This is a genomic window from Pseudomonas sp. NFX183 (assembly GCF_047943075.1).
In the GTDB taxonomy this organism is placed as follows: domain Bacteria; phylum Pseudomonadota; class Gammaproteobacteria; order Pseudomonadales; family Pseudomonadaceae; genus Aquipseudomonas.
This window is the reverse complement of the sequence record NZ_CP181333.1, coordinates 5268986-5493345: the sequence shown is the minus strand read 5'-3', so window position 1 is coordinate 5493345 and position 224360 is coordinate 5268986. Positions and strand designations below refer to the sequence as shown.

At 59.7% G+C, this 224360-nt stretch carries 223 protein-coding genes, 1 tRNA gene and 4 pseudogenes (2 of these 228 running past the window's edge); 127 read left to right on the top strand and 101 right to left on the bottom strand.

Annotated elements, in window-relative coordinates; genetic code table 11:
- Window positions 1–80 carry the 5' portion of a GlcG/HbpS family heme-binding protein gene (locus ACM530_RS25775; RefSeq protein ID WP_416365126.1) on the bottom strand. It extends 424 nt beyond the left edge of the window, so 80 of the gene's 504 nt are visible here — the first part of the coding sequence; it begins with the start codon at window positions 78–80; the stop codon falls past the left edge of the window.
- A gap of 146 nt (window positions 81–226) precedes the next feature.
- On the opposite strand from ACM530_RS25775, the gene ACM530_RS25770 reads away from it, so the two are divergent.
- Together ACM530_RS25770 and ACM530_RS25765 are read left to right on the top strand one after the other, a co-directional pair.
- Entirely contained in the window at window positions 227–898 is a 672-nt protein-coding gene (locus ACM530_RS25770; protein WP_369302855.1) for a heavy metal response regulator transcription factor, read from the top strand.
- Complete coding sequence (locus ACM530_RS25765; protein WP_416365125.1) at window positions 895–2265, top strand: heavy metal sensor histidine kinase; 1371 nt, start codon at window positions 895–897, stop codon at window positions 2263–2265. The genes ACM530_RS25770 and ACM530_RS25765 overlap by 4 nt, the downstream gene beginning before the upstream one ends.
- Window positions 2266–2300: 35 nt before the next feature.
- Here the strand turns inward: ACM530_RS25765 and ACM530_RS25760 are convergent, their stop codons facing one another.
- Window positions 2301–3362: an SDR family oxidoreductase gene (locus ACM530_RS25760; protein WP_145160711.1), complete on the bottom strand. Its 1062-nt coding sequence runs from the start codon at window positions 3360–3362 to the stop codon at window positions 2301–2303.
- Between the two features lie 199 nt (window positions 3363–3561).
- Between ACM530_RS25760 and ACM530_RS25755 the strand changes: the two genes are divergently transcribed.
- Window positions 3562–4395, top strand: coding sequence for an NAD(P)H-binding protein (locus ACM530_RS25755; protein ID WP_416363493.1), 834 nt, complete (start codon window positions 3562–3564; stop codon window positions 4393–4395).
- Window positions 4396–4742: 347 nt separating this feature from the next.
- Here ACM530_RS25755 and ACM530_RS25750 read toward each other — a convergent pair whose 3' ends face one another.
- A complete protein-coding gene (locus ACM530_RS25750; protein ID WP_416363492.1) occupies window positions 4743–5426 on the bottom strand; it encodes a GntR family transcriptional regulator in 684 nt (227 codons plus the stop codon).
- A 392-nt stretch (window positions 5427–5818) separates the two neighbouring features.
- On the opposite strand from ACM530_RS25750, the gene ACM530_RS25745 reads away from it, so the two are divergent.
- The 4 genes from ACM530_RS25745 (at window position 5819) to ACM530_RS25730 (ending at window position 10407) form a co-directional block, all read left to right on the top strand.
- Window positions 5819–6799 carry a phosphotransferase gene (locus tag ACM530_RS25745; protein WP_256676421.1) on the top strand — a complete coding sequence of 327 codons (981 nt, stop codon included), beginning with the start codon at window positions 5819–5821 and terminating at the stop codon, window positions 6797–6799.
- Between the two features lie 27 nt (window positions 6800–6826).
- Window positions 6827–8182: an aspartate aminotransferase family protein gene (locus ACM530_RS25740; RefSeq protein WP_416363491.1), complete on the top strand. Its 1356-nt coding sequence runs from the start codon at window positions 6827–6829 to the stop codon at window positions 8180–8182.
- Between the two features lie 190 nt (window positions 8183–8372).
- The gene (locus ACM530_RS25735) at window positions 8373–9041 is read left to right on the top strand and encodes a haloacid dehalogenase type II (protein WP_145160721.1); all 669 of its coding nucleotides are present in this window, start codon (window positions 8373–8375) and stop codon (window positions 9039–9041) included.
- 40 nt (window positions 9042–9081) lie between these two features.
- On the top strand, window positions 9082–10407 hold the full coding sequence (locus ACM530_RS25730) for an NAD(P)/FAD-dependent oxidoreductase (protein WP_145160723.1): 1326 nt from the start codon (window positions 9082–9084) through the stop codon (window positions 10405–10407).
- Between the two features lie 167 nt (window positions 10408–10574).
- Here the strand turns inward: ACM530_RS25730 and ACM530_RS25725 are convergent, their stop codons facing one another.
- The 5 genes from ACM530_RS25725 to ACM530_RS25705 form a co-directional block, all read right to left on the bottom strand.
- Window positions 10575–11141: a helix-turn-helix domain-containing protein gene (locus ACM530_RS25725; protein WP_416363490.1), complete on the bottom strand. Its 567-nt coding sequence runs from the start codon at window positions 11139–11141 to the stop codon at window positions 10575–10577.
- Between the two features lie 96 nt (window positions 11142–11237).
- On the bottom strand, window positions 11238–12683 hold the full coding sequence (locus ACM530_RS25720; RefSeq protein ID WP_262209540.1) for an aldehyde dehydrogenase family protein: 1446 nt from the start codon (window positions 12681–12683) through the stop codon (window positions 11238–11240).
- A 146-nt stretch (window positions 12684–12829) separates the two neighbouring features.
- Complete coding sequence (locus tag ACM530_RS25715) at window positions 12830–13675, bottom strand: GNAT family N-acetyltransferase (RefSeq protein WP_416363489.1); 846 nt, start codon at window positions 13673–13675, stop codon at window positions 12830–12832.
- Entirely contained in the window at window positions 13672–14856 is a 1185-nt protein-coding gene (locus tag ACM530_RS25710) for an NAD(P)/FAD-dependent oxidoreductase (RefSeq protein WP_145160729.1), read from the bottom strand. Before ACM530_RS25710 ends, ACM530_RS25715 begins: the two co-directional genes overlap by 4 nt.
- Window positions 14846–15982: a DSD1 family PLP-dependent enzyme gene (locus ACM530_RS25705; protein WP_416363488.1), complete on the bottom strand. Its 1137-nt coding sequence runs from the start codon at window positions 15980–15982 to the stop codon at window positions 14846–14848. Before ACM530_RS25705 ends, ACM530_RS25710 begins: the two co-directional genes overlap by 11 nt.
- A 95-nt stretch (window positions 15983–16077) precedes the next feature.
- On the opposite strand from ACM530_RS25705, the gene ACM530_RS25700 reads away from it, so the two are divergent.
- Window positions 16078–16962, top strand: coding sequence for a LysR family transcriptional regulator (locus ACM530_RS25700; RefSeq protein ID WP_416363487.1), 885 nt, complete (start codon window positions 16078–16080; stop codon window positions 16960–16962).
- Between the two features lie 8 nt (window positions 16963–16970).
- Here ACM530_RS25700 and ACM530_RS25695 read toward each other — a convergent pair whose 3' ends face one another.
- Window positions 16971–17684 (bottom strand): cupin domain-containing protein, encoded by a 714-nt coding sequence (locus ACM530_RS25695; RefSeq protein WP_242196673.1) that lies wholly within the window; start codon window positions 17682–17684, stop codon window positions 16971–16973.
- Between the two features lie 22 nt (window positions 17685–17706).
- Window positions 17707–18558: a GNAT family N-acetyltransferase gene (locus ACM530_RS25690; RefSeq protein ID WP_416363486.1), complete on the bottom strand. Its 852-nt coding sequence runs from the start codon at window positions 18556–18558 to the stop codon at window positions 17707–17709.
- A gap of 500 nt (window positions 18559–19058) precedes the next feature.
- On the opposite strand from ACM530_RS25690, the gene ACM530_RS25685 reads away from it, so the two are divergent.
- The 12 genes from ACM530_RS25685 to ACM530_RS25630 all read left to right on the top strand — a co-directional run bounded on the left by ACM530_RS25685 (window position 19059) and on the right by ACM530_RS25630 (window position 33096).
- Window positions 19059–19727, top strand: coding sequence for a haloacid dehalogenase type II (locus ACM530_RS25685; RefSeq protein ID WP_416363485.1), 669 nt, complete (start codon window positions 19059–19061; stop codon window positions 19725–19727).
- Window positions 19728–19748: 21 nt separating this feature from the next.
- A complete protein-coding gene (locus ACM530_RS25680) occupies window positions 19749–21023 on the top strand; it encodes an NAD(P)/FAD-dependent oxidoreductase (protein ID WP_416363484.1) in 1275 nt (424 codons plus the stop codon).
- 95 nt (window positions 21024–21118) lie between these two features.
- Window positions 21119–22756, top strand: a complete 1638-nt coding sequence (locus tag ACM530_RS25675) for an ABC transporter substrate-binding protein (protein ID WP_145160741.1) — start codon at window positions 21119–21121, stop codon at window positions 22754–22756.
- A 13-nt stretch (window positions 22757–22769) separates the two neighbouring features.
- Window positions 22770–23726: an ABC transporter permease gene (locus ACM530_RS25670; RefSeq protein WP_242196658.1), complete on the top strand. Its 957-nt coding sequence runs from the start codon at window positions 22770–22772 to the stop codon at window positions 23724–23726.
- Window positions 23723–24598 (top strand): ABC transporter permease, encoded by an 876-nt coding sequence (locus tag ACM530_RS25665; protein WP_145160744.1) that lies wholly within the window; start codon window positions 23723–23725, stop codon window positions 24596–24598. Before ACM530_RS25670 ends, ACM530_RS25665 begins: the two co-directional genes overlap by 4 nt.
- 1 nt (window position 24599) lies before the next feature.
- A complete protein-coding gene (locus ACM530_RS25660; RefSeq protein ID WP_416363483.1) occupies window positions 24600–26441 on the top strand; it encodes an ABC transporter ATP-binding protein in 1842 nt (613 codons plus the stop codon).
- Window positions 26438–26746, top strand: coding sequence for a (2Fe-2S)-binding protein (locus ACM530_RS25655; RefSeq protein WP_404488299.1), 309 nt, complete (start codon window positions 26438–26440; stop codon window positions 26744–26746). The genes ACM530_RS25660 and ACM530_RS25655 overlap by 4 nt, the downstream gene beginning before the upstream one ends.
- Window positions 26728–28107, top strand: a complete 1380-nt coding sequence (locus ACM530_RS25650) for an NAD(P)/FAD-dependent oxidoreductase (RefSeq protein ID WP_017478863.1) — start codon at window positions 26728–26730, stop codon at window positions 28105–28107. Before ACM530_RS25655 ends, ACM530_RS25650 begins: the two co-directional genes overlap by 19 nt.
- Window positions 28104–29258 (top strand): NAD(P)/FAD-dependent oxidoreductase, encoded by a 1155-nt coding sequence (locus ACM530_RS25645; protein ID WP_369302867.1) that lies wholly within the window; start codon window positions 28104–28106, stop codon window positions 29256–29258. Before ACM530_RS25650 ends, ACM530_RS25645 begins: the two co-directional genes overlap by 4 nt.
- Window positions 29255–30412 (top strand): acetylornithine deacetylase, encoded by a 1158-nt coding sequence (gene argE / locus ACM530_RS25640; protein WP_416363482.1) that lies wholly within the window; start codon window positions 29255–29257, stop codon window positions 30410–30412. The genes ACM530_RS25645 and argE overlap by 4 nt, the downstream gene beginning before the upstream one ends.
- Window positions 30413–30529: 117 nt before the next feature.
- Window positions 30530–31990 (top strand): NAD-dependent succinate-semialdehyde dehydrogenase, encoded by a 1461-nt coding sequence (locus ACM530_RS25635; RefSeq protein WP_416363481.1) that lies wholly within the window; start codon window positions 30530–30532, stop codon window positions 31988–31990.
- Window positions 31991–32010: 20 nt separating this feature from the next.
- The gene (locus tag ACM530_RS25630) at window positions 32011–33096 is read left to right on the top strand and encodes a tartrate dehydrogenase (RefSeq protein ID WP_416363480.1); all 1086 of its coding nucleotides are present in this window, start codon (window positions 32011–32013) and stop codon (window positions 33094–33096) included.
- Window positions 33097–33411: 315 nt separating this feature from the next.
- Here the strand turns inward: ACM530_RS25630 and ACM530_RS25625 are convergent, their stop codons facing one another.
- On the bottom strand, window positions 33412–34338 hold the full coding sequence (locus ACM530_RS25625) for a 2-hydroxyacid dehydrogenase (RefSeq protein ID WP_145160758.1): 927 nt from the start codon (window positions 34336–34338) through the stop codon (window positions 33412–33414).
- Between the two features lie 194 nt (window positions 34339–34532).
- Between ACM530_RS25625 and gabT the strand changes: the two genes are divergently transcribed.
- From gabT to ACM530_RS25595, 6 genes are all read left to right on the top strand, one after another.
- Window positions 34533–35825 carry a 4-aminobutyrate--2-oxoglutarate transaminase gene (gene gabT, locus ACM530_RS25620; protein ID WP_416363479.1) on the top strand — a complete coding sequence of 431 codons (1293 nt, stop codon included), beginning with the start codon at window positions 34533–34535 and terminating at the stop codon, window positions 35823–35825.
- A gap of 48 nt (window positions 35826–35873) precedes the next feature.
- A complete protein-coding gene (locus ACM530_RS25615) occupies window positions 35874–36518 on the top strand; it encodes a 2-haloalkanoic acid dehalogenase (protein ID WP_369302871.1) in 645 nt (214 codons plus the stop codon).
- A 45-nt stretch (window positions 36519–36563) separates the two neighbouring features.
- Window positions 36564–37052, top strand: coding sequence for an Lrp/AsnC family transcriptional regulator (locus ACM530_RS25610; protein WP_010449292.1), 489 nt, complete (start codon window positions 36564–36566; stop codon window positions 37050–37052).
- 1101 nt (window positions 37053–38153) lie between these two features.
- A protein-coding gene (locus tag ACM530_RS25605) for an IS3 family transposase (RefSeq protein ID WP_104502081.1) occupies window positions 38154–39304 on the top strand; the annotation gives its coding sequence in 2 pieces (ribosomal slippage) (window positions 38154–38388 and window positions 38388–39304; 1152 coding nt in all).
- A complete protein-coding gene (locus tag ACM530_RS25600; RefSeq protein WP_416363478.1) occupies window positions 39297–39863 on the top strand; it encodes a hypothetical protein in 567 nt (188 codons plus the stop codon). Before ACM530_RS25605 ends, ACM530_RS25600 begins: the two co-directional genes overlap by 8 nt.
- Window positions 39864–40587: 724 nt before the next feature.
- The gene (locus tag ACM530_RS25595) at window positions 40588–40794 is read left to right on the top strand and encodes a hypothetical protein (RefSeq protein WP_416363477.1); all 207 of its coding nucleotides are present in this window, start codon (window positions 40588–40590) and stop codon (window positions 40792–40794) included.
- Between the two features lie 1626 nt (window positions 40795–42420).
- Here the strand turns inward: ACM530_RS25595 and ACM530_RS25590 are convergent.
- Window positions 42421–43170 carry an SDR family NAD(P)-dependent oxidoreductase gene (locus ACM530_RS25590; protein ID WP_416363476.1) on the bottom strand — a complete coding sequence of 250 codons (750 nt, stop codon included), beginning with the start codon at window positions 43168–43170 and terminating at the stop codon, window positions 42421–42423.
- A 99-nt stretch (window positions 43171–43269) separates the two neighbouring features.
- Between ACM530_RS25590 and ACM530_RS25585 the strand changes: the two genes are divergently transcribed.
- Window positions 43270–43647, top strand: a complete 378-nt coding sequence (locus ACM530_RS25585; protein ID WP_416363475.1) for a winged helix-turn-helix transcriptional regulator — start codon at window positions 43270–43272, stop codon at window positions 43645–43647.
- Between the two features lie 54 nt (window positions 43648–43701).
- Here ACM530_RS25585 and deoC read toward each other — a convergent pair whose 3' ends face one another.
- Window positions 43702–44385 (bottom strand): deoxyribose-phosphate aldolase, encoded by a 684-nt coding sequence (gene deoC, locus ACM530_RS25580; protein ID WP_416363474.1) that lies wholly within the window; start codon window positions 44383–44385, stop codon window positions 43702–43704.
- A gap of 130 nt (window positions 44386–44515) precedes the next feature.
- On the opposite strand from deoC, the gene deoR reads away from it, so the two are divergent.
- On the top strand, window positions 44516–45274 hold the full coding sequence (gene deoR, locus ACM530_RS25575; RefSeq protein WP_416363473.1) for a DNA-binding transcriptional repressor DeoR: 759 nt from the start codon (window positions 44516–44518) through the stop codon (window positions 45272–45274).
- Here the strand turns inward: deoR and ACM530_RS25570 are convergent.
- From ACM530_RS25570 to rbsK, 3 genes are read right to left on the bottom strand one after another with little or no spacing between them, the layout of a single operon-like run.
- On the bottom strand, window positions 45271–46317 hold the full coding sequence (locus ACM530_RS25570) for an aldose 1-epimerase family protein (RefSeq protein WP_416363472.1): 1047 nt from the start codon (window positions 46315–46317) through the stop codon (window positions 45271–45273). The genes deoR and ACM530_RS25570 overlap by 4 nt on opposite strands.
- Entirely contained in the window at window positions 46314–47645 is a 1332-nt protein-coding gene (fucP, locus tag ACM530_RS25565) for an L-fucose:H+ symporter permease (RefSeq protein WP_262209581.1), read from the bottom strand. The genes ACM530_RS25570 and fucP overlap by 4 nt, the downstream gene beginning before the upstream one ends.
- 41 nt (window positions 47646–47686) lie before the next feature.
- The gene (rbsK, locus tag ACM530_RS25560; RefSeq protein WP_416363471.1) at window positions 47687–48607 is read right to left on the bottom strand and encodes a ribokinase; all 921 of its coding nucleotides are present in this window, start codon (window positions 48605–48607) and stop codon (window positions 47687–47689) included.
- A 239-nt stretch (window positions 48608–48846) separates the two neighbouring features.
- On the opposite strand from rbsK, the gene ACM530_RS25555 reads away from it, so the two are divergent.
- A complete protein-coding gene (locus ACM530_RS25555) occupies window positions 48847–50052 on the top strand; it encodes a multidrug effflux MFS transporter (protein WP_145160777.1) in 1206 nt (401 codons plus the stop codon).
- Window positions 50053–50061: 9 nt separating this feature from the next.
- Here the strand turns inward: ACM530_RS25555 and ACM530_RS25550 are convergent, their stop codons facing one another.
- Entirely contained in the window at window positions 50062–50670 is a 609-nt protein-coding gene (locus ACM530_RS25550; RefSeq protein WP_416363470.1) for a LysE family translocator, read from the bottom strand.
- Between the two features lie 113 nt (window positions 50671–50783).
- On the opposite strand from ACM530_RS25550, the gene ACM530_RS25545 reads away from it, so the two are divergent.
- Both ACM530_RS25545 and ACM530_RS25540 read left to right on the top strand, forming a co-directional pair.
- Window positions 50784–51554 (top strand): LysR family transcriptional regulator, encoded by a 771-nt coding sequence (locus ACM530_RS25545; RefSeq protein WP_416363469.1) that lies wholly within the window; start codon window positions 50784–50786, stop codon window positions 51552–51554.
- Window positions 51555–51649: 95 nt separating this feature from the next.
- The gene (locus ACM530_RS25540) at window positions 51650–52507 is read left to right on the top strand and encodes an SDR family oxidoreductase (RefSeq protein WP_145160784.1); all 858 of its coding nucleotides are present in this window, start codon (window positions 51650–51652) and stop codon (window positions 52505–52507) included.
- Between the two features lie 116 nt (window positions 52508–52623).
- Here the strand turns inward: ACM530_RS25540 and ACM530_RS25535 are convergent, their stop codons facing one another.
- Together ACM530_RS25535 and ACM530_RS25530 are read right to left on the bottom strand one after the other, a co-directional pair.
- A complete protein-coding gene (locus ACM530_RS25535; protein WP_416363468.1) occupies window positions 52624–53538 on the bottom strand; it encodes a site-specific integrase in 915 nt (304 codons plus the stop codon).
- A 108-nt stretch (window positions 53539–53646) separates the two neighbouring features.
- Entirely contained in the window at window positions 53647–54465 is an 819-nt protein-coding gene (locus ACM530_RS25530; RefSeq protein ID WP_242196605.1) for a M949_RS01915 family surface polysaccharide biosynthesis protein, read from the bottom strand.
- Between the two features lie 471 nt (window positions 54466–54936).
- Here ACM530_RS25530 and arnC point away from each other — a divergent pair, with 471 nt between their 5' ends.
- The 12 genes from arnC to ACM530_RS25470 all read left to right on the top strand — a co-directional run bounded on the left by arnC (window position 54937) and on the right by ACM530_RS25470 (window position 68047).
- Window positions 54937–55977, top strand: coding sequence for an undecaprenyl-phosphate 4-deoxy-4-formamido-L-arabinose transferase (gene arnC, locus ACM530_RS25525; RefSeq protein ID WP_145160790.1), 1041 nt, complete (start codon window positions 54937–54939; stop codon window positions 55975–55977).
- Entirely contained in the window at window positions 55974–57965 is a 1992-nt protein-coding gene (arnA, locus tag ACM530_RS25520) for a bifunctional UDP-4-amino-4-deoxy-L-arabinose formyltransferase/UDP-glucuronic acid oxidase ArnA (protein ID WP_119740370.1), read from the top strand. The genes arnC and arnA overlap by 4 nt, the downstream gene beginning before the upstream one ends.
- The gene (gene arnD, locus ACM530_RS25515) at window positions 57965–58849 is read left to right on the top strand and encodes a 4-deoxy-4-formamido-L-arabinose-phosphoundecaprenol deformylase (protein WP_416363467.1); all 885 of its coding nucleotides are present in this window, start codon (window positions 57965–57967) and stop codon (window positions 58847–58849) included. The genes arnA and arnD overlap by 1 nt, the downstream gene beginning before the upstream one ends.
- The gene (arnT, locus tag ACM530_RS25510; RefSeq protein ID WP_262209604.1) at window positions 58846–60501 is read left to right on the top strand and encodes a lipid IV(A) 4-amino-4-deoxy-L-arabinosyltransferase; all 1656 of its coding nucleotides are present in this window, start codon (window positions 58846–58848) and stop codon (window positions 60499–60501) included. Before arnD ends, arnT begins: the two co-directional genes overlap by 4 nt.
- Window positions 60498–60845 (top strand): 4-amino-4-deoxy-L-arabinose-phosphoundecaprenol flippase subunit ArnE, encoded by a 348-nt coding sequence (gene arnE / locus ACM530_RS25505; protein ID WP_056860014.1) that lies wholly within the window; start codon window positions 60498–60500, stop codon window positions 60843–60845. The genes arnT and arnE overlap by 4 nt, the downstream gene beginning before the upstream one ends.
- The gene (gene arnF, locus ACM530_RS25500; protein WP_145160797.1) at window positions 60842–61255 is read left to right on the top strand and encodes a 4-amino-4-deoxy-L-arabinose-phosphoundecaprenol flippase subunit ArnF; all 414 of its coding nucleotides are present in this window, start codon (window positions 60842–60844) and stop codon (window positions 61253–61255) included. The genes arnE and arnF overlap by 4 nt, the downstream gene beginning before the upstream one ends.
- Window positions 61252–62631 (top strand): UDP-glucose dehydrogenase family protein, encoded by a 1380-nt coding sequence (locus ACM530_RS25495; RefSeq protein ID WP_416363466.1) that lies wholly within the window; start codon window positions 61252–61254, stop codon window positions 62629–62631. The genes arnF and ACM530_RS25495 overlap by 4 nt, the downstream gene beginning before the upstream one ends.
- A 3-nt stretch (window positions 62632–62634) precedes the next feature.
- On the top strand, window positions 62635–64257 hold the full coding sequence (locus ACM530_RS25490) for an ArnT family glycosyltransferase (RefSeq protein ID WP_416363465.1): 1623 nt from the start codon (window positions 62635–62637) through the stop codon (window positions 64255–64257).
- 297 nt (window positions 64258–64554) lie between these two features.
- Complete coding sequence (locus ACM530_RS25485; protein WP_145160803.1) at window positions 64555–64764, top strand: type VI secretion system contractile sheath small subunit; 210 nt, start codon at window positions 64555–64557, stop codon at window positions 64762–64764.
- Between the two features lie 182 nt (window positions 64765–64946).
- A complete protein-coding gene (locus tag ACM530_RS25480) occupies window positions 64947–65657 on the top strand; it encodes an HPP family protein (RefSeq protein ID WP_416363464.1) in 711 nt (236 codons plus the stop codon).
- A 131-nt stretch (window positions 65658–65788) separates the two neighbouring features.
- Entirely contained in the window at window positions 65789–66892 is a 1104-nt protein-coding gene (locus ACM530_RS25475) for an enoyl-CoA hydratase/isomerase family protein (protein WP_416363463.1), read from the top strand.
- A 3-nt stretch (window positions 66893–66895) separates the two neighbouring features.
- The gene (locus tag ACM530_RS25470; protein ID WP_416363462.1) at window positions 66896–68047 is read left to right on the top strand and encodes an acyl-CoA dehydrogenase family protein; all 1152 of its coding nucleotides are present in this window, start codon (window positions 66896–66898) and stop codon (window positions 68045–68047) included.
- Between the two features lie 258 nt (window positions 68048–68305).
- On the opposite strand, the gene ACM530_RS25465 is transcribed toward ACM530_RS25470, so the two are convergent.
- From ACM530_RS25465 to ACM530_RS25445, 5 genes are read right to left on the bottom strand one after another with little or no spacing between them, the layout of a single operon-like run.
- Entirely contained in the window at window positions 68306–69079 is a 774-nt protein-coding gene (locus tag ACM530_RS25465) for an enoyl-CoA hydratase (protein ID WP_145160811.1), read from the bottom strand.
- A gap of 11 nt (window positions 69080–69090) precedes the next feature.
- Complete coding sequence (locus tag ACM530_RS25460) at window positions 69091–70218, bottom strand: acyl-CoA dehydrogenase (RefSeq protein ID WP_145160813.1); 1128 nt, start codon at window positions 70216–70218, stop codon at window positions 69091–69093.
- 9 nt (window positions 70219–70227) lie between these two features.
- Window positions 70228–71412: an acetyl-CoA C-acyltransferase gene (locus ACM530_RS25455; protein ID WP_416363461.1), complete on the bottom strand. Its 1185-nt coding sequence runs from the start codon at window positions 71410–71412 to the stop codon at window positions 70228–70230.
- A gap of 12 nt (window positions 71413–71424) precedes the next feature.
- Window positions 71425–72192, bottom strand: a complete 768-nt coding sequence (locus tag ACM530_RS25450) for an SDR family NAD(P)-dependent oxidoreductase (RefSeq protein WP_242196579.1) — start codon at window positions 72190–72192, stop codon at window positions 71425–71427.
- Between the two features lie 21 nt (window positions 72193–72213).
- Entirely contained in the window at window positions 72214–73863 is a 1650-nt protein-coding gene (locus ACM530_RS25445; RefSeq protein WP_416363460.1) for an AMP-binding protein, read from the bottom strand.
- Between the two features lie 226 nt (window positions 73864–74089).
- On the opposite strand from ACM530_RS25445, the gene ACM530_RS25440 reads away from it, so the two are divergent.
- The 5 genes from ACM530_RS25440 (at window position 74090) to ACM530_RS25420 (ending at window position 84238) form a co-directional block, all read left to right on the top strand.
- Window positions 74090–74983, top strand: coding sequence for a bestrophin family protein (locus tag ACM530_RS25440; RefSeq protein ID WP_416363459.1), 894 nt, complete (start codon window positions 74090–74092; stop codon window positions 74981–74983).
- 77 nt (window positions 74984–75060) lie between these two features.
- Window positions 75061–76119: a tetratricopeptide repeat protein gene (locus ACM530_RS25435; RefSeq protein WP_416363458.1), complete on the top strand. Its 1059-nt coding sequence runs from the start codon at window positions 75061–75063 to the stop codon at window positions 76117–76119.
- 143 nt (window positions 76120–76262) lie between these two features.
- Entirely contained in the window at window positions 76263–77765 is a 1503-nt protein-coding gene (locus tag ACM530_RS25430; protein ID WP_145160825.1) for an ATPase domain-containing protein, read from the top strand.
- A gap of 44 nt (window positions 77766–77809) precedes the next feature.
- Window positions 77810–79432 (top strand): ATP-binding protein, encoded by a 1623-nt coding sequence (locus ACM530_RS25425; protein ID WP_416365124.1) that lies wholly within the window; start codon window positions 77810–77812, stop codon window positions 79430–79432.
- 138 nt (window positions 79433–79570) lie between these two features.
- Window positions 79571–84238 (top strand): hypothetical protein, encoded by a 4668-nt coding sequence (locus tag ACM530_RS25420; RefSeq protein ID WP_416363457.1) that lies wholly within the window; start codon window positions 79571–79573, stop codon window positions 84236–84238.
- A gap of 53 nt (window positions 84239–84291) precedes the next feature.
- On the opposite strand, the gene ACM530_RS25415 is transcribed toward ACM530_RS25420, so the two are convergent.
- The 5 genes from ACM530_RS25415 to ACM530_RS25395 form a co-directional block, all read right to left on the bottom strand.
- On the bottom strand, window positions 84292–84669 hold the full coding sequence (locus tag ACM530_RS25415; RefSeq protein ID WP_003217591.1) for a response regulator: 378 nt from the start codon (window positions 84667–84669) through the stop codon (window positions 84292–84294).
- Window positions 84670–84747: 78 nt separating this feature from the next.
- Window positions 84748–85941, bottom strand: coding sequence for a hybrid sensor histidine kinase/response regulator (locus ACM530_RS25410; protein ID WP_106579185.1), 1194 nt, complete (start codon window positions 85939–85941; stop codon window positions 84748–84750).
- A complete protein-coding gene (locus ACM530_RS25405) occupies window positions 85935–86534 on the bottom strand; it encodes a chemotaxis protein CheB (RefSeq protein WP_416363456.1) in 600 nt (199 codons plus the stop codon). Before ACM530_RS25405 ends, ACM530_RS25410 begins: the two co-directional genes overlap by 7 nt.
- A complete protein-coding gene (locus tag ACM530_RS25400) occupies window positions 86531–87361 on the bottom strand; it encodes a CheR family methyltransferase (protein ID WP_177410116.1) in 831 nt (276 codons plus the stop codon). Before ACM530_RS25400 ends, ACM530_RS25405 begins: the two co-directional genes overlap by 4 nt.
- The gene (locus tag ACM530_RS25395) at window positions 87362–90859 is read right to left on the bottom strand and encodes a response regulator (RefSeq protein WP_416363455.1); all 3498 of its coding nucleotides are present in this window, start codon (window positions 90857–90859) and stop codon (window positions 87362–87364) included.
- A gap of 276 nt (window positions 90860–91135) precedes the next feature.
- Here ACM530_RS25395 and ACM530_RS25390 point away from each other — a divergent pair, with 276 nt between their 5' ends.
- The 5 genes from ACM530_RS25390 to ACM530_RS25370 all read left to right on the top strand — a co-directional run bounded on the left by ACM530_RS25390 (window position 91136) and on the right by ACM530_RS25370 (window position 98366).
- Entirely contained in the window at window positions 91136–95263 is a 4128-nt protein-coding gene (locus ACM530_RS25390) for a hypothetical protein (protein WP_416363454.1), read from the top strand.
- 215 nt (window positions 95264–95478) lie between these two features.
- Window positions 95479–95844: a response regulator gene (locus ACM530_RS25385; protein WP_416363453.1), complete on the top strand. Its 366-nt coding sequence runs from the start codon at window positions 95479–95481 to the stop codon at window positions 95842–95844.
- Between the two features lie 327 nt (window positions 95845–96171).
- Window positions 96172–97572: a DUF1254 domain-containing protein gene (locus ACM530_RS25380; protein ID WP_416363452.1), complete on the top strand. Its 1401-nt coding sequence runs from the start codon at window positions 96172–96174 to the stop codon at window positions 97570–97572.
- Window positions 97573–97752: 180 nt separating this feature from the next.
- On the top strand, window positions 97753–98208 hold the full coding sequence (locus tag ACM530_RS25375; RefSeq protein WP_416363451.1) for a J domain-containing protein: 456 nt from the start codon (window positions 97753–97755) through the stop codon (window positions 98206–98208).
- Window positions 98205–98366 (top strand): hypothetical protein, encoded by a 162-nt coding sequence (locus ACM530_RS25370; protein WP_416363450.1) that lies wholly within the window; start codon window positions 98205–98207, stop codon window positions 98364–98366. Before ACM530_RS25375 ends, ACM530_RS25370 begins: the two co-directional genes overlap by 4 nt.
- 109 nt (window positions 98367–98475) lie before the next feature.
- On the opposite strand, the pseudogene ACM530_RS25365 reads toward ACM530_RS25370, so the two are convergent.
- A pseudogene (locus ACM530_RS25365) lies at window positions 98476–98969 on the bottom strand (hypothetical protein).
- Between the two features lie 163 nt (window positions 98970–99132).
- Between ACM530_RS25365 and ACM530_RS25360 the strand changes: the two are divergent.
- Window positions 99133–99825 (top strand): aspartate/glutamate racemase family protein, encoded by a 693-nt coding sequence (locus ACM530_RS25360; RefSeq protein ID WP_416363449.1) that lies wholly within the window; start codon window positions 99133–99135, stop codon window positions 99823–99825.
- Here the strand turns inward: ACM530_RS25360 and ACM530_RS25355 are convergent.
- From ACM530_RS25355 to ACM530_RS25340, 4 genes are all read right to left on the bottom strand, one after another.
- Entirely contained in the window at window positions 99822–100334 is a 513-nt protein-coding gene (locus ACM530_RS25355; protein WP_369302893.1) for a GNAT family N-acetyltransferase, read from the bottom strand. The two genes, ACM530_RS25360 and ACM530_RS25355, sit on opposite strands and share 4 nt — an antisense overlap.
- Before the next feature lie 61 nt (window positions 100335–100395).
- On the bottom strand, window positions 100396–101466 hold the full coding sequence (locus ACM530_RS25350; protein WP_416363448.1) for a DUF1176 domain-containing protein: 1071 nt from the start codon (window positions 101464–101466) through the stop codon (window positions 100396–100398).
- A 54-nt stretch (window positions 101467–101520) separates the two neighbouring features.
- Window positions 101521–102660, bottom strand: a complete 1140-nt coding sequence (locus ACM530_RS25345; RefSeq protein WP_416363447.1) for a glycerate kinase — start codon at window positions 102658–102660, stop codon at window positions 101521–101523.
- 91 nt (window positions 102661–102751) lie between these two features.
- Window positions 102752–103858, bottom strand: a complete 1107-nt coding sequence (locus ACM530_RS25340; RefSeq protein WP_262209639.1) for a sugar diacid recognition domain-containing protein — start codon at window positions 103856–103858, stop codon at window positions 102752–102754.
- A 161-nt stretch (window positions 103859–104019) separates the two neighbouring features.
- Here ACM530_RS25340 and ACM530_RS25335 point away from each other — a divergent pair, with 161 nt between their 5' ends.
- Entirely contained in the window at window positions 104020–105330 is a 1311-nt protein-coding gene (locus ACM530_RS25335) for an MFS transporter (RefSeq protein WP_242196541.1), read from the top strand.
- A 130-nt stretch (window positions 105331–105460) separates the two neighbouring features.
- On the opposite strand, the gene ACM530_RS25330 is transcribed toward ACM530_RS25335, so the two are convergent.
- On the bottom strand, window positions 105461–106165 hold the full coding sequence (locus ACM530_RS25330; protein ID WP_416363446.1) for an SDR family oxidoreductase: 705 nt from the start codon (window positions 106163–106165) through the stop codon (window positions 105461–105463).
- A 101-nt stretch (window positions 106166–106266) separates the two neighbouring features.
- Between ACM530_RS25330 and ACM530_RS25325 the strand changes: the two genes are divergently transcribed.
- The 3 genes from ACM530_RS25325 (at window position 106267) to rarD (ending at window position 109457) form a co-directional block, all read left to right on the top strand.
- On the top strand, window positions 106267–107169 hold the full coding sequence (locus ACM530_RS25325; RefSeq protein WP_242196536.1) for a LysR family transcriptional regulator: 903 nt from the start codon (window positions 106267–106269) through the stop codon (window positions 107167–107169).
- Window positions 107170–107250: 81 nt separating this feature from the next.
- Window positions 107251–108261 carry an aldo/keto reductase gene (locus ACM530_RS25320; RefSeq protein WP_145160862.1) on the top strand — a complete coding sequence of 337 codons (1011 nt, stop codon included), beginning with the start codon at window positions 107251–107253 and terminating at the stop codon, window positions 108259–108261.
- A gap of 314 nt (window positions 108262–108575) precedes the next feature.
- The gene (rarD, locus tag ACM530_RS25315) at window positions 108576–109457 is read left to right on the top strand and encodes an EamA family transporter RarD (protein WP_416363445.1); all 882 of its coding nucleotides are present in this window, start codon (window positions 108576–108578) and stop codon (window positions 109455–109457) included.
- 55 nt (window positions 109458–109512) lie between these two features.
- Here the strand turns inward: rarD and hppD are convergent, their stop codons facing one another.
- Both hppD and ACM530_RS25305 read right to left on the bottom strand, forming a co-directional pair.
- Window positions 109513–110589, bottom strand: coding sequence for a 4-hydroxyphenylpyruvate dioxygenase (gene hppD, locus ACM530_RS25310; protein ID WP_145160866.1), 1077 nt, complete (start codon window positions 110587–110589; stop codon window positions 109513–109515).
- A 245-nt stretch (window positions 110590–110834) separates the two neighbouring features.
- Window positions 110835–111758, bottom strand: a complete 924-nt coding sequence (locus ACM530_RS25305) for a DMT family transporter (RefSeq protein WP_416363444.1) — start codon at window positions 111756–111758, stop codon at window positions 110835–110837.
- Window positions 111759–111834: 76 nt separating this feature from the next.
- Between ACM530_RS25305 and ACM530_RS25300 the strand changes: the two genes are divergently transcribed.
- The 3 genes from ACM530_RS25300 to ACM530_RS25290 all read left to right on the top strand — a co-directional run bounded on the left by ACM530_RS25300 (window position 111835) and on the right by ACM530_RS25290 (window position 114931).
- A complete protein-coding gene (locus ACM530_RS25300; RefSeq protein WP_416363443.1) occupies window positions 111835–112722 on the top strand; it encodes a LysR family transcriptional regulator in 888 nt (295 codons plus the stop codon).
- A gap of 101 nt (window positions 112723–112823) precedes the next feature.
- Window positions 112824–114365: an EAL domain-containing protein gene (locus ACM530_RS25295; protein WP_416363442.1), complete on the top strand. Its 1542-nt coding sequence runs from the start codon at window positions 112824–112826 to the stop codon at window positions 114363–114365.
- A gap of 200 nt (window positions 114366–114565) precedes the next feature.
- Window positions 114566–114931: a histone-like nucleoid-structuring protein, MvaT/MvaU family gene (locus ACM530_RS25290; RefSeq protein WP_145160874.1), complete on the top strand. Its 366-nt coding sequence runs from the start codon at window positions 114566–114568 to the stop codon at window positions 114929–114931.
- Between the two features lie 112 nt (window positions 114932–115043).
- Here ACM530_RS25290 and ACM530_RS25285 read toward each other — a convergent pair whose 3' ends face one another.
- Entirely contained in the window at window positions 115044–115580 is a 537-nt protein-coding gene (locus tag ACM530_RS25285) for a DUF4946 domain-containing protein (RefSeq protein WP_145161232.1), read from the bottom strand.
- Between the two features lie 197 nt (window positions 115581–115777).
- Here ACM530_RS25285 and gloA point away from each other — a divergent pair, with 197 nt between their 5' ends.
- Window positions 115778–116299 (top strand): lactoylglutathione lyase, encoded by a 522-nt coding sequence (gene gloA, locus ACM530_RS25280; protein ID WP_106579161.1) that lies wholly within the window; start codon window positions 115778–115780, stop codon window positions 116297–116299.
- Between the two features lie 62 nt (window positions 116300–116361).
- Here gloA and ahpF read toward each other — a convergent pair whose 3' ends face one another.
- From ahpF to ACM530_RS25265, 3 genes are all read right to left on the bottom strand, one after another.
- Complete coding sequence (ahpF, locus tag ACM530_RS25275) at window positions 116362–117927, bottom strand: alkyl hydroperoxide reductase subunit F (protein ID WP_145160876.1); 1566 nt, start codon at window positions 117925–117927, stop codon at window positions 116362–116364.
- A gap of 126 nt (window positions 117928–118053) precedes the next feature.
- Window positions 118054–118617, bottom strand: coding sequence for an alkyl hydroperoxide reductase subunit C (gene ahpC / locus ACM530_RS25270; RefSeq protein ID WP_053255965.1), 564 nt, complete (start codon window positions 118615–118617; stop codon window positions 118054–118056).
- Between the two features lie 133 nt (window positions 118618–118750).
- Window positions 118751–119683 carry a site-specific integrase gene (locus tag ACM530_RS25265; protein ID WP_145160878.1) on the bottom strand — a complete coding sequence of 311 codons (933 nt, stop codon included), beginning with the start codon at window positions 119681–119683 and terminating at the stop codon, window positions 118751–118753.
- 170 nt (window positions 119684–119853) lie between these two features.
- Between ACM530_RS25265 and ACM530_RS25260 the strand changes: the two genes are divergently transcribed.
- Window positions 119854–120861 carry a DNA-binding protein gene (locus tag ACM530_RS25260; RefSeq protein ID WP_416363441.1) on the top strand — a complete coding sequence of 336 codons (1008 nt, stop codon included), beginning with the start codon at window positions 119854–119856 and terminating at the stop codon, window positions 120859–120861.
- Here the strand turns inward: ACM530_RS25260 and gorA are convergent, their stop codons facing one another.
- Window positions 120862–122220, bottom strand: a complete 1359-nt coding sequence (gene gorA / locus ACM530_RS25255; protein ID WP_416363440.1) for a glutathione-disulfide reductase — start codon at window positions 122218–122220, stop codon at window positions 120862–120864. It abuts the gene before it with no gap.
- A gap of 104 nt (window positions 122221–122324) precedes the next feature.
- Window positions 122325–123164: a UTP--glucose-1-phosphate uridylyltransferase GalU gene (gene galU / locus ACM530_RS25250; protein ID WP_003230743.1), complete on the bottom strand. Its 840-nt coding sequence runs from the start codon at window positions 123162–123164 to the stop codon at window positions 122325–122327.
- Window positions 123165–123473: 309 nt separating this feature from the next.
- Here galU and ACM530_RS25245 point away from each other — a divergent pair, with 309 nt between their 5' ends.
- A complete protein-coding gene (locus tag ACM530_RS25245; RefSeq protein ID WP_028616218.1) occupies window positions 123474–123659 on the top strand; it encodes a hypothetical protein in 186 nt (61 codons plus the stop codon).
- Between the two features lie 145 nt (window positions 123660–123804).
- Window positions 123805–124089 (top strand): hypothetical protein, encoded by a 285-nt coding sequence (locus ACM530_RS25240; protein ID WP_262209659.1) that lies wholly within the window; start codon window positions 123805–123807, stop codon window positions 124087–124089.
- Window positions 124090–124097: 8 nt separating this feature from the next.
- Here ACM530_RS25240 and ACM530_RS25235 read toward each other — a convergent pair whose 3' ends face one another.
- Complete coding sequence (locus tag ACM530_RS25235; RefSeq protein WP_145160887.1) at window positions 124098–124328, bottom strand: hypothetical protein; 231 nt, start codon at window positions 124326–124328, stop codon at window positions 124098–124100.
- 279 nt (window positions 124329–124607) lie between these two features.
- Window positions 124608–124958: a hypothetical protein gene (locus tag ACM530_RS25230; protein ID WP_106579154.1), complete on the bottom strand. Its 351-nt coding sequence runs from the start codon at window positions 124956–124958 to the stop codon at window positions 124608–124610.
- Between the two features lie 211 nt (window positions 124959–125169).
- On the opposite strand from ACM530_RS25230, the gene ACM530_RS25225 reads away from it, so the two are divergent.
- The 4 genes from ACM530_RS25225 to ada all read left to right on the top strand — a co-directional run bounded on the left by ACM530_RS25225 (window position 125170) and on the right by ada (window position 127453).
- Entirely contained in the window at window positions 125170–125472 is a 303-nt protein-coding gene (locus ACM530_RS25225) for a DUF1883 domain-containing protein (protein ID WP_416363439.1), read from the top strand.
- 25 nt (window positions 125473–125497) lie between these two features.
- The gene (locus tag ACM530_RS25220; protein WP_164487941.1) at window positions 125498–125665 is read left to right on the top strand and encodes a hypothetical protein; all 168 of its coding nucleotides are present in this window, start codon (window positions 125498–125500) and stop codon (window positions 125663–125665) included.
- 3 nt (window positions 125666–125668) lie between these two features.
- Window positions 125669–126334: a DNA oxidative demethylase AlkB gene (alkB, locus tag ACM530_RS25215; RefSeq protein WP_369302908.1), complete on the top strand. Its 666-nt coding sequence runs from the start codon at window positions 125669–125671 to the stop codon at window positions 126332–126334.
- A gap of 75 nt (window positions 126335–126409) precedes the next feature.
- Window positions 126410–127453, top strand: a complete 1044-nt coding sequence (gene ada, locus ACM530_RS25210) for a bifunctional DNA-binding transcriptional regulator/O6-methylguanine-DNA methyltransferase Ada (RefSeq protein WP_416363438.1) — start codon at window positions 126410–126412, stop codon at window positions 127451–127453.
- 127 nt (window positions 127454–127580) lie between these two features.
- Here ada and ACM530_RS25205 read toward each other — a convergent pair whose 3' ends face one another.
- The gene (locus tag ACM530_RS25205) at window positions 127581–128171 is read right to left on the bottom strand and encodes a CGNR zinc finger domain-containing protein (RefSeq protein WP_404482929.1); all 591 of its coding nucleotides are present in this window, start codon (window positions 128169–128171) and stop codon (window positions 127581–127583) included.
- A gap of 174 nt (window positions 128172–128345) precedes the next feature.
- Here ACM530_RS25205 and ACM530_RS25200 point away from each other — a divergent pair, with 174 nt between their 5' ends.
- The 8 genes from ACM530_RS25200 (at window position 128346) to ACM530_RS25165 (ending at window position 136708) form a co-directional block, all read left to right on the top strand.
- Window positions 128346–129224 (top strand): alpha/beta fold hydrolase, encoded by an 879-nt coding sequence (locus tag ACM530_RS25200; protein WP_416363437.1) that lies wholly within the window; start codon window positions 128346–128348, stop codon window positions 129222–129224.
- Between the two features lie 110 nt (window positions 129225–129334).
- Window positions 129335–130399 carry an NAD(P)H-dependent flavin oxidoreductase gene (locus tag ACM530_RS25195; RefSeq protein ID WP_416363436.1) on the top strand — a complete coding sequence of 355 codons (1065 nt, stop codon included), beginning with the start codon at window positions 129335–129337 and terminating at the stop codon, window positions 130397–130399.
- A 113-nt stretch (window positions 130400–130512) separates the two neighbouring features.
- Window positions 130513–131286, top strand: coding sequence for a molybdate ABC transporter substrate-binding protein (gene modA, locus ACM530_RS25190; protein ID WP_242196494.1), 774 nt, complete (start codon window positions 130513–130515; stop codon window positions 131284–131286).
- The gene (gene modB, locus ACM530_RS25185; RefSeq protein WP_404482932.1) at window positions 131287–131967 is read left to right on the top strand and encodes a molybdate ABC transporter permease subunit; all 681 of its coding nucleotides are present in this window, start codon (window positions 131287–131289) and stop codon (window positions 131965–131967) included.
- Between the two features lie 5 nt (window positions 131968–131972).
- On the top strand, window positions 131973–133052 hold the full coding sequence (gene modC, locus ACM530_RS25180) for a molybdenum ABC transporter ATP-binding protein (RefSeq protein WP_145160903.1): 1080 nt from the start codon (window positions 131973–131975) through the stop codon (window positions 133050–133052).
- Between the two features lie 73 nt (window positions 133053–133125).
- Window positions 133126–134175: a DNA topoisomerase IB gene (locus ACM530_RS25175; RefSeq protein ID WP_416363435.1), complete on the top strand. Its 1050-nt coding sequence runs from the start codon at window positions 133126–133128 to the stop codon at window positions 134173–134175.
- Window positions 134176–134299: 124 nt separating this feature from the next.
- Entirely contained in the window at window positions 134300–135934 is a 1635-nt protein-coding gene (locus ACM530_RS25170) for an ABC-F family ATP-binding cassette domain-containing protein (protein WP_416363434.1), read from the top strand.
- Between the two features lie 69 nt (window positions 135935–136003).
- Window positions 136004–136708, top strand: a complete 705-nt coding sequence (locus ACM530_RS25165; protein WP_369302917.1) for a YoaK family protein — start codon at window positions 136004–136006, stop codon at window positions 136706–136708.
- 142 nt (window positions 136709–136850) lie between these two features.
- On the opposite strand, the gene ACM530_RS25160 is transcribed toward ACM530_RS25165, so the two are convergent.
- Entirely contained in the window at window positions 136851–137204 is a 354-nt protein-coding gene (locus ACM530_RS25160) for a lipoprotein (RefSeq protein ID WP_145160910.1), read from the bottom strand.
- Window positions 137205–137314: 110 nt separating this feature from the next.
- Between ACM530_RS25160 and ACM530_RS25155 the strand changes: the two genes are divergently transcribed.
- On the top strand, window positions 137315–137572 hold the full coding sequence (locus ACM530_RS25155) for a hypothetical protein (RefSeq protein ID WP_416363433.1): 258 nt from the start codon (window positions 137315–137317) through the stop codon (window positions 137570–137572).
- A gap of 140 nt (window positions 137573–137712) precedes the next feature.
- Here the strand turns inward: ACM530_RS25155 and ACM530_RS25150 are convergent, their stop codons facing one another.
- The 3 genes from ACM530_RS25150 to ACM530_RS25140 form a co-directional block, all read right to left on the bottom strand.
- On the bottom strand, window positions 137713–138024 hold the full coding sequence (locus tag ACM530_RS25150) for an AzlD domain-containing protein (protein WP_145160914.1): 312 nt from the start codon (window positions 138022–138024) through the stop codon (window positions 137713–137715).
- Window positions 138021–138716: an AzlC family ABC transporter permease gene (locus ACM530_RS25145; protein WP_416363432.1), complete on the bottom strand. Its 696-nt coding sequence runs from the start codon at window positions 138714–138716 to the stop codon at window positions 138021–138023. Before ACM530_RS25145 ends, ACM530_RS25150 begins: the two co-directional genes overlap by 4 nt.
- 71 nt (window positions 138717–138787) lie before the next feature.
- Entirely contained in the window at window positions 138788–139003 is a 216-nt protein-coding gene (locus ACM530_RS25140) for a hypothetical protein (RefSeq protein WP_043205333.1), read from the bottom strand.
- Window positions 139004–139181: 178 nt separating this feature from the next.
- On the opposite strand from ACM530_RS25140, the gene ACM530_RS25135 reads away from it, so the two are divergent.
- The 8 genes from ACM530_RS25135 (at window position 139182) to ACM530_RS25100 (ending at window position 147518) form a co-directional block, all read left to right on the top strand.
- A complete protein-coding gene (locus tag ACM530_RS25135; RefSeq protein WP_416365123.1) occupies window positions 139182–139538 on the top strand; it encodes a metalloregulator ArsR/SmtB family transcription factor in 357 nt (118 codons plus the stop codon).
- A 19-nt stretch (window positions 139539–139557) separates the two neighbouring features.
- Window positions 139558–140841 carry an arsenic transporter gene (locus ACM530_RS25130; protein WP_145160920.1) on the top strand — a complete coding sequence of 428 codons (1284 nt, stop codon included), beginning with the start codon at window positions 139558–139560 and terminating at the stop codon, window positions 140839–140841.
- 374 nt (window positions 140842–141215) lie between these two features.
- Window positions 141216–142007, top strand: a complete 792-nt coding sequence (locus tag ACM530_RS25125; protein ID WP_416363431.1) for an AraC family transcriptional regulator — start codon at window positions 141216–141218, stop codon at window positions 142005–142007.
- 71 nt (window positions 142008–142078) lie between these two features.
- Window positions 142079–142690, top strand: a complete 612-nt coding sequence (locus tag ACM530_RS25120; protein WP_416363430.1) for a LysE family transporter — start codon at window positions 142079–142081, stop codon at window positions 142688–142690.
- Window positions 142691–143008: 318 nt separating this feature from the next.
- The gene (locus tag ACM530_RS25115) at window positions 143009–143317 is read left to right on the top strand and encodes a hypothetical protein (RefSeq protein WP_145160926.1); all 309 of its coding nucleotides are present in this window, start codon (window positions 143009–143011) and stop codon (window positions 143315–143317) included.
- Window positions 143318–143552: 235 nt separating this feature from the next.
- A complete protein-coding gene (gene mgtA, locus ACM530_RS25110; protein WP_416363429.1) occupies window positions 143553–146267 on the top strand; it encodes a magnesium-translocating P-type ATPase in 2715 nt (904 codons plus the stop codon).
- 63 nt (window positions 146268–146330) lie between these two features.
- On the top strand, window positions 146331–146678 hold the full coding sequence (locus ACM530_RS25105; protein ID WP_106579131.1) for a DUF2493 domain-containing protein: 348 nt from the start codon (window positions 146331–146333) through the stop codon (window positions 146676–146678).
- A gap of 18 nt (window positions 146679–146696) precedes the next feature.
- A complete protein-coding gene (locus tag ACM530_RS25100) occupies window positions 146697–147518 on the top strand; it encodes a hypothetical protein (RefSeq protein WP_416363428.1) in 822 nt (273 codons plus the stop codon).
- On the opposite strand, the gene ACM530_RS25095 is transcribed toward ACM530_RS25100, so the two are convergent.
- Window positions 147515–148210, bottom strand: a complete 696-nt coding sequence (locus tag ACM530_RS25095) for a tellurite resistance TerB family protein (protein ID WP_404482942.1) — start codon at window positions 148208–148210, stop codon at window positions 147515–147517. The two genes, ACM530_RS25100 and ACM530_RS25095, sit on opposite strands and share 4 nt — an antisense overlap.
- A 126-nt stretch (window positions 148211–148336) precedes the next feature.
- Between ACM530_RS25095 and ACM530_RS25090 the strand changes: the two genes are divergently transcribed.
- Window positions 148337–148864, top strand: coding sequence for a DinB family protein (locus ACM530_RS25090; protein ID WP_416363427.1), 528 nt, complete (start codon window positions 148337–148339; stop codon window positions 148862–148864).
- 2 nt (window positions 148865–148866) lie between these two features.
- Here the strand turns inward: ACM530_RS25090 and ACM530_RS25085 are convergent, their stop codons facing one another.
- Window positions 148867–149325 (bottom strand): GFA family protein, encoded by a 459-nt coding sequence (locus ACM530_RS25085; protein ID WP_416363426.1) that lies wholly within the window; start codon window positions 149323–149325, stop codon window positions 148867–148869.
- A 182-nt stretch (window positions 149326–149507) separates the two neighbouring features.
- Between ACM530_RS25085 and ACM530_RS25080 the strand changes: the two genes are divergently transcribed.
- Window positions 149508–149789 (top strand): hypothetical protein, encoded by a 282-nt coding sequence (locus tag ACM530_RS25080; protein ID WP_145160938.1) that lies wholly within the window; start codon window positions 149508–149510, stop codon window positions 149787–149789.
- Here the strand turns inward: ACM530_RS25080 and ACM530_RS25075 are convergent.
- Window positions 149767–150156: a VOC family protein gene (locus tag ACM530_RS25075; protein WP_416363425.1), complete on the bottom strand. Its 390-nt coding sequence runs from the start codon at window positions 150154–150156 to the stop codon at window positions 149767–149769. The genes ACM530_RS25080 and ACM530_RS25075 overlap by 23 nt on opposite strands.
- Before the next feature lie 230 nt (window positions 150157–150386).
- On the opposite strand from ACM530_RS25075, the gene ACM530_RS25070 reads away from it, so the two are divergent.
- Window positions 150387–150473: transfer RNA gene (locus ACM530_RS25070), tRNA-Leu, on the top strand.
- Window positions 150474–150635: 162 nt separating this feature from the next.
- Here the strand turns inward: ACM530_RS25070 and ACM530_RS25065 are convergent.
- Window positions 150636–151019 carry a RidA family protein gene (locus ACM530_RS25065; protein ID WP_369302928.1) on the bottom strand — a complete coding sequence of 128 codons (384 nt, stop codon included), beginning with the start codon at window positions 151017–151019 and terminating at the stop codon, window positions 150636–150638.
- Between the two features lie 516 nt (window positions 151020–151535).
- Between ACM530_RS25065 and ACM530_RS25060 the strand changes: the two are divergent.
- From ACM530_RS25060 to ACM530_RS25040, 5 genes and pseudogenes are all read left to right on the top strand, one after another.
- Window positions 151536–152255, top strand: a pseudogene (locus ACM530_RS25060) (MCP four helix bundle domain-containing protein); the annotation flags it as partial.
- Window positions 152256–152279: 24 nt separating this feature from the next.
- Entirely contained in the window at window positions 152280–153161 is an 882-nt protein-coding gene (locus ACM530_RS25055; RefSeq protein ID WP_416365122.1) for a methyl-accepting chemotaxis protein, read from the top strand.
- A gap of 84 nt (window positions 153162–153245) precedes the next feature.
- Window positions 153246–153776: a GAF domain-containing protein gene (locus ACM530_RS25050; protein ID WP_369302930.1), complete on the top strand. Its 531-nt coding sequence runs from the start codon at window positions 153246–153248 to the stop codon at window positions 153774–153776.
- A 496-nt stretch (window positions 153777–154272) separates the two neighbouring features.
- Window positions 154273–155094 carry an alpha/beta fold hydrolase gene (locus ACM530_RS25045; RefSeq protein WP_145160953.1) on the top strand — a complete coding sequence of 274 codons (822 nt, stop codon included), beginning with the start codon at window positions 154273–154275 and terminating at the stop codon, window positions 155092–155094.
- Window positions 155084–156598, top strand: coding sequence for a sensor histidine kinase (locus ACM530_RS25040; protein ID WP_369302932.1), 1515 nt, complete (start codon window positions 155084–155086; stop codon window positions 156596–156598). Before ACM530_RS25045 ends, ACM530_RS25040 begins: the two co-directional genes overlap by 11 nt.
- 197 nt (window positions 156599–156795) lie before the next feature.
- Here the strand turns inward: ACM530_RS25040 and ACM530_RS25035 are convergent, their stop codons facing one another.
- Window positions 156796–157335, bottom strand: a complete 540-nt coding sequence (locus tag ACM530_RS25035; protein ID WP_416363424.1) for a GNAT family N-acetyltransferase — start codon at window positions 157333–157335, stop codon at window positions 156796–156798.
- A 276-nt stretch (window positions 157336–157611) separates the two neighbouring features.
- Here ACM530_RS25035 and ACM530_RS25030 point away from each other — a divergent pair.
- Window positions 157612–157797, top strand: a pseudogene (locus ACM530_RS25030) (aldo/keto reductase); the annotation flags it as partial.
- A gap of 108 nt (window positions 157798–157905) precedes the next feature.
- A complete protein-coding gene (locus ACM530_RS25025; protein ID WP_416363423.1) occupies window positions 157906–158511 on the top strand; it encodes a cysteine hydrolase family protein in 606 nt (201 codons plus the stop codon).
- Window positions 158512–158556: 45 nt separating this feature from the next.
- On the opposite strand, the gene ACM530_RS25020 is transcribed toward ACM530_RS25025, so the two are convergent.
- A complete protein-coding gene (locus ACM530_RS25020; RefSeq protein ID WP_369302935.1) occupies window positions 158557–158949 on the bottom strand; it encodes a tautomerase family protein in 393 nt (130 codons plus the stop codon).
- 117 nt (window positions 158950–159066) lie between these two features.
- Here ACM530_RS25020 and ACM530_RS25015 point away from each other — a divergent pair, with 117 nt between their 5' ends.
- On the top strand, window positions 159067–159273 hold the full coding sequence (locus ACM530_RS25015; RefSeq protein WP_416363422.1) for a LysR family transcriptional regulator: 207 nt from the start codon (window positions 159067–159069) through the stop codon (window positions 159271–159273).
- 166 nt (window positions 159274–159439) lie between these two features.
- Here ACM530_RS25015 and treS read toward each other — a convergent pair whose 3' ends face one another.
- Window positions 159440–161506: a maltose alpha-D-glucosyltransferase gene (gene treS / locus ACM530_RS25010; protein ID WP_404482950.1), complete on the bottom strand. Its 2067-nt coding sequence runs from the start codon at window positions 161504–161506 to the stop codon at window positions 159440–159442.
- A gap of 238 nt (window positions 161507–161744) precedes the next feature.
- Window positions 161745–162515, bottom strand: coding sequence for an AraC family transcriptional regulator (locus ACM530_RS25005; RefSeq protein ID WP_262210809.1), 771 nt, complete (start codon window positions 162513–162515; stop codon window positions 161745–161747).
- Window positions 162516–162691: 176 nt separating this feature from the next.
- On the opposite strand from ACM530_RS25005, the gene ACM530_RS25000 reads away from it, so the two are divergent.
- Genes ACM530_RS25000 through ACM530_RS24980 form a run of 5 tightly spaced genes read left to right on the top strand, consistent with a single transcriptional unit; the run spans window position 162692 to window position 169138 of the window.
- The gene (locus tag ACM530_RS25000; protein ID WP_145160967.1) at window positions 162692–164317 is read left to right on the top strand and encodes an APC family permease; all 1626 of its coding nucleotides are present in this window, start codon (window positions 162692–162694) and stop codon (window positions 164315–164317) included.
- A gap of 12 nt (window positions 164318–164329) precedes the next feature.
- On the top strand, window positions 164330–165256 hold the full coding sequence (locus ACM530_RS24995; RefSeq protein WP_416363421.1) for a 4-hydroxyproline epimerase: 927 nt from the start codon (window positions 164330–164332) through the stop codon (window positions 165254–165256).
- Between the two features lie 39 nt (window positions 165257–165295).
- Window positions 165296–166243 (top strand): dihydrodipicolinate synthase family protein, encoded by a 948-nt coding sequence (locus ACM530_RS24990; protein WP_416363420.1) that lies wholly within the window; start codon window positions 165296–165298, stop codon window positions 166241–166243.
- Between the two features lie 60 nt (window positions 166244–166303).
- Entirely contained in the window at window positions 166304–167875 is a 1572-nt protein-coding gene (locus ACM530_RS24985; RefSeq protein ID WP_416363419.1) for an aldehyde dehydrogenase (NADP(+)), read from the top strand.
- 3 nt (window positions 167876–167878) lie between these two features.
- A complete protein-coding gene (locus tag ACM530_RS24980) occupies window positions 167879–169138 on the top strand; it encodes an NAD(P)/FAD-dependent oxidoreductase (protein WP_416363418.1) in 1260 nt (419 codons plus the stop codon).
- Window positions 169139–169160: 22 nt separating this feature from the next.
- Here ACM530_RS24980 and ACM530_RS24975 read toward each other — a convergent pair whose 3' ends face one another.
- The 6 genes from ACM530_RS24975 to ACM530_RS24950 form a co-directional block, all read right to left on the bottom strand.
- Window positions 169161–170075, bottom strand: coding sequence for an ADP-ribosylglycohydrolase family protein (locus tag ACM530_RS24975; protein WP_416363417.1), 915 nt, complete (start codon window positions 170073–170075; stop codon window positions 169161–169163).
- Between the two features lie 50 nt (window positions 170076–170125).
- A complete protein-coding gene (locus tag ACM530_RS24970) occupies window positions 170126–171109 on the bottom strand; it encodes a GlxA family transcriptional regulator (protein ID WP_416365121.1) in 984 nt (327 codons plus the stop codon).
- A gap of 438 nt (window positions 171110–171547) precedes the next feature.
- Window positions 171548–172156, bottom strand: coding sequence for a LysE family translocator (locus tag ACM530_RS24965; RefSeq protein WP_242197974.1), 609 nt, complete (start codon window positions 172154–172156; stop codon window positions 171548–171550).
- Window positions 172157–172560: 404 nt separating this feature from the next.
- Window positions 172561–173025 carry a hypothetical protein gene (locus ACM530_RS24960; RefSeq protein ID WP_416365140.1) on the bottom strand — a complete coding sequence of 155 codons (465 nt, stop codon included), beginning with the start codon at window positions 173023–173025 and terminating at the stop codon, window positions 172561–172563.
- A 234-nt stretch (window positions 173026–173259) separates the two neighbouring features.
- A complete protein-coding gene (locus tag ACM530_RS24955; RefSeq protein WP_416363416.1) occupies window positions 173260–173781 on the bottom strand; it encodes a DUF1993 domain-containing protein in 522 nt (173 codons plus the stop codon).
- 32 nt (window positions 173782–173813) lie between these two features.
- Entirely contained in the window at window positions 173814–174524 is a 711-nt protein-coding gene (locus ACM530_RS24950) for a CerR family C-terminal domain-containing protein (RefSeq protein WP_369302946.1), read from the bottom strand.
- A gap of 98 nt (window positions 174525–174622) precedes the next feature.
- On the opposite strand from ACM530_RS24950, the gene ACM530_RS24945 reads away from it, so the two are divergent.
- The 7 genes from ACM530_RS24945 to ACM530_RS24915 all read left to right on the top strand — a co-directional run bounded on the left by ACM530_RS24945 (window position 174623) and on the right by ACM530_RS24915 (window position 181745).
- Window positions 174623–175732, top strand: a complete 1110-nt coding sequence (locus ACM530_RS24945; RefSeq protein WP_416363415.1) for an HlyD family secretion protein — start codon at window positions 174623–174625, stop codon at window positions 175730–175732.
- Window positions 175725–177290: a DHA2 family efflux MFS transporter permease subunit gene (locus ACM530_RS24940; RefSeq protein WP_416363414.1), complete on the top strand. Its 1566-nt coding sequence runs from the start codon at window positions 175725–175727 to the stop codon at window positions 177288–177290. Before ACM530_RS24945 ends, ACM530_RS24940 begins: the two co-directional genes overlap by 8 nt.
- Entirely contained in the window at window positions 177287–178708 is a 1422-nt protein-coding gene (locus ACM530_RS24935) for an efflux transporter outer membrane subunit (RefSeq protein WP_416363413.1), read from the top strand. Before ACM530_RS24940 ends, ACM530_RS24935 begins: the two co-directional genes overlap by 4 nt.
- Window positions 178709–178771: 63 nt before the next feature.
- Window positions 178772–179677, top strand: coding sequence for a transcriptional regulator GcvA (gcvA, locus tag ACM530_RS24930; protein ID WP_242197986.1), 906 nt, complete (start codon window positions 178772–178774; stop codon window positions 179675–179677).
- A gap of 74 nt (window positions 179678–179751) precedes the next feature.
- On the top strand, window positions 179752–180579 hold the full coding sequence (locus tag ACM530_RS24925) for an EamA family transporter (RefSeq protein WP_416363412.1): 828 nt from the start codon (window positions 179752–179754) through the stop codon (window positions 180577–180579).
- A 38-nt stretch (window positions 180580–180617) separates the two neighbouring features.
- Entirely contained in the window at window positions 180618–181379 is a 762-nt protein-coding gene (locus ACM530_RS24920; protein ID WP_416363411.1) for an SDR family oxidoreductase, read from the top strand.
- 108 nt (window positions 181380–181487) lie between these two features.
- Window positions 181488–181745: a hypothetical protein gene (locus tag ACM530_RS24915; RefSeq protein WP_416363410.1), complete on the top strand. Its 258-nt coding sequence runs from the start codon at window positions 181488–181490 to the stop codon at window positions 181743–181745.
- A 29-nt stretch (window positions 181746–181774) separates the two neighbouring features.
- On the opposite strand, the gene arr is transcribed toward ACM530_RS24915, so the two are convergent.
- The gene (gene arr / locus ACM530_RS24910; protein WP_416363409.1) at window positions 181775–182191 is read right to left on the bottom strand and encodes an NAD(+)--rifampin ADP-ribosyltransferase; all 417 of its coding nucleotides are present in this window, start codon (window positions 182189–182191) and stop codon (window positions 181775–181777) included.
- A 636-nt stretch (window positions 182192–182827) separates the two neighbouring features.
- On the opposite strand from arr, the gene ACM530_RS24905 reads away from it, so the two are divergent.
- The 9 genes and pseudogenes from ACM530_RS24905 (at window position 182828) to ACM530_RS24865 (ending at window position 190305) form a co-directional block, all read left to right on the top strand.
- Entirely contained in the window at window positions 182828–183151 is a 324-nt protein-coding gene (locus ACM530_RS24905; RefSeq protein ID WP_145161003.1) for a hypothetical protein, read from the top strand.
- A 579-nt stretch (window positions 183152–183730) separates the two neighbouring features.
- Complete coding sequence (locus ACM530_RS24900) at window positions 183731–184036, top strand: NIPSNAP family protein (protein ID WP_416363408.1); 306 nt, start codon at window positions 183731–183733, stop codon at window positions 184034–184036.
- A gap of 731 nt (window positions 184037–184767) precedes the next feature.
- Entirely contained in the window at window positions 184768–184953 is a 186-nt protein-coding gene (locus ACM530_RS24895) for a hypothetical protein (RefSeq protein ID WP_416363407.1), read from the top strand.
- A 70-nt stretch (window positions 184954–185023) separates the two neighbouring features.
- A complete protein-coding gene (locus ACM530_RS24890; RefSeq protein WP_416363406.1) occupies window positions 185024–185245 on the top strand; it encodes a hypothetical protein in 222 nt (73 codons plus the stop codon).
- Window positions 185246–185247: 2 nt separating this feature from the next.
- The gene (locus ACM530_RS24885) at window positions 185248–185484 is read left to right on the top strand and encodes a DUF4224 domain-containing protein (RefSeq protein WP_416363405.1); all 237 of its coding nucleotides are present in this window, start codon (window positions 185248–185250) and stop codon (window positions 185482–185484) included.
- A 1-nt stretch (window position 185485) separates the two neighbouring features.
- Window positions 185486–186536, top strand: a pseudogene (locus ACM530_RS24880) (tyrosine-type recombinase/integrase).
- Between the two features lie 449 nt (window positions 186537–186985).
- Window positions 186986–187201, top strand: a complete 216-nt coding sequence (locus tag ACM530_RS24875) for a hypothetical protein (RefSeq protein ID WP_242197999.1) — start codon at window positions 186986–186988, stop codon at window positions 187199–187201.
- A gap of 529 nt (window positions 187202–187730) precedes the next feature.
- Window positions 187731–188714 (top strand): DUF3644 domain-containing protein, encoded by a 984-nt coding sequence (locus tag ACM530_RS24870; protein ID WP_242198004.1) that lies wholly within the window; start codon window positions 187731–187733, stop codon window positions 188712–188714.
- Window positions 188715–189333: 619 nt separating this feature from the next.
- On the top strand, window positions 189334–190305 hold the full coding sequence (locus tag ACM530_RS24865; protein ID WP_242198006.1) for a hypothetical protein: 972 nt from the start codon (window positions 189334–189336) through the stop codon (window positions 190303–190305).
- A 283-nt stretch (window positions 190306–190588) separates the two neighbouring features.
- Here ACM530_RS24865 and ACM530_RS24860 read toward each other — a convergent pair whose 3' ends face one another.
- The 3 genes from ACM530_RS24860 to ACM530_RS24850 form a co-directional block, all read right to left on the bottom strand.
- A complete protein-coding gene (locus ACM530_RS24860) occupies window positions 190589–191383 on the bottom strand; it encodes a DNA adenine methylase (protein WP_242198008.1) in 795 nt (264 codons plus the stop codon).
- Window positions 191384–191532: 149 nt separating this feature from the next.
- Window positions 191533–192075, bottom strand: coding sequence for a lysis system i-spanin subunit Rz (locus ACM530_RS24855; RefSeq protein ID WP_242198010.1), 543 nt, complete (start codon window positions 192073–192075; stop codon window positions 191533–191535).
- Complete coding sequence (locus ACM530_RS24850; protein ID WP_242198012.1) at window positions 192057–192620, bottom strand: glycoside hydrolase family 19 protein; 564 nt, start codon at window positions 192618–192620, stop codon at window positions 192057–192059. Before ACM530_RS24850 ends, ACM530_RS24855 begins: the two co-directional genes overlap by 19 nt.
- A gap of 131 nt (window positions 192621–192751) precedes the next feature.
- Here ACM530_RS24850 and ACM530_RS24845 point away from each other — a divergent pair, with 131 nt between their 5' ends.
- Window positions 192752–193072 carry a hypothetical protein gene (locus ACM530_RS24845; RefSeq protein WP_242198014.1) on the top strand — a complete coding sequence of 107 codons (321 nt, stop codon included), beginning with the start codon at window positions 192752–192754 and terminating at the stop codon, window positions 193070–193072.
- Window positions 193073–193225: 153 nt separating this feature from the next.
- On the opposite strand, the gene ACM530_RS24840 is transcribed toward ACM530_RS24845, so the two are convergent.
- From ACM530_RS24840 to ACM530_RS24730, 23 genes are all read right to left on the bottom strand, one after another.
- Window positions 193226–194272 (bottom strand): phage late control D family protein, encoded by a 1047-nt coding sequence (locus tag ACM530_RS24840; protein WP_242198016.1) that lies wholly within the window; start codon window positions 194270–194272, stop codon window positions 193226–193228.
- A gap of 92 nt (window positions 194273–194364) precedes the next feature.
- A complete protein-coding gene (locus ACM530_RS24835; RefSeq protein ID WP_124417570.1) occupies window positions 194365–194571 on the bottom strand; it encodes a tail protein X in 207 nt (68 codons plus the stop codon).
- Window positions 194546–195391, bottom strand: a complete 846-nt coding sequence (locus tag ACM530_RS24830) for a phage tail protein (protein ID WP_242198018.1) — start codon at window positions 195389–195391, stop codon at window positions 194546–194548. The genes ACM530_RS24835 and ACM530_RS24830 overlap by 26 nt, the downstream gene beginning before the upstream one ends.
- Window positions 195392–195400: 9 nt before the next feature.
- Window positions 195401–198679 (bottom strand): phage tail tape measure protein, encoded by a 3279-nt coding sequence (locus ACM530_RS24825; RefSeq protein ID WP_242198020.1) that lies wholly within the window; start codon window positions 198677–198679, stop codon window positions 195401–195403.
- A gap of 150 nt (window positions 198680–198829) precedes the next feature.
- Window positions 198830–199429, bottom strand: coding sequence for a phage tail assembly protein (locus ACM530_RS24820; RefSeq protein ID WP_124417573.1), 600 nt, complete (start codon window positions 199427–199429; stop codon window positions 198830–198832).
- Between the two features lie 14 nt (window positions 199430–199443).
- The gene (locus tag ACM530_RS24815; RefSeq protein WP_124417574.1) at window positions 199444–199947 is read right to left on the bottom strand and encodes a phage major tail tube protein; all 504 of its coding nucleotides are present in this window, start codon (window positions 199945–199947) and stop codon (window positions 199444–199446) included.
- Between the two features lie 12 nt (window positions 199948–199959).
- Entirely contained in the window at window positions 199960–201126 is a 1167-nt protein-coding gene (locus tag ACM530_RS24810; protein WP_416363404.1) for a phage tail sheath subtilisin-like domain-containing protein, read from the bottom strand.
- A 104-nt stretch (window positions 201127–201230) separates the two neighbouring features.
- The gene (locus ACM530_RS24805) at window positions 201231–201662 is read right to left on the bottom strand and encodes a phage tail protein (RefSeq protein ID WP_124417576.1); all 432 of its coding nucleotides are present in this window, start codon (window positions 201660–201662) and stop codon (window positions 201231–201233) included.
- Window positions 201659–203200, bottom strand: a complete 1542-nt coding sequence (locus tag ACM530_RS24800; RefSeq protein WP_242198027.1) for a phage tail protein — start codon at window positions 203198–203200, stop codon at window positions 201659–201661. The genes ACM530_RS24805 and ACM530_RS24800 overlap by 4 nt, the downstream gene beginning before the upstream one ends.
- A complete protein-coding gene (locus ACM530_RS24795) occupies window positions 203197–203886 on the bottom strand; it encodes a phage tail protein I (protein ID WP_242198029.1) in 690 nt (229 codons plus the stop codon). Before ACM530_RS24795 ends, ACM530_RS24800 begins: the two co-directional genes overlap by 4 nt.
- Before the next feature lies 1 nt (window position 203887).
- On the bottom strand, window positions 203888–204769 hold the full coding sequence (locus ACM530_RS24790; RefSeq protein WP_124417578.1) for a baseplate assembly protein: 882 nt from the start codon (window positions 204767–204769) through the stop codon (window positions 203888–203890).
- Window positions 204766–205092, bottom strand: a complete 327-nt coding sequence (locus tag ACM530_RS24785; protein ID WP_124417579.1) for a GPW/gp25 family protein — start codon at window positions 205090–205092, stop codon at window positions 204766–204768. Before ACM530_RS24785 ends, ACM530_RS24790 begins: the two co-directional genes overlap by 4 nt.
- A 5-nt stretch (window positions 205093–205097) precedes the next feature.
- Window positions 205098–205376, bottom strand: coding sequence for a hypothetical protein (locus ACM530_RS24780; RefSeq protein ID WP_242198031.1), 279 nt, complete (start codon window positions 205374–205376; stop codon window positions 205098–205100).
- A gap of 56 nt (window positions 205377–205432) precedes the next feature.
- Complete coding sequence (locus ACM530_RS24775) at window positions 205433–205966, bottom strand: phage baseplate assembly protein V (RefSeq protein WP_124418879.1); 534 nt, start codon at window positions 205964–205966, stop codon at window positions 205433–205435.
- A 29-nt stretch (window positions 205967–205995) separates the two neighbouring features.
- Window positions 205996–206511: a hypothetical protein gene (locus ACM530_RS24770; protein WP_242198033.1), complete on the bottom strand. Its 516-nt coding sequence runs from the start codon at window positions 206509–206511 to the stop codon at window positions 205996–205998.
- Window positions 206504–207169 (bottom strand): phage tail protein, encoded by a 666-nt coding sequence (locus ACM530_RS24765; protein ID WP_242198034.1) that lies wholly within the window; start codon window positions 207167–207169, stop codon window positions 206504–206506. Before ACM530_RS24765 ends, ACM530_RS24770 begins: the two co-directional genes overlap by 8 nt.
- Entirely contained in the window at window positions 207166–207486 is a 321-nt protein-coding gene (locus ACM530_RS24760; protein WP_242198036.1) for a hypothetical protein, read from the bottom strand. Before ACM530_RS24760 ends, ACM530_RS24765 begins: the two co-directional genes overlap by 4 nt.
- Before the next feature lie 2 nt (window positions 207487–207488).
- Window positions 207489–208484 (bottom strand): major capsid protein, encoded by a 996-nt coding sequence (locus ACM530_RS24755; RefSeq protein WP_099489030.1) that lies wholly within the window; start codon window positions 208482–208484, stop codon window positions 207489–207491.
- Between the two features lie 62 nt (window positions 208485–208546).
- Complete coding sequence (locus ACM530_RS24750; RefSeq protein WP_065929222.1) at window positions 208547–208885, bottom strand: head decoration protein; 339 nt, start codon at window positions 208883–208885, stop codon at window positions 208547–208549.
- Window positions 208882–210018, bottom strand: a complete 1137-nt coding sequence (locus ACM530_RS24745) for a head maturation protease, ClpP-related (protein WP_242198038.1) — start codon at window positions 210016–210018, stop codon at window positions 208882–208884. Before ACM530_RS24745 ends, ACM530_RS24750 begins: the two co-directional genes overlap by 4 nt.
- The gene (locus ACM530_RS24740) at window positions 210015–211496 is read right to left on the bottom strand and encodes a phage portal protein (RefSeq protein ID WP_242198040.1); all 1482 of its coding nucleotides are present in this window, start codon (window positions 211494–211496) and stop codon (window positions 210015–210017) included. The genes ACM530_RS24745 and ACM530_RS24740 overlap by 4 nt, the downstream gene beginning before the upstream one ends.
- Window positions 211496–211702 carry a phage head-tail joining protein gene (locus tag ACM530_RS24735; RefSeq protein ID WP_242198042.1) on the bottom strand — a complete coding sequence of 69 codons (207 nt, stop codon included), beginning with the start codon at window positions 211700–211702 and terminating at the stop codon, window positions 211496–211498. The genes ACM530_RS24740 and ACM530_RS24735 overlap by 1 nt, the downstream gene beginning before the upstream one ends.
- A gap of 43 nt (window positions 211703–211745) precedes the next feature.
- Window positions 211746–211997 carry a hypothetical protein gene (locus tag ACM530_RS24730; RefSeq protein ID WP_242198046.1) on the bottom strand — a complete coding sequence of 84 codons (252 nt, stop codon included), beginning with the start codon at window positions 211995–211997 and terminating at the stop codon, window positions 211746–211748.
- Here ACM530_RS24730 and ACM530_RS24725 point away from each other — a divergent pair.
- On the top strand, window positions 211996–212433 hold the full coding sequence (locus tag ACM530_RS24725; protein ID WP_242198048.1) for a hypothetical protein: 438 nt from the start codon (window positions 211996–211998) through the stop codon (window positions 212431–212433). The genes ACM530_RS24730 and ACM530_RS24725 overlap by 2 nt on opposite strands.
- A gap of 2 nt (window positions 212434–212435) precedes the next feature.
- Here the strand turns inward: ACM530_RS24725 and ACM530_RS24720 are convergent, their stop codons facing one another.
- The 10 genes from ACM530_RS24720 to ACM530_RS24675 all read right to left on the bottom strand — a co-directional run bounded on the left by ACM530_RS24720 (window position 212436) and on the right by ACM530_RS24675 (window position 221411).
- Window positions 212436–214430 (bottom strand): phage terminase large subunit family protein, encoded by a 1995-nt coding sequence (locus ACM530_RS24720; RefSeq protein ID WP_242198050.1) that lies wholly within the window; start codon window positions 214428–214430, stop codon window positions 212436–212438.
- Between the two features lie 4 nt (window positions 214431–214434).
- Complete coding sequence (locus ACM530_RS24715) at window positions 214435–214998, bottom strand: hypothetical protein (RefSeq protein WP_242198052.1); 564 nt, start codon at window positions 214996–214998, stop codon at window positions 214435–214437.
- A gap of 429 nt (window positions 214999–215427) precedes the next feature.
- Entirely contained in the window at window positions 215428–215781 is a 354-nt protein-coding gene (locus tag ACM530_RS24710; protein WP_242198054.1) for a hypothetical protein, read from the bottom strand.
- A 14-nt stretch (window positions 215782–215795) separates the two neighbouring features.
- Window positions 215796–216296, bottom strand: coding sequence for a hypothetical protein (locus ACM530_RS24705; protein ID WP_242198057.1), 501 nt, complete (start codon window positions 216294–216296; stop codon window positions 215796–215798).
- 32 nt (window positions 216297–216328) lie between these two features.
- Window positions 216329–216673, bottom strand: coding sequence for a phage holin family protein (locus tag ACM530_RS24700; protein ID WP_242198058.1), 345 nt, complete (start codon window positions 216671–216673; stop codon window positions 216329–216331).
- Between the two features lie 189 nt (window positions 216674–216862).
- Window positions 216863–217345 carry a hypothetical protein gene (locus ACM530_RS24695; RefSeq protein ID WP_242198061.1) on the bottom strand — a complete coding sequence of 161 codons (483 nt, stop codon included), beginning with the start codon at window positions 217343–217345 and terminating at the stop codon, window positions 216863–216865.
- Window positions 217346–217673: 328 nt separating this feature from the next.
- A complete protein-coding gene (locus tag ACM530_RS24690) occupies window positions 217674–220364 on the bottom strand; it encodes a bifunctional DNA primase/polymerase (RefSeq protein WP_242198064.1) in 2691 nt (896 codons plus the stop codon).
- A complete protein-coding gene (locus ACM530_RS24685; protein ID WP_242198067.1) occupies window positions 220361–220564 on the bottom strand; it encodes a TraR/DksA C4-type zinc finger protein in 204 nt (67 codons plus the stop codon). Before ACM530_RS24685 ends, ACM530_RS24690 begins: the two co-directional genes overlap by 4 nt.
- Window positions 220557–221045, bottom strand: a complete 489-nt coding sequence (locus ACM530_RS24680) for a phage regulatory CII family protein (protein WP_242198070.1) — start codon at window positions 221043–221045, stop codon at window positions 220557–220559. Before ACM530_RS24680 ends, ACM530_RS24685 begins: the two co-directional genes overlap by 8 nt.
- Before the next feature lie 138 nt (window positions 221046–221183).
- Window positions 221184–221411 carry a transcriptional regulator gene (locus ACM530_RS24675; protein ID WP_242198073.1) on the bottom strand — a complete coding sequence of 76 codons (228 nt, stop codon included), beginning with the start codon at window positions 221409–221411 and terminating at the stop codon, window positions 221184–221186.
- Between the two features lie 95 nt (window positions 221412–221506).
- Here ACM530_RS24675 and ACM530_RS24670 point away from each other — a divergent pair, with 95 nt between their 5' ends.
- The 7 genes from ACM530_RS24670 to ACM530_RS24640 form a co-directional block, all read left to right on the top strand.
- Complete coding sequence (locus tag ACM530_RS24670; protein ID WP_242198075.1) at window positions 221507–222157, top strand: S24 family peptidase; 651 nt, start codon at window positions 221507–221509, stop codon at window positions 222155–222157.
- Window positions 222158–222291: 134 nt separating this feature from the next.
- Window positions 222292–222492 (top strand): hypothetical protein, encoded by a 201-nt coding sequence (locus ACM530_RS24665; RefSeq protein WP_242198077.1) that lies wholly within the window; start codon window positions 222292–222294, stop codon window positions 222490–222492.
- The gene (locus ACM530_RS24660; protein ID WP_242198079.1) at window positions 222489–223070 is read left to right on the top strand and encodes a deoxynucleotide monophosphate kinase; all 582 of its coding nucleotides are present in this window, start codon (window positions 222489–222491) and stop codon (window positions 223068–223070) included. The genes ACM530_RS24665 and ACM530_RS24660 overlap by 4 nt, the downstream gene beginning before the upstream one ends.
- A 10-nt stretch (window positions 223071–223080) precedes the next feature.
- Window positions 223081–223356 carry a hypothetical protein gene (locus ACM530_RS24655; protein ID WP_069023704.1) on the top strand — a complete coding sequence of 92 codons (276 nt, stop codon included), beginning with the start codon at window positions 223081–223083 and terminating at the stop codon, window positions 223354–223356.
- On the top strand, window positions 223353–223730 hold the full coding sequence (locus ACM530_RS24650) for a hypothetical protein (RefSeq protein WP_124417594.1): 378 nt from the start codon (window positions 223353–223355) through the stop codon (window positions 223728–223730). The genes ACM530_RS24655 and ACM530_RS24650 overlap by 4 nt, the downstream gene beginning before the upstream one ends.
- Window positions 223727–223969, top strand: coding sequence for a pyocin activator PrtN family protein (locus tag ACM530_RS24645; RefSeq protein ID WP_124417595.1), 243 nt, complete (start codon window positions 223727–223729; stop codon window positions 223967–223969). Before ACM530_RS24650 ends, ACM530_RS24645 begins: the two co-directional genes overlap by 4 nt.
- 54 nt (window positions 223970–224023) lie before the next feature.
- A protein-coding gene (locus ACM530_RS24640) for a hypothetical protein (protein ID WP_124417596.1) crosses the window boundary here: on the top strand, window positions 224024–224360 show its 5' portion. It continues 11 nt past the right edge of the window; 337 of the gene's 348 nt are visible here — the first part of the coding sequence; its start codon is at window positions 224024–224026; the stop codon falls past the right edge of the window.

The window sequence follows — 224360 nt, the reverse complement described above, 5'->3', positions numbered from 1 at the left end:
ACTTGATCCGGGGCTGCAACGGCGAGCGCTGAGTTCATTGCGAGTGACATCAGCAATGAGGTCGATAGGCGTATACGCATGCTTTGTCCTTTGATTGGTCTGGCTGAGTCATAGCCAGGCATGATGCCCCGTGCACTCCGTCAGAATGATTGCCTGATGATTACCAAGATGTAATGTGCCAAAACGCGCGGGCGCGCTAGCCTATGCGCCAGTTCCGGAGGAAAAGATGCGTATCCTGGTTGTAGAAGATGAAGCGAAAACAGCGGACTACCTGCACAAAGCCCTGACTGAATCGGGTTACGTGGTGGAAGTCGCCCTGGATGGCCTGGAGGGCCAGTATCTGGCGCAGGAAAGTGAGTTCGACCTGATCATCCTGGACGTCATGCTGCCGGGCCTGGACGGATGGCAATTGCTGCAGATTATTCGGCGCAAGTGGCAAACCCCGGTGCTTTTTCTGACTGCCAGGGACTCTGTGGAGGATCGGGTCAAGGGGCTTGAGTCAGGGGCCGATGATTACCTGGTCAAACCTTTTTCCTATGCCGAGTTGTTGGCGCGCGTACGCACCCTGTTGCGCAGGGGGCCGCCACGTGAGGTCGAGCAGTTCCTGGTTGCAGACCTGAGCCTGGATCTGTTGCGGCGTAAAGTTACGCGCGGGGGAGAGCGCCTTACCTTGACCAACAAGGAGTTTGCCCTGTTGCACCTGCTGGTCAGCCGTGAAGGGGAGGTGCTATCGCGCTCGTTGATTGCTTCGCAGATCTGGCAGATGAACTTTGACAGTGATACCAATGTGGTCGACGTCGCCATCCGGCGACTGCGCGCCAAGGTTGACGATCCTTACCCGCTCAAGTTGATACAGACAGTGCGTGGCATCGGCTACATGCTTGAGGTGCAATCCTGAAACTGTTTCCGCGCGCCCTGAGCCTGCGCCTGGCGGTCATGTTCGCGTTGGTCAGTGCGCTGCTGCTGGGCTCCATTGGTTTTTATCTTTATCAGTCGTTACAGCGAGAAATCGCCTGGCGCGATGACCAGGCCCTGCTCGGGCGCCTGGAGCGCATGCAGGCGTTGATCAACGACAGTGTCAGCGTCGAGCAACTCAGAAATCGGCCCAAGCTATACGAAAACATGCTGGGCAATCGCGACAACCTGCTGTGGATCATCGATGACACAGGCCAGGTGCTGATCGAAATCAACCCCGTCAGCATGAGCTTGCCCAGGTTACCGGCTGCAGCCCAGGCTCAGGTGGGTGACGGTGACACTTCGATGCCGGTGCGGCTTGCCTGGCAGCATGTCATGCAGGGTGATCGCGGCTTGACCCTGATTGCTGGCAAGTTGTTGAACGAGCGCGAGCAAATGCTGGGGGCTTACCGCCTCAAGCTCTGGCTCGCGATGTCGGTTGGCGCGCTGCTGGCTTTTGTACTCGGCGGGTGGGTCAGTCAGCGAGGCTTACGACCTGTGCGCCTGCTGGCCAGGCGCGCTGCCGCCATTGATGCACACCATCTGCATCTGCGGCTGGATGAGTTCAACGAATTCAGTGAATTGCAAGTGCTCAGCCAGGCGCTTAATCAAATGCTCGCACGCCTTGAAGAGGGCTTCGCCCAGCTCTCACGATTCTCAGAGGATCTCGCCCATGAGATGCGTACCCCGCTCACCAACCTGATGGGGCATACCCAACAATCGCTCAGGCATGGTCGTTCAATTGAGGACTACCAGAACCTGCTGGTTTCCAATCAGGAAGAATATGAGCGTCTGGCGCGAATGATCGACAGCATGCTGTTTCTCGCTCGTAACGAGCAGTCGCATGCATCGGTGAGTGATGAGCTCATCAACCTGCATGATCTAGTCGAGCAACTGTGTGAGTATTTTGAAGGCGTGGCGCAAGAGCGTGATGTCACGCTGATCAATCAGGCCCATGACCACGTGCGTGCTGATCCGGCCCTGGTCCGTCGAGCATTGGCTAACCTGCTGTCCAACGCGCTGCGTTATGGCGCTACTGCTAGCGCAGTGACGATTAGCAGTGTGGTGTGGCAGGACAGGATCGAAGTCAGTGTGCACAACCAAGGCCCGCCGATTTCGGCGCAACATCTACCTCGGTTGTTTGAGCGCTTCTACCGGTGCGACCCGTCACGCAATCAGCCGGACGATTCTGGTGGCTTGGGGTTAGCAATCGTCCGTTCAATTATGCAATTGCATGGCGGGCGGGTAACCGTTGAGAGCACTGGAGCAGGTACACGCTTTTGCTTGGTGTTTGTGCTACAGAAGGCTTAAGCGAATGCCCTTAAGCCTATCCGTTGTGGCACGACCTAGGGGATCAAGCGCATCTCGCGGAGTTTGTCGAACACATCGAAAAATGCTTGATCGCTCGCTTGGTAGGCGGTGAAGCCCATTGCACGGCTTTTCGACATATCAGTCACGACTTCGATGGGTCGACCAAGGTCTGCATCGGTATGCCATGGGGATATCAGGCGACCAATATCAGCTTCCTTCAAGCCGTGCTCCGCGACTATTTGCGTCCACACCGCCTGGTCGTCAGCCATTTGCTGTTCGAGCGGTGAGAGCGAGGCAGGATAATCGGCAGCAGGCACGTCAAAGTATTCGGCAATTCGGCCCCACATCCATTTCCAGCGAAACACATCGCCATTAGTCACATTGAATGCCTGGTTGGCTGCCGCCGGCGTGGTGGCCGCCCACAGTTGTTGTTTCGCCAACTGCCGTGCATCCGTCATGTCGGTGAGGCTGTCCCATTGCACTCTTGATCCCGGAAATACAAAAGGGCGATTCGTCTGTTTGCAAACCGAGGCGTAGACGGCGAGGGTGGTCGCCATATTCATCGCGTTGCCTACGGCAACCCCGGTGACGGTATGCGGGCGGTGAACGCTCCAGGTGAAGCCGTCCTTTTCAGCCGCGGCGAAAAGTTCGTCCTCCTGGGCGTAATAGAAATTCTCGACATTCAGACGATCCTGCTCTTCGCGAAACGGTGTTTGCGGAAGGCTGCCTTTACCATAGGCTTCGAACGGGCCGAGGTAGTGTTTCAGGCCAGTAACCAGTGCTACGTGCTCAACGCTCTTGGCGGGTCGAACGGCGGCCAGCACGTTGCGAACCATGGCGGCATTAACGCGAATGTTTTCCGCCTCCGTGGCTTGCCGCGACCATGTGGTGATGAACACATGAGTAGGTTTCAGATCCGCAAGCGCATGTTCCAGCGAGGCAGGATCCTGGAGGTCTGCCGCGATGGGGATCACGCCTTGCGATTGCGACGGGTGCCTTGATAGCGCGGCGACCTGCCACTTGTTGTCGATCAGTAACTGAGTGATGGCGCTGCCAACGATGCCGCTGGCGCCGACGACTAAAGCTGTTTGGCTCATGAGTTCCTCCTAGATTTAGAGTTGGGAGTCCACCTGAGCAACGGAGGTTCAATCTAAACTGGAGTGCGCGCAAGTAATCGTCGAATGGCGGCAAGCTCAAGACCAATATATAAGCCCTTTGCGGGTCGCCTCCGTTAATGGTGGTCCCTGCGGCTCAGTGTTTGGGGCTCGCGACGCCCTCTGAGGCCCGTGCCAGCGCTTGGGTGTCAACATATTCCCGGATGTTCGTCAGCTTTTGAAGAGCGCGCCGGGTTCTCGCATTATCGCGGCGGTCCGCAATCCTGCGAAGGCACAAGACCTGGCTGAACGCGGAGTGATTGTGCGCGAGGCAGACTACGCAAGGCCTGAAACATTAGCCCGTGCGTTTGAGGGAGTGGAAAAGCTTATTTTGATTTCCTCTAGCGAAGTAAACGGGCGGCTGCCTTTACACCGTGCCGTCATTGATGCGGCGAAACAGGCGGGCGTTTCACTGCTGGCTTACACCAGTATGTTACACGCCGATTCATCGACCGCTCAGCTCGCGATAGAACACCGACAAACTGAAGAAGCGATCGCTGCGTCCGGGCTTCCAGCCGTCATCCTGCGCAACGGTTGGTACACTGAAAACCACTTATACGCGTTGTCTGCTGCACTTGAGCATGGTGCGTTCGTAGGCTCTGCAAAGTACGGACGCTTTTCCTCGGCGGCGCGTAAAGATTACGCAGCGGCGGCAGCGGCGGTCCTGACTAAAGGCAGCCATGCAGGCGAAATATATGAGCTGGCAGCCGATCAGGCCTTCACCCTGGCCGAACTGGCGGCTGAGGTCTCCCGCCAGTCCGGCAAGCCTGTGGTCTACAACGATCTTCCTGAGCAGGACTACGCAAAATTGCTGGTTGATTTTGGGCTTCCTGCTGATCTTGCCGCCCTGCTGGCTGACGCAGATGCCGCGGCGTCCCGCGGAGCGCTGTTTGATGACGGAGGTGTTTTATCAACGTTGATTGGCCGTCCATCGATACCGATGAAGGAATTGGTCGCGTTGGCTCTTCGCCCTTAATTATCAGTAGATCGTTCGCGCCGCCACCACATTTTAAGGGGGTGGCGCTTATTGAAGGTTGGCTCACAGAGCCATGGTCCAGTCGTGGATGGGCATGGCCTGGTTGCCGTAATGAGCTGCTCAATGGAGGTGGTTGTTGCAGGAGCTCTCAGTCGGTTAGCAGGGTAAGGGGCTCGCGAGGAAGCTGCTCGGGCGAAGCGGACTGTTCGATAGCAAAGAGGGTTCCATTCCCTTGAAGACAAGCGCGCTTGGTTGACCAGCTCTGCACGCAGAACTCCTCCTTCAGCAGTATCATCACTGAGTACTGCATCAAGCATTCCAGCCACATTCTGCACTTTTATTGTTGTTCAAAGCGATTGTCGTCGCTCGAACTGTGCGCGTAATAGCTTTGCGCTCAAATCCTCCCAATGCTCGACAAACGCTGTACGGGCTGTTTCGAAGTCGCGACTGCGAAGGCAGGCTATCAAGTGCTCATGGTCCTCGACGATTTGCTTGGGGTCCTCATAACAGGGCTGTTGCAGTACTAGCAGCAGCTCAATCTCGCTCTCCAGCATGGCATAGCTGCGCTGCAGGCGTGCGCTGCCACTGGCGCGGATGATGGCTCGGTGGAAGTCACCATCGGCGGTGACAATGTCTGAGCGTGGAGTGTCGGGTGCGGCATTGCGCAATCTTTCAACGGCGTCCAGCGCGTCAGCTGGAACCGTGCCATTGAGGATAATCATGCGCACCGCTTCAGTTTCCAGTACCCCGCGCAGCCGAGCAATATCGACGATGTCATCCGGGCCGAACTCGGGTATGCAGAACCCGCGATGAGGTACTTTCAGCAACAAGCCGCATGACACCAGCAGCTGTGCTGCGCTGCGAAACGTGTTGCGCGCCACTTCGTACTCATCCGCCATCTTGACGTCTCGCAGGAATTCGCCTGGCTCGAAGTCACCGTTCAGGATCCTGGCCTTGAGCTTTGCAGCCAGTGCTTCGACCGCTGAGAGCTTGACTGGGGATGTTTCAATGTTCGTGCTGGAAAAAATCATGTTAACCACGACGAGGGCTGGGGCTCGGTAGAGCGAGCGATTCTAATACGCCCGCGGTGACGCTCACCAGCGAGGTCGCGAGCCTTCTTATAAATTGTGCAACAACTATATTTTTTTTGAGCTTTTAAATCAATTATAACCTATTGATTATTATTGATTTTTTAAGTTTCTTATCTGAAAGCCAGTTAGAAGCTCGAAATATTTCCTTCCAATTAAAATTATTGTAGCACAATATATTTGCATCGGTGTCGTGCCATGCATGGCTTTCCACGCCCAGGAGTCCGGCAATGCAAGTAATTGGGAAAGATGAGTCCAGCGAAAGCCTTGTCGCCTTACAGGGAGATTTGGCGGCGCCTTTCACGCCAGTGTCGCTTGAGGAAGGCCGGCGTATTGTGCTGGAGCAGTTTGGTATCAGCGCGCAGTTGACGCGATTTGCCACGGAAAAAGACGATACGTTTCGCTGCGATTGTTCAAGCGGCCAATCCTACGTGCTCAAGATCGCCAACCCGCAGGAAGCGCCCGTTGAGCTCTCGCTGCAAATCGAAGTGATGCAGCATATTGGGCGCAGGGCGCCTCAGTTACCGATCCCCAGGGTTTACCCCGCACTGGACGACAGGTACCTGACCACCGTAGTAACTGAAAGTGGTGAGTCAAGGCAGGTGAGGCTTCTGAGCTTTATGCCAGGCACACCATTGGATAAAACCACCCTCAACTCCCTGGGGCGCGAGCAGATCGGCCAATTGCTTGCGCACCTGAGGCTGGCCACTGCCGACTTTACCCACCCGGCAGAATCGCGCAAGGTCTGCTGGGATGTGCAGCACCTGCGGATGCTTGAGCCAATGCTCAACGGTGTCGTCGAGCCCGCGCGCCGGCACTCGCTGGAGCGGGCACTCGAACGCTTTGGCGAGGTGGAGGGCTTGATCGCTGGGTGCCGACAACAAGTGCTGCATAACGACTTCAATACCTCGAACATCGTCATCGATGCGCATCGCCCGCAATGTGTCGGAGCGATCATCGATTTCGGCGACACGGTCAAGACCGCTATTGCCATCGATGTGTCTACAGCCATGATGAACCAGTTGCTCGCGGTGCAACCCGGCCAGGACCTCGATATTTTTGCCCCCGCCAAGGATCTGCTCAGAGGTTACCTGCGGGTCGCCGACCTGACGCCAGAGGAGCTGGCCCTTATCCCGCACCTGGCCATGGCACGCCTGGTTGCCAGAGCGTTGATTACCACCTGGCGCTCGCAGCTTTTCCCGCAGAACAGCGCCTACATCTTAAGGAATGCCGCGCCGGGATGGGGCCAGTTGGATTGGATGCTTAACCGGTCACCGTCACAGATGTCAGCGCTTTTGATGCACTTCGCCGACTGATTCATCCATTGCTTAGGGGGGTTTTAAATGAGCAACTCAAATATCCGGGCTGTCCGTGGTGACATGCCTAACGGCTTCAACCCTGCCAACGCCGATCGCCTGGACCCTGCTGCACGTGAACATATTCAGCGTCGGATCGATTTGCTGGGGCCCGCCTATCGGTTGTTCTACAACGAGCCGGTGGGGGTTGTGCGTGGCGAAGGGGCTTACCTGTACGATAAGGACGGCAACGAGTACCTGGACGCCTACAACAACGTGGTGTCGTTGGGGCATTGCCATCCGCGCGTTATCGCTGCGGTCACTGAACAGATGAAAAAGCTGTGCAGCCACACTCGGTACATGCAGGACGGCATTCTTGACTACGCCGAACAGCTGCGCGCCACGGCGGACGGAGAGATGGCCGCCGAAGGGCACTTGATGTTCACCTGCAGTGGTTCGGAAGCCAACGATCTTGCCATCCGCATTGCACGGCATCACACCGGCAATACGGGCGTCATCGTCACCGCCGAGGCCTACCACGGCAACTCGGCGACCGTGGCAGCCTTTTCGCCGTCGCTGGGTATTAATGCCAAGCTCGACCCGTTCGTGCGCCGGGTGCCTGCTCCGGACTCCTATCGCATCCCACGTGAAGCACTGGGCCGCTATATGGCCGACCAAGTGGCGGCGCAGATCCGCGATATCCAACGCCATGGGGGGGGAGTCGCGGCGTTCATTGCCGACTGCCTGTTTTCGTCCGATGGCCTGTTCTGTGATCCGGTCGATGTATTCGGGCCGATCGCCGAGGTGGTGCGCAAGGCGGGAGGCCTGTTCATCGCCGATGAGGTCCAGTCGGGGTTTGGTCGCAGCGGCACGCATTTCTGGGGGCATCAACGCCACGCGGTGGTGCCGGACATCATCACCATGGGCAAACCCATGGGCAACGGCTACCCAGTGGCGGGATTGATGGTGCGCCCGGAAGTGGTCGCGAGCTTCGGTCGCGACATGCGCTATTTCAATACGTTTGGCGGCAACAGCGTCGCGATTGCGGCCGCTCAGGCGACGCTGGATGTCATTACCGAAGAGCAGTTGATGGCCAACGCCATCCGTGTGGGCAGCCTGATCATGGCGGGTCTCAACGACCTGGCTGCCCGGTACGAGCAGATTGGCGACGTGCGAGGCACCGGCATGTACTTCGCGGTCGAGCTGGTAAAGGACCGGGCCAGCAAAACGCCGGACATGCAGATCGCTTTGCGCCTGGTCAACCATCTGCGGGAAAAGCGCGTGCTCATTTCTGCGACCGGACCCGATGCGAGCATTCTGAAAATTCGCCCGCCCTTGATCTGGACAGCAAGGGAGGCGGGTCGGCTGCTGGACGCCTTGGAAAGCGCTTTTGCCGAGTTGTAAAGCCCACCCAGGCGCCTCGATAAAGCTGCTGGGGCGTGCCTTTAAAACGGTAGTTTGTACCAAGTAACCCAGCGTTTAAGCGCTTATGCACGGCCTCATGGTGATGTAATAAATTCATGAGGGCCGGATGCTCGGCACCCCACAGCGGCTTGCGCCGTAATGACCTCAGCACTGATTAAGGACCGCATTCATGAGCGTTCTTCGCCCCAAGTACATTACCTTCGACTGCTACGGCACATTGACCAACTTCAAAACCGCAGCCCTGACGCGCGATCTGTTTGCCGATCGCATCCCGGCTGAGCGAATGGACCAGTTCATCAAGGACTACGCGGCCTATCGCTTGGACCAGGTCATGGGTGACTGGCTGCCTTATGACCAGATTCTCAAGATAGCCTTGGCGCGCACGTGCAAGCGTTGGGGCATCGAATACCGCGACGAAGGCCAGGTGTACTACGACGCCGTGCCGACCTGGGGACCGCATCCCGACGTGCCGGCGGGTCTGGCGAAAATCGCCGGCAAGATTCCCCTGGTGATTTTTTCCAACGCCATGGACGAACAAATCATGTCCAACGTCGACAAGCTCGGCGCACCGTTTCACAAGGTCTTCACCGCCCAGCAGGCCCAGGCCTACAAACCACGTCTGGCGGCTTTCGAGTTCATGCTCGATAACCTGGGCTGCAGGCCGGAGGATGTGCTGCATGTTTCATCGAGCTTTCGCTATGACCTGATGTCGGCCCACGACATGAAGATCAAGCACAAAGCCTTCGTGGCCCGGGGGCATGAACAGCCGGCCAATGCTGCCTTCGGCTACCACCAGATCCCGGATATCGGCGGGCTGGCCGGACTGGTCGGGCTTTAGCAACAGGTCACTCTTCTGACCCCATTTGGATAACTAGAACATGCCAGCACCCTTGATTCCCGTGCATACCTCTGCCGATCTGCCGGCAGAGGCCGATGTGGTCGTGATCGGCGGCGGTATCATCGGCGCCTTTACCGCCTATTATCTTGCCAGACGCGGCATGAAGGTCGCGCTGGTCGAAAAGGGCCGCATAGGCGCCGAGCAATCAAGCCGTAACTGGGGCTGGTGCCGTCAGCAGAATCGCGATGCGCGTGAGTTGCCGATGGCCACCAAAAGCCTTGAACTGTGGGAGCAATTCGCCGCACAAACCGGTGAGCAGACCGGTTTTACGCGGTGCGGCTTACTTTACCTAAGCAACAACGACGAGGAGCTGGAAGGGTGGGCGCGCTGGGGCGAGTTTGCGCGTACGGTCAACGTGCAAACCCAGATGCTCACCGCCGAGCAGGCCGCAGAGCGTGGCAGGGCGACTGGCACGTCTTGGAGGGGTGGGGTATTTGCGCCCACCGATGGCATAGCCGACCCTTCCCGCGCAGCCCCCGCGGTCGCATGCGCGATCATGGCACTGGGCAGTAGCGTGCACCAGGATTGCGCCGTGCGGGGCGTCGAGACCGAAGGCGGTCGATTGTCGGCGGTGATCACCGAAAAAGGCACCATACGCACCCGGCTCGCGGTGCTTGCCGCCGGCGCCTGGGCTTCGTCGTTCTGCCGCCAATACGGTATTCGGTTCCCGCAAGCGACGATTCGTCAGACCGTTCTTTCGGTCACCGCTCCGAGCCAGGAAATTCCCAGTGCGCTGCATACCGCTGGCGCGTCCATGACCCGCCGCTTCGATGGCGGTTACACGCTGGCGATCAGCGGACGAGGTCGAGTCGACATCACTCCGCAGTTGCTGGGGTTCTCTACGCAATTCTTGCCGATGTTTCAGCGCCGCTGGCGCAACCTTGCGCTTGGGGGGCTGGAAGGCTGGCACGCAGGCCACGAAAGCTTGAAGCGCTGGCGCCTGGACCAGCCCACGCCGATGGAGAGAATGCGAATTCTCGATCCAAGCGCTGATGCCTCGACAGTTGCGTTGACTTACAAGCGCGCGGTGCAATTGGTGCCGGCTTTGCAAGGAACGTCGATCAAGGCGTCCTGGGCCGGCTATGTGGACAGTACGCCGGACGGTGTTCCCGGTATCGGCGAAATGGCCAGCCTGCCAGGGTTGGTGATCGCGGCAGGGTTCAGCGGGCATGGTTTTGGTATTGGTCCGGGCGCGGGTCATCTGATTGCCGATATCGTCAGCGGTATGACCCCCATTGTTGATCCGCGTCCTTATCACCCAGACCGTTTTCAGACGTCCGCCTGGGGTAAGGTGGCGGACTTCTGAGTTGAAGCCGTTTTGTTGAAAAGTATTGAGAACGCGCCTTCGCGTTTCAAGTATCCGCTGGAACCGTTTCTTGTGCGAAATGAACACCACCCGTCGACCGCCATTGACCGCGTTCTTTTTTATTGCAGGCTGAATTCGGCTTGTTGGCCAGGCTGTTCAGCCCGTGATTAGCGTCCGTCGCTATCGAAGAAACTGGCTCGAATTTTGTCAGCCAGCGCCATCAATGGTTTGGCATATTGAGCGATCACTGCTTCAATCGACTTAGGGGTCGATACGCTGATATTCAATATGTGGTCCTGATAATTACGTATGCCAAGTGGCGTGGAAATGGTCACAACTTCGGCCTGCCAGGAAGCAGCGCAATACCCTCGAAGTCGCACGCTTTCGCAGGCGTCAGCAATCTCCGTTTCCTCGTACACGAGCATGCCGCTGCGGATAAGCGTCTGGGTCAGGCGACTGGTCGTGGACTTGGACAAACCTGTACGTTCGCTAATGTCGCCATTCCCCAAGTACTCCGGGCTTTCAACAATGACGCCGGCATGAGCGGCGAGGTGCAACAAGCCTAATCGGAGTTGGTCGGTTTCGGCCCCTATGCGATCACTGCGTGCGAAGCACAGGAATTTGGCAACCTGGGCCGCGCCAAGGATCTCAACTCTTAGAGTATCGCCGCCTTGGCCAGGTGCATATCTGCCTACGCCATGTATGGGGTGCCAGGGGTCGAGTGTTCGAATCACTCCGTCCCAACCATATAGCTCAATGACTTAGCCCAAACGGTAACGCTTGGGCTTTTCCATGCCTGCAAAATTAAGCCCTCGCCACAGGCCCATGACTCATTCACCAAATCCAATAATAGCCTTGGTTTCCAAATACTCCTCAAACCCCTGCACGCCATACTCCCGACCATTCCCTGAGCGCTTGTAGCCACCAAACGGCGCCATCGGATTCCACGCGGGGTAGTTCAGGTGCACTTGGCCCGCACGAATACGCGACGCCACGGCACGTGCCTGCGTCAAGTCGTGGCCCTGAACGTGGGCGCCCAAACCGTATACCGTGTCGTTGGCGATGGCGACGGCTTCATCCACCGTCTCATACGCAATGATGCACAGCACCGGGCCGAAGATTTCTTCCTGGGCAATGCGCATGGCGCTGTTCACGTCGGAGAAAACCGTGGGGCGGGTATAAAAACCCTTGTCAAAACCCAGCACACGCCCAGGCCCACCGCACACCAGTTTCGCACCCTCGTCGAGGCCTGCCTGGATCATCGCCTGGACGCGATTGAACTGGGCTTCGTTGGCGATGGGCCCCAATTGCGTGTCTTCCGATTGCGGGTCGCCAACGATGAGCGCATTTGCAGTCGCCGCCGCCAGGGCTTCGACCTCGGCCAAACGGTTTTTTGGCACGATCATGCGGGTCGGAGCGCTGCACGATTGCCCGACGTTGCGAAACGCGGACATCACCCCCAGCGGTACGGCCTTGGCGAAGTCGGCGTCGGGCAGCAACACATTCGGCGACTTGCCCCCCAGTTCCTGGGTGACGCGTTTCACCGTAGGGGCTGCCGCTTGGGCAACCAGCGCGCCTGCGCGGTTGGAGCCGGTGATTGAGATCATATCGATATCCGGATGTGCCGCCATGGCTGCGCCAACCTGGGCACCGCTTCCATTGACGAGGTTGAACACCCCGGGCGGCAGGCCTGCGTCATGCACCAGTTGTGCAAACAGCAGGGCACTCAGCGGCGACAGTTCGCTGGGTTTCAAGACCACGGTGCAGCCTGCGGCGATGGCCGGGGCGACTTTGGCGGTGATCTGATACAACGGCCAGTTCCACGGCGTGATAAGACCGCAGACGCCTATGGGCTCGCGCTGGATGGCGGTACCGCCTTCCACCGTCTGGAAGCGATAGCTGGACAGCAAATCACGAGCGACCCGAACGTGTTCGGCCGCCAACGGCACTTGCATTGCCCGAGCGAAGCCGATGGCGGCGCCCATTTCCAAGGAGAGCGCCTGTGCAAGCTGCTCTTTGCGCTCAAGGATAAGCTCGTGGATTTTCCCAAGCACCAACGCCCTAGATGCCGCGGGCGTTGCAGACCAACCGGCGAACGCCGCACGTGCTGCCGCAACGGCACGATCCACATCCTCGGCAGACCCGCTTGCGACCTGTGCAACCACCTCCTCATTGGCCGGGTTGACCACCGGCAAACTGGCGGCAATGGTCGGGGAAACCCAGCAGCCGTCGATATAAAGCTGCTGAGACGTTTTGTTCGACGCGTGTATGGTCATCCAACTGGCTCCCTGGAGCGGCAATAGGCCCTGCGAACAGCAAGGCCCGGTGTCTCGCTAAGCTAGCAAAAGGTTTCAGCCCGAAGATGCCGTTATTCAACGCTGCAAGGGATAATCTGCTGAATCTGGCAGGCTGGCTTTGCGACCTAGCCGATTGCTTGCGTCACCAGCGCAAACTGGTTGATGCCGCCGCTTGATTGCGGGGGCACACCCCGTACCATTCGCGGCGCTTTGTCGACGCATGGCAGCCCCAGGCTCTCCAGCCAGTCGGCCAACCCGCAGGCGGTGGGAATGTCGAAGCGCACGAACTGACCCGGGATCAACCGCAGCAGGTGAGTGATCAACTGTTGGGCCTGTTCCTGATTGTGTGCAACGACAGGACCCACGATATGGCCCCGACCAAATCGGCGGAGCAGGGCGCAACCATTGAGTTGCCCTTCGACCTCAATGCCGACCACGTGCTCGGCCGTAGACAGCAGGTCGTTGAGTACCTGGTTGCGGTCCAGGCCGCTGCCGGCATTGGCCAGTTCGATCACCGTGGGGTAATCAGCCAGGCTCAATCCGCGACAGTGCGCATGCCGGGTCAACGGCATTGGTGCCGGAGCGTGCGGTACGCCCTGATGTTGCTGAATGTGCGCAAAGTCGACGAAGCCCAGGCTGGTGTACAGCGGCGCCCCTGATTCGGTTGCGTTGAGGATCGGCGTACGCGGGCCCGTAGCGTCCAGGCACAGGTTCATCAGCTGGCGCCCGATGCCTTTGCCTTGGTGTTGTTCACTCACAATCACCAGACCGATGGAGGAATAAGCCCCCTGATGGCAGGCGAACGCCACGCCCACCAGCTTACCCTCATGTTCGGCGACAAAGCCTTCGGACGTGCGCTGCACCATCGCCCAGTCTTCCTCGCGGTGAGGCCATTTCAGGTGCACGGACAGTGCGTGGGCGGCGGGCATGTCGGCGGCGGTGACTGTGCGATAAACGTAGGAGTGGCTCATATCAGTTTTCCTGTAGTGGGGGCGTTTGCAGGCACCGTAGAAGGTTGGGTAAACCGCCGGATATCGAAGGGGCTGATCAAGGTGCTGGTGCTGCCGGTGCTGATCAGCTCGGCCATTACATCCCCCACGCCCGGGCCGAGCTGGAAGCCGTGCCCACAGAAGCCGAAGGCATAAAACAACCCGTCCACGCTGCCGCTCGGGCCCATCACCGGTAGGGAGTCCGGGGTGTAGCTCTCGATACCGCTCCACACACGAATGATGTTCAGCTTCTCGGCCCCCGGTAACAGTCGCCGCATTTGGCGCATCTGGTTGAGCAGGCTTTCGGGTTTGAAAAACGCCCGTCGGTTGATCATGTCCGGCGTACAGCGGTTGCCGCCGCCGATGATGATGTTGCCGCGCGGGATCTGGCGGAAGTAGATCACCTCTTCCTTGATTTTGGTGAACACACCGATCACGGTCGGCAAGGCGTAGGGCACCGGTTCCGTGACCGACATCTGCGGGCCGTTGGGCTCCAGCGGTACCGGCTCACCAAAGCGCTCGGACAAGCGGGCAGCCCAGGCACCGGCTGTAATCAACAGCTGCTCGGCGACGAACAACTGCCCGTCGGTGGTGGTGACCTGGAATAAACCATTGACCTTTTCCACGTCGGCGACTTCGGTCTTTTCCTCGATTCGTGCCCCGAGACGCCGGGCTGCACGGGCAAACGCCGGCGCTGCGAGGCGCGGGTTGGCGTGACCATCGTGAGGCGCATAGGAGCCGCCTTTCACCTCCGGGCCGAGGAAACCAAAGCGCCGGTGCAGCTCGGCGCCACGATAGATTTTCAAGTCCAGTTGCGCGGCTTCCGGCGCGGCGGCGTAGGCCTCAAGTTCAGCGATTTCATCTTCGCGATAGCACACGCGCATGTGGCCACTGGGGATGAACTCCAGGTCGTCATCGATCAGCTCGGGCAGGCGTTTCCACAGCGCCCAAGAACGATTGGCCAGCTCCAGTTGCCCCAGGTAGCGGCCCTGGCGGCGCACGTTGCCGAAGTTCACACCGCTGGCGTACTGACCGATCTGGTCGCGTTCCAGCAGCGTGACCGAGCAGCCGCGCCGCCGCAGGAAAAACGCCGACGAGGCGCCCATGATGCCGCCACCGATAATCAGCACCTGGCTTTTCGAACCTGATTGATTACCAGCCATGGAGGCGGCTCCAGATGTGTACGCCGCCTTTGGCGTCCACGGCGTGATAGTCCGGGAACTGCGCGCCGGTGGCGCAGGCATGGTTGGGGAGGATGCGCAGCCGGCTGCCGATGGGGAAGCGCGTAACAAGGTCGTCAATGGCGGCGGTGCCCAGGGTGACGATGCCATGTTCCTGGTTGGCGCCCGTGACCAGCGCACCGTCGATCCAGTCGCCGGCTTCGGTACACACTTGGCCATAACCGAAGTCCTGGCGCTGGCGCTGTGTGCCACGGTCACGGCTCATGGCCATCCAGCCGGCGTCAGTAATGATCCAGCCTTTGTCCGGCTGATGGCCGATCACCGTGGTCAGTACGCTGAGTGCCAACTCGTCGGCCTGACACACGCCAATGTTACGCATCACCAGGTCAAAGAACACATACACGCCCGCCCTCACTTCGGTGACACCGTCCAGGTTCAGGGCCGAGAGGGCCGTGGGGGTTGAGCCGATACTGACCTCGGCGCACGCCAGCCCGGCTTCGCGGATGGTGCGGGCGGCGCTGACGCAGAGGGCACGTTCCTGTTCGGCCAGCGCCTGCAGGGCTTCGAGGGTGTCCAGCTCGTAACTGGAGCCCGCGTGGGTCATCACCCCCCGCAGGTGCATACCGCCGTCGTTGAGGAGGTACGCCACCTCAATCAGCACAGGGTCTTGCGCGGCCAGGCCTGAGCGATGGCCGTCGCAATCGATCTCGATCCATACGTCGAAGCGTTCGTCATGTTGCTGTGCGAACGCGACGATGGCGCGAGCGCCTGAGACGCTGTCGGTGAGCAGACTCAAGTTGCAGCCTCTGCGCCGCAGGGCCAGGGCCTGAGGCAGTTTGCCCGGCGCTATGGCAACGGCGTAGAACACATCGCTGATGCCTGCGGCGAAACAACGCTCGGCCTCTTTGAGGGTGGAAACCGTGACGCCGCTGGCGCCTGCGTCAATCTGTGCCTGGATCACCGGCAAGCACTTGCTGGTTTTGATGTGCGGGCGCAAACGTACGCCAAGGGTGCCCATGCGCTCTTGCATACGCTGGATGTTGTGCTGCATTCGCGTAAGGTCGATGAGTGCGACAGGTGTGTCTAGGGAGGCAATCTGCATGGACATGGCGGAACTCGAGTGACTGGGTACAGGCGGCACTCTACTCAGCTGTCCTTAAGTTGTGGTTCAATCATGACTAATCAATCATTAAGTAAAATTGAATGATTTCTATCGAAGACCTGCGTCTGGCCGTCACCCTTGCGCGCTCTGAATCACTGAGCGCTGCGGCCCGAGCCCTGAACGTCACTCCGCCGGCGCTCTCCATGCGCCTGCGTAAACTGGAGACCTTGCTGGGGCTGACCCTGGCCAATCGCGACGCCCGACGCCTCAGCCTTACGGCAGATGGCGAGCGGTTCTCGCGAGAAAGTGCGCTGCTGCTGGAGCAGCTCGAAGCGCTGCCGGAGTCCTTCAGGCAAAAGGACGAAACGCTGGTGGGCACCTTGAGGTTGGCGGCGCCATTTGGCTATGGTCGGCAGCGAATCGCACCGCTGTTGGCGCGTTTTGCCAGGATGCACCCCCAGCTGTGCCTGCACCTGGATCTGCGCGAGACCCCCTGGCCTGATCGTCATGACAGCGATGCGGTGATTCACATCGGCCATCTCAACGACAGCCTGTGGACGGCGCGGTCGCTCACGCCAAACGAACGTTGGCTATGCGCGAGCCCAGCCTACCTGCAAGCCCACGGTGTACCGTCATCACCGGACGAACTGGCGTCCCATCGCTGCATTTGCATTCGTGAAAATGATGAGGACGTTACGCTCTGGCACCTGCGCAAGGGGCAGGGCCGCAAGACGCTGCGCGTGGAGCCGGCGTTGCTGAGCAATGATGGAAGCGTTGCCCGGCGATGGGCCGAGCAAGGCTTGGGGTTGGTGTTGCGTTCGCAGTGGGATGTCAGCGACGCCGTTGCCAGCGGCAGCCTGGTGCGCGTGTTGGCAGACTGGAGTTTTGACAGTGCGCCGATCATCCTCCTGGTGCCGTCGCGAAAGCTTCGCAGCCCGCGCGTCCAGGCATTGGTGGCGTTTATGGAGGAGGCGCTGAAAGCCTGATTTGCGCCTTATTTCACGGCGTAGACCTTGCGTACATACACCGTGCTGTTCCAGGCACACGGCGCACCTTTGGCCACGAATACCGTGTCGCCACGGTTGACCGTCACCGCAACTCCCTCGTCGTCTTGCAGCGTGACGCTGCCTTCGAGCAGGTGCATCAATTCATGCAGTTTGTGCGGGCGGCCGTGGCGGGCGTAGGGCGTCGAATCCCAGATGCCGATGCGCAGCTCAGTAACCTCATCATCGAACAGGTTGAACGCGCGGCACTGCGGGGTAGGGCCGATCAGGATCTGTGGTTCGGGCGCGGCGGAGGGATTGAGCAGGGTATGCGGGGCAAGCAAGGTCAGGCCCGGGCGCGCCGGAGCATCGGCTTGGTCGACGGCGCAGAACGCCCATTGGCTGCCTGCGCTCGCCTGCACTGTAAGGCGTGTGCCACGACCGATCACGGCGCTGCTGCCGACCCCCAGCTCCAGTGTCTGGTCTGCGCTGCCGAGCAGCACATGGCCTGCGTGTACCACCAGTGTTTCGCTGTGGGGGAAGCCTTCGATCACGGCTTCGCCGCTGAATGTCACCAGCCCTGCGGACACGCCATCATCGCCCAGCCAGGCGAGTTGGCGGGTGTCGCCGAAGGGGTCCAGCGCGCTCAAGGCGCCGGTATTGAAAGACGTGGCAACGCGGCTGCCGTCGGCGCGAGCCAACAGCAGGATACGGGGAGATGACATGGGGAATGCTCCGGGAGGAAAGTCAGCCGATCGCCTGAGTGATCAGGGCAAAGGGGTGTACGCCGTGGCTGGCCCGGGGCGGCGTGCCCAGAGCCATCTGCGCGACGGTGTCGATGTTCTTCAGCCCGGCGTATTCGAGCCAGTCGCTGAGGCCGCAGGCGACGGGAATGTCGATGCGGACAAAGGCATCCGGCACCTGGGCCAGCAGTACCGCGATCAAGTGCTTGGCCTGATCGATGTTTTCGGCAACCACCGGGCCGATGCAGCGCCCACGACCAAACGGCCGCAGCAGGGCGAAGCCGCGTAGCTGGCCATCGCGCTCGATGCCCACCGCGTGCTCCACCTGCAGGTCGCGCAGTACTTCGCGGCGGTCCAGGCCACTGGCGGCTTTGGCCAGCGCGAGCAGGCCGGGGTGGTCGTCGGCGTGCAGGGCGCGGCAGGTTTCGCCATCGGCCAGTCCCGGCAGGGCGGGCACCAACGCCTGGCCCTGATGCTGTTGCACTCGCCCAAATTCGACGAACCCCTGGCTGGTATACAGCGGGGCGCCGGCGAGGGTGGCGTTGAGGACCGGCGTGCGCGCATCGCAGGCGGCGAGGGCTTTTTCCATCAAACGACGGCCGATGCCCTGGCCCTGGTAGTCATTGCTCACGATCACCAAACCGATGGTGGCGTAGTCGCCCTGGGGGCAGGCGAAGGCGCTGCCGATCAGGCGCTCGCCATCCATCACCACGAAACCGTCGCTGACACGTTGCAACATGGCCCAGTCTTCCAGGCGGTGCGGCCATTTGAGTTGCACCGACAAGGTATGGGCGGCCGGCAGGTCGGCCGCGGTCATGGGGCGGTATACATAAGCAGGGTGTGGCAGGGCGGACATGGCGAGCCTCCATTAGAGCGTATTGTTCAGCACGAGGATGCTTGTATCCCACCTGTTTTAGAGGCTGGCAAGTGGGTCGGGAATATTCGGCAGATTCCTTGGGCTGTGTGTTGCGCGGCCACAGTTACTACTTAATTGGGGTAGGGGGGCAGCAGCAAATGCCAAGGGTGTTTTCCGGGTACATCTCCATAGCGCGGTCACGGCCACGCAAGCAATCCCGGCCAGCCACACTTTCTGCCGCCCCCACCCCCGTCCTTAAGCCTTTCTGCCCCTCAAAGCCCCCAAAAAGCGCACAAACACAGGCCCTGCCCAAGCCTGGCGCGCACCGCAAAGTCTGCTGAGCCCAGCCACCAAAACGGTGGTTTGTATTGAGCGAAGGTCTTTTTAGACGGCATATGCTGATTTCACAGTGGTGTAATGAACCTGTGCTGCAACGAGGCGGAGCCGCCGCCAGGGCAGTGAACGCTTGTCACACTCAACGAACTTCAGGACCGCACTCCATGAGCTTTCTTCGTCCCAAATTCATTACGTTCGACTGCTACGGTACGCTGACCAACTTTCATATGGGCACCATGACCCGCGAGCTCTTCGCTGATCGTGTCACCCCTCAGCAGATGGACCAATTCGTCAAGGACTTCTCGGCCTACCGCCTCGACCAGGTCATGGGCGACTGGCGCCCCTACGACGAAATTCTCAAGACCGCCCTGGCCCGTACCTGCAAGCGCTGGGGTATCGAGTATCGCGAGGAAGGCCAGCTGTATTACGACGCCGTGCCGACCTGGGGCCCCCACGCGGACGTGCCGGCCGGCCTGTCGAAGATTGCCGACAAGATTCCCCTGGTTATCTTCTCCAATGCCAGCGACAGCCAGATCATGTCCAACGTCGACAAGCTCGGCGCGCCATTCCACAAAGTATTCACTGCCGAACAGGCCCAGGCCTACAAGCCGCGCCTGGCCGCCTTCGAATTCATGCTCGATAACCTGGGTTGCGGCCCGGACGACATCTTGCATGTGTCTTCCAGCTTCCGTTATGACCTGATGCCGGCCCATGACATGAAAATCAAAAACAAAGCGTTCGTTGCCCGTGGCCACGAAGTGCCAGGCAATGCGTTTTACGGTTACCAGCAGATCACCGATATCGGTGGGCTGCCAGCGTTGGTCGGTCTGTAACAGCACACCAAGGGGTAAAGCATGGGCAGTGAATCCTATTGGCTCGACACCGCACCGGCGTTCACCGGTGCCCAACTGGGCAGCTTGCCCGGGCAGGTCGATGTGGCTGTGGTAGGTGGTGGCTTCACTGGCCTGGCGGCGGCGCGTGCGTTGGCGAGCAAAGGGGCGAGTGTGGTGGTGCTCGACGCCGGCCGTGTGATCGGCGAGGCCTCTGGGCGCAACGGTGGCCAATGCAACACCGGCGTGGCCCAGGATTATGCCGGGCTGCACGCCAGCCTCGGTGCCGCCAAGGCGCGCGCCTATTACCAGGCCTATGAAAGCGCGGTGCAGACCGTCGTTTCGTTGGTCGAGCAGGAAGGGATTGCCTGCGACCTGGTGCGCAACGGCAAGCTCAAGCTGGCGGCCAAGCCCCTGCATTACGAAGGCCTGGCCCGCACCTGTGAGCTGATCCGCCAGGAGGTGGATGCCGATGTCGCGTTGCTCAGCGCCGAACAGACCCGTGCAGAAGTCAACTCGACCCAGTTCCACGGCGGCTTGCTGCAGCGCAACGGCGTGCAGATGCATGTCGGTCGCTTCGGGGTTGGCCTGGCCGAGGCGGCCGCGCGGCGCGGCGCGATGATCTACGAGCACACTTCCGTCAAGGATTGGAAGGCCCAGGCCGGTGGCTATCAGGTCAACACCGCCAAAGGCTCGCTGCACGCCGGGCAAGTGCTGCTGGCCACCGGCGCCTGCCAGCATGGCGACCTCGGTTGGTACCGTCGGCGCATTGTGCCGGTGGGCAGTTTTGTCATCGTCACCGAAGTCTTGCCCCAAGCGTTGATCGATCAGTTGCTGCCGCTGCGCCGCGCCTACGTGACCAGCCGCATGATCGGCAACTATTTTCGCCTGACCCCGGACAACCGCCTGCTGTTTGGCGGGCGTGCCCGGTTTGCCATGTCTGACAGCGTCTCCGACGCCAAGAGCGGCAAGGTGCTGCAGGCGGCGATGCTGAACATGTTCCCGCAGTTGGCGCACGTGAAGATCGACTACTGCTGGGGCGGCCTGGTGGACATGACGTCCGACCGCCTGCCCCGCGCCGGCCAGCACGGCGGCGTGTTCCATTCCATGGGCTATAGCGGCCATGGCGTGCAGATGTCCGCGCACATGGGCCAGGTCATGGCTGACGTCATGGCGGGCAACGCGGCGGCCAACCCGTGGGGTGAACTGGAATGGCCGGCGATTCCCGGGCATTTCGGCAAACCCTGGTTCCTGCCGTTCGTGGGCGCCTATTACCGTTTCCAGGACTATTTGCACTGAGTTGCCGTTGTTGCGTGACCGTCGTTTGCGTTTCCAGGACGCTCCGGACATCCGTGAGCACTCGATTCTTCCGATTATCGACAGGTAGCCTTGCTATGACTGACAACAAAAACACACCCGAGCTCATCTCCGGCCAGGAAAGCCTGCGGGTGTTCGAAAGTCTCAACCGTGGCATGTCGCGCCGCAATGCCCTGCAAATGCTCGGCGTTGCGGGCGTCGCCGCCGCTGGTGCGGGCAGCCTGTTCGGCGCCGCCGGCAAATTGTTCGCCGATGAAGCGGCCACTGAGGGCAAAGGCAAGCCGGGCGGCAAGATCCGCGTGGCCGGCATGTCCAGCTCCACCGCCGACACCCTCGACCCGGCCAAGGGCGCGCTGTCCACCGACTATGCACGCCACTACATGTTCTACAACGGCCTGACCCGTTTCGATAAGCACCTGGTGCCGCAACTGGAACTGGCTGAGCGCATCGACAATACCGACGCCACGGTGTGGACCATCACCCTGCGCAAAGACGTGACCTTTCACAATGGCAAGGCCCTGACCGCCGCCGACGTGGTGTTCTCCCTGAACCGCCACAAAGACCCGCTTACCGGCTCCAAAGTCATGCCGCTGATGGAGCAGTTCGCCGAGATCAAGGCCAGCGGGCCGAACGAGGTGCAAATTCGCCTTAGCGCGCCCAACGCCGAGTTGCCTTCGATCCTCGCCGTGTCGCACTTGTTGATCGTTCCCGAGGGCACCACCGACTTCAACAAAGGCATCGGCACCGGCCCGTTCACTGTCGGTGAGTTCAAGCCGGGTGTGCGCTCGATTGCCGTGCGCAACAAGAACTACTGGAAACCGGGCTTGCCGTACCTCGACGAGATCGAGTTCATTGCCATCGCCGACGAGCCATCGCGGGTCAACGCGTTGCTGTCGGGCGACGTGCACATGATCAACGAGGTCAACCCGCGTTCCACCACGCGCATCGCCGCGAGTACCAAGCACCGAGTCGTGGATGCGCCGTCGGGCAACTACACTGACTTGATCATTCGCCAGGACCAGTTACCCGGCAAAAGCCCGGAATTCACCCAGGCCATGAAGCTGCTGCTCGACCGTGAGCAGGTCAAGTCTGCGGTGTTCCGTGGGTTTGCCGTGGTGGGCAACGACCACCCGATCGCACCGGGTTCGCGTTACTTCAACGCCGATCTGCCGCAGACGGTCTACGACCCGGAAAAAGCCAGGTTCCTGCTGAAGAAAGCCGGCATGGAAAGCATCACCATGCCGGTCATGGCATCGCCTGCCGCCACCGGTTCGGTGGACATCGCCGTGCTGTTGCAGCAGTCGGCGAAACAGGCCGGGCTCAAGCTGGACGTGAACCGCCTGCCGAGCGACGGCTACTGGTCCAACCACTGGATGAAGCACCCGTTGAGCTTCGGCAATATCAACCCTCGGCCGAATGCCGACGTGATGTTCTCGCAGTTCTTCCAGTCCAAGGCGCCGTGGAACGAATCCGGCTGGCAGAACGATCAGTTCGACCAGCTGTTGATGCTGGCCCGTGGCGAAAACGATGACGCCAAGCGCGCCAAAATGTATGGCGACATGCAGACCCTGGTGCACGACCACTGCGGTATCGGCGTGCCGGTGTTCATCAGCAACATTGACGGCGTGGACCAGCGCGTCAAGGGATACGGCACCAACCCGCTGGGCGGTTTCATGGGCTACATGTTTGCCGAGCAGGTGTGGCTGGACGCGTGAGGAGGGCAGTGCGATGAATGGCAATACACTGTGGTTGATCGCCCGGCGTTTCGGCGCCGGGGCCGTGACCTTGTTGATCGTGTCCATGGTCGTGTTTGCGATCACGGCGGTGCTGCCAGGGGACGCGGCGCAGCAATCCCTCGGCCAGTTCGCGACCCCTGAGCAGGTGGCGGCACTGCGCCTGAAGCTGGGGCTGGACCAGCCCGGTGTATTGCGTTATTTGCACTGGTTGATGAGCCTGCTCACCGGCGACCTGGGCGTGTCAGTGTCCAACGCCATGCCGGTGGGTGAACTGATGGCGGGCCGGGTGCCCAACACCCTGATGCTGGCGGGCGCCACGGCGCTGGTCTCGGTGCCGGTGGCACTGGTACTGGGTATCGGCTCGGCGATGGGCCGTGGCGGGCGCATCGACAGCTGCCTGAGCTTTATTACCCTGGCGATGGTCGCGGTGCCGGAGTTTCTGGTGGCAACCCTGGCGGTGCTGATTTTCGCGGTCAACCTCGGCTGGTTGTCGGCACTGTCTTACGCCAGCGACATCACCTCACCGCTGCAATTCATGCGTACCTATGCCTTGCCGGTGATGACGCTGTGCTGCGTGATCGTCGCGCAAATGGCCCGCATGACCCGCGCCGCGGTGATTGACCAGCTCGACAGCGCCTACGTGGAAATGGCCCGACTCAAAGGCGTCAGCCCTATTCGCATTGTGCTGCGCCATGCCCTGCCCAATGCGATCGGGCCGATCGCAAATGCCATCGCCCTCAGCCTGTCGTACCTGCTGGGCGGGGTGGTGATCGTCGAAACCATCTTCAATTATCCCGGCATTGCCAGCTTGATGGTCGATGCCGTGACCAACCGTGACATGGCGCTGGTACAAGCGTGCACCATGTTGTTCTGCGCGGCCTACCTGGGGTTGGTGCTGATCGCCGACCTGTGCGCAATCCTGTCCAATCCGAGGCTGAGAAACCAATGAACCCGGTCATTGCGAAATCCAAGCCTGTGTCTTCCGCGCTGGCCCTTGCCAAGGTTTCCAGCGGCCCGTCCTGGTTGGGGCTGGTGGGCGCCGTTGTGTGCGTCGTCTGGTTGCTGGTGGCGCTGTTCGGCCCCTGGCTGGCACCCCACCCGGTGGGTGAAGTGGTGTCCGATAACATCTTCGAAGGCTTCAGCCTCACTCATCCGTTCGGCACCGACTACCTGGGGCGTGACATGCTCAGCCGGGTATTGGTAGGCGCGCGATTCACCGTCGGGCTGGCGCTGGTGGCGGCGCTGTTGGCCAGCACCTTCGGCACCGGGTGTGCGCTGCTGTCAGTGGTCTCGCCCAAGTGGCTGGACGAGATCATCAGCCGCATCATGGATGCCTTTATCTCGATCCCAAGCAAAATGCTTGCGCTGATCATGGTCTCGGCGTTTGGCTCGTCAGTGACGCTGCTGATCTGCACGGCGGTTATCAGTTATATCCCAGGCTCGTTCCGCGTCGCCCGCAGCATGGCGGTCAATATCGAGGCCCTGGAGTACGTGCAGGTTGCGCGCACTCGCGGCGAAGGCCGTTTGTACGTGGCGTGCATGGAGATCCTGCCGAATATACTCAACCCGGTATTGACCGACCTGGGCCTGCGGTTCGGCTACATCGTGCTGTTGCTCAGCGGCATGAGTTTTCTCGGCCTCGGCGTACAACCGCCAGACGCCGACCTCGGCTCGCTGGTGCGCGAAAACATCGGCGGCCTCAATCAGGGTGCGCTGGCCATCATCATTCCGGCGTTGGCCATTGGCACGCTGACCATCGGTGTGAATCTGCTGATTGATTACTTGTCATCACGACGCAGTCGACGCACGGGAGGCCATTGAAATGACCCAATTGATTCGCGTCGAAGACTTGCGTGTCGTTGCTGGAGACGAGCGCGGCGAGGTGGAAATCGTCAAAGGCGTGAGCTTTTCCCTTGAAAAAGGTGAAGTGCTGGCGCTGATTGGCGAGTCCGGCTCGGGCAAGACCACCATCGCCCTGGCGTTGCTCGGCTATGCACGGCGCGGCTGTCGCCTGTCCGGCGGGGTGGTGCAGGTCGGTGAACACGACATGCTTGCCTTGAGCGAAAAACAGCTGCAGGGCCTGCGCGGCAATCGCGTGTCCTATATCGCCCAAAGCGCCGCAGCGGCTTTCAACCCGGCCAAGAAACTCATCGACCAAGTGGTGGAAGGCGCGTTGATTCATGGCCTGGGCACCCGGGTCGAGCTGGAAGCCAAGGCCATCGGCTTGTTTCGCGACCTGGCCCTGCCCAATCCCGAACGCATTGGCCGGCGTTACCCGCATCAAGTCTCCGGCGGGCAACTGCAGCGGGTGATGGCGGCGATGGCGCTGATCAGCGACCCGGTGCTGGTCGTACTCGACGAGCCGACCACGGCCCTGGACGTGACCACCCAGATCGATGTGTTGCGCGCGTTCAAACGCGTGGTGCGCGAGCGTGGCGCCACGGCGGTGTATGTGTCCCACGACCTGGCGGTGGTTGCGCAAATGGCCGACCAGATCGTGGTGCTCAACGCTGGGCAAATCCTCGAACAGAGCGCCACCGCGCCGCTGCTCAAGACCCCTGCCCACGAATACACCCGCAGTTTGCTGGCCGCCGCACGGCCCGACACGACCATCCGCCCGCCCAGCGGGATTGCCGAAGACGTGCCGCTGCTGACCATCAGCGGCCTCACCGCCGGCTACGGCAACAAGAACATGCAAGGCATGCCGGCGATTCGGGTGCTGGAAGATATCGACCTGACCGTGCGTCGTGGCCAGGCCATCGGTGTGATCGGTGAGTCGGGCTCCGGCAAGTCCACCTTGGCGCGTGTGGTCGCGGGGCTGTTGACCCCGGCCCTGGGGGGGCTGACGTTCGATGGCCAGCCGCTGGGCGGCCACCTGTCTAAGCGCACGCCGGAGCAGTTCCGGCGGATCCAGATGGTGTTCCAGAACGCCGACACCGCGCTTAACCCGATGCACAGCGTGGCGACCATCCTCAGCCGCCCGCTGAAGATGTATTTCGGTCTCAAGGGCGCTGCCTTGAAGGCGCGCGTCGGTGAGTTGCTGGACCTGGTGCGCCTGCCGCGCACCCTGGCTGAACGTCGTCCCAACGAGCTGTCCGGCGGGCAAAAGCAGCGGGTCAATCTGGCCCGCGCGCTGGCGGCCAAGCCCGACCTGATCCTGTGTGATGAAGTGACCTCGGCCCTCGACACGGTGGTGGGCGCGGCGATCCTCGAACTGTTGCGGGACCTGCGCCAGCAACTGGGGGTGTCGTACCTGTTTATCAGCCATGACATCTCCACCGTGCGTGCGTTGTGCGATGACATTGTGGTGATGTACAGCGGCCACAAGGTGCAGGCCGGCAACCGCCAGTCGTTTGCCGAGCCACCGTTCCACCCCTACACCGACCTGCTGATTCACTCGGTGCCCGAGTTGCGCCAGGGCTGGCTGGAAACCTGCGGCACCACGTGCGAAACGCTGCCAGCGATTGGCGAGCGGGCCAATGTGCCGGAGCTGTGCACCTTCCTCAATCGCTGCCCGGTACGCGTCGACGGCCTGTGCAACCGCACTGCGCCGAGTCGCCGAGCCCTCGACAACGGCGGTGAAATCCTTTGCCACCACGACAGCGCCCAGTTGCTGAATACCCAGCGGGGCGTCACCACCAACAGCTTGGGAGCCTATGCATGAAGGGGCGTTTTGTGAGGTTGGCCGAACAGGGCCGGCCGACGGTCAGCCTGACCGTGGATGGTGCAGCCATCGAGGCTTTGCAGGGCGACACCTTGATGGTGGCGCTGCTGACCCAGGGCAATGCGCTGCGCCAGTCGGAATTCGACAGCGGGCGCCGCGCCGGTTTCTGCCTGATGGGCGCGTGCCAGGACTGCTGGATATGGACCCGCAGCGGTGAACGCCTGCGTGCCTGCTCCAATGAAGTCCGTGACGGGCTGGACATCGTTACCACACAACCGGAGGCGACATGGCCACTGCACGGGTAGTTATTGTGGGCGCCGGACCTGCCGGGGTGCGCTGCGCCGAAACCCTGTTGGCGGCGGGTATCAAGCCGATCCTGATTGATGAAAATCGCCGTGACGGTGGCCAGATCTACCGCCGCCAGCCCGACGGGTTCACCCGCGACTACACCACCTTGTACGGCAGCGAGGCTGCCAAGGCCCAGGACCTGCACCAGAGTTTCGATCGCCTGCGCGGCGCCATTGACTACCGCCCCGACACCCTGGTGTGGAACCTCACGCCGGGGCAACTGTGCTGCGTGAGCCAGGGCCGCCATACCACCGTGGAGTATGACGCACTGATCCTGTGCACCGGCGCCACCGACCGCTTGATGCCTGTCGAGGGTTGGCAACTGGCGGGCACCTATAGCTTGGGCGGGGCGCAGATCGCCTTGAAAAACCAGGCCGTGTCCATCGGTCATCGCGTGGTGTTCATGGGCAGCGGGCCGTTGCTGTACCTGGTTGCCAGCCAATACGTGAAGGCCGGCGCCGAGGTGGCGGCCGTGCTTGATACCTCGCCACTGAGCCTGCGCCTGAAAGCCATGCCCAAACTGTTGGCGCGGCCTGGCGTGCTGTTCACCGGGATCAAGCTGCTGGCGCAACTGTACCGTGCCAAGGTGGCGGTGCACCTGGGGATCAAGCCGCTGCAAGTCATGGGCGACGCCGCCAAGGGTGTAATGGGCGTGCGGTTCACCACGGGCAGTGGGCGGGTGGTCACGGTGCAGGCGGACGCCGTTGCGCTGGGTTATCACCTGCGCCCCGAGACGCAATTGGGCGATCTGGCCGGGTGCGCCATGGCGTTTGATCAAGCCTCCAGCCAATGGTGGCTGGCCACCGATGACGCCGGACGCACCTCGGTGAAGGGCGTGTATGCAGCCGGTGACGGTTCGAAGATTCGCGGCGCGGATGCCGCCGAGCACGCCGGGCGCCTGGTGGCGTTGGCACTGCTGGAAGACCAGCAACAACCGGTGGACACCGGCTTGCGTGATGAACAACAACAGGCCTTGGCAGTGATGGACCAGTTCCGCCTCGGCCTGGCCCAGGCGTTCCCTTGGCCCAGTGAACAGGCCAGGGCCCTGCCAGACAGCGCCATCGTGTGCCGCTGCGAGATGATCAGTGCCGGCGAGTTGCGCCGCACGGTGAAGGAGAAGGGCGCCTGCGAGGTCAATCGCGCCAAGGCGTTCAGCCGCGTGGGCATGGGCCGTTGCCAGGGGCGTTATTGCTCCCAGGCCGGGGCTGAAGTGATCGCCGCCGCTGCCGGCGTGCAGGTCCAGGAGGTGGGGCGCCAGCGCGGCCAGGCGCCGGTCAAACCCTTGTCGATGCTGATCACCGAGGAGGTGCCTTCATGAGTGTACAAAAAGCCGATGTAGTGATTGTCGGTGGCGGCGTGATGGGCTCGGCCACCGCGTTTTTTCTGCGGCGTCGGGGGCTGTCGGTGATCCTGCTGGAGCGCGACCAGATCGGCCAGTACGCCAGTGGCGTCAACTTCGGCAACGTGCGCCGGCAAGGGCGCTTCCTTGGTCAACTGGCCCTGGCCAACCGCTCCTGGGCGCTGTGGAAGCGCCTGCCGGAACTGATCGATGATGACCTGGAGTTCATTCCCAGTGGCCACATGCGCGTGTGTTATCGCGAAGATGAAATCGCCGAGCTGGAAGCCTACGCGACCGCGCCGGAAGCTGAACAGCTGGACCTGAAAATTTATCGTGGCGCCGAGCTGCATCAACGCTTCGGCTTCCTCGGCCCGGACGTCAAGGGCGGCTCCTATGCGCCCCACGATGGCCACGCCAACCCGCGCCTGGCCGCACCAGCCTTTGCCCGGGCTGCACGACGCCTGGGGGCGCAAATTGAAGAACGCACTGAAGTCGCTGAGGTGCAGAAGGTCGGCGCTGACTTTCATGTCTCCACCACCGACGGTCGCCAGTTCCACGCCGCGCAACTGTTGATCACCGCCGGCGCCTGGGGTCAGAAACTCTCGGCGCAGTTCGGTGAACCGGTACCGCTGGACACCCACGGCCCGCAAATGGCGGTGACCGAGCCGGTGCCCTACGCATTGCCGACAGTGATCGGCGTCTACACCAAGATCCCGGAAGAAGTGATCTACTTCCGTCAGATTCCCCGGGGCAATATCGTCATCGGCGGCGGTTACCGTAGCAAGCCCGACATGCTCAACCGCCGTGCCTATGTGGAACCGCGCAGCATCCTCAACCAAGTCAGCCAGATGCGCCGCCTGCTGCCGGGCGTGGGTAACCTGAATATCATCCGCGTGTGGAGCGGCATCGAAGGCTACCTGCCGGACTCGCTGCCGGTGATGGGCGCCAGCGGCACCGTCGACGGCCTGTTTTATGCCTTCGGTTTTTGCGGCCACGGCTTCCAGCTCGGCCCGGGCGTCGGCGATGTGATGGCCGAACTGCTTGGCACCGGGAGCACCAGTACCCCGATCGAACCGTTCTCCATCACCCGGTTCGCCCCACCTGTCGAGCAACGGAGCCAAGCCTCATGAAACCCCGGGTTCTCGAGATTCTCAAACAGCTGATGGCTTTCGACACCGTGTCGTCGGAATCCAACCTGGCCCTGATCGACTACGTGCGCGACCTGCTGCTGACCAAAGGCATCGAGTCGCTGATCGTCAAAGACCAGAGCGGCAAGAAGGCCAACCTGTTCGCCAGCACCGGGCCCAAGGAGCAGCCAGGAGTGTTGCTGTCCGGGCACACCGACGTGGTACCGGCAGCGGGGCAGGCCTGGACCTTTCCCGCCTTCGCCGCCACCGTGCAGAACGGGCGCATCTATGGGCGCGGCAGTTGCGACATGAAGGGCTTTATCGCCCTGGCCATCGACGCCATGCTGGATGCCGCCGACCACCGCCTGAACCGCCCGCTGCAACTGGCCCTTTCCCATGACGAAGAGATCGGTTGCGTCGGCGTACGGCGCCTGCTCGACGTGCTGCACCTGGCGCCGGCGCGGCCGTTTCTGTGCGTGATCGGAGAACCCACCAACATGCAGTTTGTGCTGGGCCACAAGGGCAAGGGCTCTTACCGCACGTATTGCCGGGGCCAGGAAGCCCATTCGTCCCTGGCGCCACGCTCGGTCAATGCGATTCATGTGGCGTGCGACTTTATCGCTGCCCTGCGCGAGAGCCAGCAGCAACTGCAACGCCATGGCGCACAGGACAGCGACTACGACGTGCCCTACAGCACCGTGCATGTGGGGCAGATCATCGGCGGCAAGGCGCTGAATATCGTGCCTAACCTGTGCACCCTGGATTTCGAAGTGCGCAACCTGCCGGCCGACGATCTGGAGCAATTCCTGGAGCAGATGCGCGAGCGCGCTGAAGTGATCGTGCGCGAGGCACAGAAGTTGTCCAGCGTGGCGGCCATCGAGATCGAAACCGTCAACGTGTATCCCGGCCTCGACACCCACCCCAGTGTAGAAGCCGTGCGTTTTCTCAAGCAATTCGCCGCGCCAGGCACCGGCACTTCCAAGGTCTCGTTCGGTACCGAGGGCGGCCTGTTCAAGCAGCGCCTGGATGTGCCGGTGGTGGTGTGCGGGCCGGGTTCGATCGAGCAGGCGCACAAGCCCGACGAGTTTATCGAGATCAGCCAAATGGACGCCGGCGAGCGCTTTTTGCAAGGTTTGCTGGGTTCGCTTACGGTCTAGCAGAGCCTGCCGTCCTGGGGCCAATTTCAGCACGGGACGCTGCTTAATCTGCGCTTTCGGCATCCTGATTCGCGGCACCTCCCTAGACTGGAGCGTGTCTCGGATCAGGACTCGACCATGCTCAATAATCGCTTGCAAGACCCCAGCCTCCTGGCTGAACTCGCCTATGTGGATGGCCAGTGGATCGCTGCCGACAGCGGCGCCACCCTGGACATCCGCGACCCTGCCACCGGCCACCTGCTGGCGCGGGTGCCGGCCATGGACGCCGTGGATACCCACCGCGCCATCGCCGCCGCCGAAAGGGCCTGGCCCGCCTGGCGCGCACGCCCGGCAGCAGAGCGTGCGGCACTGCTGGAACGTTGGTTCCAGGCCATGCTCGACAACCTCGATGACCTGGCGCTGATCATGACCTGGGAACAGGGCAAGCCGCTCGCTGAAGCCAAGGGCGAGATTCGCTACGGTGCCGGTTTCGTCAAATGGTTCGCCGAGGAAGCGCGCCGGGTCTATGGCGAAACCATGCCGGCGCCCAGCGGCGACCGACGCCTGCTGACCCTCAAGCAGCCGGTGGGCGTGTGCGCTGCCATTACGCCGTGGAACTTCCCCAACGCGATGATCACCCGCAAATGCGCACCGGCGTTAGCCGCTGGTTGCCCGATCATCGTCAAGCCGTCGGACCTTACCCCGTTGTCGGCATTGGCCCTGGCGGTGCTGGCTGAGCGAGTCGGCATTCCGGCCGGGGTGTTCAACGTGATCACCGGGTTGCCTGCCGGCATCGGCGAGGCGCTGACCGGCAACCCGGCGGTGCGCAAGATCTCCTTTACCGGTTCCACCGCCGTTGGCCGCTTGCTGATGCGCCAGAGCGCCGAGCACATCAAGCGCCTGAGCCTGGAGCTGGGCGGCAATGCGCCGTTTGTCGTATTTGACGACGCCGACCTGGAGAAGGCCGTGGCCGGGGTGATGCTCAGCAAGTTCCGCAATGCCGGGCAAACCTGCGTGTGCGCCAACCGCATCCTGGTACAGGCCGGTATCTACGCGCGTTTCGCCGCGCGCCTGGTGGAGGAGGTGAGCAAGCTCAAGGTCGGTAACGGTCTGGAGGAGGGCGTGACCATCGGCCCGCTGATCAACCCGGCGGCGGTGAACAAGGTCGCACGGCATATCGACGATGCCCTGAGCCAGGGCGCGAAGCTGTTGTGTGGCGCGATCCCCACGGGTGACAGCCAGTTTGTGCAGCCCACGGTGCTGAGTGACGCCCACGCCGGCATGTTGCTGGCCAATGAAGAAACCTTCGGCCCGGTGGCCCCGCTGATGCGCTTTACGGATGAAGCCGAGGCGCTGGCCCTGGCCAATGCCACGCCGTATGGCCTGGGCGCCTACTATTTCACCCAGGACCTGCAGCGCTCGTGGCGTTTTGGCGAGGCGTTGGAGTTCGGCATGGTCGGGCTCAACACCGGGATCATCTCCATGGAAGTGGCGCCGTTTGGCGGTATCAAACAATCGGGCCTGGGCCGTGAAGGCAGCAAATATGGCCTGGATGAGTACCTTGAAGTCAAAGCCTTCCACATCGGCGGGCTCAACTGAATTCCCACGAGGCATGCACCATGAGCAAGGCATTCAGAATCGCCGCGATTGCCGGCGATGGCATTGGCAAGGAAGTGCTGCCCGAAGGGCTGCGGGTACTGGAACGGGCGGCCAGTCTCTGGAACTTGAACCTGAGCATCGAGGTGCTCGACTGGGCCCACTGCGATTACTACTTAGAGCACGGGCAGATGATGCCTGAGGACTGGTTTGAGCAGCTCAAGGGCTTTGACGCGATTTATTTCGGCGCCGTAGGCTGGCCGGACAAGGTGCCTGACCATATTTCCCTGTGGGGCTCGTTGCTCAAGTTCCGCCGCGACTTCGACCAGTACGTGAACATCCGCCCGGTGCGGCTGTTCCCTGGGGTTCCGTGCCCCTTGGCCGGGCGCGAGCCGGGGGACATCGATTTTGTGGTGATCCGCGAAAACACCGAGGGCGAATATTCGTCAGTGGGCGGCAAGATGTTCGAGGGCACCGAGCATGAATTCGTGCTGCAGGAGTCGGTATTCACCCGGCGCGGCGTCGACCGCATCCTCAAGTTTGCCTTCGACCTGGCCCAGTCCCGCCCGCGCAAGAAGCTCACGGCGGCGACCAAGTCCAATGGCATTTCCATCAGCATGCCCTACTGGGATGAGCGCACCGCATTGATGGCCGCCAACTACCCCGAAGTGAGCTGGGACAAGCAGCACATCGACATCCTGTGCGCGCGGTTTGTGCTGCAACCGGACCGGTTTGATGTGGTGGTGGCGTCGAACCTGTTCGGTGACATCCTCTCCGACCTCGGGCCGGCGTGCGCCGGGACGATCGGTATTGCGCCGTCGGCCAACCTCGACCCCGAGCGGCGCTTTCCGTCATTGTTCGAGCCGGTGCACGGTTCGGCCCCGGATATTTATGGGCAGAACATTGCAAATCCCATAGCGATGATCTGGTCGGGGGCGTTGATGCTGGATTTCCTTGGCAATGGGGAGGCGCGGTATCGGGCGGCCCATGACGGGATCTTGCGGGCGATTGAGGCGGTCATTGCCGAGGGCGTGGTAACGCCAGATCTGGGCGGGAAGGGCTCTACTCAGGATGTCGGGCTGGCGATTGCCCAAAGGCTTCAGATCTAAAGCGAGCAAGCTCGAAAATGTGGGAGCGGGCTTGCTCGCGAATGCAGGGGGCAGTTGAAATATCTTTGGCTGACACCCCGCATTCGATTGATCTGGCGCCGGGGCACGGTATCGCAGAGTTTGAACAGTTTTGTGCGGTTGCTGGAGGAGCGCGGCCTGGCACTAACACCGTAGCAGCTGCCGAGCCCCAGCGAAGCTGCGATGACGTCGGCACAATCGACATCGATGTTGCGTGACCCACCGCTATCGCGGCCTCGCTAAAGCTCGACGGCTCCCACATCAAGACAGGTTCTCCCGCATTTGGATCTCCACGCGTCAATAACCCTTGCGCCGATCCACCTCACCCACCATCTGTTCCCCACGTTCATAACGCCGGATATTCTCCAGCAACACCCCAAACGCACTCGCCGGCTGGGTCATCGCTGCGATATGGGGCGTCAGCACAATCTGCGGGTGATCCCAGAATCGATGATCCGCTGGCGCAGGTTCCTCCTGCAGCACATCCAGCACTGCACCGCTCAGTTGCCCACTGCCCAATGCCTCCAGCAAGTCTTCCTCCACCAGGTGCCCGCCACGGCCCATGTTGATCAGCGCCGCCCCACGCGGTAACTGTGCAAACAGCTGCCGGTCGAGAATGCCTTGGGTCTGCTCGGTCAACGGCAGCACACACAACAGAATATCGCACTGGCTGAGAAACGACGGCAATTGGTGTTCACCGGCGTAGCAGTCCACACCTGGCAACTGATGAGCACTGCGCGCCCAGCCCGACAGCGCAAACCCCAACGGCGCCAACGTTGCCAGAATCTGCTGGGCCTGGGTGCCCAAGCCCATCACGCCGACCCTACGATTCACGGCCGGTTGCAACAGGTGTGCCTGCCAGCAGCGCGCTGCTTGCTGCTGGCGGTAACGCAACATATCGCGGTGCAGGCTGAGCACCGCCCAACTGGCGTATTCGCACATGCCGCGGGTGATGCCCGGGTCGAGCAGGCGCACCACGGGCAGGCCGGGCGGGAGGCGGGAGAGGTCCAGTTGGTCGACCCCGGCCGACAAAGCAAACAGCACTTTCAGGTTGGGCAGTAATTGCATGAGGTTGTCGGGCGCCTGCCAGGCGGCCAGGTAGTCCACGTCTTCGGCATTACCGATGTCGGGCCAGGCGCGCCATTCAATCTGCGGCGCGTGTGCGGCGAACAGTGCCTGCCAATGTTGGCCGCGCACCGGGTCAGCTTTGTAGAGCAAGGCCATGGGCATTTCCTGCAGGGTTTGGGTAGCCCTCATCATCCCCCAAGCCCGGCGCAGGATCTGTTGAAAGGTGGGGGCAAAACAGTCGATCCGAATTTCTCACGGGCCAAGTTCGGCGTAGTTGGTTGCCTGCAAGCCTTACTCTGAACCACATCGCAACCACTTTCCGGGTTGCTGCATTCACGATGGGAACTGCCATGAATAGCAAGGTCGACGAAACCCCTCATTTGCTCCGTCAGCGCGATCAATTCGTTCCCCGTGGCCTGGTGACCGCTCACCCGCTGGTGATCGACCGTGCCCAGGGCGCCGAGTTGTGGGACGTGGATGGCAAGCGTTACCTGGACTTCGTCGGCGGGATCGGCGTGCTGAACATCGGGCATAACCATCCCAAGGTGGTGGCTGCGGTGCAGGCCCAGTTGCAGAAGGTCTCCCACGCCTGCTTCCAGGTGGTGGCCTACCAGCCATACCTCGACCTGGCACAGCGGCTGTGCGAAATGGTCGGCGGGCAGGAAGCCTATAAGGCCGCGTTTTTCACCTCCGGCGCCGAGGCTGTGGAAAATGCGGTGAAGATCGCCCGCGCCTACACCAATCGCTCGGCGGTGATCGCCTTTCGGGGCGGCTTCCATGGTCGTACGCTGCTTGGCACCACGCTCACCGGTATGAGCCAACCCTACAAACAGAACTTCGGGCCGTTTGCACCGGAGGTGTTCCACACGCCGTATCCGAATGCTTATCGCGGGGTGACCAGCGAGCTGGCACTCAAAGCCCTGGATGAACTGCTGGCGACCCAGGTGGCGCCAGAGAGGATCGCGGCAATCATCATCGAACCGGTGCAGGGTGACGGCGGCTTCCTTGCCGCGCCTGTGGAGTTTCTCCAGGCACTGCGTGCGTTGGCGGACAAGCACGGCATCGTGTTGATCCTGGATGAGATTCAGACCGGTTTCGGCCGTACCGGGACCTGGTTCGGCTACCAGCATGCGGGCATCCAGCCTGACCTGGTCACCGTGGCCAAGAGCCTGGCCGGTGGCTTGCCGTTGTCCGGTGTAGTCGGCAAGGCGCACATCATGGATGCACCGCTGCCTGGCGGCCTGGGCGGAACCTACGGCGGTAATGCGTTGGCGTGCGCGGCGGCACTGGCGGTGATCAGCGCGTTCGAGCAGGAGCAACTGCTCGAACGCGGCCAACGGCTGGGCGAACGCCTGCGCCGAGGCCTGCTTGGTTTGCAGGCGCGCTACCCGCGTATCGGTGATGTGCGCGGCACCGGCTTCATGTTGGCGATCGAGCTGATCCAGGATGACCCGGCGCGCACGCCGGATGCCGACCTCAACCAACGGCTGATCGATGAAGTCCGCGCTGGCGGGTTGCTGGTGATCAAATGCGGCGTGCATCGCAACGTGCTGCGCTTTCTCGCGCCGTTGGTGGCCACCGAGGCCCAGGTCGACGAAGCCTTGCAGATACTCGACGGCGCCTTGGCACGGGTCTTGAACTGAGCCTGTGCTTGTTCAGGGTGGACTGCATCATTGGAGACTTGACCCCACATGGGACTGACAGATTATCGAGCGCTGCTGATCGATTGCGATGAAGTGCTGGTGGACCGCGACTCGGGTGTGTTGGCCGCCTTGCAACCGCTGCTCGACAGCCGTAGCGGGCAGCCGCCCAGGGAGCAGGTGCTGGCCGAGTACAACACGGTGGTCGCGAATCTCTACCCGCGCTTCGCCGAGTTGGGCTTCAGTGGCCTGCTGTGTTTTGCCCACCGCCAACTCGCCGAACGCTGGGGGCTCCACGCCAGTTGGGAGGAGGGCATGAGCTTTGCCCGCAGCGTCGGCAGTTGGGCGCTGTTCGAGGATGCACCGGGGGCTATGCTGTATTTGCGCAAGTTCTATCGGCTACTGGTGCGTGGCGACCGTGACGCAGAGGATCGTGGTGTGTTGTGTGAGCGGCTGGGTATTGCACCGGAAGATTTCATTTCCCTGGCCGATGACCTGCAATGGCTCAGCGAGCAAGCGGAGGATGTGCATCCCGTGCTGCATGTGACACGACCGTCGGTCGCGGCGCACGGGAGGCTGGACCGCTGTTTGATCGGCCGCCAGCGGCCCCGGCAGCCTTCGCGGTGCGCGGCGGATTACTGCATCAGCAGCATGGCGGATCTGGTGGCTCAGCATCAGCTGTCTTTACGGCGCTGATTTTGCTAGAAGATTGTCTTACAAACGGCAGTCAAGAGGTACGCAATGGAAGGGCAAGTGAAACTGGACCGGATCGATATCAGTATTCTGGTTGAACTGCAAAAGGACGGCCGGATGACCAATGTCAGTCTCGCCGACGCCGTGGGCTTGTCTGCCAGCCCGTGTTTGCAACGGGTCAAGCGGTTGGAGTCGGCGGGGTATATTTCCAGCTACAAGGCGCACTTGAACCTGGCCAAGATTACCGATTCGGTCACGGTGTTCACCGAGATCACCCTCAGCGACCATAAACGCGAAGACTTCGCCAAGTTCGAATCCAATATCCGTCTGGTAGACGAAGTGCTCGAATGCCACCTGATCAGTGGTGGTTACGACTACCTGGTGCGCTTCATGACCCGCAGCATCCAGCATTACCAGGAAGTGGTGGAGAGCCTGCTGGACAAGAACATTGGTATCTCCAAGTATTTCAGCTATATCGTCATCAAGTCGCCCGTGCTCAAGGACGGCGTGCCCCTGCGCAAACTGCTGCGCCACTGAAGTCACCTCCAGCTTGCCAAGTCACCTGCACTGCCGATGAGGAGGCGGTGTGGGGATTGGCGTTGCACCTGACAGTCCACGAAAGCTGGGTGGTCTTGGGTTTCTAAATCAGGTGGTTTGAAGGTTTTCGCAAAACCGATCGACTGCATTTCGACTGAAGCCAATGAGCCGAAGCGCAACGCAGGCTTTCCAACTCATGAAGGGCTCGACCCTCGTTACGCATATTGTCCGCGGCCTTATCAAAAACGGCTTGGAGGAGGGCGCGGATCTGTCGATCTGACACCCCCGCACGGCCATTGAGTGTTTTGATCATAGGCATGCTTTCGTCTTTAGCAGGCAACTCTGGCAATCCCAGAAATCGTCGATAGCGCTTAAGGTAGCGTTCTACGTACACATCCCGCACAGCAATCTTTGCCGCCTTGTTACCTTTACCAACATTGTGATACTACCAGTTTCCCTCTGCATCTAAACGGAAATCGCCCATGGTCGGTTTCCAGTTCTTTCTACCTGCAAGATCGGACACGCGAATGTACATAGCAAAGAGTGTGGGGATAATTCAAAACGGGAAAGCAACGATTTTTAGTGGAGTTAAATACGGAAGTAACACAAAGAACTGGTACGTGCTTTCGGTAAGGAAAAAGCGGGTGGAGAGTTCGGACCTGCGTCTCGAGGGAGTTCGGGCTTAATAGTTTCAAATTCGCGGAGTCACAAGCTAACTAGCGTCGGACTGCGGCACAGGGGGCACGCCGACGCAGAGACTCACGTGGTGTTGATCACCCAGGCGTTGTAGCCCTCAGTCAGTTAACCGTCTAAAGCCAAAGGCATGACATGTAATTTAACAAGTGGGCGATGCCAGATGTTCACAAGCTGCTCGTAAGCCCACTCCGCTGGGCTCAATGCGCTCAAAATGAATGTGCTTGTTCATCGATTAATGTTCATGGACGAGGTTTTCCGCTCGTCTGGTCGATCCGACCTTTGCCAGCTACTTAAGCGGTGGCTGGCGGCGAGGGCCTGAACGGCGGCCCTTTTGTCTAACGTATGAATCGCCCCTAGTTTCGTAGACACCTCCAAGCCTTAAAATGAGGCCCATTAGGAGGTGCCATGAGCAACCAGCGTTATCCCGAAGAATTCAAAATCCAGGCGGTCAAGCAAGTGACCGAAAAGCAGCTTCCTGTCTCGGAGGTGGCTGCACGATTGGGTGTGTCTGTGCACAGCCTCTATGCCTGGGTTAAGCGCTACACCAAGCCTCAGGAACAGCGCGTTGAGGAGGATGATCAGAGCGCTGAGGTTCGTCGTCTACGTGCCGAGCTGAAACGGGTGACGGAGGAGCGAGACATCTTAAAAAAGGCCGCCGCGTACTTTGCCAAGGAGTGCGGCTGAAGTACGCCTTTATTAAGCAGCAAGCGGGTCATTACGCGATTCGACGGCTTTGCCTGACGCTCAAGGTTCATCCCAGCGGCTACTACGCGTGGCTATCAGAACCAAAATCTGCGCGAGCCAAGGACGATCAGCGACTGCTTGGATTGATCAAACACTCCTGGCTGGAAAGCGGTGGCGTTTATGGCTATCGAAAGATCCATGATGACCTGCGAGAGGTTGGTGAGAGCTGTGGCCGTCACCGGGTGGCTAGGTTGATGCGCCTTGAAGGTTTACGTTCTCAGACTGGGTATCGACGGAGGCCTGGAAAATACGGCGGTAAGCCAGCCGTTGCCTCACCGAACTTACTGAAGCGCCAATTCGATGTCAGAGAACCCAACAAAGTTTGGGTCACAGACATTACCTACATCCGAACATATGAAGGCTGGCTGTATTTGGCCGTGGTGCTCGATCTGTTTTCACGCCAGATCATTGGTTGGTCAATGAAGTCGCAGATGACCAGCGACGTAGCCATTGATGCACTGCTGATGGCGGTTTGGAGACGTAAGCCGAAGCAAGAGGTGATGATCCACTCGGATCAAGGCAGTCAGTACAGCAGCTCAGACTGGCGAAGCTTCTTGAAAGCTAACAACCTGGTAGCCAGCATGAGTCGTCGAGGTAATTGCCACGACAACGCTGTGGCGGAGAGCTTTTTCCAGTTGCTGAAGCGGGAACGGATCAAGCGTAAAATCTACACTACACGCCAGGATGCTCGAGATGATGTGTTCGATTACATCGAGATGTTTTACAACCCAAAACGACGCCACAGTTTCAACAATCAGCTGTCACCGGTAGAGTTTGAAAAGCGTTACGCAGCGAGCCTTGAGAGTGTCTAGAAAACCCGGGGCGATTCAGGCATCAGTGGATATCAACACTATATTCCACATGGAAGCCAGTGCTTTTCCGATGACCTTGATGGCGAGCACTCTGTTGCACATGATCAATTTCCTGTTTTTATTTTTCGTCGCCTCAGGCATAGCGTGCTTCGTCTTGGCAGCCCTTTCGGTGATGCAAGGACACCATCATGGTAAAGGGTTCATGCTTATATTCTGCCAAGTTGTAACAGGGCTCGCATTTATAATCATAACCCTATTTTCGCATTTCAGGATTGACAAAGATATTCAGAGGCTTCAAATGATCTACAGGATCGCTCAGTCTGTAGATTTCAATGCGCACTCTCCTTGCGCGAATATCGATAGCTCCACAACAACCATGGTATTTCTGGACGCCGATAAACGCTTGGCTCTTGTTGCTCCAACCCTAGATGAGTTTGCAGGGTTCGAGTGGAGAAAAGTGTCTTATCTGCGCTCGGTGGCTATCCCAGAAGGCTTCAAGACCGTTACGTGTGAATATTCGGCCTTAAGCGAAAACCCGACATCAGTTTGGGTTCAATGAATGGCATCAGTCGAGTACTTTTTTTGACTTAAGCCTAGCCGGTCACTGCATCCACGTCCGGCCAAGCCCTAGAGCTTCAGCTCGCTGCAAGCCGGCGGGGGTTAGCCTATTTCATCAGGGGCTCTTGTTGTACCCCTATCAAGGAAAGATTGGAGTAGGGCGCATCTGCCTGGCAGACAACGTTGACCTTCCTTGTAGACCACTGAGCAAAGCACCTGCCTTGCCCAATCCATAGTTCTCCAGCCTGGTTTCAAAAGCAGGCAAAAAAATTGAGCCTCCATCAAAGAATCAACCCCAGGCGGCGCTGCAAGAAGCGCAGAACCTTGGCCGTGCTCATTGTTTTTTCAATTTATGATTCGACCGTAAAATATTAGCGCTATCACACCATTCAGGCCCTTAGAGATACAACCGCTCAATAGGAATTAAGTACACTTAGTCGACTAATTCTTGTGATGCTTGCCGACTGCTCAGTAATGCATTGATTCCGCAAGAGGATTTAGGGTAATCTATTAAGTATACTTAGTATACCATTGAAGCAATTAACAATATATTGTCTAAGCCTTAGCCTTGAAAAGTTCCATGCTGCGTTTTTAATTGAGATCACTACCCACTGACGAACGATGAAGAACCACCTTGACAAGCTTAGCCGACGTCCTACTCTCAATCCCACGACGCCAATGAGCAGGTTTGCTACATGGCTTCAATAAAGCGGGGAGAAGATCAGATGAAAAATGACCCCAGAGTTGTGCAGGTGGACTACACGGTCATAGATTGTCTGTTCGCCGACGAAGCCCCCTCTGCAGTAGAGCAGAAATACAAACTGGTTACTTATCAAGACTCCAAAGCTGGCGTCCTCCTTAATTATAACCTGGAGCCTATTGGTCCAGACGACCTGAGCGAAACGGATGAGGATGGGCAGCTGCCCAAATAGCTGCTCAAGTATCCCGTTACTCACCATATGACCTTATCTAACCCTGGAGAGCCGTTCCCGGTTGAAACATCAATCTGGAACGGCTTTGGCTGGATGAAAATCGGCGACCAGTGAGATCTACGACCAGGGCACCGAGGGCAGATCATGCACCACGCCCTTCAGTTTGCTGCCCATCCGAACCAAGTGCAGGTACCTCACTTCCGGTCTTTACCTCGGTGGCAGTCAACATGGACGGAGCTACTTCTGACCAGAATGGGACTACGAAGGCGTAGGTGATCTCCGCATTCAGCTTCACCAGCTTGCATGGACGCTCCGCCCAACGTCATGGCCACAATCCGAATCCAGATCATGAGGGAAAAACTTGAGGTGGAGCGCAAACTGCCGCAAATCTTCGTCCGCGACAGGCGCTTCGTTGTAGTGCTCAGCAGCAGCTCTAATAGCCGCGTACGCAGCCCTGTTCCGTTCATTGCTCCCTTCAGCATGAACGCGGGCGTACCAGGTGTCGTGCGACAGTGAGCCGAGCGCAAGTCTCACAACCTCGACAGCGCTTTCCATGTGCGACGAGCTTGCTAAGTGATAAACGATCAGGTTGTCGTCGACTCCTCGCTGGAATGGCGGCGCAATGAAGTCGAGCCATGCAAGACCCACGGACTCTTTGAAAGCTTCGTTACTGGCGATCGCCCGAGGCGACCGCTTCATCTGCATTCTGATGGTAGCTTTCTGGCCGGAGCTAGGAGATACAGAGCGGCTCGGACGCTTACCCCATGGAGCTATTTTCGTGCAGGGAAAAACGAAGAGGAGGGCGGATGTAACGATCATGCACTCGATTTTTCGTTGGCCGGGGCGTCCAGGTTTAGGGGGGGGGCGTCCAGAAGTGGCGAAACGCTGACACCGGCTCTTGGGCACTCAAGGATCATGAAATCAGATGGACTGAGGAGGGCGGTCTTGCTTCGCTGCTTGAGTAGACTTGCGTAGTTTTAAACATCTAACTCCCTAGTCCAGCAAATTAGAGAAAATGTTTATCTTGATTGATTCGATCTTGAGTAATGAATCACAAACGTTATCGCACCAGTCTATGATTCGAGCTGCTCGCACAACCATGTCGTGATCGCCACCGGAGATGCGGACAAATGGAGCCCACTTAGGATTTGGTATCACGCTCTTAATTTCCACATGCAGCCTTGCCTGGGCATACCTAGTCGTCCAGCTAGCAGGCGGCGAAAGACAAAACTCGTAAAACTCCCGACCATCTATTTCAAAAGGTTAGGTGCGGCGCAGACAGAGGTCTTAACATTTTTCCGTTTTGGTTCCGACAGGCTTGGACACAATAAAAATGACCCCAAACCCCTTACCATTCCGTTCTGGATTCGACAGTGGTCGGCCGTAACTCAGGTTGCGCATGAACTGTCGAGGGCAAGGCATTGGGAAAGGGCTGTTTCCGGTGACGCGACAGAATTCCGTTTTTGTTTCAACGCTCACACCAGGCGTTGTAGCCCTCAGTCAGTTAACCGTCTAAAGCCAAAGGCATGACATATAATTTAACATAATATACATTATGCGTAATATCATGTTACATAATCAAGGGCAGTGCCCGTTAGATTTCAACGGGCAAAACCCCTATTGGCTTCAAACCTGAGCAAACCCTCCATCCACGAACATTTCACTGCCGGTCATGAAGCTGCTTTCATCCGATGCCAGAAATAACGCTGCAGCCGCAACTTCTTCTGCCTGGCCGATGCGCCCCAGGGGAACCTGTGCAGTCATGCCGTCAATGATCGCATCCTTCTGACCAGTGCCTGACAACGCCAGGTCCAGGCCAGGCGTCGCGATCGGTCCGGGCGAAAGTACGTTGACGCGAATGCCGGTGCCTTTGAGGTCCAGCGCCCAGCTTCTGGCGAAATTACGCAGCGCGGCCTTAGTGGCGCTATACACGCTGAACGCCGGTGTGCCCATGGTGCCTGTGGTTGAACCCGTCAAGATTACCGAGCCTCCGGCGCCCATCAATGCCAAGGCCTTTTGCACGGTGAACAAGGTGCCTTTGACGTTGATGCCGAACGTACGGTCAAACGATTCCTCCGTGATCGATCCAATCGGCTGGAAATCCCCCAGGCCCGCATTGGCGAACAACACGTCAATTCGGCCTTTTGCAGCTTTGACTTGTGTGAAGATGCGATCCAGGTCGTCCAGGTTTGAAATATCGCCCTGAATGGCAATGGCTTCAGGGCCGATCAGGCGTAGCGCATTGTCCAATTCCTGCTGCCGGCGCCCCACAATCACCACCTGTGCGCCTTCGGTTGCGAAGCGAATGGCGGTTGCCAGGCCGATGCCACTGTTGCCGCCGGTGATCACTGCAATTTTTCCGTTGAGCCTGCTCATGGTGAACTCCCAAGAATGTTGAGGCTCGACTCTAGATCCAGGCTATTCTTTTGAATAGTATGCACCTTTTAGTAAGTACCCAATTCAGCGAGTAAAGCCATGTCGAATAACACGTTCAGTTGCGGGCTCGATGCGGCTCTGGCGGTGATTGGCGGGAAATGGAAGCCGTTGGTTCTTTATCATCTGGCACAGAACGTTCACCGCTATGGTGAGCTACGGCGTGCGATCGGTGGCGTGACTGATAAGGTACTTATCCAGCAACTCAAGGAGCTGGAGCGTGATGAGATCATCGCGCGCGTCGACTATCAGGAAATCCCGCCGAAGGTTGAATACTCGCTGACGCCGTTCGGGCGCTCGCTGGCCACGGCACTGGGGGCGCTGTGTGTGTGGGGAACAGAACACATGGACGCGGTTGAACGCATCAGCGAGCGTCGAATGGCTGCCCTCGCCCGTCTTGAAAGTCGCCCCTCAATATAACTAAAACGCATAACTCAACTAAATATCTATTTAGTTGAGTTATATTTAAACCATTCAATAACCGCTCGACGCCGTCGTTGCCCCACCGACTATCGCAATCCCCGAACTGCTGCCCAGGCGTGTAGCCCCGGCCTCAATCATCTTCACCGCCGTCGGATAATCACGCACGCCACCGGATGCTTTTACGCCAACGCCGGCGCCCACGGTTTTGCGCATCAGCGCCACGTCTTCTGCTGTCGCGCCGCTACGGCTGAACCCGGTGGACGTCTTGACGAAGGCCACACCCAGGTCCCGGCAGATTTCACACGCCTGGACTTTCTGTTCGTCGTTCAACAGGCAGGTTTCCAGGATGACCTTCAACGGCACGGCGCCGCAGGCCCTGTGGACCGCGGCGATGTCTTCACGCACCGCCTCGAGCAGCCCTTCTTTCAGCCAGCCAATATTGAGCACCATGTCGATCTCCCCTGCCCCGGCGGCAATCGCCCGTTCAGCTTCAAAGGCCTTGGTGTCGCTCAAGCCGGCGCCCAGTGGAAAGCCCACCACCGCACAGATCACCACGTTCTTGTCAGTCAGGCACGAGGCGGCGTAAGGCACTTGCGCGGAGTTAAGGCACACTGAATAAAAACCGTGCTCCATGGCCTCCTCGCACAAGGTGCGGATTTGCTCACGGGAGGCGTCGGGCGCCAGTAAGGTGTGATCGATGTACTTGGCCAATGCTGCGGGTTGAAGAGAGTTCATTTAACGTGCCCTTGCCTGTATGTTGCCAATGATCGTGGGACGCGGTTGTCACAATGCCCACATTTATACGTTACAATAATATCATTAAATGTTACTTATCTAACACCAACAATCAAGCCCTGGAATACGCGTGGACAGTAAAAAAGCCGAGCGACTCAAGCTTATCCAACAAGCTTTGCAGGACCAGAACGCCATCCACCTGCGGGAAATGGCTGCGCTGCTGGAAGTGTCCGAGATGACCCTGCGCCGCGACCTCAACCACTTCTCCGAGCATGTGCGCCTGTTGGGCGGCTACATCACCCGGGTCAGCAGCGAGGCCAGCGATTACCGCGTAGCCGACCAGGACACGCGCCACGTCGAGGAGAAACGCCGTATCGGCAAACTCGCCGCGCGGCTGATACAACCGGGCGACACGGTGTTTTTCGACTGCGGCACCACCTCGCCCTTTGTCATTGATTTCATCCCCGATGAGTTGGAGTTCACCGCCGTGTGCAGTTCGTTGAACGTGCTGCTCAGGCTGCAGAACAAAGCCAACTGCCACATCGTGCTGTGCGGCGGTACTTTTCACCGCAAGAACCAGGTCTTTGAAGGCAGCGCCGAGAGCAGCATCCTCGACAGCGTGCGCCTGACCTGGGCCTTCGTGACTGCCGCCGGCGTCAGCCAGGCGTTCGGCGTGACGTGCTTCAACTTCAATGAAGTCGAGGTCAAACAAAAGGTTCTGCGCCAGGCCCAGCAACGCGTGTTGCTGGCCGACTTCAGCAAGTTCGACACGGTGCGCACCGCTCACTTCGCCAACCTGGAAGACTTCCAGTACGTGGTCAGCGACAAGAAAATCCCCCGCGCCTATAAAGAAGTCATCCAGGCCAGCGGCGCGCAGCTGCTGATCTAACCCAATAATGTCTGGCGTTCCTGCGCATTCAAGAAGCCGGTGGTCACGCTGAACGAGGCGCTGGCCCCGGCCGCCAGGCAACGTACGTGGCCTTTGGCTTTCTCGGCGTTATAGCCCTCGGGTTCGCAGGTCGATGGCAGCACGAACGCCGCCACTTGCTGATCCGGCGTGTACAGAATCCAGCGTGCCGCGTGCGCGAATTGTTCGGGGCGGTAACGGGTGTAGAACGCCGTGCCCGCCGGATGGTCCAGCAAAAAATGCGCATAGCCCGTGGCGTCTGTGCCCACGTCGTCGAAGAAAAACACGATCTCAGGATCGTACAGCGCAGGCGTATCGAGGCTGGCCAACTGGGTTGGATGCTCGGCCAGTTGCGCCATGTAGGCGCTCCAGTCCGGCGTCGGCTTGACGTGGTCCGGCACACTGGTGCGCAGGCGCAGGCGCTGCATGCCCAGTGGCTCGACGAATCGCGCGCCGTCGACGTATGCGTAGTTCATGTGGGCCATGTACATCTGGTCCATCGGTTTGCCGGCCAGGTTCGTCACGTCCATGTCGATATCGAACAAGGCTGAGTCGGCGCGCAGCGTCACACTCGGGCTCGCCCGGTAGCGATCGCCGAACCCCTTGGCGTATTGATACGAGCCACCCAGACGCACAAAGCCCTCGCCGAGTTCCAGCCAGGCCGTGTCCATGGGCGCGCAGGGCATTTCGCCGTGCAAGGCATGCGTGTCATCCGGCGCCGGGCAGCCATTGCGCAACAGGCCACTGTGAAACATGAAGCAGCCGTAAGTGTCGATGACCGTCGGGCTTGGCCGGGGCTCGTCGAACAGGTTGCGCATGGTCAGGTCGCAGCCGTCAAATACGGCCGACCAGATCATCTGCCCTTGATACGGCAACACGACCAGACGTCCACGGCTGTTCTCCAGGCTCACCGCCAGCACACCGGACGGATAAGTCCAGGCGCTGACCTTGAAATCCTCAGACTGCAAAAGCACCCTTTCCTGCTCGGCAAACACCGCCCGGTACAACGGGATACGCGTATTCATGAGGCCACCGCCGCGGCGGCATTTGAGGGCAACGCGCCCGGCTGGCGCAGGCATTTGACCGCGTACATCACAATCACGATAAAGCACAGCAGCGGTACGCTGTAGGCCAGCTGCATGTTGCCACCGCTGGCGTCGGACAACAGGCCCTGGAAGATCGGAATTACCCCGCCGCCAACAATGCTCATCACCAGCAATGAACCGCCGACACCGGTGTCTTCACCCAGGCCATCGATGGTCAGGCCGTAAATGGTCGGCCAGCACGGACCGAGAAAAATACTCACGCCGACGGCGGCGTACACCGCGGAAATATTCGGCACCAGAATGGTGTAGGCCAGCAGCACAATGCACAGCACCCCGTAGATCGCCAAGACCTTGGCCGGGTGCAGACGCCGCATCAATAGGTTGGCGATCAACTTGCCGACAAAGTAGGCGGCAAAGGTGGTCAGCAGAAACCATGAAGCGCTGCGCTCATTCATGCCGCCCATTTGCATGGCCAGGCGAATGGTGAAACTCCATACGCCCACCTGGGCACCCACATACAGAAATTGCGCCAATACACCAAAGGTAAACCGCGGGTTACGCCACAGCCGACCCAGGCTTTTGCGCAAGCTGCCCGAGGTGTTGTCGACGGGTGCGTTGCCTTTGCAGGCCGGGAAACGGGTAATGGCGATCAGGATGAACATCAACACCAGCACGGCGATCATCCACTTGTAAGGCAATAGCGTGGACTGGATCATTTGCAACTGCTGCACCGCCGCATCGGTGGCACTCATCTGCTTGAGCTGTGCAGTGGTGGCATCGGTGTCCTTGAACATCACAAAGCTGCCCACGTAAACCCCGGCCATGGCGCCGAACGGGTGAAAGGTCTGCGAGATGTTCAAGCGCCGCGTCCCGGTTTCCCGTGGGCCCATCAACGTCGAGTAGGTGTTGCACGCGGTTTCCAGAAACGACAGCCCGGCCGCGATCACAAACAGCGCCAGCAGGAACATGCCGTACTTGGCCGTCGACGCCGCCGGGAAAAACAGCAAACAGCCCAGCATGTACAGCGACAGGCCGATCAGGATCGTACTTTTATAGCTCAGGCGGCGCACCACCATCGCTGCCGGAATCGCCACAAAAAAGTAGCCCAGGTAAAACGCCGATTGCACAAAGGCGGTCTGGAAATCGCTGAGCAAAAACGCTTTCTTGAAGTGTGCGATCAGCACGTCGTTCATGCTCGCCGCCGCGGCCCACAACGCGAAGATGCTGCACAGCAGAATAAACGCGAACCAGGGCGTGCGGTTCAGGTAGAACCCATCGGGTGTCTGTTGCAGCGCAGGTTTGTTCATTATTGTTCTCCGGGCTGGATTAAGGAGCCGAGTTAGACGGCTTAGCGCTGTTGCTGGAAGCGCGTGAACGCTTCGCTGTCGGGATAGGAGGTCTGCGTACCCAGCGCCGTCACCGAGCACGCGGAATACGCCACGGCCAGCTCCATGGCATGACGGATATCGCCGTCGCGGTTCCAGTGCTGAATGAAACACCCGATAAAGGCGTCGCCGGCACCGGTGGTGTCACGGGCGACAACCCGCTGGCCCGGCACCTGGAATGTGCCCTCCTCGCCTACGTACAACGCCCCCTGCTCGCCGAGCGTGACGATGACGTGGCGAATGCCGCTGGCCACCAGGGTTTGCGCGGCGACGCGGGCCGAATCCGGTGAGTCCACGGTCAGGCCGGTGATCAGCGCCAGCTCCGACTCGTTAGGGATCAGAAAGTCCAGTTTTGCCAGGTAATCGGCCTCCAGACCAGGCAGCGCCGGCGCTGGATTGAGCAGCACGGCAATGCCATGTCGGTGGGCGAATTCGATGGCGTAGTAGACCGTCTGCAGGTTGATCTCCAACTGCAACACAATCAGCGTGCAGTCACGCAAATCAGCCGCCGCCGCCTCGATGTCCGCCGGCGACAAATACGCATTGGCGCCTTTGACGATCAAGATGCTGTTATGGGAGTCGGCCCGCACAAAAATCGGCGCCACACCACTGGAAACGCCAGGCACCCGTTGCACATAACGGGTGTCGATGCCAAAGCGCTGGAAGTTGGCCAGGGTGTTGTCGGCAAACATGTCGTCGCCGACCTTGCTCAGCATCAACACATCGGCCCCAAGCTTGGCTGCCGCCACCGCCTGGTTGGCGCCCTTGCCGCCACACCCGAGGGCAAACCCCGGCGCTTCGAGGGTTTCGCCCTGGGCCGGCATGCGGTCGATGTAGGTAATCAGATCCACCATATTGCTGCCGATGACTGCGATCTTGCTCATTGCTATTCCACCTTGTTGCAGCACGACCAGGCAGGTCGTGGCGCTTTTGTTTTGTTATTTAAATAACATTAAGTGTGAATATTCAATCTATTTTTCAGCGCAAAGATCAGTGGTCAGCCCGAATGGCCGTCGCGACAGACTCACTGCCAAAAAATGTAGCGCCTGTGTAAACACCACCTTGTAACCCCCCGGGCGGCTCTCTAAGCTGGCCGGTCTTTCGCCGTCACCCGGAACACCCCATGTCTCGAAGCATCGCCCACCTCGCCCTGTTGCTGGGGTTGATCACCGCCATCGGCCCCTTCGCCATCGACAGTTATTTGCCCGCCCTGCCCACCCTGGGTGCGAGCCTGCAGGCTTCGCCGGCGGCGGTGCAGATGAGCCTGACAGTGTTTTTCATGATCATCGGCGTGTGCCAGCTGTTCTACGGTCCGCTCAGCGATGTGTACGGGCGCAAGCCGCCGATCTATGCCGGCCTGGTGATTTTCGCCGTGGCCAGTGTCGGCTGTGCCCTGGCACCGAGCATCGAAGTGCTGATTGGCTTTCGCGCCCTGCAAGCCTTCGGCGCGTGCGCCGGCATGGTCATCCCGCGGGCGATTGTGCGTGACCTGTACACAGGCCACGAAGCCGCGCGCCTGATGGCCTTGCTGATGCTGGTGATGAGCGTGTCGCCGATCCTGGCGCCGTTGGCCGGCAGCGTGGTGATTTCACTCTGGAGTTGGCGCGAAGTGTTTGCCGTACTGGCTGTGGTGTCCGTGCTGTGCCTGGTGATGACCATTGTGCAGTTGCCGGAAACCCACCCGGCCGAACGCCGATTGGGCAAGACCCTGGGCGACGCCATCGGCAGCTACGGCGCACTGCTGCGCGACCCGGTGTTTATCGGTTTGGCGGTGGTCAGCGGCTTTGGACTGGCGACCTTCTTTGTGTTCATCGGCAGCGCGCCGTTTGTGTACATCGAATATTTCGGCCTGACGCCGACGCAATTCAGCCTGTGCTTTGCGCTCAATGCCGCGTCGTTCTTCGCCATGAGCCAAATGACCGCACGCCTGAGCGCGCGCTTTGGTCTGGCGCCGGTGATTCGCTGGTCGGTCATGGCGGTGGCGGCGATCATGGTGCTGCTGGCCGCCACCACGCTGTGGGGCAATCACCTGGCGGTGATGATGACGCTGCTGTTTATCGGCTTCGGCTTTCTCGGCCTGCTGTTGCCAGCGGCCGGCGTATTGTCCCTGGAGGACCACGGCGCCGTCGCGGGCTCCGCGTCAGCCCTGCTGGGCGCCATCCAGATGATCACCGCTGCCGTGTCCATGACCCTGATCGGGCTGTACGCCGACCACACGCCGGCACCGATGCTGATCGGCATCGCCCTCTGCGCAGTCGCGGCAATGCTGACCACCTGGTGGACACTGCGCCGTTTGCCCGCACATCTACAGCCTTCTCCACGGCGCTGATACGCCTCGTCATCCCAGCAGCCAACGCCCTGAATGCACGATTCCCATCAGGGCCACGGCCAGCAGCACCAGGCATGCCACGCGATTGATACCCACGCGGTATTTGAGCGCGAATGCCTGGCGCGCGAGGGCGATGTACCCCGCCAGCACCATAAAGTCGATAAGCACCCACAGCCCGGTCAACCACGCCACGCTGGCGCTGAACGAGTCAGCCACGTGGATGAATTGAGGGAAGAAGGCGACGAAGAAAATGATGTCCTTGGGGTTGGAAATCCCCACCACAAACCCCGTGCTGATACCGCTTCGCGCGCGGCGGGCCTGGGGAACTTGCCCAGGTGGATAACGCAGCCCCTGGACCGCCAGGTACAAAATGAACAGGCAGCCCAGAAAGCTGATCGCGCTCAGCACACCTGGACTGACGGAAAAACTCCCCGACAAAATCAGTACCGCCACCAGGGCCAGGATCAGCGATGCCAGGTTGGTGCCCGCTGCCGTCAACAGCGCGCACCGGCTTCCGGATTGCAGGCTGGTATTGATGATCAGCGCCACCACCGGCCCGGGCGTGACGATCAGAGCCAACACACTGAAGACGTAAATCAGAAGTAACGAGCTATTCATCGCGCTAAAACGCCTCGTGAGGTAAGGCGTGCGAGCTTGCGCCAGGCCGCGCGCGTTGAAAAACGTAAAAGCCTGTGCCCTACTATGAGTATTAATCACAATGAATGACGCCCATGGCCGAACGCCTTCCACCGCTGTATGCCCTGCGCGCCTTTGAAGTGGCGGCTCGCACGTCTTCGTTTACACGCGCGGCGCAAGCCCTGTCATTGACTCAAAGTGCGGTTAGCCGCCATATCAAAACCCTCGAGAGCCTCCTCGATTGCCGCTTGTTCGAACGCCATGGGCCTCGGCTGAAACTCACCGTTGCGGGCGAACGGCTCGCGCAGGAACTCAAGGTCGGCTTTCGCATCATCGAGCAAGCGTGCGCGCCCTTCCGCGCAGGCACTGGCGATTTACGTTTAAAGGCCCCATCGACGCTGACCATGCGCTGGCTGCTGCACACGCTGGACCTCCTTAAGCTCAGCGCGCCTGAACTGACGATACAGCTGGCCAGTGTCTGGATGGATTTCGACAGTGTGGATTTTTACGCAGAGCCTTACGACTGCGCGATTTTGCTCGGCAACGGTCAGTTCGGCGCCGATGTGCACGCACACAAATTGTTTGATGAATGGTTGATCCCCATTACGCTCGACCAGGCGATCTCGGCGGCCATGCGCGGCCATGGTGTCTCGATCGGCGACCTGCACCTGGTGGCCAACGATGTGCGCGACGGCCTGATCAGGCTGCCCTGTGCAGCGGCCGTCGCCTCGGGCGATGGCTACTATCTGGTCTGGCCCAGGGAGAGCCGCCACTCACCCAAGTTGCGTGAACTGTACGAGTGCCTGGCCGCACTCGTTCCAACCCTGCATTTGCCAGGCCTTGAGTTCTTGCCTGCGGCTGGCTGAAACCATTCGTCGGGCTCGCCCGACATTCACTACAACTATCGTCGCCGGCAAAACTACTAACTCCATAGCACCCTTAAAGACCTATGGAGACTGAGATGACTGACTACCCTCGCCCACCCTTCGCCCCACAAGCCCAATCCGTACCCGGTTCCCAGAAAAAAATGGACCCGTACCCCGACTGCGGCGAGAAGAGCTACAAGGGCTCGGGCCGGCTGGCCAACAAAATCGCGCTGATCACCGGTGCCGACAGCGGCATTGGCCGCGCAGTCGCCATTGCGTTTGCCCGTGAAGGCGCCGATGTGGCCATCGCTTACCTGGACGAGCATGAGGACGCCAGGGAGACCGCACGCTGGGTTGAAGAAGCGGGCCGCCAATGCCTGCTGCTGCCCGGCGATATTGCGCAAAAGGCCACGTGCCAGGCGCTGGTCGACAAGACCGTCGAGCAGTTCGGGCGCATTGACGTCCTGGTGAATAACGCCGCGTTCCAGATGACCCACGAAACCCTGGAAGAGATCGAAGACGAGGAATGGGTACGCACCTTTGATATCAACATCACCGCGATGTTTCGCATCTGCAAGGCCGCCCTGCCGCACATGAAAGCCGGCAGTTCGATCATCAATACCAGTTCGGTCAATTCCGACATGCCCAAGCCGACGCTGCTGGCCTATGCCGCCACCAAGAGCGCCATCGCCAATTTCACCGGCGGCCTGGCGCAATTGCTGGGTGACAAAGGCATCCGCGTCAACAGCGTGGCGCCGGGCCCGATCTGGACACCGCTGATCGTGTCGACCATGACTGACAAAGACGTGCAGAGCTTTGGCAGCGAAACCCCGCTGGGTCGCCCCGGCCAGCCGGTAGAGGTGGCGCCGATCTATGTGTTGCTGGCCTCGGATGAAGCCAGCTATATCTCCGGTTCGCGCTACGCGGTCACCGGCGGCAAGCCAATCCTTTAAACCTGGTACACAACCAAGTAAAGAAGGGGGCTTGCTCCCGATAACGGAGGGTCAGTCAGTGAGTCGCTGACCCTGCGTCTTCGGGAGCAAGCCCCCTCTCGCATTTTTGGCTGAAGTTATAAATCAAACCGGTCCACGGCCCGCCGCCGTTCATTGTCGTCGCGTACGTCATAGCTGGCGGTAGTCTGGATATTGCTGTGGTGCGCCAGTTTCTGCGCAATTGACAGGTCATGTTCCTCAATCACCCGGGTGATGAACGAACGCCTGAAATCATGCGGCATGATTTTCACGCCAACCTGTTCGCCGCGTTGACGGGCGATGTAATAAATCGCGTGTTTGGTAATGCGCTCACGGGTGATATGGCTGCCCCGGCGAATGCGGTTGAACAGGAACGTATCGTCCTGCTCGCCGTCCTTGAGCTGCTCGCGACGAAAGTCCAGCCAGGCTGTCAGCTTTTCAAATGCCCAAGCGGGCGCGTACTTGATCAACGCCTTGTTGCCTTTGCCGGTCACGCGCAGGCTGCGCTCTTGGAAGTTGATCTGCGTCAGGTCGAGGTTCACCGACTCCGACTTGCGCATGCCCGACCCATACAAAATGCCGATCACCGCCGCATCCCGCAGGCCCTGTGGGCGTGGGTCGGCGGCGCAGACTTCCATCAGTTCGCGGATCAGGCTGCGGCGCAAATTGCGCCCCTGGCCCAGCCGGGTACCGGGAGCCGCCTTGACCGAGCGCATCTTGAGCAGGTGATCCTGGCTGATCAGGCTCATGCGCCAGGCTTCGTTCATCACCCCACGCACGGCATTCACGTACAGCGAAGAGGTATTGGGCGCGTAGCCGTCCTCGCGCAGTGCGGCGACCAGGGCAATCACGTGTTCAGGCTGCAGCAGGTGCCAGTCGATGTCTTCGAGGTTGATGTCTTCGAAGCCCAGGCGGTCAGCGGCGTCCTGCAACACATAACGCATGGTCAGCTGGCTGGAGGGCGCCAGGCGGGTGAGATAAAGGGTCAGCGGGGTGCGGATAGACTCAGTCAAGGGAGATCAGCCTTTGGATTAAATACCTCGATCAAGCCATTGTTTAATCGAGGTATTTAGTGAATTGGCGAGGGCGGAGTCTAGCGCAGGACCGGCCCTGGCACAAAATCACGGGGCCGTTTCGTCATCCCCGGTAGGGTCGTCGGGCTGAGGCTGGGTCTGGGATTGACTCCACTCGGTGTCCTGCTTCTGCATGAGCGCGAACCAATGCTGGCGCATGAACGCCAGGTAGCTGTCCGGCGCCTTGGCAAAGTCCTTTTCATCGCCATAGCAGCCCGGCAGAGGTAACTCGGTGCCCTGCTCCTTGTACTGACTGACCAGCGCCTGCTGCGCCGCCACGCTGCAATCCTTGGGCAGTGGCATGCCCCGCAAGGCGCCGGCCTCCTCGTCCCACCAGCTCGCGCCAACGCGATCGACGCCGCGCAGGCGGTACTTCTGGGATTTGCCGACGTGCATGATCAGCTTGAATTCGTTCGGGCTGACATCGCTGGTGCAGGTACGCGAATAGCCCACAGTGGCCTGGGTGATGCCGTCGCCGGTGAGGTCGGTGACTTTGGTGGCCGCCATGTCAAAGCGCAGCGCGGCGTCGAACTGGCAATGCTGCACATCGTCATAGAGCATCCACACGCGCTTGGGATGATCGCCAGCGAGCAGGTACTGGGCCGCGTAGACGAACGCCGACTGGGTGCCATCGTCATCGCGTTCGCTGACCTGCTCGGCGAGCACCAGCAGGTTCTTGCCCTGGCTGTCGTCCCAGGTGTAGGCCGCGACCTGTTTGCCGCGCACTTCGACGCCTTCGGGCACCTGATCGACCGAGGTGAGCGCCACGCCATCGTCGGCGCGTACGGTTGTGACGCAGGCCACAGCCATCAACAATCCCATCAACGCGGGCCGCAATTGGCCGCGTAAAAGCTGCACGCTATTCATCCGAGTACCCTGGCAAGAGATGGCTTACTTTACCGGCACTTGAGGGGCAATGCAGAGAAGTTTGTTGAATAAAACAGTCGGCACACTGCAAGCTGCAAAAAACGCCGCGGTTTTACCTGTTCAAGGTATCGCCTGGCACCTCAGTTAGTTAGCTGAACCCTAGCTGTCTACCTGTCAAATAAACGAGTTTTTCATCCGCCTTTCATATTCGTTCAACATTTTTCCGCTTAATCTTGGCCCCAGGACTTGAGAACGAGGCGCGTGTTATCGAACTAACTTGTTGATTACGCTTTACCTTTGAGACATTTCGTCTTTACTACGCTTGCCCATGGAAGAAATTATTGCCAGTCTCAGGAAGGTCGAATGAACACCGCAAACCCACGCTATGTTTAATCAGTTTTCTGAACCTTCAGCCGCTGATGACTGCTGTTTTCACGCGCCAACCTGCTCTAGCCCCGAGGTCATGAATCTTTGAAACCCTACCCTATTCATTGCGTGTCGATCGTCATCCCGGTCTACAACGAACAAGAGAGCCTGCCTGAATTGCTGCGTCGCACAAGCGCAGCCTGCAAGCAACTGGCCTACGAATACGAAATCATCCTGGTGGATGATGGTAGTCGCGACAACTCGGCCCAATTGCTGGAAGACGCTGCCGCGCAAGAAGGCAGTCATGTAGTGGCGGTGATCCTCAACCGTAACTACGGCCAGCATGCGGCGATCATGGCCGGCTTCGAGCAGTGCCGTGGCGAAGTGGTAATTACCCTCGACGCCGACCTGCAAAACCCGCCGGAAGAAATCCCGCGGCTCGTCGAGCAAGCCGCTCTGGGCTACGACGTGGTCGCCACCGTACGCAACAACCGCCAGGACTCGGCTTTCCGCCGCTGGCCCTCGCGCCTGATCAACCTGGCCGTGCAACGCTCCACCGGCGTGGCCATGACCGACTACGGCTGCATGCTGCGCGCTTACCGGCGCACCATCGTCGACGCCATGCTTGCCTGCCGCGAGCGCAGCACCTTCATCCCGATCCTGGCCAACGGTTTTGCCCGCCACACCACGGAAATCCTGGTGCATCACGCTGAGCGTGAGCACGGCGAATCCAAATACAGTGCCATGCGCCTGATCAGCCTGATGTTCGACCTGCTGACGTGCATGACCACCACGCCGCTGCGCCTGCTGTCGATTGTCGGTTTCAGCCTGGCCGCCCTGGGCGTGCTGTTCGCCTTTGCGCTGGTCGTCCTGCGCCTGGCCTTTGGTGCTCAGTGGGCCGGCGATGGCATGTTCGTGCTGTTCGCGGTGCTGTTCGTGTTCACTGGTGGCCAGTTCATCGGCATGGGCCTGCTGGGTGAATACCTGGGTCGCATGTACAGCGATGTGCGCGCCCGCCCCCGTTTCTTCATTGAAAAAGTGCTGCGCAACCAACCGGCAGCACCGGCACCCGTGGTCGTTGTTGACGGCCTGGTGTCCTCCCATACCTCCACTTCTACTTCTCCTTCCGATCAGGTTTCGTCATGAATTCAAAAGCTGTTGTCTTCGCTTACCACGATATTGGCTGTGCAGGCATTGAAGCCCTGCTGACCGCCGGCTACGACATTGCTGCCGTGTTCACCCATGCCGACGACCCCAAGGAAAACAATTTCTACGGTTCCGTCGCCCAACTCTGCGCCCGCAACGGCATCCCGGTGCACGCACCGGAAGACGCCAACCACCCACTGTGGATCGAGCGCATCGCCAAGCTGAACCCGGATTTCATCTTCTCGTTCTACTACCGCAATCTGCTCAGCGAGGCCTTGCTGGCCACCGCCAAAAAAGGCGCGTTCAACCTGCACGGCTCCCTGCTGCCGCAATACCGTGGCCGTGCACCGGCCAACTGGGTGCTGGTCAACGGCGAAACCGAAACCGGCGTGACCCTGCACCGTATGGTCAAGCGCGCCGATGCCGGCCCGATCCTGGCCCAGCAGAAAGTCGTCATCGACCGTACCGACACCGGCCTGACCCTGCACGCCAAGCTGCGTGACGCCGCCACCAGCCTGCTGCGCGACGCACTGCCGCAACTGGCCCAAGGCAAACTGGCTGAAACCGCACAGGACGAAACCAAGGCCACCTACTTTGGCCGTCGCACCGCTGCCGATGGCAAGCTGGACTGGAAAAAGCCGGCTGAAGAGCTGTTCAACCTGGTTCGCGCCGTCACCCAACCGTACCCGGGCGCCTTCTGCGCTGTGGGCGAGCACAAACTGATCGTTTGGCACGCTGAAGTGGTCAAGGGCAACGAAGGCCTGGCACCAGGCCGCGTAATCAGCGTCAACCCGCTGCGCATTGCCTGCGGCGAAGACTCGCTGGTGGTCAAGTTCGGCCAGCGCAACGAAAACGGCCTGTACCTGGCCGGCCCTTCCCTGGCCGATGAATTGGGCCTGGTGGACGGTTCCGTGCTGCGCGGCGCCGAGTCCGGCCGCAAGCCGCGCCGTACCCGTGTACTGATCCTGGGTGTGAACGGCTTTATCGGTAACCACCTGTCCGAGCGCCTGCTGCGTGACGACCGTTACGAAATCTACGGCCTGGACATCGGCTCCGACGCCATCGAGCGCCTGCGCAGCCACCCGAACTTCCATTACGTGGAAGGCGACATCAGCATTCACTCCGAGTGGATCGAGTACCACATCAAGAAGTGCGACGTGGTCCTGCCGCTGGTGGCCATCGCCACGCCGATCGAATACACCCGCAACCCGCTGCGCGTGTTCGAACTGGACTTCGAAGAGAACCTGAAACTGGTTCGCTACTGCGTCAAGTACAACAAGCGCGTGATCTTCCCGTCGACCTCCGAAGTCTATGGCATGTGCCAGGACCAGTACTTCGACGAAGACACCTCCAACCTGGTCGTCGGCCCGGTCAACAAGCAACGCTGGATCTACTCGGTCTCCAAGCAACTGCTGGACCGCGTGATCTGGGCTTACGGCGACAAGGGCCTGAAGTTCACCCTGTTCCGTCCGTTCAACTGGATGGGCCCGCGCCTTGACCGTCTGGACTCTGCGCGTATCGGCAGCTCCCGCGCCATCACCCAGTTGATCCTCAACCTGGTGGAAGGCACGCCGATCCGTCTGTTCGACGGTGGCGAGCAGAAGCGCTGCTTCACTGACATCGCCGACGGCATCGAAGCCCTGGCGCGCATCATTGATAACGACAATGACAACTGCAACGGTCAGATCATCAACATCGGTAACCCGGAAAACGAAGCCAGCATCCGTCAGTTGGGCGAAGAACTGCTGCGTCAGTTCGAAGCTCACCCGCTGCGCAGCAACTTCCCGCCGTTTGCCGGTTTCCGCGATGTAGAGAGCAAGGCGTTCTACGGCACCGGTTACCAGGACGTGGCACACCGCAAGCCAAGCATCGAAAACGCCAAGCGCCTGCTGAACTGGGAGCCTACCGTTGAGATGAGCGAAACCATCGGCAACACCCTGGACTTCTTCCTCAAAGAAGCCATGCTCGAAATCGCGGACAAAAAGTAATGAAGGCAGGCTTGCGCATTGACGTCGACACCTACCGTGGCACCCGTGAAGGTGTGCCGCGGTTGCTCGAATCCCTGGATGAAGCCGGGGTTAAAGCGACGTTCTTCTTCAGCGTTGGGCCGGACAACATGGGGCGCCACTTGTGGCGCCTGATCCGCCCGCAATTTCTGTGGAAGATGCTGCGTTCCAATGCCGCCGGGCTGTATGGCTGGGATATCTTGCTGGCCGGCACCGCCTGGCCGGGCAAACCGATTGGCCGTGACCTGGGGCATTTGATGCGCCAGGCCAAGGCTGCCGGCCATGAAGTCGGCCTGCATGCGTGGGATCACCACGGCTGGCAGGCCAACACCGGGCGCTGGAGCGAGGCACAACTCATCGAGCAGATCCGTCGTGGCGTTGACACCCTGAGCGACATCCTGGGTGAACGCATCGACTGTTCAGCTGCCGCCGGTTGGCGTGCCGATGAGCGTGTGGTGCAAGCCAAGCAAACGTTCAATTTTCGCTACAACAGCGATTGCCGGGGCACCAGCCTGTTTCGTCCGACCTTGGCCGATGGCAGTGCGGGCACCCCACAAATTCCGGTAGACCTGCCGACCTTCGACGAAGTCGTCGGGCCGGTAGTGGCTGCCAAAGACTTCAACAGCTTCATTCTTGACCGGTTTAGCGCGTCGAAGCTGAACGTCTACACGATCCACGCAGAAGTAGAAGGGATTCTGATGGCTGATGATTTTCGCCAGTTGCTTGCCCAGGCCGAGCAGCGCGGCATCGACTTCCAACCCCTGGGCGAGCTGCTGCCTGCGGATGTGACCACCCTGCCCCAGCAACATTTGGTGCGCGGCGCGTTGAGCGGCCGCGAGGGTTGGCTCGGAGTGCAGCAGGCATGATCCGGCGCTGGGCATTGCCCCTGCTCCTGTTGGCGTTTGGTGTGTTTTACCTGTTACCGCTGGCCAGCCACGGCTTGTGGATTCCCGATGAGACCCGTTACGCGCAGATCAGCCAGGAAATGCTGCTGACCGGCAAATGGGCCTCGCCGCATTTCATGGGCATCCGCTACTTCGAGAAACCCGCTGCCGGCTACTGGATGATCGCGCTGGGCCAGGCGATCTTCGGTCAGAACCTGTTCGGCGTGCGCTTTGCCTCGGCCTTGAGCACCGGGCTGAGCATTGTGCTGGTTTACCTGGTGTCGCGCCGCTTGTGGAATGACCCGCAAAAAAGCCTGGTCAGCACCGTGCTGTACATGAGCTTTGTCAGCGTGGCCTTGCTGGGTGGCTACGCCAACCTGGACCCGCAATTCACCTTCTGGGTCAACCTGACCGGCGTTGCGCTGTGGTTCTGCTTTGACAGCCACACCCGCCAGGGCCGCCTGTGGTCCTGGGCGTTGCTGGGTTTTGCCTGCGGCATGGGGTTCATGACCAAGGGGTTTCTGGCCTGGTTGCTGCCGGTGTTGATCGCCCTGCCCTATGCGATCTGGCACAAGCGCTTTCGTGAGCTGCTCGGGTACGGCGTGGTTGCCGTGGTCGTGGCCATTATCGTCAGCCTGCCCTGGGCGCTGGCCGTGCACCTGCAAGAGCCGGATTACTGGAACTTCTTCTTCTGGCACGAGCATATCCAGCGCTTTGCCGGTGACGACGCCCAGCACGCCGAGCCGTTCTGGTTCTACCTGCCGCTGATGGTCGCGTTCTCGCTGCCGTGGATTGCCCTGTTGCCGTCCACGATCAAACAGGCGTGGCTACAAAAGCGCCTGCCGCAGACCGCCTACCTGTTGCTGTGGCTGCTGATGCCCCTGGCATTTTTCAGCCTGGCCAAAGGCAAGCTGCCGTCGTACATCATGCCGTGCCTGCTGCCGTTGGCCTTGTTGATGGGCTCGACCCTGAGCGACAAGCTTGCCCTGGGCCACGGCCGCGCATTGCGTATCAACGGCGGGTTGAACCTGGCGCTGGGTGTTCTGGCGGTGCTGGCGCTCAGCTGGTTCCAACTGAAAAAGCCCGTGTATGAACACGGCGAAGAAACCTTCAGCCTGGTGCTGCTGTTCACCTTCCTGTTCGGCTGGATCGTGGTCAACCTGCTCCAGGCGGCGCGACCGCTGAAGCTGTGGGCCGCGCCGGTGATCGGCAGCTGGTTGCTGGTGGCATTGGTGCCCGCCGCGTTGCCGCATTCGGTGGTTTACAACAAGACCCCGGACCAGTTCATCATCGATCACCTGGACGAACTGCAACCCACTGCCTCCCTGCTCAGCAATGACCTTGGCGCGGCATCGGCGCTGTCGTGGCGCATGGGGCGTCCGGACGTCAGCCTCTACAACACGGTCGGCGAAGTGAAATACGGCATCGCCTACCCGGACACCGCGCACCGCAGGATCGACACCAACGAAGTCCAGCAATGGATGAGCGAGGCGCGCAAGAAAGGTTCTGTCGGTGTGGTGATGCGGGTCAAGGGTGACGATGAAGTCGCCGAAGTCAACCTGCTGCCCAAGGACGGTAAACGCTATGAGCAAGGCAACATCGTGATCCTGATTTTCCCACAGGCCGCGCAATGATCACCCTGCTTCTATTGCTGGGCGCATGCCTGCTGACGTGCATGGGCCAGGTCTCGCAAAAGTTTGCCGTGGAAAGCTGGCGCGACCAGCCAGACGGTTGGGCGCCCAAATTGCGCTCGCCGTGGCTGTGGTCGGCGCTGGTGTGCCTGGGCCTGGGCCTGCTGGTCTGGCTGCTGGTGCTGCAGCGCCTTGAAGTGGGCATCGCCTACCCGATGCTCAGCCTGAATTTTGTACTGGTCACGCTGATGGCGCGCTTTGTTTTTCATGAACACATCGACGGCCGGCACTGGCTGGGCGTGGCGCTGGTGATCGGCGGTGTGGTGTTGCTGGGGCGTCACGTATGAGCCGGGCTCAAGGCTTTGCCCTGGCCCTTGGCAGTGTCGGCCTGGTCAGCGCCGCCCAATTGGGCATGCGCTGGAGCATGACGCGCCTGCCGCTGCCAGCCGACTGGCTGAACGCGTTCAACAGCAATGCAATCGACCTTGGCGCCTTGGGCGTGGTGATCCTGGCGATCATCGCCTATGCGCTGTCGATGCTCTGCTGGCTCGGCGCACTCAAGCATTTGCCGCTGGGTCGCGCCTATTCGCTGCTCAGCATCAGCTACGCGTTGGTCTACCTGCTGGCCGCCAGCCTGCCGGTGTTCAACGAAGCTTTTTCGCTTTCAAAAACCCTGGGGGTGGCGTTGGTCATCCTCGGTGTTCTGGTTATTAACTCTCGTCGTGCTAGCGTTGCAAGCCCCAGGAATGCCCCATGAAAATCAGTGTATTTGGTAGCGGTTACGTCGGTCTGGTGCAGGCCACCGTATTGGCCGAAGTCGGTCACGATGTGATCTGCATGGACGTGGACAAGAGCAAGGTCGAGTCGCTCCAGAAAGGCCATGTGACCATCTTCGAGCCGGGGCTTGCGGCCATGGTCAAGGAAAACCTGGAAAGCGGGCGCCTGCACTTCACCTTCGATGAAAAGCTCGCGGTCGAACACGGTGAAGTGCTGTTTATTGCCGTGGGCACGCCGTCGGATGAAGACGGCTCGGCCGACCTCAAATACGTGCTGTCGGTGGGTGATGCCGTGTCCCGCCACCGCATGGAGCCGGTGATCCTGGTAGAAAAATCCACCGTTCCCGTCGGCACCGGCGACACCCTGCGTGCGCACATCGAAAAGAACCTGCGCACCGCCGGCCGGCACCTGGAGTTCGATATCGTCTCCAACCCGGAATTTCTCAAGGAAGGCTCGGCTGTTGCCGACTGCCGCCGTCCGGACCGCATCATCATCGGCTGTGAGCGCGAGGAAGTGCGTGAAGTGATGCGCGACCTCTACGCGCCGTTCAACCGCAACCATGACCGCATCATCTTCATGGACCTGCGCAGCGCCGAACTGACCAAATACGCCGCCAACTGCATGCTGGCGACCAAGATCAGCTTTATCAACCAGATCGCCGAGCTGGCCGAACACCTGGGCGCGGACATCGAAGCCGTGCGCCTGGGCATCGGTGCCGACTCGCGGATCGGTTACCACTTCATCTATCCCGGTTGCGGCTACGGCGGCTCCTGCTTCCCCAAGGACATGCGCGCCTTGATCCACAGCGCCAAGCAAGCCAACTGCTCCAGTGACTTGCTGGAAGCCGTGGAAGCCATCAACCAGCGCCAGAAGAGCAAGCTGTTCGAGCGCATCAACGCTTACTTCCAGGGCAACCTGCAGGGCAAGACCTTTGCCTTGTGGGGCCTGGCGTTCAAGCCCAACACCGATGACATGCGCGATGCACCGAGCCGCGTGCTGATGGAAGCCCTGTGGGCCGCGGGCGCCAATGTCCGTGCATTTGACCCGGAAGCAATGCAGGAAACCCAGCGCATCTACGGCGACGAGTCACGCCTGACGCTGCTGGGCACGCCGGAATCGGCCTTGAGCGGCGCCGATGCGCTGATCGTCTGCACCGAATGGCAGCAGTTCAAGGCGCCGGATTTCGACCTGATCCACGCTCGCCTGAAAAACCCGGTGATCTTCGACGGTCGCAACCTGTATGACGGCGAACGCCTGGCACGCAAAGGCTTCAAGTACTTCCCGATGGGCCGTGGCGACTCGTGTGAACTGCCGATCCCTCAGCAAAACTGGGTAGAGCAGGTCAAGGAAGCCTGATACGTGAACAAAGCTTATCCGCCCCTGCTCACTGCAACGATCCGTCACCAGTCGCTGGGGCTTGGGCTCCTGGCGCTGGTGCTGTTTATTGCCGGCAACTGGCACCAGGCGATTATCGGGTTTGACTCGCGCTTCGTGGTGTTTGCCCAGGAAATGCTGCGTTATGGGCCGAGTTTTTTCCCCACGACCTACGGGCAGCCCTACGCCGATTACCTGGCCACCTCGACCGTATTGACGTGGCTGTTCTCGTTACCCCTGGGCCAGGTCACCAGCTTGACCGCCTGGTTGCCCACGGCCATCGCTTCGGCGCTGATCGTGGTGCTGGTGTATCGGCTGACGGCGCCCTACTCCGTGCGTTGGGGCCTGCTGAGTATTGCGATGTTGCTGCTCAGCAGCACGTTCATCAGTGAAACCCGGGCGGTGTCCCTCGACCAGATGCTCGCAGCGGTGGCCTTGGCGGTGTTTTACCTGGGTTATGCGCATGATCATTTCGCCAGCCCGAAACGCCTGCACTGGCTGTTCCTGTTGCTGATCATCGGCTTCGCCATCCGTGGGCCGATCGGCCTGGTGATTCCAACGGGCGTGCTGTGCAGCTATTACCTGCTCAACCGGCAGTGGCGCCAACTGTTCACCTTCGGCCTGATTGCCCTGGCGTTGCTGGCGGCCTGTGTTGGCCTGTTGCTGCTGCTGGCCAAGCTCAGCGGTGGCGAAGACTTCATGCAGGACGTGATCCGCATGCAGTTCCTGGGGCGCATGGATGGCACCGAAGGTTCCAGCGGCGCGCTGTATTACTTCACCAGCTCCCTGGGCAATTACGCCCTGGCCTATCCACTGGCACTGTTGGTGCTGGTGGCGGTGGCCGTCGGCGGGCGCCGCACGCCAGACCCGGCCTTGCAGCTGGTGTTGTATTGCGCAGCGGCCGGGTTGCTGGTGATGCTGGGCTTGTCGGTGCCTCAGGCAAAAAAGGCGCGCTACATCCTGCCGATGTTGCCGATGGCGGCGATCCTGGCGGCCTACCCGTTCCAGGTCACCCAGGGGCGGCTGTTTGCAGGGCTGCGCGCCTTGATGCTGGGCATCTGGACGCTGATGCCGGCACTGCTGGCCGTCGGGCTGGTGGTAGCGCGCCGACGTTACGCAGAGCAACTGGGCAGCCTGGGGGTGATCTTCGGCGTACTGGGCGTGCTTCAGGTAGTGGCGCTGCTGGCGGTCTTCAACGTGCGTTTACGCGCGACGGGGCCGGCCTTCGCTGCGGTGCTGGCGCTCTGGACGACTTACATCGTGGTGGTTGAACCCTTGGAGCGCGCGCTTTACGACACGCGCACCTTCACCCTTGCGGTCAAAGACCAGATCACGCAGCAGCCGGCGCCTGTGGTACTGCACGGGTTGGGCAAGGATGCGAAAGCCATCAAGTTCATGGTCAACTTCAACTGTGACAAGGTGCCGTTGTTTACCCATTCCTCAGCGGACCTGGCGCCGCTGCAAGGGCCTGCCTGGCTGGTGATGAGCGCGCAGGATTTCGAAAACCTGCAGGATCCGCGCTTGAAATCGGTTACGCCGACGCTCACCGGGGAGTTCGACAAAGACCCTTATGTGTTGCTGCATCTGGAGAAAGCCCCGGCGCCCTGATCGCAGTATTGGCCCCGTGTACAAGACGACGCCCACTTCAACAAGAGTGGGCGTTTTCGTTGCTGCAACCGAGAAAGCACCTACACAGCTATGCGTAATGGCTGGTGCACTTTGTCTTCCGGCGCCTGGAACCCAAATGTAGACTCGTTTGCCAGGTGCGGTAACCCATTACAGCCCCAACGTGTGGCTTATCTCGCCAGCTCGAGGCTGGCGCACCCTGGATAACAAGGACGCAGTAGGCTGCCCATACACACGGCAGCTTACGCATACGAGGGCAATGCCGTGGCGGAAGATCCGATGTCAATTCCCGTGCCGAAGCTGGATCGGTTGATGGCACTGCGCGACGCCCTGGTGGCGTTGAAGGGGCCGCTGGCCAGCGACCTGACACTGCGGGAAAACCTGCAAAAACAGCTGTTCAATGAAGAAATCGACAGGCGCGTACTGGGCCATATCAGCCCACCCTTTGCGCAGATGACGCGTCTGATTCCTTTCGGCGAAGTCATTTAAGCTCACGCAAAGCGATTTGAGTTCAATAAGCTTGCACTCAACCCTCATTAATATGCAGTGGAGCCCATCAGCAAAGGTCGGCACACTGTGCAGGTTCCTCCCCCAAACGTTGGAACTTTCAAGGGCTTTTCCGGGCAACCAGGCAAGCCTTTTTTTTCGCCCGCACTTTCAGGACCCTTTGAATGCTTACCCGTTGGTTACCTGCTGCAATCAATACCCGCCCTGCTGAATGGAGCCGAGCCGCGATCGGCATGGCCTTGGGCACGCTGTTCAGTGTCTGGCTGTGCGCCCAAGTGTTTGGCATGCAGGTCGCGCTGCACCTGCTCGGCCCGCTCGGTGCCTCGGCTGTGTTGCTGTTTGCGGTGTCTTCCGGTGCGCTGGCTCAACCCTGGTCGATCATCGGCAGCTATTTGTGCGCGGGCGTGATGGCACTGCTGGTCGCCCGCGTATTGGGGCGTACGCTGGGCAGCGCGTGCCTGGCGGCGGGCATGACCGTTATCCTGATTTGCTGGCTGCGTTGCCTGCACCCACCGGCCGGTGGCCTGGCGATGACGTTGGTACTGGCAGACCCGGCCTCCATGGCCCTTGGGTGGCAGGAACTGGCGCCGGTCATGCTCGGCGCGGGTACGCTGCTGACGTGTGCATTGGCGTATAACAACGCCACGCGCACGCGCTATCCCAGGGGTGCGGTCGAGTCGCCTGCGGCGGTCATTGGCAGTGCGGCGACCCCAACAGACCCGGCAATCACGGCGGTCGACTTGAAGCTGGCGCTGGCCGAGATGGAGCAGTTTTACGATGTGCAACCGAGCGAGCTCGAACAGTTGATCCATGCCGCAGAAGGCCACGCACGACGCCGCAGCATCGGCGAAGTACTGGCCCGTCGCGCCGCCTGAGCCTGCGTGCATAAATGCAAAAACGACCTGCATGATTCCGGGTTGTACTGGGCAAATTTGCACTGGTACGATCGCGAGAGGGTTCCTTCGCGAACATCTTGATAAAGAACAATAAAAGCAGGGAGTTACAGATGACTGCTCAGGTTTCATCCGAAGCAAGCCGCGCCGAAATTCTTCAGGACGAAGTGCTGGCCGACGTTCGCAACCACATTGGCCACCTTACCCTCAATCGCCCCGCTGGCTTGAATGCCATCACCCTGGACATGGTTCGCAGCCTGACGGCGCAGTTACAGGCCTGGGCGGATGACCCGCAGGTCTACGCCGTGGTGCTGCGCGGCGCTGGCGAAAAAGCCTTTTGCGCCGGTGGCGACATCCGTTCGCTGTACGACAGCTTCAAGAACGGCGACAGCCTGCACGCCGACTTTTTCGTCGAGGAGTACGCCCTCGACCTGGCCCTCCACCATTACCGCAAACCCGTCCTGGCGCTGATGGACGGGTTTGTGCTCGGCGGCGGCATGGGCCTGGTGCAAGGCGCTGATCTGCGCGTGGTCACCGAGCGCAGCCGCCTGGCGATGCCGGAAACGGCCATTGGATATTTTCCGGATGTGGGCGGCAGCTACTTCCTGCCGCGCATACCCGGCGAGGTGGGGATTTACCTGGGCGTCACCGGCGTACAGATCCGCGCGGCCGACGCGTTGTATTGCGGGTTGGCGGACTGGTATCTGGAGAGCACCCGGCTCACCGACCTGGACCAGAAACTCGACCGCCTGCAATGGCAGGACTCGCCGCTCAAGGACCTGCAAGGCGTGCTCGCCAAACTGGCCGTCCAGCAATTGCCCGACGCGCCGCTGGCAGCATTGCGCCCGGCTATCGACCATTTCTTCGCCCTGCCGGACGTGCCAAGCATCGTCGAGCAGTTGCAGCAAGTCACCGTCGCCGACTCCCATGAGTGGGCGCTGAACACCGTCGCCCTGATGCAGACCCGCTCACCGCTGGCGATGGCCGTTAGCCTGGAAATGCTGCGCCGTGGCCGCCGCCTACCGCTGGAGCAGTGCTTCGCGCTGGAATTGCACCTGGATCGCCAGTGGTTCGAGCGCGGCGACCTGATCGAAGGGGTGCGCGCGTTGATCATCGACAAGGACAAAACGCCGCGCTGGCGCCCAGCCACGATCCACGACCTGGACGCCACCCACGTGGAGAGCTTCTTCCACGACTTCAAGCAGTTTGGGAAATAAGCCATGCAAGATATTGAATACACTGAAGAACAAGTGATGATTCGCGACATGGCGCGCGACTTTGCCCGCGGTGAAATCGCGCCCCACGCCCAAGCGTGGGAGAAAGCCGGTTGGATCGATGATGCCCTGGTCGCCAAGATGGGCGAACTGGGCCTGCTGGGGATGGTGGTGCCCGAAGAATGGGGCGGCACCTATGTCGATTACGTCGCCTACGCCCTGGCGGTTGAAGAAATCTCGGCCGGCGACGGCGCCACCGGCGCCCTGATGAGTATCCATAATTCAGTCGGTTGCGGGCCAATCCTCAACTACGGCACACAAGCGCAGAAAGAAACCTGGCTGCCCGACCTTGCCAGTGGCCAGGCCATCGGCTGCTTTTGCCTGACCGAACCCCAGGCGGGTTCCGAAGCCCATAACCTGCGCACACGCGCCGAACTGCGCGATGGCCAGTGGGTGATCAATGGCGCCAAGCAGTTTGTCAGCAACGGCAAACGCGCCAAGCTGGCGATTGTGTTTGCGGTGACGGATCCGGACTTGGGCAAACGCGGCATTTCCGCGTTCCTGGTGCCCACCAGCACGCCAGGGTTTGTGGTTGACCGCACAGAACACAAGATGGGCATTCGCGCGTCGGATACCTGCGCCGTCACCCTCAACCAGTGCACGGTGCCCGAAGCCAATTTGCTCGGTGAGCGTGGCAAAGGCCTGGCCATTGCCCTGTCCAACCTGGAGGGCGGGCGCATCGGCATTGCCGCCCAGGCCCTGGGCATCGCCCGCGCGGCCTTTGAGGCGGCGCTGGCGTATGCGCGCGATCGCGTGCAGTTCAACCAGGCGATTATCGAGCACCAGAGTGTCGCCAACCTGCTGGCCGACATGCAAACCCGCCTGAATGCCGCACGGTTGCTGATCCTGCACGCCGCGCGCCTGCGCAGTGCCGGCAAGCCGTGCCTGTCGGAGGCGTCCCAGGCCAAGCTGTTCGCCTCGGAAATGGCCGAAAAGGTCTGCTCCTCCGCGATGCAGATTCACGGTGGGTATGGGTATCTGGAGGATTATCCGGTGGAGCGTTACTACCGGGATGCGCGGATCACGCAGATTTACGAGGGCACCAGCGAGATTCAGCGGATGGTGATCGCGCGCGAGCTGAAAAACTACCAGCTCTAAGCCAATACCGGCTGTGTAGGCGCTGGCTTGCCGGCGATGCACGCACCTCGGTTCACCTGCGGGACCGAGGTGAGGCTATCGCCGGCAAGCCAGCTCCCACATCAAGCGCTCCCCACGCTAATCAACACGCCGCAAAACCAAAGTGGGAGCGGGCTTGCCCGCGAATACGGCGTATCAGTCAGCGAATGTATCGACTGATCCAGCGCATTCGCGAGCAAGCCCGCTCCCACAAGTTGCGTTCCAGCGTCCTGAAGCCGGTTACTTATCTTTGAACTCCGGCGCGCGCTTGGCCACAAACGCGGCCATCCCTTCCTTCTGATCCTGCGTTGCAAACGCCGCATGGAACACCCGGCGCTCAAAGCGCACGCCTTCGGAAAGGCTTACTTCAAACGCGCGGTTCACGCTTTCCTTGACCATCATACTGATCGGCACGGATTTGCCGGCGATCAGCGTCGCCACCTTCAGCGCCTCTTCGAGCAGCTCATCCGCCGGCACGATACGCGCCACGATCCCGCAACGCTCGGCTTCCACCGCATCGATAAAGCGCCCGGTCAGGCACATTTCCATGGCCTTGGCCTTGCCCACCGCGCGGGTCAGGCGCTGGGTGCCGCCCATGCCCGGCAGCACGCCGAGGTTGATTTCCGGCTGGCCGAACTTGGCGCCGTCGCCCGCGAGGATGAAGTCGCACATCAACGCCAGTTCACAGCCGCCGCCCAAGGCAAAGCCGTTGACGGCGGCAATGATCGGCTTGCGGCGGTTGGCCACGCGGTCGCTGTCGCTGAACAGGTCGTCCAGGTAAATCTGAGGGTAGGTCAGCTCGGCCATTTCCTTGATGTCGGCCCCGGCGGCGAAGGCTTTTTTCGAGCCGGTCAGCACGATACAGCCGATTTGCGGGTTGGCTTCCAGGCTGTCCAGCGCCTGGTTCAACTCGCTGACCAGTTGCGCATTCAAGGCGTTCAGGGCTTGCGGGCGATTAAGGGTAATCAGCCCGACGCGGTCCTGGACCTCGAGCAAAATGGTTTCGTAACTCATGTAATGGCTCCTTAAAGATTGCGTGAGATGACCATGCGCTGGATATCGCTGGTGCCTTCGTAAATCTGGCAGACCCGCACATCGCGGTAGATCCGCTCCAAGGGAAAGTCGCTCAGGTAACCGTAACCGCCCAAGGTTTGCAAGGCGGCCGAGCAGACTTTTTCGGCCATTTCCGAGGCGAACAACTTGGCCATCGAGGCCTCGACCAAGGCTGGCTTGCCGCTGTCACGCAGGGCGGCGGCGTAATGCACCATCTGCCGGGCGACGGCAATTTGCGTGGCCATGTCCGCCAGGCGAAACGCCACGGCCTGGTGTTCGATCAAGGTTTTGCCGAAGCTTTCGCGCTCGCGTGCATAGTCACGCGCGGCTTCAAATGCCGCGCGCGCCATGCCCACCGATTGCGAAGCGATGCCGACGCGGCCGCCTTCAAGGTTGGCCAGGGCGATCTTGTAGCCTTCGCCCTCCTCGCCCAATCGGTTGGCAACCGGCACCTTCACGTCTTCAAACAGAATCTGGCAGGTGTCGGACGCATGCTGGCCGAGTTTGTCTTCGACCCGCGCCACGGTGTAACCGGGGGAATCGGTGGGCACGATAAACGCGCTGATCCCGCGCTTGCCGGCGGCCGGGTCGGTGACCGCAAACACAATCACGATCCCGGCGTTCTGCCCGGAGGTGATGAACTGTTTGCAGCCATTGAGCACGTAGTGATCGCCGTCCAGGCGCGCGCGGGTTTTCAGGCTGCTGGCATCGGAACCGGCCTGCGGTTCGGTCAGCGCAAAGGCGCCGAGCATGGCACCGCTGGCCAGCGGCTTGAGGAACTGTTCTTTCTGCTGATCGTTGCCGAATTTCAGAATCGGCACGCAGCCCACCGAGTTGTGCACGCTCATGATGGTCGAGCAGGCGCCGTCACCGGCGGCGATTTCTTCCAGCGCCATCGCATAGGCCAGGTAGCCGGTGTCGCAACCGCCCCACTGTTCCGGCACCAGCATGCCGAAAAAGCCCAGCTCGGCCATTTCGCCGATGGCTTGCTTGGGAAAGCGGTGCTCGCGGTCCCACTCGGCAGCGAAAGGTTTCAAGCGCTCCTGGGCAAATTGCCGGGCCGCGTCGCTGATTTGCAGTTGTTCGTCATTGGGCAGCATAAAAAGTCCTTAATACACGCATTCGACGGCCATGGCCGTGGCTTCACCGCCGCCGATACAAATGGCCGCAACGCCGCGCTTGAGGCCTTTCTGGCGCAGCGCCGAGAGCAAGGTCACCAGGATGCGCGCGCCCGAAGCGCCGATCGGATGCCCCAGCGCGCAGGCGCCGCCGTGGATGTTGACCTTGCTGTGGGGGATTTCCAGCTTGCTCATGGTCACCAGGCTGACCACCGCAAAGGCTTCGTTGATCTCGAACAAATCCACGTCGCCAAGGTGCCAGCCGGTCTTGCTCATCAGCTTGCGAATCGCCCCCACCGGCGCCACCGGGAACAGTCCCGGCTCGTCGGCGAACGCCGCGTGCCCATGGATGATTGCCAGCGGCTTGAGCCCACGCTTTTGCGCTTCAGACTGACGCATCAGCAGCAGCGCCGCCGCGCCGTCGGAGATCGAACTGGAGTTGGCCGCCGTCACCGTACCGCCTTCGCGGAAAGCCGGTTTCAGACTGGAGATCTTGTCCAGCTTGGCTTTGGGGGGCTGTTCGTCATGCAGGATGGTTTTTTGCTCTTTACCGACGGTGACCTGCACCGGGACGATTTCGGCGGCGAAGCTGCCGTGGGTGATTGCCTCTTGGGCACGGGTCAGCGAGGCGATGGCGAAGGCGTCCTGGGCTTCACGGGTAAAGCCGTTGTGCTCGGCACAGTCTTCGGCAAAGGTGCCCATCAGGCGGCCCTTGTCGTAGGCGTCTTCGAGGCCGTCGAGGAACATGTGGTCGAGCACCTTGCCGTGGCCCATGCGGTAGCCGCTGCGCGCGCGGTCCAGCAGGTACGGCGCGTTGGACATGCTTTCCATGCCACCGGCCACCACCACCTCGACACTGCCGGCCAGCAGTGAGTCGTGGGCGAGAATGGTCGCCTCCATGCCCGAACCACACATTTTGTTCAGCGTGGTGCAGCGCGTGGCCTTGTCCAGCCCGGCGCCCAGCGCCGCCTGACGCGCAGGCGCCTGGCCGAGGCCTGCGGGCAATACACAGCCAAACAGCACTTCATCCACCGCGTCCGGGACGATGCCGGCGCGTTCGACGGCGGCGCGAATCGCGGCGGCCCCCAATTGCGGCGCAGTCAGGCCCTTGAGGTCGCCCTGGAAACCGCCCATGGGCGTGCGGACGGCGCTGACGATAACAATCGGATCGTGCATGAAAAATTCTCCTTACTTGGCGGCCATGCGCAAGGCGCCGTCGAGACGGATGACCTCGCCATTGAGCATGCTGTTTTCAATGATGTGTCGCACCAGCGCGGCGTACTCGGCCGGTTTGCCCAGGCGCGGCGGGAATGGCACGCCGGCGGCCAGGGAATCGCGCACCTCTGGGGTCATGCCGGCCATCATCGGCGTTTCGAAAATGCCCGGGGCGATGGTCATGACCCGGATGCCGAAGCGCGCCAGTTCGCGAGCAGCAGGCAGCGTCAGGCTGGCGATGGCGCCTTTGGACGCGGCATACGCCGCCTGGCCGATCTGCCCGTCAAAGGCGGCCACCGACGCGGTATTGATGATCACGCCGCGCTCGCCGTCGGCATTCGCCTCGGTTTCAGCGATGGCGGCGGCGGCCAGGCGCAGCAGGTTGAAGCTGCCGATCAGGTTGACGTTGATCACTTGGGCAAAGCTTGCCAGCGCGTGCGGGCCGTTCTTGCCGAGGATTTTTTCGCCACGCACCACACCGGCGCAGTTCACCAACCCATGCAAACCGCCGAACGCGGCGACGGCGGCTTGCACGGCCGCTTCGGCAGCGGCTTCCTGGCTGATATCCGCCACCGCGCTGCGGGCGTTATCGCCCAACTGCCGGGCCTTGGCCGCGACGGCTTCGGCGTTGAGGTCCACCAGCATCACCTTGGCGCCGGCGGCTACCAGCATGTCAGCGGTGGCCGCGCCGAGGCCCGAAGCGCCGCCGCTGACCAGGAATACCTTGTTTTCAATCTGCATCTTTATTTCCTTTGAAAGGGATCACGCCAAGGCTGCTTGAGCCTTGGCGATTTCCTGATTACGCAAAATAAAACGTTGCAGCTTGCCGCTCGGGGTTTTCGGCAAGTCGCTGACAAATTCGATTTCTCGCGGGTAGGCATGCGCGGCGAGGCGCTTGCGCACGTGCAGGCGCAGCTCTTCGGCCAGCTCAGGCGTGGCGCGGTATTGCTCGTTGATCACCACAAAGGCTTTCACCAGCTCGGTGCGTTCCGGGCACGGCTTGCCGACCACCGCGGCTTCGACCACGGCCGGGTGCTCGACCAAGGCGCTTTCCACGTCGAAGGGCCCGACGCGGTAGCCAGAGGTGGTGATCACGTCATCACTGCGCCCGACAAAACTGATGCTGCCGTCCGGGTTCAGCTCCACGGTGTCGCCGCTGAGGTAGTACTTGCCGACAAAGGCCTTGGTCTTCACGCCGTCGTAACCGGCGAACCAGCACATCGGCGACTGTTCGCGGTCAATGGCGAGAATGCCCGGCTGGCCGGCGGGCAGTTCCTGATGGTTGTCATCGAGCACCACGATGCGGTGCCCCGGCGAGGCAAACCCGGCTGAGCCGACATGCACCGGATGCGCCAGGCCGTGGTGGTTGCACAGCACCATGCCCAGTTCGGTCTGGCCATAGTGGTCGTGAATGGTCACGCCCAGGTTATCGGCGAACCAGCGGATCACTTCCGGGTTCAGGGGTTCGCCGGCGCTGCTGACAATGCGCAGCTTGCCTTTGATCGCGCGGGCGAACTGCTCACCGCCGGCAATCAGCAGGCGGTACGCGGTCGGCGAGCCCGTCAGGTTGGTGATGCCGTACTTGTTGATCACCCGGCAGGTGCTCTCCAGGGTGAACGGCCCATCGTAAAAGGTGATCGGGTGGCCCATGGACAACGGCCCGGTCACGCCAAAATAGATGCCGTAAGCCCAACCCGGGTCGGCAACGTTCCAGAACGCGTCTTCGGGGCGAAGGTCTACTGCGTCGCGGGTGTAGCGCTGAAAGGCAACGATGGCCTTGAGTGGCACCGACAGGGCTTTCGACGGGCCGGTGGTGCCCGAGGTGAACATCAGCAGAAACGGCGCGTCACCGTCCAGCATCACCGGCTCGCAGGCGTTGGAGTAATTCGGCAATTCAGCCCAGAAGCTGTAGTCGCCGCGCACGATGCCTTCGCCTTTGGGCCCGGCGACGGTGACGATGGTCGGGCAAACTTCCACGTCCACAAGCTTGGGCCGATTCACCGCGTCGGTGACCACCAGCGCGGCGCCGGAGCTGCTCAAGCGATGCTCGATGGCCTTGGGCCCGAAGGCGGTAAACAGCGGCTGATAAACCGCGCCGATACGCCAGGTGGCGAACACCACCACCAGCAATTCTGCGGTGCGCGGCAGCAGGCCGGCCACCTTGTCGCCGCGTTTGACGCCCTGGGCCAGGAGGAAATTGGCGAAGCGGGCGGCCTGGTCCTGCAAGTCGGTGAAGGTGGACGTGGCGCTGCGCCCGTCCTTGCCTTCCCAGAACAGCGCGATGCGGCCCGGCAGTGCGTGCCGGTCGCAGCATTCCACGCAGGCATTGAGCGCCTGCAGGTTGCCGGCCAGTGCGGCGTCGACGGTGTGCTGGTAATCAAACTCGGTAGTGGCAGCCAAATACTCACGCATCGCTTCAAATCCTTGTGGTTTTTATTTTCAGGACGTTTTTGAGCACGTAAACCGTGGAAATAGTCGCTCTGCAGCGTTACAGCAGCAATGGTCAAAGCCTTCAACTTGGCTGACTGGTTTGGCCAATCATTGATCGCGCTGATCAGCCGGTCAGTTCAAGTGATTGGACGCTCGCCGGGGTTGCTTCTAACCTTGGGGCCTGCGCCACCGAAGAAGCTTGCCTGCAATGATCGTTCGTCCCAAACCCAACCTCCTGGGTATTCTGTTTTCCCTCAAGGGCTCGATTGCCAAGCGCATCGCGCTGCGCAGCCTGCTGGTGACCTTGCTGGCCTCGGTGATCGTGCTGGTTGAAACCCTGCACCCGGCGTACTTTTCCAAGGTCAACGCCACGCCGTTCACCTTGCTGGGCTTGTCGTTGTCGATCTTCATGAGCTTTCGCAACAACGCCTGCTATGACCGCTGGTGGGAAGGCCGCAAGCAGCTGGGGCAAATGATCATCGATGTGCGCTCGCTGATCCGCGAAACCCAGGTGCTGACTGACCCGGTTGAGCGCAGTGGGTTACTGCGGGGTTTGTGCGGTTTTGCCCATGGCCTGATTGCCCGCCTTCGCCATGAAGACGAAGCCGGCGCCATCACGCCGTGGATCGGCGTTGATCGCGCGCACCCGAACCTCCCTGACGCTGTGCTGCAACAACTGGGCGCGCGCTTTTGCGGGCTGGCCGAGCAAGGCGTCATCAGCGAATGGCGCTACACCCAGCTGGAAACCCGACTGGTCAGCCTCAGCCAGGTGCAGGCTTCGTGCGAGCGGATCAAGCACACGCCGCTGCCCTTCCCTTACACGCTGCTGCTGCACCGCACCATCTACCTGTTCTGCATTCTGTTGCCGTTTGCCATGGCCGAGCCGTTGGGCTGGCTGACGCCGGTGTTCACCGCCATCGTCAGCTACACCTTCTTTGGCCTGGACGAAATTGGCGACGACCTGGAAGACCCGTTCGGCTTTGATGAAAACGACCTGCCGTGCAATGCCATCGTGCGCACATTGGAGCGCGAGATCCTTGCCGCTCTGGGCGAAAGCGACTTGCCGCCGGCCCTGGAACCCGTTGATTACGTGCTGAGCTGATGCGGGTTTGACACTCGCCGTGGTCTGACCGAAGCTGATGGCTTTGCACTAGCTGCCACCAGCTTTTGGACGCCTGCATGTCAAAGTCACGCCGTTACTCCATCATCGGCCTGTGCGCCCTGTTGTTGATTGTGTTGCTCACCTGGTTTTTCTCCCGCTCAACCCCGGTGGCCGTGCCGCCGGCGATTGCCCATGGTTACGCCAAAGCCTTGAAGCAGGCGCATAACGGCGAACCCGGCGCCGCGCGCGTGCTGTATCAACAGCTCGGCCGGCCGGACCTGTCGCCTGAACGCCGCGCGGCCTTGCACGCCGAATTGCCCAACTACCCAAGCCCGCAGGCGCTGAAGCTCGCCGACAAAGACCTGGCCAATGATTCGCCAGTGGTGCGCGAGGCGGCGATCCACAGCATTGTCGGCCTGGTGCCCAGCGGCCAACGCGTCTTGTTGCTGGGGCCGGTGCTCGACGATCCCGAACAGGCGGTGCGCTTTGCCGCCGCCAATGCCTTGCTCGGTCTGTCGCCGGACACCCTGGGGCTGTACTTCGGGCCGTTGCAGCAAGTGCTCGATGAGTTTGTGAAAACCCTCAAGGGTCAGCCGGAAACGGCCGAAGGCTGGATTCAACTGGCGCGCCTCTATATACACAGTGCGCTGCTGCCGGACGCACAAAATGCCCTCGAACAGGCCATGCGCTTGCAACCGGACAACCTGCAGGCAGTGGTCGCGCAAATCGAACTGCTGGACAAACAAGGCAAGACCGATGAATCGCGGCAATTGCTGGCACGTCAGTTGGCGGCCCATCCCTACTCGGCTTACCTGCAGCATGCGCTGGGCATGTGGCTGTTGCACCATGGCGAGCGCCCGTATGCCCTGCTCGGCCTGTCCAAAGCGGTAGAGCTTGAACCGGACAATCAGGATTACCGTTACGACCTCGCCACGACCCTGCACGCCCAGGAAGAGTTGGAAGCCGCCCAGCGTCAGCTCGAAGACATCATTCAGCGCCACCCGGCCAACCGCAAGGCGCGGGTGCTGCTGGTCAATTACTGGAAAGAAAGCGGCCAGTTGCAAAACGTGCAGGTATTGCTTGCGCAACTTGAGCAACAGAACCCGGATGACCCGGCGTTGCAGCAAGGCCTGTAGGACGTTGCAAAAAGTTGTAATCGATACTGGGGCTTGTACAATTTTCGCGAAACGTTGAACCGCTACGGGCCTCCACGGTCAAGTGAATATGGCGCGTCCGAGGCGGCGCGTTCCTCTATTTGTACGTGACCTGAGGGCACTTCTTGTCTACATCCAACGAGCTGTTCAGTGAAAAGGCGGCCACCGGCATTGAAGGTCTTGATGACATTCTTTCCGGGGGGTTATCGCGCAGCCACCTGTTCCTGCTGGAAGGCGAACCCGGCACGGGCAAAACCACCGTTGCGCTGCATTTTCTGCAGGCCGGCGCGAAAAACGGTGAGCGATCCCTGTACATCACCCTCTCCGAAACCGAGCGCGAATTGCGCCAGGGTGCCAAGTCCCATGGCTGGGACCTGGATGACAATATCCACATCTTTGAGCTGACCCCGCCAGAGAGCCTGCTCGACGCCAATCATCAACAAAGCCTGCTGTACTCCTCCGACCTGGAGCTGGGCGAAGCCACACGGCAGATTTTTGAAGTGGTGGAGCGGGTCAAGCCGACCCGCGTAGTCATCGACAGCCTTTCGGAGATCCGTCTGCTCGCGCAAAGCTCACTGCGTTATCGTCGGCAGATCCTGGCAATCAAGCATTACTTCGTGCGCTACGACGCCACCGTGCTGCTGCTGGATGACCTGACCACCGAATCCCTGGATAAAACCGTACACAGCGTGGCGCACGGCGTGATCCGCCTGGAAGAACTGACCCCCAACTACGGCGCCGAACGCCGCCGCGTGCGGGTGGTGAAATACCGTGGCCAAAAATACCGCGGCGGCTTTCACGACTTCACCATCATGGGCGACGGCGTGCATGTATTCCCGCGCTTGGTCGCGGCCGAGCATCGCGGCGGGTATGTCCGCCAGACCCTGAGCAGCGGCATTGTCGAACTGGACAGGCTGATGGGCGGCGGCGTCGAAACCGGCTCCAGCAGCTTGATTCTTGGCCCTGCGGGCACCGGTAAATCCCTGATTTCCATGATCTTTGCCGCAGCGGCTGTGGCCCGTGGCGAGAAAGCGGCGCTGTTTATCTTCGACGAAGAACTGGGGTTGTTGTTCGAGCGCATGAAAAACATGGGCATCGACCTCGCCGCCCTGCAGGACACCGGCAACCTGCTGATCGAGCAGGTGGACGCGGCCGAGTTGTCGCCCGGCGAGTTCTCGCACCGAGTGCGCCGTTGTGTTGACGAGCGCGGGATCAAAACCGTGGTCATCGACAGCATCAACGGCTACCAGGCCGCCATGCCGGAAGAAAACGCGCTGATCCTGCACATGCACGAACTGCTCCTGTACCTCAATCGCCGGGGTGCCGCCACGTTCATGACCGTCGCCCAGCATGGGTTGGTCGGTGACATGCAAGCGCCCGTCGACATTACCTATCTGGCCGATACCGTGATTTTGCTGCGTTACTTCGAAGCACTGGGCAAAGTGCGCCGGGCCATTTCGATCATCAAAAAACGCACCGGCACGCATGAGTCGACGATTCGCGAATACCGCATTGGCAGCCGTGGCATGACGGTGGGCGAGCCGCTCGACAACTTCCAGGGCGTGCTGCGCGGCATCCCGACATTCAACGGCAGCGGCTCACCTTTGCTCAAGGAAGAGGGATCGTGATCAGCGTTTCCTCTGCCTCCGAGCGCGCGATTATCCTGGCGCCAATGGGTCGCGACGGCTCACTGGCGCTGATGATGCTGAACGAAGCTGGCTACAGCGGCATTGTTGCCAGCAACCTGGCAAACCTGTGTGAATTGCTGGAAGAAGGCGCCGGTTTGTTGGTGATCGCGGCGGAAGCGTTGCGCGGCGTGGATCTGGAGCCGTTGCTGGAGCACCTGCATCAGCAGCCGGCGTGGTCCGACTTGCCGATCGTGCTGATGACCCATCACGGCGGCAGCGAGCAGAACGGTTCGTCGCACTTGAGCGGGCTGCTGGGCAACGTGACCTTTCTGGAGCGCCCCTTCCATCCCATCACTTTGATCAGCCTGGTGAGCGCGGCCCTGCGCGGCCGACGCCGGCAGTACGACGCCCGCGACCGCTTGATTGACTTGAGCGAGAGTGAACTGCGCCTGCAACGCACCATGGAAACCCTTGAGCAGCAAGTCGAGGAGCGCACCGCGCAACTGCGCAGCAATGAAGAAGCCTTGCGCCAATCGCAGAAGATGGAGGCCGTGGGTCAATTGACCGGCGGCATCGCGCATGACTTCAACAACATGCTCACCGGGATTATCGGCAGCCTGGAGCTGCTGCGACGGCGCATTGCGCGCGGCAAGCTCGATGATCTGGATGGCCTTATCGACCTGGGCGTGACCTCGGCCAACCGCGCGGCCGGGTTGACCCATCGCCTGTTGGCGTTCTCCCGTCGCCAATCGCTGGATTCCAAGCCCGTGGGGATCAACCAACTGGTGACCTCCATGGGTGAGCTGCTGCAACGCAGCATCAACGAAAGCATTGCCCTCGACATGCGCCTGGACGCTCAGCTCTGGACCGCCGAAGCTGACCCCAATCAACTCGAAAGCGCCCTGCTCAACCTGGTAATCAACGCGCGCGACGCCATGCCGGGCGGCGGCAAGTTGGTGGTTGAAACCTCCAACCGCCACCCCGACAACGTGTTTACTGCGGCCTACGGCACTTTGAAGCCCGGCGACTATGTAGAGCTGAGCGTCAGCGATACCGGCTGCGGCATTCCAGAGCACCTGATGGGACGCGTGTTCGATCCGTTTTTTACCACCAAGCCCATCGGCCAGGGTACAGGCCTGGGGTTATCGATGATCTATGGGTTTGCCCGCCAGTCCCATGGCCACGTCACCATCCACAGCGAAGTGGGCAAAGGCACCACGGTAAGCCTGTTCCTGCCGCGTTTTGTCGGTGAAATGCAGGCGCCGGAATACCTCAATCCTGCGTTGACGCCCTATGCCAATGCGGGTGAAACGGTATTGATCGTCGAGGATGACCCGGCGGTACGCGTGCTGGTCAGCGCCGTGCTCAAAGAGTTGGGTTACGCCTTTGTCGAGGCCGGTGATGCGGACACAGCGCTGCCGATCATCGAGTCCGACCAGCGTATCGACTTGCTCATCAGTGACGTTGGCCTGCCGGGCATGAACGGCCGGCAAATGGCGGAAATTGGTCGGCAGATCCGCCCTCAGCTCAAGGTCCTGTTCATCACCGGTTATGCCGAACACGCGGCGGTGCGCGGTGGCTTCCTTGATCCTGGGATGCAGCTGATCACCAAGCCATTTACCTTTGATTTGTTGACAGCGAAGGTGCGGGAGATGATTCAGGCGTGAGCCAGTGACTGCACGTTTCCGCAATATCTGGTGGCTGACAGGCCGGAACCGGCATTGAGGGATTGGACACGAAGTTTCAAATCGCGACGCATGAAAGGTGCCCGTGGTTAACCTGAAACTTACCTCACGAGTCCCATCATGATCGCTTCGCGCAATGTTAATCCCCTGCATCAATGGCCGCTGACTGCGGCACCCGAGCCCCCCACAATACGCCGGCCACGGTTGGCGGATCGGCAGAGCAACCCGGCGGCCCCGCACGCAGCCGACCGTACGCAAGTCGAAGGCGACAGTGAGCTGGCAGGGTATCTGGCGCAGACGCTGCGCACCGCGGCAAGTACCGGACGACTGGGCGACATCGACCATCTTCCGCCCGCCTCTGCCTTCGGCCAATGGTGGTCACACCTGCACGATTTGATGAAGAGCCCGCACTTTGTCAGTTGGGCAAAGCGTCAGCAGATTGATCTTTCAAAGCCTATCGAGATCAATCCCCGAGACAACCTCATCAGCGCGTTCGTTAGCGGTCAGCGCAAACCCTTTTCAGGCTTTGAGCATGGCCATCTCTGGACCTCGATGATGGCGCCGATCATGCAGGCGGCAAAAGCCCTGACGTCAGACTCTGGCTATATTCTCAGCCCCTCAAGTAGCACATCGGCGCCTTACCGGGCGGTCGCGGACTTTTATGGCGAAGCCATCACTGGGCAAACCCGGGAATCCGCTGAAGCCCGTGCAGCACAGCTCGAAGCGGCTAAAGCGTTCACCCCTTCCCGGTCCAGGCCAGAACGCTCTGCGCAGGTGCTGCAACACGAACGCGCCAAGCTGGCCAATGCCCATGACCACAGCAACGTGGCCTTGAAACTGATCGCTATCATTCAGGAAATCGACGATTTATCCGAACAGTGGCTATACCGCACCACCAAAGATCCCCTGGACAGCTTGTACCTGCCACCCGCGTATGTTCAAAGCCGGATTGAGCAACTTATCCGCGACAAAATGAGCAGCACTCACATCACGTTGCATGCCGATTCGCCCATCAGGTTGTTGCAGGCGGCCCCCACGGTCAGCCTGGACACACACCTCAGCGACAACGGCTGGGACAGGCCCCGCAGCCGTGACGAACTGTTCAACCTGGGACGGTTACTGACAACACCAGCCCTTTCCCAGCTTCCAGACGGCAATCTCGGCGGAGCCTTGTCCTGGCCAACGCCATTGAGTGATGACGATTGCCACAACCTGAGAAATTCCCTGCGCCAGAACACGCTGGGGCTCAGTGGTCTGCAAGATTATGACGAGGGCACCGGTGCACTCGGTTACCTGACGCGCAACCAGCGTTTTGCCCCGTCCGAACTGCATGACCCGCGGCGGTTTATTCAAAGTCTTCTCGCTACGCCTGATGCCCAGGCGCTGGGGCTGGCGCTGCAGGAAAAATTCAATGGCGTCTCGACCCCGCAGAGCCTTAACGACTGGACGCTGGCAGCCCTTGGCGCGACCCTGGATAAAGAATCCGAGGCAGCAAACACTTGGGCGCCTGCCAGAACCGGCGTTGCCGGTTTTGATATGGCCGGTCATCAACATTGGGGCCAGCATCCTTCAACGGTGGTTGCGGGGCTGGAGACGCACTTGGTTTCCACGGGCCGTGCCAGCGCCGAGTTAGCACCCGTTGCGGCCCATCTGTTGCTGTCACGCCGAGCCCCTGCTTTTTTGGTCAACGACATTCCCGACAAGGTGACGTGTGGCTCACACACCTGGGTCAGCTTCAGTACGGCGGTAGCGCGCCTTGAGCGCCAGGCGCCCGGCTCAACGGCGCGTATGACCTTTGCGCAGGTCATGCAGCGAGCCGACCTGGCACCTGTTACCGACCAGGACCGGCAGGTTGAACGCAGGGCGCAGCGCGATGCACTCAAAGATTGGGGGGTTGCCCAAGGCTTGATCGCGCTGAACACCCTGGATGACTACACCGACGAGCAGATCAACCGCGTCTCTGGCGCCTACAGCGCGCGAATTTCAGCATTGGGCCAAGCCTCACAAGCCCACTCGACCGCAATGCCCGAGCGCAGGGAGATGGCGCTGAAGGAACTCGAGCGTGTGTATGGTGACCTGCCCTTCGAGAAAAAATGCATTAACCCACTCGATCAGAGTCGCGACTTCCCCGGCCCGTACTCGGTGCTGGACCTTTACCTGCACGGGCAACTCGAGGCAACGGCATGGACGTCATCGTCCGGTGAGGTCGACACACGCACGATTGCGGGCCATGTGAACAATCTTTCCGACATCAATGCTCTGTTCAACACTGAACTTCAGCGCTACTTCCATGCGGCAGAACAGGCGACGAGCACGCACGTCAAACACCTGATCGCCACACTGCCTCTGGAAGATAGAAAAGCCATCGAGTACGGGAAAGTGACCCTGCTCACCGAGCACAGCATCACTCATACCGCCTTCAGCCAGAGCCGTGTCGAAACCAAAGTGCCCAATAGCCTGCTGCTCAAAACAGAGCTCGACGGCTTCGTCACTGTTTATGAAGTCAATGTAAGAGACAACTGCATCCGCCGGCGAGACGAGCTCGAAGACCACCCGATCGGGCGCCAGACCACTGAAGCTGATAAGTGGCGCTATTCGAAAATGCTGCTGGAGGTTAAACCTTCTGGCCGTTACTCGGCGCATGTCGCCGAGGAAAACCATCGAGCGGGCACACCCGACAGCTTTGCCAGCGAAAGGACCCGCTACATTGCCGACGCCCTGGTGCAAGACCTGAACATTCGGGCGCTGGAGACTGAGGCGCGGGGTGTGACGACGTTTGACACCGAGGTGCCGTTCTACAAAAAAGCCCGCGAATTCATGCTGAACCTGATTCCCCTGCGCTCGGCAGTCCAGAATTTTCGAGCCGGCGCGGTGGGTGACGGCATCCTTGATTTGGCGTTCGACGCCTTCGGGTTCGTCGTGGGCCTAGGCGTTGCAGCCAAAGGCGCCAAGGCCCTGCAAGCAGGTACCAGCGCGGCGGCCAGGCTGGCCCAGGGCGTGAAGATCGTGGGCCGTGCTGCACTGGGCGCACTCAACCCGCTGGATGGCGTGGGCGGCCTGATTTCCCGTACCGCGCGTGGCGTGCAAAAAGGCGGGCTGCATGCCTACAACACACTGCGCGGCAGTGCCGACAGTTACAGCCTGATCCATGCAAGTCGACATTTTGAGGCCAGCGCAGTGGGCACCTTCAAACTGGGTGGCGCCATCGCTGAAGGGCCGGCAGTGCTTCAACGTGGCAAGTGGTTTGCCTTTGATACGCTGAGTGGCCAGCCGTACGGCAAGGCTCTGGAGGATTTTCAACCCTCGATCAGGGCCAGCGGGGAATTACACGAGGCTCAGCAGATGGCCGGTGCAAGCGCCTGGCCCGCTTGGGTTGAACAACAGAAAAACGGTGCAGACAGCGTGCAGTTCAACCATGGGTATACCCAGATCGACCCGCTGACGATCAGCGGCTATCACGCCGGGATGAAATCCGCCGAAGTGATGGCGCTTGCGCGCGCGCCTGGCCGCACACCGGCCGAGGTCGGCGCCCTGGTACGCCAGCGCGAGCGTTTGGCGGTGCAGCACAGCTTCAGCGGGGTCAATGCGTTTTACCAGCACATCAGCGTGGGCGGCGGCACGTTCACCCCTGTTCCTCAACTGTTCTATCTCAGCCAGACCACCCCGCTCAGCAAAGGCCAGTGTGCGGCAATGTCGCGCGTCATGGCGACGGCCATGGAGCAAGGCAAGCACACCCGTTTCGCCGCCAATTTGTTCAGCGCCGCGGCCAACCCCACCGCCGCCGAGTCCAGGCAGTTCGTGGCGAACCTGACGCACATTCAAAAGCAACTGGATACACCCACGCAGTTTCATGCCGGTGCGCCCGTTCGCAAAATGGGCTATGCCCAACTGATGGATGAAATCGCTGACGCCAGCGCCCCCAAAATCATGATGATCGGCACCGCCGACCACGCGATGATGATCGGCACGCAGGGCGAAGGCGTCGCGAAGCGGTTTTTTTATTACGACCCCAACTACGGCCTCGCCGAGTTTGCGAGCGCTGGCGCCATGAAGAAGAGCCTGGGCAAGCTATTTACCGACAAGCACCTGCCGTTGCCCTATAAAACCGCGGGCAGCGACCCGACCAGGCTGGAGTTCAACGTCAGCACTCACAGTGATGCGTGGAAAAAAACCAACCATATTGCTGACGCACATGTTCAGTCGCTGCTCGACGACGCCCTGGGCGCGAAGCCTTCAGTCGCTGATGCGGCTGTGCAACCACCGTTCAAACCCAATAGCGCCAGTAAGCCCGCCGTGCGAAACGTTGAAGTGTTCATGGCTGAGGCGAAAACCCTCAATGACCCCACCAGCATCCTCAGCACCAACGGGCTCGGTGACTGCTCGGCACTGGTGGTGCTGAGCGATCTGCACAATGGGGTTTACCGCAAACGCACCTTGGTGCACTTGAACGGCAGCAATCTGGAGGCGCCTGTGGGATCTGAGCACAATGCCTTCGCCCTGCTCCAGCAGTTGGACAGCGCATTGGAGAATGGCGGCAAGGTCATTTTTGTCGGCGGCACGGCAACCCGCTCACCGCTGATGGTCGGCAGGGTCATAGGCCAAGTCGACAGCAACGGTAACAAACCGTTGTTATCGATCCTGCAAAAGAACGATGTGTCCGTGACCTATGCCAGCTCCGTCGGGGTAGAAGTCTATCCCGATGGCAATTTCAAGCTGCGCGATGATGAGGGGGCAGGCGTCTTTGACCGCTCAAAGATCAACGAAATACTGGACTGGGCGCGCGACTGAAGCCGGTGAATGCTGCCAGAGACGGTGATACACGTCCCTGGCACAACCCGTACTCAAGCCAACAATCGCTGGATATGCTCCTGCAGCGTATCCAGATCAAACGGCTTGGCCAGGATCGGCGCGTTGCGCGTGATCGGGCTGTTGCAGTCGAGGATTTCCTGCGGATAACCGCTGATAAAGATCACTTTCAATTCCGGTCGCAACTTGATCGCCGGTTCAGCGATCTGCACACCGGAAATCCCGCCCGGCAGGCGGTAGTCCGTGACCATCAGGTCCAGGTGCGGCTTGGTCGCGAGGATTTCGAAGGCTTGCTCCCCATCAATTGCCTTCAGTACTCGATACCCCAGCCCGGCCAGGTATTCACCCAGCACGAACATAATCGATTCGTCGTCCTCGACGATCAGAACAACATCTTGTGCATCTTCACTCATGGGAAGCCTTTGTCCGGTCAATTGCTGCAGTTACGACCATTGGGTCACGCAGAGGTTGCGTCGAGCTGACGATAGATTTCACGCCGGCGTCTCAAGGGGCAGGCACACCCGAAACAAGGCGCCCTCGCCTATCTGGCTTTCTACCTCGATGGTGCCCCCGTGGGCCGCCACGATCTGCTCGGAAATAAACAGCCCCAGGCCCAGGCCAGCCGCCACATGGCTGGCAGAAACGCGCTCGAACTGCTGGAAAATTCGCTTCTGGTTGTCTGCGCTGATGCCGATCCCGTGATCACGCACCTCAACCCTTGCCTCACTATGCTCGGTATACACCCGTACTTCCACCGGGCTTTTGGCCCCGTAGCGCAGCGCATTGGTCAGCAGGTTGGAAATCACCTGCTCGATGCGGAACTCGTCCCAATTGCCTTCTACCGGCCCTTGAACCTCCAGGTGCATCGACGACTCGGCGGCGGCCACTTGCGGCGCGAAGTTTTCCACCAGGTTGTGCACCAACTGGGTCAGGTCAAAGCGCGCCGGGCGAATCGACAGCTTGCCGGTGCGGATGCGTGACACATCGAGCATGTCTTCGATCAGCCGAATCAGGCTTTTGATCTGCCGCTCATCGCGATCGACCATGGCGTGCATCTTGTCCAGGGTGAACGCGGCGGCGTTGTCCCGGGCCAGGTGCATTTTGCGCAGTTGAGTCTCCAGGATCAGCCCGTTGAGCGGCGTACGCACCTCATGGGCGACGATCGACATGAAGTCGTCACGCATGCGCACCGCCTGCTCCAGCTCGGCCTGGGTGGCCTGCAGGCGTGTCAGCAAGAGTTCCTGCTCACGGCGGCTGCGTTCCAGCGCTTCGACCTGCAGCTTCATCGCCTTGCTCTGGCGGTACAGGTCGACGAACACGTTGACCTTGCTCTTGACCGCATGGATATCCAGCGGCTTGTGCAGGAAGTCGACGGCGCCGCTTTCATAGCCCTTGAAGGCGTAGTTGAGTTCACGGCCGGCGGCGCTGACGAACACAATCGGGATATTTTTGGTCTTTTCGGTGCCGCGCATCAGTTCGGCCAGCTCGAAACCATTCATGCCGGGCATCTGCACGTCGAGAATCGCCATGGCGAACTCGTGCTCCAGCAACAGTGACAAGGCCTCGTCGGCGCTCAATGCCTTGTAGACCTGGCGGTCCTCGCGCTTGATCAGCGCTTCGAGGGCCAGCAGGTTTTCCGGCAGATCGTCGACGATCAGCAGTTTGGCCTGGACGGTACTTAACATGGGGAAGATTCCAGCAAAGCCAGCAACGAGCCAATTTGGCTCAGAGTCAGAATATAGTCAGGTGTGTGCAGGGCCAGGGCCGCCAGCGGCATCACGGCGATGCGTGCATCCTTGGGGTCTTGTACAACGGTCGTCCCGCCAGAGCGCTTGACGTGCGCCAGCCCGCGGGCACCGTCCTGGTTGGCACCGGTCAACAAAATGGCCAGCAGGCTTTTGCCGTAGGCATCGGCGGCTGACGCAAACAGATAATCAATGGAGGGCCGCGAATGGTGTACGCGGTCTTCCTGGCTCAGGGACAGGCTGCGGTCATGCTCCACCGAGAGGTGATAACCGGGCCCGGCGAAATACAAGGTGCCCGCCTCGATCACTTCTTTGTCACGCGCTTCACGCACCGGGATTCGCAGGCGCCGGGCAAAGACTTCCGCCAACTGGCTGCGGCGTTCGTCCGGCAGGTGCAGCACAGCGACAATCGGCAAGCCAAAGCCCTGGGGCAATCCGCCAAAAATAGTCAGCAACGCCTCGACGCCGCCAGCAGAAGCGCCGACGACGATGGCTTCAATCCCGACAATCGGGTTGGCTGCAACGTCGGTCATGATTTGCGGTAGATCCGTTCCTGCTTGACCAGGGGTTCGAACTGTTTGCTGTAGGCGGAAAAATCCAGGGTTTCCTTGCTGCCCAGCACCAGGAAGCCGCGATGACACAGCGACTCGTGGAACAGTCCAAACGCTCGATCCTGCAATTTTTTATTGAAGTAAATCAGTACGTTACGGCACGAAATTAACTGAGTTTCTGAGAATACACTATCGGTCGCCAGGCTGTGGTCGGCGAAGGTCACGTTCTCACGCAGGGATTTGTCGAAGATCGCGTAATCGTAGGCCGCGGTGTAGTAGTCGGCAAATGAACGCTGTCCGCCGGCCTGCTGATAATTGGCGGTGTAGGCGCGCACGTTCTCCAGGGAAAAAATACCTTGCTTGGCTTTGTCCAGCGACGCCGGGTTGATGTCCGTGGCGTAAATGATCGTGCGCTCCAGCAACCCTTCCTCACGCAGCAGGATCGCCATGGAGTACACCTCCTCGCCCGTGCTGCAGCCGGCAATCCAGACCTTGATCGACGGGTAGGTTTTGAGCAGCGGCACCACTTCCCGGCGGATCGCCAGGAAGTGCGACGGGTCGCGAAACATCTCGCTCACCGGGATCGTCAGGAACTGCAGCAACTGCATGAACGCTGACGGGTCGTGCAGTACGCGCTCCTGCAACGCCGAGATCGTGGCGCAATCGAACTGGCGCAAGGCATGGGCCACGCGCCGTTTGACCGACGCACCGGAATAGTCGCGAAAGTCGTAGCTGTACTTGAGGTAAATCGCCTCAATCAACAGGCGCAGCTCAATATCGCTGCTTTTATCCAAAAAACGTTGCTCCACTTAAATACGTTCCATCTTCGGTAGCCAGACGCGAATCAGCGAGAACAGGCGGTCCAGGTCAATCGGCTTGGCCAGGTAATCGTTGGAGCCCGCCGCGAGGCAGCGTTCCTGATCGTCCTTCATGGCCTTGGCCGTGACCGCAATGATCGGCAGCTTTTTCCAGCGCGGATCCTGGCGAATCAAGGCGGTTGCCTCGTAACCGTCCATCTCCGGCATCATCACGTCCATCAGCACCAGGTCGATGTCGTCAACTTCATTGAGTTTGTCGATGGCTTCACGGCCATTACGCCCGATCACCACCACCGCACCTTTGTGCTCCAGGGCGCTGGTCAGGGCGAAGATGTTACGCACATCGTCGTCCACCAACAGGATTTTGCGGCCCTCGAAGACCTTGTCGCGGCTGCGGGCGGTCTTGAGCATCTTCTGGCGGTCATGGGACAGCTGGGATTCGACTTTGTGCAGAAAGAGTGTCACTTCATCCAGAAGGCGCTCGGGTGAGCGCGCGCCCTTGATGATGATCGAGCGCGAATACTTGCGCAGCTCGGCCTCTTCATCGCGGGTCAGGTTGCGTCCGGTGTAGACAATCACCGGCGGGAACGAGCAGATGTCCTCGGTGGCCATGCGCTTGAGCAGCTCGTTGCCGAGCATGTCCGGCAGCTTGAGGTCGATGATCATGCAGTCGTAGACATGGGTGCGCAGCAGGTCCAGGGCGGCCTGGGCGTAACCGACGTCGGTGATTTCAATGTCATCGTCGCCGATCAGGCGGGCAATGCTGTCACGCTGCAAATCGTCGTCTTCCACCAGCAGCACGCGCTTGACCTTTTGCGTCAGCTTGGCCTCCAGGCGCGCAAACACGTCCTTGAGCTCTTCGCGGGTGGTGGGCTTGACGGCATAACCGATCGCGCCCATGTGCATGGCGGCTTCGACGCGGTCTTCGACGGAGATCACGTGCACCGGAATGTGGCGGGTACTGGCGTGTTCTTTCAGACGTTGCAGCACGGTCAGCCCGGAATGGTCAGGCAGGCGCATGTCAAGCAGGATCGCGTCGGGGATGAATTCCTCGGCCAGGCTGTAGCCTTCGTCGGCACCGTGCGCCACCAGGCAGTTGTAGCCCAGCTCGTGGGCCAGGTCGAACAGGATGCGCGCGAAATTCGGTTCGTCTTCCACCACCAGAATGCATCGGGTGGTGAACGGCGCTTTGTCGCGGTCATCGGCAAACCGCGGGATCTGTTTGACGTCAGCCACCGGCAGCGGTGAGACCGCCACGGGCTTGGGCGCAGGGGCCGCTACGGCCTGGCGCGGTTGCTCGACAGGCGCAGCGCCCTCCTCGCGTTCGACGTACTGCTCTGGCAACACCAGGGTGAACACACTGCCCTTGCCCGGCTCACTGCTCACGCTGATATAGCCGCCGAGCAGCGTCGCCAGGTCGCGGGAGATCGACAAGCCCAGCCCGGTGCCGCCGTAACGGCGGTTGGTGGTGCCATCTGCCTGGCGGAACGCTTCGAAAATGCTTTCCTGCTGGTCCGGGGCGATGCCGATGCCGGAGTCGCGCACCGTAAAGGCAATGCCCTCGCCCGGCGCGCGGGACACCGACAGGCTGACTTCGCCCTGCTCGGTGAACTTGACCGCGTTGGACAGCAGGTTCTTGAGGATCTGCTCCAAACGCTGGCGGTCGGTGAACATCAGCGTCGGCGCATCGGCCTGAACCTCCACCTGGAAACCCAGCTTGCGGTCGGCGGCCAGCGGCTCGAACATGCCGCGCAGGCCGTCCACCAGGCGTACAACGCTGGAGTTTTCCGGGCGCACTTCGAGTTTGCCGGCTTCCACCTTGGAAATATCCAGGATGTCGTTGATCAGGTTGAGCAAGTCATTGCCCGCCGAATAGATCGACTCGGCAAACTTGACCTGCTCGGCGCTGAGATTGTCCTGCGGGTTTTCCGCCAACAGTTTGGCCAGGATCAACGAACTGTTCAGCGGCGTGCGCAGCTCGTGAGACATGTTGGCGAGGAACTCGGATTTGTACTTGCTGGAGCGCTGCAGTTCTTCGGCGCGGTCTTCGAGTTCAAGCTGGGCCTGGTTCAGCTCGACGTTCTTGCGGTCCATGGCGTCGCGCTGCTCGGCCAGGGTTTGCGTCTGCTCGGCCAACTGCTCGTTGGTCTGCTCAAGTTCGGCCTGCTGGGTTTCCAGGTGGGCCTGGGATTCCTTGAGAATGCGCGACTGTTCTTCGAGTTCTTCGTTGGCGGTCTTGAGCTCTTCCTGCTGCACCTGCAGCTCTTCGTTGAGCTGCTGGGTCTCGGCCAGCACTTCCTGCAGGCGCTGGCGATAGCGCGCAGCTTCGATGGAGGTGCCGATATTGCCGGCAATCAGCTCCAGCAGTTCGACGTCACGCTCTTCCAGTGGGCGCAGGAAACCCAGTTCGATCACGCCGTTGACGCGGTCATCGTCGCTGGTCGGCATCACCAGCACGCTGCGGGTGGCCCCTTCGCCCAGGCCGGAACTGACCTTGAAGTAGTCCACCGGCACATCGTCCAGGCGAATCAGACGATCGAGCTGGGCGGCCTGCCCAACGATGCCTTCGTCGCTGTAGATCGACTGCTCCTGCTGTTCCTGTTCGCGGGAGAAACCATACGTGGCCACACGCTTGAGGCCACCGTGTTCTTCACGCACATACAGCGCGGCGACCGCCGAGCCCATGTACTGGGCAAAAAACTGCAGGATATTACGGCCCAGCATGTTCAGGCTGAGTTGCCCCAGCACTTGTTCGGCCAATTCGGTCTGGCCGTTGCGCAGCCAGGCTTGTTGTTCCAGGCGTCGCGCAATCGTCTGTTGTGACGCGAGGTTTGCGCTGTAACTGTCTGATAAAGCGATTAAATTTTTGCGGCCCACATAGGCAAGGAAGCCGCTCAGACCGAGCACAAAGACCAGGTACAACGTGACGCTGACAATCGTAGTACGGGTGACGTCCTGGTTGCGGGTCACACGGAACTGCTGCTCCATGTCCACCGCGTTCGCGTATTCCTGGCGAATCGCGTCGGTCAGGCTCTTGCCACGGCCGGCCTTGACCGCGGCGCGGTAGTCACCGCTCTGGCGCTGCAGGTCAACCATCGATTGGGCGTATTTGTTCCATTCGACCTGCATGGCCTCAAGACGCTTGAGGCGATCCACCTGTTGCGGGTTATCCGCCACCAGCTCCTGCAAATTGCGCAAATCGCCAATGATCCGCGGCTTTGCGACTTCATACGGGTCCAGGAAATGCTCGTCGCCGGTGATCAGGAAGCCGCGCAGCCCGGTTTCCAGATCGACCGTCAGCTTCGAAGACTCATTGAGGTTATTGATGACCCGGTCGGTGTGCTCTACCCACTGGATCACTGACAACAGGTAGCTGATCAGCACGACGAAAAACACCGCGCTGACCACGCCCACGCTCAAAGGTAGGGCCACGTTGCGGCTCAGGAGTTTACGAAAGCTCTTTTCATCGACAGACGACGCGGGAGTCATGGGCATGCCTTGGCCAGGAACGGAAAAACTGGGAGTTTGCCCGAATATCGACGGCCAAGGCTATGTTTCTGCATTGATTTGAGCTGACTTCCTACGCTCTAGACGTGAATTTCCAACGGATTCTGTCCGAATTCATCATTTCATTTACACAAATAAATACAGGTACGTGGCGCTGTTCTGGAACGAAATTTCCTCGTTTCAGCACTCAGGTGTGCGCCTCAGGAACACGGAAGATCTTTTGGGAAGGCGTCTTTTTAACCCAGCAAGGTAAACCAGATGACCAACACGAATGCAGTACAGCAAACCTTCAGGCCACAGTTGGCGCCGATGGCCAAAGCGCCTATACCGGCTGCGCTGAACGCCGCGCACGGCGCCGCGAACGATGACGTAACGCTGCTCGCCGAATATATCGCTGGCCTGCAAAACAAGTTGAAAGGCGTCGATGAAAAGATCGAGGTGCCAAAAAACACGCTGTTGGGGCAGTGGTTGACCCTCTATCACACCCAGCTTGAGCGTCCGGTTGTACAGGAGTGGATGCGCCAGCAGCACATCGATCCCGCCACCGTCAGCATCGTTGCCAGCACAGGCGTGTTGCATGCCACGGTCGATGGCGTAGCCAGAAGATTTACCCTGAGCGACACCCCGGGCTGGAAAGCTATCGCCGAGCCAATATTGGCAGCGGCGCGCGTTATAACGCCCACGCCGGAAACCCCGTTGCACCTGTCGTTCGAGAATGGCGTCCTGAAGGTGCCTCTGGCGGTGGTCGGCGATTTTTATGGCCAACCGCGCATCGACGATGACGAGGTTCAGACAGAACGTGAAATCAAGATATTGATCGCCACCAAGCGCTTGCGCCCTATCTCTGCAGGCGACCCGTTGCGACCTGCCGCGACCCGCTCTGCGCAGGCCCTTGCAGATCAACGTTTAAGTGCTGAAACGTTTTATGCCGCCAAACCCCAGGACAGCAGCGCCACAGCCACCAGGGTACAGACCAAAACGGTAAAACACCTCATAGCAGACAAGGCAGACCTTTACGATTTGGCCGTCAAGCTCCGGTACGCGGCCACCCAGGGTGATGGCCAGCCTGCTACCCCCGCCCAGATCGAATACAGTTTGAACAACGAACGGTTAGTCCCTTTCGTAGGGTCGTCATATGCCATGGCGCAAGGCCCGGCGCCAACATTGGCAGTAGCGCTGAACGACCTCGGCATTGCTCTTCCGCGGACCATGGAAGAGCTCAATGCGTTGGCGAACACATTGGAGCAGCGGTCGCTATTGAGCCCGCTGGGCAATCTGGGCGGCGCACTGTCCTGGCCAATCCCGATGTCGCAAACCGATCAACAAAAAATGTTGGATTTCCTCTACAGCGCCGAGCCCGGTGCGCCAGGCGGGGCATTGTCACCTGACAGCCAGGCGACGCTCGGTTACTTGATCAGAGGCAGTGCGTTGACGGCGAGAGATCTGCAGGACCCAGAAAAGGCCCTGCAAAAACTGCTCGACACCCCCAGGGCCCAGGCGTTGGGTGAAACCCTGCAAACGCAGATGAAAGGCGCCTCCTCGGACACCAGTATCTATGACTATCTATTGACCGCGCTCAACCTTGGAATGGATCCCAAGTCGTCTGTTTCGCGCGAACGCAACGTAGTGGGCGAATTTGACCTGGCGGACTCACAGCATTGGGGTCATACACCCTCCTCGGTCATTGAAAGCCTTAGCGAGCATCTTGTCGCCACCCAAAAAGCAACGGTAGATACCGCTAAGCTCGCCACTCACCTGTTGCTAGGCCATACGGCACCGCAGTTTCTGATTAAAGATATTCCCGAGAACCTGACCGTCGGCAGCCAGGCGTGGGCTTTCCTGTCGATTGCAGCGGCAACTATAGAAGCCGAGCGACCTGGCGCTGTGAGGCACATGACGTTCGCCGAGGTCATGCTGGAGTACAACGCCTCCAAAGGCCGATCGCCCGCCACTGAATACGCCCAAAGTACCGCGCTGGTCGATTGGGCTGTCGCCAACGGTGTGATCGCAAAAAGTGCTGACGACAACTACACCTCGGCCCAACTTGACAGCATAAAAGCCAGCTTCAACCAACAACTGGAAGAACGACTCTCCGGTTCCAAAATGCTCTACGAAGCAATCCCTACACGAAAAGAAATTGCGCTGGCCCAATTAAAGGAACGCTTCGGGGATCTTGGTCCGGTATTCGAAAAGAAAGTACTGGGTACTGATAGTTATCGAGGCACCGCGGACCAAACTGGGCTGGTCGGCCGACATTCGATGTTGGATATCGCCATGATGGACCTGCCCAATCCACGACCTTTCAAGTCAGACGACCCCAGCATCCCATTGGAGCAGCTGAATGCCACCCCGATAGTGGGTGTGCAAAAAGCCTTCGAGGAGCAGTTCACCAAAGCCATCTGGAATAAAAAGACCGGGATTAACGCGACGATCAGGCACATGATCGCGCAGCTTCCACTCGAAGACAGACAAAACCTGGAGTTTGGAAAAGTCACTGTATTTGAAGAGAGTTCACATCGGCTGGGCACGGGTTTTTTACCCAATAACACAGAGCACCAAAAACAACCGGGGCTGTTACTCCGAACAGAACTGAATGGTAAGTCTCAAGCCTACGAAATCAATTTAAATGACAGCACGATCAAACAGATCAATCTGAGCCGGGCAAAAACCAAAGTGTCGAGAGCAGCGAACCTGGTGTCTGAGACTAAGGAAATCACGTTCAACCACCACGTGCATGACTTGGGTACCGAACGTGGCGTGCTGGCGGCGCCTATGGATAGCTTTAACAGCATTCGATCCAACCTGATTGCCAGCGCATTTGTCGAGCATCTCGAACTTGATGACCCCAGCATCAAAGAAGAAGCCCGCGGGCAAACCACCCTGGATGAGTTACAAGGCGGTCCCAAGCCACTTGACGAATTTTTATTAAATCTGATCCCGTTCAGATCAGCCATTGTCAATTTCAATAGCGGTAACTACGGTGAGGCAGCCCAAGACCTCACAATGGATATATTCGGCTTTCTCACTGCCGGCGCTGCAGTCGCAGGCAAGCTGATCAAGATCGGTCGCTCAGCGCTGTCCATTGGTTCCAAGGTACTGAAGGGCACCCGAGTCATCGGCGCCGAAGCCATTTCCCTACTTAACCCTTTCAGTGGTTTGAGTGATGTGGCGGCGCAGGGAGGCAAACTGCTGCTGAAAGGCGGACGTTACGCACTGAACAAAAGTCTTGAAGCCGTTAACAAACTCAAAGGGGCTACCGGCAGCTATGACTTGCTTAAAGCCGCGAGTAAAAGTCAGGGTATAACAGCAACGGGCACCTACAAGTTTTTAGAGCAAAGGGTGGACGTGGGTGCGACCCTGCAAAACAATAAATGGTATGCACTTGACCCCATCAGCCAGAAGCCCTTTGGGCAACCGCTGCTCGACTTCAAACCCGTCACTGTTGCTGGGAATGGTGAGATAAACCACAACTTTCTTAACTGGTTGTCCACGTGGGTGGCGCCAACCCCCCGGACCCCTAATCTTCGCGAAGCGTTTAAGAGGACCATAGAGGACGTCAAGCTTAACGATATCGCTGGTTACAACCGTGGCTACGCAAACCCAAAGGGCCAAACCATAGACGGCTACGACCCCTCCATGAACGTGCTTGACCTTAAAGAGTTGGCCATCCTCCCCCGCCGAACCCCCGAAGAGACAGGCGCACTGGCCAAACTGATAGAAGATCTGCAGACCAAAAACAGTCTTGAGTACGCCAGGATATTTAGCGAAGAAATAACAAAGGCAGGCGGTAAAGCCACCGGTATGCCGCAAAACTTCTACCTGGCTTCAAACGACCTTACGTCATCAGGAGAATGTGCTGCGTTGGCCAACACCATGGCGTTGGCTATTCAGTATGGTAAAGAGCGTGTACTGATCGATAATTTCTTCAAAGCCAGCTTAAATTCCATCGACCCCACCATTGCTGGTTTCCGCCGACAACTGAACAGCATGCACCAAGTGCTTAGCGTGAACTTTCACGGCACCAAACCGGTTTCCCGGCTAGCGTACACCGACATTATTACTGACCTCAGTAATAGACCGACATCAACCACCTTCAAGATCAGCACCCAAAATCACGGGCTTCTGGCGGGCGTCATTGTCAATAACAACCAGAAGGAATGGTTTTTCTTTGATCCCAACTTCGGCCTGGCGAAGTTCCCGGACGAAGCTTCAATGCGCCGGGGTCTGGACGCTACCTTGAATAGCGGCTGGAGCGCCGGCACGCTTCAACCGGTCGCCATTAACCGCGGCATTCCGGAGTACGACGTCAGCACCTTCAATGACTTCGACTTTCTGGCGACGGTTCCTTACAACAACCCGTTCGCACTGTTCAATACCGCGCTCTGACCCACCTGTGACGCCCTTGCGTGAATGGCACTGTTGAACGGTGCCATTCACGCATCACGTCATCCCCCGTGCCACGGACTTGCACGCGACATTTGCGCCCATTCCCTTCACAATGCCTGCACCTACGGAACTTGCCGAGATTGACGCGACTCATTAGAGAATGGTCTTTCAACCGCCAAAGACCTGCCCATTTCATTTTTTCGGGAATTTTGATTATGTCCGCCACCCCCTCCACCCTCCTTGTAGTCGAAGACGACGCCATCGTGCGCATGCTGATCGTCGATGTACTCGAAGAATTGGAGTTCACAGTGATCGAAGCGGCGGACGCTGAAGAAGCTTTGAAGGTGGTCGAAAACACCGCTCAGGTGATCGACCTGATGATGACCGATGTCGGCCTGCCCGATATGGACGGTAAACAACTGGCCGCCAAGGTGCGTGCGCTACGCCCTGACCTGCCAATCCTGTTCGCCAGCGGCTATGCCGAAAGCATTGACGTGCCGTCCGGCATGCAGGTGATTGGCAAACCCTTCTCGATCGATCAATTGCGCGACAAAGTCAAATCAATGCTGCCCCACGCCTAGTTCCTTATCGGCCTCAGGCCGCCTGATACGGGCGGCCCTTGAGGCCTCAGCGTCATTCGTCTTCCCTTGGCACTCCAGCGCTCATTTGACTGAGCCACTCGCGCGTCAGGGATTTGCTGCTAGCTTCAATCGATATCATCCGTGAAGGCCCGAGCGCGTCATCGTCAACACCTGTGTCGAACCGCAACAGACAGGGGCGTGCCAAGGCGATGATTGGCCTCAGTTGACCTGGTTTGCAGGGATTAACGTGACGTTCGGGAAATAAAACTGGAAACTCGTCGCCTTCAACTCCCGTCAGTCAAAAGAACTCTGGAAGGACGCAACAACATGATTGGAAAACCGACGCGCCTGCTGTTGGCGAGCCTCTCGATATTCATGAGCACCGGCGCCTGGGCTGACTTCACGGCAACCCCCGCCGAAGCGCGGGCGATTGCCAAGGAAGCCTACCTGTATGGCTACCCGGTCGTGGCAATGTACAAGACGCTCTACACCCAGGCCGTCGATAAAGGCGGGGCCAATTTCAAGGCGCCGTTCAACCATATCGGCAACACCGCGCAGGTGTTCACCCCCAAGGACACGGCGTTCGCCACACCGAACTCGGACACGCCCTACTCCTTCGTATGGATGGACCTGCGCAAAGAGCCGTTGGTGTTGACCCTGCCCAAGATCGAAGACAACCGTTACTACTCGGTGCAGTTGATCGACCTCTATACGCAGAACATCGCCTACCTGGGCACCCGCAGCACCGGCAACAACGGCGGCCACTACATGATCGCCGGCCCGGACTGGAAAGGTCAGCAGCCGGTTGACGTGGACCGCGTGGTGTACAGCGAAAGCAATATCGCCTACGCCCTGTACCGCACGCAGCTGTTTGATGAAAAGGACTTGAACAAGGTCAAGCAGATCCAGAACGGCTACAAAGTGCAGCCCCTGAGCAGCTACGTGAAACAGCCTGCGCCGGCTGCGGTGCCGAAGATTGAATGGCCCAAGCCGATGGCCACAATGACCGAAGGCCCCCAGCTGTTTCGTTACCTGAATTTCATGTTGGCCTTCGCGGCCCCTCAGGACAGCGAAAAAGACCTGCTGGCGCGCTTCGCCAAGATCGGCATCGCCCCGGGTGCGCCGTTCAAGGTCAAGGACTTGACCGCAGAACAGCGCAAAGCCCTGGAAGACGGGATTGCCGACGGCCGAGCAGAATTCGCCGCCTTCAAGAAAGACAAAATCGACACCCACCAAGTGACCAGCGGCGACCTGTTCGGCAGCCGCGACCGCTTGAAAAACAACTACATGTACCGCTACGCCGGTGCGGACCTGGGAATTTTCGGCAACTCCCCCGATGAGGCCATTTACCTGAGCTACTTCGTCGACAGCGAAGGCAAACCGGCCAATGGCGCACGTCACAGCTACACCGTGCACTTTGACAAGGACCAACTGCCGCCCGCCGAAGCGTTCTGGTCGCTGACCATGTACGACGCCAAGACCAAGCTGCTGGCACCCAACCTCAAGAAGCGCTACCTGATCAATTCGCGGATGTTGCCCAACCTCAAACTGGACGCCGACGGCGGCCTGACCCTGGCGTTGCAGCACCACGAGCCACCGAAAGCCGAACAGAACAACTGGCTACCGGCACCGCCCGGCCCGTTTTACGCAGTGCTGCGCATCTACCTGCCCAAGCCTGAAGCGAGTAACGGCCAATGGAAATTGCCACCGCTGACGCCGCTCAAATAATCCTCGGCTAACAGCAACGTGCCCGTTCGCCCCCGGTTTGCGACCGGGCACGCACCTTCCGGATCTTCCAAGCGCTTGCACCAGGCACTCCAGCAAGACCGCGCCCTCCCTCACTCCCACTGGTTCAGCGGACACGAAACCGGGTAAGGTGCGCGCGTTATTTATGGAGTTGTACCGCACATGACTTGCTGGGATGTCCTGGGCCTATCCCCGAATGTCGATAGCCGCACGATCAAACGCCAATACGCCACCCTGCTGAAGAAAACCCGACCGGATGATGATCCGCAAGGCTTTCAACGCCTGCGTGAAGCGTACGAACACGCGTTGAGTTGGCAACAATGGGCGCAGGAAGACGACAGCGCCGAGCTGGCAGTGGTAACCGTGCCGACGGCCTTGGCCGCTGAGACCTTGCAAGCGCACTACAGGCTGGCAAACCGCCTTCGACACCTTGCCGCTGTTGCACGCGATTGTGCTGGGCTGCCTCGTCGGAGCGCTGTTCCAGTCGCCCTGGCAAGCGGGCGCATTAGTGGACGCTGCGGGCGACGCATTGGCCTGGTCGATGGCCTACATGGCCGTTGGCGCACTGGCCTGGCAGGTGTGGCGCCCGTTGGCGCATGGGCTGCGCGTGCTGGTTGAGCCCCACCCGCCTGCCGTTATTGCCGGTGCGCGACCTGATTCCGGGTGCGGCCATGAGCATTGCCATCAGCGCTCGGTTCGGGCCCGTCGCCGGCCTGACACTGGTGGCGGTCCTGGCTGCCGTTGGCGCGTACAAGCGCCGGGCACGCATGCGTTGACCGAGACACGCGGCTGGCCTACCAGCGTCAGCTCAACAGAGCAACGGGCTGTACTGCAAGCGCGTTTGGGCAGGATTGCGCCGGGGCACCCGGCGCTGAGCGAGCCCACTCAAGCGCGATCGCGCGGGATCAGGCTCTGCAACTGCGACGCCAGGAAATTAGCGTCGAAGGCGAACGTGTCCGGGTCCTTCAGGCCGTTGGTTTTTTTCCACAGCCAGTCGTTTTTATCAGCCGGCAGCACCAGCGATACGCTGCCGTGCCGGGCGGCGGTCAAGCCCATCACCGACACGGCAATCGAGCCGCCCGCCCCCATCACGTCCGGCACGAACTCCACGGTTTTGCCGGTGATGTGCACCGTCAGTTTTCGGTTTTGAAGGTCGACGTTTCAACCGGCAGGCTCGGGCTACTGGCGACATAGGCCTCACGATGGACTTCCAGCAGGCCAGTGGTCTTGACGGGTTCCAGCCATTGCTCGATCTGCCCGAACAGCTCACCGAGCTTTTGTGCCCAGCGCGCGGACTGCAGGTCGAATTGCTGTTTTTTGTGCGCTTCGCTGTCGGCGTAATGACGAAGCATCTCGCCCAATTGCTGTACATCGTCCATTGCGGATTTCCTTGGGTGGGCCAGGTTGCGAACGGTGATCATGGCAGATGCGGCGGTTCAGCGTGCGGCTTAAAACTGCACCGGTCATTTGGCCGGCAACTGCGTATGACTAATGCGCAGCCGATGGGTAAGGTGAGTCGACATCCCCTGTCAGGAGCATCGCATGCGCACCATCGGCCTTATCGGCGGCATGAGCTGGGAGTCCAGCGCCGAGTATTACCGCATTATCAACCAGCGCGTGCGTGACCAGCTGGGCCCGCTGCGCTCGGCGCAACTGTTGATGTACAGCGTGGATTTCGGCCCGATCGAACAGGCCCAGCATGCCGGCCGTTGGGATGACGCCGCGCTGATCCTCGAGGATGCGGCGCGCCGCTTGCAGGCCGGCGGTGCGGACTGCGTGGTGCTGTGTACCAACACCATGCATCGGGTGGCGCCGCGTATCGAGGCGGCCGTGTCGATTCCGTTTCTGCATATCGCCGATGCGGCCGGTGCCGCTGCGGTAGCGGCCGGTACGCTGACGGTCGGTTTGCTGGGCACGGCATTCACCATGGAGCAGGACTTTCTCACCTCGCGCCTGACCGCCCAGGGCTTGACCGTGTTGGTGCCCGACGCAGACGAGCGCCAGGCCGTGCACCGAATCATCTATGAGGAGTTGTGTGTCGGCGTGATCAGCGCCGCCTCGCGCCAGGTCTATCAGCGGGTGATCGAGTCGCTGGCCGCACGTGGCGCCCAGGCGATCATTCTGGGCTGCACGGAAATCGGTCTGCTGATCAAACCGCAGCACAGCAACCTGCCATTGCTGGACACCACCGAGCTGCATGCGCAGGCTGCGGTGGCGTTTGCGCTGGAGGGTTAAGCCGACTGACGCAGGCGCGCCATGCTCAGGGTGTCGACGAAGACGCCGTCACGCAGGGCGTAATCGCGCATCCGGCCTTCGACCTCGAAGCCGAACTTGCGATAGAGGTTATGCGCCGCTTCGTTGTCGGCGTACACCGTCAGTTCGACGCGGCGCAAGTTCATCCAGTTGTCGGCCACGTCCAGCGCGGCCGCCAACAGCCTGGAGCCGACGCCCTTGCCTTGCCAGGCGGTGGCGACGCCCATACCGAACGAACCGACATGGCTGCGGCGCACGCGCAGGGTTTGCTCCAGGCCAAGCTGGCCGATCACTTCCCCTGCATGCATCGCCACCAGCTGCAGCCGCCGCTCGTCATCCAGCGCCAGTTTGTTACGCCAAGCCTGCACCGATTGGAAAGGCATTTGCAGCACCTGACGGCACACAGCCGGTTCGTTGTAGAGCGCAGCGACGCCTTCAAGGTGGGCCTCGGTGAAGCGCTGGATCACGATAGGGGATTCAGGTGTGTGCATTGCGTTTCTTCCTTGGAAAAACAAGTGGCCGCCCAGTGTAGAGGCCAAGCCCGCAGGCTGGCTAGGGTGCTGGCACTGTCGTCCACAGCGACGGCCAATCGCCGTAACCCACCCCATTGCAGCGCGGCATCTGATGCAACTCGCGCAGTTGGAAAGCCTTGCCGTCGAACACCCAGACACCGCCCTCCCCGCAATCACCCACGCCACGCAGTTTGTAGAAATAGCTCAGGGTGCCGGTGGTTGGGTCATAGCCGACCGACCCTTGCAGGGCAGCGCCGTCCAAGGGCAACGGTTGAATGCTCAAGGTGGTTTCGGAGTACGGCGCCTTGCGCTCGCGGCTGCTGACTTCGTACTCGCAGGTGTAGGCCGCGCAGTCATAGCGCACCACTGTCAGGGCTTGAGCCTCGCTCAGGGCGCCGACTTCGGCCTCGGGTTTCATCGCGGTGTCGGTGCTGTTGATCGCCTTCACCGCAGCGGCGGCCAGTGCGGCCTGTTCCTGGTGGTTGAGCGCTGGCGCCGACGTGAAGGGGCGCAGCACCGGTGGCGGCAAGCGTGCCGGCACTTCACTGGCCGCGCCCTTGCCAGGCCGCGCGAGCGCGGTGACGTTATCCACCCGCCCTTGCACCGCGTCCATCAATAGCAGCGAGGCACTCAGCCCGCTCAGGGACACATGCGCGGTGTCATCGCCAGGTAACTGCAAGCGCTGACCGTTGCGCAAACGCTGCAGCCAGAGCCGCGCCGGCGCGTCCTCGATCACGCCGTAAGACTGCATTTGGGGATCAACACGCTGATCGTCCAACTGCACCTCCAGGCTGCGCGTCAGTGCCTGGCCCAAGGGCTTTCCATCCAATTGCAGGGTCGAAAGGTCCAGCGCCTCACCGCGATGATCAACGCGCAAACGCAGGTAGCCTTCGGGGCCGGCTTGATGCCAGATATGCAAGGTCAGGGAACTGGCGTCTTGCTCATCAACGCCACTGGGCGCGCTGAGGGCGTGACAATTGCGCAGGTTGTCGCAGCCGATGACCCAATTCTTGATTTCCCGCAGCAGCGGGACGGTTTCATTCGCAGGTTGAGCGATGGCCGGGGCGCTGATGCCAGTCAGCAACAGGGCCAGGAATGCGGTGCGCAGCATGGGACTCTCCGTGTCGAAAAACGGCGCGGATTGTCCCACGTTCACGGCGTTGCGTCAGCGCCCGGTCGCGGTGCGCCACAGTCGCGCAATATCTGCCGCACGCTCGCGCAGCAGGCGCGGCGCATCGCTGCACGCCTGTTCGAGGCTCATCGGCCCGGACGGCAAGGCGAATGCGGCGTTCACGCCGTGGCTGTACATGTGCTCGTAGCCCTCGCCCAGGGTGCCGGCAATCACGATGACGGGCACGTTGTGCTGCTGGGCGATGCGCGCCACGCCGAAAGGGGTTTTGCCGCGCAGGGTCTGGGCGTCGAAACGGCCTTCGCCGGTGACCACCAGATCAGCCCCCTGCACCGCTGCGTCCAAACCAACCAGTTCGGCCACCACCTCTACACCCGCGCGAAATTGCGCACCAAGAAACGCTTTGGCGGCAAAACCCAAGCCACCGGCGGCGCCGCTGCCGGGTTCATCGCGCACGTCTTTGGGCAGGACCTTGGTGCAGTGATCGGCAAAGTGACCAAGGGCTGCGTCCAGTTGTTCGACCTGCTGCGCGCTGGCACCTTTTTGCGGGCCGAAAATGGCAGACGCGCCGTGCGGGCCACACAGCGGGTTGTTCACATCGGCAGCGATGTCAAAACGCACCTGAGCCAAACGTGGGTCCAGTTGCTCAAGGCTGATCCGCGCAAGCCGCGCCAGCGCCAGGCCACCCGGGGCAAGTGCCTGATCTTGCGCATCGAACAGTTGCACACCCAGCGCCTGCATCGCCCCGGCACCGGCATCGTTGGTCGCACTGCCGCCAATCGCCAGAATGATGCGCCGGGCACCGGCGTCCAGGGCTGCACGGATCAGTTCGCCCGTGCCGTAAGTGCTGCTCGAACAGGCATCGCGCTTGCCCGGCGCCAGCAGTTGCAAACCACTGGCTTCGGCCATTTCGATAATCGCGGTATGGCTGTCGGCCAACCAGCCCCAGCGAGCTTCAACCGACGCGCCCAAGGGGCCTCGAACCGTCTGGCTGCGCAACTCGCCATTGCAGGCGGCAAGCACCGAATCCACCGTGCCTTCACCACCGTCCGCCATCGGGCACTGCACCAGATGTGCCTGCGGCCAGACCTCGGCCAAGCCTTCGGCGATGGCCTGGGCGACGCCTTCGGCGCTCAGGCTGTCCTTGAACGAGTCGGGGGCGATGATGATTTTCATGGGCGTTCTCCGGTTTTTATGACGCCCATGCTGCCAGTTGGCTGCGGCAATGACGCCGGTCCGATGCACAAGTGTGGCGCAGGTTTGTTGTTCATTCCGACAAAGCCTGGGGCAAAAGCTGTACGCCAAGGTACAGGGCCAGCATGCCGTCGAGGGTCAACGGGTCGACGCCGCTGAGCTCGGCAATGCGTTCCATGCGGTAGCGCAAGCTGTTGCGGTGGATGCCCAGCGCGTCGGCGCAGGCCTGGCTCTGGCCGTCGTGGTCGCACCAACTGCGCAGCGTGGCAAGCAGTTGGCCGTTGGTGTCCTTGGCCAGGACTTTGCGCAACGGGTTCAGCAGTTCATCCAGCGCATCGTCGTTGCGGTGGCGCCAGAGCATCACCGGCAGGCGATAGCGGTTGAGCGTCAACAAGCGTGAGTGAGGCAAGATGTCACGACCGTAGGCCAGCAGATCGCCGACCCGGCGATAACACCGGCGCAAGCCCGCCAGGCCATCGGCTTGCCCACCGACGGCAACCCGCAGGATGTTCCAGCCCAGGCCCTGAAGTTTTTCCAGCAACCGTGGGTTGTCCACCTGCACGGCCGCCGGCCGGCACCACAACAGAGAGAATTGCGCGGAGCTGACACACCAACTGTCCGGATAACGGCTGGTCAGCCAGGCGCTCAGCGCTTCGGCCGACTGACCCACGCCCAGTTCAAACAGGTACGGCGTGCGCGGCATGTGCGGCTTGAGCCCCAGTTGCTGGGCCTCGTCCACCAGGCGCGGCGAGTCCCCGCGTTCGGCCAGCAATAACGCGAGCAGGTCGTCGCACCGCTGGCGTCGCCATTGCTGCTCGGCCTGCTGATGACGGTGGCTGACCAACATCTCGGCGGTCATGCGCACCAGTTCGGCGTAGGTGCGCAACAGCTCGGGTTCACCGGTAATGCCCAGCACGCCGATCAGGCGTTGGTCGTGCATCAAGGGCAGGTTGATGCCCGGCTGCACGCCCTTGAGGTGCTTGGCAGTCTGGCCGTCGATCTCGACTACCCGGCCGTTGGCCAGCACCAGCTGCGCGCCCTCATGGCGGGTATTGATGCGCTCGGGCTCGCCGCTGCCCAGAATCAGGCCCTGGCTGTCCATGACGTTGACGTTGTAGGGCAGGATCGCCATGGTGCGATTGACGATATCCTGCGCCAAGTCATGATCCAGCTCGAACATGGGGCTAAATTCCTGAAAAAAGCGAGTTGGTCATAGGCACAGCGCAAAGCGTGCTTGACTGTGCGCAAGCACAAAGACAGCACCCCGCAAGGTGGCCGAGACTCATTGGGCGATCAACGTTACCTTCGCATCGCGAAAAATCATAATAAAGAGAGACTGACATGTCACAGAGCGCCGCTGCCACACTGGCCACCGATGACGATAAAAACGCCATCTACAAGCGCATTACCCTGCGCCTGATCCCCTTCATTTTCATCTGCTACCTGTTTAATTACCTTGACCGGGTAAACGTTGGTTTTGCCAAGTTGCAGATGCTCGATGCGTTGAAATTCAGTGAAACGGTGTACGGCCTGGGGGCCGGGATTTTCTTTATCGGTTACGTACTGTGCGGCGTGCCGAGCAACCTGGCGCTGACCAAGTTCGGCCCGCGGCGCTGGATTGCGCTGATGATGATCGTGTGGGGCACGCTCTCCACGTGCTTGCTGTTCGTGACCACGCCAACACACTTCTATGGCCTGCGCCTGTTGACCGGTGCCGCTGAAGCCGGGTTCTTCCCAGGCGTGGTGCTGTACCTCTCACAGTGGTTCCCGACCTTCCGCCGTGGGCGGATCATGGCGTTGTTCATGTCGGCAATCCCGGTGTCCGGCCTGCTCGGCAGCCCGTTTTCCGGCTGGATCCTCAACCACTTTGCCGCCGGCCAGGGTGGCCTGGCCGGCTGGCAGTGGATGTTTGTGTTGCAAGGCATCCCGACGGTGATTCTGGGCGCGCTCGCCTATTTCCTGCTCAGCGACAGCTTTGCCAATGCCAAGTGGCTTACGCCGCATGAGCGTGCAGTGCTGGAGGCCGACCAGGCGACGGATCTGGCGAACAAACCGAAAACCACCACAGATTCGCTCGGCGAGGTGTTCAAGAACCCGGCCATCTGGGCGTTCGGCCTGATCTACTTCTGCATCCAGAGCGGCGTGTACGCGATCAACTTCTGGCTGCCGTCGATCATCAAGAGCCTGGGCTTCAGCGATAACCTGGTGATTGGCTGGCTCAGCGCGATTCCGTACCTGCTGGCCGCGGTGTTCATGTTGCTGGTGGGCCGCTCCGCCGACTTGCGCAAGGAGCGTCGCTGGCACTTGGTGGTGCCGATGTTAATGGGGGCTATCGGTTTGGTGATCGCCGTGAATTTCGCCACCACCCCGGCGATTGCGATTCTTGGCCTGACCATTGCCACCATGGGCGCCCTCACCGGCCTGCCGATGTTCTGGCCGGTACCGACCGCCATGCTCAGTGCCGGCGCAGCAGCCGGTGGTTTGGCGCTGATCAACTCCATGGGCCAGATGGCCGGCTTCCTCAGCCCGTATATCGTAGGGTTTGTGAAGGATGCCACCGGGTCCACGGATGTGGCGTTGTACTTGCTGGCGGCGGTGATCGTTGCCGGCAGTGTGCTGGCGCTGCGCATGACGCGCACATTGAAGGTATAACGCACGCCCAGCAGCAATCAGTTCAATGTGGGAGCGGGCTTGCTCGCGAATGCGGTGGTTCAGTCGATACATTCGGTGACTGACGCACTGCTTTCGCGAGCAAGCCCACTCCCACTTTTGTTTGCCGGGTTTACAACAGGCCACCGCCGTCGATGTCGATCACGGTGCCAGTGACAAAGCCATTCTCCATGGCCAGCACGTACCCCGCCGCCACTTCGTCAGCCTGCCCCACGCGCCCAACCGGCAACGCTCCACCGGTCTTGGCAAACATCGCCTGGCGCTGTTCTTCTGCCAAGCCTGCATAAGCAGGCGTGTCGATCACGCCCGGGCTGATCACATTGACCCGCCGTGGCGCCAGTTCCTTCGCCAGTTGTTTACCCAGCGCCTCGGTCGCGGCATTGATGCCAGTCTTGATGAACTGACCGGGCGCCAATTTACGGCCCAGTTGGCCAGAGGTCAGCGTGATGCTGCCGTGCTCGTCGAGAAATGGCAGCGCCTGTTGAATCGCGCGCAGCGAGCCCCAGAGCTTCACGTCGAAATTGTCCTGGGCTTCATCCAGGTCAGTGTCGAGCAAGGGTTTGGCGCGCACCGACGGCCCAGAGGTGTAGACCAGATGGTCAAAGCGCCCCACCGCCTCGAACAAGCGTTGCAAGGACGCAGTGTCGGTCACATCCACCGGCTCGCTGCGTACGCCGTTGTCGACACCGGACGTCAACCGGCGCCCGGCCAGCACCACCTGTGCGCCTCGCGCCGTGGCCGCTTTGGCCACGGCGGCGCCGATACCGCTGCTGCCGCCGATGACGATGACGGTTTTACCGCTGAGGGAAGATGCCATGGGTTAACTACCTGACTAAGAAAGTGAGCGTTGATCTTCTCAGCTTGGCAATCAGCGAAAAATCCCGGTAAAACGACAAGATCTTTAAAGGATTTTTACAAATGAGCTCAACCCTCGACCTTGAAGTGTTTGTGCGCACCGCCGACACCGGCAGCCTGTCAGCGGCTGCGCGCAGCCTCAACCTCACACCGGCTGCGGCGAGCATTGCGCTCAAGCGCCTGGAAACCCGGCTGGGCATCCGCCTGCTGGCCCGTTCCACGCGCAGCATGCGCCTGACCGAAGAAGGTCGGCGCTACCTGGACAGCGTTCGGGTCGCCCTGGAAGCCTTGTCGGAAGGTGAGCAGGCGATCAAGCAACAAGGCCAGAGCCTCAGCGGCTTATTGCAATTGGCGGCGCCCTCGGATTTTGGCCGCAATGTGCTGCTGGGCTGGCTGGACGAATTCAAGCTCGAACACCCGAACATCCGCTTGCAGTTGTTGCTCAACGACAGCAACGCCGACTTATTCCGCGACACCGTCGACATTGCCCTGCGCTTTGGCGTGCCACGCGACTCCAGCCTGGTCGCGCTGCCGGTGGTGCCGGGCCACCACCGCATTCCCTGCGCCAGCCCCGACTACCTGGCGCGCCATGGCACACCGCGCACGCCGGCAGACCTGGCGCAGCACAGCACGCTGCGCTACATGCGCCGCGGGCAGGCCAACAACACCTGGTACTTTCGCCAGGGCGCACTGCTGCAGGAAGTCGAGGTGACGGGCGATTACCTCAGCGACGACGGCGAAATTGTGCGGCGCTGGGCGCTGGCCGGCCATGGCATTGCCTACAAGGCCAACCTGGACATCGCCAGTGATATCAAGGCCGGGCGCCTGGTGCCGCTGTTGCCCGACTGGCAAGGCGAACCCACGCCGTTCAACCTGATGTGCCCGCACCGCCTGCAAGTGTCGGAACGGGTGAAAGTGCTGCACCGATTTCTGCAGACACGCTGTCAGGCCTTGCTCAGTGCATGAAGAAACACGCGCCGGGCTTGTTCCAGAGCCCTTGAGTCTGGTATTGCAGGGTTCACGTTTCCCTGCCATGAGGAGCTTTGCATGATTTACCGCACATTGGGCCAGTCCGGGTTGAAGGTCAGCGCACTGACACTGGGCACCATGATGTTTGGCGAACAGACCAACACCGAAGACTCGCTGCGCATCATCGACAAGGCCTGGGACCAGGGCATCAATTTTATCGACACCGCCGACGTCTACACCGGCGGGCGTTCCGAAGAAATCGTCGGCGAGGCCATCGTTCGTCATCGCCAGGACTGGGTGGTGGCGTCCAAGGTCGGCATCGGCCCGGCCGACGGCGTGCCGAATCGCAGAGGGTTGAGCCGCAAGCGCATTTTCAACGCGCTGGAAGCCAGCTTGACGCGCCTGGACACCGACTACCTGGACATCTATTACCTGCACCGCGAAGACCATGACACGCCGCTGGAAGTCACGGTGTCGGCGATTGGCGATCTGATCCGCCAGGGCAAGATCCGCTATTGGGGCCTGTCCAACTACCGGGGCTGGCGCATCGCCGAAGTGATGCGCGTGGCCGAGCGTTTGGGCGTGGACCAGCCGATCATCAGCCAACCGCTGTACAACATCGTCAATCGCCAGGCCGAGGTCGAGCAGCTCACCGCCGCTGCCGCCTACGGCCTGGGCGTGGTGCCTTACAGCCCGCTGGCGCGCGGCGTGCTCAGCGGCAAGTACGCACCCGACGTCGCTCCTCAAGCGGGCAGCCGTGCAGCGCGTCAGGACAAACGCATTCTGGAAACCGAATGGCGCGTGGAGTCACTGCGCATCGCCCAACAGATTCAGCAGTACACCCAAGGGCGCGGCGTCGGCATGGTCGAGTTTGCGATTGCCTGGGTGCTGAACAACGCGGCCGTGAGTTCGGCAATTGTCGGGCCGCGCACCGAAGCGCAGTGGGACGCGTACACCGGCGCGCTGGAAGTGAAGATCAGCGCTGAAGATGAGGCCTTTATTGATTCGCTGGTGACACCGGGGCATTCGTCCACACCGGGGTTTAATGATGTGGGCCATTTTGTCTCGGGCCGCGTGGCGCGCGCCTAGCGCCTGCAACGTGTAGGAGTGTGGCGAGGGGGCTTGCCCCGCGTTGGGCTGCGAAGCGGCCCCATCCGGGTCACCGTGTTGTGTCTGACACAATGCGGTGTCTGGTTTTGGGTCTGCTTCGCAGCCCAACGCGGGGCAAGCCCGCTCGCCACACTATGCCCGCTTGCCTTACGCGATTTGGCTAAACATGGTGTGGCGAGAAAATTTCCTGCAAAACGCCCCAAAACAGCGCAACCGTCTGCCGCCAAAAGCACCATAATCCCCTCCTGAAATATCCCCCCTCTTTTGTAGCTATTCGTTTTCGCGAGGACAGTGTGTCTAAAGGTGTTGTGTTGTCGGTATTGGCCTCGGTGTTGTTTGCCGTGATGTATTACTTCACCTCGCTGCTCACGCCATTGAGCGGCCTGGAAATTTTCGGCTGGCGCATGCTGCTGACCGTGCCGTGCATGACCGTGTTCATGATCGTCAGCGGCGAATGGCGGCGGGTATGGGAGCTGGTGCGGATGCTGGCGGCCAAGCCGCGGCTGATCGGCGGTGTGCTGCTGTCGTCGGCGTTGCTCGGCGTGCAACTGTGGCTATTTATGTGGGCACCGCTCAATGGGCGCAGCCTGGATGTGTCGGTTGGCTACTTTCTGCTGCCGCTGACCATGGTGTTGACCGGGCGCCTGGTGTACGGCGAACGCTTGTCGCGCCTGCAGCAGATCGCGGTATTTTTTGCCGCGCTCGGCGTGCTCAACGAGCTGTATCAGGCCGGTGGTTTTTCCTGGGCAACCCTGGTGGTGATCATTGGTTACCCGATCTATTTTGTGGTGCGCAAATACCTGACCACTGATCACCTGGGCGGCTTGTGGCTGGACATGGCACTGATGCTGCCCGTGGCCTGGTGGTTTGTGCAGCACGGCGAACAAGGCTTTGCCGTGATGGACAGTCATCCGAAGCTGTATGCATTGATTCCGATGCTGGGTGTGATCAGTGCCTCGGCGCTGGTCAGCTATATCGTGGCCAGCCGACAGCTGCCTTTCAGCCTGTTCGGGCTGCTCAGCTATGTAGAACCGGTGTTGCTGCTGGCGGTGGCGCTGATATTGGGCGAAGGCATCAAGGGCGGCCAGTGGCTGACCTATATCCCGATCTGGCTGGCGGTGATGGTGCTGGTGTACGAAGGCTTCAAGCACTTGGTGCATCAGCGCAAAGCGTGATGCGCAGGCCCTAAAAAGCCCGGCCGAGGGTTACCTCGGCCGGGCTTTTTTACGCTTAGTCGGCGGTCAGTACACCACGACGCACCTGGTCACGCTCGATCGACTCGAACAGTGCCTTGAAGTTGCCCTCGCCAAACCCATCATCGCCCTTGCGCTGGATGAATTCGAAGAACACCGGGCCCATCAGGGTTTCCGAGAAGATTTGCAGCAGCAGGCGCTTGTCGCCGGCAATCGACGAACCGTCGAGCAGAATGCCGCGCGCTTGCAGTTGGTCCACCGGCTCGCCGTGGTTAGGCAGGCGGCCTTCGAGCATTTCGTAGTAGGTGTCTGGCGGCGCGGTCATGAAGCGCATGCCGATGTTCTTCAGCGCGTCCCAGGTCTTGACCAGGTCGTCGGTGAGGAACGCCACGTGCTGGATGCCTTCGCCGTTGAACTGCATCAGGAACTCTTCGATCTGGCCCGCGCCCTTGGACGATTCTTCGTTCAGCGGGATGCGGATCATGCCGTCCGGAGCGCTCATGGCCTTGGACGTCAGGCCGGTGTATTCGCCCTTGATATCGAAGTAGCGCGCTTCACGGAAGTTGAACAGCTTCTCGTAGAAGTTGGCCCAATAGACCATGCGCCCGCGATACACGTTGTGGGTCAGGTGGTCGATGACCTTGAGGCCGGCGCCCACCGGGTTGCGGTCCACACCGTCTAGGTACACGAAGTCGATGTCATAGATCGAGTTGCCTTCGCCGAAACGGTCGATCAGGTACAGCGGCGCGCCGCCGATGCCCTTGATGGCTGGCAGGTTCAGCTCCATCGGGCCGGTTTCGATATGAATCGGTTGGGCGCCGAGTTCGAGTGCGCGGTTGTAGGCCTGCTGCGAATCCTTGACGCGGAACGCCATGCCGCACACCGACGGGCCGTGTTCGGCCGCAAAGTAGGAGGCCAGGCTGTCGGGCTGGTTGTTGAGGATCAGGTTGATTTCGCCCTGGCGATACAGGTGCACGTTCTTGGAGCGGTGGGAGGCGACTTTGGTGAAGCCCATGATCTCGAAGATCGGCTCCAGGGTGCCCGGCGTTGGCGATGCGAATTCGATAAATTCAAAGCCCATCAGGCCCATTGGGTTTTCGTATTGGTCTGCCATGGTGGCACCTCATCATTCTTGTAATTAACACAGGGTTATTTGCGAGCAAGGATGAGGTTGCAGGGTGGCGCGCAGGACAGGCCTCGCACGCTGCGCGCGAGGAAATCACCAAAGATGAGGGGGGAGCCGAGTAGCTTCATGATTACATCAGTCTCTGACGGCCGAGGCTTGCGTGAGCGCAAGTCCATATTCTTGTATGCGTAAATCGATTCTACACAGCGTAACAGGGTTTGTCCGCACTCTTATCAAATCCCCAATGGCTTGGGCTGCGCAAGGGGTTTGTTGCACAGATGGATGCCCAGCAGGATCACCGCCCCGCCCACCAGCATCGGCGCGCTCAGGTGCTCATCCAGCAGCACGGCGCCGCAGATCACCGCCGTCAGCGGGTTGAGTGCGATGAACACGCCGGCGCGGGTCGCGCCGATGCGGCGAATGCCGTCATACCAGGCGATGTAGGCCAGCGCCGAGCCGAACACGCCCAGGTACAGCAGGCTGAGCAGTTGCGGCAAGTGGATCGCGCTCAGCGCATTTACGGTGAGCTTGCCACCGATCAGCGTGGTGAGCGTCAACATCGCCGTGCCCAGCAAGATCGACCAGGTCACCGTCTGCAATGGCCCAAGGCTCTGGTTGAGGCTGCGGGAAAACAGCGAGTAGGCGCCCCACCCCAACACGCAGCCAAAAATCAGCAGATCCCCCACCCAGGTGTTGGCCGCACCCTGCAGCGCATGGGGATTGCGGCTCAGGATGACCGCACCCGCGCCGCCCAGGCACAAGGCAATGCCCAGGCATTTGGCCGTGCCTAGCCGCTCCTTGAACAGCCACCACGAACCCAGGCCGATCACGGCCGGGTTCAAGGCCACGATCAGCGACGCTCGCGACGCATTGATGTAATGCAGGCCGTAGAAGAAACACAGGTTGTAGAAAAAGATCCCGCAGAACCCCAGCATTGCCAGCTGCGCAAGTTGCGTGACGCTGGGCCGAGCCAGGCGCACGCGTGCCAGGGCCATGAAGCCCAGCAGCGCCGCGCTGGCAAACACAAAACGCAGCGTGGCAGCCAGCAGCGGCTCTACGTCGGCAGCCAGGTAGCGGCCGGCCACAAAGGTCGCGCCCCAGATCATGGTGACAGCGGCAAGTTTGAGGTAAGTCAGGCGATCGGGAGAGGACGTCATTGGTGAGGCTCTGTGAATGTCAGGATTGAGATATCCTGTGGCTAATGACTGATCATCGTAAAATGAGTAATTGCTCATGACCCTTACGCAACTGCAAATCTTCTCGCGGGTGGCCGAGCTGCAAAGCTTCACCCACACCGCCCACCGCCTGGGCATCAGCCAGTCAGCCGTGTCGCATGCCATCAAGGCCTTGGAGCAGGAATTGGGCGTCGAGCTGTTTCGGCGCCATCAGTCCCAGGTCGAACTCAGTGATATCGGCCAGCAATTGCTGATGCGTGCGCGCACCCTGCTGGGCGTGGCCGACACCCTGCAACAGGAAGCCTCGGATGCGCGAGGCATGAAGCGCGGCACGTTGCGTATCGGCTCTTTTGGCCCGACGTCATCTAACCGCCTGCTGCCGCGCATTCTCGAGCCATTCAGGCGTCAGCACCCGGGCATTGAGGTGCACGTGGACGAAGGCCCGGACCGCCAAGTGATCCAGTGGCTGGACGAGCGGCGCATCGACGTGGGGTTTGTGGTGCTCGAACAGGAACGCTTCGATACGTTTGCGCTGTTCAACGACCAGATGGTCGCCCTGCTGCCCGCTGCGCACCCGCTGGCTGCGCAACCTTGCGTGACCTTGAAGGCGCTGTGTGACGACCCGTTCATTCTCACCGACGCCGGCTCGCAGGAGCTGGTCTCGCGGTTGTTCAGCAGCGCGCGTCTGACCCCAAATGTGCGTTACCGCTGCTCGCAATTGCTCAGTACGCTTGAGGCAGTGAGCCGCGGCGACGGCGTGAGTGTAGTGGCGCAGGCGTCCTTGCCGCAGACGCCGGACGCACGTTACCAGGTGCGCCCGCTTTCGCCACTGGTGGGCCGTGATATTGGCCTGGCGGTGCTGGACCAACGTCAGTCGACACCTGCGACCCTTGCGTTCATCCAACTGGCGCAGACGCTGAATTTCCAGCGGTCCGGACTCATCTGACCGCGAGGTACAGCGAGCTTATTTCGCACGCGCCATCTATCATTTGATCTATCTGATCAGCCCTTCGGGGCTTTTCCCATCCTGCGACAGGCCGTCTCTCCATGCCCCTGACCGTAAACGGCCCGCGAAAACGCGCCACCCGCTATTTGATTACCACCCTCAGTGGCCTGCTGCCCATCGCATTGGGCATGGTCATTCTGCACTGGCAAGCCGAACGCACCCTGCAACAAAGCACTGCGCAAACCGCCCGTGAAGCCGTGCGCCAGTTTGACCTGATGCTCGATAACACCACCCTCGCCGCCCAGGCCTTGCTGCCACTGGCCGGTCAGCCGTGCGACAACGGCGCGCAGCTGGCGCTGCGTGAACAGGTCACGCGCCGGCCCTTTGTGCGCGCGACAACGTTGTCCTGGCAGAAAAACATCTATTGCAGCTCGCTGTTTGGCGATCACTACCAGTCGGCAGTCAACCCGGATGACTACGTGGACGGGAATCTGTGGTTGATGAATGGCAACCCGGTCACACCGGATACCGCGCTGCTGGTTAACCGGTTGGTCGAAGGCGACAAGGCCGCGTTCGCCTCGATTGATGGCTTTCACCTGGCCAACGTCTTGCGCCTGATCAGCCGTTACGCACACTTGGTGCTGCAAGTGGGCCCCAACTGGCTGGATGCCGACGGCAAGGTGCACAACACGCCCGTGCCGGTGTTCGAGGTGGCCCATCACCACCTGGCCTCAGAGCGCTATCACTACAGTGTCGACGCCGGCATGCCGGCCGGTGAAGTGTGGCGGTACATGGAAGCGCGCTATCCGGCACTGTTCAGCCTGCTGGTGTTTTTTGGCGTGCTGTCGGGCGTGCTTGCGCACTGGCTGCAAAAGCGCTCGTCTGCGCCCACCCATGAACTGCAACGCGCCTTGGGTGCCAACGAGTTCATTCCGTACTTTCAACCAGTGGTGCGCGGCGACACGCGTGAATGGGCCGGCTGTGAAGTGCTGATGCGTTGGCAGCACCCAAAAGAAGGCCTGGTGCGTCCCGACCTGTTTATCCCGTTGGCGGAACATTCCGGCCTGATCGTGCCGATGACCCGCGCCTTGCTGCGCCAGACCGCCGCGCAGTTGGCCCCGCATGCCGCGCGTTTCAGTCCGGGCTTTCATGTTGGCGTGAATATCACGGCACGCCACTGTGAGGATCTGGACCTGGTGGAAGATTGTCGAACGTTTCTCGCCGCGTTCGCCCCAGGCCAAGTGACGCTGGTGCTGGAGTTGACCGAACGTGAACTGATCAAGCCCACGGATATCACGCGTCAGCTGTTCGACGCCCTGCATCAACTGGGGGTGATGATTGCCATCGATGACTTTGGTACCGGGCACTCCAGCCTCGGTTACTTGCGCAACTTCAATGTCGATTACTTGAAAATCGATCAAAGCTTTGTGGCCATGATTGGCGCTGATGCACTTTCACGGCATATCCTCGACAGCATCATCGAACTCTCCGGCAAGCTGGACCTGGGCATCGTGGCCGAGGGCGTGGAAACAGCAGAGCAATGTGAATATCTGGCGGCGCACGGTGTGGTTTTTCTGCAGGGTTACCTGTTTGGCCGACCACTCCCCGGTGAAGAGTTCATTAAGTCGCTGGCCAGCCGTTGAATAGCCACTCATTACCTTTGATGAAATAATTTTATTTAGGTAAACGACGTGATTTACTCGTGGGGCATTAACTACTACAATTTTTCCTGCCTGTGCTGAACTCGCAGAAAGGCCTCTTTCTTTGAGTCACTTTATAAGCGCTTGGCTTATAGCTTTGTCTGCAGTTGATATCAGCAAACTACATTATTGGAGTACAGATTTTGTCCAGACTCGCCGAATTTCGCGCAGCAGAAAAAGCCCTTCAAGAGCAGCTTGCACAGCTGGAATCCCTGAAGAACGATGCCGGCCTGAAGAAAGAAATCGAATTCGAAGAAAAGCTGCAAGGCTTGATGAAACACTACGGCAAAGGCCTGCGCGACATCATCGCGATCCTTGACCCACACCCAGCCAAGGCCGGTGCTGCAACGTCCGCCGCCCCCAAACAGCGCCGCGCACGTGTGGTCAAGGTCTACCACAACCCGCACACCGGCGAGCTGATCGAGACCAAAGGCGGCAACCACCGCGGCCTCAAAGCCTGGAAAGAACAGTACGGAGCCGCCACTGTAGATTCCTGGCTTCGCGGCTGATCGCATTGCACTAACAAAAAGCCCCGCTGATGCGGGGCTTTTTTTGTTTAAGGATTCGAAAACGAACTTAACTAACATTTCATTTTGTTCAAATCCGATCAATCTGACACCTTCAAAGTTTCAGGCTGTCGCGTACCGATCCGACTTCGTTCTGGCTGGCCTCATAGGCTTGGGCTTGGCCTGCGTATGAAAAAACATAGGCTGTGTCGGTATCTACCGCACCGACTAATGTTTGCGACAACACGTGTCGGCCATTCTCGGTAATCACGCAAGTTGTTTCCAACGCATCAAGACGGCTCAATGTGGTTGGGTGCATCTTGGTGCACACGCTTTGATAACCGCTGCCGGCAAAATCTTTCTGGATGGATTTACGCATTTCCAGCAACACGCCCTGAAGATTAACTTTATGACCCGCCTCGATCGGTGTGCCGGTCAACTCCATGACCATCAAGGTATTGCCATTTTCGTCGTTCTTGATCGCGCGCTGGCGAGACACGGCCTGGGGTTTTACCGGTGCTTCGCCGTCCGGCTCCACTTCCTCGACTTGCCAGCCACTGGGCCAGTGAATTTCCGGGTCCGCCGCCAGTACGAACGGGCTAACCAGCAGTAAACACAACGAGCTCAACAGCGATTTACGAAATTCGATCATTGCAAAAAACGCCCAAGGTTCAAGCGTCAAAGTTTGAGCCCGGCACCCGCTGGTCGCAAGCGCTGCGTGACCTTTTTCATTTGGCGCACTGGGCGGCCCTTGCGTATCATGGCTCGGCTGCATGGACGCTTGCCGCAAGCCAACGGACCGCGCCTATCATTTCAAGTCGCGTTTGCCCCATTTTTTCTGGAGGGCCCATGAGCCTGCACGAACTGAACACTTTCCCGGGCGTCACTGCCCAGCCTGACACCGCCACCACGAACTTCGTGTTCAACCACACCATGCTGCGGGTCAAAGACATCACCAAGTCGCTGGATTTCTACACCCGCGTCCTGGGGTTTTCCCTGGTTGAAAAGCGCGACTTCCCGGAAGCCGAATTCAGCCTGTACTTCCTGGCCCTGGTGGACAAGGCTCAGATCCCGGCCGACGCCGCTGAACGCACCCAGTGGATGAAGTCGATCCCGGGCATCCTGGAACTGACCCACAACCACGGCACCGAAAACGATGCCGACTTCGCGTATCACAACGGCAACACCGACCCGCGTGGCTTTGGCCACATCTGCATTTCGGTGCCGGATATCGTCGCTGCGTGCGAACGCTTCGAAGCCCTGGGCTGTGACTTCCAGAAGCGCCTGACCGACGGCCGCATGAAAAGCCTGGCCTTCATCAAGGACCCGGATGCGTACTGGGTCGAGATTATTCAGCCAGCACCGATGTAAAAGCCTCGCGCCATAAAAAACCCCATGATCACTCATGGGGTTTTTCATTTCCGGGTCCGACTTTACGCAGGTGCGGACGTGCGGATCAGGTGATCGAACGCGCTCAGGGAAGCCTTGGCGCCCTCGCCTACCGCAATCACGATTTGCTTGTACGGTACGGTCGTTACGTCACCGGCGGCGAATACACCTGGCAGCGAGGTTTCACCACGCGCGTCGACAATGATCTCGCCACGCGGGGTCAGCTCCACCGTGCCTTTGAGCCAGTCAGTGTTGGGCAACAAGCCGATCTGGACAAAGATGCCTTCCAGGTCGATGGTCTTGAACTCGCCACTGTCGCGGTCCTTATACGCCAGGCCAGTGACTTTCTGGCCATCACCTTTGACCTCACTGGTCAGCGCACTGGTGATCACGTCGACGTTCGGCAGGCTGTAGAGCTTGCGCTGCAACACGGCGTCGGCGCGCAGCTTGCTGTCGAACTCGAGCAAGGTCACATGGCTGACGATACCCGCCAGGTCGATAGCCGCTTCAACGCCGGAGTTACCCCCGCCGATCACTGCCACGCGCTTGCCTTTGAACAGCGGACCATCGCAGTGCGGGCAGAAGCACACGCCCTTGGCTTTGTATTCCTGCTCGCCCGGCACACCCATTTCGCGCCAGCGGGCGCCCGTGGCCAGGATCACGGTCTTGGACTTGAGGGTCGCACCGCTTTCGAAGCGAATCTCGTGCAGGTCACCGGCGTTTTTCGCAGGGATCAAGCTGCTGGCACGCTGCAGGTTCATGATGTCCACGTCGTACTGACGCACGTGGGCTTCAAGCGCGCTGGCCAGCTTCGGCCCTTCGGTCTCCTGCACCGAGATAAAGTTCTCGATGGACATGGTGTCCAGCACTTGCCCGCCGAAGCGTTCAGCCGCCACACCAGTGCGGATGCCCTTACGTGCAGCGTAGATAGCGGCCGCCGAACCGGCTGGGCCACCGCCGACTACCAGGACATCAAAGGCGTCTTTGGCGCTGATTTTTTCTGCGGCTTTTTCGATACCGCTGGTGTCGAGCTTGGCGAGGATTTCTTCCAGGCCCATGCGGCCCTGACCGAAGTTCACGCCATTGAGGTACACGCTCGGTACCGCCATGATCTGGCGCTCATCGACTTCAGCCTGGAACAGCGCGCCGTCGATGGCGACGTGGCGGATGTTCGGGTTGAGCACGGCCATCAGGTTCAGTGCCTGGACCACGTCGGGGCAGTTCTGGCAGGACAGCGAGAAGTACGTCTCGAAGCTGAACTCGCCTTTGAGGGCGCGGATTTGTTCAATCACTTCGACACTGGCCTTCGAGGGGTGGCCGCCGACTTGCAGCAATGCCAACACCAAGGAGGTGAATTCATGGCCCATGGGGATGCCGGCGAAACGCAGGCTGATATCGGCACCCGGGCGGTTGATGGAGAACGACGGCTTGCGCGCATCATCGCCATCGGTTTTCAGAGTAATCAGCGTGGTGAGGCTGGTTACGTCTTGCAAAAGGGCAAGCATTTCCTGGGATTTCGCACCGTCGTCGAGGGAGGCGACGATCTCGATCGGCTGGGTGACCCGTTCCAGGTATGACTTCAACTGAGCTTTAAGATTGGCGTCCAACATACGGGCGATTTCCTATTAATTCGGTTTATTGCAGACAAAAAAACGCCCGAGCGAATCTCGCCCGGGCGTTTTGAGGCGGATGCAGCTTACTTAAGTGCGGAGTTCCGCCCTTGATACTTCACAGACTTAGATCTTGCCGACCAGGTCCAGGGACGGAGCCAACGTCGCTTCGCCTTCTTTCCACTTGGCTGGGCACACTTCGCCTGGGTGGGCAGCTACGTATTGAGCGGCCTTGATTTTGCGCAGCAGCTCGGAAGCGTCACGGCCAACACCACCGTCGTTCAGTTCAACGATCTTGATCTTGCCTTCTGGGTCGATCACGAAGGTACCGCGGTCTGCCAGGCCAGCTTCTTCGATCAGTACATCGAAGTTGCGAGAGATAGTCAGGGTTGGGTCGCCGATCATGGTGTACTGGATTTTGCCGATGGCTGGCGAAGTGTTGTGCCAGGCAGCGTGGGCAAAGTGGGTGTCGGTGGAAACGCTGTAGATTTCGACGCCCAGTTTCTGGAATTCGGCGTAGTTGTCAGCCAGGTCTTCCAGCTCGGTTGGGCAAACGAAGGTGAAGTCGGCTGGGTAGAAGAACACGACGGACCATTTGCCTTTCAGGTCAGCGTCCGACACGTCTACGAAGTTGCCGTTTTTGTAAGCAGTTGCTTTGAACGGTTTTACTTGGCTGTTGATGATAGGCATCGTTGACTCTCCGTCAGGGGTTAAGAAGTTGATGGGGTGAATCCTACCCACTCTCTTGATCGTTGGCTCATTGGCAAACCTGATGCTGACGATTGGTTTTGCCTATCAGGTGATCGTATTAATAGAAGAAATCTCAAATCAACGGTTGGGTGGCCAAGGTCATGCCAAGAAAGGGCGTCGCTTCAACATAGCGCATGGCAGATTTCATGTCGTTCCAACCGACATAACTCATCAGCGACTTCAAGTCCCAGCCACTGCGATGAGCCCAGGTGGCGAAACCTCGGCGCAGGGAATGGCTGGTGTACTGATCGGCCGGAATGCCCGCGCGCTCCAGCGCCTGGCGCAGCAGCGGGATCACACTGTTAGGGTGCAAGCCCTCCTCGCCCAGGTTGCCCCAGCGATCAATCCCGCGGAACACCGGGCCACGCACCAACGCCGAAGCACTGAGCCAGTCGCTGTAGGCCTGTACCGGGCACAGCCGCAGTAACGCCGGGGTCTGGTAGGTCTTGCCGAGGTTGTCGCGATCACTTTTGCTGCGTGGCAGGTACAGACTGATGCCAGCGCCAGGCACTGCTTGCACGTGTTCGATGTGCAGGCGGCACAACTCGTCGCTGCGAAACCCTCTCCAGAAGCCCAGCAAAATCAGCGCGGTGTCGCGCTTGGCGCGCAGCAAGCGAGGCACGTCCTGGTCGCTGCTCGCCTGTCGCGCTTCCGCCTCCAGCGATGCAACCACCTGTTCGAGGTGCTTGAGTTGCAGCGGCTCGGCCTGCTTCTCCTGCGCCGGGTGCACCGCGCGAATGCCCTTGAGCACCTTGCGCACCACCGGCGCCTTGGTCGGGTCGGGAAACCCCTGGCTGCTGTGCCATTGCGCCAACGCCGAGAGCCTCAGCTTCAAGGTGTTTACCGCCAGCACGCCGGCATGCGCCACCAGGTAGCGCGCGACGCTGTCGCTGGTCGCCGGCAGGAAACCGCCCCAACTCACCTCGAAGTGCTCAATGGCCGCCCGGTAACTACGGCGAGTGTTATCGCGTGTGGCGGCGTTGAGGTATCGATCCAGTTCGCTCATGAAAGGCCTATTCGTACTGCTGCAGGGTGAATCCGCGCTAAAAACCGCTATGACACGGGATAATACGCCAATATCCCATCTGTTAAATCATGAATTTAAACGTGTTTTTATTTATGTTACAGTATGTATATACATACTCTGTACCACAGTACGAAATCGACGGAGACTCCATGGCTCGCGGCGGCATAAACAAAGCAGTAGTTCAAACGGCACGCTTGGCGATCCTTGCCCGCGGCGAAAACCCCAGCATCGACGCGGTGCGCATCGAGATGGGCAATACCGGCTCGAAAACCACGATTCATCGCTATTTGAAGGAATTGGACGATAGCGAAAGCCGGCTGAGCATCACCGAAGCGCCAATCGATGATGAGCTCGGCGAACTGGTTGCACGGCTGGCTTTACGTTTGAAAGAGAAGGCTCAGGAACCTATCGACCTGGCCTTGGCGCAGTTCGAACAGCACAAAGCCGCCCTGCTCGCCCAGGTAGAGGCGCTGGAGGCAGCTCACGCCGAGCTCAAGCAACAATTTGATATCCAGGCCGCCGCCTTGGCAGAAGAAAGCGCCGCCCTGCAAACCGCCAGTACCAGCCTGCAGACCGAGCAAACCCGCAACGCCGGGCTCAGCCAGGCGTGCAGCGATTACGAGTTAAGGATTGCGGACAAGGACGAACAGATTCGATCACTGGAAGAAAAACACCTGCACGCCCGGGAGGCGCTGGAGCATTACCGCACTGCAATCAAGGAGCAGCGCGAGCAGGAACAGCGCCGCCACGAGGGCCAACTGCAACAAGTGCAGGCGGAACTGCGCCAGGCTCAGCAAAGCGCCATGGTGCGCCAGGACGAAATCACGCAGCTGCATCGCGACAACGAACGGTTATTGATTGAACACCGCGTGACCATGAAGGAACTGACCGCGCTGCAAGCGCAAACCCGCAAAGACCAGGCTCTGCAGCAAAAGCTTGGCGAACAGGTAAACCTGATTGAAAGCGAACGCACCCTGCTTCAGGAACGCCTGCGGGTGGCGGTAATGGAGAGTCAATCGCGCCAGGAAGCGCTGACCGAACACCAGCTTGCCAACAAAACCCTGGAACTGGACCTTATCAAGGCCCAGGCCAGTATCGAGGCACTGCGCCTGGCGGCCGCCGTTGCAACGGCGCCAGAGGCAACACCGCAAGCCTGATCAGTCAGCCACAGGCGTGCGCATGGTGACGAACTCTTCCGCCGCCGTAGGGTGCACGCCGATGGTTTCATCGAAATGCTGCTTGGTCGCGCCCGCCTTGAGCGCGATCGCCAGGCCTTGCACGATCTCGCCGGCATCCGCGCCGACCATGTGGCAACCCAACACCTTGTCGGTGTCAGCGTCGACCACCAGCTTCATCAAGGTTTTTTCCTGGCAATCGGTCAGCGTCAGCTTCATGGGCCGGAAACGGCTTTCGAAAATCTGCACCTTGTGGTCGTTCTTTTTCGCTTCTTCTTCAGTCAGGCCGACAGTGCCGATGTTTGGCAGGCTGAACACCGCTGTCGGGATCATCGCGTAATCCACCGGGCGGTACTGCTCGGGCTTGAACAGACGACGCGCCACCGCCATGCCTTCAGCCAGGGCCACCGGCGTCAACTGCACGCGACCAATCACATCGCCGATCGCCAGGATCGACGACTCAGCGGTCTGGTACAGGTCATCCACCTCAACGAAGCCGCGCTCGTCCAGCTTGACGCCAGTATTTTCCAGGCCCAGGTTGTCCAGCATCGGGCGGCGGCCAGTGGCGTAGAACACGCAATCGGCCTCGAGCACGCGGCCGTCTTTCAAGGTGGCCTTGAGGCTGCCATCGGCTTGCTTGTCGATACGCTCGATGTCGGCGTTGAACTGCAGGTCGAGGCCGCGCTTGGTCAGCTCTTCCTTCAGATGGGTGCGCACTGAACCGTCGAAACCGCGCAGGAACAGATCGCCGCGATACAGCAGCGTGGTCTGCGCGCCCAGGCCATGGAAAATGCCCGCGAACTCAACGGCAATGTAGCCACCGCCGACCACCAGCACACGTTTGGGGAGCGCCTTGAGGAAGAATGCCTCATTGGAACCAATAGCGTGTTCGCGCCCTGGAATCTCCGGAATCTGTGGCCAGCCACCTGTAGCGATCAGGATGTGCTTGGCGGTAAAGCGTTCGCCATTAATCTCTACCTGGTGCGGATCCACCAGACGCGCATGCCCTTCATGCAAGGTCACGCCACTGTTGACCAGCAGGTTGCGATAGATGCCATTGAGGCGGTTGATTTCGCGATCCTTGTTGGCGATCAGGGTCGCCCAATCAAAGTCAGCTTCACCCAACGACCAGCCGAAACCGCTCGCTTGTTCGAAGTCTTCGGCGAAATGCGCCCCGTACACCAACAGTTTTTTCGGTACGCAACCGACGTTAACGCACGTGCCGCCCAGGTAGCGGCTTTCCGCCACGGCCACCTTGGCGCCAAAGCCAGCGGCAAAACGCGCCGCGCGAACACCGCCAGAACCGGCGCCAATTACATACAGGTCAAAATCGTAGGCCATTTCACTCTCCTCGGCAGGTCATCAGCATACCGATTTAGATGGGGCTGAAAAACGAAAAAGCCACCCGAGGGTGGCTTTCTCTTAAAACACTCAGCAAGCGTGAATCAGTAAGCCTTGCCAGTCTTGTAGAAGTGCTCGTAGCAGAAGTTGGTCGCCTCGATGTAGCCTTCAGCGCCACCGCAGTCGAAACGCTGACCTTTGAACTTGTAGGCAATCACGCAACCGTCTTTGGCTTGCTTCAACAGGGCGTCGGTGATCTGGATCTCGCCACCCTTGCCTGGCTCGGTTTCTTCGATCAGCTTGAAAATGTCCGGGGTGAGGATGTAACGGCCGATGATCGCGAGGTTCGACGGCGCGTCTTCCGGCGCTGGCTTCTCGACCATGTCGCGTACGCGGATCAGGCCATCACCAATGTCGTCACCGGCGATCACGCCGTACTTGTTGGTTTCGGCCGGATTGACTTCCATCACCGCAACGATGGTGCAGCGGTATTTCTGGTACAGCTTGACCATTTGGGTCAGTACGCCGTCGCCTTCCAGGTTGACGCACAGGTCGTCCGCCAGTACCACGGCAAACGGTTCGTCACCGATCAGCGGGCGGCCGGTGAGGATCGCGTGGCCGAGGCCTTTCATCTGGGTTTGACGGGTGTAGGAGAACGAGCACTCGTCGAGCAATTTACGGATACCGACCAGGTATTTTTCCTTGTCGGTGCCCTTGATCTGGTTTTCCAGCTCGTAGCTGATGTCGAAGTGGTCTTCGAGTGCGCGCTTACCACGGCCGGTGACGATGGAGATTTCGTTCAGACCGGCATCCAATGCCTCTTCGACGCCGTACTGAATCAGTGGCTTGTTCACCACCGGCAGCATCTCTTTGGGCATGGCTTTGGTCGCTGGCAAGAAGCGAGTGCCGTAACCGGCTGCTGGGAACAAGCATTTCTTGATCATATGAGTCCTTACAAAGGGCTGTGCGTACGGAATTCGGCGCAGTCTAATGAGGCCGCAGTCACCTTACAATGGGTCCTGCTGGCGTTGCGATGTCATCATAGAGAAAAAATGTCGGCGTAAGTTCCGCTGATCCTGCCAAGAGCTTGCCCAGCGGTTCGGCAAAACATGCCATCCCCCAATGATTAAAAGGGGTATAACTGTTTTAGCACGCTTTGCCGCGCGTCACACTGACCTGCAACAACTTGCGCTTTCCCCCGGCATTTGGCGCTATCATGACGCGCTTGAACCAGACCACGAGATTGTTAATAGATGTCAGAACCAAAAGGCGTAAACGGCTACCTGATCACACAGCGAGCAGACGGCTGGCACTTGATCAACTTTCACGGTGACAGCGTTGCCGGGGTATTTCCGACTGAAAGCCAGGCTATCGCGGTAGCCGAAGTGTTTGTGGACGAAGCCGGCCACGCATCGAGCAAAAGACCCAAAGGCAAGTAAGCCACGGCGACTTGCGCAAAAAGCCCCGATTGACGGGGCTTTTTTGTGTTTGTCTGTACCTAGGTGGCAGTTCGCTATAATCTGCTGCGAACGCCCCACGACAGTGTCAGCGCTCCCTCCAACACCCTCGACGACGACTCAACTCATGAACAAGATTCTGGCACTGACTGCAACCCTGGCGCTGATGAGCGGCTGCACCACCACCTCCGACACCTTCCTGAAAAATGGCGAGCAAGGCCTGACCATCGACTGCTCGGGCGAAGCCAACTCGTGGGCCAGCTGCTACGAGAAAGCCGACGCCTCCTGCGCAGGCACCGGCTACCGTATCGTCGGTACCGAAGGCACGCCCTCGCTCAAGGAAGACGACAAGACCCTGGGCAAAGACGTAGGCAACTTCAAGAGCCGAAGCGTAGTGGTCGTGTGCAAATAGCCAGACGGCTACAGGTGTATTTCGGCGAACTTGATGCCCAGCCCGCGCAGAAGCTCGATAAGGTCATCCAGACGCGCGAATGACTCGACTTCATCCTGCTCGTCCACCAGAAAAAAACTGCGTCCGCCGCTTTTTTTGAAAAACACGATCCACTCGCCAAGATCGGCAGGATTCTGAATGACATGGGTGGCCGAAATTTGACCCTCGGCCTGGTGGGCTTTGACGTGTTCACGCTTCATGACGGTTCCCAGAAAAAGACAAATGCCACGCAATCGTTAGGGTTGCGCGGCATTTTTTGCATTGAATACCCGACAGTTTAACGGATGCCTTGCCCGATCAACACGCTCATCACGGCTCCATTTTTATAGTTATAAGCTAGATCACAAGCGCATAAGCTTATAAATGGTAGGGAAATGGACCTCTCGCGACAACACCCAAACGCACGGCAAAAAAAAGCCTGACGCTGCACTGCAGCGTTAGGCTTTTTTATCGGATTCAAGCGCCAATGAGCCTGGGGCTCAGCCGGAGATGCAATCCTCTGCGGCTTTCTTCACATCACCAGGTCGAATGGGCACGTTCGACATGCTTTCATAAAGTTTGATGCTGCTGCCGCTGGAGCGTTCTTCAATCTCGAAGATCGCCGACGGATCAGCCGAGAATTTTTGCGGCACAATCACCTGTACACCGTCCTTGTGAGGTTCGATCTGCGGCGGTCTGCGGGTGGCGGCGAGCTTGCGCACGACACACGCGGCATATTCCGGCGGTTTTTTACCTGAAATAACCACCAATGTTGGCGGGGTCTGCTTGATATCTGCAACCGAAGCACACCCACCTAAGGCCAGGGCCAGAACCAACACACTCCACTTCATACTTAAACCTCCGATAAAGATCCTACGACAGCGTAGAGAGTAGATTTCTCCCGCCAATGTAGGATTTATCTCTAAAAACTCGGGAAATAACTGTTTTAAATTGTCGAAGTCGTCGACGACGACCCGATAATAAACGCGCTGGGGCTGATAAACTCTATCTTAACCTACGTATCATTCTGATTTTTCAGAAAAAGCCCTTCTGGAGACACCCATGAAATTCATCCACCAGCGCGAGCACCTCAACGAGGGCGACATCGTTGTCATCGAATGCTCACAAACGTGCAACATTCGCCTGATGAGCGACGCCAATTTTCGCAGCTTCAAGAACGGTGGCCGTCACACCTATCACGGCGGCGCGTTCGGCAAATTCCCGGCAAAAATCACCGCACCCAGCACCGGTTTCTGGAATATCACCCTGGATGTAGTGACACGCCGCGCCATCAGCGTCACGCGTAAGCCAGCGTTGTCTCACAAGATTCGCATCGTTCGTCGCACCAGTACCAAACTGAGCTGACCCGAACACTCGACAGGAAAACACTGTGACTACCACAACCAAATACGTCATCAAGTACAAACTCAACGGCGAACGTCGCTTTGAGTTCGCGCAATTGCACACCAACAGTGTCGAAGAAGCCCAGCAGGCGCTGGCGAAAATCCACGATGCCAGTGACGAAATCACCGACATCACCGTGAGCAAGGCGCTGTAAGCGATGTCCGGCCCTACGGCGGATTTGTTCGCCGACGATGCGCTGCAACAACCGGCCGGGCGCGAGCAGATCGGCGAAGAGTCTTACGTGCTGAGGGGCTATGCCCTGCCCTGGATTGATCGCTTGCTACCTGAACTGCGGCGCGTATTGGCTCAATCACCGTTCCGGCAGATGGTCACACCCGGCGGATTTACCATGTCGGCGGCCCTGAGCAGTTGCGGCGCACTGGGCTGGACCACCGACAGCTCCGGCTATCGATACAGCCCGGTTGATCCGCGCAGCCGGCAACCCTGGCCGGCGATGCCGGACGCTTTGCGCGAGCTTGCCAAGCTGGCGGCCACAGAAGCCGGCTTCAATGACTTTTCCCCGGATGCCTGCCTGATCAACCGTTATGTGCCCGGGGCCAAAATGTCGCTGCACCAGGATAAAAACGAACGTTGCTATAGCGCCCCGGTGGTTTCCGTGTCCCTCGGGCTGCCCGCCATTTTCCTGTTCGGCGGGCATGAGCGTGGTAACCGCACGCAGAAAATCTCGTTGTTTCACGGCGATGTCGTGGTCTGGGGTGGCGTCGATCGTTTACGTTTTCATGGGGTGATGCCGATCAAGGAAGGCGTGCATCCGGTGATGGGCCCACAACGTATCAACCTGACGTTTCGCACGGCCGGTTGATTTGACCGCAAGCTTCGGAGTGTCGAGCGCAACCTGCGCGGTTAATCTGCCCGTGACCCGTCAAAAGTGCAGGCCATGAACAACCAACAAGACCCTCGCTGGGCCGCCATCGTCTCCCGCGATGCCAAGGCTGACGCGCTGTTTGTCTACGGCGTAAAAACCACCGGCGTTTATTGCCGCCCCAGCAGCGCCTCGCGCTTGCCACGGCCGGAGAACGTCGAATTTTTTGACACCCCTGCGCAGGCCGAAGCGGCGGGTTATAGGCCGAGTAAACGCGCCGCGGGCGACCAGACCCAATTGGCCGCGCACCACGCGCAGATAGTCGCCGACGCGTGCCGGCATATAGAACAGGCCGAAACGCCGCCCAGCCTTGACGCACTTGCGCGCCTGGCCGGCTTGAGTTCGTTCCATTTTCATCGCGTTTTCAAAGCCATCACCGGCCTGACGCCCAAGGGCTACGCCAGCGCCCTTCGCTCGCGCAAAGTGCGTGTTGGCCTCAAGGGCGAGCATTCCGTGACGGACGCGGTGTACGACGCAGGCTTTAACTCAAACAGCCGCTTTTATGAGTCCGCCGATCAGTTACTCGGCATGAAACCCAGCGATTACAAGGCCGGTGGCACTAACAGCGAGATCCATTTCGCCGTGGGCCAGTGCTCGCTGGGGGCCATTCTGGTGGCGCAGAGCCAACGGGGCGTGTGTGCGATTTTGCTGGGGGACGATCCGGACACGCTGGTGCGCGACCTGCAGGATCAATTTCCCAAGGCCGAGTTGGTGGGTGCGGATCGGCATTTCGAACAATTGATCGCCCAGGTCGTGGGGTTTGTCGAAGCACCGGCGCTGGGCCTGGATTTGCCCCTGGACTTGCGCGGGACCGCCTTTCAGGAGCGCGTGTGGCGGGCACTGCGCGACATTCCGGTGGGCAGCACGGCCAGCTACGCGCAGATCGCCCAGCGCATCGGCGCGCCCACATCCTTTCGTGCGGTGGCCCAGGCCTGTGGCGCCAATCACCTGGCTGTGGCGATCCCCTGCCATCGCGTCGTACGCAGCAATGGCGAGCTCTCCGGGTACCGTTGGGGCGTTGAGCGCAAGCGGCAGCTGCTGGAACGGGAAAGTCAGTAAAGACTCAGCGCCGCACCGATTTTGTGCGCTGCAGGCTGGGCCTCATCCACATTACGTGTGCGCACGTTGAGCCCGGCCACCCGAAATTTCTTGCACTGCCCTCTTCTTTTAAAGCGTCAGTGTGCGCTTACAGGGCCTTGCGTTTACGGAACTGCGCAACCTTATGCCGGTTGCCACACAGCGCCATGCTGCACCAACGGCGCTTGTGCGCTTTGGTCCGGTCATAAAACCACAGAACACATTCCGGATGCTCGCAGCGGCGAATCAAGCTGAAATCACCGGCCACCAATAACTGAGCCGCTGCTTCGGCAATCGGCGACAAAAACTGCTCCGCCGTCTGTTGCTTGCGCTGGCGCTCCAGTTGAGGCTGCCCGGACACAGGCCAGACCAACTGCGGATAGCTGACCGCCTTGCGTAAAAAACTGTTGAGCGCCGCCGGATTGCCCGTCTCACCGCTCTTGCGCGCGGCCACCAGTTCACGGATCACCTCGCGCAGTTGGCGTGCAGCCCCCAGCAAAGCACCTTCTTCGAACGTGGGAATGCTCGCTTGCGCTACCCACTCCAGGCGCACCAGCCAATGCGCAACGTCGGCGTCGGTGTGCCAGAAATCCACTGGCTGGCCGTCGACAGTCGCCAGGGTATTGAGCATGTCCAGCACCGGCTCGTCGGCCAGTACATAGGGTTGTGATGGTGGGGCATGGGGCGTAAGGGTGGCCATGGTTTGTCCTCTTGAGCACCGCGCAATCGTAACCGCTATTTTTGTCTTTGGATAGTTACAGACTCAACAATTGATAACCTCAATAACTGGTTTGACAGGTTACAGATTTGGGCGCAGCCTCTAAATCAGTAACCCGTATTACCAACCAATCCAGTTACAAAAGGTGTCCTCATCATGTCTATCGCAACCCCCGTCGTTCGCTACCAGCACGTTGATGTCGATGGTGTGCGCGTGTTCTACCGTGAAGCCGGCGATCCTTCGGCTCCGGTCATGTTGCTGCTGCACGGGTTCCCCAGCTCGTCGCATATGTACCGCAACCTCATCCCGCTGCTCGCCACGCGCTATCGGGTCATCGCGCCCGATTTGCCAGGTTTCGGCTTCACCGAGGTGCCCGTCGAGCGCGATTACCAGTACAGCTTCGATAACCTGGCGATCAGCATCGGGCATTTCGTCGATGCGCTGAAACTGAGCCGCTACGCCCTGTACGTTTTCGATTACGGAGCACCCGTGGGCCTGCGCCTGGCGGTGGCGCATCCGGAACGGGTCAGCGCGCTGGTCTCGCAAAACGGCAACGCGTATCTGGAAGGGCTGGGCGATGCCTGGGCGCCGATTCGCGCCTACTGGGCGGACGCGAGCGCAGCCAATCGCGAGGTGATCCGCAACGCGGTCATCAGCCTGGAAGGCACGCGCTACCAGTACTTGCATGGAGTGAGTCAGCCGGAGTTGGTCGCACCGGAGTCCTACATGCTGGACGTGCTGTTGATGCAACGCCCGGGCAACGACGAAATCCAGCTGGACCTGTTTCTCGACTACCGCAATAACCTCACGCTGTACCCGGCGTTCCAGGCATTTTTCAAAGCCAGCCAGGTGCCGACGCTGGCGATCTGGGGTCAGAACGATCCGTTTTTTATCCCGCCTGGCGCCCATGCCTACAAGGGCGACAACGCCAACGCGGTGGTTGAACTGCTGGACACCGGCCACTTCGCCCTGGAAACCCATGCGGCCCATATCGCCGGGCGTATTCACGCGGTGCTGGGGCATGCCATCGATTGATGGCGCTTCACGAAACCCTGCTCTCGTCCAGTGAATAATACGCACTGGCCGGGTGCCAATGGCCCCTGTTAAAACAGCGCAAAGTCCTACTCACGCTGGAGACGCATCCCATGAGCACCTGGCCAGACTCGCGAATCATCGACCTGCTGGGCATTCAACTGCCCATCATCCAAGCCCCTATGGCCGGTGCCACGACCACCGCCATGGTGATTGCCGCCAATCAAGCGGGTGCGCTGGGCTCGATGCCCGCCGCAGCGCTGACCATCGAGCAACTGCGCGAAGCCTTGAGCACGATCCGCCAGGCAAGTACCCGCCCCATCAACGTGAATTTCTTCTGCCATCAACCGCCCGACGCCGATGAGGCCGGCGACCGTCGCTGGAAGGACCTGTTGCAACCCTACTACCGCGAACTGGGCGCCGATTTTGATGCGCCAACACCCGTTTCCAACCGCGCGCCCTTTAACGAGGCCGCCTGCCAGGTGGTCGAGGCGTTCCGCCCCGAGGTGGTGAGTTTTCACTTTGGCCTGCCGGAAAAAACCTTGCTCGACCGGGTAAAAGCCACCGGCGCCAAAGTGCTGTCATCCGCCACCACCGTGGAAGAAGCGGTCTGGCTGGAACAGCATGGGTGCGATGCAATTATTGCGATGGGGATTGAGGCCGGCGGGCATCGTGGCTTGTTTCTCAGCAACGACCTCAATACCCAGATCGGCTTGATGGCGCTGGTACCGCAGATCGTCGACGCCGTCAGCGTGCCCGTGATTGCGGCCGGCGGTATTGCTGATGCGCGCGGCATCGTCGCGGCCCTTGCTCTGGGCGCATCAGCCGTACAAATCGGCACCGCCTACCTGTTTACGCCAGAAGCCAACGTCAGCGCCTCCCACGCCGCTGCGCTGCGTCGTGCCCAGGCCAGCGAAACCGCGCTGACCAACCTGTTCACCGGCCGCCCGGCGCGAGGCATCGTCAACCGCGTGATGCGTGAACTGGGCGCGATCAATCCGGCGGCGCCTGCCTTCCCCACGTCCGGTGGTGCCCTGATGCCGCTCAAGGCCAAGGACGAGGCGGGTTTCAGCAACCTGTGGTCGGGCCAGGCATTGCGCCTGTGCAAAGATGCATCCACTTATGACCTGACTCGCGAGCTGGCCGCGCAGGCGCTGGCAAAGCTCAAGCAGAACTGACGTCAGGGGCAACTTTGCGCTGTACCGGCGATGGCCAACCGCTATATATTCCCCTACATAGCGGTAAAGCCTTCTATCTATAACGAGCCGTACACCCTCAAAGGAGCTGCTTCATGATGATCCGCGCCTCGCGCCTGGCCCCCACAGCCCTCGCCACCCTGATCGCCGCCTTTGCCCTGGGCTCGGCGCAGGCCGACGAAGTGCAGGTGGCCGTGGCCGCCAACTTCACCGCGCCGATCCAGGCAATCGCCGCCGACTTCGAGAAAGACACCGGCCACAAACTCGTTGCGGCCTATGGCGCCACCGGCCAGTTCTATACGCAGATCAAGAACGGCGCGCCGTTCGAAGTGTTCCTCAGCGCAGACGACACCACCCCCAAAAAGCTCGATGACGAAGGCGCTACCGTCAAAGGTTCGCGCTTTACCTACGCGGTCGGCACCCTGGCGCTGTGGTCGGCCAAGCCAGGCTACGTCGATGCCAAAGGCGAGGTGCTGAAGAAAAACCAGTACCAGCACTTGTCCATCGCCGACCCCAAAACTGCACCTTACGGCCTGGCCGCCACTCAAGTGCTGGCCAAGGAAGGTCTGAGCGAGCAGGTCGCAGACAAGCTGGTCACCGGGCAGAACATCACCCAAGCCTTCCAGTTCGTCTCCACCGGCAACGCTGAACTGGGCTTCGTCGCCCTGTCGCAGATCTACAAGGACGGCAAAGTCACCCGCGGTTCGGCGTGGATTGTGCCCGCCTCGCTGCACGATCCGATCAAGCAAGACGCGGTGATCCTCACCAAAGGCAAGGACAGTGCCGCAGCCAAAGCCCTGGTCGACTACCTCAAAGGCCCGAAAGCCGCTGCGGTGATCAAGTCCTACGGTTACGAGCTGGGCCAGTAAATGCCGCTGTCGAGTGCCGATTTTTCCGCGATCTGGTTGACCCTCAAACTGGCGTCACTGACCACCGTGATCCTGCTGGTCATCGGCACTCCGATTGCGCTGTGGCTGTCGCGCACCCGTTCCTGGTGGCGCGGCCCCATCGGCGCAATCGTTGCCCTGCCGTTGGTATTGCCGCCGACGGTCATCGGGTTTTACCTGCTGTTGACCATGGGGCCCAATGGCTATTTCGGCCAATTCACCCAATGGCTGGGCCTGGGCACCCTGACCTTCAGCTTCACCGGGCTGGTACTGGGTTCGGTGATCTACTCCATGCCGTTTGTGGTGCAGCCGTTGCAAAACGCCTTCGGCGCCATCGGTACACGCCCCCTGGAAGTGGCCGCAACCTTGCGCGCCAACCCGTGGGACACCTTTTTCACGGTGATCCTGCCCCTGGCCCGCCCGGGGTTTATCACCGCGTCGATTCTCGGCTTTGCGCACACCGTCGGTGAGTTCGGCGTGGTGCTGATGATCGGCGGCAATATCCCCAACAAAACCCGCGTGGTCTCGGTGCAGATCTACGACCACGTCGAAGCCATGGAATACGCCCAGGCGCACTGGCTGGCCGGCTCCATGGTGGTGTTCGCCTTCCTCGTATTGCTGGCGCTTTACTCCAGCCGTAAAACCAAGATGGCCTGGAGCTGATCGCGATGATTGAGGTACGCCTGCAACTGAATTACCCAGGCTTTGCGCTGAAGGTGGACTTGAAATTGCCCGGCCGTGGTGTGACCGCTTTGTACGGGCATTCCGGCTCGGGCAAGACCACCTGCCTGCGCTGTATCGCCGGGCTGGAGCGTGCCGAAGACGGCTTTGTGCAGATCAACGATCAAGCCTGGCAAGACAGCCGCAACGGGCTGTTTGTGCCGCCGCACAAACGCGCATTGGGCTATGTGTTTCAGGAAGCGAGCCTGTTTCCCCACCTGTCGGTGCGGGCCAACCTGGAATTCGGCTTCAAGCGTATTGCTCGTCAGCAGCGGCGCGTGGACATGGCTCACGCCACCGAACTGCTGGGTATCGCCCATTTGCTCGACCGCCACCCGCAGCATCTGTCCGGCGGTGAACGCCAACGCATCGGCATCGCCCGCGCGCTGCTCACCAGCCCCCAATTGCTGTTGATGGATGAACCCCTGGCGGCGCTGGACAGCAAACGCAAAAGTGAAATTTTGCCGTACCTCGAACGCCTGCACGACGAGCTCGATATCCCCGTGCTGTACGTCAGCCATGCTCAGGACGAAGTAGCGCGGCTGGCCGATCACATCGTGTTACTCAGTGACGGCCAGGCGCTGGCCAGCGGCCCCATCGGTGAAACCCTGGCGCGGCTCGATTTGCCCATGGCCCTGGGTGACGATGCCGGGGTAGTGATCAATGGCAGCGTCAGTGCCTACGACGCGCACTATCACCTGCTGACGCTGCAATTGCCCGACAGCGCGTTATCGATGCGCGTTGCCCATGCGCCGTTGGCGCTGGGCAAACAGCTGCGCATCAAGGTGCAGGCACGCGATGTCAGCCTCAGCCTGCAGGCGCAGGAACCCAGCAGTATCCTCAATCGCTTGCCGGTGACGGTGACCGGGGAGATCTGTGCCGACAACAACGCCCATGTGCTGGTGCGCCTCGACGCCGGCGGCACGCCGTTGCTGGCGCGCATCACGCGGTTTTCCCGCGACCAGTTGCAGCTGCATCCCGGCCAGGCGCTGTGGGCGCAAATCAAGGCGGTGGCGGTGCTGGCTTAAGAATTTGGCACGAGCGCAAAACCCTGCGGTCAATCAGAAATACCGGCCTGATTACTGCCAAGGAATTTGCACCATGCCCGACTCCGCGTTGCTTGCCGACCTGCCCCGCGACCTGCATTACGTTGACGACACCCAACCGGGTATCCGCCGCAAGAAGCTGCGCGGCAAGTTTCAGTATTTCGACGTCAACGGTGAGCGCATCACCGATGCCGACGAAATCAAACGCCTGAACTCATTGGCTGTGCCACCCGCCTACACCGACGTGTGGATCTGCGCCGACCCGCGCGGCCATTTGCAAGCCACCGGCCGCGATGCCTGTGGCCGCAAGCAATACCGCTACCACCCGCGTTGGCGTGAGGTGCGCGACACCGACAAATATTCGCGCCTGAAACAGTTCGGCAATGCTCTGCCGAAACTGCGCGCGCAACTGGAAGCACAAATCGCCGCGCCCGGTTTCACCCGCGAAAAAGTCCTGGCCACCGTGGTGATGCTGCTCGATGCCACGCTGATTCGAGTGGGCAACACCCAGTACGCGCGGGACAACAAATCCTACGGCCTGACCACGCTGCGCACCCGCCATGTCGACATCAAGGGCAGCGAGATACTGTTCCAGTTTCGCGGCAAGAGCGGCGTCGAGCATCAGGTCAGCGTCAAGGACCGGCGCCTGGCCACGGTGGTCAAGCGTTGCCTGGAATTGCCAGGGCAAAACCTGTTTCAGTACCTGGATGAGGACGGTGAACGGCATACCGTCAGCTCCCATGACGTCAACGCCTACCTGCACAGCCTCACCGGCGCCGACTTCACTGCCAAGGACTACCGCACCTGGGCCGGCACCGCCCTGGCCTTGGCCGTATTGCGCGAACTGGAGTGGCAACCGGAATCGGATGCCAAGCGGCATGTGGTCGCCATGGTCAAGGACGTTGCCAAACAGCTGGGCAATACCCCGGCGGTGTGCCGCAAGTGCTATATCCACCCCGCCGTGCTGGAGCATTTCAGCCTGGGCGAATTGTCCAAGCTGCCCAAACCCCGAGTGCGCAAGGGCCTGAAAGCCGAAGAAGTTGCGCTGGCGATGTTCCTTGAGCAATTGGCCGCGGACTTGCCGAAAAACGCCAAGGTGGGTTAGCCTTTGCGCCTCTTCCGACTCACGGGATGCACGCCGACGTGAACAACTAAGCCTTCCAAAATGTACCTGCAACGAGCCGCTTGGCGCGCTTGTTGGCCTGTCCGACATTTTTTTGGAGGTGCTGATGACTGACGTCAAACGGCCGCCCGTACTCGTTTCATTGCAACACCTGTCCTTGCAGTTCGCCGATGGCGAAACCCTGCTGAACAACCTCAACCTGTCGATTGATCACGCGCCCACCGGGATTGTCGGGCGTAATGGCCGGGGCAAAAGCCTGCTCGCCAAGCTGCTTGCCGGGCTGCTGGCGCCCACTGGCGGCACGTTGAAAAGCTCGGCCAGCGTGGCATATGTGCCGCAGGCGCTGGCCGTCCAACCGGGCGAAACCGTCGCCGACATCACCGGCACCGCCCAGGTGTTGGCCGCCCTTGAGCGGCTGGCCCGCGGTGAGGCGCGCGCGGATGATCTCGCGCTGATCGATGATCGTTGGGACCTTGCCGAACGCCTGCGCACCGCGCTGGGTGCAGCCGGGTTGCAGCAACTCGACGCTGCCACGCCAGCCGATCAACTCAGTGGCGGCCAACTGGCCAGGGTTGCGGTGATCGGCGCGCTTTTGGCCACGCCGCAGTTGCTGATTCTCGATGAGCCAACCAACCACCTCGACAGCGCCGGCCGTGACTGGCTGCTGCGCACGCTGGCAGCCTGGCCCGGCGGCCTGGTAGTGGTCAGCCATGACCGGCAACTGCTCAATGCGATGGCGCGCATCATCGAGCTGTCGCCGCTTGGCGCAAAGGTGTATGGCGGCAACTACGATGCCTATCGCTTGCAACGCGACAGCAAACAGCACGCGGCCATGGCCGCCCTGGAACACGCCCGCCTGGCGCGCAGCCGCGAACGCAAACGTCTGCAGAAGGATCATGACAACCTGCAGCGCAACGCCGCCCGCGCACGTAAACACGCAGAAACCGCCTACGTCACCGGGTTTACCAAAGCCCGCTGGAAAGGCGCCGCCAAGGAAATCGTCAGCAGCGTGCGCAGCGCGCATCACGCATACAAACACGAGCTCGATGCGCAGGTACGCCAAGCCCATGAGCGTGTGGAGGATCACTCGCCCACGTTGCTGGCCCTGCCCGGTTCAGCACTGCCCAATGGACGACAGGTTTTGAGCGCGGAAAACGCTCAACTGCCGTGGCTTGATCCGCAGCAAGCCTGCAGCTACGTCACGCTCAACCTGGCGGGCCCGGTGCGCATGGCCGTGCGCGGGCCGAACGGTTGCGGCAAATCCACGTTGCTCAAGGTGCTTGCGGGCCAATGGCCGGTGGTCAGTGGTGAATGCGCCGTGCATGTGGCCAGTGCCTATATCGACCAGCACCTGACGCTGCTGGATGGCAACCGTAGCATTGTCGAACAGCTCAACCTGCTCGACACCCCGCTGGCCGAAGCCGAGCTGCGCACGCGTTTGGCGTTGCTGCAACTGGATGCCCTGCGGGTGACTCAACCCACCCGCCAGTTGAGCGGCGGGGAACGCCTGAAGGCCGCGATGGCGATTGCCTTGTGGCGCGAGGTGCCGGCGCAACTGCTGTTGCTGGACGAGCCGACTAACCACCTGGACCTTGAATCCGTGCTGGCCTTTGAACAGGCGTTGCAGGGTTTTACCGGGGCGATGGTGGTGGTCTCCCATGACGAGACGTTTGTGCAGGCCGTCAGGCCGACGCATTTTTTGACCTGGCAGCGTCAGGGCTGGCGGCTGGAGTGTGTCTGAGGTCATTGCGCGCGCAACCAAAGCGTCCTACGGTAGTGGCCGAATAATCTCACCGAGGAACCTGGGGCCATGCTGCCTTCATCGCGCAAACCCTACGCCAACGCCGCACTCGCTCACCGCCAACGCTGGCGCGGGCGGGTTGGCTTGATGCTGGTGGCCAGCCTTTCAGTGCTGGCCGGCATGACCGATGCGATAGGCTTTATGGCCAGCGGCGATTTTGTTTCGTTCATGAGCGGTAACACCACGCGCCTGGCCGTGGCGATCAGCGCAGGCGACTTGGGCCTTACCGGGCGCTTGTTGTTGCTGGTCGCAACCTTTGTCGTCGGCAACGCCCTGGGCGTGGTAATCAGCCGCCTCAGCCGCCGGCACGCGCTGCCCTTGCTGCTGTGCATTGCGGCCTTGCTGTGCGGCGCCGCCGTGTGGCCCTTCGACGACACCTTGCCCGCGCTGCTGGCAACGATTGTGGCGATGGGTATGCTCAATGCCGCAGTGGAAGAGGTAAACGGTTTGCCGGTGGGCCTGACTTATGTGACAGGCGCCCTCTCACGCTTCGGGCGCGGGCTGGGCCGCTGGGTGCTGGGAGAACGGCGCAATGGCTGGAGGGTGCAACTGATTCCGTGGGCCGGCATGTTCGTGGGCGCGGTGATCGGCGCGGTGCTGGAGCACCAGCTCGGCCTGAAGGCGCTGCTGGTCAGTGGCGCGTTCGCCGCGTTGCTGGGCGTAGTGTCGCTAAAGATTCCGCGGCGCTGGCACTTGGGTTACATGCCACGCTAAGAGAAAAGAGGCCCGCTCGACGTTGCGGCCTCGACGTCCGTGTACTGGTAAAGAGCCATCACGTCGAGCGAGCGGGGGAATGATAAGCCAATGTCCGTCGGCTGTCCCGCCGGGCTTTTCCGAATATCACTTAGGCAAAGGATTACAGGCAGGTCGCGAGCGCGGCCAGTCGGCGCTTGGCGGGCATCGTGTCGGCGACGGCGAAGTAATTGACGGTAGAGCCGGCGCCGGCACTGCGCACGTCGACAAAATAATCGCCGCCGGTGGTGTAGACGGTAAAACCGCCTGCTTCGATCGGCTCCTTGAAGCCTCCGGCGTCAACGCCAAATACCGCCTCGTCCTGCCAGCCGAACTGAATGCATTGGGCAACCACCAACGGCGTCTTGTCCGAAGCCAGCGTTTTGTACGGCACGCCGGTGCGCGCATTGTTCATTTTCGAGCCCGCGCAACCGGACAGTACTGCCAGTGCCAATGCGCCAATTACCAGCTTTCGCATGCCATCGCCTCCTTGGAAAAAAACGCGACTCTACCATTAGCAGGCGACACTCAAGGATTATTACGTCACGCTGTCCCCTACTTATGCCCCCGCTTGCCCCTGGAAACCCGATGACGCCCAACGCCGAACGCTATAACCCTTCCACTGACTACGCCGACAAGCTGATCAGCCGCATCGGCCAGACGCCGACGTGGATTGCCAAGCGCATCGGCGTCACCGACAAGCGCATCCGCTGCATCCTCGATGGCGAACGCACGGTAAAGGGTGAAAGCACGCCGATCCAGATGACCTACACCGAGCAGTTCGCCCTGGAATGCCTGGCGGCGGAGGCCAAAGCCAAGAAGCCGCCAAAAGCTGCGGCCGGATGAATTTAGTTTCACTGTGAAGGGTGCTCGCGCTGCCTATAGTTGGCAGGCTCATTTTTAAGAAGTCTCACTTCTGCCCGCCCTCCCGCGGGCTTTTTTTTGCCTGGGTGTTGGTGGATGACCTCCAGCTACTTATCCGCGCATCAAAACCACCAACGAAACAAATAAAACAGCCCCATGCTCAGCAGCACCGTGATCAACACGCTGCGCGTCCAGAACATCAACGCCACCGCGCAGATCCCAGCGAGCAAGTAAGGATTGGCCGGGCTCACGTTGAGCTTGTGCTCAGCGAGAAAAATGATCGGCCCGCAAATCGCCGTCAGCATTCCCGGCACGGCAAACCCGAGAAACTCGCGCGCGCCGCGATTGAGGCGCACCGGCAGACGCGGCTCGATGAACAAGTAGCGGTTGAGAAACACCACAAGGCCCATGGCCACAATCATGATGTAGATCATCGTTGCCCTACTCCCAGCCGCTTGCAGGCAAACCCTGCGCCCATCCCCAGCACGCCCGACATCACCACCGCCGACTCCCAGTGCAAGTAACTCAGCCATACCGAACACAACAGCGAGACCGCCACGCAGACCACCGTGGGCACGTCGCGCACCACCGGCGTGATCAAGGCGATAAAGGTTGCGGCAATGGAAAACTCCAGTCCCAGTTGATCAAGCCCCGGAATGCTTTTGCCGAGCACGATGCCCGCCAGGGTGAAGAGGTTCCAGATGATGTAGAACGTCAGGCCGACGCCCAGCGCATACCAGCGATTGAAGGTTTGACGGTCATAGTGGTTGACCAGCGCGAAAAATTCGTCCGTCAGCAAAAAGCCCAGGCTCATGCGCCAGCGCACATTGAGCGACGAGAGCGTCGGGCGCATGTGCATGCCGTAAAGCAGATGCTGGGATGTGAGCAGCAAGGTGGTCAGCACAATCGAGATCAGGCTGGCACCGCTCTTGACCATGCCGATCGCCACCAGCTGCGCGGCACCGGCGAACACAATGGCGGACAAACCCTGAGCTTGCAGCGGAGTAAATTGCGCATCAATCGCCATGGAGCCGGCCAACAAACCCCAGGGCGCACAGGCCAGAGACAGTGGAATAACGGCAAGGGCGCCGCGACCGAAGGCGTAATGAGGTAAGGCTGTAGGCATGGAGACGGCTCATCGACAGACAGTCGACAAGCATGCCAGCGTGATACGAGGCGTGTCTTGAACGATCGTGCTCAGGCAAGCCTGACCGAGACCTGCTCCACCGAGTCACGCGCTTCGCGCAACTCATGGGCATCCTGGTTGAGCCGGTGAATGGTATTGAGCAGGCGCTGGCGCAGCACTTCATCGCCGAGTTTTTCGACGGCGCGCATCAGGTCAAACGCCGCGGTTTCGTTATTGTCCGCGACAGAATCGAGGGTTTTGCGCAGGTTGCGAGTGGCACGGGTCACGCGAGTTCTTCCTTCATCAGCAATGGGCAGGCACTTTAGGACATTCGTGTTTCATTTTAATTTCAGACACTTGTGGCTGATTGTCGGGCATTTGATCCACGTCAACGGAATTCAGGATTTGACCTACATATATGGCAAACCATATATTCGCAACGCTATCCATACCAAGACCTCGATCATGTCCGCCCCCCTCTCTCCGCCCGAGCTGTTCAAATGCCTGGCCGATGCCACGCGCGTACGGTTGATGTTATTGATCCTGCGCGAGGGCGAACTTTGCGTGTGCGAACTGATCCATGCTCTGTGCGACAGTCAACCCAAGATCTCCCGCCATCTGGCGCAACTGCGCAGTGGTGGGCTTTTGCTGGATCGTCGCCAGGGTCAATGGATCTACTACCGCATCAATTCGGCACTGCCCGACTGGGTCACCCAAGTGCTGGACACCACCTTGCAAGCTAACCAGCCATGGTTGCAAAACGACGCGCAGCGTCTTGATGCAATGGGCAACAGACCACAACGGGCCGGCACCTGCTGCTGAGCCATCGGAGCGTTTATTCATGCTTGTCGCAATTGCGATTTTTATCTTCACCATCGTTCTGGTCATCTGGCAGCCCAAAGGCCTTGGGGTCGGCTGGAGCGCAACCATGGGCGCGATTCTGGCCCTGGCGTGCGGGGTCATCAGCCTGTCTGACATCCCGGTGGTGTGGCACATCATCTGGAACGCCACCGGCACCTTTGTCGCGCTGATTATCATCAGCCTGTTGCTCGATGAAGCCGGGTTCTTTGCCTGGACCGCGTTGCATGTAGCACGCTGGGGCCGGGGGCGTGGCCGGCGCCTGTTTGCCTATATGGTGCTGCTCGGCGCCTTGGTGTCGGCATTGTTTGCCAACGACGGCGCGGCGTTGATCCTCACACCGATCGTGATGTCGATGCTGCTGGCGTTGCGCTTTTCCCCGGCGGCCACCCTGGCCTTCGTGATGGGCGCCGGGTTTATCGCCGACACGGCGAGCTTGCCGTTGGTGGTGTCGAACCTGGTGAACATCGTCTCGGCGGATTATTTCAAGATCGGCTTCAACGAATACGCAGCGGTCATGGTGCCGGTCAACTTCGTCAGCGTTGCTGCGACGCTGGCGGTGCTGCTGTGGTTTTTCCGCCGCGATATTCCGCAGGCCTACGACCCCGCCGACCTTGATGACCCGGCCAGCGCCGTCCACGACCGTGCGACCTTTCGTGCCGGGTGGTGGGTACTCGGGATTTTGTTGGTCGGCTGTTTCGCCCTGGAGCCGCTGGGCATTCCGATCAGTGCGATCTCCGCCGTGTGCGCCGTTTTGCTGCTGGTGATCGCCGCCAAAGGCCACAAGATTTCCACGCGCAAAGTGCTGAAGGACGCCCCGTGGCAGATCGTGGTGTTTTCCCTGGGCATGTACCTGGTGGTCTACGGCTTGCGTAACGCGGGTTTGACCACCTACCTGGCAACCTGGCTCGACACCTTCGCCACCTACGGCGTGTGGGGCGCGGCGATGGGCACCGGGGTGCTGACGGCGCTGCTGTCGTCGGCCATGAACAACCTGCCGACGGTGTTGATCGGCGCGCTGTCCATCGAATCCAGCCATGCCGTGGGCGTGGTCAAGGACGCGATGATCTACGCCAACGTGATCGGCAGCGACCTGGGCCCGAAAATCACTCCCATCGGCAGCCTGGCCACGCTGCTGTGGCTGCATATTCTTGCGCGCAAAGGCATCAGCATCACGTGGGGCTACTACTTCAAGGTCGGAATTGTGCTGACGTTGCCGGTGCTGTTGATCACCCTGGCGGCGCTCGCCTTGCGCCTGAGTCTGTGAAGACGTGTGCGGTGAACCGACTCTGGATGAGCTGGGCAACCGATGTCAGCATCCAGCATTACAAAAAAGGTAATCGCGACCTTGATCGTCCCGGCGTCATTGCCGTCGCCAGCAACCCTGACTACCTGGGCAGTTACCGATATCGATAGTGATGACGAGCGTATTTATAAAAAACACGCGTCCTCGTTTGCATCAATGAAATATTTAAAACCCTGAACCTCTTTTTGGAAGGTGCAGAGCTTACTGAACAGTCATCCTGCCCAGTAAGCTCGCCCCCCAAATAGCGACCTCCTTAAGCGCACGTTGCAGCCAGTGGTCGATCTGAACACCCTCGTCAGCGTATGCTCACGGCTGATTTTCTATCGAGCCGACCTATGAGCGCCATGCAACACGCCTGGCTGGGCAACTACGAAGTCACCCATACACGCTGCACAGGCCTGACCTTTGCCCGCCATAGCCATGATGAATGCGTGATCGGCGTAAACCTGGCCGGCGAGGAAAGCGTTTGGCTCGACCGCCGCGAGTTCCAGGCCGGGCCTGGCAGCATCACGTTGTACAACCCCGGGCAGATTCAAGGCGGCGGCGCGGCTGATGGCGCACCCTGGCATTTTGTCAGCCTGTACGTCGCGGCCGACGCGTTGGCGGCTGACTTGGGGCTGGCCCAGGTGGAATTTGATCGCTCGCTCTGCTTCCAGCCCGACCTGGCACAGCGCCTGGCTGCGGCGGTCAAGGGAGCCTTGAACGACGACCCATTGCTTCGCGAGATTAACGAAGACGCCTTGGTTTTGCTGCTGGGTGAAGTGGTGGGTGCCAGCGGCGTGCGCCTGCCCGGCGCTGCCACGGGCGGCAAAGGCATGATCCGCCGCGCCCAGGAGCTGCTCGCCGAGCAACTGAGCCAAGCGCTGCCGCTGGACCAGCTGGGCGATGAGCTGGGCTTGTCCAAATTCCATCTGTTGCGCACCTTCCAGAAAGAAACCGGGCTGAGCCCCAGGCAGTGGGCGATGCAATTGCGTACGTGTCGTGCCAAGGGACTCTTGCGCCGCGGCGCCTCGGCCAGCGACGTCGCGCATGAGCTGGGGTTTGCTGACCAAAGCCATCTCAACCGGCACTTTCGCGCCGCCTATGGCATTACCCCAGGCCGCTATCAAAGCCTGTTGAAACGCTGAAAGCGCAATCTGGTTCAAGACACCTGCGCCACACAGCCGCACACTGCGCGCCTCTGTTGAAGGAAAGCGGCATGGTCACGATCTTTTTTTACGCGCTGGTATTCGGTTTTGTGTTTTGCCTCTCACCCGGCGCGGTGCTGGCAGAAACCTTGCGCCGTGGCTTGCTCCATGGGTTCACCTCTGCCTTGCTGGTACAGATCGGTTCGCTGGTGGGCGACGCCGCCTGGGCGGTGATCGGCCTCACCGGCATCGCCCTGCTGATTGAGCATGAAGCCGTGCGTGTTCCGCTGACGATTGTGTGCGCGGTGTACCTGGCCTGGCTCGGTGTGCGCAGCCTGATCGACGCCTGGCACCTGCCCGCGGCGGACAGCGGGCCGGTCCGCTCCGGACAGAATGCGCTGGCGGTGGGCGCGGCCATTTCCCTGGCTAACCCGAAGAACATTGTGTACTGGGGCGCGTTGGGCAGCGCCTTGTCCGGGATCGTCGGCGCCACGCCCAGCCCTGGGCAAACCCTGATGTTTTTTGCAGGTTTCATGCTGGCGTCGGTGCTGTCGTGTTTTCTGATTGCGGTGCTGGTCAATCTGTTACGCAAAAACGCCTCGCCGCTGTGGCAGCGCGTCAGTTACGGCGCGTGCGGTTTAGTGTTGATCTATCTGGCAGTTCTGGCTGCACAGGGCGTATGAAGTTATATATCCCATAACTAACCGTGCCCCCTTGTCTGAATAAACTCTGAACGCAGACTGATTTAATTAATCATGCGTTGACATTTTGTAACCGTCTGAGTAGATTGCCCGTGCCCGCAACTGGGGCCTTTTTTAAACCTCACAAAAGAAGCCAATGGACACAGTATCTAGTCGCTGTCCGAGCACCGCTTTAGCGGGCATCGGGCGCCAAACCCAGAATATGACAGGACTCGCCTTCCAGGTCCGGTAAGCTGCGCTAGAGCTTGATGCTCCACCGTAACTGCCTCACCGGTCGCCCGTCCGGTCCCGAGGTGTGTTATGACCTTCCAACTCATTGCTTTGCCCGATGTACGTACGCTGGCCGCCGCCCTGCGCGCCAAGCTGTGCCGCGAGCCCGCAGGCTTTTCGCCTACCCGGGCCACGTTTGCTGCACCCTCCCCTCAAGCCAGTAAAGACCAAGCGCGTCCGGCCCCGGTGTTGGCGCACTGGCACCTGTGCCCTGCCAGCGGCCAACTGCTGCAGCACTGGGACCATGCCGACCCTCAAGACCCGCAGAGACCCCAGGTTTCCATGCTGGCTCAAGCGCGCCTGATGTTCGGACTTTACCTGAGCACTCGCAGCGCTTAACCCGGCTGGAAACAGCAACTTTCTAATTGATGTTCTGGAGTTCTTTATGAACACGTCCAGTAGTAGCCCGCTGCGCGTTAGTTAACTAACGCGCGCGTGGCGGGCGCTGTAGAAGTTATGTGAACACCTTATTTAAACCGATCGCGAAGTTTGCGGCTCGGCATGCTTTCGCTCGCCTGTCTTCAGGTAAGTACCGGGTATGTTTTGTCGAGAATTGGCGACAGGAGTACAGACAATGAGCGCCGTAAAAAACACGCCTCTGCACAAGAAAAATGGCACCGACACCGACACCAAACTGTCGATGCGCGCCGCCCGCGAAGCCCAGAACAGCCTGCAGGCCACCCTCGCCAACGTGCGAGCCACCCAGGATGGCCTGACCGAACTGGACGCCTCGGCGCGTCTGCAACGCGAAGGCTTTAACGAAGTGGCCCACGACAAGCCGCCTCACGCCCTCGTCCAGTTCCTGCAGGCGCTGAACAATCCCTTCATCTACGTGTTGCTGACCCTGGCGGGCATCAGCTTTGTCACCGACTATTGGCTGCCGTTGCAGGCCGGTGAAGAAGTCGACCTGACCAAAGTCATCATCATCATGACCATGGTGCTGCTCAGCAGCCTGCTGCGCTTCTGGCAGGAACACCGCTCGGCCAAATCCGCCGAAGCACTCAAAGCCATGGTGCGCACCACCGCCACAGTGCTGCGGCGTGAGCAAGTCGGCGCTCAGCCGACCCTGCGCGAAGTGCCGATGCGCGACCTGGTCGCCGGCGATATCGTGCAACTGTCGGCCGGCGACATGATCCCTGCCGATGTGCGCCTGATCGAATCACGCGACCTGTTTATCAGCCAGGCCGTGCTGACCGGTGAAGCCTTGCCGGTCGAAAAATACGACACGCTCGGCGATGTCACGCAAAAATCCGCCTCTTCGCTGGCGGCCGACCAAGGCAACCTGCTCGACCTGCCCAACATCTGCTTTATGGGCACCAACGTGGTCAGTGGCCGCGCCAAGGCCGTGGTGGTCGCCACCGGGCCGCGCACTTACTTTGGCTCGCTGGCCAAGGCGATTGTCGGCTCGCGGGTGCAGACCGCGTTCGACCGTGGGGTCAACAGCGTCAGCTGGCTGTTGATTCGCTTCATGCTGGTAATGGTGCCGATCGTGTTCCTGCTCAATGGCTTCTCCAAAGGCGACTGGGGCGATGCATTCCTGTTCGCTCTGGCGGTGGCGGTGGGCCTGACCCCGGAAATGCTGCCGATGATCGTCAGCGCCAACCTGGCCAAGGGCGCTACCGCCATGGCCAAGCGCAAAGTGGTGGTCAAGCGCCTGAATGCGATCCAGAACTTCGGCTCGATGGACGTGCTGTGCACCGACAAGACCGGCACCCTGACCCAGGACAAGATCATCCTCGAACACCACGTCAACGCCTTTGGCCAACGTGATGATGCGGTGCTGTCCCTGGCCTGGCTGAACAGCTACCACCAAAGCGGCATGAAAAACCTGATGGACAAGGCCGTGGTGCAGTTCTCGGAACACAACCCCAAGTTCCAGCGGCCATTTGCCTATAGCAAGGTCGATGAATTGCCGTTCGACTTCGTGCGCCGTCGCCTGTCGATCGTGGTCAAGGACGCCGCCGGTGACCAGTTGCTGGTGTGCAAAGGCGCGCTGGAAGAGATGCTGAGCATTTCCACCCACGTCATGGAAGATGGCGCTGCAGTGCCGCTGGATGATCGTCGCCGTGACGAGCTGCTGGCACTGGCCAATGACTACAACGAGGATGGCTTTCGCGTACTGGTGGTCGCCACCCGCAACATCCCCAAATCCCTGGCTCGCCAGCAGTACACCACCGCCGATGAGCGCAACCTGATCATCCAGGGCTTCCTGACCTTCCTGGATCCACCGAAGGAAACCGCAGGCCCGGCGATTGCGGCGCTGCAACAAATTGGCGTGGCGGTGAAGGTGCTGACCGGCGACAACGCGGTGGTCACCAGCAAGATCTGCCGCCAGGTCGGCCTGGAGCCTGGTCAACCACTGCTGGGCGTAGAAATCGAAGCGATGGACGACGCGACGCTGCTGCGCCGCGTGGAAGAACGCACCGTGTTTGCCAAGCTGACGCCGCTGCAGAAATCCCGGGTGCTCAAAGCGCTGCAAGCCAACGGTCACACCGTCGGCTTCCTCGGCGACGGCATCAACGATGCGCCAGCGCTGCGCGATGCCGACGTGGGCATCTCGGTGGACAGCGGCACCGACACCGCCAAGGAATCAGCCGACATCATCCTGTTGGAAAAGAGCCTGATGGTGCTGGAAGAAGGCGTGCTCAAGGGCCGCGAAACCTTCGGCAACATCATGAAGTACCTGAACATGACCGCCAGTTCCAACTTCGGCAACGTGTTCTCGGTGCTGGTGGCCAGTGCGTTCATTCCGTTCATGCCGATGCTGGCGATCCACCTGCTGCTGCAAAACCTGATGTACGACATCTCTCAGTTGGCCCTGCCGTGGGACAAGATGGACAAGGAATACCTGGCCAAACCGCGCAAGTGGGATGCGAAAAACATCGGCCGCTTCATGATCTGGATCGGGCCGACCTCGTCGATCTTCGACATCACCACCTTTGCGCTGATGTGGTACGTGTTCAGCGCCAACAGTGTGGAAATGCAGACCCTGTTCCAGTCCGGCTGGTTTATCGAGGGGCTGCTCTCGCAAACCCTGGTGGTGCACATGTTGCGCACCCGCAAGATCCCGTTCTTCCAGAGCACGGCCGCCTGGCCGGTGTTGATGATGACCGCCCTCGTCATCGGCCTGGGGATCTACGTGCCGTTCTCGCCGCTGGGCACCCTGGTCGGCCTGCAGCCGCTGCCGCTGGCGTACTTCCCATGGCTGGTCGGCACGCTGTTCGCCTACTGCTGCGTGGCCCAACTGATGAAAACGATCTACATCCGCCGCTTCAAGCAGTGGTACTGATCACCCGCCTCTGAAACGGTGGCCGTCGCCCGGCGGCCACCGTGCAACACAAGGATTCTGACTATGCGCGTGTTGATCTGTGCAGGTCGTCATTACGCCGACACCAAAAAGTCCCGCCAAGTGCTGGACGCTTACCACCGCCTGCGCCCGGTGCAGGTATTGATTCACGGCGGCAACCAATTCCTGGGCAGTGACGTTGAGGAATGGGCGCGGGAAATCGGCATCGACGTGGTGCGCTACCCGCCCAATTGGCAACGCCATGGCAAGCAGGCGGAACGCCAGCGCAACCATTTCATGCTGACCGACAGCCGCCCCGACGTGGTCATCGCCCTGCCGGGTGGTGACGACACCTCGGAGCTGGTCTGCCAGGCCAAAGCCAGCGGCATTTCGGTGCTGACCGTAGAAAGCTGAATTCAAGCGAGGTGCATCATGCACAAAAAACATACCCCTCATCGCCAAGACGGGTTTGCCAAATATCGCGCACGTCACTATCGCGGCGCTCGCCATACTCTGTTGCTGCTGCCGCCGGCCAAGCGGCGTGCACTGCAACGCAACCTTACGTTTATTGGCGTGACCCTGGGCCTTGTCCTGCTCATCGCGCTGCTTTCCAAAGCTCACGCAGCCGGTGGCGCCTATGTGGTTGATGACGGCGCGGTCAACGCCCCAGGCGAATGCAATGTGGACGCCTGGTACACCGCCAATCGGCACCAAGGCAACAGCCACAGCGAAACCTTGAACCCGGCCTGTACCTTCAACGCACTGCCCTCGGTGCAATGGAGCGCCGCATTGTCGCGCGCCAGCCAGGCCGGTGATGCCCAAACGCAGGTCAGCCCGCAAGTGAAGGCCCAGGTGTGGTCACGCGACGACCTGGGGCTACAGCTGGCAGTTTCGGCAACGTCGCATGTTGCCTTGGATCGCCAACACGCGTTCGACGGTGCGGACCTGAATGTGCCATTGACCTGGCAACCTGTCCAAGCGCTGCGCCTGAACCTGAATGGCGGCTGGACGCATGCCTACAACGGCGGCGAGCAAAACCACCGCCTGACCTGGGGCACGGGGTTCGAATATCAGCTTGCGCATGCTTTGACGCTGATCGGTGAGCGCTACGGCCAGGAAGGCGGCGACCAGGCGTGGCAGGCCGGGCCCCGCTTCCATCTGGGCGCGTTGGTGGATGTGGATGTCGTCGTCGGGCAGAGCCTGAGCGGCGAGCGCGACCAGTGGTTGACGACCGGCGCCACCCTACGTTTCTAAGCCTTGGCTTGCTGTTCCAGGTGCAGTTGCAGATCAGGATCGAGCTGCAACTGCCCTGCCAGTTCATCCAGATAGCTACGCTCGCCTTCCTGTTGATCATTGACCAGCATCACGCTGGCCAGGTAGATCTCCGACGCCACCGCCGGGTCACGCGCATACTCGGCAAAATCGGCAGCATTGAGCGGCTTGGCCACTTCGGCGTCGAGCCATTGCTGCAATTGTGGGTCATCGGTGTGGCGGCCGATTTCGGCGCTAATCATCTGCTGCTCCTGCGCGTCGATCTTGCCATCCGCCTTGGCGGCCGCAATCAATGCACGCAACAGTGCATGGCTGTGGGCCTCGGCCTCAGGGCCGTCGAGCTGGTCAACCGTCTGAATGGCTTGCTGGGGTGCAGACGCCTGCTGTCGTTGCCAGGCCTGATACGCCTGAAACGCGGCCATCCCGAGGGACGCCAGTGCCGCGTAATTCATCCCGCCGGAACGCGCCTGCGTCGTACCGCCGGCGGGCGCACCGCGCAGCAGCCCACCGAGACCACCCAACAATCCGCCCAACCCACCGCCGGCCGAGGCAGTGCCGGTGCCGGTGCTGGTACCTTTGAGCAAACCGCCCAACAGGCCGCCCAGGCCACCGCCCGAGGTGGCGCTGCCTGACTGCCCGCGCAGCAATTGTTCCAATAGATCGCTGGTATTCATGGTCTTGCCCTCCCAGGGCGCAGTGTTGGCGTTCAACAACCATAGCCCGCCGCAGCTGGAACACCATGACCGCCGGGCAGGCACGCTCTATGATGACGCCATTGCGCCGTTGAGAGAGCCCCCCCCGTGAACCGTATCGAGCACATCGCGTTGATGGCCCACTACAACCAGTGGATGAACCGCAAACTCTACGACGCCGCCGGCACGCTGACGGACGCGGAGCTGGCGGCGGATCGACAGGCGTTTTTTGGCTCAATCCTCGGCACGCTGAATCACCTGGCGCTGGGGGATACCGTCTGGCTCAAACGCTTTGCCGAGCATCCAGCGGGCTTTTCGGCGCTGGCCCCCTTGAGTTCGATTGCCACACCCACCGACCTCAAGCAGCTGGCCTTTGCCGATATCCGCGCGCTATCAGCCCATCGCGCGTGGCTGGATCAGCTCATCATCGAGTGGGCGCATAGCCTGCGCGAGTCCGATCTGGACCAGCACCTGAGTTATCACAACATGCGCGGCGCAGCGAACCACAAGCCGTTCTTTGGCTTGCTGGTGCATTTTTTCAATCACCAGACCCACCACCGAGGCCAGACAACCACGCTGCTGACCCAGGCGGGCGTGGATGTAGGCGACACCGACCTGCTGGCACTGATTGACTGAACTCAGCGTGCGCTGAACGCGGCGTAGGCCTGCATCAAGCGTGGAAAGTCCTGCGGCTCAGGCAATTGCGCAAAGCTTTCGACGGCGGGCGTGGAGGCCCAGGGCAGCTTTTCGCTGGTCCAGGTTTCCATGAACGGCACGTAATCGTGGGCGTCATCCAACAACGTCGCGCGCACATTGACGAATTCGTCGATGCCATGGGGTCGGGTAAACAGCCAGCTCATGCAATGCGGGCAGCAATAGTGACGGTCCACACCGTGCAAGCCGCCGATGACCGGGCAACCCTGGGTCACGGTAAAGCCACTTGCGGGGATCAAGGCGCTGAGGGAGAAAGCGCTTGAGGTCATTTTCCGGCAGCCGCTGCAGTGGCAGGCCATGGTAATCACCGGCGGCAGGCTCACGCTGAAACGCACCCGGTTACAACGGCAACTGCCTTCCAAGGGCAACACGTCGACAGTCATCATTCATTCCTTTTTATGATTTTTGGCCCCACAGGGTAACGTTAACCTGCAGCGCAACAAAACCGAACGCCTCGCCGCGCCCGGGGTCCAAACCCTGAGGCAGCGGGGTTAATTGCCCCGCCCTGCTCACGTGCACCTGCTGGTCTGGGATGCGCGTACCCCCATAAGAAGGAGACGCTTACATGGTCACTCACTTCAAGGTCGCCGGGCATCTAGCCTGCGGCCACCACGGCAGCAACCTCACGTCCAGCACCGAGCTGAACCGAGTCAAATGCCGCACCTGCCGCAATACCGAAGCCTACAAAGAAGCGCGCCGCACACAACGCAATGCCGCCCGCCGCTCCGCGCGCAAAACCCAGACCCACACTGCCAGCGACTGGCGCAGTGCGTGGACACAACGCCTGACCGACCTGCCCGGGTTGCAGCGCTTGCCACGCGGGTTCAGTGGGCAGCGCTTTGTCTGATCTGTTCGGGTATTGAGAAAATATTCACCAGGTTCCCGTCGGGGTCCTGCAGCAGTGCGCAAGTATTGCCCCATGGCATGACCGTCACAGGCATTACCACTTGCGTGCTGCTGACCCGCAGCAGGATAGCTTCGACCTCCTCCACCTGAAACTCCAGGATCGCCGAGCGGTTACTCGCAGCGACGGCCAACCCGTTGTTATGCAAGCGGACCAAACGCTCGTCGCTTATCGCCAGAACCACACCCTCGAAGTGAATCTCGGCAAAACCATCAGCCCGATGCCGCGGCTCGATAGTCGACAGGTTTTGATAGAACCGTATGAGTTGCTCAAACTGTTGAGTCACGATGCGAACAGATGCAAATTTCATGAGCTGACCTGACTGGAATACGCAGGCGTACTCTAATTCAGGGCTGTGTCAGATAGTGACAGGAGCATGTCGTGGCGTGTCAAAACCTTCGCCCTGACGCCAGGTTTCTCGTGTAGATCACTGATCTGGCAAGCTTTTTCAACTTTGCGCGAATGCAACAAACACAACCTTCGACCTTGCATCCCAGCGCCTGGGTCTATATATTCCCAACCCTGCTGCACCGCGCTACCGCCCGAATGGCGAAACTGGTAGACGCATGGGACTTAAAATCCCCCGCTCGTAAGGGCGTCCCGGTTCGATTCCGGGTTCGGGCACCATGGATATCAAGGGCTTGCATGATGAATTTCATGCAGGCCTTTTTCTTTTGTGCAACGCAATTTTAGACAGTGCTGCGCAACGTCCCTTCCCTGGCGTCCTGCCGACAAGACACAAACCACCTTGCACACTGTTCGACCATGCAAAGCCGCCATTACTGCCTGTCACACCCCGAAAATAGCCTCAATTTCGATATTCAGTTCCGGGGAAAACAACTTTGAAACTTCGACCAGGGAGCTGGCAGGCAAATGCCCTTCATAGTGCTGCACCAGCACCTTGCGCAGTTCGCCGAGTTGACTGAAGTCGGTGATGAATAGCGTCACCTTCAAGAGTGCAGACATATCGGTGCCCTCTTCGGCGGCAACCGCTTTGATCTGCTCCAAAATAGCATTGGCCTGTTTTTCTAGGCTCTGCCCTTGAGCATCAGTTCCGAACGCTGTGAAGCCTGACAGGTACAGGGTATTGCCATGTTTCACCGAATGCGAATAGGGCCCCACGGCAGGAGGAAGTGCTGCGTAAGTTTTACGTTCGATATTATTGCTTGGCATATTGGCGTGTCCGAAATGTCAGTAGAACGGCCGTGGGAAACGTGAGGACTAAGGGGCCTGAATTGATTCGGCCTTTAGATTAATTGTCGTAGAAATACCACATGACAGTCGCCACTGTGGCGACCCACCCGAGGGTCAGCAGTATTGAAAGACCCGCGAGCCGCTTGTCCATCGTGCCCTTTCAGTTACCAAAATGATCGAAGTCAGAGCGTTCCCGGCAAGCGTAGTTCACTGCGCGAAGCCTGCAACGGTGCGCACGTCGTTGCGGCACGCTCCGCTTGGATTAATCGAACTTTCCCCTCCAACCCGCTTACGGTATGAGCGCCTGCAACTCATGAGCGCGCAATTATTTAGCGCGCCTATTATCCCGATGCATTCTTTTGTATTCCTGGATTTACGTCTGCCGCTCAAGCTGCAGCCGAGAGTCACTGTGCCGCATGAACAGTCTGTCTTGTTCGCGCTCAACAAAATGACGTGGGTTGCCACGCCAATAAATCCCGGCCCTCGGAGGCCTATATGAAATTAAGATCCTTGAATATCGCGCGCAGGGCTTTCGTCTGCTTTGGGCTAATTACACTCCTGCTCATAAGCCTGGCGGGCTTCTCGTATTTGCAGATAGATCACCTACGTAATGCAGAGCAGGACATCGAGCAAAACTCCCTGCCCAGCGTCCAGGTTATTGACGACATTCAAATCGCCCTGCTCCATGCTCGCCTTGAAAGTATTCGCATGCTGTCGAGCACGACCAAGGATGTGCATGATAAATCGCTGTCGTTGGTCGAAGGCGCCATACAGATGCTCCAGTCGAAGACAGCGTTTTACCGTGATCATCTGATTTCTGGCGAGCAGGATGAAATCCAGTTTTCGAAGACAAACCAAGCTATGAATGTCTACATCGACGGTCTCAAGAACGTACTTGCCCTCGATATTTCTGATCATGACCAAGCTGTCCTTTTTGCGAACACAGAGCAGGCACAGCGAGCAAGCGCCTATCAGGAGCAGCTAACAACACTTCGTGAGCAAAATGCGCGTCAGGCGGTGGTGTCGGGGCAAGACGCGACGGACGTATATACGCATAGCGTTAAAGTCTTGATCTCGGTACTGGTAGTCGCATTTATCTTAACCATCGTCCTGGCGACCCTGTTCACTAAAAGCATTGTCAGCCCCATCAGCGCCTCGCTGAAGTTGGCCGAAGATATCGCGTCTGGCGACCTCACCCACGACCTTGAAGTTACAGGTTCAGACGAAGCCTCACGCTTGATGCATGCGCTCAATCGGATGCAGAAAAATCTCAGAAACACGATCTTGGAAATCTCGGGAGCGTCTGCCCAACTGAGTACCGCAGCGGTTGAAATGACCTCGATCACCGAAAGTGCCGATCGCACCCTTCAGCAGCAAAACAGCGAAATAGAGCAAGCAGCCACAGCAGTGACCGAAATGAGCGCCGCCGTCGAAGAGGTCGCCCGCAATGCCAACTCCACATCTGAAGCGGCCACGCAGTCCAGCTTGGCGGCTGATCTGGGCAATCAAAAAGTGACTGAAACGTTAACGGCCATGCGCGGACTGACGGAACTGGTCGAAGTCTCCTCAACCCAGGTGAAAGAACTCGCAGGCCAGGCTCAAGACATCACCAAAGTTCTGAGTGTGATCAGGGCGATTGCCGAGCAAACGAATCTCCTGGCGTTGAATGCAGCAATTGAAGCGGCACGGGCGGGTGAACAGGGCCGTGGTTTTGCAGTGGTGGCCGATGAGGTTCGGGCTTTGGCGCACCGCACCCAAACGTCGACCCAAGAAATCGAACAGATGATATCCACCATCCAAGCCGGTTCTTCAGCCGCAGTCGAGTTGATGCACAAGAGCACCTCTGAGGTCTACACCACGCGAGATACGGCAGAGCAAGCAGGCCAATCGCTACGCCAAATTATTGATTCCGTACTGGAAATCAACGACCGCAATATTCAGATTGCAACCGCTTCCGAGGAGCAAGCTCACGTTGCACGTGACGTAGATCGCAGTCTCATCAGCATTCGTGACCTGGCAATTCAAAGCACTGAGGGTACCCGCCAGACGTTGACTGCAAGCAATGAATTATCACGTCTAGCAGTCAACTTGAATGACTTGGTTCTCCGATTCCGGACCTAAAAGCTGGATCAAGCACAGTGCGTTCATGGCACAGAGTTACCAATCAACAGTGACACGCTCAGCTACAGACAGCAGGGGATAAAAATGGCTTCTCATGAGATTGCCTTGCACTCTGTGCTGAGCGCAGATGAACGCTCTGAAATAGCTGAACTGGAGGCCACATGCGCTATTTTGCAGCTTGTTACGCGCCTTACAGGAATGCGATTTGCCGGGATTGCCAAATTCACGGAAAAGGACTGGATAGTTTGCTCAGTTTTCGACCCAACCCATCTAGGGATAGAGGCTGGAAATATCCTGGAGTTGGAAATCACCCTCTGCAGCGAGCTGAGAAGAAACCCCAAAGCCCTCTTCATTCCAAAAATCAGTGGCGATCGCAGATATTCAGATCGCCATGTCGTCAAGCGATACGGACTGGAAAGTTATGCAGGCGCTCCTATCTTCCTTCCTGATGGGCGACTCTTTGGTGCTTTATGCGCGCTGGACTCACGCTCAATATTGTTTGAAGACCCGGATCTTGAGGAGACTTTAGTTTTATTCGCCAAGTTAATAGGCTGCATTTTTTTCACCAACCTTGCTGCTGAACAAAAGCCAGCAAGTCCTTGTCAGGCTTCGTAGAACTAATTGATTGAATCGTCAGCGTGCAATGGCGCGAACGTATGCGTGGCAGGCCCGAATGGCAGCCCCTACGCAGCGTACCAACATACCGGACACCGCCCAGATCTAAGGAACGAGATGGGCAGCGCTGCAAGCCTGCCTTGCAGCCCCACCAAACGCCTGTCCAACCGGCCGTTGGTCAGCGATGTAGCGTTCAGCCAAGGCTCGTCTGCACCAAGCATTCCGCCGACATCAGGCCTCACAAAAACAAGAGATTTTCACGGCGCCTGGCTAACCATCCGAAAAGCCACCTCCAGGCATACGCTTAAGCATCACGTCTCAAGTTTTTAAACCGGCTGCCATACATGCGTTCTCATTTGCCTGCTGCGTCATGCCCGTTGAGGCTTGCTATCGTCCAGGTTTTTGCTGCCAAGCAGGGCGGACGACGGCAGTTAATGACGTAGACTGTTAAACTCGCCCTTTCGAATTCCATGTGTGATCAGCGCAGGAGGCTTAAATGTCTGTCCTAACCCGCAACAATGTACGCGTCCACGGTTCAGGCCCTGTCACTCTAGTTTTTGCGCATGGTTTTGGGTGTGATCAGAACATGTGGAGACTCGTCGAGCCGGCATTCCGCGACAACTTTCGGACGATTCTTTTCGACGTTGTAGGCTGTGGGAAGTCAGACCTCTCAGCCTATGAGGTTGTGAGGTACTCATCATTGAAAGGGTACGCGCAGGACATCGTGGAGATTATTGAGGAGTTTGCGGATCGCCCGGTCATATTTGTTGGGCATTCTGTCAGCGCTATGGCGGGCGTAATCGCCGCGAATAAGCGGCCTGATCTATTCGGGGCGCATGTCATGGTTGGGCCTTCACCGTCGTATATCAACGATGGTGAATATTTTGGTGGTTTCAGCAGGGAGGACATCGACTCACTTCTGGAGACGTTGGAAAGCAACTACCTCGGCTGGTCGAGCTCCATGGCCCCCGCCATCATGGGCGCGCCTGGACAGCCCCATCTTGGTGTCGAATTAACCAATAGCTTCTGCCAGACAGACCCTGATATTGCGAAGCGGTTCGCCAGGGTGACGTTCCTATCTGATAACCGCACTGACGTGGCCAAGCTACTGGCGCCGGCGCTGATTATTCAGTCATCCGACGACATCATTGCACCTGTCGAAGTAGGTCGTTACCTCAACAAGGTCATCCCGGATAATCGTCTTGAGGTGATAGAAAACGTGGGGCATTGCCCGCACCTGAGTGCTCCTGATCTATGCATCAATTCGATCCAAAGCTTCATTGCAAGCGTTCAGGGTCGAATTGCTCATGGCGGCTAATGACGACCCAGTCCCTGATGCCGACTTGCTTTACGAGCACGCTCCCTGCGCCCTCATTATCACCAGCAAGGCCGGTTTAATCCTTCGCGCAAATGCCACCTTCTGCGAATGGTTGGGATACTCCAAAGATCAGTTGGTTGGCCGACGTAAACTACAAGAGTTGCTGACTGTCGGAGGACGGATTTTCCATCAAACTCACTGGATGCCTTTACTTGAGATGCAGCGTTCCATCTCCGAGGTAAAGCTTGAGTTTGCGACGTCTGAGGGTAAAAAATTACCGATGATTCTCAATGCAACAAGGCGGGAGCACCTTGGCGGCATTTTCGATGAGGTTTGCGCGTTTGTAGTGATCGAGAGGCATCGATTCGAGCAGGAAGTGCTGATTTCCAAACGGCAAGCTGAGGAATCGCTCGAAGCTCACCTAGCTCTTCAGCGGGATTTGTCGGTTGCCGATGCAAGGCTGCGAGTTGCTCTAGAGTCGGCCAAGATGCACGTTTGGGACGTCGACCCGGTGACACTTGAGCGTCGTTACGATAACAGCGTCGCGCAATTGCTCGGTTACCCGTCGAACCAAGATGTTTCAGCGTCAGTTTACTCAGACCTGATAGACCCTAATGACCTTCCAAGAGAGGCCGAGTTATTTTCGGCGGCTCTCGGATCGGTAGCTCAGGAGTATCGCTGCATTTATAGGTTGAACGGCGTTGACGGCGTTCAGCGCACGGTACTCTCCACTGGGCGTGCGGCATTCGACCCAAATAACAAGCTCGTTCAGTTTGTCGGTATCCTTCATGACATCACAGACGTAAAACGGGAGCAGGCAGCAGCAGAAGACCGTGCTCTATTCTCTGAGCAAATGATTGGGATAGTGAGTCACGATCTGCGTAATCCCCTATCGGTGATCTCAATGGCCACCGAGGTGCTGGAGCGGAATGATCTGTCCCCCAGGCAGCAGAAATTGGTTCGGCACACTCAGGAAGCGGCGCAAAGGGCACGCAGGCTTATCAACGATTTGTTGGATTTCACGCAGGCCAGAATAGGACGCGGTATTGGGGTAACAAAAACGACTATCGACCTACACCTGCTGATCGCTGCGGCTGTCGAGCAGCTTCGAATCGTTTATCCCAAACGAGAGCTTCTGCATTCAACCAATGGGCAGGGTCTATGCATGGCTGACAGCGATAGGCTTACGCAGCTTGCAGGTAACCTTATTTCCAATGCTGTTACATATGGAGCGGTGGATCGCCCGGTGACAGTAACCTCCTCCATTACGGAGCAAGGTTTCGAGCTGGTAGTGCACAACTGGGGTACACCGATTCCTCCAGACTTCCTCGCCACGGTCTTCAGTCCAATGACTCGTGGTGTCAATCTTGCGCAAGATAGTCGCAGCGTTGGATTGGGGCTTTTCATTGTCCGCGAAATCGTGAAGGCACACGGCGGCACGGTTTCGGTTAGCTCAACCATTGAAAGTGGGACAGAATTCAAGGCTACTTTTCCGTTAAAGTAAGCCTGTGACCCTGTTAAAAAACACTTTCGCCAGATGCAAAAAGCCCAGCGCGGGCTGGGCATTGACGGCTGTTAAGCTCCGATGCGAGAAAGCGCTGGAGCGTTCCAGCAAAGTCCGTCGGACAGACCCTTTTCTTTTTGCCCTGCGCATATCCCCCGCGTCCCGCCGACCGACGATCACACTCGCATCCTGATTCGCTACAACTCGTTACCCACCAACGCATCACGCTCAACTTTATAAAAAACGGTCTCTTGGGTGCGCCCGGCGACATCCTTCGTCGCGGAATGCGACAACCTCCCGCCGATTGTCTGCATGGCCCGTTGTGAGCGAATGTTCTGAGCGCCGATATGGAACCATACGGTGTCGACCCAACGAAATGCGTGGTCGAGCATCAGGCGCTTGAGTTCCCCATTCGCCGCGCCGCCCCATTTTTCGCGGGCTAAAAAGGTGTACCCAATCGCAACCTCACGTTTTTCTTCACTGAAGTCGTAGTACCGAGAACTGCCTATCACCGCATGGCTGGCACGGCCGATCACCACCACAACGCTCTGCGACGTTAATGCCTCGTCGAACCACTCACGAAATATCGGCGCCTGATAGCGGGTTGGACTCGGGTGCTGAGCCCACAGCAAAGGATCGGCGGCGACGCGGTACAGGGCTTCGAAATCTGCGCTGTCCAACGGGCGCAACTCAAGCGTGTGCCCGACGATGGACGGCGGAATGGGCAGCGATTGCACCGATGTTTCTCCATAAGTTCGATGTGGGCGGGTCGTGACGCGTAGGCCGTTAGCATCGCAAATAATCAGCCTATTTGCGCCAGGCCGATGAGCAGCCAGGCAAACATCACTCAGGCTTGAACACTCAAAAACCCACAATAGATTTTATGTAGAATCTATTTAATAGATATTTGCAGTCATGCATCTTCATTCTCGCTTGAGAAATTCCTCAACGAACACGACCCAAGCGTCGTGCTTGACCTACGATTAAAGGCCTGATGAGGCCGAGGTGATGCAATGAGTTTGAAAGACAACATTATCGGGCAACTGGGCTTCGGCACGGCGCCGCTGGGCAACATGTTCCGCGCCATTGACGAAGACGAGGCGGCCGCTGCCGTCGCCGCCGCCTGGGCTCAAGGCATCCGTTTCTTTGACACAGCGCCGCTGTATGGCGCCGGCTTGTCCGAGACTCGCCTGGGCAAACAGCCCCGCGTATCCGGCGGTTGCCGCACACCGTTTGAAAGGTACGACCTACAGCGTCGCCCTGGTTGAAGGCAGTAACGAATAAACCCTATTGATCGGAGAGCGACCATGCACCCGCATAAAACCGCAATTGTGTTGATTGAATACCAGAACGACTTCACCACCCCCGGCGGAGTGTTCCATGACGCCGTGAAAGGCGTCATGCACACCACCAACATGCTGGCAAACACCGCCACCACGATTGAGCAGGCACGCAAGCTGGGCGTGAAGATCATCCACTTACCGATCCAATTTGCCGACGGCTACCCTGAGCTGACCACACGCTCCTACGGCATTCTCAAGGGCGTCGCCGACGGCAACGCCTTTCGCGCCGGCACCTGGGGCGCCGAGATCAGCGACGCGCTGACGCGCGAAGCCGCCGACATCGTGATCGAAGGCAAACGCGGGCTGGACGGGTTCGCCACCACCGGCCTGGATTTGGTCCTGCGCAACAATGGCATCCAGAACCTGGTCGTCGCAGGCTTCCTGACCAACTGCTGCGTCGAAGGCACGGTTCGATCAGGGTACGAAAAAGGCTATGACGTGGTGACCTTGACCGATTGCACCGCGACGTTCAGTGAAGAACAACAGCACGCAGCCGAGCAGTTTACCTTGCCGATGTTTTCGCAAACGCTGCAACACACAGCGTTTCTGCAGGCGCTGAACGCCGAATGAAAAAAGGGGCGACTCAGACTGAGTCGCCCCTTTTTTGTGCATGCGTCACTCGGTCGGCGCGTACTGCATTTCACCGTTACCAAACGACCAGTCTTCGCGCTTCACGTCCACCAGGCTGATCCACACGTCTTCCTTGCGCAACCCGGTCCTGGCGTGAATGCCTTCGGCGATGAATGCGTAAAAAGCCTTTTTCACGTCAATGCTGCGCCCGGCGTTCCAGGTCACCTGGATAAACACAATCCTGGGCGTGTAGCTGATCCCCAGATAACCGGCCGCCGGGTACACCAGTTCATCCTTGGCATGACGGTTGATAATCTGGAATTTATCGTGCTCAGGCACGTTGGCAACGCTGGTCATCGCCGCGTACACCACCTCGCTGATGGCCGTCGCGGTGTCAGTAGAGGTGTCGGCGGCAAGGTCAATTCGGACTAAAGGCATGAACATATCCTTAACAGGGTGAGCGGCCATCCACACCGGCGGCCAGTGATACAACGCTAGTCGCCACCACAAGATTCATCAAGCGCATAATTTTCCAAAAGATGATGAATATTTCGCATGCTATTTCAAGACTTGAAGGCCTTCGTCACCGTGGTCGACAGCGCGTCACTGACCAAGGCAGCGCAAACCCTTTGCCTGACGCAGTCCGCGGTTTCTCGTCGCATTCAGCACTTGGAAGACGCCTTGGGCGAAGCATTGTCACGCACTGGAGTTCCGAGCTCGAACAACGCCTGTTCCTCAGCGAACTGGATGCGGCCACGCTGATGCTGCCCGCCGCCAATAGCCCGCCCGCCTCGCTGCAAGCGCAACGGATTGCCACACAAGCGCACACCACTGCTGGCCCAAGGCATTGCCGACGGTTTGCGCCAGCGAGACGCAGAGGATGCGGCGCTGCGCAAGGCTCACGCTCGAACGCCGCGTTAATCGGCACTTAAACCATCGGCGAATGACTGACGACCCGCAGCGCCAGGCCCTCATAGGCATCCAGCGTGATCGTAAATTCACCCTCGGCAGTGAGGTCGCCCTCAACCCGTTCATTGATGATGTCCACCACCGGCCCCGGCGCGATATTGGGCAGGTGCAGGGTTTCGGTGATCGCGCTGTTGCTAAAGTTGAGCGCGGTAATCTGCGTGCCCTTCCCAGCCGGCAACTCGTGGACCATGATCAGCAAGCCGGGATGCTCGACGTCCGGCACCAGAATCTGCCGGCTGGCGGCGATGCCATAGGCACTGCGCACCGCGAGGATTTTTTGCAGCTGCGAGGCAAACGACTGCGGGTCCTGCAACTGCTGGTTAAGGCTGCCATACAAGGCTTTGGAGCGCGGCATCTGCCCCGCCGACAGCTCGGCCTCGGGGTTCAGGTCCACCAGGTCGTAGGCGCCGCGATGCACCCAGCGGGTATCGCCGTCGGCCATCAAATGCGCGACTTCATCGGCCGCCAACGGCAGCGCGCCAACCAGGTCCCAACCCGACAAGGCAAACACCCCGGGCTGCATGGCGTTGTACATCACCAACAACAAATGGATCTGCCGGATCTGCTCGATATCGGCCGGCGTAATCGCCTCCAGGTCACGAATACCCAGCGCTGCAGTGATGATGCTGGCGGTGGTGCAGGACACGCCATTGGTGACGAATTTGAGGTTATACGGCGCATGTTCGCCGGTCAGGCGTTCGTACATCTGTTCGCGAATATGCTCACGCAAAATGTTGCCGGGGAAAGTCTGGCCCTGGTAGAGGTAGTTGTCGTGGGCGTGCAAGGTCCAGAAATGCACCAGCTCCAGGGTCAGCTCATCGTGGTTCTGCAACGCATGAATCAGGGAGCCTGGGTCGATGCCCTGGCTGTGCATTTCGCGCAGCATCAGGCGCAGAAACTCGGTGTCGCCCATCAGCAACGCATGCTGATACGCCGGGCGCGTGATGAAGTCATAGGACAGGTCCGCGCCGCCGTGTGACATCGAGGCGATGTCGTCCACCGTCAGGTTAAGCTCCTGAAAGCTGAACCCACCGGCCTTGCGAATCGCGCCGCCGAGCAACTGGTTGCCGGTAATCGACAGCGGATGGCTCTCCGACCAGGCACCGCCCTCGAGCTTGCGCTCCACCCCCAGAAAGCCGTTGGCATCCAGGCGCAGGATTTTGGCGCCCATCACGTCAATCGCATGCAGGGCGTCGCCGATGATCATTTGCTGCGCGGCGAACGAAGGGTCCAGCCAGTTCAGCGACGGCTGGCCTTCCTTGAAGTAATGCAGGTAGACCCAACGGCGCGGCTTGCCATCCACGCCGACCACCACCGGGGTAGCGCTCCAGTCGGTTTCCTTCACGCCGGGCTCAAAGAAGATCACCCGCTGCAACTGGCCGACGATGTAATGCTTGTCGCGCAGCGCATCCACCTGCACCGGGCTGAGGTTCTGCGCGTCCCGGCCTTCGGCGACCTCGGGCAACATCGGCCAGTCTTCTTCGCGGATTTCCACCATGTGGTAGAGCCCGGGATAGTCCTCGTACGCCATCTCGGCCAGGCGAAAATCCGCGCCCTTGCCGGTGTGGGATGGGATCACGTCGTCGATGATCACCGCATTGTGCGCAGCGGCCATGCGCGTCAGCGCCTGCAGCTGCGCCTCGGTGCCCAGCTGCGGGTCGATTTCAAAACTGATGCGGTCAAAGTTGCCATCGATGGTCGGCGTATGCCGCGTGCCAGAGAGCCCGCCGGATTTTTTCAGTGGGCCGTTGTGAATGCCCTGGATGCCGATCTTCGACAACGCATGCCACAGGCTTTCATCCCCCAGCGCCTCCAGCACCGTGCCGTTTTCACGGGTCACGATCGAGGCCGGGTAGGCGGTAAACCACACCGACGACAAGGCTGAAGCATCACGCGGCCGGGTATGCGCATACGGCTGCTGCCACAATCGCCCTTGCCCCGAATAGAGCTTGGCGCGCTGGCGCGCCGCGTGCAGCATCGATTGCTCAACCAGCCAGTTCACATGATCGTTGTCCGCCGCCGTCATAAGCCCGTTACCTGTGTGCGTGAAAAAGTTATCTGTAAGCATAGGAGCCGCCACGGGTGCGATTCGTTGCATTGCAATTTGCACTGTACGTGCAGCGCAGTTCGTAGGCGTTGAATCGCGCACTGGACTTGCCGGGCGCATGAGCAAAATCACGCGGCGTCATTTGTGGCCACCGGGAACCGTCATCTAGTCGCTCGCCCCTGGGCGCTGCTCGCGGCGAAGCTCAATGGCTCAGGTCTCACGCACGGCCTTGCGTCGCCTGCCGATACTGCCTCGGTGTAAACCCGGTCAACGCCCTGAACTGTCGCGTGAACGCGCTGTGGTCGGTGTAGCCGCATTGCAGCGCGACCTCGGTGATCGGCAGTTCGGTATGCAGCAGCCGGTGTGCGTGTTCCAGGCGCACTTTCTGGATCATCTGCCGTGGCGTGAGGTGGAAAACGCGTTTGCAGTAGCGCTCCAGCTGCGCCACGGAAATGCCGGCGATGCGCGTCAGTTCACCGAGGCTGACGCGCCGGTTGAAATGCGTGCGGATGTGCGCGTCGACAGCGGCCAGGCGCTGGTATGCCGGGTGCGTTTCGCTGGCTGACTGCAGGTCGACGGAGATGCCCGCCAGGCCGATGATCTGGTTTACATCGCTGTACAGCGGCCATTTGTGCGTCAGGCACCAGCCGGGTTCGCGCGTGCCATAGAGGTGCAGTTCCAGCTGGTCCTCAAGCACAAACCCCTGTTCCAGCACCCGCCGATCCTGTTCGGTATAGCCCGGCCCCAGTTGCGCGGGGAACACTTGCGCACTGGTCTTGCCCAGCAGCGGTTGCAGCTGCTTGAGCCCGCAGCGCTGCACCAGCGTGTGGTTGGCGAGCACGTAACGCGCCTCGATGTCCTTGATAAAGATCGCGGCGTTGGGGATCACGTCGAGCATCGGCAACAGCTGCGCCACCCCCGCCAATAGCTGCTGCATGTCGTGGGGACGATTGGCCTGAAAAAGGCTCGCAAATGCGCTCGGCAGCATGAACTGGACTCCCCTGTTTTCGAGCAGATTGCCCCATGCCGAAGTGACTGTCGAGCGCGGCAAACTGTGCCGAATTCGTCATCCACACAGGCGCAAAACATCAATCGCCACGCCCTTGATGCGTTCAGGATAACGCCACTACCTGCCTATCCAATAACTCACAAGAAGGCGCCGCCATGTCTGCTCAAGGCAAGTTCAAGAAACAACTTTCACTGATGGACCTGACCTTTATCGGGCTGGGCGCCATCTTCGGTTCGGGCTGGCTGTTTGCGGCCAGTCACGTCTCGGCCATCGCCGGGCCGGCGGGGATTTTTTCCTGGCTGATCGGCGGTTTCGCCGTGCTGCTGCTGGGCATCGTCTATTGCGAACTCGGCGCCGCCCTGCCCCGTGCCGGTGGCGTGGTGCGTTACCCGGTGTATTCCCACGGCCCGCTGTTGGGCTACCTGATGGGCTTTATCACGCTGATTGCGTTTTCAAGCCTGGTGGCGATTGAAGTGGTCGCTTCGCGCCAATACGCGGCCGCCTGGTTTCCCGAACTGACCAAGGCCGGCTCCAGCGACCCCACCACCCTGGGCTGGCTGATGCAATTGGCGCTGTTGTGCCTGTTCTTTGTCCTTAACTACCGCAGTGTGAAGACCTTCGCCATCGCCAATAACCTGGTGAGCGTGTTCAAGTTCATCGTGCCGCTGCTGGTGATTGGCGTGCTGTTCACCTTCTTCAAACCGGCGAACTTCCAGGCACAGGGTTTTGCCCCGTTCGGCCTGTCGGGCATCGAGATGGCGGTGTCGGCCGGCGGCGTGATTTTTGCCTATCTGGGCCTGACGCCGATCATCTCGGTGGCCAGTGAAGTGAAGAACCCGCAACGCACCATTCCCATCGCGTTGATCCTCTCCGTGCTGCTCTCGACGGCGATCTATGTGCTGCTGCAAACCGCGTTCCTCGGCGGCGTGCCGACCGAGATGCTCGCCAATGGTTGGGCGGGGATCAGCAAGGAACTCGCGCTGCCTTATCGCGATATCGCCCTGGCGCTGGGCGTGGGCTGGCTGGCGTACCTGGTGGTGGCGGACGCGGTGATCTCGCCCAGCGGCTGCGGCAATATCTACATGAATGCCACGCCACGCGTGGTGTATGGCTGGGCGCAGACCGGCACGTTCTTCAAGATCTTCACGCGTATCGACGAGAAATCCGGCATCCCGCGCCCGGCGCTGTGGCTGACCTTTGGCCTGTCGGTGTTCTGGACCCTGCCGTTCCCCTCCTGGGAAGCACTGATCAATGTGGTGTCGGCCGCGCTGATCCTAAGCTACGCCGTCGCCCCGGTGACCGTCGCCGCGCTGCGCCGCAATGCACCGGGCATGCCACGGCCATTTCGGGTCAAGGGCATGGCGGTACTCGGCCCGCTGTCGTTCATCATCGCCGCGCTGATTGTGTACTGGTCTGGCTGGAGCACCGTGTCGTGGCTGCTCGGCCTGCAAATCCTCATGTTCGGGGTGTACCTGCTGTGCGCACGCTGGGTGCCGACCGCGCACCTGAACATCAAGCAGCAAGTGCGCTCATCGGCGTGGTTGATCGGCTTCTACGCGGTGACCCTCCTGCTCTCCAAACTCGGCAGTTTTGGTGGCCTCGGCGTGCTCAGCCACCCGTTTGACACGCTGATCGTCGCGGCCTGCGCCTTGGGCATTTATTACTGGGGCGCGGCCACCGGCGTGCCTGCCCACCTCGTACGCCTGGAACACGAAGACGACGAAAGCGAAGTCGCCAACGAGCCCCGGCACAGCACGCTTTTGTCCCCGGCTACCCACTGAATGGAGCGTTTTATGAAACGGTTGCACGTGATCGACTCCCATACCGGCGGCGAACCCACGCGCCTGGTGCTGGACGGCTTTCCCACGCTGACAGGCAGCAGCATCGCCGAGCAACTGGAGAACCTGCGCACCGAGCACGACCTGTGGCGCCGCGCCTGCCTGCTGGAACCGCGCGGCAATGATGTACTGGTCGGCGCGCTGTACTGCGAGCCGGTCACACCGGGTGCGACGTGCGGGGTGATCTTCTTCAACAACACCGGCTACCTCGGCATGTGTGGCCACGGCACCATCGGGCTGGTCGCCTCGTTGCACCACTTGGGGCGCATTGAGCCCGGCGTGCACAGCATCGACACGCCGGTCGGCCCTGTAACGGCCACCCTGCACGAAGACGGCGCCGTGACCCTGCGCAACGTGCCCGCCTATCGCCATCGTCACCACGTGGCGGTGGACGTGCCAGGCCATGGCGTGGTCCACGGCGACATTGCCTGGGGCGGCAACTGGTTTTTCCTGGTCTCGCAGCACGGGCAAACGCTGGAGATGGGCAACGTCGACGCCCTCACCGACTACACCTGGACGATACTCAAGGCCTTGGAAAACCAAGGCATCCACGGCGCCGATGGCGCGCTGATCGACCATGTCGAACTGTTCGCAGACGACGCCAACGCCGACAGCCGCAATTTCGTGATGTGCCCCGGCAAAGCCTACGACCGTTCGCCGTGCGGCACCGGCACCAGCGCCAAGCTCGCGTGCCTGGCCGCCGACGGCAAGCTCGCGCCCGGTGCGACCTGGGTGCAAGCCAGCATCACCGGCAGCCAATTCGAAGGCCGCTATGAATGGGACGGCGAGCGCGTACGCCCGTTTATCACCGGCCGCGCCTACATGACCGCCGACAGTACCCTGCTGATCGACGCGCAGGACCCTTTCGCCTGGGGCATCTGAGCCCCGATTTTTTACTGAACGCTGCAAGGAGTTAAAACAATGAGCGACAACATTTTCACCGGTTGCATCCCCGCGCTGATGACCCCGTGCACGCATGAGCGCACGCCGGACTTTGACGCCCTGGTGGCCAAAGGGCGCGAGCTGATCGATATCGGCATGAGCGCCGTGGTGTACTGCGGCTCCATGGGTGACTGGCCGTTGCTCACCGAGGCCCAGCGCCAGGAAGGTGTGGCGCGCCTGGTGGCTGCCGGTGTGCCGACCATTGTCGGCACGGGTGCGGTGAACAGCCGTGAGGCGGTGGCCCACGCAGCGCACGCGGCCAACGTCGGTGCCCATGGCCTGATGGTGATCCCGCGCGTGCTCTCACGCGGTGCGTCGGCCACCGCGCAAAAGGCGCACTTCTCGGCCATCCTCAATGCCGCGCCAAACCTGCCGGCGGTGATCTACAACAGCCCGTATTACGGTTTTGCCACCCGCGCCGACCTGTTCTTCGAACTGCGCCGCGAACACCCCAACCTCATCGGTTTCAAGGAATTCGGCGGCGCTGCCGACCTGCGTTACGCGGCTGAAAACATCACCTCCCAGGACGATAACGTGACCTTGATGGTCGGCGTCGACACCCAGGTGGTGCATGGCTTCGTCAACTGCAACGCCACCGGCGCCATCACCGGCATCGGCAATGCGCTGCCACGCGAAGTGCTGCAACTGGTGGCCCTGAGCAAGCAAGCCGCCAAAGGTGACGCCAAGGCGCGGCGCCTGGCCCGCGAACTGGAAGCGGCGCTGGGCGTGCTGTCCTCCTTCGACGAAGGCTGCGACCTGGTGCTGTATTACAAGCATTTGATGGTGCTTAACGGTGACCAGGGTTACGCCCTGCACTTCAACGACACCGACGTGCTCAGTGATGCGCAGCGGCGTTATGCCGAGCACCAGTACGCGCTGTTCCGCCAGTGGTACGCCAACTGGTCGGCCGAACAGAACCTCGCCTGAGCCCTTGCGCGCCGCTGTGCTTCTCACAGCGGCCAACCCTCATTTTTCCAGGACGACCCCATGACTCTGACGGGCAAGATGCTGATCGGTCAGCAAGCAATTTCCGGCCATCGCGAAGCGATTCGGGCCATCAATCCCGCCACCGACGCGCCACTGGAACCGGCTTACGCCGGCGGCAGTCGTGAGCATGTCGAACAGGCGTGCGCCCTGGCGTGGGCTGCGTTCGACACGTATCGCGAAACCTCGCTGGCCGAGCGCGCCAGCTTTCTGGACGTCATTGCCGACACTATCGAAGCCCTCGGCGATGAGTTGATTGAACGCGCCATGGCCGAAACGGGCCTGCCGCGCCCGCGCATCCAGGGCGAACGCGGCCGCACCTGCGCGCAGTTGCGTAGCTTTGCGCGCACCGTGCGCGCCGGTGAATGGCTGGGCGTGCGTGTCGACACCGCGCAGCCCGAGCGCCAGCCGTTGCCACGCCCAGACTTGCGTCAACGGCAGGTGCCACTGGGACCGGTGGCCGTGTTTGGCGCGAGCAATTTCCCCTTGGCGTTCTCGGTGGCGGGCGGTGATACCGCATCGGCCCTGGCGGCCGGCTGCCCGGTGGTCGTCAAGGCACACGGTGCCCATCCCGGCACCAGTGAACTGGTCGGACGCGCGGTGGCCCAGGCGGTGAAGGCCTGTGGTTTGCCCGACGGGGTGTTTTCACTGCTTTACGGCGCGGGCACGGACATCGGCATCGCGCTGGTCACCGACCCGCGCATCAAGGCCGTGGGTTTTACCGGTTCGCGCACCGCTGGCATCGCATTGACCCAGGCGGCGCAGGCGCGGCCGGAGCCGATCCCGGTGTACGCCGAGATGAGCTCGATCAACCCGGTGTATTTGTTTCCTGCCGCGTTGCAGGCACGTGGCGAAGCATTGGCGCAGGGGTTTGTTGCGTCGTTGACTCAGGGCGCCGGGCAATTTTGTACCAACCCTGGGTTGGTGATTGCCGTCGCAGGCAGCGCACTGGATGCTTTCATCGCCAGCGCAACGCAGTTGCTGCGCGGTTGCGCGGCCCAAACCATGCTGACGCCGGGTATTTTCCGCGCGTACCAAAGCGGCGTGAGTAAGCTGGCCGAACATGCCCGGATTGCAGCAACAGGTCAGGCGGCCGACGGCCCCAACCAGGGGCAGGCGCACCTGTTCGTCGCCCCGGCCCACGACTTTTTGCGCAATCAGCACCTTCAAGCAGAAGTCTTCGGCGCCGCATCGCTGGTGGTGGTGTGCGCCAGCGAAGATGAAGTCCGCCAAGTCACGGAACACTTGGAAGGCCAACTGACTGCCACACTCCACCTCGATGATGCGGACGTGGCACGTGCCAAAGCCTTGCTACCGGTGCTTGAACGCAAGGCCGGGCGCCTGCTGGTCAACGGCTGGCCCACGGGTGTAGAAGTGTGTGACGCCATGGTCCACGGCGGGCCTTTCCCTGCCACCTCGGACTCACGCAGCACCTCGGTGGGCACAGCGGCGATCCTGCGGTTTTTGCGCCCGGTGTGCTACCAGGACTTCCCCGATGGCTTGTTGCCTCGCGCGCTGCAACAGGGCAACCCGTTGCAGTTAAGGCGTTTGCTCGACGGTCAGAGAGAGGCCTAGGCCATGTCCGATTCCAACACTGCAGACACCGTCGTCATCGGCGCCGGGATCATCGGCGTGGCCTGCGCGTTGCAATTGTCGCGTCAAGGCCGGCGCGTGGTGGTCATCGACCCGCAGCAGCCCGGTATGGGCGCCTCCTATGGCAATGCCGGGCACTTGGCGACCGAGCAGGTGTTTCCGATTGCCGACGTGTCGATCCTCAAGCGCCTGCCGGCGATGCTGATGGACCCCATGGGCCCGCTGCGCCTGGACTGGAAATACCTGCCGCGCGCCCTGCCCTGGTTTGCGCGCCTGCTGCTGAACCTGCGCCCGGCGCGCTACCGGCGCACGGTCGCAGGTATTCGCGCGCTGAATGAAGCCAGCCTGGCGGCGTGGCAACGCTTGTTGCAGAGCATCGACCGGCCACAGTTGTTGCGTCCAGACGGTTCCTTGCTGGTGTTTGAGCGCGCCGCGTCAGCTGAGGCGATCGATGCATTGCGCCTGCGCATGCAGCAGCAGAACGTGGCGGTGGAATTCTGGCCAGGCGATGCGATACGCCAGGTGGCGCCGCAACTGAGCGAGGCTATCCGAGGCGGCCTGTTTTTCCCCGCCACCGGGCATTTTATTGACCCGTACACCGTGGTCTGCGCACTGGTGAGCGCCGCCCAGGCCAGTGGCGTGCAGTTTGTGCAGCAGCGCGTGCTGGATGGGCGGCTGGAAGGCGCTGGCGTGTCGCTGATGACCGATCAAGGCGTCGTCACCGCGCGCCAGGTGCTGATCGCCTGCGGTGCTCACTCGGCCAGACTCACCGCGGCACTCACGGGTAAAACAGTGCCGTTGGATACGGAGCGCGGCTATCACTTGATGCTGCCAAGGGAGCAGCACCGCCTGCCATTTGCCGTCACCTCGTTTGAGCGCAAGTTCATCATGACGCCCATGACCGATGGCTTGCGCCTGGCCGGCACCGTCGAGTTCGCAGGGCTCGAACGCCCGGCGAATATGCAGCGTGCCTGGCAATTGCACCGGCTGAGCCAAGGGTTGTTCCGTGAGGACCTGAACGCGCAGGACGCGACCGCCTGGATGGGGTTTCGCCCTTCCCTGCCCGACTCATTGCCGATCATTGATCGGCTGTGCGACGGCAAGGTGTTGCTTGCCTTTGGGCACCAGCATTTGGGCTTGACACAAGCGGCGGTGACGGCGGAGATCGTCGCGCAACTGGCCGCCGCACACCCCTCGCTGTCCGGGCTGCCCACGCTTGCGCCCTATCGACTGGGGCGATTCTGAGCAACGCTGCCGGGTGCGGGCCTCAGTGGCCGGCCCTGGAGGCGTCCGATAAGGCATCCGCCGTCTGTTGAATCTCCTCGCGCATCCATAATTTTTCCAGCCAGCTGGCGGGGATGCCTTGGACGCCATAGTGGGCGCCCGCCAACTGGCCCACGATGGCGGCCGTGGTGTCCGCATCGTCACCCAGGTTTGCAGCGGCGAGCACGGCATCGGCAAAGCTGTCGGTGTGGTGAAAGCACCAGAACGCGGCTTCCAGCGAGGCAACCGAATAGCCGGAACCGACAATCTCGCCACGCGACTTGTTACGGTATTCGCCGGCGGCGATAGCCAGCACTTTGGGCGCCGTCAGCGCACTGTCCGAGACGCGCAACACCTCGTCTTTGGGCATGCCGCTCAAGGCCGTGCAAAGCGCCTGCGCCAGTACCACACAACACTCGATGGCCTCTGGGGCCGCGTGGGTTGTACGTGAACTGTCGATGGCAAAGGTGCGCACACGTTGCAGGTTCGGGAAGAAGAACAACACCACAGGCGCGAGGCGCATCATCGAGCCATTGCCGGCCGAATACGCGTGTGTAGAACCGGCAAATGGGTCGCCATGCTGCTGGAAAGCCGCCAGGGCCTCGCGCACGGTCATGCCGATATCAAAGCAGTCTCCCGTGGCACTCAAATAGCCCCATTGCCACCAGTTCAGGTACCGGCCCATCTGATCCTTCGCGTCAAAGCCGCCCTTGCTCAACAGGCTTTCGGCCAGGCACAGGGCCATCGATGTGTCGTCGGTCCACTGGCCAGGCTTCAAGCTGAACGGCCCGCCTCCGACCATGTCCGTCACGGCGGCAAATGTGCCGCGGGGCATAAACTCAACCGTGGTGCCGACGGCGTCGCCACAGGCCAGCCCAAGCAGGCTGCCCCGGTAGCGGTCTGACAGTGTTATAGGCATCGGTACTCCTTGATAGAACGTCGTCCAGATAGACAATCAACGCGCGTAGACTACTTGACCAGCCGCTTCTCCTTGGAGGGGCGATAGCCGAAATACGCGCTGTAACATTTGCTGAAATGGCTCGGCGAGACAAAACCGCACGCCACCAGCACGTCCACTTGGGACAGTTCGGTGTGCTGCAACAAGCGCCGCGCCTCGGTGACCCGCAGTTCCATGTAATAGCGCTGCGGCGTGGTGCCCAATTGTTCCTTGAACAGCCGCTCCAGTTGACGGCGTGAGCGCCCGGCGTAGACGGCCAACTGGTCGAGTTCCAGCGGTTCTTCAAGGTTGGCGTCCATCAGCTTTACCACTTCACGCAGCGGCGCACTGACGCAGACATTTTCCGTGGGTTTGATGCGTCGGTAACGCGACTCCTCGAACGCCAGAATGTCTTCAATGCCCTCGACCAGCGCCTTGCCGTGCAGGCCCTTGATCCAGTCCAGGGCCATGTGAAACGCGCCTGAGGGGCTGGAGGCCGTCAGGCGGTCACGGTCGATCACATAGGGCTCGCTGGTCACTTGGGCGGCCTTGGAGACCTCCGCCAGCGCCGGGCGATGTTCCGGGTGGATGGCGCAGCGATAGCCCTGCAGCAGTCCGGCGAGGCCGAGAAACCAGGCGCCGTTCCACAACCCGGCAAGGGCGACAGCCTGTTCGGCGGCGCTGCGTAACAGCTGGCTGAATTCGTCATCGGCCTTGAGTTCGGTACGAAAGCCGCCGCACACCACCAACAGGTCCAACTGCGGCAATGCCGACACGTCCAGGCGCGCATCGGGACGGATCACCAGGCCCAGGTCGCTGATCACCTCGCCGTCGCCGCAACCGAACGTACGGGTGGCAAACAGTTCGGGACGCAGCAGGTTGGCGGTGATCAGCGTGTCGAGGGTCTGGGTGAATGCGGGCAGGGAGAAGTGTTCGAGCAGCAGGAAGCCCACACGGGTAACCGGCGGCCGCTGCTGGGGGGAGTCATTCAGGTAGCGCAGGTTCTTGCCTTGCATGCCACCGCTGAATTGGCGTCTTTCCATCGAGGGTTGGCCCACGCTTATTGTTGATGCAGTGGGCGCTATCTTAGGGGCAAATGCAGGCGCTGTCCCTCGGCATTCCCCAGGCGTGGTGCCTGGGCGTGCGGTTGCCCCGGCGGCGCTGTTGAACGCCAGCCGAGTGCCTGATCTTTAGAAACCCGCCCGCCTTCCAGGCCAGCTGCCGGGCAGTTGCGGGGCCATCTGATACGGTTTTTTCTTTGCTATCTGCGTCTGTATCGAAAACGCCTCGAGGCGGACAATGGCGCCAACCCGACATTCCTGTCGCTCCCTTCCCTTCGGAGGCCTTATGACCAAGATGGCACTTTTCCTGTTCGGCTTTTTGGTGTTGACCATCGGCATCGGCTTGCTGGCGACCATCTCGCCCGTGTGAGTGCGTCACCGTCTCGAACTTTATCAACTCGCAAAGAGCATCGGGTACAGCGACACCACCAGCAGCCCGGCCATCGACACGTTGAACAGACGCAACCAACGCGGTTCACGCAGCACAGTGCGCAGGCCAGTGCCGCACACCACCCAGACACACACGCTGGGCAAGTTGACCACCGCAAACACTAGGGCAATCACCAGCACGTTGGTCACATAGCCCTCGGCCGGCGTGTAGGTGGTGATCGCCCCTAACGCCATGATCCACGCCTTGGGATTGACCCATTGAAACGCCGCCGCCCCGAGGAAGGTCATGGGTTTGGCGTGTTCGTTTTCGCTCTCGGACATGCCGCCGGAGGTTGCAATCTTCCACGCCAGGTACAACAAGTAAGCCGCGCCCACATACCGCAACAGGGTGTAGGCCCACGGAAATACCTTGAACACTTCGCCCAGACCGAGCCCCACCGAAATCACCAACAGCATAAAGCCGATGCTGATTCCCAACGCGTGGGGCATCGACCGGCGAAACCCGAAGTTCACACCCGAGGCCAGCAGCATCGTGTTGTTGGGGCCGGGTGTGATCGAGGACACGAAGGCAAACAGCACGAAGGCTGAGAGCAGGCTGGTAGACATGAACATGGCGCGGCATCCAGACGGCGGTGGTTGCCTGCGACAGTAATCGGTTGCAGCCCTGGCTGCCCCGTACAGCTAGGGGCGGATCGAGGAATACACTTTGGCGTTGTCGAGAAACTCGCGGGGGATAGGTCCACCAGATCCACACGGCCACGCTGGCAAGTACGCCGACGATAACAAGCATCAAGGTTTCTCCGGCAGTGGCGAGTGGAGTGCTTTCACTGACCGGTATAGTTGCTCACGCTGCTTGAATCTGCGCTGAACGCATCAAAAAAGGCCAAACGATGAGTGTCGGCACAGCGCCGTGATTGAGTTGCGGATATTGAGTGACACTCACCGCCGGTCAGGCAGAAAACGGTCCCCACTGACGCGCCGGGAACCGTTTTGGGCGTGGCTGACAACCTGCGGTCTCAGTTCTGCGGCCGTTGTTTGGTCGAGTCCAGTTCGGCTTTTTTAGCGGTGGAAATTTCAGTGATCTGCGCAGACTTGGCGATGGCCATGTCAAACGTGTCCTGCATGGTGGCAATGGCATCGGTCGCCGTGCCCTTCAGCCCGCCATTGGCTGCCCAGTCGAAGTTCCACACACCGGACAGGTTGTCGGCGCCGGCCACGTCGTGGGTTTCGATGGCGGTGAATACATCCGGGTGTTTTTCCATGTACTTGGCAGCGTCGGAAACGTTCGCTGGCACCTTGCCTGAGGCATTGCTGGCCAGTTGCGACAGCTCCTGCTTGGTGACGGCCGACTTGCCCGTCTGGCGCATGTAATCGGCAATGACCTTGCTGGACTTGGCAATGTTCAACTTGTCGTCGAAAGACGACGGCGAGGACTTTGGCGTGTTCGACCCGCCAGACGCGGGCGTTACGGTAGTAGACATCGGCGCTGCTCCCTCAATGGAACGAATGAAATCGTCGTGCTGACGATACCCCGATGCGGACGTTAGCATGGGCAAAGGGCCATTCCGCACGCTTCACAACATTTCACAACGGCTGGCCGATTTTCGCAGCATCTGGGCGCAGGTCATCCGCAAAAAAGCGCGGCGGCAGACCACTCGCACAGCACGTTTCGACACTGCGCAGAACCCCAATCGCCGCCGCCCTTGATGCTGCGTTCAGCCCTGACGCACATACGCAAACATGTGCGGCACATAGTCCGCTTTGCCCAGCGGCACGCCGTTATGGCGCAGGATGTTGTAGGCGGTCATCAGGTGAAAATAGAACTGCGGCGTGGCCCAATTGACGGCGTATTCGTTGCCGGTCATCTGGAAGGAGATACCACCGGGGAGTTCGATGGCGATGGATTCATCCGCCCGACGCTCAATCACGCTGCGATCAGCGCCGGCGAGCACTGCCAGCGTTTGGTCGATCAGTGCGAGCGCCTCAGCCATCGAGGTCGGTGCCTGCAGCGTTGACAGCGGCTGCCCGCTTAGCCGGTCGACCGCCTCGCGCGCCTGGGTGCAGGCGTAGCGAACCTGAGTCGCCAGGGGGTGCATGTCGGGTGCCAGGCGTGAATCGAGAAGAACTTGCGGGTCGAAAGCCAGCGCTGCAGCGTGAGCCTCACCTTTGGCGAGCAGGCCTTTGAGCGAGTTCAGCATCTGGGCGAAGCAGGGAATGGTAACGGTATAGAGCGACATCGTTGCGTCCTTGTCTGGGGTTGAACATCACATCACGTAGCGATCACGCCGCGTTGCTTGACCAGGCCTTCCAGGGTAAACCGGGCCTGCATCAGCACCACGTCGCGCACCAGTTCCATTTCCTTCTGGTTGACCTCGGCCCACTTCAACGCCTCAAGCAGCTTGGGTTTTTGCACCCGGAATGCCAGGCCTTGGGTGAACAGTGCCATCGAATGAATCACTGTGCGCTCGTCCTCCACCGCAAAACCAGCCAGGCGCGCGATCAGTTGGCGGATAACCCGGCCAATGCGCGCCTTGAAGCGATCCTCAAAGGCGGTTGTCGCGCTTTCTGGACACAGGCCGGCCTGGTGGCGGTCAAGAAACGCACGCCAGGCGGTGGTTTGCGGGCTGTCCTGGATGGTGGAAACCACCGTACCGAGGATGCCCAGCGACACGTCGATCAGGGTTTTATCGTCCGAGGCCTGATCAGCCAACGCACATTCGGCGGCCTCCACGCACGGCGCCATCTTGCGCCACAGCAGTGTGATCAAGTGCTCGACACACTCCAGATAGATGCCTTCCTTGCCGTCAAAATAGTACTGAATCGCCGGCGCGTTGACGCCCGCGGCCGTGGCGATGTCGCGGGTCGACGCGCCGTCGTAGCCGCGCTCGCCAAAGACCACGACCGCCGCGTCGACAATACGCGCGCGGGTTTCTTCGCCACGCTGATAACCACCCTCGGCGGCAGGTTTATGTCGTGCCATGTGCAGCTCCTTTCGAATACCGGACCAAAATATACCAGTTGACAAAAATTCGCGAAAAATGGAATTTATTCCATCTGTTATAAATCTGGAGTGACCCGATGTCCGCTGCACCTCCCTCGCCTCAGGTCATTCCTGAAGACACCGTCAACCGTCAACGCGGCAAGGCTCGACGGATACTGCTGACCATCGCCACCGTCGCACTTGTGGGTGCTGTGGGTTGGGCTGCCTGGTGGTGGCTCACCGGACGTTTCATCCAGACCACCGACGACGCCTACCTGCAAGCCGACAGCATCAGTGTGGCGCCCAAAATCAATGGCTACGTGGCCCAAGTGCTGGTCAGCGACAACCAGGACGTAAAGCGCGGCGATGTGCTGGTGCGCCTGGATGCGCGCAAATACCAGGCCGTCAGCGATGAAGCCTCGGCAACAATCGCCGCGCGCACGGCCGACTACGCCAAGGCCCAGGCCGACCTGGTGCAGCAGGACTCGACCATTGCCGAAGCGCGCGCGCAGTTGCAAGGCGCCGAGGCCGATGCAAAACACGCACAGACCGAAGTCGCGCGCTACGCCCCGCTGGCGCGTTCAGGTGCCGAGCCGGAAGAGCGCCTGGCGCAGCTGAATAACCAATTGTCCCAGGCCCGCAGCACCGTGGCGGCCAAGCAGGCCGCCTTGCGCTCCAGTCAGACCCGCTATGGCACGCTTGAAGCACAACTCAAACAAGCCCAGGCGCAACTCGGCGTGGCCAAGGCCAGCGAGGCGCAAAGCCAACTGGACGTGGATGACGCAGTGATTCGCAGCCCGCTGGACGGGCGCGTGGCCGACCGCGGCGTGCGTGTCGGTCAGTACGTGCAGCCCGGCACTCGCTTGCTGACAGTGGTGCCGATCAGCGCGATTTACCTGACCGCCAACTACAAGGAAACCCAGATCGGCGACATGCGCCCCGGCCAATCTGTCAGCGTGCACGTGGACGCGCTGCCAGGGCGTGATCTGCAAGGCCATATCGACAGCCTGTCTCCGGGCACCGGGGCGCAGTTCGCGCTGCTGCCGCCGTCGAATGCCACCGGCAACTTCACCAAAATCGTGCAACGCGTACCGGTGCGCATCTCGCTGGACATACCCGATGAGGTGCGCGCGGCGTTGATGCCTGGCCTGTCGGCAACCGTTGACGTCGACACCCGCACCCATGCCGCGGACGCCAATCATGGCTGAAGCGCTGATGGCCGAGGCCACAGAAAAACCGCGCAACGCCTCGCTGACCGACTGGATCGCCGTGGCTGCCGGCGCACTCGGCGCCCTGCTGGCGACGCTGGACGTGTCGATCACCAACTCGGCGCTGCCACAGATTCAAGGGCAAATCGGCGCAACCGGCACCGAAGGCACGTGGATCGCCACGGGCTATCTGATGTCGGAAATCGTCATGATCCCCCTCGCCGCCTGGCTGACCCGGGTGTTCGGCCTGCGCCGGTTCCTGATCGGCACGGCCTTGATGTTTACTGCGTTTTCGATGTTCTGTGGCCTGTCCTCAAGCCTCGGCGCCATGATCGCCGGGCGCATCGGCCAGGGCTTCGCCGGCGGCGCGATGATTCCCACCGCGCAAACCATCGTGCGCACGCGCCTGCCGCCGCACCAGTTGGCCATCGGCACCACGATGTTTGGCATGACCGTGATCCTCGGCCCCTTGCTCGGCCCGGTCATCGGCGGCTGGCTCACGGAAAACATCAACTGGCGCTGGTGCTTCTTTCTCAATCTGCCCATCAGCATCGCCCTGATCACCCTGCTGATCACCGGCCTGCCAAGCGAGCGCATGAACCTGCAACGCTTCATCAGTGCCGACTGGTTGGGCATCCTCGGCCTGGCCATGGGCCTGAGTTCGCTGACGGTGGTACTGGAAGAAGGCCAGCGTGAGCATTGGTTCGACTCGCTGCTGATCACGTGGCTGAGCATCGCCACGGTGATCGGCTTTTTCCTGATTGCGGTCGGGCAGTTGCGCTCGAGTACGCCGATCGTGCGACTGCAACTGGTGCTGAACAAGAGCTTTGGCAGCGTGCTGTTGATCGGTACCGCCGTGGGCGCCGGGATTTATGGCACGGCGTATCTGGTGCCGCAGTTCCTGGGCATCCTCTCGGGCTACAACGCGCAGCAGTCCGGCGCGATCATGTTGCTGTCGGGCATACCGGCGTTTTTGCTGATGCCCATTTTGCCGCGCATGCTCGGCCGCTATGACCTGCGCTGGATGGTCGGGGCCGGGCTGTTGCTGTATTGGGCCAGCTGCTTTGTCGACACCCAACTCACCACAGAGAGTGTCGGGCACGACTTTGTCTGGTCGCAGTTGTTGCGTGGTTTTGGGCAGATTCTGGTGATGATGCCGCTCAGCCAACTGTCGATGCGTTCGGTCGAGACCCGTGACGCCGGGGACGCCGCCGGGCTTTACAATATGTCGCGCAACCTGGGCGGCACCATCGGCTTGGCCTTGCTCGGCGTGCTGATGGACCGGCGCAGCCATTTTCATGACGACAGGCTGCGCGAAGGCATCCAGGCCAACAGCCAGTTGGCGCAGGACCACATGGCCAGCCACACCGCCAGCTACCTCGCGCAAACCGGCGATGCATCGACAGCGCAGGTGCAGGCGTTCGCACAACTGGCCAATGACATTGCGCAACAAGCCTCGGTGATGGCCTACAACGACTCGTTTTATGTACTGGGCCTCGCGATGCTGGCGTGCCTGCCCCTGATCTTCATCCTGAAAAAGCGCACGGTACAACGATGATTCCTCGCACCCTTCCCCTCTTGCTGACTGTCGGCCTGTTGTCGGCTTGCACCGTCGGCCCGGACTACCACGGCGCCCCCAACGTCGCGCCAAAAACCCTGGCGGCCGGGCACCTGCCGCACGCTGACAGCGCATCGGTAAGCGCTCCCGGTGTCGCGCAGTGGTGGCGAACCCTGGGCGACGCGCAACTGAACCAATTGGTGGAGCAAGCCCTGCAAAACAGCCCGGACATTGCCACGGCCCAGGCGCGCCTCAAGCAGTCCCGCGCAAGCCTCAGCGGCGCGCAAGCCAACGCAATGCCCAAGGTCACCGGGGATGCCGCGATGCTCAAACTGCGCTCCCCAGACACCTCCGCGCTGGGTGGCAGCAATGGCGGTGGCCGCGGCCCGTTGAGCCTGTACCTCGCCGGTTTCGATGCCAGCTGGGAGGCCGACCTGTTTGGCGGCACACGCCGTGCAGTCGAAGCCGCCCAAGCCGAGGCCGACGCCTCCCAAGCCCAGCTGGCTGACGCCCAAGTGCAATTGGCTGCGGAAATAGTGCAGGCCTACACCGACCTGCGCGACCAGCAAGCACGCCTGGCATTGGTCGACGCCAGCGTCGGCATCGAAAACCAGGCCCTGGACCTCACCCAGCAACGGCGCGAGCGCGGCGTGGCCTCGCAACTGCAACTGGAGCAGGTACTGACACAGGCCCAAAACACCCAGGCCCAACGCCTGCCGCTGCAAGCCGCCATCGTCGAATCGCTCGACCAGCTTGGCCTGCTCTGCGGCCTGGAACCCGGCGAGCTGGACAGCCAACTGGCCACCGCGCAGCCCCTGCCTTCTATCCCGGAGGCGGTGCCGGTCGCCGACCCGGCCGCACTCTTGAAGGCACGCCCGGACATCCGCATCGCCGAACGCAAACTGGCATCGAGCAATGCCCAGATTGGCGAGAAGACCGCAGACTGGTTTCCCAAACTGAGCTTGATGGGCGACTTGTCATTCTCGGCCGGTGACCCGGGGCACCTTGCACGCAAGGACAACGGCACCTGGTTGATCCTGCCTCGGATCACCTGGAACGCGCTGGATTTCGGCCGTGTTGCCGCCAGCGTCAAAGGGGCAGAGGCTGGACGTGACGAGGCCCTGGCCAACTATAAAAGCGTGGTGTTGAGTGCCTTGCGCGATGCCGACGTGGCGTTGGCGCGTTATGGGCACCAGCGCCAGAACGTGCTGCTGTTGCGCACGGTGGAATCTTCCGCAGTGCGTGCAGCCGACCTGACGCGTCAGCGTTACCGTGCAGGTACCGCGAGTACGCTGGATTGGCTGGATGCGGAGCGCACGCGCTATCAGGCGCAAGAAAGCCGGATCTCCGCGGACGCAGAGCTACTGAAGGATTTTGCGTCGCTGCACAAGGCACTGGGGCTGGGATGGACACGGTGAGCAGGCGATTGGCGGCAAATCAACTACCATGAGCCTTCATTCATGGCTACCGGCTTGCATTCGATGAGAGACTTACCGCCCACCGCCACCTTGCGCGCCTTTGAGGTTGCCACACGGCATGCCACCTTCACCTCGGCGTCGCAGGAACTGCATGTCACCCAAAGTGCTGTCAGCCATCAGTTAAAACACCTCGAAGCGATTTGGGGTCTGGAGCTTTTTCAGCGCGGCAAGTCGCTGACATTGACACCCGCCGGCGCCGCGCTAGCGCCGATCGTGCGTGAGTTTTTCATGAACCTGCAAGCCACCCTGTCTGACCTTCGGGAACACAAAGGCCGGGTGCGCCTCAAGGTCAGCACCACTTACTCCTTTGCGCTCAAATGGCTGCTTCCCAGGTTGCCGAGTCTGTCGCAGCAGCACCCGGAAATTCTGATCACGCTGGAAACCAGCGACAAGGCCATCACCTTTTCCAGCAGTGAATCTGACGTGGCGATCCGCCTGGGCAATGGCAATTATCCGGGCCTGCACTCGGAGTTTCTGCTCAGGGAACAGATTTTCCCCGTGGCCAGCCCCGATCTCCTGCACCGCTTTGGCATGCCACAAACGCCTGCGCAGTTATTGCGTTACCCATTGCTGACGCGCGACGGCGCAGACTTGGTGCCGAAGTGGGAGGCCTGGTTCCAGCATGTCGGCACGGGCATCGCGGCGCTCAAGGAAAGTGTGCGGTTTGCAGACACCAACATGACCATCGAGGCTGCGCTGCTGGGCCAGGGCGTCGCGCTTGCGCGCAGCGGGCATGTCGAAGCGCAGATCCGCGACGGCAGTTTGGTCAGGCTGTTTGATGTGCCGTTCGACTCCCCGGTGGCCTACTATTTTGTCTGCCCAAAAGGCATCGAATCGCAGCCCCACGTCGTCAGTTTTCGTCACTGGCTGATGGAAGCGTCACAGCAGGCTCAACTGAGTTACCGCTAAAGCATGAACGTTTGCTCATGCCAGGATGAGGGGACTTCGCTTTAGTGCAGGCGCGCCGTTGCTTAGGATGGCGCATGCCTTTTCATATCGTTTTGCTCATTCTGTTCGCCGCCCTCCTGCACGCCAGCTGGAACGCGCTGCTGCGTGGCGGCGCCGACAGGTTGTGGTCGATGACGGTGATGTGCCTGGCGGTGGCCACTGCCAGCGTGCTCATCGCGCCGTTCCTGGCGCCGCCCGCCCGGGCCAGTTGGTGCTACGCCGGGCTGTCGGCGGTACTGCATGTGGGCTATAACCTGTTTCTGGTACGCAGCTACAAGGTTGGCGACCTGGGGCAAACCTATCCGATTTCCCGCGGTTCCTCGCCTATTCTGATCGCCCTGAGTGCTGCGGTTTTTGTCGGGGAAGCAGTCACCGGCGCTGCGCTGCTGGGCATTGCGCTGGTGTCTGGCGGCATCATTTCCCTGGCGCTCAATAAACGCAGGCTTGCCGTTCCCAGCCTGCCGTACGCATTGGGCACTGGGGTTTTTATTGCGGCTTACAGCGTGACCGACGGTGTTGGCGCACGGCTGTCTGGCGCGCCTCTGGCGTATACCGTGTGGATGTGCGCGTTGTGGGGCGTGTTGATGCCTCTGGTGTATATCGGTTTACGTGGGACGCGCAGTTTGTTCAGCTGGCGGCCCGGTGTCGCGACGGCTTTGGGCGGCGGACTGGTCTCGCTGCTGGCCTACGGGATCATCATCTACGCCATGTCCACTGCGCCCATGGGCGCGGTGTCTGCATTGCGCGAAACCAGCGTGTTGTTTGCCGCGCTGATCGGTTATCGGTTTCTCGGCGAGGCATTCACGCTGCGCAAGTTTCTGGCCTGTGCGGTGATTGCGCTCGGCACTGTACTTATCGGCTGAGGCCGTCCGTTGCTGTCACACAGTGAGGTTTACGCGTTATGAGCACCCTTCCCCAGGCCCCTGTCATCCTGATTACCGGTGGCAGCCGCGGCGTCGGTGCGGCCACCGCACGTCTGGCCGCCGCGCGCGGCTACGATGTCGCGATCAGCTACGTGTCCGACGAGGCCGCCGCCCTGGCCGTGGCGAATGACGTGAAAGCCGCCGGACGGCGAGCGCTGGTGGTCCGCGCCGATAGCGCAGAGCCGGAGCAGGTCGCGGCGTTATTCGCCGCGATTGACCGCGAGTTCGGCCGCATCGATGTGCTGGTCAACAACGCGGGCATACTCGGACCACAATCGCGCCTCGAAGACCTCGACTTTGCACGCATGCAGCGCATCTTCGCGGTCAATGCCATCGGCCCGATGCTGTGTGCGCAACAAGCGGTCAAACGCATGTCCCATCGCCATAACGGCCGCGGCGGCGTTGTAATCAACGTATCCTCGGGCGCGGCCCGGCTTGGCAGTCCGAACGAATATATCGACTACGCTGCCTCAAAAGGCGCCCTGGAGACGTTCACCATCGGCTTCGCCAAAGAAGTTGCGCGAGACGGCATCCGCGTCAACTGCATCCGCCCCGGCCATATCTACACCGACATGCACGCCAGTGGCGGAGAGCCGGGTCGGGTGGATCGGGTCAAGGACTCAATCCCCATGGGCCGCGGCGGACAACCCGAAGAAGTTGCGCGGGCTATCCTGTGGCTGGCGAGCGATGAAGCGTCGTTCATTACCGGCACGTTTCTTGACGTCACTGGGGGCAAGTGAGGGCAGGACGCACGGGATTTCATGAGGTATTTGGTAATCCCCAGACCTGGCTGAAAGAGGGATGGGGGTGAATGGATTGGACTTCAACCAATGTCAGGTAGGTAGCAGATGGAAGAATTGATGCAGGGGCTCGATGGGCTCAGGACTGCGCAGCAAGAACTGTTTTATGACCTAGAAGATGCGGCGGCTGTTATCGGCTGGTCAGTGGTTGAACTGACGGCCATGGCCGGCACTGGCAGGACGCCGGCCGAAGCGGTGGCGTTGATGAAAATATGCACGTTGCTGACAGCTCAGCAAGGGAAAATTGGCCTGTATGCAGATGAGGTCAAAGCGCAGCGTATCACCAGGTCCGAGGCCCAGGCTTAGTCGCTATTCAACGCGCAGGTACCGGTCCATCAGTCGAGGATGACATCGCCGCCCTCGGCCCTTAAACGGGCAAGATTGTCCTTCATTTGCTGCAACCGCTCTGGCGAATGCCCTTGCCACTGGGTCACTTCGGCGACGACCCGCAGTGGATCGCGGGAGCGATAGGACAGCGTCGGATTGCCGGGAAACTTATTATCCGTGACGTTGGGATCGTCCACGGTCGGGCCCGTGGGCTCTACGACATAAATGCGTTCGCGCTCATCGCCAAGTGCCAGTTCGGCCCCCCAGATAGCGGCGTCCAACGTGCCCGCAAAATAGACCCAGGACAGCGCACGCCCTTCGGTGAAATTGGACGGATAACCAACGCGGATCATGTCTCCCGGCTCGAGGTCAGCCCGAGTGCCGTGAAAGAACTGTCGCGTAAACATGCTGGCGGCGTTTGACATGGGCTCGCTACTCCAAGGATGCGTGGTGCCAGGCCCGCCCGTCTGCAGAGCAAGGCATGCCCTTCTTGTAACTGACAGTCAAACGCCTAAGCAACCTTACGAGGACAGTCCAGCCCCCTGCCGTCAGCCTTGCAATGCAGATAATCGCTCCACAGCCTGAACGCCCGTTGCTGCCTGGCAAATGCCGCCTGCCATTGTTCACCGCCAATTTGCTCGACGGGCGTCGCCATCATCTGCTCCGTTGCCAGGTCCAGTTCTTCTACGAGCTGGCGCCCGTTAGGCATATCCAAAATTAGAGATCGCATAGCTACCTGTCTTATTTGTTCTGTAGATCGACCTCTGTATCCCTTTGATAGTGCGTGGGTTCCGACGAACGGTTACATTTTCTTACAGGTTCAACTGCGAGGGTTCGCAGGCGATGACGGTGCGGGGGTCACCGACGAGACACACAGACAAGTAATGGAGACGGAGAGACAAGAGATTTCTCTCTGGAACTTTTTGTAACATTTTATAATTGACGCTTGTTAACAGCCATCGCGAAACAACAGCGCAGGTTTATCACTTGCGCTGTTAATTGACGATAGCTGAACCGCATAAGCGCTTAATTCACGTGTTATAGGCAAAAGGATAAGGAACATGTCACTGCACAAGTTATTTGCACTGGTCATCACTGTGGCGTTGTTGGGCGGCTGCAATGCGCTCGCAGGCAAGACCAACATGTTGAGCGATGATGACGTGAAATCGCAAAGCGCCGGCGCACTGGGCTACGCCCCTGCGGACCTGACTATTGTCAATCGTCAAACCCAGGGCACCAATACCTACGTATTGCTGAAAACCAACGATAACAAGCAATTCAACTGCATTATCAACGGCGGCAATATCTTGACCTTCGGCATGTCCAACCCGCCCTCTTGTGCGAAAAAAGGCGAGCAGATAAAGAGTGGGCCGTTTGGGGGATAACTGTCACGCCATAATCGAAGGGCGTGATCAAATCTACTTTCGCTGTCAGCCTTTTAATAGTGCAGCGTCGGTATAAATCGCGTTATTTGCTTCCATGACTGATAAAGGAACGGATCTATTTAGTTGAATAGAGCCGTTCCTTTTTCACTTTGAAAGTTGCCTCGTGTTGTCACCAGGTGACGGTAACTCAATGTCTTCGCGAATAACCGCGCCTGCGCGGCGCAATTCATCCAGATACGCCTCGGCGTTCGCAAGTAGCTGGGGCCTATACAGCCCGGCTGAAAACGGGGAACCGCCGTTGAGGCCAGCACGGCTGACAGCGAAAGCATCACGCTCAAGCCGGGCGCCACCTGCAAGGGCATACCGGGCTATCGCTCGCGAAACCACCTTGTGGCAGTCCGCCCAACGATGCCCGACCCACCGGCAAACGCTAATGTGTTTTGTCGTCGTTGACTCTTTGATTTGGCGGAACCGTAGCACGGCGGTGGCAGATGCAAAAAGCCCAGCACCTAGTCGGGTTTTACCTATCACATGGATGTCCATTAAACTGCTCATTCAAACTATACAAGGACGACTAGCGTGATCACCTGCCACCTGAAGTATCAGATTGACCCTTACCAAATCGACGCCTTTGAAAACTATTCGAGACTTTGGATTGGCATAGTCAACCGAATGGGAGGCACCCACCACGGGTACTTCCTTCCTGCCGAGGGTGCTAATAACGTCGCCTATTGCCTTTTCAGCTTTCCGAGCCTTGCGGAGTACGAGCGTTATCGCGAAGAGTCCAAAACTGACCCCGAATGCGTGAGTACTTTCGCACTGGCGGCGGAGAAGAGATTCATCGTCAGTACTGAGAGAAGCTTCATGCGTCCAGTACTCTATTGAAAGCAGCAAGCCAGCCAGCGAGTGCCCGGACGGTCCCCGCTACAAGGCGATCGGCGACAGCAAGGCCGTCACCGTGGTTCGCTGGATTGGCCGGCGGCTATTGCGTCAATTGGCGAGCTGATCAGCAAGCGCCAGGCGGTATGCCGTCTTTGTTGAAGTCCTTCAGGCGCTCCCGCTCTTCCTCGGTGGAATGCGCCGGGGTTTCTTGCTCGGGTTCTTTCTTCTTTTCTTCAGTCATCGATATGTCCTCTGGGTGGTAGCTGTTTCGGCACCTCGTGGAATCAGCAGTTCAAACCAATCAACTCCACTGCCCGGGCATGGCCCGGCGAGGAATGCCCGATTTCGACGAGGGCGACGGTGATGAGTGAAAGGCCTGATTCGCTGCACAGCAATTGAAGGTGAAGATGGTGCAGCTCCAATACCACAGCGACGAAGCGGTGTCTGAGCGCTGTTTCGAAGCTGGTGATCCGGACTGCACTTAATGGGATCCTGACCGCCCTGAAGGTGAAGGTTGGTTCTGCCTGGCGATCCACGACACCGATGACGGCCCTGTCTGCTGGTGGGCACGCGGTGAGGTGACGCCATGATCTTGCGCACGGTGCCAGCCACCCTCTGGTTCGCCTGCGTCTTCATCTACAAGGGGCCGAGGTCATGAATGCCAACTGCAAATAGTCGGGAAACCGTCAGTTCGCCGCGTTGAACATAGGGGCTCATCACACTAGGAGTACCTCATGAAAAACTTTGCAGAAGCAGTCATCGCCATTGTCCCTGTGGCCAGCCGCAAATCCAGAAATCGCTTCTTCCGCGACTACGACAGATGGACTAACCGCCTACTTATGCGACGCCTCATCAACCTTCACGAGCGTCAGGAACTGCGTAAGCAAATCGCAGAGGCCTATTTAGCCTCCTTGATGTAACAACCCCCATTACATCCTGCCGTCTAGCGGCAGGCCCACCTTCTGCCGCCCACCGCGGCAAGGACACCACATGTTCGCAATCAAACTCACCCTGCCCCTGCTGGGCGCTTTGCTGTACCTGGTCGGAAGCGGCGGCTGGTTCTTTTGGATCGCCCCACGCCTTCTGGCGGACGGCGGAACGGCCGACATCCTCTACGCCTTCGCCGGCACCTGCGGCTGGATGCTGATCACCTCCGGTTTAATCGTTCACTTCATTAAAACAGCGCGGCCCACGGCGGCCGGCGGGAGGTAAATATGGAAACAGAGATCCTCTCAGACGACGAGCTCGCTGAGATCACCGGGTACAAGGCCAGAGCATGGCAGCGCCGATGGCTTGACGACCGGTATTGGCACTACGTCGAAAGCCGAGGCAAGCGCCCGCTAGTTGGACGCCTCTACGCAAGAATGCAGCTGGGGACGCCGGCAGATTCACAGAACAAGTCGCCCACAGAAGCTCCCCAGTGGGCTTTTGACCTATCACGAGTGAAATGAAATGCGCCCACGGAAGGCCCACAACCGCCACCTCCCCCAACGGATGTATCAGGTAAATCGCAAGCGTAAAAATGGTCAGGTGTGGGTCAGCTATATCTATCGCGGTACCGACGGAGTTGATATCCAGTTGGGCCGCGACTTGACCCAAGCCCGCTTGAAGTGGGCGGAACTTGAGGCGAAAGCAATCCCGGCCGATCTGAAAATAATGAGCGGGATTTTCGACAGGTACAAACGGGACATTATTCCGAAAAAGTCAGAGCGCACACAGCGCGACAATGCAGCCGAGCTCCGCCAGTTACGACCAGTTTTTGATGAGATCCCAATCGACGCGATAACGCCGTTCATGATCGCAGCATATCGGGATAAGCGAACGGCCAAGACAAGAGCAAACCGGGAGATCGCGCTGCTTTCTCATGTGTTCAACATTGCTCGTGAGTGGGGTTTGACCGACAGGGAGCCCCCCCTGCCAGGGCGTGCGAAAGAACAAGGAGACGCCACGCGATTACTACGCCAACGACGTGGTCTGGAAGGCTGTCTACCAAAAGGCGAGATCGAGTTGCAGGAGGCGATGGATCTCGCCTATCTGACGGGCCAGAGGCCCGCCGATGTTCGGCTGATGCGGATTGAGGATGTCGAAGGGGTGTATTTGCGGGTTGGCCAGGGCAAGACATCCAAGAAGATCAGGATCCTCATGGAAGTTGATGGGCAAAAGAACAGCCTCGGCTTGCTCATTGAGCGAATCATCGCTAGGCCGAAGAAATACAATTCCGGCTATCTGATCGTGAACAAGTCGGGAAAGAAGGTATCCGAGCGGATGCTATGCCAGCGGTGGGGATGACGCGAGGTCGAAAGCGGTAGCGGAAGCCGTTGCCAATGGAGACCAGGCCCTGGCTCACAAAATCGCCGGATTTCAGTTCAGGGATATCCGACCGAAGGCCGCCTCTGAAATCCTCGACCTAGGCGATGCCAGCCGGCTGCTTGGACACTCGAAACAGGAGACTACGAAGAAGATTTACGTCCGCGTCGGTGCTATCGCTAACCCAACAAAATAGAAAAGTTTTGGTACGCCTACCCAAAAGTTTTGGTACGCGACCCTTTTCCCGCAGGCAATAAAAAACCCCTTAGACGTTAATCTACGGGGTTTCTAAGAGTGGAGGCCGAGGTCGGAATCGAACCGGCGTAGGCGGATTTGCAATCCACCAAAATAGTGTTACTAATCAAGTAATTAGGCAGAATTCAATTCCGCGTCATCAATTTTTAATCGGCCTTAGAGGCCTCTAAAATCGGGCGGCTCTGCATCGATTGCGGAATGGATTTTGCGCATCGTCGCCTACTGTTGGATAGTCGATCCGATGATGCATAGGGCATAGCCCTCCTCCAATGCACCGGCCAGCTTGTCTAACCTGCCGTAGTCGCTTCGCTTTGTAGCAATTTGCGATTCCTGCCTGACAAGGGCACTACCGGTACTATGCTTGTACTTTTTTCGAAAGGAGTCGACGCCATGCCAGGTGATTATTCGCTGTCAGATGTAGTGGAGAGGATGTACACCAACCAGTTGGGGCTTGAGGCCGCCTTGATGGAGCTGACACTGCATGTCGAACTGCAGGGGGCGTCAGAGGTGGGGGAGAATGTCCGCGGAGCACTGCAAACGATTGGTGAAAACGCCGGCCATATCAAACAGGGCCTAGCCAAGCTCAAGGGTTCAAGTGCCGGCTAAGCCACTTCTATGTCATTTCAGTATCGCTGCCGGTAAGCCTGATGATGGGCAATATTAATTCTTCTGACTGACTGACTGCTTTCGGCCGATTAAGTCGGCCATGGTTTGCGCATCAGAAAAGTACGCGTCCGAGATTGAAATCTTTACTTTAGGCAGAGGCTTCCGGACTCGGATTTCACCTAGCAGCGTGCAAAAAAGGTGTTTTCGCCAGTCAATGATCAGGCAGTTTGGGCAGACCGACTTTTTCAACAGAATCGGCCAAGAGCGGTCGCTCGTGCAAAAGGGTCGTGGCAGCCCTGGAAGCGGCATTTCTAATTCAATTCACAGGATAGCCTCAAATTCGCCCATCCACGTTCGGCTAAGTGTCGGATCGAGACCACCACTCAACTCATCAAACCGCAAGCGCAGCCTAGATTTCCCGAGATCTATCGCTATGATTTCGGAGCAAAAGGCTGGTGCTGAGCGCGGGCAACGGTCATCCTCATAGCCGTATGTTAACCACATGTGATTCAAATTAAGGATAATGAGAATGGTACCAGCGAAAAGAGTGCGATCGGTTGGTTCTGTGGCCGGTGAGCTTATAAAAAAATCGAGAGAAGCAGCCCTCGCTTCAGTCCAGATATTCAACAACCCTGCGCTCACATTTAAATCCGAGATATTTATAGTTCTGATGATGATTTCTTGGACTTATCTGCTCCATGCTTTTTACCGTAAAAAAGGGGTTGAATATCGCTACTTTAAGTTAGTAGGGAAGCGGAAAAGATTTCAAAAAACTTCTAAGGGTGCTGTAAAGCATTGGGAGCTAGAGAAGTGTTTGAATCAAGCAGAATCACCAGTTGATGTGAGTGCTGCGAACAACCTCAGATTTCTAATCGGATTGAGGCATGAGATCGAACACCAAATGACGACTAGAATAGATCAATTGTTAAGCGCTAGATTTCAGGCTTGCTGCCTAAACTACAATGAACTAATTAAGTCGTTATTTGGTGATAGCTTTGGAATAGATAAGCATTTGTCTTTTAGCCTGCAATTCTCGTCATTAAACAAGGATCAAGTAGATAGACTATCACAAGCGGACGGCCTTCCTGAAAACATTCGTGCTTATATAACTGCATTTGATTTGACTTTGACCGATAAGGAGTTTAATGATCCAAAATTCTCATATCGTGTTTTTTTTGTTCCTAAAACTGCGAACCACAAGGGCCAGGCAGATCAGGTTATTGAATTCATTAAGCCGGGATCTGAAATGGCTCAGGGCATGAATACTAAGTATATTCAAATCAAAGAGATTGAGCGCCCTAAATTCTTACCTTCAAAGATTGTTGAAAAAGTAAAAAATTCGGGCTACCCACGATTCAATATGATGCATCACACCCAAATGTGGCAGTTCCACGATGCAAAGAAACAAGGGAAAGGTTTTGGTGTCACCGTAATGAACACGTGGTACTGGTATGAATCTTGGCTAGAAAATGTACTAGCCGAGTGCGAAATTCGAAAACAGGAATTCACCTAAGGTATGCGCCGCGTGGCGTTTCTGAATCGACAAAAGCTTGCCTATGAGGTGTCTACGATTTCGCCCAATGGCTGCTTTGGGTCGATTCTGTTGAAAAAGCCGGCCATGGTTTGCGCATCAGAAAAGTACGCCCCCGAGATTGAAATCTTTACTTTAGGCAGAGGCTTCCGGACTCGGATTTCACGTAGCAGCGTGCAAAAAAGGTGTTTTCTCCAGTCAATGATCAGGCAGTTTGGGCAGACCGACTTTTTCAACAGAATCGGTCGAAAGCGGCCGTCCAACAGTTCAGAATCGAGCTAGCCAGCAGCAACCCTGATGATGTTCAATATAAATAATCTGACAGACTACTTCCGGTCACAATCTGACTGGCATGGACAGCTTCGATCGACGGCGTATAAAGGCAGCCCTTTCTAAGACAGCGTGACGGAGGCAGCTTACAACGATCGCTAAAAGAAAGATTGAGTAGAACTAATGGCTTTGTAGGAATGCTTCTGCCTAAGATCAAGCATCCAGGTAAACAGAGCGACTTACCATGAAGTCATTGAGGCGACACCGTGACCGCCTACCCGTATTGGGTTGCTGGCCACAGCCATGCGTCAAAAATGATGCCGTCTGGCATATGTTTGAGTTACAGCTGAAGCCGGACGGGAATATTGATTGGTACCTTCGTCGCGACGAGGTCGCTCAGGGCGGCTTTGGTTCGATTATCTATCGAGATTACGACACTGCTGTCACGGAGGCCAAATCCACAAATCTGCTGCTTGAACATGCTGTAAACAATCTAACCTTGCCATTTCAACAGACCGAGTCGATGCGTTTGAAGGTGCAAAAAGCGCTGACAGCTGAAGAACGTTTGATGAGCGAGGAAAGGCTCATGTTGATGGAAGCTATCAAGCGTCATGAAGCGGACCCTCGACCTCGACAGGATGACCTGACTGTCTTGGGTGATAATGACGTCCTAAGAGCAGAACTTCATAAATGCCTACTGCAACACCCCTATGTTCAGCTGGTTTTCTTGGCGCGGTACGGCGTGCGTCTTGAATGCGAGGGGAATAACACTTGGCGCAGCTTTGGAGGTAATAGTCACAAGGTGGCCGTCTATGCTTACCGCGAGAAAATCGCGCGAGGGTTTGGGATGAGTGGTACCGACCACTGGGGCCGAACCAAAGCTGCAATTCGTGATGCCCTTCTTCCTCGCGCAAATAAGCTACTACATCTTTCAAGCGTAAAACTATTGCTCGCAGATGCCCTGCATCGAGGGCAGCGGGTTTTGATCGTGGGTAGCTTTGTGTTTTGGTACGAGAATAGCAATGTTCCGCAGTGGGTAGTGAAGCAAGTAGGTGCTTCAGGTAATTCGGAGACTGGAGAAGCGATGTGGCTTGAAGGTACGATTCTATCCAAGAACCATGGACGAATCGTTGTACTGCCTTACATCAAAGAGAACGGGGAGCAAGTGCAGGGACATACTAAAAATGCACCTCACGATGGTAAAGCTCTACCGCGTCACCGGAATGACTACGTGGACCTTCCATTTGAGGTTCTGAAAGGGGACCTAATGTACAGTCTATTCGGTGAATTGAATTACGAATAATAAATTTGCAGGCAAGATGATTTGACTAAGGTGTCCATTAATAAATTATGAATAAGTCGCTATTGTCGATAGCGGCTATTTAGCGTCTAAGAATTAAGCTGACCATTAGCCCTCCCCAACGAGGGTCAATCTTTGGTTTTACGGACACTAAAAACCCGCCGCTCAGTGAGCGACGGGTTTAAATTGTGGAGGCCGTGAGCAGGAACAACGGGGATGACTTATGACTCCAGTAACACGTTACCGGAAGATATAATTAACAACACGGATTGAGATCGGTACGCTTTCAAAAAAGCCCGCCCAAGGCCGCCGGCTCCCAGTTCATGATAACCAATTCGCCGCTGACCTCCGCTTTTCCCTGCCGCTGGTTGGTTGTGGTGTAACGAATGTCGAGCGCTTCAAAATGGAAGCCCTCGAACACCCGCCGAATGTCCGGATGATCGTTGATGCTGACCATGACCTTCCCTTTGCAGCGCCGCATGAAGTCAGCCATGCGCTCGTAATTCTCAAAGGGAAAATCCACGCCATACCCGGCGGTCTGCCAGTAAGGCGGATCCATGTAGTGGAAGGTATGGCCGCGGTCGTAGCGTTCGGCACACTCAAGCCAGCCCAGATTCTCAACGTAGGTGCCGGACAGGCGCTGCCACGCTGCAGATAGATTTTCCTCGATCCGCAACAGGTTGATAGCTGGACCAGTTGTCGCGGTGCCGAACGTCTGCCCGGTCACCTTGCCGGCAAAGGCATGGTGCTGCAGGTAGAAAAACCGAGCGGCACGCTGGATATCGGTGAGAGTTTCGGGACGGGTCATCTTCTGCCACTCGAATACCTGGCGGGAACTGAGCGCCCATTTAAACTGGCGCACGAATTCCTCCAGGTGGTTCTGCACGACGCGGTACAGCGTCACCAGGTCGCCGTTGATGTCGTTGAGGACCTCAACCGGCGCGGCCTGGGGACGCATGAAGTAGAGCGCGGCGCCGCCGGCAAAGACTTCAACGTAGCATTCGTGGGGTGGGAAGAGAGGTATAAGGCGGTCGGCCAGGCGGCGTTTGCCGCCCATCCAAGAGATGATGGGTGTGGACATATAAAAGCAAGACCTTTGCTGTATGGATAAACAGTGCTAGGCTCGCTCCGCTTTGTGCACGAAGCAGGAGCCATGGCTGGACTTGCAGGGACGTTCTGCGGGGAAGGTGGCCGGATTGGATGTTGACGCATCCTGCCCGGCCGCTCCTTTTACTTCGGTGTAGAAACTTCTTTTGCGTAGGACTGACAGGCCCGCAGGGCGATCAATCCTCGGTCGCCGGCATCGGTGATTCCGATAACTCGTTGAGCATGCGCTGGGTCAAGTTGGGCTCTTGTGGGGCCATGAACCACACGGCCGGTGGCGGTGGTGGTTGGCACTGAACAGCTGCCGGTGGTTTCGGTTGCGGCGAGTACGACTGACAGCCGCAGATCAGCAGTAGCCAGGCGATCACGCAGACGAGCTTGCTTGATTTGCTCATCGGTCAATTCCTTGTAGTGGGTTTCGTCTTTGTTATGCAGGCGGAGCTCTAGGGCAAGGCGCTTGTCCTGCTCTGTACGCAGCTGAGCAGCAAACGCTTGGGATATTTCGTTGAGGGTGTCCGCCTGCAGCCGGGTTTGCCGCTCCAGCACGCTGCCATAACGCCAGTCCTGAGCAGTCCAGGCCAATGCTGCAGATCCTGCGACCACCACCACTAACAGCAAGCTGATAGCAGCGATACGGAACTGCGCCGGGATCAGATCGAAGAGACGCATAACACCGCCCTCGCCCTGGCCCACAACTGCAGCCGATCCTCCAGGCCATTAAGGCCGCCGTTGATTCGGCGAGTGATCGTGTTGAACTGGTCCTGATCCGCGAGCGCATTCAGCCCGCTTACAGACCAGAACCATGCGGCAGACTCTGCGGCCCATTGGGGCAGTTCGAGTAATTCCGGCGTGCGCAGCAATCGCTCATCGCCGAACAGTGCCAGGCTGCAGCGCAGGTAGTTGTCGTGGCCGGTGATTTGAATCAACCCACGACCGCGATACCGCTGACCATCGCCGTCGGCCTCCGGCGTGTTACCAAGCTTGGCAGCCAGGGCGCCGGTGTCGTATTTGCTCAGGTACTGATCGCCGCCCAGTTCGCGGACGTACTGCAGCTGACCAGACTCGTGTCCCACCTGGGCGAGGAATGCCGCCTGGCGCTTCGGCGTATCGATCTTACGGTTGATCATGGCTGCGTTTAAGGCGGATACAAAAACGCCCGCTTGGCGGCGGGCGTTCGGGAGGATTTGCAGTAACTGATGTTCGGTGATTGGCATGGCTTTCTCCATTCAAAAAAACCGATGAGCGAACTCTGACGGTTGTTTCATTTTTTTTTCAACTTTGAGAAGATCACCCTCTCTACTAATGGCAGTAAGCCTTTATTGCTAGCGTGAGGACAGGAGGCTTTATGGAGCAAATTCGGCTGAACAAGGCTTTATTATCATTGAGTGCAGAGTTTCAAACCGGGGCTTCCCTGGTCGATATTCAATCTAGCGTTCATGATTTTGAAGCGGTGAAAAAGCTTGGGGAGTGCGGACTGCTAAATTGCAAAGTTGCCCTCCTTGATCAAGGGCAATATTGCATAACATGGACGTCAAAACTCCCTTTCACCTCGTCGGGACATATGCAAATTACCCGCATTAAAGCGAGTCTTGACGGCTCGTTTAGCGAAGTTAAAGCGCCCCCTTGTCGCTGGGATAACACTTTAAAATATAGGCAGGGTTTCTGACGAAAATTCCACGATGCCGTAGTAAATCATGCTCCGTATGTATCGTGCAGGAGCAAAAACACCGGCTTGGCGGCGAGCATTCGGTTCTATGCTTATGCAGCCGCGGTCCACTCACAGACACAAAAAACCGCACTAACTCAGCGATGCGATCCACTACTGCTTCTCGACGCTCAATACTTTGAGCGGCTTCTTTTCCTTCTTTTTCTTGCCTTTGGATTTACCTTGCTTGCCCGCATTGCACTCCACCGTGGTCGACCAGCCTGATTGGGTGAACACCTGCTCGACCGAATCCGCCATGTATTCGCCATCAAGACCAACCTTGAAACCCTGCACGTTGATTGATCGCTCCGCGAACAGATCTGTCCGCCCGCGCATCTCAAGCCGCACGTCAGCAGTCGAACGATTGAACGCTGCCAAACGGGCCTTGGCGGCCGCTTCAGCGGCGGTTTTGTTCGGATAGATATGTCGGTCGGTATGAACCGCCGGCAAGCCATCAGGAGCATCGACGTTGTCGACGGTGACCACCACTAACTTGCCGTCCTTTTTGTTCTGGTGCTTGGTCGATACGGCCTTGTGCGAATTGCGATCCCCCAAGCTGAATTGCCATCGGCTGAGGTCACTGCGGGTCAGGGTGATCGCACCGAACGCTTTACCGCTGGCGGTCTGCCCGCCCTGGCGCGGCATCACCAACAACTTGCCGTCTGCGACCTTAGCCGTGCAGTCGTACTGCTTTGCCAGGCGCGTCATGAAATTAAAATCAGACTCGTTGAGTTGATCCACGCGCGCGACCTTCGTCGCTACCTGGCACCCCGCTTGCCATCCATTGCGTGCGGCGATGTCAGCCACAATGTTGGACAGCGGCACGTCCTCCCAACTACCACTACGGATGGTCTTGCCGCTGCCTCGCATGTCGCTGGCCTTGCCCTTTATCACAATCGTATCCGGCGGTCCGGACACCTCGACCGAATCCACCGCATAACGCCCCAGGCGCTTCAGGGATGTTTCGGCATATCCCAGATAGATCTCGACAGAGCTGCCGCGCCGAGGCAGTACCACTTGGCCGTCACGATCATCTATTCGTAATTCAAACTCGTCGGAATCCATTCCCGGCTTGTCTGAAGTCCGAAGCAACAACAGGCGATCATTGATCTTGGCTGTAATATCGGCACCGTCGGCGACGATTCGAAAAGTGGGAGTCATGGATTTAGTCCAAAAAAAACCCGCACAGGGCGGGTCATGATCAAAGTATCGTCACGTTTATCGTGAAGTGCTGCTGGCGGTGTTGTTCGGGGTCAATCCCACAAACTAATCCCCTCCTCGGTCGGGCCTGGCAGGTCTGGCAGCACGATCACCACGCCAGCACGGTAAGGCTGGGGCTCATCTGCTAATCCCTGATTGGCATCAAGTACCGCCTCAACGGTGCCATTGAGATGGCCGTAAACGTTATGGCAAATGACATCGAGCATGTCACCGTCAGATGTTCTGCATGTCGTCGCCATAGCGCGCAAACTCCAAAGTGAACCCTTGTTTACGGGGAATCCCGCCGTGTAGCAGCGCGCCCTGCTCCTCGTTGATGGTCTTCAGGCACCAGGTGCCGATCACCTCACCATAGCCCGTGGTCAGCGTGAGCGGCTGGAGCCGGCCGCCGATGGTGCGCAGGGTATCAAGCTGCTTGAGGCCACCCTTGAAGCCTGGGTAGATCGTCCCTTTAAGCGTGAGCTTTTCCTCTCCCATGCCCACAGCCTGCTGCGCCGGACGTCGCGTCAGTCGCTCCTGGGAAGCCCAGCGAAACTCAGTCGAGCGACTCAGTTCGTCAAAGGCAGCCGTATCTAAATTGAAGTAGTACGGCTGAATCTTGGGGTCGCGGGGCTGGATGATCAGCAGGTGCGGAAACGGTTTCACCGCTTCCGGTGCCGGCGTTGCATCCATCGCAAAGGCACTGGTAGGCACAATGTTCGCCAACGAAGGACTGACATTACCGGCGATCTTGTTGATTGCCGTAGCAACCTTGCCCGCCTGCTCCTTCAGTGTGCCCATTCGTTCCTGAACTTCGGCGGCCGCCCGTGTCGCACGGCCGTACACGGCCGCCACCTGGCCGACCTTGGCCTGTGCTGCATTCACACCACGCATGACCCGCTGTAACTTGGCACCAACTGACGGCCCCACAAACGGGATATTTTCCAACTCTGATGCAGCGCCGGTTATCTCCCTGATCGCGCCGTTGACTGGCCCAAGCATACCGTCAGCACTTCGCCTGCCAGCCTCTCCGGCTTCGACCAGGTACTTGAGGCCCGATTGCATCTGTTCCATATAAGCCATTGGGCCTCCTTACAGGTGGGGTTCGTCGTACAGCTTCGCGGCGTTTTGTTTAGCCGCATCCGCCATCATGAGCCGCATATGCGGCATGAGGTCTTGCGCCAAGCGCTGGGGATCCTTCACATCCCCTTGCACCGTAATTGGCATCGTCAGCGAGTACTCAAACTTCTGATCCACTTTGGCTGGCACGGGCTTCTCTGGTTCTTTGGGCTGAATTGCCACTGCCGCCGGCTTGGTCGGTGCAGACACCGCCATCGAGCGCGCCACGTCACCCAACGCCGGCGAATGCGGCGCAGGTGCCATCAGCAGCGCACCCGAACCGTTCTGGCCATTGAATGACTTGCTCATGGCAGCCAAGCTTGGAATAGCCGGCCCCGGCCGAGGCGCCATCAGCAAAGGTGTTACCGGAGGCGCAGGCTTTTCGTCATCGCCCCCAAACCACGACTTACCCGCAGCGCCACCCACCGCAGCCCCACCCATGCTGCCCAGGTAGGCGCCTATCAGCCCGCCAACAGCTGTGCCGATAATCGGCACTACCGAACCAATAGCCGCACCTGCAGCAGCGCCGGCCATGGTACCGGCCAGATTACCAGCGGCGGCACCATACCCCTCGGCCTTCTCGTCCTTGGTCTTGGCGTTTTGATAGGTATCGAAGGCCATGGCGCCGGCCTCCATCAGCGAACCGCCGGGTATCATCTTGGCCGCTTTGCCAATCTTACCGACCGCTTGCACCACCCCACCCAATTTAGCTAACGCCCCCGTTGGAACCGTAACTGGTAAAAGCGGCGGCCGGGGGATCACCGCTGGAGGCCTTGGCACTGGCGGACTAGGAGCCAGTACCGGTGGTCGCGGCATTGGTGGACGCGGACCGGGCACAGGAGGCCGAGCCGCCGGTGAACTCGGAACTGCAACCGGCGGCCGTGGCACTGGCGGACGCGAGCTCGGAGCAGGCGAACGCTCCACTGGCGGACGTGGGCCCGGAGCTGGAGGCTGTGGCACTGTCGGGCGCAGGGCCGGAGTCGGAGGCCGTGGCACTGCCGGGCGCAAGGCCGGAGCTGGTGGCCGTGGCGCTGTCGGGCGCAGGGCCGGAGCTGGTGGCCGTGGCGCTGCCGGGCGCAGGGCCGGAGCTGGTGGCCGTGGCACTGACGGGCGCAGGGCCGGAGCTGTTGGCCGTGGCACTGACGGGCGCAGGGCCGGAGCTGGTGGCCGTGGCATTGACGGGCGCGGCGCCGGTACCCGAGGTCGCGGCGAACTAGCCACACGAGGCGGTATGGGCCGCCGACGCGAAGGGTTACGCCTTGAGCCGGGACCACGTCGACGAAGGTCGCCTATACCTCCATTCGACGCCCCCATAGCGTTTGCATTGACGACAAAAACCTTTTGAACATCAGCGCCGCCCGCTGCCGAATCGCCAACCGTGGCGCCGCCTTCATTGCCAGACGCCGCCTCTTTTGCCAGAGAGACAACCTTAAGGCCTGTCGCAACAATGTCGAACTTGCCGGGTTTCTTATCATCCTTACCCTCGACATCATCTGAGTCATCCTTGAAAGCGGCCACAGCCTTGAGCCCGGACTCAACCAACGACAGGGCTTTACCGGCCTTCCCCTTGGGGTCGCTGCCCTTGCCATCAAAACCGCCCCCATCCGGGGAGTTCGTCACAAAGACTTTTTGTACTTCACCGGACTTGCCACCTAACGAGCCCCGCGCAACGTTGAGCAATCCTTTAGCGATTTTGAACGAACTAAGCAGGCCCTTGAGAGCGACAAGCCCACCACCGACTGCAGTGATGCCCGTCACAACGCCGGGCGCGCTGTCAGACAGCGAGGTAATGCCCTTGGTGACTTTGGTCAATGCTTCAGCCACGGTGTCCGTGACCGGACGCAAGGCGTCCCCGACGCTACGCATTGCATCATCCATCGACTGAGCCATCTCGGCCCACTTCTGCGACGACGCCTCACGTCGCTCGCTGAGGTTTTTATCGAGAATGCCCGTTGCGTCTCGCGAATCATTCTTGAGCTGGCTGTATAGCGCCTTATTCTGCATGTAAGCGGAAAGCGCAGCCTTGACCTGCATATCGGCGAACAGATCGCCGGTGCGCAGTGACTCCTCAAGCGAGGCCATCATGGCCTTGGCTTTCTCCGGGTCGGATTCCTTGCTGATCTTTGCCGTCGCCTCAGCCATCGCCGCCGCGCGCTTCGGATCAGTGGCCTGGATGTACTTCTGCGCCAACGCCATGCTGGTTTCAAGCGTAGACATACCGTTCTGCAAACCGGTCTGCATCGACCCTTTGTAGTCGATACCCGCCTTTGCATACGCTTTGACGGTTTCGCCAGAGCCGATTTTGCTCATCCAGTTCTTGAGGTTGTTCGCCGCCTCATCGGCGCCGCCGGCAGACTTCATCTGCACCTGCAGCATGGCGCCCAACTGCGTCACCGCATCAATGCCAGTGATACCGAGGCTGCCCATGTTCGCCAATAGCTCAGGGAACCACTTGGCCATGTCGACCGCCTCAAAGCTGCCCGCCTGTCCTTGGTAGGCAATCGCTTCCAGAGCCTGCTGCATCTGCTTGGGATCAGTGATCTTGGCGTTCTGACCCAGCGCGTTGATCATCTTCGCAGTATCAACACCGTTCGATCCCTGTCCTACAACAAATTTGGCCGCAACTGGCGCATAGTCCAGGGCCTTGCTCAAATCCATGCCGGCGCTCACCAACTGGTTAACCACGTCGGCCACATCGTTGCGCGCCATGCCTGTGTCGCGCGAGGTATCAATGATCTTGCGTGACACCTCCTTTTCTTGCGGCTTATTGGCAATGCCAGCCTTGATCGCGATATCACGAACAATGGCTCCAAAGTCCGCGCTGACCTTAGTCGGAACAGCTAGAGCACCGATTCCGACGACAGCGGCGCCGACTGTGCTTTTCATCCCGGTCCTACCTGCATCAAGTTGCTGATGCCCCCGGGCCTTCAGTTCCGCTTTATTGGCGGTCTGACCCATTGACCGATAGGCCTTCTCCAGCCGGCCGACTTCAATACCCTGCTTTTTCAAGCTGTCGAGATTGGAGTTCAACCGCCCCAGCAGCTTGGATGCTCCCTCAGAACCGCTGTCATGGGCTTTCTTCCATTCATCACGCAAGCGAATGGTATCGCCGATAGTTCGCTGCAGAACCCGCGCCTTGAGGCCTTCCGCCTCAAGACGTTTAATACGGCCCGTTACATCTTTGAACGCGGCACCGACAGTCGCACTGACGGCGCCGCCAATCACCAGCCCGAGGGCGATTTTGTTCGCCATGTCATGGCCCCCATTTGCACTGCATTACCGACGGCAGCTCAATCCGTGAGCCACCACACCATTTCAGCAAACGGCATCGACTGAATTTCGGCAGCGGAAAATCCGGTTTCCGCCGCCAGACGTTTCGCGGCCATTTTCATTACGCCAGGATCAAAGCCCGTCGTCTTGGTCCATACGAAAATAGCCGGCCTGCAGACGGTTGAAATCCACCAACTTCAGGCCCTCCAGATCTGCGACAGGCGCACCGGCAAGCGCGGCAAACAAAATCAGCTCCCGCTGCTCGTCATCCCCGCCCGCGTCACGATTTGCCGTACGCACATCGCCCACCGTCGGAGAGCGCAGGGCCAATTTATCAACCGACACTCCATTGATTGTGCTCGGACAGGAAAGCGTCACCACTGCCTGATCCGTGGTCACAGACAACCACGACGGCATTACGTTGGTGTAGTCGGTATCGGGAACCAGGTGCGAGTAAGCGGTTTGTACACGGCGATAGTCCGCCAATTTGAGGCCTTCCAGGTCCTTGACACCGACATCTGCCAACCCCGCAAACAGCATCAGTTCGCGCTGTTCGTCGTCGCCATTAGAGGCGCGGTCGGCTGCCCGCACCTCCCGAACGACCGGCGCACGCAATGTCAACGTTTCGACCAACACGCCGTTGGAATTGCTTGGCCGCGTGAGCGTCACGACGGCGGCGAGCGCATTGAGTGACAGCCAGGCCGGCACTTCTTTGAAAGTAGCTTTATTCATTTAGATCTATTCCCTTAAAGGCCCAGCGCGGTGCGGATGTCAGCCAGTTGATCTTTGCCGTCGATCACTTGAACGCCCGCGACCATGTCGATTTCGTACATGAGGCGACCGTCGATTTCGAGCTTGTAGTAAGACGGCGCGATGGCGTGCTTGATCTCAGCCGGATCACCGGCTTTCCAGTCGCCCAGATCGACCTCTTTGAGCAAGCCGCGCAGGGTGGCGACCACCGCCGTCACTGCGCCTTTTTGCCCTCTGAAAGCCCCTCGGAATGTCGCGTTAAACGCCGTGCCATCAGCCAAGCCGAAGTGTTTTAACGACTCACGACGCACGCCCTTCGTGACGAAGGACGCCTCCATTTTCTCCAGGCCTTGCGCCATCTCGATGGCACCTGCCATGCCACCGGCACGATATTCATCGGTCTTTACCGTCAGCTTAGGCAGCGTCAGAGTCGGCACATCGCCGGCGAAGTTCACGCCGTCGACAAACAGGTTCGTGTTAAACAAAGTTTGAGGAATCATTGACTAGGCCCCTTAGGCTGCTTCGAGAACTTCGGTCATCCACTGATCGGTGACTTCAAAAAGGAAATTCGGGTTTTCTGCCGGCGGCACGTCGGTGAAACGGATGCGCCAATAAACTTTGCCCTGGGAAATCTGGCTGGCGGTGTTCAGCTCGGTGTCCGGATACACCTCAAAATTGATAATCGCGCCCTGGGCCTTCAGGTCGCGCATGAAGGCGTCTAAGCCGTCAGTCACATCCTTGACGTAAGTCTTGGTGATCGAGCGGTCTACGGCCCACTTGTGGCCTGCCTGCACCGCGTCCATAAGGATGAACAGCGTGCGAACGCGGGTGACGAATGCCCACTTCGGATCACTCGAAAGCGTGCGGTTGCCCCACAAGCGGTAGCCGTCATCGCGGATGATCGTCGCGATATTGGCGTTGTTCAGCAGGTTGGCGCGGCAAGTCTCGTCACCGTCCAGGTACTCAACCGCCCGAGTCGTGCCGGTGATACCCGAGAACTCTTTGTTCGACGGCGAGGCCCAGAAGCCATATTCAGCATCGGTCCAGGCGAACAAGCCCGCCGCCCAGGCCGACGCCGGCGCATCAACAGTCTTGCTGAGTTCGGTGTCCCAGTACTGAACGCCCGGGTCAACCATGAACAGATTGCGACTGCCAAAGTTATCGGCGTAGAGCATCGCTGCCTCATCCGTGGTGCCAGGACCATCGAGAATGCCGATAGCCCGCAGCTTCTGCGCCAGGCTATCGAGTGCTGTAGCCACTGCTTGCGTGGCGGTATGTCCCGGCGCGATCAACAACCGTGGTTGCGCGTTGAACAGGCTTTTACCATCCAGCAACGCCTGCAGGCCGGTCCGCTGACCAGATGCCAAGACGCCGCCAATAATCGCCGAGGTTTGCAGCGCCGCGTCCTCAAGCTTCGGTACGCCGATGGCGACAATCACCGCCTTGGCCTTGGCGTAGATTGCTTTACAGGCCTTGGTGATCGCCGAGCTTTCACCGAAAGCGGCAATGGCTTCGCGCTCAGAGGTGATCAGCTTCAACTCGCCTGCCTTGGCAGTACCGCCGCCAAGCACGCCCGGGTTGAAGGTGTCGCACAATCCGATAATGGAAGAAGACGGCAACGAAATAGTGCGTGCGCCAGTCTTGATGTCGGTCGTGGTAACGCCATGAAAGAAACTCATAAAGCTCGATCTCCAGAAACGAAAAAGCCCCGCATGAGCGAGGCCGTTAGGGATGTACGTGTTACGTGTAGTGGAAAAGAAAACGCCCCGTCAGTGCGGGGCGTTTACTGCTGCAGCGACAAGAGCCAGTCAGGGGCCGTAGGGCGATGTTCGCTCAAAGGGAACTCACCAGCTTCAGGCCAGTTACGGAGTAAGCGCCGATATGCTTGCAACTCGGCGTATTGCTCCGGTGTTAGCGAGGTTGGCGACCCGTCTTCAATCTCATCACGATGCCGGGTCACTACGCCGTCTGTAGACGTCAACTGAACCGAGCGCCAATACCGCTCGACTTCGGCCAACTGTTCGTCTGTCTGCTCCGGAGCGTCTACCACAACAGGCCATTTATCCGGCCCACAAACCAAACGCTTTCCATGACTGACTTGAGCCAACAGCTCGTCCCTGGCTTCGGCGGAGAACTCCCGCGCATCAGCAGGGATAAACGTGCATACCTGATCGTCGTAGAAGAAGCCTGTTTCAGGACTATAAAAGACAGTCATGCTTTACCCCTGACTCGCCAGAAAAATGAGGCGTTAGCGCTATAGAGATTTCGAACGGTGATGCTCCCGAGCGTGCTATTTCTCGCTTGCAATACCGGATATTCACCAACTCTTTGACCGCTAGTAAAATCGGCGAACGTCAGCTGAATATCTGTAGGCACCGCCGAAAGCGCGTAGGGCAGCGGGATTACCGTGTCAGAACCTGATGGAGCCGAAACATAAAGACCCCATTGTTCAACATCCCCACCAGGTAACTTTTGATGACCTGTCGATTCGGCAAAGTCGGCGATGTGCTTCAAAGACGCCGAACCGGCCATGAAGTAATTGGAGCCTTGCACGGTTACGTCAAGAGACCCGCCGACGTTGACCACAACGCTCGGCAGCGTGCGCGTGGCAACGGCGGACATAGTTCCACCAGCGGGTGGCACTACTGTTAACGGAGCCCCACCGACGTTTCTGATGTGGATCGTCGCTCCAATTGGCACGTTGCCAATTGGAGGAAGAGTCAATGAGATTGCAGACCCAGAATTCGCCAGAACAAGACGACCAAAATCTGATGCGGCCATGCTGGCGGTGATTTCATAGATCCTGATACCACTCAGGTTACCGAGCGCCCGCTGCACAAATTCTGTATTAGCCAGCGTTTTACCGCTGTCAAACAGAGGGGCTGTTGGAGCTGTGGGCTTATCCAGAAACGCCGGCGAACTGATCGGCGCGAGACCTTGCGTAATATTTTTGAAATTCAGTCCCGTGGTTCCCAGGACAATCGCCCCGTCGGTCGACAGCAACCACAACGTATCGGCATTCACCGCGCCCTGCTCGGCGGCAACCAACAAGCCCGGGGTGACCTTGACGCTGGTATCTGCATCGCTGGTGCGCTTCCAAATCTCCGCTGTGAGGTAGATCCCGTTATCTTTTGCCTGCGCCTGGTCCTTGACCAACACCCGCGAGCCGAGCGGCACTGCCACACCGTCAATCGTTTGTACACCAGCCAGCTGGATCGGCCCAGTCGTTGCCACCAGTACTGATTGCTTCACGTCTTGCCTGTTGATCCCGTCGACCACCGAATCATCGACATACTGGCGTGTAGCCAGAACGACGTCCGGGTCGATTTTCAGCACAACGTTCGCCGCGCTGGAGACAATGAAGTTCATGCGAATAACTTGAGTGCGACCAGATCCTTGAGACATCAATGGCTTGTAGGTAGCCGGGCAATTTGCGACAGCTACCAGGGCTCCATCGGAGTCGTACAGACCCATCTCTCGAATCCACCAACCGCCTTCATCGGCTGGGATGATTTGTTCGGCCACGATGATATTGGGGTTTGACGGGTCAACTGAAAGCTTGTTCAGTGGCCGCCGGCGCCGTTCATTGATCAGTTTTTTTTGTGTACGGTCAGGGATAGGGTCGGTGCCGTTGGCGTCGCCCACACCCAGTTCGGTGAGTTTCCAGGGAATGCCCAGCGCGTCGGCATTGGCCTGTTTGGCCTCACCGGTCGCGGTAAGAAGCGCAAAAAACTGCGAATTGGAATCGATCATGGGTAGATGTCCAGTGTGTCAATGGAATGTTCCCGCCCGGCTGCGCCGATGTAGCAGGCAAGGTCGATGACGCCGGTGATCGGCGGATAAACGCTAACTGTGTCGATAGAGTGCTCACGGCCGGTACTGCCAATCACGCCAGTGGTGCTGATGTCGCGCAGGACGGGAGGATATACGTCGATTTCATCGCCTTCATAAACGCTGGCGAACATGTTCGACACACCGGTGGTTTCAAGGCTGATAGCGAGCCCTGTCAGGTGACGGCTGACGGGCTTGGCGTCATCAATCAGCCGCTCCAGCTCCTGATACATTTCCTCAGTGATGCCAGTGTCGAGAACGCCAACCTTCAGCGCAAACGTGCCCGGGATGCCTTCCGGCACCATCTTGAACCACTCGACAATCTCGATCAGGTAGCCCAGGGGCTCGACTACTCGGCGCAACGCACCGATGGTGCCTTTGTGAGCATGGATGTAGTAAGACGCCTTGATCGCGGCGCGTTTTGTCGCTTCAGTCCATCGGTAATCCCAGCGATCCACTGACCACGCCCACGCCAGGTGCGGCAGCAAATGCACCGGGCAGGTATCGGCGTTGTAGAGGTCACGGAGCGGGACAATCGTTTTCTCAAAAAACGTAGCCTCCATGGCCCGTTCCAATTGCGTGCTGTTGATCGGCAGTAGGCTTTTCATATCAACCCGCCAGAGTCACGGTGTAGCCCGTACAAAACGCCGCCTGAGCCTTGGTGGGCGCCAGGTCCTGCCAGCCGATCAACTCCACCCGAGAAACGCCGGCAACGTGCAACTGAGCGTCTACGCCGGATCGTGCCACCTCGACGCCCAGCCGCTTGCGCGGATTGATCCAGGCAGCCAATCGAGCTTTCGCCTCTACCAAACTGGCGTCGGCTTCAGGGCCAGCACTGGCCATGTGCAGAATCGCGTTAATTTGATAGCGGATCACCTGGGCGCTTTGCACCGTCACTCGATCTCCCACCGGCCGAACGTTTTCGTCATTCAGCGCGGCAGACACCGTAGCCAGCAATGCCGGCGAAGCCACGCCCTCCCCGTCGAGGCCCAACACCGTTACCGTCACGTAGCAAGGCGCTGGGCTTTCGGCCGTAGCATCTGCCACCAACCCAGATGCGTTTCGGGCGTGCAGGATGTAGCTGTTACGCGGCCCGGCGGTGGTCAGGCCCTCATAGGCCAATTGAATGCGCTCCCGAAACGGATCGTCATCCTCTTTGACCTCCGGCACCGGTGGCACTGCCAGCAGATCTTCAGCTTGAATGACCAGGCGCTTTAGATTGACGTTGGCCCCCAGGTGATCAAGGTCGCCGCGCACGGCGTGCGCCAGCAGCACCGCCTTGCCAGCATCATTGACCCGTGCGCGATTACCAACCTTGATGTAAGCGCCGACTTCCAACACCTTGACCACCGGATCACTTTCCAGCGCGGCGGTCCAGTTACCGCCCATGTAGCCGCGAAAGACTCCCAACGCCTCCTGGTACACCTCTTCGAAGTCTAGCGGCTCCAACACGGTCGGCGCCGGCAACGACGAAAGATCTACGGTACTCATACGGCCACCTCCAGCGTGACGGCGTCGCCAAGATACTGGCCGACGAGCTTCAGATTGATTTGCCCGCCGATCACGGAAATGACGCGCACCTGGTCCATTTTTAAGCGCGGCTCCCAGCGCCCTAGGGCGCGGGCGACTTCCGCCTGTACGGCGCTTTTCCAGCCCTCATTAACGGGCAAGTCAACGAACCGCCGTAGCATGCTGCCGTATTCCGGCCGATGCCGGCGGCTGCCCAACGGGGTGCCCAAGATGTCTGGAACTGATTGGCGTAAGTGCGCGATGCCGGAGATGGGCTGGCCGGTGTGGCGGTCCATTCCGATCATTGTGATTACTCCTTGACTTGCTCCAGATCTGGATGCGCTTTCAAGAACGCAAATTGATCATCGCCACATGCGGTGACGCGACCTGCAATCACAGGAAGCGCCTCGCCGCTGGGAAGGATCAGTGTGCGCGAGGTGAAAACCTTGTCGCGAAATACGCGTGCGGGAACGATGGACGCCACCGTGTCAGCATTCACGGGTGGACCAAGCAGTGCGTGCTTCAATCCCGAGGCCGCAACCGCTTCGACAGACCCGGACAGATCGCCATCAGTTCTAGGCTTACTCATAAGGCAGACTCCAGATGTGAAAAAGCCCGCACTGGGCGGGCTGTTGTGAGTTGAAATTAATGTGTGTGGTGGTTGCTGTTGCCACCGGCGTCAATGATCGCGCCAGCACTAGTGATGCCCTTTGTAACGTGCAATGCACCGTCGATCAGCACCGCTGCTTTCAGATTGATGTTGCCGGTGGTCACGTTCACGGCGCTGTCCGTGATGACTGCCTCTGTACTGGCGACTCTGATAGTCACCGTACCGCTCGGCAGGGTGATGCTGTAGCTCTTGGCCTGCCAGTCGTAGATCAGCGAGCCGCCATCGTCAAAACGCCAGACTTCTACATGATCGCGGTTATCCGGTGGTGGGCCTGCATTGCCATACAGGCCGGGTATGAAAGTGCCTTGGGCCACGTCACCGCTGGCACTTATCAAAGTCCCCTGCTCCCCCATGGAGGGTGCCCGCCAGTGCCTGGCCTTGCCGGCGGCGATGCTGTGCCAGCGCACCCATGCGCTAACCCACTCGCCATCTGAAACCCGACAAACCGGCGGGGAGGCGGCCAGATCGACCGCCACTACGAAGCATTCCTTCACTACCCCCGCCAGCATCCGGTCGTGCTGGGCAGTGGCGTATCCGCTCACAAGTCCTCCGCAGGAACAAAGTCCTCTTTGACGTCGTTGTTGAAACCGAATAACAGCATGCCCGGCGGCTGGTCAGGCCAAGGCCATTCCTCGGAACCGACATACACTTGCTGCGTCCACTCCACCAGCCATACGGTGTACCCATCGAGCGCTGGCTGTGTCCAATCCTGTAAGGCCTGGACGAACTCCGCTGGCTCGACCGCCAACCCCCAGGTCTGTGCGCGCAGTAGAACGGCGAGCTGAGTAGCCAACTGCACCGCCTGTTGCTGATGTCGGGGATGAATCGGGTCAACAATGATGCGTGCCTCGAACTTGCACACCAACACGGCTTCACCCGTGCCGATGTCGGTACCCGGCTCAATCTCAGCCAGCTCCAGAAACACAGCCGGCAACGCGATACGTTCTTCGATGTTCGGCCAGGCAGTTACGGCCTGAACCCCGTGCAGGTGACTCGACAGGTGTTGCTCTATCGCCTGATAAAGCTGATCCAGGCTAAAAGGTTCGTCAGCCATTACCGATCCTCTTGAGGTATTTCTGCAGCTCGTAGTTGAGCTCTTGTTTCAGGATCTCCAGCAAACGTTCATCGGCCTTTTGTACCCAGCTTTCAAAATGGGGACGGGCTTGCTCCAGTGACACTTTGGCCTTGGCTAACGGAAAGCGATTGCCATTTTCCGCGACCCATCCAGAACTTGCCCCGCGACCAGGTGACACCGTGCTGTCAGGATAATCATCAGCATTAAAATGTTTGCTCGCGGTGCGAATCCAAATATCTGGCTTGTTGCCGTAGACCTTCTTGAGGAACGCGCCTTGATAACGCCGCCCCGCCACCGATACACCGCTCCCAGTCTGCCGCGCGCGGCCGATCCGGCTGGACTCGATAGCGTTCAGACCGAACCACAGCTTGCCGCTTGAAGCCCCGCCGGACACCGGGTAACTGCGCAACCGTTGACGCACCGCCGCAACAGCGATGCGCTCTTGCCGACTGACCGCCCGGGCGATGTGTGTGCGCAACCACCCGAGCGTCTTGTTGATGGCTCGACGATGAGCAGTCGCAGCTGCCTTGGGCACCAACTTGGCAAAGTCCTGAAACGCCTGCAGGTCTGTTGCTGAAGATTGGATAGAAATCATGCCGCCGCCAGCCGAGGGCTTGTAATGGCTACCGATGCTCATGGGCGTAACCTCAGAATCAAGGCGACCAGACCGTCGCCGCTCGGCTCCAGCTGCAGCAGGTCGTAATCGCCGCCGCCGTCCAAAGCAGGCAAATCGACGCTAACCAATAGCCCGCGTTTCAAGCCTTCCGAATCGCTGACGCGGATCTCAAACCGAGGCTCGCGCAAGCCGGTGTTCAGCTTGCCGAGCTTGGGCTGCAACCAGGGCGCCGCGAACATGCCGAGCACTGGTTCGTCACGACCCTCGATCCTTGCGGTATCGCCCAGTGTTTCGAACACCACCGCGTCGATGTCGTCGATCAGTTCGCGGAAAGCCACGGTCACATCTCCAGCAGGATCTGCGCCCGAGGCCGCGTGCACAGGTGCAGCGGGTTGGACTGGGCTTCACCGGCGACACCCTTGTTGAACGGCAGCGGCTCGATCTTGCTGTAGTACGGGATGCCCTGGGTGTTGACCGTTTCCATATAGTCGGCCGGCGCGAAGGAAGAGATGTAAAGATCCGGCACACCTTCGGGAATCAGCAGCGCCTTGTCGTCGTGGACGAAAGCAACACCGGCCACCTTGCCGCGATAACGCTCCCAGACGATCCCGCCGAACTCGAAGCTTTCACGGGCATCGCCACGCAGGGACGCGGCCTGCATGGTGTTGAGGTAGGTCTCCTTGACCGACTTATGCACGATGAGCTTGTTCCAGAAGTTCTTGCCGCACATCGCGCGGGAGCCGCTGCTGGTGACGCTGCCGAGGGCTTCCTCCTGCATGTCCAACGCTTCGCCGCATTTAACCCGCAGCTCGGTGTCTGGACTGTTCAAGCCCATCTGAAGCTTCTGGCGATTCACGCCGAACGATTTATAGATGTCCAACAGGACCGTCTTGCCATCGGCGTCCAATACCTGGCCGTTCAACGCGCCCATGCGCTGGAACTCGTGAGTGGCATCCAACTGGCGGCGCGCTTTCGCCAGGCGCTTGTTGACCACGTCCTGCACGGCCTGCAACTCACTGCGGGTACCGAAGGCGCGGATGCCTTGGATCTCGTCGGCCTTGATGGTGAAGCGTTCCGGCAGGTGGACGGTGTTGAACGGGATCAGTTGACGCTTGGTACCGCCAACCACCAAGCCTGAGGTACCGCGCTCGCCAGCTGGCACCAGCGCCAGGGTGTCGCCGTCCTTCTCGATCTGCACGGTCAGCGTGCTGATGCCTTCTTCGCGAAACAGTCCCAGGCTGCTGATACGACCTGGCAGGTATTCCTGGTCATTGATTGCAGCGGTCAGCGAGGAAACGCTGAATGCATCGTCTTCAAAAATGGCGATATCGGCCATGGGTACTCTCCAGAAACAAAAAATCCCGCACGCAGCGGGATGAATAAAAGGGGGTGAACGTCTTAGCGGACGATCACGAAGTGGGTAGCCAGGGCCTTTTCAGCAGCAGGATCAAGGCCGGTCAAATGTGCCTCGCTGACCTCGGCCAGCCGCACGATGGCGCGGCCACGACGTGGCACATCCGATTCGCCCAGTGGCCCATAGAGGATCGCGATGGCGTTTTCGGTGCCGTCTTCGGCGGTCGGCTTATACGGGGCGAACTCGCCGGTGAGTGTGACCAGGCCGAGGATCTGACCAGGCTCCAAGGCGGCACCGGCGGCGACGTTGATCGCTTCGCGGGAGATGTTGCCAGCGCCTTCGGACAGCAGGAACTCGCCCGCGTGCATCGATTCAATTTTCATGCTCTTGCTCCTTTCGAGGTTCCGTTCTGTGCCGCCTGACGGGTGGCCCAGATTGAGTGGGTGTCGACCTGTTTGGCCTTGATCGTTGCGGCTGGGTCATCGTCCAGCGGCAGGCTATTGTTGATTTCAAAGCCACCGCCGCTGCTCACCAGCTTGTCGAACAACCGCGCCCTGACGGCGGCTTCGTCCAGGCCGGCAGCGATGAATTCGCCGGTCAGCTCGGGCAAGCGTGCCGCGACACACAGGCCGTGCAGGGCTTTGGCATTGGTCAGCGCGGCTTGGATCACGGCTTCGCTTTCCAACTTCGTCGCAGCGAGTATCGGATCTACCAGGTTGCTGATGCCGGCCGCCGCACACCCCTTGGTGACCATCAGCGCTAGCCCGGCCGCATCCAGTACAGGTGCCGGTGGATCGACAAGCTCAGGCAGCTCCACTTCCGGCTCTTCATCAAGCTGGGCGAGCAGTTCGGCCGGAGCATTCTGGAAACGCTGCAGCACACTGCCTTGGCCGAGACAGGCGCTGACCTTCAAGCCGTCGCCCACCTCATCAGCCAGACCCAGTGCCACCGCTTCGTTGGCCGTAAGCCAGGTTTCAGCATTGACCATGCGTCGCAGCTCGGCTTCGTCGATGTCAGGCGCCTTGGCCTTGTAAGCAGCGATGATCGCTTCCAGGGTCTGGTCCAGCACATCCGCGACACGGCGGAAGTCTTCGGCATCACCACCGGTAAAGGTGTAGGGGTTGTGGATCATCAACATGGCATTGGCCGCGATCACCACTCGGTGAGCGCCGCACACTGCGACACTGGCAGCGCTCGCCGCCAGGGCATCAATGCGACCCGTGCAGCGCTCGCCCAGGCGCGACAGCGCGTTGTGGATCGCCAGGCCGTCGAACAAGTCCCCGCCGATGCTGTTAAAGGCAACAATCACCGGTGATGCGCCGTCATCCATGGCGCGCAGATCCTGCACGAACTGATTGGCGGTAACGCCCCAGGCGCCGATCTCGCCATACACGAAGATTTCGATGCTGCGTTGCTCGGCTTCGCCGCTAGCCTGAAGGGTGTACCAGCTTTTGTCGGCGACCTTGACCTGCTTGCCCGCCTTGTCAAAGACGCGGGGCTTGGCTTTTTTACTCATGATTGTTCCTTGTCGTCATTCGTCTCGATGGCATCAAGCGTGGTGTAGTTGAGGCCGAGGTCCGTGGACCGGGCGAGGTCAGCGGCGTTTTCCGCGTCGATGGTTTCCGCGTCGTAGCCGTTGCGCAGACACATCTCGCTGCGCGAGCCAAAGCCCGCCTGCACTTCCATCCGACGCGCCTGAACGTCCTGCACCGGCTGGATGTAGGCCCAGCCCTGCGGCACCCAACGCGTGCGCAGATATTCGCGTCGACGTTGCGCGTAGTCCGGCAGCGCCAGGGCACCGGACAGCACCGCCATGTCCATCCAGGCGGCACGCACCGGGCGACACAACTGGTGCACATACACGCCGAACTGCAGTTGCTCCAGACGCCGGCGGAACTCGTTGAGCACTACCCGGAGTGCCCGGTCGTTGACCTCGCGCATGTCGCCGGTAAGGATCTCGTACGGGGTGCCCGAACCCGCCGCCGCCGCCATCAACTGCTGCCGCATGAAGTCCGGGTAGTTGTTGCCGGCATCCGGTGGTTTGGAGAACTCCACCTCTTCACCTGGCCCCAGCTCCTGCATGGTGCCGGGCTCCAAGGCGACCATCGGCGTGAAGCCGTCACGGTCAACGTTCAATGGCATGCCAGTAACGGGATCGCGAGGCTGCTGCGTAGCCTCCGGTGCCGGGCGCTTGATGAAGCCCGCGAACAGGTTCGCCACTTCCTGCCGGAACAGCACCGCGTCGTCGTAATTGTCGAGGCTGCGCAGGCGCTTCAGCACCGGGGCCAACCGTGGGACGCCGCGCAACTGCCCGGGCTCCATCGGTTCGAAGATATGCAGCACCTGTGTTGCCGGTACGCGAACCAACTGGTTGTAACCAACGTTCAGTGACGACGAGTCGCGTGGGTGTGAGAGGTACATCCAATACGCCACACGCTTACCGGCCGGGTTGAACTCGATACCGGCGCGGATCATGTTGCCGTTTTTGGCGGTCTCGAACTTGTCATGGGGGACAAACTCAGGCGCCAGCGCCTGCAGCTGCAGCGGCACCGCCAAGCCCTCACTGGGGCTGCGTGGTCGCAACCGCACAAAGCATTCACCGGCCGTTTCAACGGTGCGCGCCACCAGAGCCTGCATGCCGTAGAAGTCGGTCAGCTCATCGGCATCCGCCTCATCCACCCAGTCATCCCACAGCTGCTGCTTGAGCTTGCGCAGCTCGGCGTCGTCCGTGGTCGGCCTGGGCGTGATGCCGGTGCCGATCAGGTTGCTGACGCGCTTGTCGATGACGTTGAACGCGTACGGGTCATTACGCACCGCCGCCCGCGAACGCGCACGCAGGTTGCGCAGGGCCGGGGTATTGATGCTGTTGATGCCGTTGTCGGTGGCTTCCCAACTGGCCGAGCGTCGGCCCTCACCGGCGCCTTCGTAACTGGCCTTGATGTTCGACGGCAGCAAGAATCCATTACGGGTCAGCGTCGGATAATGTCGAGCCATTAGATTCCCTTGCCTCCGTGGTAGAGCCTGACTACGCGAGAGCGCGGTCCAGCGGCTTGATTCAGCGACGTGCGGATCTCGTCGCGGGCCTTGAGCAGTTCGTCGATGGAGCGGTATTCCACGGTGCGATCGCCGTAACGTACGGTTTTTTCACCGCGAGCAATGGCCGCCTCAACCGCGTCGAGGTGCTTTTGAGTAAATGACATGGGCTCTGCTCTGGAGGGTCCTGGCGGTGTGATATAAAAGCCGTCAGACGAAGTTCTGGTTTCTCGACTGAATTTCCTGCCTGAAACTGCCGCCAGCCAGGATGTGAGTCAGCGCGTCGGCCAACTCTTCAGACGGAATGTCTGGAAGGCGCGTTCGCCAATAAGTGCGAGCACGAACCCAATCCATTTTTCCTGTTAACTGATCCGATACGACGCGACGCAGCTCCTGCTGGAGCTCGGCGGCAGCCTTAATTTTCTGCGCTTGTTGCGCTTTTTCCTCAGGGTTTACTGACATGGCAGTCTCCAATATTGAGAAATTTGATGACATCACCGGCAAACTTTTTGCCGAGCTTTACCAAAGTTTTCCGCTTCCCCAGATGCTCATGGCGGGTTCATTCGTTGAAAACGCAATGCGATTCGACGAGCGATACGGGACCGAAGTACCTACTGAAGACGCAGAATTCTTCATCGCCACTGCCGAATGGTTAATGCAAGCGGGTTACATCACTTGTAAGCCCTACCCCTACATGCGCATAGACGATGCAGTACTGACCGCAAAAGGCCTTGAGGTCCTGAAAGCCATCCCCAAAAGCGTGGCCTCCACTACCTCTATTGGAGAGCAACTTGCTACCAGCGCTAAAAAAGGCGGAAAAGAAGTCGCACGCGGATTAGTATCTGAAGCATTCGGTATTGGCGTGCGAATACTGAGTCCAATGATCGGGCTATCTTGACACTAGCGCCTCTTCAAATAGCCGCTGGTGGAGCTGCGGCGTTGTGGGGGTGCAGCGGGTCGCGATTGGGCGACGGGGGCAACGTGTTGCGGCGGCGGTGTTTCGGTAGCTTGCTCGGCGGCCGTGACACGTTCGGCGGCGACCACCTTTTCATCGAACAAACCCGACTGCGCCAGCGACTGCCTTACCCGCTCCCAGTCATGTTCCTGGTAGCGGTTGATGCCGAGGTAATGCGCCATCGCCAGGCAATACACCATCAGGTCGAGCGCTTCGTTGCGCTCGGCCTTGCCCTTGATCCACTCGATACGCTTATGGCCCCGCACGTACTTGGCGACCTTGCGCTCGGCCACGCACTGGGCGAAAAACTCGTCCGGCAGGTCGTTGGCAAAGTGCAGCGCGCCCGGGCCGGACTCGAACGGGTAGCGGTTATAGATCCAGTCCTTCGCGGTGTCAGTGCCGACAAACCACAACTCGGCGCCGCCGCGTTCGGTCTGGCCTTTCCAGGTCACGTCAACCATGGACGGCCGTTGGGCGATCACTGGTTTGCCGGGTTTGCTCGCGCCCTTGATCGCAAAGATGTTGCGCCAGCGCCGCACGCGGCAGAACTGGTAGACCTCGTCCGTATGATGACCACCGGAGTCGACGGCGGTCGCGAGAATGCCCAGGCCAACACCGCACGGGTGCCGGTAGCGTTCCTTGAGCAGCTCATCCAGAACTGCCCAGGTGCGTTCGTCCGAAGGATCGCCCGCGATCACTCGATGATCGATGACCCATCGTTCCATGCCGACGCCCCAGCCCATTGCCATAAACTCCAGGCGGTCAGCTTGCACGTCCACAGAACCTGTGATCATCATCACGGCGGCGGGCATCGCACCGAGTGAGAACCCTTCCCGACGTGCCCGTTCGATCAGCACCGAGGCCTTGGTCTGCTCTTGCGCGCTGTCCCAGACCTTCGCCAGACGGGTGTTGTAAAACACCTGCATGGGTTCAAGGTCGCCCTTGGCCTGGGCCTTTTTCGCCTTCTCGAATTGCTTCGCCAGCGACTTCCAGCCCGTCCAACCCAACGGCGAATAAAGCGCGTTGAGGTGGAAGCCGACCGTCTCACCGTCGCCCTTCGAATGGGCGCGCCACTCGCCACGGGCGAGCATGTCGCCCTTGTGGTGTTCCTCGATCAGCACATCGCATTCAGGCGCGGCGCACTCGTAGTGCACCACGTTGAAGTCCTGGGAGTAATGCAGCCGTTCCCACTCCAGGGTCTGCATGTGCCCGCAGGTCGGACACGGCACGTAGTAGTAACGCTGGTCGCTGCCCTCGAACAGATCGTCTATCCGCGAGGCACCCTTGATCGTCGGCGAGCTGGAGAAGTAGAACTTGGCATTGCGGCCGAAGGTACTGCCCCGCGTTTCCGCCAGCTCGATGGGGTCGCCCTCTTCGCCTACGTCGACTTCCCAGCGGTCGATCTCATCGCCGTACACGTAGCGCGCCGACAGCTCTGAAAGGTTTGCAGCAGACCCCGCTGTGGTGACGTACAGCGACCCACCCTCAAACTCCTTAGTGTCCATGGTGTTGCGTGAATCACGCGAACGACTAGAGGCGACACGCTCCCGCAATACGGGCGTTGCCTTGATCGTCTTGCTAATTCGCGAGGACACCCGTTTGGCCAGCCCCAAACTCGGCAACAAGGTGAGGATGTTGGAAGGTGCCATGTGGATTAGACCACCGATCCAATTTAAGGCGATCTGCGTTTTCATAAGTTGCGAGGCCACCATAGTGACCACACGTTTGCACCGATGCGATGGCGACAAGCACCGCATTGGCTCGCGAGCATAGGGTGTTCGCGATGTACGGTATTTACCTGGTTCGGCAGCACCGGTATCACGCGGGATACGCATGTACTCATCGGCCCACTCATCAACCCAAAGCGCTGGCTCTGGACGCAGCCCACGGTAATACGCCTCGCGGTACACCTCTGCACCGTTGGCATATTCGGCAGGCATAGGCTTAGCTCGTAGTCGTTACAGCATGAATAAAGTCTTCTGTGGAAATGCGCTCGGCATCCTCAAGCACACTACGGAGCTCTTTCATCAGGTGTTTTTCTATATCCCAGGGATCACTCATTGCTGAAAGTTCTGGGGCGAGCTTAGGTGGCAGAGCCAATAGGAGATCGCGAACCATCCGACCCGATGCGAAAGCGGCCTCATCGACGACTGATCGCTCAACCAACTCACCATTAGCTTTGAGTACTTCGCTCTCAGCCTTTTCAGCTTGGGCCAGCGCAAGCCGGGTCCGTGCTTTTTGGTAGTCCGGCGCAGCCGTGGGAATCGCGCCCTGCGAAGCATGAGGAAACGCGGGCTCTCGCTCTTGATGGCCGAGGACCAGCGGAACTTTGCCGAGTGAATTACTACGGGCGGGATCGCTAGTCATTGCGAGGTATTGCTCACTTGCCTCAACGTCCACTTTTCCGTCCAGTGTCAGCACAAGGCGGCCACGCTGGACCAATTTACCAACGTACTGACGGGACCAGCCCTTACTTACCGCATATTCCGTACGGCTCAAAATGGTCATGTAAACCTCCTGTCAACCTAGGACTGTCAACCACCGTCAACCTCTGTCAACCAACGTGGTAAACCTTGCCGCTAACACTTTCCCGCGGGTTTCATGCCCCGTGCCCCTCGAATCCCACCAGGGTCCCCGTCGATTTTTCGGCCCCCCAAAATCGTGCCACCCGGAAATCGAGGCCGTCCGGGTCGACACAGCGGGCATAGAAAGCAAAGTGCTACCATCAGATAGTCCTTCCTCAGCAGAAGGCATGCCGAGGAAGGACGCCTCATCAATCACGAAGGGTAAAAGATGGCTAAATATCAAATTGCTCATGTCCGCCAAAGCGGCCAAGACATGATCATCTTTCCGCTGACGTCTTCGTTCGGCTCTCAGTCGAACATGTCTCAACAAGAGATCATGGACTCGCTCCAACAAGCAGCTTGGGGTGCAGACCTAGCTGGACACGTCGCAGTCATCTGGCAGTCCGGGAATCGCGTTCACTTCCGCGCCCCAACTGCCTGGCATTCGTTCTTCAGGTCCCCGGGCATCTGGGAATGGGTGATGACTAACATCAACAAGGAACTGACGATCTAACATTTCTGCGAGAGCTGCGGAGTTATCAGCTGCAACATCAGTACCCACGATCGGGCAATTCTGTTCCGCACGAGCCTGTAACAAAGCTGATTCCAACGCAGCAATGATCTTCTCCAGCGTTCCATCCCGGCGGTAAGACAGACTTGTCAGACCGCCGGTTTCTGTCTTGACCCACAGTACTTCTGAGCTTTTCTCAAAAACATGTACCTTCATGGTTCGGTCTCCTCTTACGCAAACTCACGCAACGCTTCTTGCAGCCGCTTGGCTTTGACGATGGCTTCGGCATTGCTTTCGCGTTCAGCCTCAACCGAAAGGGCTACCTCTTCGATGCGGCCGGCCAAAGCCTTCATGCGCTTGCTGAACTCGTCAGAAAGACTCACCACCTCCCCAGACAGTGCCGCCAACACATCCAATGCGCCCTCGGGCTTCTTGATCGAAACAACGGTCTGCTTGGCTACCTGAGTCACGGCCCGGTCCTTTCTGAGTTTTGAGGTTGCTGCGTCACGCTGAAACTTTCCGGATACCGGCTCACGGATCAGTCCGGCATCTTTGAGTTCGCCAAGCGCGCGGCGTATTGCAGGGGCTGCGGCACCAGTGGCTTTGGCTGCCTGAGTGGCGGCGTGGATAGCGGGAACGCTCCAGCTCGTTTGGATCGGTACGTGACCAAAAACTTTCTGGGCAATAGAAGACTGCCCGGCGAGTATCTGCTGCTGCCTGGATTCGTTCATGTCTGACGACCTGCTTAACGAGTGGGTGGATGCTATTCAGCACGACTCGACTGGGAGTCGGTTTCGCATACGCCCAGCCGCTTGGCGGCCCAGCGTTCGTAAAGGCCAATGGCAACATCGGCACCGGCCATTGCCGTCAGGCAACCCAAGCTTCCGGCGGTCCAAATCGACATGCCAGCCGCTATCATCAACATCATGGCCGACACGCCACAGACGATGCAGGCACCCGATCGCAGTACCAGCCGCCGCACCAACGCCCAGCCGCGAGCCCCGTCCTTATCGGCTCGCCACATCTCACCCGATACGCCGCCGACCAGAGCCAGTACGATCACTAACCAGATCGGCATCTCAGCCAGCGCTTGCTGCTCATTTGTCATGTTGTGCCTCAAATGAAGGAGTGTGCCGGACACAAAAAAGAAAACCCCGCCGGGGGGCAGGGTTTCAGTGTCATGGCAAGAGCCAGGACGGGGTGCACAGCACGTGCTCGGGGAGCGCCAAGGCGCAAATTTCATATCGTGGGGACTTTTTACCCCCTGAGTACGGAACCGAAAAGGGGGCAATTTCGGTTAACTGACTCGACGCAACTTTGACGCAGCTTTGAGGAGACTTTGAGGCAAAGCTCCCTGACCAGCGGTAAGCCACTTTCTCGCCCCAGACCGATCAGCCAACACCTGTAGCAACCGCAGATGAAGGCTATGCACCCAGTCATAGTAGGTTTGCTTCGCTCGGGATGGGGAACCGACCAGGTGCAACTGCATCAACCACGTTGGCGCCGAGTCATCGGTATAACGAAGCACCGCAAGACGCTCGAGCATGTGACCGCGCTCATCCTGTCGACTCACCTCGGCCAGCGCCGCCGCGACCTCTTGCGCAACAGCGTCAATACCAGCACCACCATCAAGCAGGCTCCGTGGCCCAGGCGTACCACGGGGAGCGCAACCACCCCATTCCATGATCGTGGCCATTGGGCTGGCCAGCCCGCCGGCAGAGCCACAGCGCCGCGTTTGCTCGCCCCAATGCTTCAACAGAGTTTCCATTTCTTCGATCATCGCCCCGCTCCCCCGGTCAAAAACCAACCCGACACAAAAAACGCCATACCCAACACAAACCCAACACACCTAAAACCCTTTAAATTCAATAGCTTTAAATCAAATGTGTTTAGTGTGTTGGGTGTGTTGGGTTTAACGGTTCTCGCATAAGAAAAAAATCTCGCTTCCATGGATTCAAATAACGTCGCCCATGCGCGTGCGCGATGCCAAACCCAACACACCCAACACACAGCCAGGAAAGCCGCGAAATAGAAGGCTTGAAATTGTGTGGGGTATCGAAAAGCAACCCAACACACACCCAACACACCCAACACACTTTTAGTCGGATTCATGCTGCAGCCGCCTTGATGTGGTCCCAGTTGTCGACGTTCCAGCCCGCCAGGCGCGCCGCAGCCCGCCAAGCAACCACCGCTTTGCCCAGGTCGGCCGAGCTGAGTGATGGGGGCTGGGAAGCCTGCTCATCGCGGGGAAAGAAGAACGCTCCAAACTTGCGGTTGCTGCCTTCGGTCCAAGGGATAGCGCGGGTTTTGTCCACCTCCGAGCCAATGAACAACGAGAACTTCGTCTGGCTCATCACGTGCTCTTTGTTGCGGTGGCACCATTCCAGGAACATCGCGTAGAGGTCGGTGGACAAACATGCGCCCCACATATCACGCCCAAGCTCACCGTACTGCCAGAGGAACAGGAAAGTTTGCCAACTGGCCCGGCTCAATGCCACCAACCGCTCACGCGCATCAGTGCTTGGCGGTCTGGTGCGCTGGTCGAAGTCGCCCAGGTCAACGGCCAACAACCACGCGTACAGCGCTGCAACACCACCATTCTCCAGCTCTCGGCCAACCGCTTTCTGGCGCACCACCGGAAGCGTCTCCATCGGCCATAGCACCAACATTCGCCGGTCACTGGGCGCGATCGGCCAGGGCATAATCTCGTTACTGAGGAAGGCGGCGTTCATGTGGTTGGCCTCCTCCCAACCGTTGATGAACTTGGACTCCATGCGCACTGTCTTGCCGGTGACCAGATGCTTGATCTTGCCTACCTGGTTATAACGCTGGTCACGACTCACAACCTCTTCAAACACCGCCCAAAGCTTGCGGCTTTGCCAGGCGTTGAAGTTGCTTTCGAGTTGGGTCTGTCCGACGGTGGCCGCGTACTGCCCGTAGAGCAAACCGAATGCATCGGCGAACAGCAGGCTCTTGCCTGACCCCTCCATGGTTGAGTGAGCCAGCACGGCCGTATCCATTTTCGCGCCCAGGTGCTGCAAAGGGTACGCCAACCACTTGATCAGCCAATCGCGCGAGGACTGATCGTGGTTGCAAAGGAAGGAGATCAACCACCGCAGGTTCTCGCAAGACGCGTCGTCGCGGCTGGGCTCCATTGGCAGTCCGTCGAAGGTATTGATGTAGACGTTGGGATCCTTCGTCATCGTCGGGTCGAACACAATGTTCTCCACGTCGACGACTCGCCGCTCCGGGCTGTTCAACCACATACCGTACATATCGCCGAGCGCCATCTTGACGGCGCCTTCCGCGATGCGGCGTTTCTTCTCCCGGTCCCACACGTCTTTGGTGCCGTCGATGTAGACGTAGCGCTCAATCGGCTCCAAGTTCAGCGCACCGCCCTTCTTGCTTGCCATCTTGCGGGCTTGCTCGATCTCACTAACCTTGTCTACCGAGATCAACTTTTTGGCGGTGTCATCCATCCATTGTTTGGCCAGCGGCTTGCCAACCCGCGCTTCAAACGCGGTTTTCTTCATAATCCGTGACTTGTCGAGGTCCCACACATGGGTGGTGCCCTCGACCAACACGTACCGGCGGAGCACTTGCTCATAGGTCAACGCCTCCCCCGCCCCCCCGTCAGCAGCCGGAGCGGCTTCACTGGGCTGCGTACTTGAGTCCTGCTCGCTGGCATCCGCCGATGGGGCCGGGGGAAGATCTTGTGGTGCTGGCCGCGACGCGTGCTGCATACCCAACATCCGAGCGGCTTCCTTCACTGCCTTCGACTGGTTGCCATCGTGGTCAAGCAGGCAAAACACCTCAAACGCGTCGTTCTGGTGCCCGTTCGCCAGCGGATCCGCGCCGTGGTGCGAATAGACCTTGCGGTCTGTGACCGTCACGCCAGGTAGCCCGGTGCTGCTGTGCGGATACAACCATTTGTTACCGCGCTTGATGTAATCGTGAGCCCGCAACAGCTCCTCCACATCGTGGCACCGATTGAACTCATCAATCACCGAAGGTTTGCCGTCGGTGGGTGGAGTGCGCTTGATCGGTTTCGCCACGGGCTTCTTTGGCTTGGGCGCCCAGGGGCACGCGGCCTCGGCGTTGCGCTTGAAGACGTCCCAATTCTGCCAAATATTCAGCAGATCCGTGGTGAGCACCGGCAGACCATCAGCAGCATTCGGCGGAGTACGCCAGGTGTACGGCTTGCCAGTGCCCGGATGGATCGATGGCGGGAATACGTCCTGCACCAAGCCCGCACGCAGCTCGAACACCGTAAAACGTTTGTATTCCTCAGCCTCGGCTTTAGCAGCTGCTTCACCAGCAACATCCCCCTGCTCTTTCGCCGCCTTCGCCCGAGCCATCAGCCCCTTGTGAATCGACCCATCGGGGTCTTTCTCATTGGGCCAAGAAAGCGAGTGGCGCGTAAGCTCGATGTTGTCCGGCATCTTAAACAGCACGCGAAACCGCAAAGGATTGCCCACGATGGTCGGATAGACCACCGCCATGGCATCCAGATCAAGCCCCATTTGGTCGAACAACACAAACCGCGTCCACTGCACATCGTCCACATCCAACGAGCAGACACGGCTGGGCCCGAGCACTACGCCCAGGTTGTGATTAGGGTTGCGTTGCCAGAATGCTTCGGCTGCGGCCGCGTCGGTGATGTACCCACCTGGCTTGTTCCAGCCCATGCCCTTCGGTGCTTTCTCGCCCGGGTCAATCGGGACCAAGGCAAAGTTGAAGGTTTCGATATAGCGGCGAGCCCAGGACGATATCGCGGTGCTGGTAGATTGCTCGCTCATCGCCGCCGCTCCCGCAACCCCTGGCAACTGGCACAGGTCGCACACCCCTGAACAGCCTGCTGACGAAGTAACGGGATAGGGTCATCACAATCTTCACAGAACTGCGCACTCACGGCACAGGTTGGGCGTGGGCGGCGATCAAGCGCCACTTGTAGGAAATACTCTGCTTGGTCATTGGCTACATCGATGATGTCACTCATGATCTCGTGCCTCCATGGCTTCGCGTGCGCCAGCCATGATGCCCAGCACCGCGCGGATCACATCGGCGCCATGTTTCTCCAGCAACTGGACTTCATGTGGCTCCCAAATGTTGTCCGCGGCGCCTTCATGCATGCTCGACACGAACAAGCCAGTCTCGTGCAGCACCTTGCTGACAGCGAGCAAAGCAGTCTTGGTCGGCGCAGCTGCTTCAGGCTTGTACCAAACCATACCGGCTGGCCGCATCAATGCATCCAGCAACAGAGAGTTGCCCGTCAGCCGGATCAGCTCTTCAAGTTCATCAGGATCCAGCCAGCGCTGTTCGAAGTCATGCTTGACCTTCTTTTGAAGGCCGTCGTAATCCATCACCATGTCGAGCGCCAACGCGGTTACACCGCCTTTGTAATCATGGGCTGCGCGGTAGATGGCTTTGCGAAGTGAAAGAACCGGCACAGTGGCCGGTGATTGATCTGTTCGACTCATAACCGTAAATACCCCTTTTACGGTCTAGCCATAGAAACGGGCACGCCCTATCCTACGACCACGACCGATGTGCATGTGCTGTGTATCGTCGTAGCTGGGCTGGGGGATCTTTGGTGAGAGGCCCCAGCCCAGCACCCTTTAAGCCGCTTTAGTGCCGCGCAAATACGCCCAATCAACATCAGGGCGGAGCTGTTCACAGGTGACTGCCCCTTGAGTTTCACGCTCAAGCGAAACAGCCAGCACGACGCTGGCACGCCGATTCCCATATGCAATTTGCTTTAGTTGCCCAGCAGTCGTATCGCAACGCGCCGCCAGGTCATCCAGCTTCGCCTTATCGAGAATTTTTATGTATGCATGCAAGCTCATGTGCACCTCCGTTTTGCGAAAGATAGCAGCCGCTAACGACATTAACAATAGCGGTTTGCAATTTACAAAATGCTAAACGCTTTTAAGATAACTGGATGAATATCAGCCAGCTCCGCGTTGAAGCCCTCAGGGCCCTGATCGGCGATCTCAAAACTAAAGAGTTTGCCGATCGCCACAATCTCGACCCCTCATACCTTTCCCAATTGCTGAACGGCCATAGACCTATGGGTGATAAGGCCGCCAAGAATCTCGAAGATAAGATCGGCCTCACTGGCGGAACTCTTTTAATGCCCGCGCGCTCAGCCCAGGATGGGTTGGCGTCTGGCATAGAACCAGGCCCAATTCTCATCAATCCATTCCGGCGGGCTCCCCTTCAAGGAGTGGCCCAATTGAAACAAGATGGAGCATGGGAAGAGCTGGCACGAGGGGCCGGGTGGGTGGACGTTCCAACCTCAGACCCGACCGCTTACTCGCTTCGAATCAAAGGCGACGCGTTGGCGCCCGCCATCCGCAACGGCTGGGTCGTGTGGTGTGAGCCGAGACGTGAGTTAGTACCTGGTGAGTACGTACTATTAGCTCTGACTAACGGGGAAAAAACGATCAAAGAACTCCTCTATGCAAATGCTGAGGAAGTGAGCCTGATGTCCATTAATGACACCTACGGGCGACTGACCGTGCCGCGCTCTGAGATTGAAACAATTCATTACGTCGGCGGGATTGTTCCACCCAGCCAGGTTCAGACGTAAACCCAAAGATGCAAGAGAGCCGCCGCTGGCGGCTTTTTTTGGACCGCTGAAAATTACGTTAGCGGAAGCTATTGTTTAATTCGTTAGCCATTGCTAACTTTGTCTCGTACCCCTCTCACCAAAGAGTACGAACCATGCAAACGACACAGCACAGCAACACCCGCTGCCCGGTCTACCTTCACCCGGCGGCGGCAACCAGCCCCGCCGCCGTAGAACGCATCCAGCGCAACACCGGCCTTCTGGTCATCGTCAATCTGGGTCGCGCCACGATTGCTCCCGCCCCCATCGACACCGCCAGCGATGACCTGGGCCCATTGGGAGGCGACGCAGCATGAGGCCTATTCTGATTGGCCTCACTGGCCGCGCCCGCTCCGGCAAGTCGACAGCCGCCGAACACCTGATTGGCACTTACCTTCTGGAGCACTACGCATTCGCTGATCCGCTCCGCGATGGCTTGATGGCGATCTTCAACCTCGACCCTACCGACTTCGAAGACGATCGCAAGGAGCAGCCACTGGCTTGGCTCGACCGCTCGCCACGTCAGCTGATGCAGTCAATGGGCACTGAGTGGGCACGCAACACAGTGCACCCAGATGTATGGGTAAAGCTCGCTGAACAAAACCTCGATTACATGACGAAGGCGCTGGGCGCGGTGCTGGGCTTCGTCATCAGCGACGTGCGCTTTGAAAACGAAGCGGACCTCATTCGTCGCCGCGGCGGCACGGTCATTCATATTTTTCGGGCCGATGCACCAGCCGTGAACCCTCACGTCAGCGAGGCCGGGGTAGCTGCTCATAAGGATGATCTAACGCTGACTAATTACGGCACGGTCGAGGAGTTCCTGCGCTCGCTGGATAAGGCGTTCCTGATGGTTCGCCGCATCCAGCAACACTCCGAACATCTCACAGCCTGAGGCCGCAGCCATGAACCGCACCCTGGATCAAACCGCAGCTTTGCTCGGGCTCAAGCCCCGCGCCTTCCGCACCAGGTTGCGGGAACTTGGCGTGATCAACTCATCAGGCGACCTGGCCAGCGCCCATCGCGAGCGCGGCTACCTGTTTTCGGACGCTCGCGTGCGCTGGAATCCAACGATCGGCAAGCCCGTGCATTACGCCGTAGTGATGGTCAAGGAAGCCGGCGTTGAGTGGATCGCCAAGAAGCTGGACATCACTATCACCAACAAGGACGCAGCAGCATGAAGACGCCGAACGCCATCAACTCCGCTGTAGGCGCCCTGAAATTGGTGCCGATGTACCTCAACCACCCAACGGTAATCAGCCGCGCCACTCTGATCGGCGCCTCAGCCGAAGCCGTTGAACTGCTGGAGGCATTGCCCTGCGTGTCGGTCGAGCTGGCCGAAGTTTTCCGCTGTGTCGATGCAGTGATCTCCGAAGGCCAGGTCGCTTATGTGACGCCGGTGAAGTGCCCGGAATATCCCTACGGCGCCGTCGTTGCGGACGTCGAAGGCAACGTCCTGGCAGCGGCCAAGGGCAAAAGCAAAGAAGGTCTCGCCGAACTGATCCGCCTCAAGCTGGTGCCCCAAAAGGAGGGGCAAGGGGAGGATTCCGCGTGACAACCACTCTGGACCAACTCCGGCGCCAGTTCGCCACGCCGTGCCCAAGCTTGACCGCCGTGCGTGAACAGTACTTCACGCATATACGTACCGACCGTTACCTACTGAGCGAAATCAAGGCCGGTCGGATCGCGCTGGTGGTTAAGCGGCTGCACTGCTCCGCCCGCGCCAAGCCAGTCGTTTACCTCCACGACCTGGCCGATTACCTCGACGCCCAAGCAACGAAGCAAGCGGCCTGATTCAAACGGTAGCCCCTGCCGATCAGGGGCGACACATCCAATGAGGCACAGCACATGAACACCAAAGCACGTCCCTTTATGGACACCCTGCGCGACATTGAGGCCGGTGGCCTACTGGACGAACTCACCGAAGCCCAGCACAGCCTGATCGACGCCATCCGTATGACCGGCAAGGGCGGCGATCTAACCATCAAGCTCACCTACAAGCCTGATGGCGGCGGCCAGATGACCGTGAAGGCCGACGTTAAGACCAAAGAGCCTGTTCTGGCTCGCGGTACATCTCTGTTCTTCCTTACGCCCGAAGGCAACATCACCCGCCGCGACCCACGCCAGCAGGAAATCCCGCTGCGCAGTGTCGTGGAGGAGCCCGGGCCTGGCGCTTTGCGCCAGG

What these genes read in the sequence shown, in the direction of transcription:
- ACM530_RS25770 (WP_369302855.1), top strand. Translation starts at nt 227, where the DNA reads ATGCGTATCCTGGTTGTAGAAGATGAAGCGAAAACAGCGGACTACCTG.
- ACM530_RS25760 (WP_145160711.1), bottom strand. Translation starts at nt 3,362, where the DNA reads ATGAGCCAAACAGCTTTAGTCGTCGGCGCCAGCGGCATCGTTGGCAGC.
- ACM530_RS25750 (WP_416363492.1), bottom strand. Translation starts at nt 5,426, where the DNA reads ATGATTTTTTCCAGCACGAACATTGAAACATCCCCAGTCAAGCTCTCA.
- ACM530_RS25740 (WP_416363491.1), top strand. Translation starts at nt 6,827, where the DNA reads ATGAGCAACTCAAATATCCGGGCTGTCCGTGGTGACATGCCTAACGGC.
- ACM530_RS25735 (WP_145160721.1), top strand. Translation starts at nt 8,373, where the DNA reads ATGAGCGTTCTTCGCCCCAAGTACATTACCTTCGACTGCTACGGCACA.
- ACM530_RS25730 (WP_145160723.1), top strand. Translation starts at nt 9,082, where the DNA reads ATGCCAGCACCCTTGATTCCCGTGCATACCTCTGCCGATCTGCCGGCA.
- ACM530_RS25720 (WP_262209540.1), bottom strand. Translation starts at nt 12,683, where the DNA reads ATGACCATACACGCGTCGAACAAAACGTCTCAGCAGCTTTATATCGAC.
- ACM530_RS25715 (WP_416363489.1), bottom strand. Translation starts at nt 13,675, where the DNA reads ATGAGCCACTCCTACGTTTATCGCACAGTCACCGCCGCCGACATGCCC.
- ACM530_RS25710 (WP_145160729.1), bottom strand. Translation starts at nt 14,856, where the DNA reads ATGGCTGGTAATCAATCAGGTTCGAAAAGCCAGGTGCTGATTATCGGT.
- ACM530_RS25705 (WP_416363488.1), bottom strand. Translation starts at nt 15,982, where the DNA reads ATGTCCATGCAGATTGCCTCCCTAGACACACCTGTCGCACTCATCGAC.
- ACM530_RS25700 (WP_416363487.1), top strand. Translation starts at nt 16,078, where the DNA reads ATGATTTCTATCGAAGACCTGCGTCTGGCCGTCACCCTTGCGCGCTCT.
- ACM530_RS25695 (WP_242196673.1), bottom strand. Translation starts at nt 17,684, where the DNA reads ATGTCATCTCCCCGTATCCTGCTGTTGGCTCGCGCCGACGGCAGCCGC.
- ACM530_RS25690 (WP_416363486.1), bottom strand. Translation starts at nt 18,558, where the DNA reads ATGTCCGCCCTGCCACACCCTGCTTATGTATACCGCCCCATGACCGCG.
- ACM530_RS25685 (WP_416363485.1), top strand. Translation starts at nt 19,059, where the DNA reads ATGAGCTTTCTTCGTCCCAAATTCATTACGTTCGACTGCTACGGTACG.
- ACM530_RS25680 (WP_416363484.1), top strand. Translation starts at nt 19,749, where the DNA reads ATGGGCAGTGAATCCTATTGGCTCGACACCGCACCGGCGTTCACCGGT.
- ACM530_RS25675 (WP_145160741.1), top strand. Translation starts at nt 21,119, where the DNA reads ATGACTGACAACAAAAACACACCCGAGCTCATCTCCGGCCAGGAAAGC.
- ACM530_RS25670 (WP_242196658.1), top strand. Translation starts at nt 22,770, where the DNA reads ATGAATGGCAATACACTGTGGTTGATCGCCCGGCGTTTCGGCGCCGGG.
- ACM530_RS25665 (WP_145160744.1), top strand. Translation starts at nt 23,723, where the DNA reads ATGAACCCGGTCATTGCGAAATCCAAGCCTGTGTCTTCCGCGCTGGCC.
- ACM530_RS25660 (WP_416363483.1), top strand. Translation starts at nt 24,600, where the DNA reads ATGACCCAATTGATTCGCGTCGAAGACTTGCGTGTCGTTGCTGGAGAC.
- ACM530_RS25655 (WP_404488299.1), top strand. Translation starts at nt 26,438, where the DNA reads ATGAAGGGGCGTTTTGTGAGGTTGGCCGAACAGGGCCGGCCGACGGTC.
- ACM530_RS25650 (WP_017478863.1), top strand. Translation starts at nt 26,728, where the DNA reads ATGGCCACTGCACGGGTAGTTATTGTGGGCGCCGGACCTGCCGGGGTG.
- ACM530_RS25645 (WP_369302867.1), top strand. Translation starts at nt 28,104, where the DNA reads ATGAGTGTACAAAAAGCCGATGTAGTGATTGTCGGTGGCGGCGTGATG.
- argE (WP_416363482.1), top strand. Translation starts at nt 29,255, where the DNA reads ATGAAACCCCGGGTTCTCGAGATTCTCAAACAGCTGATGGCTTTCGAC.
- ACM530_RS25635 (WP_416363481.1), top strand. Translation starts at nt 30,530, where the DNA reads ATGCTCAATAATCGCTTGCAAGACCCCAGCCTCCTGGCTGAACTCGCC.
- ACM530_RS25630 (WP_416363480.1), top strand. Translation starts at nt 32,011, where the DNA reads ATGAGCAAGGCATTCAGAATCGCCGCGATTGCCGGCGATGGCATTGGC.
- ACM530_RS25625 (WP_145160758.1), bottom strand. Translation starts at nt 34,338, where the DNA reads ATGGCCTTGCTCTACAAAGCTGACCCGGTGCGCGGCCAACATTGGCAG.
- gabT (WP_416363479.1), top strand. Translation starts at nt 34,533, where the DNA reads ATGAATAGCAAGGTCGACGAAACCCCTCATTTGCTCCGTCAGCGCGAT.
- ACM530_RS25615 (WP_369302871.1), top strand. Translation starts at nt 35,874, where the DNA reads ATGGGACTGACAGATTATCGAGCGCTGCTGATCGATTGCGATGAAGTG.
- ACM530_RS25610 (WP_010449292.1), top strand. Translation starts at nt 36,564, where the DNA reads ATGGAAGGGCAAGTGAAACTGGACCGGATCGATATCAGTATTCTGGTT.
- ACM530_RS25595 (WP_416363477.1), top strand. Translation starts at nt 40,588, where the DNA reads ATGAAAAATGACCCCAGAGTTGTGCAGGTGGACTACACGGTCATAGAT.
- ACM530_RS25590 (WP_416363476.1), bottom strand. Translation starts at nt 43,170, where the DNA reads ATGAGCAGGCTCAACGGAAAAATTGCAGTGATCACCGGCGGCAACAGT.
- ACM530_RS25585 (WP_416363475.1), top strand. Translation starts at nt 43,270, where the DNA reads ATGTCGAATAACACGTTCAGTTGCGGGCTCGATGCGGCTCTGGCGGTG.
- deoC (WP_416363474.1), bottom strand. Translation starts at nt 44,385, where the DNA reads ATGAACTCTCTTCAACCCGCAGCATTGGCCAAGTACATCGATCACACC.
- ACM530_RS25570 (WP_416363472.1), bottom strand. Translation starts at nt 46,317, where the DNA reads ATGAATACGCGTATCCCGTTGTACCGGGCGGTGTTTGCCGAGCAGGAA.
- fucP (WP_262209581.1), bottom strand. Translation starts at nt 47,645, where the DNA reads ATGAACAAACCTGCGCTGCAACAGACACCCGATGGGTTCTACCTGAAC.
- rbsK (WP_416363471.1), bottom strand. Translation starts at nt 48,607, where the DNA reads ATGAGCAAGATCGCAGTCATCGGCAGCAATATGGTGGATCTGATTACC.
- ACM530_RS25555 (WP_145160777.1), top strand. Translation starts at nt 48,847, where the DNA reads ATGTCTCGAAGCATCGCCCACCTCGCCCTGTTGCTGGGGTTGATCACC.
- ACM530_RS25550 (WP_416363470.1), bottom strand. Translation starts at nt 50,670, where the DNA reads ATGAATAGCTCGTTACTTCTGATTTACGTCTTCAGTGTGTTGGCTCTG.
- ACM530_RS25545 (WP_416363469.1), top strand. Translation starts at nt 50,784, where the DNA reads ATGGCCGAACGCCTTCCACCGCTGTATGCCCTGCGCGCCTTTGAAGTG.
- ACM530_RS25540 (WP_145160784.1), top strand. Translation starts at nt 51,650, where the DNA reads ATGACTGACTACCCTCGCCCACCCTTCGCCCCACAAGCCCAATCCGTA.
- ACM530_RS25530 (WP_242196605.1), bottom strand. Translation starts at nt 54,465, where the DNA reads ATGAATAGCGTGCAGCTTTTACGCGGCCAATTGCGGCCCGCGTTGATG.
- arnA (WP_119740370.1), top strand. Translation starts at nt 55,974, where the DNA reads ATGAATTCAAAAGCTGTTGTCTTCGCTTACCACGATATTGGCTGTGCA.
- arnD (WP_416363467.1), top strand. Translation starts at nt 57,965, where the DNA reads ATGAAGGCAGGCTTGCGCATTGACGTCGACACCTACCGTGGCACCCGT.
- arnT (WP_262209604.1), top strand. Translation starts at nt 58,846, where the DNA reads ATGATCCGGCGCTGGGCATTGCCCCTGCTCCTGTTGGCGTTTGGTGTG.
- arnE (WP_056860014.1), top strand. Translation starts at nt 60,498, where the DNA reads ATGATCACCCTGCTTCTATTGCTGGGCGCATGCCTGCTGACGTGCATG.
- arnF (WP_145160797.1), top strand. Translation starts at nt 60,842, where the DNA reads ATGAGCCGGGCTCAAGGCTTTGCCCTGGCCCTTGGCAGTGTCGGCCTG.
- ACM530_RS25495 (WP_416363466.1), top strand. Translation starts at nt 61,252, where the DNA reads ATGAAAATCAGTGTATTTGGTAGCGGTTACGTCGGTCTGGTGCAGGCC.
- ACM530_RS25485 (WP_145160803.1), top strand. Translation starts at nt 64,555, where the DNA reads ATGTCAATTCCCGTGCCGAAGCTGGATCGGTTGATGGCACTGCGCGAC.
- ACM530_RS25480 (WP_416363464.1), top strand. Translation starts at nt 64,947, where the DNA reads ATGCTTACCCGTTGGTTACCTGCTGCAATCAATACCCGCCCTGCTGAA.
- ACM530_RS25475 (WP_416363463.1), top strand. Translation starts at nt 65,789, where the DNA reads ATGACTGCTCAGGTTTCATCCGAAGCAAGCCGCGCCGAAATTCTTCAG.
- ACM530_RS25470 (WP_416363462.1), top strand. Translation starts at nt 66,896, where the DNA reads ATGCAAGATATTGAATACACTGAAGAACAAGTGATGATTCGCGACATG.
- ACM530_RS25465 (WP_145160811.1), bottom strand. Translation starts at nt 69,079, where the DNA reads ATGAGTTACGAAACCATTTTGCTCGAGGTCCAGGACCGCGTCGGGCTG.
- ACM530_RS25460 (WP_145160813.1), bottom strand. Translation starts at nt 70,218, where the DNA reads ATGCTGCCCAATGACGAACAACTGCAAATCAGCGACGCGGCCCGGCAA.
- ACM530_RS25455 (WP_416363461.1), bottom strand. Translation starts at nt 71,412, where the DNA reads ATGCACGATCCGATTGTTATCGTCAGCGCCGTCCGCACGCCCATGGGC.
- ACM530_RS25450 (WP_242196579.1), bottom strand. Translation starts at nt 72,192, where the DNA reads ATGCAGATTGAAAACAAGGTATTCCTGGTCAGCGGCGGCGCTTCGGGC.
- ACM530_RS25445 (WP_416363460.1), bottom strand. Translation starts at nt 73,863, where the DNA reads ATGCGTGAGTATTTGGCTGCCACTACCGAGTTTGATTACCAGCACACC.
- ACM530_RS25440 (WP_416363459.1), top strand. Translation starts at nt 74,090, where the DNA reads ATGATCGTTCGTCCCAAACCCAACCTCCTGGGTATTCTGTTTTCCCTC.
- ACM530_RS25435 (WP_416363458.1), top strand. Translation starts at nt 75,061, where the DNA reads ATGTCAAAGTCACGCCGTTACTCCATCATCGGCCTGTGCGCCCTGTTG.
- ACM530_RS25425 (WP_416365124.1), top strand. Translation starts at nt 77,810, where the DNA reads ATGGGTCGCGACGGCTCACTGGCGCTGATGATGCTGAACGAAGCTGGC.
- ACM530_RS25420 (WP_416363457.1), top strand. Translation starts at nt 79,571, where the DNA reads ATGATCGCTTCGCGCAATGTTAATCCCCTGCATCAATGGCCGCTGACT.
- ACM530_RS25415 (WP_003217591.1), bottom strand. Translation starts at nt 84,669, where the DNA reads ATGAGTGAAGATGCACAAGATGTTGTTCTGATCGTCGAGGACGACGAA.
- ACM530_RS25410 (WP_106579185.1), bottom strand. Translation starts at nt 85,941, where the DNA reads ATGTTAAGTACCGTCCAGGCCAAACTGCTGATCGTCGACGATCTGCCG.
- ACM530_RS25405 (WP_416363456.1), bottom strand. Translation starts at nt 86,534, where the DNA reads ATGACCGACGTTGCAGCCAACCCGATTGTCGGGATTGAAGCCATCGTC.
- ACM530_RS25395 (WP_416363455.1), bottom strand. Translation starts at nt 90,859, where the DNA reads ATGACTCCCGCGTCGTCTGTCGATGAAAAGAGCTTTCGTAAACTCCTG.
- ACM530_RS25390 (WP_416363454.1), top strand. Translation starts at nt 91,136, where the DNA reads ATGACCAACACGAATGCAGTACAGCAAACCTTCAGGCCACAGTTGGCG.
- ACM530_RS25385 (WP_416363453.1), top strand. Translation starts at nt 95,479, where the DNA reads ATGTCCGCCACCCCCTCCACCCTCCTTGTAGTCGAAGACGACGCCATC.
- ACM530_RS25380 (WP_416363452.1), top strand. Translation starts at nt 96,172, where the DNA reads ATGATTGGAAAACCGACGCGCCTGCTGTTGGCGAGCCTCTCGATATTC.
- ACM530_RS25375 (WP_416363451.1), top strand. Translation starts at nt 97,753, where the DNA reads ATGACTTGCTGGGATGTCCTGGGCCTATCCCCGAATGTCGATAGCCGC.
- ACM530_RS25360 (WP_416363449.1), top strand. Translation starts at nt 99,133, where the DNA reads ATGCGCACCATCGGCCTTATCGGCGGCATGAGCTGGGAGTCCAGCGCC.
- ACM530_RS25355 (WP_369302893.1), bottom strand. Translation starts at nt 100,334, where the DNA reads ATGCACACACCTGAATCCCCTATCGTGATCCAGCGCTTCACCGAGGCC.
- ACM530_RS25350 (WP_416363448.1), bottom strand. Translation starts at nt 101,466, where the DNA reads ATGCTGCGCACCGCATTCCTGGCCCTGTTGCTGACTGGCATCAGCGCC.
- ACM530_RS25345 (WP_416363447.1), bottom strand. Translation starts at nt 102,660, where the DNA reads ATGAAAATCATCATCGCCCCCGACTCGTTCAAGGACAGCCTGAGCGCC.
- ACM530_RS25340 (WP_262209639.1), bottom strand. Translation starts at nt 103,858, where the DNA reads ATGTTCGAGCTGGATCATGACTTGGCGCAGGATATCGTCAATCGCACC.
- ACM530_RS25335 (WP_242196541.1), top strand. Translation starts at nt 104,020, where the DNA reads ATGTCACAGAGCGCCGCTGCCACACTGGCCACCGATGACGATAAAAAC.
- ACM530_RS25330 (WP_416363446.1), bottom strand. Translation starts at nt 106,165, where the DNA reads ATGGCATCTTCCCTCAGCGGTAAAACCGTCATCGTCATCGGCGGCAGC.
- ACM530_RS25325 (WP_242196536.1), top strand. Translation starts at nt 106,267, where the DNA reads ATGAGCTCAACCCTCGACCTTGAAGTGTTTGTGCGCACCGCCGACACC.
- ACM530_RS25320 (WP_145160862.1), top strand. Translation starts at nt 107,251, where the DNA reads ATGATTTACCGCACATTGGGCCAGTCCGGGTTGAAGGTCAGCGCACTG.
- hppD (WP_145160866.1), bottom strand. Translation starts at nt 110,589, where the DNA reads ATGGCAGACCAATACGAAAACCCAATGGGCCTGATGGGCTTTGAATTT.
- ACM530_RS25305 (WP_416363444.1), bottom strand. Translation starts at nt 111,758, where the DNA reads ATGACGTCCTCTCCCGATCGCCTGACTTACCTCAAACTTGCCGCTGTC.
- ACM530_RS25300 (WP_416363443.1), top strand. Translation starts at nt 111,835, where the DNA reads ATGACCCTTACGCAACTGCAAATCTTCTCGCGGGTGGCCGAGCTGCAA.
- ACM530_RS25295 (WP_416363442.1), top strand. Translation starts at nt 112,824, where the DNA reads ATGCCCCTGACCGTAAACGGCCCGCGAAAACGCGCCACCCGCTATTTG.
- ACM530_RS25285 (WP_145161232.1), bottom strand. Translation starts at nt 115,580, where the DNA reads ATGATCGAATTTCGTAAATCGCTGTTGAGCTCGTTGTGTTTACTGCTG.
- gloA (WP_106579161.1), top strand. Translation starts at nt 115,778, where the DNA reads ATGAGCCTGCACGAACTGAACACTTTCCCGGGCGTCACTGCCCAGCCT.
- ahpF (WP_145160876.1), bottom strand. Translation starts at nt 117,927, where the DNA reads ATGTTGGACGCCAATCTTAAAGCTCAGTTGAAGTCATACCTGGAACGG.
- ahpC (WP_053255965.1), bottom strand. Translation starts at nt 118,617, where the DNA reads ATGCCTATCATCAACAGCCAAGTAAAACCGTTCAAAGCAACTGCTTAC.
- ACM530_RS25265 (WP_145160878.1), bottom strand. Translation starts at nt 119,683, where the DNA reads ATGAGCGAACTGGATCGATACCTCAACGCCGCCACACGCGATAACACT.
- ACM530_RS25260 (WP_416363441.1), top strand. Translation starts at nt 119,854, where the DNA reads ATGGCTCGCGGCGGCATAAACAAAGCAGTAGTTCAAACGGCACGCTTG.
- gorA (WP_416363440.1), bottom strand. Translation starts at nt 122,220, where the DNA reads ATGGCCTACGATTTTGACCTGTATGTAATTGGCGCCGGTTCTGGCGGT.
- galU (WP_003230743.1), bottom strand. Translation starts at nt 123,164, where the DNA reads ATGATCAAGAAATGCTTGTTCCCAGCAGCCGGTTACGGCACTCGCTTC.
- ACM530_RS25245 (WP_028616218.1), top strand. Translation starts at nt 123,474, where the DNA reads ATGTCAGAACCAAAAGGCGTAAACGGCTACCTGATCACACAGCGAGCA.
- ACM530_RS25240 (WP_262209659.1), top strand. Translation starts at nt 123,805, where the DNA reads ATGAACAAGATTCTGGCACTGACTGCAACCCTGGCGCTGATGAGCGGC.
- ACM530_RS25235 (WP_145160887.1), bottom strand. Translation starts at nt 124,328, where the DNA reads ATGAAGCGTGAACACGTCAAAGCCCACCAGGCCGAGGGTCAAATTTCG.
- ACM530_RS25230 (WP_106579154.1), bottom strand. Translation starts at nt 124,958, where the DNA reads ATGAAGTGGAGTGTGTTGGTTCTGGCCCTGGCCTTAGGTGGGTGTGCT.
- ACM530_RS25225 (WP_416363439.1), top strand. Translation starts at nt 125,170, where the DNA reads ATGAAATTCATCCACCAGCGCGAGCACCTCAACGAGGGCGACATCGTT.
- alkB (WP_369302908.1), top strand. Translation starts at nt 125,669, where the DNA reads ATGTCCGGCCCTACGGCGGATTTGTTCGCCGACGATGCGCTGCAACAA.
- ada (WP_416363438.1), top strand. Translation starts at nt 126,410, where the DNA reads ATGAACAACCAACAAGACCCTCGCTGGGCCGCCATCGTCTCCCGCGAT.
- ACM530_RS25205 (WP_404482929.1), bottom strand. Translation starts at nt 128,171, where the DNA reads ATGGCCACCCTTACGCCCCATGCCCCACCATCACAACCCTATGTACTG.
- ACM530_RS25200 (WP_416363437.1), top strand. Translation starts at nt 128,346, where the DNA reads ATGTCTATCGCAACCCCCGTCGTTCGCTACCAGCACGTTGATGTCGAT.
- ACM530_RS25195 (WP_416363436.1), top strand. Translation starts at nt 129,335, where the DNA reads ATGAGCACCTGGCCAGACTCGCGAATCATCGACCTGCTGGGCATTCAA.
- modA (WP_242196494.1), top strand. Translation starts at nt 130,513, where the DNA reads ATGATGATCCGCGCCTCGCGCCTGGCCCCCACAGCCCTCGCCACCCTG.
- modB (WP_404482932.1), top strand. Translation starts at nt 131,287, where the DNA reads ATGCCGCTGTCGAGTGCCGATTTTTCCGCGATCTGGTTGACCCTCAAA.
- modC (WP_145160903.1), top strand. Translation starts at nt 131,973, where the DNA reads ATGATTGAGGTACGCCTGCAACTGAATTACCCAGGCTTTGCGCTGAAG.
- ACM530_RS25175 (WP_416363435.1), top strand. Translation starts at nt 133,126, where the DNA reads ATGCCCGACTCCGCGTTGCTTGCCGACCTGCCCCGCGACCTGCATTAC.
- ACM530_RS25170 (WP_416363434.1), top strand. Translation starts at nt 134,300, where the DNA reads ATGACTGACGTCAAACGGCCGCCCGTACTCGTTTCATTGCAACACCTG.
- ACM530_RS25165 (WP_369302917.1), top strand. Translation starts at nt 136,004, where the DNA reads ATGCTGCCTTCATCGCGCAAACCCTACGCCAACGCCGCACTCGCTCAC.
- ACM530_RS25160 (WP_145160910.1), bottom strand. Translation starts at nt 137,204, where the DNA reads ATGCGAAAGCTGGTAATTGGCGCATTGGCACTGGCAGTACTGTCCGGT.
- ACM530_RS25155 (WP_416363433.1), top strand. Translation starts at nt 137,315, where the DNA reads ATGACGCCCAACGCCGAACGCTATAACCCTTCCACTGACTACGCCGAC.
- ACM530_RS25150 (WP_145160914.1), bottom strand. Translation starts at nt 138,024, where the DNA reads ATGATCTACATCATGATTGTGGCCATGGGCCTTGTGGTGTTTCTCAAC.
- ACM530_RS25145 (WP_416363432.1), bottom strand. Translation starts at nt 138,716, where the DNA reads ATGCCTACAGCCTTACCTCATTACGCCTTCGGTCGCGGCGCCCTTGCC.
- ACM530_RS25135 (WP_416365123.1), top strand. Translation starts at nt 139,182, where the DNA reads ATGTCCGCCCCCCTCTCTCCGCCCGAGCTGTTCAAATGCCTGGCCGAT.
- ACM530_RS25130 (WP_145160920.1), top strand. Translation starts at nt 139,558, where the DNA reads ATGCTTGTCGCAATTGCGATTTTTATCTTCACCATCGTTCTGGTCATC.
- ACM530_RS25125 (WP_416363431.1), top strand. Translation starts at nt 141,216, where the DNA reads ATGAGCGCCATGCAACACGCCTGGCTGGGCAACTACGAAGTCACCCAT.
- ACM530_RS25120 (WP_416363430.1), top strand. Translation starts at nt 142,079, where the DNA reads ATGGTCACGATCTTTTTTTACGCGCTGGTATTCGGTTTTGTGTTTTGC.
- ACM530_RS25115 (WP_145160926.1), top strand. Translation starts at nt 143,009, where the DNA reads ATGACCTTCCAACTCATTGCTTTGCCCGATGTACGTACGCTGGCCGCC.
- mgtA (WP_416363429.1), top strand. Translation starts at nt 143,553, where the DNA reads ATGAGCGCCGTAAAAAACACGCCTCTGCACAAGAAAAATGGCACCGAC.
- ACM530_RS25105 (WP_106579131.1), top strand. Translation starts at nt 146,331, where the DNA reads ATGCGCGTGTTGATCTGTGCAGGTCGTCATTACGCCGACACCAAAAAG.
- ACM530_RS25100 (WP_416363428.1), top strand. Translation starts at nt 146,697, where the DNA reads ATGCACAAAAAACATACCCCTCATCGCCAAGACGGGTTTGCCAAATAT.
- ACM530_RS25095 (WP_404482942.1), bottom strand. Translation starts at nt 148,210, where the DNA reads ATGAATACCAGCGATCTATTGGAACAATTGCTGCGCGGGCAGTCAGGC.
- ACM530_RS25085 (WP_416363426.1), bottom strand. Translation starts at nt 149,325, where the DNA reads ATGACTGTCGACGTGTTGCCCTTGGAAGGCAGTTGCCGTTGTAACCGG.
- ACM530_RS25080 (WP_145160938.1), top strand. Translation starts at nt 149,508, where the DNA reads ATGGTCACTCACTTCAAGGTCGCCGGGCATCTAGCCTGCGGCCACCAC.
- ACM530_RS25075 (WP_416363425.1), bottom strand. Translation starts at nt 150,156, where the DNA reads ATGAAATTTGCATCTGTTCGCATCGTGACTCAACAGTTTGAGCAACTC.
- ACM530_RS25065 (WP_369302928.1), bottom strand. Translation starts at nt 151,019, where the DNA reads ATGCCAAGCAATAATATCGAACGTAAAACTTACGCAGCACTTCCTCCT.
- ACM530_RS25055 (WP_416365122.1), top strand. Translation starts at nt 152,280, where the DNA reads ATGCATGCGCTCAATCGGATGCAGAAAAATCTCAGAAACACGATCTTG.
- ACM530_RS25050 (WP_369302930.1), top strand. Translation starts at nt 153,246, where the DNA reads ATGGCTTCTCATGAGATTGCCTTGCACTCTGTGCTGAGCGCAGATGAA.
- ACM530_RS25045 (WP_145160953.1), top strand. Translation starts at nt 154,273, where the DNA reads ATGTCTGTCCTAACCCGCAACAATGTACGCGTCCACGGTTCAGGCCCT.
- ACM530_RS25040 (WP_369302932.1), top strand. Translation starts at nt 155,084, where the DNA reads ATGGCGGCTAATGACGACCCAGTCCCTGATGCCGACTTGCTTTACGAG.
- ACM530_RS25025 (WP_416363423.1), top strand. Translation starts at nt 157,906, where the DNA reads ATGCACCCGCATAAAACCGCAATTGTGTTGATTGAATACCAGAACGAC.
- ACM530_RS25020 (WP_369302935.1), bottom strand. Translation starts at nt 158,949, where the DNA reads ATGCCTTTAGTCCGAATTGACCTTGCCGCCGACACCTCTACTGACACC.
- ACM530_RS25015 (WP_416363422.1), top strand. Translation starts at nt 159,067, where the DNA reads ATGCTATTTCAAGACTTGAAGGCCTTCGTCACCGTGGTCGACAGCGCG.
- treS (WP_404482950.1), bottom strand. Translation starts at nt 161,506, where the DNA reads ATGACGGCGGCGGACAACGATCATGTGAACTGGCTGGTTGAGCAATCG.
- ACM530_RS25005 (WP_262210809.1), bottom strand. Translation starts at nt 162,515, where the DNA reads ATGCTGCCGAGCGCATTTGCGAGCCTTTTTCAGGCCAATCGTCCCCAC.
- ACM530_RS25000 (WP_145160967.1), top strand. Translation starts at nt 162,692, where the DNA reads ATGTCTGCTCAAGGCAAGTTCAAGAAACAACTTTCACTGATGGACCTG.
- ACM530_RS24995 (WP_416363421.1), top strand. Translation starts at nt 164,330, where the DNA reads ATGAAACGGTTGCACGTGATCGACTCCCATACCGGCGGCGAACCCACG.
- ACM530_RS24990 (WP_416363420.1), top strand. Translation starts at nt 165,296, where the DNA reads ATGAGCGACAACATTTTCACCGGTTGCATCCCCGCGCTGATGACCCCG.
- ACM530_RS24985 (WP_416363419.1), top strand. Translation starts at nt 166,304, where the DNA reads ATGACTCTGACGGGCAAGATGCTGATCGGTCAGCAAGCAATTTCCGGC.
- ACM530_RS24980 (WP_416363418.1), top strand. Translation starts at nt 167,879, where the DNA reads ATGTCCGATTCCAACACTGCAGACACCGTCGTCATCGGCGCCGGGATC.
- ACM530_RS24975 (WP_416363417.1), bottom strand. Translation starts at nt 170,075, where the DNA reads ATGCCTATAACACTGTCAGACCGCTACCGGGGCAGCCTGCTTGGGCTG.
- ACM530_RS24970 (WP_416365121.1), bottom strand. Translation starts at nt 171,109, where the DNA reads ATGCAAGGCAAGAACCTGCGCTACCTGAATGACTCCCCCCAGCAGCGG.
- ACM530_RS24965 (WP_242197974.1), bottom strand. Translation starts at nt 172,156, where the DNA reads ATGTTCATGTCTACCAGCCTGCTCTCAGCCTTCGTGCTGTTTGCCTTC.
- ACM530_RS24960 (WP_416365140.1), bottom strand. Translation starts at nt 173,025, where the DNA reads ATGTCTACTACCGTAACGCCCGCGTCTGGCGGGTCGAACACGCCAAAG.
- ACM530_RS24955 (WP_416363416.1), bottom strand. Translation starts at nt 173,781, where the DNA reads ATGTCGCTCTATACCGTTACCATTCCCTGCTTCGCCCAGATGCTGAAC.
- ACM530_RS24950 (WP_369302946.1), bottom strand. Translation starts at nt 174,524, where the DNA reads ATGGCACGACATAAACCTGCCGCCGAGGGTGGTTATCAGCGTGGCGAA.
- ACM530_RS24945 (WP_416363415.1), top strand. Translation starts at nt 174,623, where the DNA reads ATGTCCGCTGCACCTCCCTCGCCTCAGGTCATTCCTGAAGACACCGTC.
- ACM530_RS24940 (WP_416363414.1), top strand. Translation starts at nt 175,725, where the DNA reads ATGGCTGAAGCGCTGATGGCCGAGGCCACAGAAAAACCGCGCAACGCC.
- ACM530_RS24935 (WP_416363413.1), top strand. Translation starts at nt 177,287, where the DNA reads ATGATTCCTCGCACCCTTCCCCTCTTGCTGACTGTCGGCCTGTTGTCG.
- gcvA (WP_242197986.1), top strand. Translation starts at nt 178,772, where the DNA reads ATGAGAGACTTACCGCCCACCGCCACCTTGCGCGCCTTTGAGGTTGCC.
- ACM530_RS24925 (WP_416363412.1), top strand. Translation starts at nt 179,752, where the DNA reads ATGCCTTTTCATATCGTTTTGCTCATTCTGTTCGCCGCCCTCCTGCAC.
- ACM530_RS24920 (WP_416363411.1), top strand. Translation starts at nt 180,618, where the DNA reads ATGAGCACCCTTCCCCAGGCCCCTGTCATCCTGATTACCGGTGGCAGC.
- ACM530_RS24915 (WP_416363410.1), top strand. Translation starts at nt 181,488, where the DNA reads ATGGAAGAATTGATGCAGGGGCTCGATGGGCTCAGGACTGCGCAGCAA.
- arr (WP_416363409.1), bottom strand. Translation starts at nt 182,191, where the DNA reads ATGTCAAACGCCGCCAGCATGTTTACGCGACAGTTCTTTCACGGCACT.
- ACM530_RS24905 (WP_145161003.1), top strand. Translation starts at nt 182,828, where the DNA reads ATGTCACTGCACAAGTTATTTGCACTGGTCATCACTGTGGCGTTGTTG.
- ACM530_RS24895 (WP_416363407.1), top strand. Translation starts at nt 184,768, where the DNA reads ATGAAAAACTTTGCAGAAGCAGTCATCGCCATTGTCCCTGTGGCCAGC.
- ACM530_RS24890 (WP_416363406.1), top strand. Translation starts at nt 185,024, where the DNA reads ATGTTCGCAATCAAACTCACCCTGCCCCTGCTGGGCGCTTTGCTGTAC.
- ACM530_RS24885 (WP_416363405.1), top strand. Translation starts at nt 185,248, where the DNA reads ATGGAAACAGAGATCCTCTCAGACGACGAGCTCGCTGAGATCACCGGG.
- ACM530_RS24875 (WP_242197999.1), top strand. Translation starts at nt 186,986, where the DNA reads ATGCCAGGTGATTATTCGCTGTCAGATGTAGTGGAGAGGATGTACACC.
- ACM530_RS24870 (WP_242198004.1), top strand. Translation starts at nt 187,731, where the DNA reads ATGGTACCAGCGAAAAGAGTGCGATCGGTTGGTTCTGTGGCCGGTGAG.
- ACM530_RS24865 (WP_242198006.1), top strand. Translation starts at nt 189,334, where the DNA reads ATGTTTGAGTTACAGCTGAAGCCGGACGGGAATATTGATTGGTACCTT.
- ACM530_RS24860 (WP_242198008.1), bottom strand. Translation starts at nt 191,383, where the DNA reads ATGTCCACACCCATCATCTCTTGGATGGGCGGCAAACGCCGCCTGGCC.
- ACM530_RS24855 (WP_242198010.1), bottom strand. Translation starts at nt 192,075, where the DNA reads ATGCGTCTCTTCGATCTGATCCCGGCGCAGTTCCGTATCGCTGCTATC.
- ACM530_RS24850 (WP_242198012.1), bottom strand. Translation starts at nt 192,620, where the DNA reads ATGCCAATCACCGAACATCAGTTACTGCAAATCCTCCCGAACGCCCGC.
- ACM530_RS24845 (WP_242198014.1), top strand. Translation starts at nt 192,752, where the DNA reads ATGGAGCAAATTCGGCTGAACAAGGCTTTATTATCATTGAGTGCAGAG.
- ACM530_RS24840 (WP_242198016.1), bottom strand. Translation starts at nt 194,272, where the DNA reads ATGACTCCCACTTTTCGAATCGTCGCCGACGGTGCCGATATTACAGCC.
- ACM530_RS24835 (WP_124417570.1), bottom strand. Translation starts at nt 194,571, where the DNA reads ATGGCGACGACATGCAGAACATCTGACGGTGACATGCTCGATGTCATT.
- ACM530_RS24830 (WP_242198018.1), bottom strand. Translation starts at nt 195,391, where the DNA reads ATGGCTTATATGGAACAGATGCAATCGGGCCTCAAGTACCTGGTCGAA.
- ACM530_RS24825 (WP_242198020.1), bottom strand. Translation starts at nt 198,679, where the DNA reads ATGGCGAACAAAATCGCCCTCGGGCTGGTGATTGGCGGCGCCGTCAGT.
- ACM530_RS24820 (WP_124417573.1), bottom strand. Translation starts at nt 199,429, where the DNA reads ATGAATAAAGCTACTTTCAAAGAAGTGCCGGCCTGGCTGTCACTCAAT.
- ACM530_RS24815 (WP_124417574.1), bottom strand. Translation starts at nt 199,947, where the DNA reads ATGATTCCTCAAACTTTGTTTAACACGAACCTGTTTGTCGACGGCGTG.
- ACM530_RS24810 (WP_416363404.1), bottom strand. Translation starts at nt 201,126, where the DNA reads ATGAGTTTCTTTCATGGCGTTACCACGACCGACATCAAGACTGGCGCA.
- ACM530_RS24805 (WP_124417576.1), bottom strand. Translation starts at nt 201,662, where the DNA reads ATGACTGTCTTTTATAGTCCTGAAACAGGCTTCTTCTACGACGATCAG.
- ACM530_RS24800 (WP_242198027.1), bottom strand. Translation starts at nt 203,200, where the DNA reads ATGATCGATTCCAATTCGCAGTTTTTTGCGCTTCTTACCGCGACCGGT.
- ACM530_RS24795 (WP_242198029.1), bottom strand. Translation starts at nt 203,886, where the DNA reads ATGAAAAGCCTACTGCCGATCAACAGCACGCAATTGGAACGGGCCATG.
- ACM530_RS24790 (WP_124417578.1), bottom strand. Translation starts at nt 204,769, where the DNA reads ATGAGTACCGTAGATCTTTCGTCGTTGCCGGCGCCGACCGTGTTGGAG.
- ACM530_RS24785 (WP_124417579.1), bottom strand. Translation starts at nt 205,092, where the DNA reads ATGATCGGAATGGACCGCCACACCGGCCAGCCCATCTCCGGCATCGCG.
- ACM530_RS24780 (WP_242198031.1), bottom strand. Translation starts at nt 205,376, where the DNA reads ATGAGTAAGCCTAGAACTGATGGCGATCTGTCCGGGTCTGTCGAAGCG.
- ACM530_RS24775 (WP_124418879.1), bottom strand. Translation starts at nt 205,966, where the DNA reads ATGCTGGCGGGGGTAGTGAAGGAATGCTTCGTAGTGGCGGTCGATCTG.
- ACM530_RS24770 (WP_242198033.1), bottom strand. Translation starts at nt 206,511, where the DNA reads ATGGCTGACGAACCTTTTAGCCTGGATCAGCTTTATCAGGCGATAGAG.
- ACM530_RS24765 (WP_242198034.1), bottom strand. Translation starts at nt 207,169, where the DNA reads ATGAGCATCGGTAGCCATTACAAGCCCTCGGCTGGCGGCGGCATGATT.
- ACM530_RS24755 (WP_099489030.1), bottom strand. Translation starts at nt 208,484, where the DNA reads ATGGCCGATATCGCCATTTTTGAAGACGATGCATTCAGCGTTTCCTCG.
- ACM530_RS24750 (WP_065929222.1), bottom strand. Translation starts at nt 208,885, where the DNA reads ATGAAAATTGAATCGATGCACGCGGGCGAGTTCCTGCTGTCCGAAGGC.
- ACM530_RS24745 (WP_242198038.1), bottom strand. Translation starts at nt 210,018, where the DNA reads ATGAGTAAAAAAGCCAAGCCCCGCGTCTTTGACAAGGCGGGCAAGCAG.
- ACM530_RS24740 (WP_242198040.1), bottom strand. Translation starts at nt 211,496, where the DNA reads ATGGCTCGACATTATCCGACGCTGACCCGTAATGGATTCTTGCTGCCG.
- ACM530_RS24735 (WP_242198042.1), bottom strand. Translation starts at nt 211,702, where the DNA reads ATGTCATTTACTCAAAAGCACCTCGACGCGGTTGAGGCGGCCATTGCT.
- ACM530_RS24725 (WP_242198048.1), top strand. Translation starts at nt 211,996, where the DNA reads ATGGCAGTCTCCAATATTGAGAAATTTGATGACATCACCGGCAAACTT.
- ACM530_RS24730 (WP_242198046.1), bottom strand. Translation starts at nt 211,997, where the DNA reads ATGTCAGTAAACCCTGAGGAAAAAGCGCAACAAGCGCAGAAAATTAAG.
- ACM530_RS24720 (WP_242198050.1), bottom strand. Translation starts at nt 214,430, where the DNA reads ATGCCTGCCGAATATGCCAACGGTGCAGAGGTGTACCGCGAGGCGTAT.
- ACM530_RS24715 (WP_242198052.1), bottom strand. Translation starts at nt 214,998, where the DNA reads ATGACCATTTTGAGCCGTACGGAATATGCGGTAAGTAAGGGCTGGTCC.
- ACM530_RS24710 (WP_242198054.1), bottom strand. Translation starts at nt 215,781, where the DNA reads ATGAAGGTACATGTTTTTGAGAAAAGCTCAGAAGTACTGTGGGTCAAG.
- ACM530_RS24705 (WP_242198057.1), bottom strand. Translation starts at nt 216,296, where the DNA reads ATGAACGAATCCAGGCAGCAGCAGATACTCGCCGGGCAGTCTTCTATT.
- ACM530_RS24700 (WP_242198058.1), bottom strand. Translation starts at nt 216,673, where the DNA reads ATGACAAATGAGCAGCAAGCGCTGGCTGAGATGCCGATCTGGTTAGTG.
- ACM530_RS24695 (WP_242198061.1), bottom strand. Translation starts at nt 217,345, where the DNA reads ATGATCGAAGAAATGGAAACTCTGTTGAAGCATTGGGGCGAGCAAACG.
- ACM530_RS24690 (WP_242198064.1), bottom strand. Translation starts at nt 220,364, where the DNA reads ATGAGCGAGCAATCTACCAGCACCGCGATATCGTCCTGGGCTCGCCGC.
- ACM530_RS24685 (WP_242198067.1), bottom strand. Translation starts at nt 220,564, where the DNA reads ATGAGTGACATCATCGATGTAGCCAATGACCAAGCAGAGTATTTCCTA.
- ACM530_RS24680 (WP_242198070.1), bottom strand. Translation starts at nt 221,045, where the DNA reads ATGAGTCGAACAGATCAATCACCGGCCACTGTGCCGGTTCTTTCACTT.
- ACM530_RS24675 (WP_242198073.1), bottom strand. Translation starts at nt 221,411, where the DNA reads ATGAGCTTGCATGCATACATAAAAATTCTCGATAAGGCGAAGCTGGAT.
- ACM530_RS24670 (WP_242198075.1), top strand. Translation starts at nt 221,507, where the DNA reads ATGAATATCAGCCAGCTCCGCGTTGAAGCCCTCAGGGCCCTGATCGGC.
- ACM530_RS24665 (WP_242198077.1), top strand. Translation starts at nt 222,292, where the DNA reads ATGCAAACGACACAGCACAGCAACACCCGCTGCCCGGTCTACCTTCAC.
- ACM530_RS24660 (WP_242198079.1), top strand. Translation starts at nt 222,489, where the DNA reads ATGAGGCCTATTCTGATTGGCCTCACTGGCCGCGCCCGCTCCGGCAAG.
- ACM530_RS24655 (WP_069023704.1), top strand. Translation starts at nt 223,081, where the DNA reads ATGAACCGCACCCTGGATCAAACCGCAGCTTTGCTCGGGCTCAAGCCC.
- ACM530_RS24650 (WP_124417594.1), top strand. Translation starts at nt 223,353, where the DNA reads ATGAAGACGCCGAACGCCATCAACTCCGCTGTAGGCGCCCTGAAATTG.